Source organism: Quadrisphaera sp. RL12-1S (assembly GCF_014270065.1).
Taxonomy (GTDB): Bacteria; Actinomycetota; Actinomycetes; order Actinomycetales; family Quadrisphaeraceae; genus Quadrisphaera.
This window is the reverse complement of the sequence record NZ_JACNME010000003.1, coordinates 284686-515371: the sequence shown is the minus strand read 5'-3', so window position 1 is coordinate 515371 and position 230686 is coordinate 284686. Positions and strand designations below refer to the sequence as shown.

Sequence of the window (230686 nt, the reverse complement as noted above, 5' to 3'; positions counted from 1 at the left end):
TGAGACCACGACAGGACCGTCACTATGGCCTCTTCCAGCTCTAAACGAGCACTTTCAAAATCGATCATCAAGTCTGCTGAATTTGCATATTCCATTAAACCCGGAGTACGTGTCAAAATGCAAGGCAGGCCTAACTGGGCGGCCACAAGTTGAACGCCGCTCTGAGTGGCGGATGTGTATGGCATAAGCATCGCACGATAACCCCCGCCATCGACTGCGAGCTCGGCAAATTCGAAGCGCGCCTTTAGATGCTTAACCACGTCGTCAGAGCGCACTGTCTCAGGGCCACTACCTAGTACATGCAGCTCCTCACCGGTTCCGGAGAGCACGGTACGTGCAACCTCTTGAACAAGTCCCACATTTTTGTACGGGTAGAGTCGTCCAATGAAAAGAAAATGCTTGCGCGTTGCATGCTCGCGCGGGGCATCGACATAGGAATCAGGCATCTCACTGAGCAGCTGAGCCGCAGATACAACTTTTTCCGGAAACCTGGCTCGCAAATGCTTTGCAACGTTTTGACTGAAGGCGATCAATCCGTGAGCGCGCCTTAACTGCCAGGCCCTAAGGGTGCGCTTGAAGAGACCCAGCTCGTGATTAGCATCGTGCGGTTCATGGTCGTGGACTTGAATTAGCCTCCTTCCGGCTAGCCCAAAAAGTGCTACAAAAAGCGGATGATCCATCTCCTCGCCGAGTACACCGTCACTATTGAAGACGGCGCAAAGGGCCCGAAAAAGCGCTGAGGGCATCTGTAGCCCAATTCGTCGAGGGATTAATATTTCTTCGCAAGTGATGACCTCGGGCCGGAGACGGGCCAGCGTAATTATCTGGACGTTGTGCCCCTCCCGCTCCAATGCTGACCCATACAGATGGGCAAGGTTACGGAACCAAGGGGCCAGAATGACTACTCGCACGGCACGCCTCCCGGCTCTGGAGAATCCCTCTCCCCTAGTTGCTTGGCCGGGTTCCCGACGACCGTCCTTCCTGCAGGGATTGACTTCACGACGACCGCCCCGGCGCCAATGATCACCGCAGAGCCAATTTTGATGTCTCCAAGCGCGACTGATTGTGGGCCAAAACTTACCCCGTCTCCCACATGCGGAGCGCCACCAGAGGGCCAGGTAGATCCGAGCGTCACACCTTGGCGTAACACCACGTCTCTTCCCAGTACCGTCTTAGCGTTAACGGTCAAACCAAAACCGTGGTGGATCGCCAATCCACTACCAACCTCTGTCGACGTAGGGAGGTCGACCGAGCAGACAGCAAGTGCGTACGCGCGGTACACGAACGATGCCAACGGAGCGGCAAAGTACTGCTTCCGACGTAAATCCTGAGCGACACGGAACAACAGCAATAGGACTTGAAATTGAGGGCGACCAGCGTTCGCCCGCCAGTCCTGTAGCCAATAATTGTACTGACAAGCGGATTCTTTATCGCGATAGCTCACTCGAACCTCCCGTGCTCGCAGGTGCCCAATGACTCTTCCCATAACCCGTCCTTTTACGGGAAGCGATGTTTAGGAGCACCAGAAGTGGTGCAAGCCTCAGTATCCAAGCCAAGTTGTCGAAAGCCAGGGAGGTTTCGTACACGGATGTAACAGCTAGTACCACTAAGAAGAGCAAGGGGCCGGATCGGCCATCTGCGAAAAACCTGATCGCCACCAATGTTGCCACAAGAAAAAAAGTCGAAAGTGCGAGCAGCCCAACAATGCCAGTCGTAGAAATAGTATGAACAAACGTATTATGGCCATGAAAGGCAGCCGGCCCTAGACTATTGTTGTACGTTTGACTGACAAGGTAGAACCTAGGTCCTCCACCAAGTAACGGATGTTCGGAAAAGGCCTTCAGGCTTTCTCGCCATATCGAGCCTCTTCCGGAGTAATCGGAAAGCCGATTGACTGTGAACGGTAGGAAGATCATTAGAAAACTACATACCGCCAGAGCCGTGATAGACAGGACCAACGCCAGCCGCCGCCGCCAGTGACAAATTGTCACGATTCCAACGACACAAGCTGCTGCTGTCAAAGAAGTACGCGAACCTGTCCATAGTAATGCCCAGACGATCAGCGCACCGCCAAGCCATCGACTCCGCCGACGTCGTAATTCTAGGGTAAATGGGAGCCCCGCAACCAGGAATAACCCCAGAACGTTCGACTGGGTGAAAGGACCGGCCAAAAGTGTTCCAAATAACAGGGGCTTGTCCTCGCTAACCCCCGAGACCACGAGGGCAACGTCCGGCACGGAGAAAGCTAGGATCAGGGACAGACCGCCTACTGCGAGGGCTAGGTATCCAAAAACATCGAAATCTTCTTCGCCTGCTCGCCGGAAGAGCCAAAATGCAGGAACCAGGACAAAGGACGCTAGAACAAAGTAGTTCAGTGACTCGCCCGTCAAGACACTCGAGGCCCAAACGGTGGCCAGCGGTAACGCCAGGAAAAGTGGGAGAGTCGATACCTGTTTGGCGCCCCGAGTCGTCAGAGCGCGAACAACAAAAACCAGCAAGCTGCATAGAAGAGCGGCCCCAGCCGCCAGAGAGATCCGCTGCCCCAATGCCTCGACCAACACCGCGGGATTCATACCGCTTGGACGCCCGGACGTGATAAGCGTGTAGCCAGTTGCCCCATAGGCAGCCAGTGCCGTAAACAGTAAGAGCAGCCACAATGCCCCGGTATCGCTCTCTGCTTTTGATAGTCGCGATGGCACACGTGTCCTTGATAGGCTTTCACTATGCATGACACGAGGACTTGAGAGACCTCGCATGTGTCCTCCTTGAAGGTTCCTAGGCTCCGCGTATATCAGTTAGCGTGCACACATTGGGCGTTCCCTGTCCGCTTTTAGTTGGCTCTATCGAAATAGAAACACCCTCGTGAGCAAGCGGACACTGAAGCCGGGGAGGGCAAGTACACAAGCGAGCGCGACAATGGATACTGCCGCGTAGCTCAAAGAACTGGCAAGAGCGGCACCTACAGCACCGTAGGGAGCAAGTGCGAAGAGTCCTATCACGCCAAGTCCGGCAGATAAGATCAAGAGAGTTGATTGAGTCTTGGGGCGTCCGGCCCGTAACAGTATCCCTGTACAGGTGGAGGCGACTGCATAAAGGAGCGAGCCAGTCAGAAGGATCCGGCACGGCTCAATTGCCCCAGTGAAGTCTGTCCCGAATAGCGTCGGAATGATCGTCGGCGCCGCAACCCAAAGAAAAAAGCATGTAAGACTCGTCAAGAAGAACGAGTTTCTCAAAAGACGCGTCTGGGATACCGCCGGATTTTCGCCGGGGGCACTGAGGCTCAAGGTGCGGGCGGCGAGAGCGACAACCAACGGTAGCTCCGCCAGTGCCACAGCGCTAGCGTAAATTCCGAGCTGGGACGCGCCAATCAAGGGAAGCGCAAGTAGCTGGTCTAGACGAGCCGTCGACAGCGTCGCCAGAACGCCCGGGAATGCCGCAAGGGCGTAGCGCCCGGCTTCTTTACGGCTCGCTCTATCTTCCGTCTTGGGATTATGTTCTCTACGAACCCGGCGCCAGACTAGTGGGACGAGAAGAATGGATGGCGCGAAGAATATCGCTGCCGCAATCTCAGGCTTTCCAATCACTAGGCCAAGCAGCGAGACGAGAAATCCAAGACGAAGCAGGGGGGATGCAATCTGTATGACGTAAATCGACGAGAAGTTTCGTGAGCCTGTCGCAATACCTGCCAACAGATTCAAAGCAATCTGAAAAGGAACCGCCGCGAGTAGGATGAAGAAAGTTCCGCGTACCAAAGATTCGGACGAGAATAGGTAAAAGCCGTAAGCGCCTGTGCAAATGACAGTCAGTATGGACGCTGGGGCAATCCACCACAGAGCGAATTTAAGCGCGCCCCGAACAGAGAGCAGTTTGTTAGCGACATGATAAGTCAGCGAGTCCTGCATGCCTAAGGTCCCAAGGGTGCCTGCAAGAATTAGTGGGACCGTTAGAGCGGCATATAGTCCGCGGCCATCTGGTCCCAAAGCTCGCGCCAACAATGGACTGGAGACAAGGGCAACAGCTGGCGCGAACATGTTCACAGCAATCATTCGAATGAAGTTGCTTTGAAGAAGCCGTTTCATCCCTCACCCGTCATCTGCTTGTGTACACTCAGTGCGGTATTCCGCAGCAAGACCTCTGATACCGTCGCTCTGTCTATGCATCCGGTTTCACCCGAGGAGATGGTGATGAAGCGAGTCCTAGTTGCTTGCCTCTACTACGGTTTACTGCAGCACCTTCCCTCTAGTTTTGCGCCGATCGTCGGTAGGCACTGTTCCCGGGCTCGGGCATGGGCAGTCAGTTGTATGGCGGCGAAGGCTGGAGGCGACTTGGATATAAGCCGGAAGGTTGATATCGGTTTGGCGCGTAACCTGTCGATTGGTCGGGGGTCTGGCCTGGGGATCGGGGTAGAACTACATGGCCCAGTGGTAATAGGCACCGATACGATGATCTCTCCTGGCGTGCTGATTCATACTCGTAATCATGCGATGACTGACGTCAGGCAGCCAATGAAGTATCAAGGATATGGAAGCGTAAGGCCGGTCACTATCGGGAATGATGTCTGGGTGGGCGCGCGAGCGATTCTTCTTCCCGGTGTATCGATCGGATCGGGCGCGGTAATTGGGGCCGGCGCCGTGGTGTCTAAAGACGTGCCGAATTACGCAGTAGCCGTGGGCAATCCCGCGCGCGTGGTCCGTAGTCGTTTGATTGATGGTGGTCAGCTTAGCGATTGAAGTACGTCTCGACCCAGGCTAGGTTCACCGTCTCCTGGTCGAAGCGCTTGCTTGCCTCCCGGTTCGATAGCGCAAAATCTTCGCGGTCCTGAGTACTAGCCATCTGGCGGGTCATGAGGGAACTCAAAGAACGCCAATCGTTCCCGGGAACTATCTGTCCGTAGGCTTCTGCGGCGATCATCTCTTGGATAGCCCCCACATCGGTGACAATTAAAGAGCAACCGTTTGCCATAGCCTCAACCACGGCCATAGAGAATGCCTCCGCCCGGGAGGGCAGTACGAAGATTGACGCTTGACTGAGAAGCCCATTCACCAAAGGGCCTGAGGCGTACCCTTTGTAGTGTCCTTGCAGCTCAGGAAATTGGTCAAATAGATCCTCGTCCTTGATCTCCCCGTAGATTTCTAGTTGCCACCCGGCGGTCTCGGCCGCGCTCCAGGCCTGCAGAAGGAGGTCTACTCCTTTCCGGCGCGAGACTTCGCCTAGGAAGATTGCCCGTCGGCCCCTCACGAGCATGGGGAGTACCTCGTTTGGACGTGCGATGTCATTCGGGATGACCTGCACTCGCTTGCTCTGCAAACGCAATGCCTTCACGTGGCTCTCGGACAACACGTGCACCACATGGGCGCCACTTAATGCCAGGCGGTATGCCCCCCTGGAAAGAGTCCCCGCAGAAAGGGCAGAGCTCCCATGAACTGTTACTACAACTCTCTGAAAGCGAAGCGCTCGAGCGAGGAAACTTAGACCACCCTCGCGTAGTAGCGAGCCTCCTCTAGATATATGAACGTGAACGACGGAAGTTCTCTTGTCCTCAATTAGTAGCAGGTCAGCGGCGCTTTTGAGGAGAAGGATCAGTCGCTTGGGTGCAGTAGCGCGCACATCGTACGAAGTGACTGCTCGAACATCTGCCACGCCAGGGCCCCATCGGCGCAAATGCTGTCTGATAACGGCCGCGATGCCGCCTGGGCCATCTGCAGCATTGCCCACGTGGATCACTCTGCTGGTTCTCACAATGCTCCAGTTGAACTCATAAGAAATCGCAGTTCGTCGGCAAGAAGCTATCGTTGGGCAGCCAGCGCTCTAGCTATTGCACCCTCGAGATCATCGACCTCCACATAGGTGCATAACTTTCGACGAGCTAGTTCCTTCGCTATCTGCTGCTGATGGTCGTCGACATGCTCGTGCCTCGACATGCGTCGCGGTACGACGATGGGGTGTATGCCGGCAGCGACAAGTTGCAGGCAAGTTGCGACGCCCGCGTGTGTGACCACGAGATCGGCCTCAAGTGACCTTTCTGCGAAATCGGCTTGGCTAAGCTCTCTTAGCGGATGCCCTGGTAGATCTGGGCGCTCGGAGCAGCCGAGTTGCCAGGTGATGTCGGCTGATTTCGCAACTGTCGATGCACATACGGCGTCGATCAAGCTATCGAATCTGTAAGGCTGTATAGTTCCTAGTGTGACAAAGATGCGCTGTGGCTGTGTCTCGGATAGCGTCTTATCTCGGATATCGATGACCTTTGGGTGAAATTTATCAAAAACGCTTAGCTCGTATGGCCACCTTTTTGAGCTCCATGTCTGGTGCTGGGTAAAAGTCTGTACGCCGGGAAGTTTCGCCATAATTTTCCCCGTCAAGGACGGACCGTCGAGGCGTGAGACGCTTTCAATGTAGTAAGCGGGAAGCCCCATGGAGGCGCCTATTCCAAGTGCGGGCACCGCAATGGCGGCCCCGGTAGATATAACGGCATCCCACTGCCTGCTCCGAATGACCTTAGAAAGATCGGGGATGGCTTTGATCGTCTTGCGAAACTGTCGCGGACCAATGTATTCGACGTAGGTATGTGGCCTATCGCCTACGAGGCTTCGACTTTGATGGTTCTGGAATGTGACCCAATGCGAATCAGGTCCAGCTCCCAGTAACTCCGCGATAATGTTGAGCTGAGCCAGATGTCCCCCCGTGCTTGCCACCAAAAGGAATTTTCCGTCGCGCGGCAGTCGTCCCACGCGTCTACTATGCACGGTTTGCGTGCACCTGGGGGCCACTTTGAGCATCTTGCAGGACGCTCATGAGTCCGGTGGAGTGACGTAGGCGTGGCCGCGCCTACGTCCCACCACCGTGGGCATGGTGGGTCGAGGGTTGGCGCTACGGTCAGTGCGCATGCGCCCATTGAGTTGAGATAGCAACTGAATGCTTGACGCATAATGTGTCGGGTCTTAACCTAATGGCCGACTGGTGTTGCCGAGGGCGGCGTCGGGGTTCTGCGCGAGCCAGGCGGCGGCGTCGTCGTCCTTGAGGTAGGCCCACAGCTGGGCCCCTGCGGTCTGGTCGAGGTAGACGACGGATGCGGAGCCCTCCATGCCGGTGGCGGGGTCGGCCAGGGGAGCGGTGAGGAAGGTGACGTCCTCGCGTCCGAGGGTGCGCAGGTCCCAGGCCAGGGAGAGCAGCTGGGTGTCGCTGAGGCCGTCGTCGGTGCGCACCCAGGCGGCGACGGTGCTGACCACGGAGGCGGTGCGGGCGGGGTCCTGTAGCAGGCCCTTGTCGGCGACGCCCTGCAGGACCGCGCGCATCCAGTTCTGCTGGCGGTGCATGCGGTCGAAGTCTCCGCCGGGCAGGGTCTTGCGCTGGCGGACGTAGGACAGGGCCTGGTCGCCGGTCATAGTGGAGCAGCCGGCGGGGACGGTGCCGATGCCGTCGGTGGTGGTCTCGGGCACGCAGATGTCCACACCGCCGAGGGCGTCGGTGATGCGGGCGAAGCCGGTGAAGTCGATGGCCACGACGTGGTCGATGCGCAGCCCGGTGAGCTGCTCCACGGTGTGCACGGCCAGCGGGACACCGCCGTAGCTGTAGGCGGCGTTGACCTTGGTGGTGCCGTAGCCGGGCACGGGCACCCAGGAGTCGCGGGGGATGGAGACGACCTGGGCGTTGGTTCTGTCGGCGGACAGGTGCAGCACCGCGAGGACGTCGGAGCGCTGGCCGCCGCGGGTCCAGTCGTCGGTGTCACCCTGGGAGTCGCGGCTGTCCGAGCCGATGACCAGCACGTTCAAGGCCTGGGCCGCGGCGGGGGCCACCGTCGGCCGCTCCGCCGCGGGGATGGGGGCGAAGGGGTCGCCCAGGTGCTGGATCGCGGAGGTCGAGCGCGCCAGCTGGACGGCGGTCACCGCTCCGGTGACCACGAGCACCACGGCCATGATCATGACCATGACGCGGCTGGTGGTCTGGCCGGGCGGTGCCGGCTTCGGCGGCCTGGGCTCGAAGAGGTCCTCGAGGTCCTGGCGCGGTCCGAGGACCCCGTTCATGCGGCCCCCCGGAGCGGTGACTGTTCTGCCGTGTTCTACCCGGTCTGTCGGGTCTGGTGCATGGTGCCTCATCGCGGGGGCTGATGACCATCACGAGATCGAGGTCGCTACCAGGGCGGCTTGGCACGATGCCCCGATGCCCGTCGAGTTCCGCCCGTCGCTGCTGGTCGCGCTGCTCGTCGGGCTGGCCCTCGCGGGGCTGGCGCTGCAGTGCGCCGTGCTGCTGGTGCAGCACCCGGTGCCGCACGGGGCGTGGCGGGTCGGGCTCAGCGCCGTCGTCGTCACCGGGGTGTGGTGGCTTCTCAACGGCCCGCTCGAGGGGCCCACGGTGGTGTCGTTCAGCTACGAGCACGGGCTGACGCTGGCGGACATCGCCGGCCTGCCGGCGCTGCTGCTCGGCGGGGCGGTGCTCGCGCTGGCCGTCCCCGCTGCCGCCTGACCCGGCGTCGCGAGCCGGGAGGTTTCGACCGTCCCCGTTCGGGGGATCTTCACGGCGTGCTCATCGTTGCGCTCGTCTCGGCCTGGGTGGTCCTCGCCCTGGTGCTGGCGCTCGTGGTCGGACGTGCGGTCGCCGTGTCGGAGAAGAGCGACAGGTGGCGCCACGGCCACCGCGAGGTCCGCGACCTCCGCCGCCTGCACCCCGTGCCGCCGCTGGCGGCCGAGGCTCCCGAGCGCACCGCGGCCTGACGCCCCCGGACTGCGCAGCGTCCCTCCGGAGAAGGTCTGGCGCGAAACTCGCGCGACACGCCGCCTCCCAGATCGCTGGGAAGCGCCTGAGGGTCCATCGTTGAGCCATGGTCGCTGGCGCCCTGGTGGTGGTGTGGTTCGTCGTGTCCGGCGTCCTCGCGCTGCTGGTCGGCGCGGGGATCCACCAGGCCGACGTCCACGGCCGTCGCCAGCTCCCCGTGCCCGTTCCAGCGCCCGTCCCCGTCCCGGCGCGCCCGCCCGTCTCACCGCGGTTCTGAGGGACCTCACAGGTGACCGGCAGTGATGTCCGGGAGTCCAGGGGAAGTCTCACGGTGTGATCGCCTGGATCGTCGTCGCCGCCGCTGCGTGGGTGCTCCTCGCCGGGGCCGCCGCCCTCCTGCTCGGGCGGGGGCTGGCCACCTGCGAGACGCGTGAGCGGGACGCCGCAGACCCGTCGGCCGAGCCCCGTGAGGCCTCCCGGCCTCGCCGCGGAGCTCGCGTCCGTGCGGCGCGTGGACGGCGCGGCGTCGTCGTCGCCCGCCCGGCGCACGGCCACCGCTGAGGCGCCCAGCGCACTCCCAGCCAGCGCCCATCGCGCGTTGGACCGCGGCGCCTACAACAGAGCCGTGGACATCTGGCTGCTCGCCGTGCTGGTCGCTTGGCTCCCCGTCGCCGCAGCGCTCGCGCTGCTGGTCGGCCGCAGCATCTACAACGCGGAGCGGCACGAGCGTCACCCGCGCGTGGTGCACAGGCCCCGACCCGGCCACTCGGCGCCCGTGGTGACCATCACCAGCGCGCCGCGGCACCCGCGCCTCGCGCACCGCCTGCACGCGCACAGCGGCCACCACATGCACGACCACGAGCGCCACCGCGTCGCCTCCTGAGCACCTGGTGCCTGCTCGTGCAGACCGCCCCGACCGCGCTGGTCCCGGCGCTGCGCCGGGTCACCCCGACGTGGTGAGCCAGGGCGCCCTCGGCTGCCACGCCCGCCACGCGCCGACCACGGTCTTGAGGTCGCTGACGTCCTCCACGCCGTAGCGGCGCGTGAACGCCCGGCAGTTCTCCCACTCGGCGACCGCGTCGTAGCTGCCGCCCATCGGCACGAGGTGGTCCACCGCCACCGCGTCGACGATGGCCGAGCGCAGCCCCTCCTGCGTCCGGGACGACCAGTGCGCCTCCATGCCCCACCCGGCCGCCGAGCCCACCGGGAACGGCAGCAGCCGCTCCTGCGCGCGCGGGGAGAACGCCAGCACCGGCCCCGTCTCCACGAAGTGGCAGCTGCGCGCCACCGTGAACGGGCGTGCCAGTGTGAACGAGTGGTTCCACTCGCTCGTCGCGCAGTGCGCCGGACCCGCCACGTCGATCCCGCCCCGCGCCATGAGCGCCACCAGCCGGCCCACGGACCCGCGCGAGTAGCGGACGTCGTCGTCGGAGACCACCCAGTACGGCTGCTCCCCGCTGGAGGTGGCCGCAGCCCCGAGGGCGTGCTCGCGCACCCGCGCGTGCAGGTCCAGCCGGGCGCCCGGGCCGTGCCCCAGCGTCCACGCGGCCAGCTGCGGCGCCGGCTCGTCCAGGGCCCACAGCACGGCGCGGGCGCTGCTGCCCACCGCCTCCGCCTCAGCCAGCAGGTCGCGGACCAGGCCCTCCACCTGCGGCGCACCGGCCCGCCGGTACACCAGCGTCATGAGCACCGGAGGCCGCGGGCCCCGGGCCAGACGGGCCGACAGCGCTGCCGTGATGCCGAGCTTCTCGCCGGCAGCGCGCACGGTGAGCACCGCGCGCGCAGCGGGGGAGCCGGCGCGGGGGAGGACGCGCACCCTCATCACCCTAGGTCACTGATCATGGCCGTGGGTGGGTCGCGGGCAGATCGTGCGGATCCGTCCGGAACGCCCTGGCTACAGTGCCGACGCCCACCCCGGTCCACGGACGGAGCTGCCCAGCGTGCCCGCCACCCCCGACGCCCCCGAAGCCCGCGTCGCCGTGATCCTCGCCTCCGCGGGGCGCCCCGACCTGCTCGCCGAGGTGGTCGCCGACCTGGCCCGGCAGACCCTCACCGGCTTCGACCTGGTGGTCTCCGTGCCCGACACCGCCAGCCTGCCCGCGCAGCCGCTGCCGCCGCACGTGCGCGTGGTCCACGCCCGCGGGCTCACCACGCAGCGCAACGCCGGGCTCGACGCCGTGCCCGAGGCCACCCACGTCTTCTTCTTCGACGACGACGCCGTGGTCCGCCCCGACTACCTCGAGCAGGCCATGCGCTTCTTCGAGCGCCACCCCGACGTCGTCGCCCTCACCGGCCGCGTGCTCCTCGACGGCGCCGTCGGCGAGGCCATCAGCACCACCGCGGCCGCCGAGGCGCTCGCGGCGTCGCAGACCGCGCCGCTCGGCGGGCAGTGGACCCCCAGCCAGACCCTCTACGGCTGCAACTTCGCGGTGAAGCGGACCGGCGTGCCGCACGAGCGGTTCGACGAGCGGCTCCCGCTGTACGGCTGGCTCGAGGACCACGACTACGCCCGCCGCATGCTCCGCCACGGCCTCATGGCCAAGGCCGACGACTGCGTGATCGTGCACCGCGGCGTGAAGTCCGGCGGGCGCACCGCCCACGCCCGGCTCGGGTACGCGCAGGTGATGAACCCCGCCTACCTGCACCACAAGGGCAGCTTCCCCCCTGCCCTGGCCTGGGACGAGACCATGCGCCGCGTCTCCAAGAACGCCGTGCTCTCCCTCGGCGGGCCTGAGCGGGAGTGGCGCCGGCTGCGGCTGCGCGGCAACCTCCTCGCCGCCGCGGACCTGCTGCGCCGCCGGTTCACGCCCGAGCGCATGGCGCAGCTGCCGCCCGACGGCCGCTGACGTCGTCGTCCTGCTCTCCTGCCCTCAGGTGTAGGCGCGCACCCAGTCGACGTAGAGGTCGGACGTGCCGCCGGTCGGGTCCAGCGCCACCGGCCAGCCGCCGCCCAGGGCCATGTCGAGCAGGAAGAAGAACGGCTCCCCGGAGCGGCCCAGCCCGCGCTTGTCGGCCACCACCTGGCCGTCGATGGAGAACTGCGCGCCGTCGGGGGTGACCCGCACGCCGTAGTCGTGCCAGCCCACCGCCCAGTCCTGCACCTGCTGCGGGGACAGGCACTTCGACCCCGTGCTGTTCGCGTCGTCCGGGGCGCCCCAGTCGTGCAGCGTGTGGCACGTGAAGGACGTGTCGTGGCCGTACAGCTCCACCGCGTCCACCTCGCCGGCGGTCTTGTTGTCCGTGGTGGCCGCCTGGGAGTTGAGCATCCAGAACGCCGGCCACGTGCCCTTGCCCGCCCCGGCCAGCATCCGCGCCTCGAAGTAGCCGTACTGCGCGCTGAACCCGCCCGCACCCACCCGCGCCGACGAGAGCAGCCCGCCCACGTGCTGCTGGCCGTACGGGGTCTGGACCGGCAGGTCGCCCTTGGGCTCCACCCGCAGCCGCAGGTAGCCGCCGGGGATGGTGGCCACCGTGCCCGCGCCGGTGTCCGGGGCCGCGAAGACCGCGTCGCCGAACTGCGACGTGCCCCAGCTCTCCGGCTTGCCCGCCGCGTACGTCGCGCCCGCGCCGGTGCCGCTGACGGACAGCGGGGCGTCGAAGTCGTCCTGCCACTGCAGCGTCATGCCCGCCGGCGCGTGACCGGCGTCCGTGACCGGCTGGCCGGTGGCCTTGACCAGCTGCAGGTGCAGCGGGGCGGCGCTGGTGCTGGAGGTGGTGCTGCCGCTGCCCTGCGCCACCTCCAGCGCGAACGGCCCCGCCGGCAGGGCCGAGGTGTCCACGGTCAGGGTGGCGCGGCCGTCGCCGCCGGCCGCAGCGGTGCCCACGGTCTGCACCGGGCCGCCCTGCCGGGGCTGCGTGGTGGCCGTGACCTGCGCCCCCGGTGCCGCCTGGACGACGACGGTGGCGCTCGACCCGCTGACCTCCGACCCCACCGCCGGGCACACCAGCGCCAGCTCACCGGCGGGCGCCGAGCCGACCGGTGAGCTGCTGGCGCCGCAGTCCGCCGCGGCGGGGGGCGTGACCTCGTAGGTGTCGCCGGGTGCCTTCCACCGCACGGGCGTGGTGCCCGCCGTGTAGACGGCCACCTCGCGCAGGGCGGGGCTCGCGCTGGCGAAGTTCTCCTCGAGGACCAGGCGCACCGACGTCGCCGTGCGCGGCGCCACCGCCACCGTGGTCGGCTGCCCGTCGTCGCCCTCGATGCCGGAGACCACCACCGAGCTGCCGTCGGAGAACTCCAGTGTCCCCGAGAGCGGGCTCGAGCCCGAGGCGGCGGCGTCGGCCATCCGCTCCGACGGGCCGAACACCTGCACGGCGCTCACCAGCTGCGGCGCCGACCACGCCAGCTGCACCCACGGCTGCTTGTCCGTGGAGGCGGCCCGCCACTCCCGGCCCGTCTGCTGGGCGAGCAGGTCGCCGTCGACCAGCGCGTCGGGGGAGGAGCCCGAGCGGGACGAGGACGCCGTGGCCGTCACCCCCGCGAGGGGGCCACCGGCGGCTCCACCGCTGCCGGAGGAGGCGGAGGGGTCGGCGGCGGGCGGGTCGCCGCCGTCGTCGAGGAGCATCCGGGCCAGCCCCGCGCCGGGGTCGCCGGAGGCCACCGTGAACCGCGCCGACGTCACCCGCTGCCGCGGGAAGCTCACCTCGGTGCTGCCCGAGGAGCCGGCCGTCACCATGACGCCCGCCCCGCCGTCCAGCGTCAGCAGGCCCGACGTCACCGCCGGGGCGCCCTCGGCCGCCACCAGGCGCACCCGGTCCACGTCCGTGGGGGCGTCGAAGGCCACCTGCACCCACGCGCCCACCGGGTCGCTGCCGGCGGTCCACGCGGCGCGCGCCCGCCCGCCGTCGGTCAGCAGGGCCTGCTCGTCGGTGACGTCGCTGCCGTCCGAGGCGGTCACGCGGTCACCCGTCGGCGGCTGCGGCCGCCCGAGCAGCCACCACGCACCCCCGGCCACCACCAGCGACAGCGCCACGATGCTCGCCACCACCGCCGTGCGACGGCGGCTCGTGCGCTGGCGCTCGCGGGGGCGCAGCGCGGGCGCGTCGTCCTCAGCGGGAGACGCGGACTCGTCGGGGGGCGGCACGGGAGGTCTCCGGGGGGAAGGGGGCCTCGGGCGTCGGTGACGGTAGCACCGGGCCCTGGGCGCGAGGCCCTCCTCGCGGTGGTCGGGACGAACCGGGCGAAGCGGGACGAGCGGTCTGCTCGAAGCCCCCCGAGCGCGCAGCAGCGTGTGCAAAACTGCCGACCGCCGGCGCCCGCCGCGCACTTCCCCGTCGCCGGAGGGCACATGCCCCGCACGCCCGCTGCGGACGCCGCCGTCCCGACCCCCCTCAGCCCGACCCCGGGCCAGCGGGCCTGCGACGTGGCCGTGGTGGTCGCCTCCGCGGGCCGCCCCGAGCTGCTCGGCCGCCTCGTCGCCGACCTCGCGCACCAGACCCACCGCGACTTCGCCCTGGTCGTCTGCACGCCCGGCCCCGCGGACCTGCCCGCCGCAGGGCTGCCGCCCGCCGTCGTCGTCGTCCACGCCCGCGGGGCGGCCGCCCAGCGCAACGCGGGCATCGACGCCGTCCCGGGCGCCTCCCGCGTCTTCTTCTTCGACGACGACGCCGTGGTGCGCCCCGACTACCTCGAGCGCGCCCTGGCGTACTTCGACGCCCACCCCGAGGTGGTGGGCATCACCGGGCGCGTGCTGCTGGACGGCTCCGGCGCCAGCGCCGGCGAGGTGGACCGCGAGATCGCCGACGACGCCCTGCGCCTGTCCGCCGCGGACCGCCAGCAGGGCGCCGGCCGGCCGGTCGACCAGCTGTACGGCTGCAACTTCGGCTACCGCGCCGACGTCGACCCGGCGCTCCGCTTCGACGAGCGGCTGCCCCTGTACTCCTGGCTGGAGGACCTCGACTTCGCCGGCTGCCTCCTGCGGCACGGGTCCCTCGCCAAGATCGACGACGCCGTGGTGGTGCACCTCGGCGTGAAGTCCGGCGGCCGCACCGCCCACCAGCGCCTCGGCTACTCCCAGGTCATGAACCCGTTCTACCTGCTGCGCAAGGGCACCATCAGCTGGCGGCGCCTCGGCTACGAGGTGGGCCCGCGCCTGGTGGGCAACGCCTCGCGGTCGGTGGGCCACGCGGAGCGCTCCTGGCGCCGCCGCCGCCTGCTGGGCAACGCCCGGGCCCTGGCCGACCTGGCCCGCGGGCGCTTCACGCCCGAGCGCATCCTCGACCTGCCCCCGGCCTGAGGTCCGCCGCGTGACCTCCCAGCCGACGAGCACCGACCCCACCACCGAGCCGCACGTGCCCGGCGAGACCGGCGTGCCCACCGAGAACGCCGTCCCCACCGAGAAGCCGGCCGTCTCGATGCGCCGCGCCATGGCGTTCACGACGACGACGAGCATGCTCGTGCCGGTCATCGGCGTGGTCACCGCGCCGGTGCTCGCCCGCGCCCTCGGCGTGGAGGGCCGCGGCGAGGTGGCCACCGCCATGGCGCCCGCCGCGCTGGTCGCCGCCGTCGCCACCCTCGGCCTGCCCGAGGCGCTGACCTACCACCTGGCCCGCCGGCCCGACCAGACCCGCCGCGCCCTCGTGCCCGCCGCGCTGGTCAGCCTGCTGCTCGGAGCCGTGTGCTGGGGGCTCAGCTGGGGCTTCGCGTCCGTGCTCACCAAGGGCGACGCCCAGCTCATCCCGATCATGCTGGTGGGCACCGCCCTGGCCCTGCCGCAGATGCTGGTCGGGCTGCTGCGCGGCGCCGCCGTCGGCCTGCAGATGTGGGGCGCCGTCGCCGCCGACCGCGCGCTGTCCTCCCTGCTGCGCCTCGTGGTGCTGCTGGCGCTGGCGCTCGCCGGGGCGTTGGACGTGCGCGTGGCCGTCATCGCGATGTCCGTCATCCCGGTGGTCACGGGGCTCGTCTACTGGCGGGTGCTGCTGCGCCGGCCGCCCGCGGCCTCCGGCGCGGCCGGGGGAGCAGCGTCGCCGCCGCCGTCGTCCTCCTCGATCACGCGGGACGTGCTGTCGTTCGGGTCGAGCACCTGGCTGGGCGCGGTGGCGAGCATGGCCACCGGGCGCGTGGCGCAGCTCATGACCACGCCGCTGTCCGACGCCACGCAGCTGGGCCTGCTGGTGGTGGCCATCACCATCTCCGACGTGCTGTTCATCCTCATCACGGCTGTGCGCGACACGCTGTTCGGCGTCAACGCGCGCTTCGACGACCGCGAGCAGCTCATGGCCATCTCCCGCTCCGCGCTGCTGGTCGGCGCGGTCGGGGCGCTGGTGCTCGGGGCGACCGTGCCGCTGTGGATCGGGCCGGTGTTCGGCGAGCAGTTCGCGCCCGCCACCGAGCCGACGTGGTGGCTGCTCGTCGCCGCCGTGACCAACATCCCCGGGCTCATGGCCGGCGCCGGGCTCGGGGCGTGGGGGCGGCCGGGGCTGCGGTCGGCGTCGTTCGTGGTGGCGCTGGTGGTGCTGGTGGGGGCGTTCTTCCTGCTCGTGCCGTCGATGGGTGCTGTGGGGGCGGGCATCGCGGCGATCGCCAGCGGCACGGCCATGTCGGTGTTCGCGGTGGTGCTCGCCGCGCGCGTGAACCGCAGCTCGCCGTGGGCGTTCGTGGTGCCGCGGGGCTCGGACGTGGTGGCGCTCGGCCACGAGGGCGCGCGCCTCCTGCGCGCCGTCCGCGCCCACCTCCCGCGCGCCCGCTCCTGACCCCCCCTCCCGCGACGATCAAGCGCCTGCGCGCCACTTCCCCCCGACGATCAAGGACGCTGCACCCGCTCGACGGTGACGACGGCGCTGCCCGCCCCTTCCCCGCCGTGATCATGGGCGTTCGTCACCCACCGCTGGGGAGCCTGACCACCGGTGGGGAGCCTGAGCCCCGGATCACGCCCCGGAAGCGGGACTCAACCTCCCCACCGGGCCTGAGCCTCCCCACCGAGCAGGCCGTTTCCCGCCACCACCGCCCAGCCCCGCCCGCACGGCTGGTGGGTGCAGCTTCCTTGATCGTCGCAACGGGAAAGTGCACGGGAAGTCCATGATCACGGCCGGAAAGTGCTTGGGAAGTCCATGATCACGGGGGGTCAGCGGGAGGGGGTGGGGGCGTCCTCGCCGTCGGGGTCCCGCGAGGCCAGGGCCGCGGCGCCGTGCTGGCCGCGCGGGGTCTGCTCCACCGCCTCCTCGCGCTGGCGCACCGCCGCCGCGTGCGCGAGCACCCCCAGGCACAGCCACATCAGACCTGACGTGTCGTTGAGGTCCGGGCCGCTGATGAGCTTGGTGAGCAGCGCCGCCGCCAGCGCCCACACCACCGGCCGGTACCCGCGCAGCGTCCACGTGCGCCGCACCAGCACCACCACGGCCGCCACGAACAGCACCGTGCCGATGAGCCCGACCGTGCTGAGCATCGCCGCGAGGAACGAGCTGGGCCGGTTGGACCCCAGCCCCACGCCGAACCCGAAGGTGTCCAGCACGATCCGGTAGGAGTCGCCGTCCGCGCTGGACCGGTCCCGGTAGGACGACGTGCCGACCTTCGCCGACACCTCCCCGGTGAGGAACGCCAGCACCAGCGGCACCACGAACGGCAGCACGGCCAGCGCGGCGGCGGCCCCGGAGACGCCGCTCAGCGTCAGCTCGCGCCGCGCGATGACCACCTCCACCAGCCACACGCCCACGGCCATGGCCACGAGCAGCGCGATGGACACGATGAACGTGGTGGAGGTGGAGATGGACCCGAGGAAGACGGCGATCGCCAGCACCACGCCCACGCCCACCCGGCGCAGCCCGCGCACCTGCGGCAGCCGCGCCGTCATGTAGGCGATGGTCACCAGGCACGCCACGGCGAGCCCGGCGGGCTCGGAGAAGATCCCGCGGAACCGGACGACCCCGCCGGGCGCCCCGTCGATGTACGCGAACGCGGGGGAGTTGTCGAAGAACCCGGTGGGGAACGGCACCCCGAGGTTCTTGCCGGCGTACGCCCACAGGCTCAGCACCATGGTCAGGCCCGCGGCCAGCCCCACCACCTGGGTGCGGGCGCCCGCCCCGCGGGCGAGCAGCACCACCACGGCCACCGACAGCACCGCGTAGACGATCTGCGCCTGGTTGGACGACGTCAGCGACCCCGCGCGCAGCTGGTTGGGCACCCCGCCGGCCGCGTACACGGTCATCCCGTCGAAGAGCAGCGGCGCGGCCACCGTCACCACCACGGCCCACACGGCGAGCAGCAGCAGCGGCGTGGTGCCCGGCGTCACCGGGTGCTCCAGGCGGCGGCGCGTGCGCGAGCGGTGCACCAGCTGCACGAACAGCACCAGCAGCGCGCCCAGCGCCACGAAGTAGAAGGTGGGCACCGCCGTGCTGCCCGCCACCAGCGCCGCCCCCGCGGGCGTCGCCCCGCCGAGGGCCAGGGCGGTGGCGTAGCGGTGCGGCTTCCACAGGCCGTACGCCACCACCGCCACCGCGATGAGCGTCAGCGTGGTCATGCGGCGCTCGTCACGCGCTCAGACGGCCCAGGCCTCGTCGGTGCGCGCGCCCACCAGCACCACGCCCACCGTGGGGGTGCCCGCGGCCGTCAGCGAGCCCGCGGCCCGCTGCAGCCCGGAGCGGGAGGTGCGCCCGGCGTCCGCCACCAGCAGCGTGGCGGTGGCGCGGGCCGCCACCACGCTGATCTCGGAGCGCTCCAGCGCCGGCGGGCACAGCAGCACGCGGTGGTCGTAGCCGCCGGTGAGCTGGTCGAGGGCGGCGCGCCCGTCGGCGGTGCCCACCAGGGCGGCGGGGGTGGTGCCGAGGTTCTCCGGCACCAGCCAGGACACGTCGTCCACCTCCCCGGCCATGACGGGCAGCTGCCCGCCCGGCCGAGCGCCGGCGACCGCGTCACCGCGCGCGCCCAGCGGGCGGCTCGGCGCGGTCAGGTCGATGACCAGCACGGACGCGCCGGTCTCGGACAGCGCCTGCGCCAGCCCGACCGCCACCTCCTCGGCGTCCTTCTCCGACGACGACGACACGCCCGCCACCGCCACCACGGACCGGTCCCCGCCCGGTCCGGCGGTGAGCACGGCGCGCAGCCGGCGCAGGCCCTCGCTGCGCTCCTCGTCCTGGCGGCCGCGGCGGCCGTACGGCAGCACCGAGACCACGCGCAGGCTGCGGGAGCGGGGCACGTCGGCGGCGGCGCGGATCTTGTCGTCCAGGGCCTGCCACAGCGCCAGCGCGATCACGCCGAGCGCCAGGCCCACCACCGCGCCGGAGAGCACGTCGTTGCGGGGGCGCGGGGAGTCGGCCACCTCGGGCACCTGCGCCACCTGCGTGGGCGTGATGACCACGGCCGAGCCGTCCACCGAGGGCGCCACCTGCTGGAGGGCGTCGGCCACGGCGTTGGCGCGCGCGGCGGCGTCCTCACCGGTGGAGGCGTCGGCGTCGATGTCGATGAGCGCCGTGTCCGTGCGCACCGTGACGTTGACGGCCTCCGCCAGCCGCTGGGCCGTGAGGCCGCCGCCGAGGGCCGACGCGGCCCGCTCGAGCACCGTCGACGACGCCGCCAGCCCGGCGTAGGTGGGGGCGCGCTGCACGCCGAAGGAGCTCACCTGCGCCAGGTCGCCCGGGGAGCTGTCACCGCTGGCGCTGACCACCACGGTGGCGCGGGAGAAGTACGTGGGCGTGGTCAGCGCCGCCACCCCCAGGCCACCGGCGGCGCCCAGCATGATGAGCGCGACGAGCAGCCACGCGCCGCGGCGCGCGAGGCGCACGTAGTCCTGGAGGATCAAGGTCACGTCCTGGGGTCGGGGCCGAGGGGGCGGCCGGGGCCGGCCGGAGGGGGCCTCACACGGGGGCAGCACCGGCTGGTCGCGGCCCAGTGGGCGTGCAGTGGTGACCATAGCAACGGCACCTGCGCACGGAGGGTCACCTCGGGAGAGACGACCGGGAGATCACCGCGGGATCACGGGGGCAGGTCGAGCACCCGCTCCGGGGTGTACCGCCGCCGCGCGGCGTCAGCGGCGGCGAGCAGGTTGCCGCGCAGCCGTCGTCGTCGTGACGCGCCCTGCGGGCCCCTGACCAGCGACAGCGCCGCGTTCTTGGCCACCCGCGGCACCACCTGCAGCAGGGTCATGCTCACCGCGAAGCTGCCCGCGTGGTGCAGGTACACCGGGTTCATGACCTGGGAGTAGCCCAGCCGCAGGTGCGCGGTGCGCCCGCCGGAGCGGACCCCGCGGTGCACCACGGCGCAGTCGGCCACCTGCGCGAGCGCCCCGTGCCGCTTGAGGCGCTCGGACAGGTCGCGGTCCTCCATCCACGCGTACAGCGGCAGCCGCTCGTCGAAGCGCTCGGCGTGCCCGTCCAGCCGGATGGCGAAGTTGCAGCCGTACAGGCCGCTGATGGGGTTCCACGCGCCGGTCGGGCCGGCGGCGTCCAGCGCCGCTTGGTGGGCGTCCAGCGCGGCCTCGGCGGCGTCGCGGCCGACCTCCTCCCCGGAGGCCCCGTCGAGCAGCACCCTCCCGGTGACGCCGACCACGCCGGGGTGGGCGTCCAGGAACGCCAGCGCCGCCCCGACGTACCCGGCGCCGACCACGGAGTCGTCGTCGAAGAAGAACGCGGTCCGCGCGCCGGGGGCCGCGGCCAGCGCGGCCGCCAGGCCCGCGTTGCGCTGGGCGGGCAGCCCGCGCGCGTGGGCGAGCACCACGCCGTCCGGCAGCCCCCCGGCGGGCAGGCTGGCGGCGTCGGGCACGCAGACCGCCACCACGAACCGCTGGTCGCGCTGGCCGGCCAGGTCGCGGACGGCGGTGCCCACCAGCTCGGGACGCCCGGCGGAGGCCAGGACGACGACGGCGACGGGCCCGCGCTCGCCGGGGAGAGCGGTCACCGGTCGGCCCGCCCGCGCGCCTGCGCGGCGGACGCCGCACCGCGCAGGTCCACCACCTGCTGCCGCGGGCTCGGCACCGGCGCGGAGCCCAGCACCTGCCGGTACGCGTTCGCGGTGAGCGCGGCCGTCCGGTCCCAGGAGAAGCCCGCGGCCCGCGCCAGGCCCAGCTCGCCGAGGCGGGCCCGCTGCGCCGCGTCCGCCACCAGCTGGTCGATGGCGTCGCGCAGCAGGTCCACCCGCAGCGGGTCGACGGCCACCGCCGCGGTGCCGGCCAGCTCCGCCAGCGCGCCCGCTGTGGACGTCACCACCGGCGCCCCGGCGGCCATCGCCTCCAGCACCGGGATGCCGAACCCCTCGTACAGGGAGGGGTAGACGAACGCGGTGCAGCGGCGCAGCAGCTCGTGCTTGGTGGCGGCGTCCACGAAGCCCAGCGGCACCACCGAGCGGCCCGCCGCCGCCAGCTCCGCCTGCAGGCCCGCCGCGTGCGCGAGCGCCGTGCCGGCCAGCAGCAGGTCGTGCGTGGAGCGCGCGCCGCTGCCCGCCCAGGCCTCCAGCAGCCGCCCGAGGTTCTTGCGCGGCTCCACGTTGCCCAGGTAGAGCACGAACGGGCGCTCCCGCAGCGGGCGCGGGTCCGCGCGCTCGCCCGGCGAGCCCGGCGCCCCGCCCGGGGGACCGACCGCCTCGGTGACCGCCAGCGGTGTCACCACCACCCGCTCCGGGCGCACGCCGCACAGCGACACCAGCTCGTCCTTGGTGAACTGCGACGGCACCAGCAGCACGTCGGAGCGGTCCACCTGCCAGCGCAGCGCCCGGCGCGACGCGGCGAGGTTGATGCGCGAGAACACGTGCGGCAGCCGCAGGAACGCCACGTCGTGCACGGTGCTCACCACGCGCGTGCGCCGCGGCAGCGACGGCAGCCGCTCGAAGTAGGTGCAGTGCACCAGGTCGGCGCGCAGGCCGAACGCGCTGGCCGGCACCACCGGCGCGTACGCCGCCAGCCCGTTGAACGCCTTGCGCGGCACAGGCCCGGGGCCCCGCACCGGCACGCCGGCGGGGGAGGGGGCGCTGCCGGCGGGCCCGTCGCCGACCACCAGCAGCTGCACGTCCAGGTCACCGGTGACCGGGTGCCCCGCGCCGGCGGCCAGCGCCGCGGACAGGTGCCACACGTACTGCCCGACGCCCGAGAGCCGCCCCCGCAGCGGGCGCCCGTCGAGCAGGACCGTCGGCCGGCTCACCGGGCGGTCACCGGAGCGCGGCGGAGCGGGGACGCCTCGGCGACGCTGCCGCGGGGAGCGATCGGTACACCTGCGAGTACGCCTCCGCCACGCCCGCGGGCGCGAAGCGGTGCAGGCCGTCGCGGCCGCGGCGGACGAGGTCGGCGCGGTGGGCGTCGTCGTCGAGCACCCTGCGCAGCGCCCGGGCCCACGCGGCGACGTCCCCGGCGGGCACCAGGTCACCGGCGCGCCCGTCGTCCAGGGCCTCCCGCAGGCCGCCCAGGTCGGAGGCCACCACGGGGGCGCCGGCCGCGCGGGCCTCCACCGCCACCAGCCCGAACGGCTCGTCGCGGGAGGGGATCGCCACCACCCGGCCCGCGGCCATCACCGCGCGGGGCTCGCGGGTGAAGCCGCACAGGTGCACGTGCCCGGAGGCCACCAGCGGCGCCGCCAGCTCCTCCAGCCACGGCTGGTCGCGGTTGCCGTAGGCGAACAGCTGCACCGGGTCGCCGTCGTCGACGAGCCTGCCCACCGCCTCCACCAGCACGTCCACGCCCTTGCGGCGGTGCAGCCCGCCCACGTAGACCACCGAGCGCTCCGCCAGCCGCGGCGCCGGGGCTGACGCCCCCGCGGGGGCCACGTCCAGGTCGACGGCGTTGTGGATCACCCGCAGCCGCTGCGCGGACCACGGCACCGTGCGGCGGAACCTGCCGCGCGCGGCCTCGGAGATGCACACCACCGCCGCGCACGCGGCCATGAGCGCGCTGGAGCGCTGGAACACGTTGTGCACCGTGGCCACGCTGCGGCGGCGCAGGTCGCGGGGGCCGACGGCCACGGCGAGGGCCGCGCGGCCGGTGTGCACGTGCACCACGTCCGGCCCCTCGGCGGTGAGGGCCGCCGCCAGGCGGCGGGCCGCCGGCGGCGTGGAGACCCGCTCGATGCGCCGGAAGCGCACCCCGAGGGCGGCCAGCTCGTCGTGGTAGCTGGAGGCGTCCACCTCCGAGGCGATGGTCACGTCCAGCCCGGCGGCGCGCTGCGCCACGGCCAGCACCCGCAGCATGTTGGTGATGCCGGTGCCGTTGTCCTGGAAGTCGTTGGTGACGTGGAGGACGTGCATCCTCACCTCGACCCGGCGGCCGGGGCCGCGGTCCCCAGCGGGGCGGGGCGGCGGTGGACCGCTGTGGCCGGGAGGCGGACCTCCCGGCGCGGCTCCGGCACCGGCGAGCCGTCGAGCACGCCGTCCACCACGTGCTGCATGGCCGCGGCGAAGCTGGCGCGGGAGAAGGTCAGCGCGTGCGCGCGGATGCGGGCCGGGTCCAGCGCGCCCGCGTCGAAGCCGGCCAGCGCCCGCGCCCACGCGTCCACCTCGCCGGCGGGGCCGGTGGGCTCCACCAGCTCCCCGGACAGGCCCGGCACCACCGTGTCGACGGCGCCCCCGGCTCCCGTGGCGATGACCGGCGCGCCGCAGGCCATGGCCTCCACCGGCACGATCCCGAAGTCCTCCACGCCCGGCATGAGCAGCGCGCGGCAGCGGCGGAACAGGTCGCGCAGCTCGGCGTCGCTGACCCGGCCCACGAAGGTGGTGCCCGGGCCGGCGAGGGCCTCCACCTCGGCGCGCGAGCGCCCGTCACCGGCCACCACCAGGCGCACCCCGGCCCGGGCGGCGGCGCGGACGGCCAGGTCGGGGCGCTTGTAGGGCACCAGCCGGCCGGCGAGGAGGAAGAAGTCCTCCCGCGGGGTGCGCGGGTCCGGGTGGTAGTAGTCGGTGTCCACCGGGGGCGCCACCACCTGCGCCTCGCGGCCCCACCAGCGGCGGATGCGGTCCGCCACGAACGTGGAGTTGGCCACCAGCGTGTGCACGCGGCGGGCGGCGCGGACGTCGAACGGCTTGAACGCCGCGGAGAAGGCCGCCAGCCCCGCCGCGCCCAGCCCGGAGCCCTCACCGGTGCGCATCGACGCCTCCCACACCCACCGCGCCGGCGTGTGCACGTAGGCGACCACCGGCACCGCGCTGGCGCTGCGCGCCAGCGCCACCTGCGTGGCGAAGGCGTGGTGGGAGGCGATGACGACGTCGGACGGCGCCAGCCGCAGCGACCGCATGGCCACCGGCAGCGCGGGCAGGAGGTGGGCGTAGGTGCTGCCGCGCAGCAGCCGGGACAGGCCCGTGCTGCGCAGGCGCCCCTCGAGGTCGGAGGGCAGCACGCCGGCGCTCGCGATCGGCGCGTGCAGCGGCGCGGACGGCCACTGCCGGGCGAGCGCCTCGACCACGGCCTCGGAGCCCGCGAACTCGGTGAACCGCTCGTGGACGATCGTGACGCGCGGCTGGGTCATCTGCGGGGGCCTTCCCGGGGCTCGGCAGCGGTTCTGCTCCGGGGCTGCCGCCGCCCTCGCCCCCCGGCGCCGTGGCCGCGGACCGAGGGCCGCGTCGCCCGTCGTCACCCCGCCGTCGAGGGACGGGTGACGCGACCAGCATGGACCATCCGGGTGGCCGACATCACGGAACGCTGTCAATCTGCCGCGCCGTGGTCCCAGCGCCACCTGCCGTCCACCCGTCGCCCACCCGCCGTCCACCCGTGGCGGGCGGGCCGGCCGTCAGCGGCGGTGCAGGACGGCGCGGACGGTGTCCTCGGCCACGTCGTCCCAGGTCCGCGCGGGTGCGGGCGGCGCGGAGGCGGCCCGGCGCGGCGCATCGGGGCGCAGGTGGTCGGCCACCGCGCGCGCCCACCCGTCCACGTCGAGGGCCGGCACGTGCAGCGCGCGGTCGCCGCTGACCTCCACCAGCGCGGCGTCGGTGCTGGTCACCAGCGGCGCGCCGAGGTCGAGCGCCTCCACCGCCGGCAGCCCGAAGCCCTCCACCAGGCTGGGGGCCAGCACCACGGCGGCGTTCTCGTAGCACCAGCGCAGCGCGGCGTCGTCCACGCCCTGCAGCTGCACCACGTGGCCGGAGGCCGCCAGCGCGGCGTGGTCGGGGCCGTACGCCTCGGTGCCCCACGCGGGCGGGCCGACCAGCGCGAGCACCGCGTCGGCGTGCTCGGGGTGCGCGCGCAGCGCCCGCGCCCACGCCGAGACCGCCGTCGCCACGTTCTTGCGCTGCGTGGTGTCGCCCACCACCAGCCCGAAGCGCCGTCCGGCGAGCACCTCCACGGGCGTCGGCTGCGCCTGCAGCAGCGCCGGGCTGGTGGCGGACAGCACCACCGACGTGCGCGGGGCCACCTGCGGGTGGTGGGCCAGCAGCCGGTCGCGGGTGGCCGCGCTGACGCAGACCACGGCGTCCGCCTGCCGGATCGAGGCGGCGTACGGGCGCTGCAGCAGCACGCGCTTGGCGGTGGGGAAGTCGGCGGGGCGGTCGGCGAGGATCATGTCGTGCACCGTGAGCGCGGTGCGGGCGGCGAAGCCCGGGGCGCGCTGCGGCACGAGGTGCTTGGACCCGTGGACGACGTCGAAGCCGCCCCGCAGCCGCCACCCCAGCACGAACCTCTCGTACGGCGGCAGCAGCGGGCCCGCGCGCCCGTCGAGCACCGCCGGCACGGCGTGCACGCGCGCCGGGCCGCCCACCAGCTCGGCCAGCGGCCCGGCGGCCGCGGCGGAGGTCAGCAGGTGCACCTCGACGTCGTCGCGGCGCTGCAGGGCCCGCGCCAGCTCCACCGTGTACCTGACGATGCCGCCCAGGCGCCCCGACGCCGGCACGTGCGTGGCCATGACGAGCCAGCGGGGCCGTCCTCCGGACGGCGCGGGGGAGGGCGCGGGCGTGGGAGCGGTCACGGGCCCACTGCCTACCACTGGTCCCCGTCGCGTGGCGCGCACGGCCGTGGTCGTCGCGGGCGCCACCAAGGTCCGCGGCTTGGCCCGATCTCCAGCGCGGGGTGCGGACGTAGGGTGACCGCCCATGGAGTTCCGGCGCATCCAGGGGCTGCCCCCGTACGTCTTCACCATCATCGACGGGCTCAAGCAGCAGGCGCGCCGAGCCGGCCGCGACGTCGTCGACCTGGGGTTCGGCAACCCGGACCTGCCCTCGCCGGCCACCGCCGTGGAGAAGCTGGCCGAGGCCGCGCACAACTCCCGCAACCACCGCTACTCCTCCTCGCGCGGGCTGCCCAAGCTCCGCGAGGCCGTGGCCGGGCTGTACCAGCGGCGCTTCGGGGTGCACCTCGATCCGGACACCGAGGTCATCAACACCATCGGCGCCAAGGAGGGCTTCTCCCACCTCATGTGGGTGCTGCTCCAGGCGGGAGACGCCGCGCTCGTGCCGTCGCCGTCGTACCCGATCCACATCTGGGGGCCGTACTTCGCCGGAGCCGACGTGCGCCAGGTGCCGATCGGACCCAAGGACGCCGACGGCGAGGCGCACGACTACGTCGAGAACGTCATGGAGGCGTGGGAGTACGGCTGGCCGAAGCCCCGCGTCGTCGTCCTGTCCTTCCCCCACAACCCGACGACGGCGGTCGTCTCGAAGGCGGACCTGCAGCGCCTGGTCGACTGGGCGCGCGAGCGCGACGTGGTGCTCGTGCACGACTTCGCCTACGCCGACACCACCTTCGACGGCTACCAGCCGCCGTCGATCCTCGAGTGCGAGGGCGCCAAGGAGGTGGCCGTCGAGCTGTACTCGATGACGAAGTCGTACTCGATGGCCGGCTGGCGCGTGGCCTTCCTCGTGGGCAACCGCGAGGTGGTGGCGGCCCTGGCCAAGCTCAAGAGCTACCTCGACTACGGCACCTTCCAGCCCATCCAGATCGCGGCGACCGTGACCCTCAACGAGGAGCTCGAGTACCCGCGGTGGACCTCCTCGGTCTACGAGTCGCGCCGCAACGCGCTGGTGGAGGGACTGGAGCGGGCGGGCTGGCCGCTGGAGAAGCCCCAGGGGACGATGTTCGCCTGGGCGCGCATCCCCGAGCCGTACGCGGAGCTGCGGTCGATCGAGTTCGCCAAGCTCGTGGTGCAGGAGTGCGACGTGGCGGTCTCCCCGGGCGTGGGCTTCGGACCTCAGGGCGACGACTACGTGCGCTTCGCGATGATCGAGAACGAGCAGCGGATCGCCCAGGCCGCCCGCCAGCTCAAGCGGGGCCTCACCAAGCTCGGCTGACGCCCCGACCTCCGCTCCCGCAGCCGAGCGCCTGGTCGCGGTCCGCGGCCGGGCGACGCGCCGGGGCGCAGCCTCCCGCGGTGCGGGGTCTGCGGCTGCGAGGGTCGGAGCATGCGGAGGTCTGCGCTCGCCGCGGTGCTCGCCGCCGCGGCGCTGGTGACCCCGCTCGCCGGAGCTCAGGCCGCCGGCCAGCCAGCCACCACCGCCACGGCGTCCAGCGGCAGCCCCGGAGCCCTGTCCGACGGCGCCCCGGGCGCCGGGCAGCTGGGCGCCGAGTGGTCCGCGAGCAGCGGTGACACCGCCCCCTGGGCGCAGCTGGCCTTCTCGGGCACCCGCCGCATCGCCAGCGTGCAGGTCTTCGGCTCCACCGCCGACGCCAGCGACCCGGCGCAGTCCACCGCCGCCGCCCTCTACGGCACGCTGCGCTTCTCCGACGGCTCGACCGTCGACGTGCCGGGCATCGCCGCCGGCGCCGCGATGCCCACCACCGTCGCCTTCACCCCGCGCTCGGTGACGTGGGTGCGCCTGGAGCTGCGCCGCCAGATCGCCTCCGCACCCGTGGCCCTGCGCGAGCTCACGGCCTACGACGCCGGCACCACCCCGCCGCAGTGGGCGGCCCCCGCGGGCTCGCCCACCTACGCGGTGACCCCCGCCCCCGCCAGCTGCTCGGCAACGACGACGAGCGCGGTCGCGCCGCCGCTCGCGGGCCGCCTGACCCTGGCGTGCCCGACGCCGGGGTCCAGCGCGGACGCCGCGGCCGTCGTCGTCGTGGACGCCCCCGCGGGCAGCCGGCTGACGGCGTGGCTGTCGGTGCCCAGCGCCTCCGCCCTCGACGTGCCGCTGCGCCGCGCGGCCACGGCCACCGCCGACGCGACGGGCCGCGCCGTGCTCACCGCCGACGTGCGGCGGCTGCCGCAGGGCCCCTTCGCGCTCAAGGTCACCGCGACGACGACGGCGGGCGCCGCGCTCGACCCGCTGTACGCCCAGCTCTTCCGCACCGGCGGGTCGCCGGCCTCCACGCCGTCGGCGCCGGCCGGGTCCAGCCCGCCCGCGGGGATGACGCTGCAGTACAGCGACGACTTCGACGCGCCGCTGTCGATCAGCGCCTCCGGCTGGGGCAGCCGGTACGCCGCGGTGAAGCCCGAGCCGTGGGGCGGCTCGCAGTTCGGTGACGCGCTCTTCGCCGACCCGGCCTGGGGCGCGGGCACGCTGGCCACGCTGCCCGGCGGGTACCTGCGGGTGCGGGCGCAGCCCGTCGGCGTCCTCGCGCCGAGGCAGACCTGGGGCCAGGCGCACGCCTCGGGCATCCTCTCCTCCCAGCTCTGGGGCGGGTCCGGCTTCAGCGCGCAGCACGGCTACTTCGAGGCGCGGATGCTCGGCGCTCCCGGGCCCGGCTCCTGGCCGGCGTTCTGGATGCTCAACAGCGCCAGCGGCACCGGGCGCGCCGACGGCACCGCCGCCGAGGTGGACGCGGTGGAGCTGTACGGCCACGACACCGACGCCGCCTGCCACACCACGCACAGCTGGGGCGCCGCCAAGACCGGTCAGAAGGCGTGCCAGGGGTACCCGGTCGACTGGGCGGCGCAGTGGCACACCTACGGGGTGCGCGTGCTGGACGGGGGAGCGGACTTCTACCTCGACGGCAGGAAGGTCGCCTCCCTCGGGGAGCTGTCGCACACCGACGAGCCCTTCTTCTTCATGCTCGACCTCGCCACCGGCGGGGGCTGGCCCGTCGACCTGGCCGCCACCGGCCAGACCACCGACCTCTACGTCGACTGGGTGCGCGTCTACACCTGAGCCCCGGGCCCGTCCGGACCAGGACGAGCGTCAGGACGCGCGGCGCACCTGGGCGATGCGCCGCCGCAGCGGCGCGGGGGCCACCGCTGCCACCAGCGCCGCGGCGGCTCGCGCCGACGGGGCCACGAGCAGGCTCCGCACCGCCTCGCCGCGCGCGGGCCCCGGCTGCTCCAGGCGCAGCAGGGCGATGGCCGAGGTCGCACGCCCCTCGGCCACCTGGTGGCGGAACGCCCGCCGGTACCCCGCCAGGCGCGGGTCCCGCGCGTAGGCGGACGCGCAGTGCGCCAGGGCGCGCCCGGTGCGCAGCTTGACCTCGGGCGCCTCGTGCCCGGCCGCGGCCACCGTGTTGGAGCCCGTGTGCATCCGCCAGCTCGCCAGGCGCCGGGGCACGTAGACGGCGGCGCCGCCCTCGCGGCACAGGTGGTACAGGGTGAAGTTGTCCCAGTAGTCGCCGGCGGCGGCGACGTCGTCCCAGTCCACGGCGCCGTTGCGCCACAGGGTGCCCAGCCCGAGGAACGTCGCCCGCCCCACCAGGGCCAGGTCGACGAACGGCTGGTGCACACCACCGGCCAGCTGCGCGCGGCCCTCCTCCTCGGAGCGCTTCTCCGTCTCCGGCTCGAGCACGCGGTCCTCCGCGTCCACCACCCGGTGGTCGCAGAAGGCCAGGACGGCTCCGGGGTGCTCCTCCAGCGCCGCGACGAGCACCTCGAGGTACTGCGGGTCGACCAGGTCGTCGTCGTGGACGTTGGTGACGTAGCGCCCCCGGGCCAGGCGCATCCCGTCGGTGACGTTGCGACCGATGCCGCGCTGGCGCTCCTGGCGGACCACGCGGATGCGCGGGTCGCCGAGGGCGTCGAGCAGGGGCGTCGGGTCCTGCGGGCTGTGGTCGTCGATGACCACCAGCTCCCAGTCCGCCAGGGTCTGGGCGCGCACGGAGGCCACCGCCCGCACCAGCATGTCGGTGCGGCGGTAGCTGGACATCACCACGCTCACAAGCGGGTGGGCGGGTCCGGAGCCTGCGGTCTCGGCGGCGGGTGCGGCCGCGGCCGCGGCTGTGGCTGGAGCCAGGTTCTGTGGTACCACTCGACCTCCCTGGACGGCAGCTGGAGCGGTGAGCCCGGTGCGCAGGGGAGCCTAGTCGTCGGGAACCAGGGGGGCCGCTGGTGGACATCACGCGAACGGGGGACAGCGGCGCGCTGCGGGTGACCACCCTCGCGCAGGGCTGGCCCGACGACAGGCCCGGCGGGCTGAACCGCTACGTGGCGGACCTGCACGCCGGGCTGGGCCGCGCCGGGGTGGACGAAGAGCTGGTGGTCTTCGGCCCGGCGGCCTCGGCGCCCGGGCGCGTGCGGCGCGCCGTCCCCGAGGACAGCGGCATGGCCGCGCGCCTGCTGTCGACGGCGCGCGAGGGCGTCGCCTCGGGCCGCGGCAGCGCCGTCGTCGTCTCCCACTTCGCGATGTACGGGCTGCTGCCGTCGCTGGTGCTGCGGCTGACGCGCCGCACCCCGCTGGTGGCGCACTTCCACGGACCGTGGGCGGGGGAGTCGGCCAGCTCCGGGGCCGGCAGGGCCAGCGCCGCGGCCAAGCAGCTGGTGGAGCGGGTGCACGTGCGGTCAGCGGCCGCGGTGGTCACCGCGTCGCGGGCCTTCGGCCAGCTGGTCCAGGACGTGCACGGCGTGCCCGCCTCCCGGGTCCACCCGATCCACCCCGGGGTGGACCTCGACCGCTTCCACCCCCTGCCGGAGCCCGAGCGGGCCGCGCTGCGCCGCCGGCTCGGCGTCCCCGACGGCGGGCGCCTGGTGGTGACGGCCCGCCGCCTCGTGCCCCGCATGGGCATCGACGTGCTCCTCCAGGCCTGGCCCGGCGGCCCCGACGACCGGCTCGTGGTGGTGGGCGACGGTCCCTCCCGGGCCGCGCTGGAGGCCGAGGCGGCCCGCCTGGGGCGGCCCGGCGTGGTCTTCGCCGGCAGGGTCGACGAGGAGGCGCTGGTCGCGCACTACCAGGCGGCCGACGCGGTGGTGGTGCCCTCCACCGCGCTGGAGGGCTTCGGCCTGGTGGTGCTCGAGGCGCTGGCGTGCGGGACCCCCGTGGTCGCCTCCGACCTCGGCGGCCTGTCGGAGGTGCTCCCGGGGCTCGACCCCACGCTCATGGTCCCCCCCGACGACGTCCCGGCGCTGCGCGCGCGCCTGCAGGCGGCGCTCGCGGGTGACCTGCCCGACCGCGCCGCGTGCCGCGCCACCGCGCAGGAGCACTCCCGGGAGGCGTTCGCCGCCGCCGTCGCCGCGGTCTACCGCCAGGTGGCGGCCGAGGCCGCCGAGCGCGGGGCCCGCCGTGCGTCCCGCCGTCCCGCGCCGGGCGCGGAGCGCGCCCGATGAGGGTCCTGCACGTGCTCAACGACCTGCGCGACGTGGGCAACGGCATCAACAACGTCACGGTGGACCTCGCCTGCGCCCAGGCCGGGCTGGGGCACGAGGTGGCCGTCGCCAGCTCCGGCGGTGAGCACGAGGCGCTGCTCGCCGCGCACGGAGTGCGGCACCTGCAGCTGCCGCCCCAGCCCCGCGACGCGCGCGGAGCGCTCCGCCTGGCGCGGTCCCTGGCGGGACACGTGCGGGCGACGTCCCCGCAGGTGGTGCACAGCCACAACCTCACCGGCGCCGTGGTCTCGGCGCTGCTGGAGCAGCTCGGCCGGGTGCGGCTGCTGCCGCGGTTCGCCACCGCCACCACCGTGCACCTGGAGGCCAAGCGCGGCGTGGAGCTGGTGTGGCTGGTGGACCGGGTGCTCTTCTTCAGCGCGGGCGCCCGCGACGCGCTGCGGGCCGGGGTACCGGGCCGGTGGCTGCCGGCCCGGCGCAGCCTGGTGCTGGAGCAGGGACCGCTGGGCGGGGCCCGCTCGCGCGCCCGGGCCGCGGCCTCCGAGCCCGCTCCCGTGCAGCGCCCCGCCGTCGTCACCGTCTGCGGTCTCTACCGCCACAAGGGCCTGTACGACCTCGTCGCCGCGTTCCGCCCCGAGACCACCCCCGCGCTCGCGTCGGCCCACCTCCACGTGGTGGGCGCCGGCCCGGAGCGCGCCGGGCTGGAGGCGGCCGTGGCGGAGGCCGGGCTGGCCGACCGGGTGCACCTGGTGGGGTTCGACCCCGACCCGCGGCGCTGGATGACCGCCGCCGACGCGTTCGTGCTGGCCAGCCGCTCCGAGCCGGCGGCGCTCGTGCTCGCCGAGGCGCGCGACTGCGGCGCGCCGGTGGTGACCACGGACCTGCCCGGCAGCCTGACGATGGTGGAGGGCGGCGCCGCCGCGGTGGTGGTGCCCCCGGGCGACCCCGCCGCGCTGGGGGCCGGCATCGCCCGCGTGCTGCACGAGCCGGGCCTGGCCGCCGCCCTGGTGCGCCGCGGGGCGCAGGGCCTGGACCGGCTGCGCATGGAGCGGTACGCGGCTGACGTGGTGGCGGTCTACGCCGACCTCGTCGGCGGCCGCACCCGCACCCGCTGACGTCCCCCGCGCGGGAGCGGCCGGTGTCCCCCGAGCGGGAGCGCCGTCGCGGGGCAGCGCCGCGGGGTCACCCGAACAGCGCAGTCCCGCGTCAGGGGGCTCAAGATCGCTGTGGTCTCATGACCGGCACCAGCGGGGGCGCACGGGGACCTCGCGCGCCTCGAGGAGCCACCGGTGGCCGACAGCGGACGTCCCAGGGTCAGCGTGTGCATGCCGGCCCACCGGGACAGCCACTACCTGCGCGAGGCGCTCGACAGCGTGCTCGCCCAGACCGAGGCTGACCTCGAGGTGGTGGTCACCGACAACAGCGGCGGCGCGCTGCGCCCCGCGGTGGAGGCCGCCGCCGACCCGCGCGTGCGCTACTCCGCCAACGAGCGCAACCTCGGCATGGCCGACAACCACTGCCGCGCCATCGACACCTCCACGGGCGACCACGTCGCCTTCATGCACGACGACGACGGGTGGGACCCGGGCTACCTGCGCAGCGCGGTGCAGGTGCTCGACGCCGACCCCACCGTGGGCGTGGTCATCACCGGCGCCCTCGAGATCGACGAGGAGGGCCGCCCGCTGGGCCGCCGCCCCTCCCACCTCGTGCCCGGCCCCCAGCCCGACTCCGTGGCGGCGCTGCTGACCCGCGCCGAGCAGATGATCCTGCCCACCGCGGCGGTGTTCCGCCGCGAGGCGCTGGCCGCCAACACCCGCCCCTGGCCGCAGGTGGACGCGGCGGACCTCACGATGTTCCTCGACGCCGCCCGCGCCGGGTGGCGCGTGCACTACGTCGAGTCCCCGCTGGTGCGCTACCGCATCCACTCCGGGCAGATCGTGGGGGACGAGATCGCCCACCGCACCGCGCTCGTCACGGTGTGGGACCGCTACACCTTCCCCGACCCCCGCCACGAGAGCGCCCGCCGCCAGCTGCTGGCGCGCTGCCTGGTGGCCCGGGCCGGCGCGTACGTGCGCAAGTCGCGCACGGCGGACGCCCGCCGCGACCTGGTGCGCGCCGTGCGCACCGACCGCGCGGCGCTGCGGCCGCGCACCGCCGTGCTGCTCGTGCTCAGCGTCCTGCCGCAGCCGGCCATCGCTCTGGCGCACCGCGTCTGGCACCGGTTCTACGACCCGTCAGCGCACCGCCACGAGATGTGAGGTCCGCCGCCCCCGCGGGCCGTCTCAGGCGGGGGCGCGGCGCAGCAGCGCCACCAGCGCCCGCGCGTCGTCCGCGCGCGGCACCAGCAGCTCACCGACGCGGTGGTGCGACAGGCGGCAGTACAGGCCCAGCGTCACGCCGGTGAGCACCGCGAACGCCACCAGCGTGGCGACGGCCGCGCCCATGCCTCCCATCGAGGGAACCAGCGCGAACGTCAGGGCCACGTTGAGGACGGCGACGCCGGCCTGCACGGCGCTCAGCGTGCCCGGGCGGTCGAGGGCGTTCAGCCCCGCCCCGCACACGCTCGCGAGGCCGGCCGGCAGCGACGCCACCAGCAGCACCTGCATCATCGGCGCGGCCGGGCCGAAGTCGGCGCCGAAGACCACGCGGACCAGCAGCGGAGCCGCCAGGACGGCGACGGCCACGCACGGGATGCCCAGCAGCACCGCCAGCCGGCACGAGCGGGGGATGAAGTCGTCGGCGGACCGGCTCGCGGTGCGGGAGAAGGCGATGTCGCGCAGCGCCGCGAACGCGGCGGTCGGCACCTCGGCCACCGCCACGGCCACCGAGTAGTAGCCCAGCTGGGCCGCCGCCGTGAGCGGCGTCATGATCACCTGGTCGGCGCGGTAGATGAGCACCACGCTCAGGCCGCCCACCCACACCCGGCTGCCGTAGCTGGCCACCTCGCGCAGCGTGGTGGTCCGGTGCGCCCCCGGTGCGGCGCGGCCGCGGCCGCCGCGCCGGAACGAGACCAGCAGCGCCAGCACCGCTAGCGCGACGGTCCCCTGCGTCACCCACGCCGCGGAGCCCACGGTGAGCGAGCCGGTCAGGGCCAGCACCACGATGAGCACCAGGCGGGTGCCCACGGCGCTCCACTTCTCGAGGTTCAGCGCGCCGAAGTCACCGCGCCCCAGGACCAGCCCGCGCACCGTGTTGGCCGGCATGTACACGAGCAGCAGCAGCACCAGCCCCGTGTACAGCGCCATCGTGCCGGGGTGCTGGCGCAGCAGCACCGGGCCGAGCAGCAGCAGCCCGACCACGCCCACCACGGCGGCGGCGGCGCTGATGGCCCCCGAGCGCAGCAGGACCGCGCGCGTCGTGCGCGAGCGGTCGGCGCCGAAGAAGGAGCTGGCGTCCCACTGGCCGGCGGCCAGCAGCAGCACCGCGAGGTTCACCGGCGCGCAGACCGCCACCAGCACGCCGCGGTCGTCAGGGCCCAGCGCCCGCGCGAGGATCGGCGCGGTGATGATCGCCGACGCCGGCAGCGCGAAGTTGGCGAGGATGGTCGTGATGACGGCGTGCGCGGACCCACGGGCCCGGGGGCCCGGCCGCGCCGCGACCTCCTCCGCCCCCTCCACGTCCTCCGCCCCCTCGACGGGGACCGGGTCGGGCGGCGGGACCGAGGGGACGTCGCCCACGGGGCGGGCGCCGCTCACGCGACGCTCCGCAGCAGGTCGGCCAGCTGCGGCGCCACCGCCGACCACGAGGCGCTGCCCCGCACCCGCGCCAGCGCCGCCGAGCGGACCGCGGCGCCCCCCTGCTCGACCCGGCGGACCGCCGCGGCCACCCCCTCCGGCGTGGCCTCGGTGCACAGGGCGCCGTCCACGCCGTCGTCGACCAGGTCGCGGAAGACGGGGATGTCGGAGAGCACGCACGGGGTCCCGCACGCCATGGCCTCCAGCGCCGCCAGCAGCCGCGCCTCGTGGCTGGAGGGCTGCACCAGGGCGGCGGCCCCCCGGTGCAGGTCGCGCAGGCGCTCGCGGTCGGTGACGAAGCCGTGCAGCACCACGCGGCCTTCCAGTCCCTCGGCCCGCACGACGTCGCGCACGAGCTGCTCGTCCGGGCCGCTGCCCACCACGTCGAGGTGCCAGCCGGGCAGGTGGGCGAGCGCGCGCACCACCGTCGTCGTCCGCTTGTGGTGGTCCACCAGGCGGGCCACGTGCAGCAGCCGGCGCTCCCGCGGGGCCTGCGCGCCCCCGGGGCCGGGGGAGAAGAAGGCGGTGTCCACGCCGTTGGCGAGCAGCACCGGCCGGGCGCCGAAGCGCGCCGCGCTCGCCACCTCCTGCGCCGTCTGCGAGGTCAGGGCGGCCGCGCGCCGGAACGAGCGCCGCTTGAGCAGCGTCAGCTGGTGGTGCGCGGTGCCGCCGTGGTCCGCGCCCACCACGGGCAGGGGGAGGCGGCTGAGCACGTCGAACCGCCCCGTCCAGTACTCCTGGAGGTAGAGCACGTCGACGTCGTCCTCCGCCAGCAGGCGGAGCAGGTCTCGGCGCACCGCCAGCCCCCAGCCGGCCTCGGACGCCCAGCGCAGCGGCGCGGTCCGGATGACCGGCCCGAGAGCGCGGTTGACCCGCACCCACCCCGGCCGCGCGCGCACGAAGCGCACCCGGAAGCCGTCCTCGGTGGTCACCGCGGCGGGACGGCCGCGGGTGGCCGCGTACAGCAGCAGCTCCACGCCCTGCTCGCGCAGCTGGCGCGCGTACTCCCAGGCCCAGTCGTTGCGGTAGCGCGCGAGGTAGTCCTCGCGGGTCCAGCCGAGCCCGTCCTCGTAGAAGTCCTCGAAGGTGTCGCAGCTCAGCAGGGCAGCAACGCGCAGCACGCGCACCTCCGGCGGGTCGGGTGGGAGCGCGTCAGCGCGCGAGGGCTCCCACAGCATCCACCACGACGGCCCTCGTGACGGCGGACGAACCCCCGACCACTGTGAGCCGGCTCACGCCACCGCAGCTCGACAGGCCCGTGAGGACGTCGGACGGGATCCTCCGCGAGGGGGTCAGCAGCACCGGCCACCCGTAGGTCGCGCCGACGGCGGCGTCGGGGAACGCCTCGCCGCTGGTGAGCACCAGGCGCGAGGAGCCCCCCGCGCAGCCGGCGGTGGCGAGCACCTTCGCGGCCGTGGCGTAGCGGTCCGCGCCCCGCAGCACCCGGACGGTGACCCCCGGGAGCGCCCCGGCCGACTCCAGGGCGGACGCCGCGGGGCCGCCCACGGCGGTCACCGCGCCGCCGCCGGAGGCTGCGCACTCGCGCAGGACGTCTCCGGTGGCTGACGGCAGGCGCGCCCCGCGGGTCAGCAGCAGCGGCCGCTGGGGCGTCACCAGCCCGGCGGCGGAGGCCGCGTCGGGGAAGTCCGTGCCGCTGGCGAGCACCAGGTCGCAGCTGGGACGCGCCCCCACCGCCCGGCGCAGCGCCGCCGCGGTGGCGTAGCGGTCGGCGCCCGCCACCCGGTCCACCTGCAGGCCCAGCCGCGCCACCGCGTCCGCGACGCCCGCGCCGAGGGCGCTCTGACCACCCACCAGGTGCACCGTGCCGCCGGGGTCGACCCGGCGCTGCAGCTCGCGCGCCACGCGGTCGTCCAGCTGTCCCCGGGGCGTCAGCAGCAGCGGCCCGCCCACCGACCGGGCCAGCGCACCACCGGCCACGGCGTCGGGGAAGTCGTCGCTGACGGCCAGCACGGCCGCCGGGGCGCGCTCGGTCCCGGTCACGGAGGCCTGGTCCTGCGAGACCGCCACGGACGTGGCCACGCGGTCGTCGCCGGCCACCCGCACCGCCGGGGCGGGGTCGGTCCCGCCGCTCGGGGGCACGGTGAGGAAGGTGACGCGGTCGGGCACCGAGAAGCCCAGCGAGCCGCCGCTGAGGCGGGCCGAGGTGTCCTGCAGGTGGCCGGCGTCGTCGATCGTCTGCACCGTCGCGCGGTCAGCCCCGCTGCTCAGGGTGACCGTGACGTCCATCGGGGGCTGCTCGACCTGCCGGACCGGCTGCTGGGGGTCCTTGCTCGGCCCGCTGGCGTCGTCCGCGGTCACCTCGTGCCACAGCGCGACCACGAGGGTGCCGTCGCTCTTGCGCACCGCCACGTGGTGCAGCTGCGCCGGGTCGTACCCGGCGGGCGGCGTCACCGCGATGCGCGCCTCCGGCGTCTCGGCGGCGCCCGCGGCGCCCGGGGTGCCCGAGTCGGCCATGACCCGCAGGAGCGACTGCACGGCGTAGTAGGCGGGTTTGGGCGTCAGGTCGTGGCGCACCAGCCCGAAGTGGGCCTCGCGCTCACCACCGCCCGGGTCGGAGTACTTGTCCAGGAACTCGTAGGCGTACGTCTGCGGGATGCCGAGGCGGTAGTCCTCGAGGAACAGGCGCGGCGTGTAGCGGCCCTGGACCACCTCGGACGGCCCGAAGCGGTACGTCGAGTAGCCGGTCTCGGTGGCGACCATCGGCATGTCGCCGTAGGGCGGCCGGTTGTTGACGAAGTTCCACGGGTACCTGTCCAGGGCGATCGACGGGAAGTCCGACTGCCAGTAGTACCTGTCGAGCCCCGCGTACGGCGTGGGGGCCGTGTGCGTGTTGGGCCCCGGGTAGGGGTGGAAGCTGCCGTAGTCGGCCGAGCCCGTGAAGGTGCCCGTGCCGTAGGGCTGGGAGCCGTCCCAGTAGGTGCCACCCAGGCTGGGGGCGATGACGTCGGGGCGCCCGGCGGCGGGCAGGGCCTGCACCGCGGCGTAGAGGTCCTTCTGCCAGGCGACCACGCCGGCGGGGAACGGCTGGCCGCGGTACGTGGTCCCGTTCTTGGTCCAGAACAGGTCCCCCTCGTTGGGACCCTCCACCGCCGTGACGGCGCCGCTGGCCGCGGCAGGTGCCAGCGCCGCCACCTGGCGGGCGGGGTCGGGGCCCCCGGCGACGTCGATGACGGCCGTGGTGCGCACACCGGAGGCGAACAGGTCCGCGGCGCGGTCGGCGTCTCCCCGCACGCGCGTGATGCCGGCGTCCACGATCATCTGCTTCACGCGGGCGTACTGCGCCACGTACGGGGTGTCGGTGAAGTGCCAGTGCGCGTTGACGCCCACCGAGTCCACGAAGTCGGCGGCGGGGGTGGTCTCGACCGGCACCGAGGCGTCCGCCGCGGCCGTGACGGCGGAGGTGGTGGCGGGCGCGGACGGTCCCGGGGCCGCCGAGCGGCTGTCGAGCACCACGCCGAGGGACCCCGCAGCGAGGGCGACCAGCGCGCTGAGCGCAGCGGTCGTCGTGCGAGCGCGCACTGCGCCTCCCGGTGGTCGCTGGCCGGCCCCCCTACCAGTGCCAGCACCCGCCAGGCTAGGCGACCCACCGCCGGGGCGAGGGCGATCTGCCCGAAGTGGGACGGTGGAGGTGGACCGGTCGTTACGCGGCGTCAGCACCCGGACACCGTGGGTCCAGCGCTGCGCCGAGCGGGGTCACTCGTGCGGGTGAGGGGAGTCGCGCTCAGGCCCCCGCGCGACCCGCCCGTCGTGATCACGGGTCATCCGGCACCCGTTCACCCGGATAGCCTCACGGCGACGAGGGACGACCCAGGGGGGGCCGGGTGACCTACCAGCGGCTGAACGTCGCCGTGCTCACGCACAGCGCGGCGCTGTCCGGCGCCGAGCTGTCCCTGCTGCGGCTCCTCCCCAGCGTCGAGGCGGCCCGCGTGGTGCTCGTCCTCGGGGAGGACGGGCCGCTGGTGGAGCAGGCGCGCGGCGCGGGCCTCCAGGTCGAGGTGGTGCCCCTGGCGCGCGCCAGCGGCGACCTCCGGCGTGACGCGCTCGACGCGCGGCGGCTGCCGCTGCGAGCGGCGCTGGGCGTGCTGGTGCACGTGGTGGTGCTCTCGCGCCACCTGCGCCGCCTCGGCGTGGACGTGGTGCACACCAGCTCGAACAAGGCCCACCTCTACGGCGGGGTGGCCGCGCGCCTGGCCCGCCGTCCCCACCTCTGGCACGCCCACGACCGCACCGCCCCCGAGTTCATGCCCGCCGCCGCCGTCGCGGTGGTCCGCGCCGCCGCGCGCTGGCTGCCGCGGCTGGTGGTGGCCAACTCCCGCTCCACGCTGGCCTCCCTGCCGGGTGCGCGCACGCCGCGCAGCACCTCGCCCGTGCTGGCCAACCCGGTCGACCTCGAGGCGTTCTCCGTGGTGCTCGAGCAGCGCCGCCTGCGCGCTGCCACCGCTGCCACCGCTGCCACCGGCGAGCCGGCGCCGGAGCTCGTGGTCGGCATGGTCGGGCGCCTGTCCCCCTGGAAGGGGCAGGACCTCTTCCTGCGGGCGTTCGCCGAGGCGTTCGGGCAGGACCCGGCCGTGCGCGGCGTCGTGCTGGGCTCGGCGCTGTTCGGCGAGGACGAGTACGCCCGGTCCCTGCACGATCTGGCTGACGAGCTGGGCCTGGCCGGGCGCGTGCGCTTCGCCGGCTTCGTGCGGGATGTGCCGGGGGCTCTGGCGGAGCTGGACGTCCTGGTGCACGCTTCGGTCATCCCCGAGCCCTTCGGCCAGGTCGTGGTGGAGGGGATGGCGGCCGGCCTCGCGGTGGTCGCCTCCCGGGAGGGTGGTCCCGCCGAGATCGTCACGGACGGCGTGGACGGCCTGCTCTTCACGCCGCGGGACGTGAGCTCGCTGGCGGGAGCCCTGCGGCGCCTGCGCCACGACCGGGACCTGAGGGCCGCGCTGGGAGGTGCGGCCGCCCGGCGCAGCGCCGACTTCGCCGCCGCACCCATCGCCCGCCAGTTGGAAGCCGTGTACGACGAGTGCGCCGGGGGGCGTCGCTCACGGAGGAGCAGCAGATGACCGACCAGCGGTGGACCGTGGTCCACGACTTCGCCTACGTCCACGCCGGCGCCGAGCGCGTCACGCAGGTGCTGGCCAACCGCGTGGTGCCGGGGGCGCCCCTGCTCGCCATCGGCGGGCGCAGCAGCGTGCTCGACGGGATGGGCATCGACGGGGGGTGGCGCACCGTCGTCCCCGCGGACCGGATGGCCGAGTCGACCTACCGGTCGCTGGCGCCGCTGTACCCGGCGCTGCTGCGCCGCCGGCGCCCCCTCGAGGGGGACGCCATCTGCTCCAGCTACGCCTTCGCGCACCTCGTGCCGGTGCGAGGCCGCCGGGTCGTCTACTGCCACACGCCGCTGCGGCAGGTGTGGAGCGGCTACGACAGCTACTCCGCCCACGCCTCGCGCGTGCAGCGCACCCTCCTGGAGGCCGTGGCCCGCCGGCTGCGCGCCAGCGACCTCGCCGGCGCGCGGTCAGCCGCCGCGTACATCGCCTCCAGCCGGGCCGTGGCCGACCGCATCCACCGCTACTACGGGCGCACCGCGCCCGTCATCAGCCCGCCCATCGACACCGCCGTCTTCCACCCCGGCACGGGAGTCGACACCGAGCACCCGTACTACCTGTGGGTCGGTCGCATCGTCGAGCCCTACAAGCGGCTCGAGATGACCATCGAGGCCTTCCGCGGGTCTCCGCACCGCCTGGTCGTGGCCGGCGAGGGCCGTGACCGGGCGCGCCTGGAGGCCTCCGCCCCGGCCAACGTGGAGTTCCGGGGCTGGCAGCGCGACCACGAGCTGGCCGCCCTCTACCGCGGCGCCCAGGCGGTCATCTTCCCCAGCGAGGACGACTTCGGGCTGGTCCCGGTGGAGAGCATGGCCTGCGGGACCCCGAGCGTGGCCCTGGCCGCCGGGGGCGCCGCCGAGACGGTGGCCGAGGGGGAGACGGGCACCTTCTTCACCGAGCAGCGCCCCGAGCACCTGCGCCGCGCCCTGGACCGGGCCGCCGCGCACGGGTGGGACCGGAACGCCATCGCCGCCCGCGGCCGCCGGCACGGCACGGACGCGTTCGTCGCCGCCGTCCGCCAGGTCCTGGCCTCGCTGCCGGACGATGGGCGCAGCGGCGCCACCGCGCCGATCACCGTCGACCTGAGGTCTCCGCGCCCCGCCGAGCCCCACCGCACCGGGCGTGGCGGCCGAGCCGCCCGCTCCCAGGAGGTCCTCCCGTGAGCACCACCCACGACCGCGCGCCGGTCCGGGCCGCGACCCCCGCCGCGGTCCCCGCTGCGTCTCCCGCCGCCCAGCCGTCCACCGACCACGAGGGACCGACCCTGCACGAGCACGCCAGCCCCCCCACCCCGCTCCAGCGGTCGCAGAGCGCCCTGCGACGCCTGGCCACCCCGCTGGTGCGCCGGGCCGTCGCCGCCGTGGCAGCGGGCGCGGTGCTGGGGCTCGGCGTCGGCGTCGTCTACGGGGTGCTCAACCCCCGGCAGGTCAGCGCCAGCCTCGACGTGCTGGTCGACTCGAACGTCAGCCTCACCGGAGACCTGCAGGTCTTCGAGGTGACCGACCGCGAGGTGGCCACCCAGCAGACGATGCTCGGCAGCGCCGCCGTCGCCCAGGCCGCCAGCCGTGCCACCGGTCTCGACCTGGGCCGGGCCTCGGTGGCGAGCGCCCAGAACAGCGACGTCATCACGGTCTCCACCGTGCAGCCCACGCAGGAGCAGGCCTCCCGCGCCGTCACCGCCTACGTCGACGGCTACTTCGCCATGGTCGCCGACAAGCAGCGCGGCCAGCTGCAGGGCGCCCTCGCCGGCGCGCAGGGCAGCGCCCAGGCCGCGACGGAGGCGCTGGCCGCCCTCGACGCCGCCCTGGCGGCGCTGCCCGCGGACGAGCGCAGCGACGCCCTGCAGCGACAGAGCAGCCAGCGTGACTCCTTCGCCGAGCAGCAGCGCACCGCCGCCCAGCAGGAGCAGCGCCTCCAGGCGTCGCTGGCGAGCCTGCCGGTCAACGTGGCCCTCGTCGACTCCGCCCCGGACCTCGAGAGCACCGGTCTGTCGCCGCTGCAGACGGGCCTCATCGGCGGCCTGCTGGGCGGCACGGTCGCCCTGCTCGTCGTGCTGCGGGTGCTCGAGCGCCGACGGGAGCCCCGCCCTGCGCGCTGACGCCGCGGGGACCGCGGTGGAGGCGCCCCCGGCAGCGGCCGCTGCGGAGCGGCCGCTGCTGCTGCCCGCCGGGGGGATGCTCGCCGCCCTCGCGCTGGCCCTCCTCACGGCGGTGCTGTGCCTGGTCTACCCGCCCTTCGGGGCGCTCGCCCCCCTCGTCTACACCGGGGGCTCGGCCGCGCTCTCGCTGAGCTGGCGGCGCACCGCCCCCGAGCGGGTGGTGGAGCTGGCCCTGTGGACGTGGCTGCTGGCCCCCGGGGTCCGCCGCGTCGTGGACATGGTCAGCGGGTTCCACCCCGACAGCCTCGTGCTGGTGGCCCCGCTGGCGGTCTCCGTGCTGTGCCTCGTGCCGGCCGCGGTCGCCGCGCGCCGCGCCTGGCCGCAGCTGCCGGTGCCTCCCCGGGTCCGCTGGCTGGCGGTGCTGCTCTCGGTGCTGCTGGCGTACGGCGCCGGGGTCGGCGTGCTCGTCGGGCGCCCGGTGCCCGCCGTCGCGCTGGCCTTCCTGCAGGCCGCCGCACCGCTGGCGCTGGGCGTGAGCGCCCTGGTGCTCCTGCCGCGCGCGCGGCGGGTGGTGCTGGTGGACCGCTTCGCCGTGTGGGGCTGCCTGCTCGTCGGGGGGTACGGCGTGGTGCAGTTCCTCGTGGCGCCGCAGTGGGACCGCCAGTGGCTCCGGGACGTCGCCGACGTCGCCAGCAGCTTCGGCTACCCCGAGCCGCTGGGCATCCGCGTGTTCAGCACCGTCAACGACCCCGTCTCGCTGGCCGCCTTCCTCAGCCTCGCGGTGCTCTGGCTCGCGCTGCGCCGGCGCCTGGGGGTGCTCGGCTGGCTCGCGCTGGCGGTGGGGCTGTCCTGCCTGGGGCTCACCCTCGTGCGCGCCGCATGGGTGGCGGTCCTCCTCGGGGTGCTGCTGGCGTGCCTGCGCGGCTGGGTCCGGGTGGAGCGGCTGGCCGTGGTGGTGGTCGTCGTCATCGCCCTCCTGCCCACCGCCGGGCCGACGCTGGCGCCCGTGGTGGAGCGGGTGGACAAGTCGGTGAGCTCCGGCTCGCAGGACGAGAGCTTCCAGGCCCGGATCGCCTTCCAGTCCGCGCAGGTGCTCCCCAGCCTCACCTCGGTCTCCGGGGCGGGCCTGGCCTCGACGGGCACGGCGGTGCGGCGCGACGCCGCGGCCGACCAGCGCTTCGCCAACAGCGACTCCGGGTACCTGGAGGTGCTGCGCACCTACGGCGGCCCGCTCGGGGCGGTGCTCGTCATCAGCACGTTCTCGCTGGTCCTCGCCGTGCAGCGCCGCACCCCGCCCGAGGCGCGCGGGGCGGCCGCCCTGCTCGCCGCGGTGCCCGTCACCTTCGTCTTCAACAACGCGCTGGTCGGCGTGCTCGGCGTGGCGCTGTGGTGCTCGCTGATGGCGCTGGTGGACGGGCCCCAGGACGAGCGCCGCGTGGTGGACCTCACCGCGCTGCCCGGGGCCTGAGCCGGACCACCCGGTCAGGCGCCGGACCGCCCGGGCGGGCACGTCGGGTCCGCCACCAGCTGGACCCGCACCGACGTCCAGCGGTCACCGGCGGTGTCGGTGACGGCGGTGAGCTCCTCACCGGTGGTCTGGCCGCCCTCCACGTCCAGGCAGGTGCTGAACCTCGTGGACGTGCCCCCCATCCCGGGGAGCACCACGTCGAGGCGGTAGCCGCCGTCGAAGGTGCGGCCGAAGTCCGCGGTGACGTCCGCCTGCAGCCGGGCCGGGCCGTTCTCCGCCGGGAAGACGTCCCGCACCCGCAGCACCCCGCCGGGGAAGGGGTGGTCTGCCCGCCGCGCGGCCTCCTGGCGGGCCTGGAGCGCCTCCTGGGAGGTGGGGTCGTCAGAGGGCAGCGCCGGCAGCTGCGTGACGACGCCGCCCGGGGTCTGGCTCCCGCCCGGGCTCGCGCTGGGCCCACCGCTGGGCCCCGCGCTGGAGGCGGGCGCCGAGGTGGCGCCGCCCGTCGGCACCTGCGCACCGCTCCCCGGCAGCTGGTGCCCGACCAGCAGCCCGGCCCCCAGCGCCACCAGGGCGGTGGGGGCCGCCACCAGCGCGGCGCGGGTCCACCGCTGCCGCGGACGGGGCTCCTCGCCACCGCCACCGGCAGCAGCGGCGGCTGGGCGCGGCTCGACCGCCGTGGCCGCCCCCGCGGGCCACAGGAGGGTGGCCGACGTGGTCGTCGCGGTGGTGAGCAGCTCGGAGACCTCCAGCCAGCGCTGGGCCGCCCGCTCGGCGGTCGGACGCTCGGCGGGGTCCTTGGCCGTGAGCTCGCCCACGAAGCGCTGCACCAGCGCGGGGAGCCCCGCCACGTCCACGGGGGACTGCAGCACCCGGTGGGTGACCTCCTGGCGGGTGCCGGTCCCGTGGGGCGGGCGCCCGGTGGCGGCGTGCGCCAGCAGGCAGCCGGCGCTGTACACGTCGGCGGCGCTGCCCACCCGGTGGCCCTGCAGCTGCTCCGGGGCCATCCAGCCCGGGGTGCCGATCGACCGCCCGGTGCTCGTGACCCGCGTGGAGGTGTCCGCCAGGGCGATGCCGAAGTCGATGATCGTGGGGCCGTCCGGTCCGAGGACCACGTTGCCGGGCGTGAGGTCGCGGTGCACCACGCCCGCTGCGTGCAGGGCAGCCACGGCGCGGAGCAGCCGGACGGCCAGCACGGACCAGTCGGCGAGCTCCAGCGGGCCGGTGTCCCGCACCGCCGCGGCGAGGGAGGGGCCCGGCACGAACTCCACGGCCAGCCACGCCGGGTCACCTGACGGGTCCGCACCCAGCACGCGCGCCACGGACGCGGACGCGATCCCCGAGAGCACGCGGACCTCGCGCACCAGCCGGGCCGCGAAGTCCGGGTCCGCCGAGAGGTCGGCCCGCACCACCTTGACCGCCGCCGCGCGACCGTCGTCGTCCTCGCCCAGGTAGACGGTGGCCATGCCGCCGCTGCCCAGGCGGCGCGTCAGCCGGTAGGGCCCCAGCCTGCGGGGGTCGGCGTCCAGCAGCGGCGTCCCCCACCCGCCGGAGGAGGCGGGCGGTCCCGTCCCGCTCACGCCCGCACCGGCCCGGCCGCCCCCGTCGTCGTCGTCCCCCGCTCTCAGGCGCCCGGGCGGCCCAGCGCGCGGTAGGTGAACCCGGCGGCGCGCCACGCGGCGGGGTCGAGCACGTTGCGACCGTCGATGACCTGGCGCCCCCGCGTCAGGGACGCCACGTGCGCCGGGTCCAGCTGCACGTACTGCGGCCACTCGGTGAGCAGCAGGACCACGTCGGCACCGCGCAGCGCCTCGTCGGCGTCCTCGCTGTACGTGAGGTCCCCCCACAGGCGCTGGGCGTTGGCCACGGCCTCGGGGTCGGTGACCACCACGTCAGCGCCCTGAAGGCGGGCCATGGCGGCGATGGAGATGGCGGGGGAGTCGCGCACGTCGTCGCTGTGGGGCTTGAACGCCGCGCCGAGGACGGCGATCTTGCGGCCGATGAAGGAGCCGCCGCAGGCCTCGCGGGCCAGGTCGACGACCTTGGAGCGCCGCCGCATGTTGATCGCGTCGACCTCCCGCAGGAACGTCAGCGCCTGGTCCGCGCCCAGCTCCCCGGCGCGGGCCATGAAGGCGCGGATGTCCTTGGGCAGGCAGCCGCCGCCGAAGCCCACGCCGGCGGAGAGGAACTTGCGCCCGATCCGGTCGTCGTGGCCGATGGCGTCGGCCAGCACCTTCACGTCACCACCGGCCGCCTCGCAGACCTCGGCCATGGCGTTGATGAAGGAGATCTTGGTGGCGAGGAAGGCGTTGGCGGCGGTCTTGACCAGCTCGGCGGTGGGGTAGTCCGCGACGAGCACCGGCGTCCCGGCGGCGATCGGTCGGGCGTAGACGCGGCGGAGCAGCGCCTCGGCGCGCTCGCTGGTCACCCCCAGCACGAAGCGGTCGGGGGACAGGGTGTCGGTGACGGCGTGCCCCTCGCGCAGGAACTCGGGGTTCCAGGCCAGCTCCAGGTGCGGGGCGCTCTCGGCGAGGTCGTCGGCGAGCCGGGCGGCGGTGCCCACCGGCACGGTGGACTTGCCCACCAGCAGCGCCGGGCCCTCGACGACGTCGGCGAGGGAGGCGAAGGCGCGCTGTACGTAGGTGGTGTCCGCGGCCAGCTCGCCCTTGCGCTGGGGGGTGCCCACGCAGACGAAGACGACTTCGCAGGCCTTGAGGTCGGAGACCTCGGTGGTGAAGGCGATGGCGCCGTCGGCCTCGCCGGCGCTGACCCGGGTCAGCAGCTCGGGCAGGCCCGGCTCGAAGAACGGCGCGCGGCCGGCGGCGAGGGCGTCGAGCTTGGCCTGGTCGATGTCGTACCCGACGACGTCGTGGCCCAGCTCGGCCATGCACGCGGCGTGCACGGCGCCGAGGTAGCCCAGGCCCACCACGCCCACGCGCAGACGGGCCGGCGCGCCGGCGTCGGCGGCGGGGGTGGCGTCGCCGAGGTCGGGGAAGGCCGCAGTCATGGCGACCATGATGGCGGGCGGGCGGGCGCTCGGACACGGGGTCGGCGCCGAACGGGCGCCCGCCCGACGGGGGAACGTCCGCGCCGCCGCCCGCGGTGGGTGCCCGCAGCCACGCCCACCAGGTGGCCCAGCAGCCGGCGCAACAGCGGTTGCGGAGATCCACCAACCGTGCTGTGACCTGCGGAGATAACAGCCAGGACACGACGGGTCACGGTGTGGACACGACACGCTCGCGACACGCCGCAGCCCGTTCCGCAGTCCCCGCGCGCACGCCGAACATTCCTGCGTGATCCTCCTCGCCGTCGCGCTGCTCGCCCTCGTCGTCGTCGGTGTCGTCGGAGTGGTGGCGGTGGGCGTCTGGGAGTCGAGGACGTCAGCCGCCGCCCCCGCGCGCCCCGCCCTCGTGGAGGTGCTCGACGAGGTCCTCGCCGACCGCCCCGAGACCTACGAGGCTCCCCGCCCGGTGCGCGCCCTGCGCGCCGTGCTCGCCGGCGTCTGACCCGCTCAGCACCCCTCGCCCGGTCCCGACGGCGGCCCGCGGTCCGCGCGCAGACAGCGTCGTCTGCTCGCGGCCCACGGGCCGCCGTCGCACCATGCAGGGGTGAGCAGGCACCCCGTCGCCGATCCCGCCGGACCCGGCCAGGAGTCCGTCTGGGACTACCCGCGCCCGCCGGCCGTCTCGCCGTCGCCGAAGCGGGTGGTGGTGGCGTTCTCGGACGACGACGGCGGGGGAGTCCTCGCCGAGACCACCGGCGCGGTGCGCGTGCTGGAGACCAGCCACCCGCCCACGTGGTACCTGCCGCGCGCCGGTGTCGACGCCGCCCGCCTGCGCCCCAGCGCCGCCACGCAGACCACGTGCGAGTTCAAGGGCCGCGCCACGTACTGGGACGTCCTGACGCCCCGCGGTGAGGTGCTCGAGGCGGCCGCCTGGAGCTACGAGACCCCGTCGCGCGGGTTCGAGGCCATCGCCGGGATGCTCTCGCTGCGCCCGGGCCGCCTGGTGTGCTCCGTCGACGGCGAGGTGGCCCGTCCGCAGGAGGGCGGCTTCTACGCCGGCTGGATCACCGACGACGTCGTCGGTCCCTTCAAGGGCGGTCCCGGCACCTGGGGCTGGTGAACCCACCGCCCCCCGGGGGGCGCGCGTCAGCGGGCGGCGCGCCGGCCGTGACCGGCGCGCCGGCGGTGCTGGCGCCGCGCGGCACCCGACGCCGCGAGCAGCACCGCCAGGCCCGCGACGACCGCCACCAGCGCCGCGAGGGGCACGCCCGTGGGAGCGCTCGTGAGCGGCGACCGCACGACGACGGCGTCACTGCTGCTGCCCGGTGAGCTGGCGCTCGGCGGGGTCGCGGCCGTCCCAGTCGGCGACGGGGACGACGACGGTGCGGTCGCCGCGGTGCTCGTGCCGGTGCTCGTGCTCGTGCTCGTGCCCGTGGGGCGAGGGATGCCCCGGGCGCCGGAGGTGGCCGTCGGGATGATCACCGCCGCCGCCGCCGCCGTCCTCGTCGTCGCCGTCGGGGTGGTGGCGGACCCGACCCGCGCCGGTGGGGTGGCGGTCGGCGCCGCAGCGCTGCTGGTCACGGGGGCTGGCGCGGCCGTCTCCCGGGTCGCGGGTGCCGCGGTGCGCACCGGCGCGGGAGCCGGGGTCGAGGGGGTCGGGGGCTGGTGGTCGCGCTGCCGGCGCCCCCGCCTGTCGGGCTCGTGCCCGTGGTCGGGGTGCTGGTCGACGGGCTCGTCGTGGGGCTCGTGGACGGGCTGGTCGATGGGCTCGTCGTGGGGCTCCCGGTCTGCCCTGGGGACGGCGACCCCGTGGGGCTGTCCGTCGGGCTGCCGGTGGGGCTGCCGGTGGGGCTGTCCGTCGGCGTGTCGGTGGGCGCCGGGCTCGGGCTGCCGCTCGGCTCGTTCGTGGGGGCGCTCGCGGAACCCTCGGTCGGGGTGCTCGTCGAGCCCGTGGGGCTCGGAGACGCGTCGTCCGCCGGTGCGGCGCTCGCCGCCCCGCTGCTCAGCGGGCCCAGCACGAGCAGCCCGGCGACCGCGAGCCCGAGGGGCAGCGCCCTGGCGGCCCGTCGCCGCGCCCCCCTGGGCACCGCCGGTCCCAGCGGCGCGGTGCGCTCCACGTCCTCGCGCACTCCGGCCCTCCGCTCGTCGTGATCACCGCCGCACCAGGAGGAGACCCTGGCGAGCCAGGGCGCGGTCCGCCTCCTCGGGGGAGCGGCTGTCCGCCGTCCGGGGGGCGGCGGGACGGCTTCGCGGTGTGATGATCACGCACGGTGCTGGTCAGGGACCGCTGGGGCCGCGCGGACGGACCCGCTCACGACCCGGTGCTCCTCGCCCGAAGGTCACGAGTGCATCACGAGCACTTGCCAGGACCGGCTGCGTGCGCCTAACTTCCTCGCCATCGATCCGTATCGACGACGACGCGGACCCGAGCAGCGAGGGAGGTGCTCCGATGCCCACCAGCCGTGACGTGGCGAAGCTCGCTGGCGTCTCCCAGAGCACCGTCTCCTACGTCCTGTCCGGCAAGCGCCCCATCTCCCCGGAGACCCGCAAGCGCGTCGAGGGCGCCATCGCTGAGCTGACGTTCCAGCCCAACGCCGGCGCCCGCGCCCTGGCCAGCCAGCGCACCCAGGTCATCGGGCTGGTCGCCCCGTTCGGCGTGACGTCGGACCACTCCGGCCTGCTGCCCTTCATCGAGACCATCGCCAAGTCCGTCCGCGAGCACGACCACGACCTGCTCCTCGTCACCAACGACGAGGGTGCGGACGGCCTGGTGCGGGTGGCGGGCCGGCGCATCGTGGACGCGCTCGTGGTCATGGAGGTCGAGGCGCGCGACGAGCGCATCCCCGTGGCCGCCGGCCTCGACGTCCCCGTGGTGCTCATCGGCGTCCCCGACGACCGAGCCGGCCTGCCCTGCGTCGACGTCGACTTCCACACCGCCGGCGCGCTGGCCGTGGCCGAGCTGGCCGAGGTCGGCTGCCGCAGCGCGGCGGTGCTCGGCTACTCCTCCGCGGAGGTCGACCGCGGCATCAACTACGTGACCCGCTTCCTCGAGGGCGTCCGTGCCGAGGCCGCCCGCCAGGGCCTGCCCCTGGTGGAGGTCTCCCCGGTCGAGCTGGACCGCGCCTCGGTGGACGCCGCGCTGGACGAGGTGCTGTCGGTGGAGGGGGAGGACGGCGAGCTGCCCGGCCTCGTGCTCCCGCACACCGAGGGCGTCACCGGCGTGCTCCGGGCCCTGGCCGACCGCGGCCTCGTGCCGGGGGAGCACCTGGCCGTGGTCGCCATGAGCACCGACGCCGCGGCGGAGGAGTTCACCACCCCGCTGACCAACGTCTCCCTGGAGCCGCGCGACGTGTCGCGGCGCGCGGTGGAGACGCTGTTCCGCCTCCTCGACCCCGACCCCGCGGACCCGGCTGCCGCGGAGTGCCGCGTCGACCTGGTGCAGCCCCGGCTGACGCGCCGGGCCAGCACGCCGGCCCGGCTGCGGCCCCCGGCGCCGCCCCAGCCCCCGGCCCTCGCGGCCGCCACGTCCTCGGCCTGAACCCTGCGGGGAGGAGGCCCCGCTCAAACCGGTCCGTCATCGATACGCATCGACAACACCGAGTTCCCCAGACTCACCCTCTGTCAGAAGAACCGGCTGGTGTCCCAGCCCCAGGAGAACCCCGCGACGTCGCGGGGAGGAACGGATGACCACCATGGCTCGACGGCGAGTTCTCACCACCGCGCTGGCGGCGGGGGCAGCGGTGCTGCTGCCCCTCACCCTCGCGGCCTGCGGTGGCAGCGCCTCCAACAGCGGCAGCTCCGGCAGCGGTTCGGGGGGTGCCACCTCCCTGACCCTGCAGGACTACTACACCGACGACCCGGGCAAGACGGTCTGGGAGGGCATCTACAAGAGCTGCGCGGACGCCGCCGGCGTGACGGTCACCCCGGTCCACATCGCGGGCAAGGACCTCATCCCCAAGGTGCTGCAGCAGGCGCAGAGCAAGACGCTGCCCGACGTCCTCATGCTCGACAACCCCGACCTGCAGCAGATCGCCTCCTCCGGCGCGCTGGCCGACCTGTCCCAGTTCGGCGTCTCCTCCGACGGCTACGCCGACGGCATCGTCAAGGCGAGCACCTACGAGGGCAAGCTCTACGGGCTGCAGCCGACCACCAACTCGATCGCGCTCTTCTACAACAAGAAGATGTTCGCCGACGCCGGCATCGCCAACCCGCCCCAGACCTGGGACGAGCTGCAGGCCGACGCCAAGGCGCTCACCAAGGACGGCAAGTACGGCCTGGCGCTGTCGGCGATCAACACCTACGAGGGCACCTGGCAGTTCCTGCCGTTCTTCTGGTCCGCCGGCGGTGACGAGAAGGACATCAACACCCCGCAGGCCGCGCAGGCGCTGCAGCTGTGGGTGGACATGTTCAAGGACGGCTCCATCTCGAAGTCGGCGGTCAACTGGACCCAGGCCGACGTCAAGGACCAGTTCGCCGCGGGCAACGCCGCGATGATGGTCAACGGCCCGTGGCAGTTCCCGAGCCTGGCCACCAGCGGCGTCGACTACGCCGTGGCGCCGATCCCGCCGCCCACCGCCGGGGGCAAGACGGTCTCCCCGCTGGGCGGGGAGACCTGGACCGTGCCCGAGACCGGGAACAAGGACAAGCAGGCGAAGGCCGCCGAGATCGTCAAGTGCATCAACTCGGACGCCAACCAGAAGCTGATCGCCGACAAGAACAACACGGTGCCCACCAAGACGGCCCTGGCCGAGCAGTACGCGAGCTCGGACTCCCCGATCGCCGGGTTCGCCAAGCTGGTGCCGGACCTGCGGGCCCGCACCGGTGAGCTGGGCGACAAGTGGCCCGACGCCGCCACCAAGATCTACACGGCCGTGCAGAACGCGGTGGTGAACGGCCAGGCGCCGTCAGCGGCGCTCGCGGCCGCCCAGAACGGCTGACGGGGGCGTTATGAGCACCTCGAGCACGCTCGCCCCCGCGAGCGGCTCGCCGGCCCGGGGCGGCGGCGCGCAGGCGTCGTCGTCCCGGGGCACCCGGCGGTCTGGCGCGCGCCTGCGGGCGCGCGCCGCCGAGATCGCCTTCCTCGTGCCGGCCCTGGTCTACCTCGTGCTGTTCTTCGGCTACCCGGTCGTCAAGAACGTCGTCATGGGGTTCCAGGACTACACGACGAAGACGTTCTTCACCGGCGAGGCGCCCTGGGTGGGCCTGGCCAACTACGAGGCCGTGCTGTCCAGCTCCCTGTTCGACAAGGCGCTGCTCAACACGGTCCTGTTCACCGGCGGCTCGATCCTGGGCCAGTTCGTCCTGGGCCTGGCGATCGCCGTCTTCTTCCGCCGCGCGTTCCCGCTGTCGGGGTTCCTGCGAGCGCTGCTGCTGCTGCCGTGGCTGGTCCCGCTCATCGCCTCGGCGGCGGTGTGGCGCTGGATCCTCGACACCGACTACGGCGCCCTCAACCGGCTGCTGTCCGCGCTGCCCTTCGTCGACGCCCACCCGCAGTGGCTGACCAGCACGTCGCTGGCGCTGGTGACGGTCATCGGCGTCAACATCTGGCTTGGCATCCCCTTCAACGCCACCATCCTCTACGGCGGCCTGCAGGAGATCCCCGAGGAGCTGTACGAGGCCGGCGCCCTGGACGGCGCCACCGGCTGGCGCGCCTTCCGCCACATCACCTGGCCGCTGCTGCGCCCGGTCGTCACCGTGGTGCTCGTGCTGGGCGTGGTCTACACGCTCAAGGTGCTGGACATCATCCTGGGGCTGACCAGCGGGGGCCCTGCCAACTCGACCCAGACGATCGCCACGCTGAGCTACCAGACCTCGTTCGTGCAGTTCAAGTTCGGCGAGGGCGCGGCCCTGGGCAACGTCCTCGTGGTCCTCTCCCTGCTGTTCGCGGTCATCTACCTGCGACTCAACCGGAAGGCGGTCGACGAGTGAGCGCCGTGCCCGTCCCCACCCGCGCCTCGGGCGACGTCGACCCGGCCGACGGAGCCCCCCGCCCCGGCAGCCGTGGCGCCCCGTCGAGCCGGCGCTGGCTGTACAGCGCCATCGGCGTCCTGATCATCGCGGTGATGCTCTTCCCGCTCTACTGGATGGTCAACGTCTCGCTGCAGACCGGCGGCGGTGCGGTGGCGACCCCGTGGTTCCCGGAGTCACCCACGCTGGCCGGCTACCAGCGCGCCATCGCCGACCAGGGGCGCAACCTCGCGACCTCCCTGACGGTCAGCCTCGGGGCGGTGGTCCTGTCCCTGCTCATCGCGGCCCCGGCCGCCTACGCGCTCGCCCAGTTCAGGATCCGCTGGGTGACGTGGGTGCTCTTCGGCATCCTCATCACCCAGATGATCCCCGGCATCGTCGTCGCGAACGCCCTCTACAGCGTGTTCAGCGACATCGGCCTGCTCAACTCGGTCCCGGGCCTGATCCTCGCCGACTCCACGGCGGGCGTGCCGTTCGCGATCATCGTCATGAAGGCGTTCATGGACTCGATCCCCACCTCGGTCATCGAGGCGGCCCGGGTGGACGGCGCCAGCCAGCTGCGCGCCTTCGTCTCCGTCGTGCTGCCGATGAGCCGCAACGCGCTCATCACCGCCGGCCTGTTCACGTTCCTCTTCGCCTGGGGCGACTTCCTGTTCGCCCTCACCCTGACCACCACCGAGACCGTCCGGCCGGTGACCCTGGGCCTCTACCAGTACATCGGGAGCTACGTCAGCGACTGGTCGCCGATCATGGCCACCGCCGTGCTGTCGTCGCTGCCGGCGATCGTCCTGCTCCTCGTCGCCCAGCGGTACGTCGCCGCCGGCGTCACCGGGGGAGCCGTCAAGTGACCAGCCCCACGAACAGCCCCACGAACAGTGCAGGGAGCGCCACCCCCATGTCAGAGATGAAGACCGGTGACCACGGCGAGGAGGGCGGCCGCCGCTTCGCGGTGACCGGGCCCGATCGCGGCGCCGACTCCAGCGTGGCCGCCACCGGCCGGCCGATCCGCGTCACGGTGTGGGGCGAGAACGTCCACGAGCGCCAGGAGCCGGAGGTCGCCGAGCGCTACCCGACCGGCATGCACGGCGCGGTGGCCGAGGGCATCGAGGCGCACCTGGGGGAGCGGGCCGTGGTCCGCACCGCCACCCTCGACGCCGACGCCGACCACGGCCTGTCCGAGGAGGTGCTGCGCGAGACCGACGTGCTCACCTGGTGGGGCCACGCCGCCCACGACCAGGTCAGCGACGAGGTGGTCGAGCGCGTGCACCGCCACGTGCTCGACGGCATGGGCCTCATCGTGCTGCACTCGGGCCACTGGTCGAAGATCTTCACCAAGCTCATGGGCACGACGTGCACGCTGCGGTGGCGCTCCGAGCACGACCGGGAGCTGATCTGGACGGTCGACCCGACGCACCCCATCGCGCAGGGCGTCCCGCACCCGATGGTCATCGACGAGGACGAGATGTACGGCGAGTTCTTCGACGTGCCCGCCCCCGACGAGCTGGTGTTCCTCTCCACCTTCACCGGCGGGGAGGTGTTCAGGTCCGGCATGACCTACAAGCGCGGCCACGGGAAGATCTTCTACTTCCGCCCCGGTGACCAGGACTACCCCACGTACTTCCACCCGGGCGTGCGCAAGGTCATCGCCAACGCCGTGGAGTGGGCCGTCACCCTGCGCGCCCGCCGCGAGCACCCCGTGCTCCTGCGCCACGACACCGAGGACTTCTACCGCGGCTTCGACTACACCGGCGCCCTCGACCCGTCTGCGAGGGTGGGGTCGTGATCGGGAACGGGTCCACCGGGCGCTCGGACGCCCTGAGGGTCGTGCAGGTCGGCGCGGGCGCCATGGGCGGCGCGTGGCTGTCGATGGTGGCGGAGTCGGCTGACGTCGAGCTGGTCGGCCTGGTCGACCTCGACCTCGACGCCGCCCGCCGCCAGCTGGCCGAGCGCGGCCACGCGGACGTCGCCGTGGGGACGGACGCCGTGGCACTGGCCTCCGAGACGGGCGCCACCGCCGTCCTCGACATCACGGTCCCCGGCGCGCACCACCCGGTGACCACCGCCGCCCTGTTCGCCGGGCTGCCGGTGCTGGGCGAGAAGCCGTGCGCGGCCACGCTCGCCCAGTCGCTGTCGCTGGTCGCGGCCGCCGAGGTGAGCGAGAAGCTCTTCATGGTCAGCCAGTCCCGCCGCTGGAACCCCCAGCTGTGGGCCTACCGCGACCTGCTGCGCGGCCTCGGGGGCGTCGGCCTGCTCCAGACCGACTTCTTCAAGGCCCCGCACTTCGGCGGGTTCCGCGACGCCATGGACCACCCGCTGCTCGTGGACATGGCCATCCACCAGTTCGACATGGCGCGCTTCCTCCTCGGCACCGAGCCCGTCTCGGTGACGTGCGAGGAGTGGAACCCCTCGTGGAGCTGGTACGCGGGCGACGCCTCCGCCACGGCGGTGTTCGAGTTCACCGGCGGTGCCCGCTACGTCTTCAACGGCTCCTGGTGCGCTCCGGGTGCCGAGACGTCGTGGAACGGCGTCTGGCGCGCCGGGGGCGAGAAGGGCTCCGCCCTCTGGGACGGGGACCACGAGCCGACCGTCGACGTCGCCGACTCCGGCGCCGCCGTGCCCGAGCCCGGCGCCCGCCTCCCGCACGACGGCATCGGCGGCGCGCTCGCAGTGTTCGTGGACGCGCTGCGCACCGGCACCACGCCGCAGAGCGAGGTGCACGAGAACGTGCTCAGCCAGGCGATGGTGGAGGCCGCTGTCGAGGCGGCGGCCGTCGGGCACCGCGTGCAGCTCGACGACGTGCTCACCCGCGCGTGGGAGCAGGCCGTGGAGGCCGAGCGGCGCGAGGACGTGCGCGAGCAGCTGCGCTCGTGGACGTCGGTGCGCTCCGTCCTCGGCGGCTGACACCCCGCCCCCCGCCGCGACCGCGGCGACCGAGGGAGCTGCACCCGCCGACGCGGGTGCAGCTCCCTTGATCGTCGCAGGTCAGGGGTGCTGCGGTACGTTGACCGGCCTTGGCGCGCGTCGACGGAGGTGCGTGGGTGAGCGGTCGACCCAGGTCCCGCGTGGTGGGCCTGCTGGTGCCCTTCGGCCCGGACGCCGACCACGCGGGCAAGCTGCCGTTCGTGGAGACCGTGGCCGCCGCGGTCCGCGAGCACGACCACGACCTCCTCCTCGTCACCGCCGACGACGGCGTGGCCGGCGTCCATCGCCTCTGCGACCGGGGGCTCGTCGACGCGCTCCTGCTCATGGAGGTCGAGTCCCACGACCGCCGGGCGCTCGCCGCCCGCGAGCGGGGCGTGCCCGTGGTCCTCATCGGAGTCCCGGAAGACCCCGGCCAGACCCACTGCGTCGACGTCGACTTCGTCGCCGCCGGGGCGCTCGCCGTGGCCGAGCTCGCCGCCTGCGGCTGCCGCTCGGCCGCGCTGTTCGGGCACCCCCACGACATCGTCGAGCGGGGCCTGGGCTACGTCGCGCGCTTCGAGGGCGGCGCGGTGGCCGAGGCCGCGCGCCGCGAGCTGCCGCTGCAGGTGCTGCCCCCGGTGGACCTGGACCGCGCCGCGGTCGACGCCGCCCTCGACGTGGTGCTGTCCGAGGAGGAGGAGGACGGCGTGCTGCCCGGGCTCGTCCTGCCGCACCCCGAGTCGCTGCCCGGCGTGCTGGCGGCCCTCGCCGACCGCGGGCTGGTGCCGGGCGTCCACCTCGCGGTGGTGGCGCTGTGCACCGACCAGGTGGCTGCGGCGCTGTCGCCGCCGCTCACCAGCGTCTCGCAGGAGCCGCTGGAGGTGTCCCGGCGCGCCGTGGAGGCCGTCTTCGGCCTCCTCGAGGGGGACGACGACGACCAGCGCCCGCGCGTCGAGCTGGTGCGGCCCCGGCTCACGCGCCGGGCGAGCACGCCCGCGACCCGCTCGCCCTGAGCGTCAGCGAGCGCGGCGCCTCTTGCGCTCCTGCGCCGACAGACCGAGCACCCCTGCCAGCAGGGCACCGCCGACGAGCAGCGGGGCGAGGATCCCGGCGACGTCCTGGACGGACGTCTCGGCCGACTGCGCGTCCACCGCGCCGAGGGTGGTCGTGCCGTCGGCCACCGCCTGCACCCCCTCCGGCAGCGCCGGCGCTGCCTGCGCGAGCTGACCGCTGCCGCCGAGCTGCCCGACGGTCACCGAGTCGGACAGCGGGACCACCGTCTGCGAGGACTGGCTCGCACTGGGGAGCAGCGTGGCCAGCGACGGCGACGCCGCCGCGCGAGGGGTGGTCGCTGCGCGGGGAGCGGTCACCGCGCGCGGGGTCGTCGCGGTCCGGGTGGGCACCGTGGGCGGCGTCGTGGACACCGGGAGCGGCGCAGCGCTGCTCGGCGGAGCCGTGGTGGGCGGTGCCGTCGTCGGGGGTGCCGTGGTGGGCGGGGCGGTGGCCGGCGGGGCGGTGGTGGGGGGTGCCGTGGTGGGGGGTGCCGTGGTCGGAGGGGCGGTGACCGGCGGGGCGGTGGTCGGAGGCGTGGTGCTGGGCGGTGCCGTCGTGCCCGTGCCCGTGCCCGTGCCCGTTCCGGTCTCGGCGCCCTCTCCGGTGCTGGTGCCGCCGGCTCCGGCGCCCGTTCCAGCACTGGTGGACGACGACCCGGCCGCGTCCGCCGTCGCGCCCGCGGAGCCGGTGGCGTCGGCCGTGGCGGCGACGGCCGTGCCGGGTGCGAGCAGCACGGCGCCTGCGACGAGCGCCCCGACCCCCAGTGAGAGCACGCGCCCCACCGACGAGCGGGCGTCCGGTCCGGTCAGCTGCAGGCCCTCCACGGCCAGTCCCCTCTCCTCGCGCTGAGCAGGCCGAACGGACCGCGCAGCACCCCCATCGTGCGCCGCAGCGACGCGGCGGGGAAGTCCGGTCGGCGCGCCGTGACGGCGCTGTGACCCTCGACGCCGCACCCGAGGACCCGCTGGTGACAGCAGGTCTACGCAGTGTGATCGGGAGTGCGGTCAGCGCCGCGCACGTCGGCCGCGGCCCCGGGCCACCGCGGCACGGACCCGCTGGCGGCGCGCGGTCTCCAGCGCCGTCCCGGCGAGGGCGAGCGCGGCCCCGACGGTGGTGAGCAGGAGCACGGTGTCCGCGGACCCCGTGGTGCCCGGGGTGGTCCGCCGGGCAGAGGCCTCGGTGGACAGGAGGGCAGCTCCCGCGTCCGCAGGTGCCGACAGCGCGCCGAGGGACGTCCCGACCTGGCCGCCGCCCGAGGTCCGGCCGCTGCCGTCGACCACGGCGGACAGCAGCTGCACGGTGTCGACGGGACCGGTGGCGCGGTGCCGGGCCGCCCCCTGCTGCAGCTCGGTGCCCTCGCGGAGCGCGTCGACGAGCGCCGAGGTGTTGACGTGACGACCCGAGGCCGCAGGCGTGCCCGTGGCGGACCCGGAGGTGGACCCCGTGGCGGACCCAGCGGCCGTCGGCGACGAGGACGGCGGCCCGAGCACTGCGGCACCACCGGGAGCCGTCGAGCTCGCAGCGCTGCCGCCTCCCCACGCGCCGTCCAGGGTGGTGGTCCACCGCGGCTGCGACCACGCCGACGGCGCGGAGGTGCCCTGCGGCGTCGGGGTCGCCTCCCCGCTGCTCGACGGTGCGGATGAGGGCGCCGAGGACCGGGGACTGAAGACGGCACCGGTGCCCGGCGTCTGCTGGGGCGTGCTCGAGCCCGACGGGACCGGGCTGCTGGACGGCGCCGGGCTGCTGGGGGAGCCGCTCGTCGACGGTGAGGGCGACGACGAGCCGCCCGTCGGCGAGGCCGAGGTGGTGCTGGTGGGCGACGTCGTCCCGGCGGAGGGAGACGGGCTCGGGGTGGTGCTGGGGCCTGCGGCGCCCTGGCTGGTGGTCCCGCTGGCCGTCGGGGTCGGTGCCGGTGCTGATGAGGGCGACGACGGCTCCTCGGACGGCGAGCTGGACGGGCTGCTGCCGCTGGTGCTCGGGGCTCCAGCGCTGCTCGAGGGCCCGAGGCTGCTGGACGCGTCGTCCGGAGGAGAGGCGCTGGCGGCGCTGCCGCTCGGCGCGTCGGCGCTGCTCGGGCGCTCAGAGGCGGTCGTCGTCGTCGAGCTCGAGGACTCGGCGGTGGCGCTCGGGGAGGCCACCGCTGACGGCGTCTCGTCGGCGTGGGCCACGGCCGGCACCGCGAGCAGGCCGAGCCCGGACAGGCCGATGACCCCGAGGGCGCGCGCTCCGCGCGCCGCGGCGCTCACCGGTGGTCTCCAGGGAAGGGGCGCACGCGCGGGCTCCAAGCGGGGTCCGTCGGCGCTGACCCGCACCGGGGGGCACCACAGGGGGGTGGGGCGGGGTCAGAATGCCCGATCTCTCCCGGATCGTGAAGTCCGGGGGCCGACCCCGCAGGACGTCAGGCCCGGTTCCGGCGCTTGCGCATGACGCCCTCCGCACCGCCGAGCGCGGCCACCAGGCCGAGGCCGATGCCCATCGGCAGCAGCCAGCTCTGGCTCCCGCCCTGCTCCTCACCGCCGGTGGGGACGGCGCCCAGCGCCGTCGGCCCGCTGGCCGCGGCCACCGGGCCGAGACGGGTGCCGATCCCGCCGTCCGCGGCGCCGTCGCCGGTGCCGGCGCCGGTCACCGGAGCTCCCTGCACGTAGGTGCCGCTGCCCGCGGAGAGCGCGTCCGTGCCGCTGTCCGCAGCGGCCGTGAGCAGCCCGGCCACGGGCGCCACCGGTCCCTGCGCGCGGTGCTGGGCGGGAGCGGTCCGCGCGGACCGCGAGGGGCTGTCCGGCTCTGCGCTGGCCGCGCGGCGCCCGCTGGCCCGCTGCTCGACGACGGGCGCGGCCGCGGAGACCTGCTGGACGACGACGGCGGGTGCCGCCACCACCGCGGGCGCCTGCTGCGCCGCCGGGGCCGCTTCGGCGACCGCGGCGACCACTGCCTCAGCGAGGGCCGGGGGATCGGCCGGCGCGGACGACTGCTCCACAGGCTGCCAGGACGCGGGCTGCTCGCCAGCGCCCTGGTGGTCCTCCTGCTCGCCAGCGCCCTGGTGGTCCTCCTGCTCACCCGAGTCCTGGTGGTCCTGCTGATCAGGAACGGGGTCCTGGTCGGCCTGGACCGGCTCCTGGTCCGGGTGCCACACCTCGGCGGGGGCCGCCGGGGTCTCGGCCTGCCCACCGCCGTGGCCGTCGCCCTGGTCGCCGTGGTCGCCGTGGTCGCCCGCCGACTGGTCCTGGTCGCAGCGCTGCTCGCTGGGCTGCTCGCTGGGCTGCTCGTCGGCGTCCGCGGTGTGCTCGTCGTGCTGCTCGTGCGCCGCGTCGTCGTCGGCGCGGTGAGCCCCCCGCGACCCGGCCGGCCCCCTGTCGGCCGACGGCTCGGACCCGGCCGACGGCGACGCCGACGCCGTCGATGTCGTCGCTCCGTCGGCGGTCGCGCCGTCCGTCGGCTGGGTGGCGTCGGGGGAGGCGTGCGCGGCGCTCGCCTCGGGAGCGTCGGTCGAGGCCATCGCCGTGACCGGTGCCGCCACCACGCTCGCGCCCACGAGGCCCAGCACACCCGCTGCGCGCAGCGCGCCCTTGCGAGCGACCGGTGCGGCGTCGACCGGAACGGCGGAGCCCTCGGGGTGGCGCGGCATGAACGGGTCCTCTCGACGTCCGCGCGTCCCCCCTGGGCGCGCCGGCGCCATGCTGCCGGTCCAGCGGCGCCGAGCGCAGGCGAACCGACCGACTGTGCCACGGAGCGCCCCGAAAGGGGACGCGACACGCCGGCGCGGGGAGGTGGGCCCGGTCAGCCCTCGCGCCGTCGTCGCGCCAGGCGCCGGCGCAGCCCGGAGGAGCCGGTGAGCGCCACCAGCAGCGCACCGCCCACGAGCAGGGGCATGCCGTAGGTGCTGACGTCCTCGAGCCAGCTCACCGGCTGGGCGGCGACCTCCGTCACGGGTGCGCCCGCAGCCGTGCCCGTCGCGGCGGGCACGGGCGCGGCGCCCAGCAGGAGCGACTCGTCGGGCCGGGGCGCTGTCAGCGCGGGATCGGTCGCCACCAGGAGGGTCGCGGTCGGCACCGGGACGGGCGCCTGCTCACAGGCCGGGGTCTGGGCGAGGGAGGTCACGGCCACCGCCACGGAGACCCCGCGCCCGGCGGTGGAGGAGCGGCGGTCGCCGCTGAGGGGCACCGACACCGGCCGGCGGACCACCACGGGCGTCGTCACGACCACCGGACCGCGCGGGGTGCTGGCCACCGTCGGCACCGGGGAGGGCGGCGCGCTGGCCGAGGCGCTGGGAGGGGCTGGCGTCCCGCACGTCGGCGTCGCGGTCGCGGTCGGAGTGCTGGTCGGAGTGCTGGTCGGGGTGGTCGTCGGTGAGGTGGTCGCAGTGGTCTCGGACGGGCTCGGCACGGCCGGTGCGCTCGTCGTCGTCGCCGTCGCCGAGGGGGACGACGACGGCGGCGGGCACGCGGGGACGCCCGTCGGGCTGGAGGTGGGGGTGGCCGTCGGGGGCGTGGCTCCGCCGGTGGGCGTGCTCGTCGGCGCCGAGCCCGTCCCGTCCGAGGGCGTGGGCGTGCCCGGGGTGCCCGGGGTCGCCGTGCCCCCGGACGGGGACGGCGCGGGAGTGCTCGGCCCCCCGGTGCTGCCGGCCCCCGTCGGGTCGGTGGCGGGAGCGGTGGTCGAGGTGGAGGAGGCCGAGCCGGCCGAGGAGGCGTCGGACGTCGGCGCAGCGGCGGAGGACGCGTCCGTCGTCGCCGTCGTCGTCGTCTCGCCGGCCACCGCCGCCTGCGCAGGCGCGGCCAGGAGCAGCAGACCGGCTGCCAGCGCGGCGGCCGGGAGCGCGCGCCGGGCGGCGGCCTGCGGCGAGGCGGGGCTCGTCATCGGCGGTGCTCCACGGCTCGCAGGTCGCCGCAGCCGGTGGCGGGCCGGCGGCAGGGGCACCGGCAGACCCGGTGCCCGGCCAGCGTGCCGCCCCGGGGGCCTCCCGCGTGGGACGTTCGGGCAGATCGGCGTGTCGGGGCCTCACTACGCTCGTGCCATGACCCACGTCCTGTCCGCCGTCGCCTGGCCGTACGCCAACGGCCCGCGCCACATCGGCCACGTCGCCGGTTTCGGCGTGCCCTCCGACGTCTACAGCCGCTACATGCGGATGGCGGGTCACGACGTGCTCATGGTCTCCGGCACCGACGAGCACGGGACGCCGATCCTCGTGCAGGCCGAGGCGGAGGGCGTCACGCCGCAGGAGCTGGTGGACAAGAACAACCGGATCATCGTCGAGGACCTCGTGGCCCTCGGCCTGTCCTACGACCTGTTCACCCGCACCACCACGCGCAACCACTACGCCGTGGCGCAGGAGCTGTTCGCCACCGTGCACCGCAACGGGTACATGGTCGAGCAGACGACCATGGGCGCGATCTCGCCGTCGACGGGCCGCACCCTGCCCGACCGCTACATCGAGGGCACCTGCCCCATCTGCTCCTACGGCTCCGCCCGCGGCGACCAGTGCGACAACTGCGGCAACCAGCTCGACCCGGTCGACCTCATCGACCCGCGCTCGCGGATCAACGGCGAGACGCCGCAGTTCGTGGAGAGCCAGCACTTCTTCCTCGACCTGCCAGCGCTCGCGGAGGCGCTGGGGGAGTGGCTGCACGGGCGCGACGAGGCCGGCGCGTGGCGTCCCAACGTGCTGAAGTTCTCCCTCAACCTCCTCGACGACGTGCGCCCGCGCGCCATGACCCGCGACATCGACTGGGGCATCCCGGTGCCGCTCGACGGCTGGCGCGACCAGCCGAACAAGCGGCTCTACGTCTGGTTCGACGCCGTCATCGGCTACCTCTCGGCGTCCGTCGAGTGGGCGCGCCGCTCCGGGGACCCGGAGGCGTGGCGCTCGTGGTGGTCCACTCCGGAGGCGCGGTCGGCGTACTTCATGGGGAAGGACAACATCACCTTCCACTCCCAGATCTGGCCGGCGGAGCTGCTCGGGTACGACGGCCGCGGCGCGCGCGGCGGCGAGCCCGGGGAGTACGGGGCCCTGGAGCTGCCCACCGAGGTGGTCTCCTCGGAGTTCCTCACCATGGAGGGCGGCAAGTTCTCCTCCTCGCGCGGCGTGGTCATCTACGTGCGCGACTTCCTCGCCCGCTACCAGCCCGACGCGCTGCGCTACTACATCGCGGTGGCCGGCCCGGAGAACCAGGACTCCGACTTCACGTGGGAGGCGTTCCTGCGGCGCACCAACGACGAGCTGGTCTCCACGTGGGGCAACCTCGTCAACCGGACCGCGTCGATGATCGCCAGGAACGTGGGCTCGATCCCGTCCGCCGGGACCCTGACCGACGACGACGAGGCGCTGCTCGCGACGGTGCGCGGCGGCTTCGCCAGCGTGGGCTCGCTCATCGAGGGGCACCGGCAGAAGGCGGCCATCACCGAGGCGATGCGCCTGGCGGGTGAGGCCAACCGCTACCTGGCCGCGCAGGCGCCGTGGCAGCTCAAGAAGACCGACCCGGCGCGCATGGAGACCGTGCTGCACGTGGCGGCGCAGGCCGTGGTCGACCTCAACACGCTGCTCTCGCCTTTCCTGCCGCACTCCTCCTCCCTGGTGCACCGCGCGCTCGGCGGGTCGGGGGAGTTCCAGCCGATGCCGGTCATCGCCGAGGTCGACGACCTCGACGGCGGTCCCGGCTACCCGGTCATCACCGGCGACTACTCGGGGGTGCCCGCGTGGGAGCCCCGCGACGTGGTGCCCGGCACCCCGGTGGCGGCTCCGTCACCGATCTTCACCAAGCTCGACGAGTCGATCGTCGCCGAGGAGCTGGACCGCCTCGGCGGCGACGCCTGACCCTTCCTGTCCGCCCGGGTGTCCGCACGCGGCGCCCCTTCGATGCAGTTGACGCCCCATGGAAGGTCTTGAAGGGGCGTCAGCTGCACTGACGGTCCTGTCGCGTGCCCTCGCCCTGGTCGTCGGAGAGGGAGTTGTCCACAGCCGGGGCGTCTGCCCCAGCGGCGGGAGTGCCGCCTCGGCCACGGTTCCCCGGTGCCCCACATCAGGACGCCGCTGCCGGTCCAGCTGAGGAACCGGCCCTTCACCGTGACCGAGGCCCGACGCCTCGGGGTCACCGAGAAGCGTCTGCGCTCATCCGACCTGCGCACTCCTTTCCGCGGGGTCAAGGTCAGCGCCGCCCTCGACTGGACGGTGGCCTTGCGAGCCCGGTGCGCGCTGCTGGCCGCGCCCGGCGGTTGCGCCGTGGTCGGGGACGATGCGGTCGAGCTGCACCGCCTGCCCACGCCCTTCGGGGCGCGGCCGGCCATGGACTCCGGGGTCAGCCTCCTGGTCCCGCGGGCCACCACGGCGCCGCGGATGAACGGCCTGGTCGTGCACCCGCACCGCTTGCACCCCGAGACCCCGCTGTGGCGGGTGGGAGGGGTGCGGGTCCCCGGCATCGAGGACCTGTGGGCGGTGCGGTGCGCCGCCCTGGACGACGAGAGCGGGATCGCCCTCGGCGACGCGGTGCTGCGGCGGCTGCAGGGCGACCAGACTCCGATGGCCGCAGCTGTGGAGCGACTGCCGGTGGAGCAGCGGGCCCGAGCGACCCGGCTGTTCAGCTTCGTCAGGCACGAGGTGTGCTCACCGGTCGAGACGCGGCTGCGGTTGCTCGTGCTCCGCGCCGGCGTGCCGGCTGCCAGCCACTTCGCGACGCCGATCCCCCGTGAGGGCAGGGCCGAGGTCTGGCCGGACCTGCAGTGGGAGTCGGTGCGCGTCGCCGTCGAGGTCGACGGACCCCACCACGCTGCTGACGCCCAGCACGAGAGCGACATCCGCAGGAACCGGACCACGAAGCACCACGGCTGGACCCAGGTGGTCGTCTCCTCGCGCGAGGTGATGAGGCAGCCCCACGACGTGGTGCGCTGGATCAGCGACGAGCTCCGCACGGCAGGGCTCCGCTGGTGACCCGGTGCTGGTGGGGCAGGGTGGGCGGCGTGCTGGACAGGCCTGACGTGACGGAGCCGCCCGAGCTGCCGGAGGGCTACCCGCCGGTGCCGGAACCGCTGCCGCTCGCCGGTGGCGCCGGTGCGGTGGACGACCACACCCACCTCGACCACCTCGACGACGACGACGTCGACCGGCTCCTGGCCGCGGCGGCTGCCGCCGGGGTGCCCCGCGCGGTGCAGATCGGGTGCGACGAGGCGGCCCGGGCCTGGACGGACCGCGCCGTGCGCCGCTGGCCCCAGCTGCTCGGCGGCGTGGCGGTCCACCCCAACGAGGCGCCCGAGCTGGCCCGCGCCGGCCGTCTCGACGCCGCGCTCGCGGAGGTCGAGCGCCTCGTCACCACCAACGACCGGATCCGCGTGGTGGGGGAGACCGGCCTGGACTCCTTCCGCACCGACTGGGACGACGACGACGCCCGCCGCGCGCAGCTGGACAGCTTCGCGGCGCACATCGCCATCGCCAAGCGCACGGGCGCGACCCTGCAGATCCACGACCGCGACGCGCACGCCGAGGTGCTCGACGTCCTCCGGGCCGAGGGCGCCCCGGAGCGGGTGGTGTTCCACTGCTTCTCCGGCGACGCCGCCATGGCGCGGCTGTGCGCCGAGAACGGGTGGTACCTGAGCATCGCCGGGACGGTCACGTTCAAGAGCAACCACGTCCTCCGGGAGGCGGTCAGGGCGGTGCCGCCCGTCATCCTCCAGGTGGAGACGGATGCCCCCTACCTCACCCCGGTGCCGCACCGCGGGCGCCCGAACGGGAGCCACCTCGTGCCTCTCACCGTTCGGGTGATCGCGTCAGAGCTGCGACACGACGAAGAAGAACTCGTGAGAATCCTGAGCCGGAGCAGCGAGAACCTCTACGGTCAGTGGTGATGTCCACACCGACCGTCACCCTTCCCCCCGGGTGCGCCACTGAAGAGGCGTGGGAAGGTCAAGAAACCTTCAAGGTTCCGCGTCAGCGACGTCGCGGTCTGGACGAATCGGTCACGTCCACCTACGGTCGTACCCCGACAGCCGGGATCGGAAACATCCCGGACGACGACTCCCTCAGCGAGTTCGCCCCGCTTCCCAGCCACCACGGGCGCCGCCGGGCCGAGCCGCCGGCGCGCGCTCCTCGCCGCCCGGCTGCCGCACGTGAGCGCCGTCCGGTTCCTGTGCCCGGGGACACCGAAGCTAGGGACCTCGTGCGCCTCATCCCCTCCGGCCGTGTGACCCGCATCGCGGGCCAGGCCGTCGTCGTCACCGCTCTCGTCGCCGGGACCGCCGCCTGGGCGGCCAACGACACCACCGTCAACCTCGACGTGGACGGGCAGACCCAGCAGGTCCGCATGTTCGGCACCACCGTGGACGCCGCGCTCGACGCCGCGCACGTGGAGCTGGGCAGCCGCGACGCGGTCTCCCTCCCCGAGGACGCCACGGTCGACGACGGCGACACGATCGTGGTGCGGCACGCCCGCCCGATCACCCTGACGGTGGACGGCAAGACTGAGACCCGCTGGACCACGGCCCTGACCGTGGGCGACGCCCTGTCCGACCTGCAGGTCCGCGCCGACGGCGCCGCGATCTCCGCCTCCCGCTCCCAGCCCCTCGGGCGCGCGGGCATGGCCCTGACGGTGAGCACCCCCAAGACCGTGCAGGTCACCGTGGACGGCACGACCACGCCCGTCACCTCCACCGGCGCCACCTACGGCGACCTGCTCAAGGCCGCCGGGGTCACCCTGGGCGCCGACGACGAGACCTCCGTCCCGCTGACCGACCCGGTGGTCGACGGCGGGGCCGTGCAGGTGTTCCGGGTCGTCAAGCAGACGGTGACCGAGGACTCCGACATCCCCTTCGACACCCAGAGCACCGAGTCCGGTGACCTCTACAAGGGCGACACGAAGGTCACCACCAAGGGCGTCAAGGGCACGCAGCAGACCACCTTCGAGGTGGTCACCAAGGACGGGCAGCAGGTCTCCCGGACCCAGGTCGGCGCCCCGAAGGTCGTCACGGCACCGGTGACCCAGGTGCAGGTGACGGGCACCAAGGACAAGCCCGCCCCCGCGGCGGCCCCGGCGGTCGGCGGCGGCTCGGTGTGGGACTCCATCGCGCAGTGCGAGTCCGGCGGCAACTGGTCCATCAACACCGGCAACGGGTTCTACGGCGGGCTGCAGTTCTCCCAGGGCACGTGGCGCGCCTTCGGTGGCGCCGGCTCGGCGAGCTCGGCCACCCGCGAGCAGCAGATCGCCGTGGCCCAGCGGGTCCAGGCGGCCCAGGGCTGGGGCGCGTGGCCGTCCTGCACCCGCAAGCTCGGGCTGCGCTGACGCCTCGCGCGTCGTCCCGCTGCCCGGCGATCGTCTAGCCTCGACCTCCTGAACCCGCTTCCAGCTGACGACGGCCTGCTGGGTCCCGCCGACGTGCGGGCCCTGGCGGGCCGTCTCGGCGTGCGCCCGACCAAGCAGCTCGGGCAGAACTTCGTGCACGACGCCGGCACCGTGCGCCGCATCGCCGCCAAGGCGGGGGTGCGGCCGGGCGACGTCGTGCTGGAGGTCGGTCCCGGGCTGGGGTCGCTGACGCTGGCGCTGCTCGCTGCCGGTGCCCGCGTCGTCGTCGTCGAGATCGACGAGCGGCTGGCCGCCGAGCTGCCCGCGACCGTGGCCGCCCGCCGGCCCGACCTCGCCGCCGACCCCGACGGCGGCCTGGGCGCGCACCTGCAGGTGGTGCGCGCCGACGCCCTCGAGGTCCACGACCTCCCGGCGCTGGCCGGCGAGGCGGGTGCCGCCGCCGGCGCGCCCACCAAGCTCGTGGCCAACCTGCCGTACAACGTCGCCGTGCCCGTGATCCTCACGCTGCTGGCGCGGATGCCGCAGCTGGAGCAGGTGCTGGTGATGGTGCAGACCGAGGTGGCCGAGCGGCTGGCCGCCGCGCCCGGCTCGAAGGCCTACGGCGTGCCCAGCGTCAAGGCGGCCTGGTACGCCGAGGCGTCGATGGCCGGGTCCGTGGGCCGGCAGGTGTTCTGGCCGGTGCCCAACGTCGACAGCGCCCTGGTGCGGCTCGTGCGCCGCGACCCGCCGAGCACGACCGCCTCCCGCGAGGAGGTCTTCGCCGCCGTCGACGCCGCCTTCGGGCAGCGCCGCAAGACGCTGCGCGCAGCGCTGGCCGGCTGGGCGGGCTCACCCGCGCGCGCCGAGGAGGTGCTGCGCGCCGCCGGCGTCGACCCGACCCTGCGCGGGGAGCGGCTCGACGTGAGGGCCTTCGCGGGCGTCGCCGAAGCGCTCGCAGGGGCGGTGGACGGCCCCGCAAGCCCCGAAGAAGGGACATAGCGGGCGTCCGGAGTTGCGCCGGACCTGGTCGAGACCGGCCGACGTCTGGGAAGGTGGACCCGGGTTCGTCGAAGGTGCGCCCTGAGGCGGCCGTGGCACCGCCCTTCGGGGTGGGGCCACCACGGGTGGGGGGAGATGCATGTCGGTCGAGGTGCGCGCGGTTCCGGGTGAGTCGCTGTCCTTCCCGGGGCGCATCACGCGGGTGGCGCCGCCGCGCACGCACTGGGCGCCGGTATACCGCCGGCGCGTCGTGGTCGCCGACGTCGTCGCCGTCGTCGGCTCCACCCTCTTCGCCTACGCGCTCCGCTTCGGCAACGCGCACGCCCACCCGGTGCAGGCGCTCCTCCTCCTCGGCCTGGTGCCCGTCGCCTGGCTGGCGGCCCTGTTCGTGTTCCGCGCGTACGAGCGGCGGTTCATGGGCCTGGGCAACGAGGAGTACGACCGCGTGCTCCAGGCCAGCGTCTTCACCCTCGCGCTGGTCGGCACCACGTCGTGGGCGTTCCAGCTGGAGATCGCCCGCGGCTACGTGATCATCGCGCTCCCGCTCGGCATGTTCACGATCCTGCTGCTGCGCTACGCCATGCGGAAGTGGCTGCACGGCCAGCGGGACCGCGGCCTCCACATGCAGTCGCTCCTGGTGGTCGGGCACCGCCAGGGCGTCCTGGCGATGGTCCGCCAGATCAGCCGCGCCAGCTACCACGGCATGCGCGTGGTCGGCGTGTGCCTGCCGCCCGCCGCCGACGGCCGGCTCGGCGTCGAGGAGCGCGCCCTGGCCGCACTCGGCGTGCCCGTGCTCGGGGGCCTCGACGAGGCGGCCGACGTCAGCGTCAGCGCCGGCGTGGATGCCGTGGCAGTGCTCCCGACCCCCGAGGTGGACGGCGCGTTCCTGCGGCGGCTGGGGTGGGCGCTGGAGGAGACGCACGCGGACCTGTTCGTGGCGCCGGCGGTGACCGAGGTGGTGGGGCCGCGGGTGGCGATCCGGCCGGTGTGCGGGCTGCCGCTGCTGCACCTGGAGCGCCCCGAGCTCACGGGTTTCCGCCGCCTGGTGAAGGGCACCTTCGACCGGGTCGCCTCCGGCGTGGGGGTGCTCGTGCTGGCGCCCGTGCTCGTGGGGATCGCCCTCGCCATCAAGGCGGACAGCCGCGGGCCCGTCTTCTTCCGCCAGGAGCGGGTGGGGCTGGAGGGCCGCACCTTCGGGATGCTGAAGTTCCGGTCCATGGTGGTGGACGCCGAGGCGCGCCTGCGCGACCTCGCCGCGTCCAGCGAGGGCAACGCGGTGCTGTTCAAGATGAAGGACGACCCGCGCGTGACCCGGGTGGGTCGGGTGCTGCGCCGGTTGTCGCTGGACGAGCTGCCGCAGCTGTTCAACGTGCTGCTGGGTCACATGTCGCTGGTGGGCCCGCGTCCGCCGCTGGCCCGGGAGGTGGCCGTCTACGGCGATGACGCCCGGCGCAAGCTGCTCGTGAAGCCCGGCCTGACCGGGCTGTGGCAGATCAACGGCCGCTCCGACCTGGACTGGGACGAGTCGGTGCGCCTGGACCTGCGGTACGTGGAGAACTGGTCGTTCGGGTTCGACTTCATGATCCTGTGGAAGACCCTCGGGGCCGTCGTCCGCAGCCGCGGCGCCTACTGAGCCCCGCGGCGACCACGGCCGCGTGCGGCGTCCCGTAGGGTGCGCCGGGTGACGGCACCGGGGGAGCGGGTGGTCGTCAGGGCGCCCGCGAAGATCAACCTGGCACTGCGCGTCGGCGCCCTCGACGACGACGGGTACCACGACGTGGTCAGCGTGTACCAGGCCGTCTCGGTCTTCGAGGAGGTCAGCGCCTCGCTCCCGCGCGACGGCGTGACGGGGGTGACGGTGTCGGTCCGGGGCACCGGCGCGGCCTCCACCCCCCTGGACGGGACCAACCTCGCCGTCCGCGCGGCGCACCTGCTCGCCGAGCGGGCGGGTGTCCCCGCTGACGTCGCCCTCTCCATCCGCAAGAGCGCCCCCGTCGCGGGGGGCATGGCCGGGGGCTCCGCCGACGCGGCCGCCGCGCTGCTGGCCTGCGACCTGCTGTGGGGCACCGGTGCCGGTCGCGACGAGCTGGAGCGCATGGGTGCGGAGCTCGGCGCCGACGTCCCGTTCGCCCTCATGGGCGGTACCGCGCTGGGCGTGGGGAGGGGCGACCAGCTGACGCCCGTGCTGGCGCGCGGGGAGTTCCACTGGGTGCTCGCCATCGCCGACGAGGGCCTGTCCACGCCGGCGGTGTACCGCGAGCGCGACCGACTGCTGGCCGCCGCCGGCGAGGACGCCCCGGTGCTCGAGCCCGAGCTGCCGGCGGACCTGGCCCAGGCCCTGCGCAGCGGTGAGCCCGCGGCGCTGGGCGCCGCGCTGGTCAACGACCTGCAGGACGCCGCCTGCTCACTGCGCCCGGCGCTGCGCCGCCTGCTCGACCTCGGGCGCGACCACGACGCGCTGGGTGCCATGGTCTCCGGGTCGGGCCCGACCGTGGCGATGCTCGTCCCCGACCGGACGGCGGCCCTGGAGCTGGCGGTGGCGCTGACGGCCTCCGGCCTGGCCTCGGACGTGCGCCGGGTGACCGGACCCGTGCACGGCGCCCGCCAGGTCGACGCGGTGGCGCCTTCGCCGTTCCACCCCTCCACCGGGTCCACACCGACCATCCGCTGAGCGGGGCGCTCCCCGCGATCGGGGAGGATGGGGGTGTGGCCCACCTCCTGAACCTCGAGGGCGCGACCGTCGTCCACGGTGCGCGCACCGTGCTGGACGGCGTCTCCCTCGGGCTCGACGACGGCGCCCGCGTGGGCGTGGTCGGCCGCAACGGAGACGGCAAGTCCACGCTGCTGCGCGTGCTCGCGGGCACGCAGGCCCTCGACGGCGGCCGCGCCACCCGCAGCCGCGGCACCACCCTGGGCGTCCTCTCGCAGTCCGACGACCTCGACCCCTCCCACACCGTGCGCCGGGCCGTGGTCGGAGACGTCCCCGACCACGTGTGGGCCTCCGACTCGCGCATCCGCTCGGTGCTCGACGGCCTCCTCGGCGACATGCTCGAGGGCCCGGCCGCCGCGCCCGGTGGCGCCGAGGCCCTGGTGGGCCAGCTCTCCGGCGGTCAGCGGCGCCGCGTCGCGCTCGCGCGGCTCATGGCCGGCGACGACGACGTGCTGCTCCTCGACGAGCCCACCAACCACCTCGACGTCGAGGGCGTCGCGTGGCTCGCGGAGCACCTGCGCACCCGCTGGCAGCCCACGCAGGGCGCCCTCGTGGTCGTCACCCACGACCGGTGGTTCCTCGACGCCGTGGTGGAGCGGACGTGGGAGGTGCACGACGGCGTGGTCGACTCCTACGACGGCGGGTACGCCGCCTACGTGCTGGCCCGCGCCGAGCGCGCCCGCATCGCCTCGGTGACGGCCGAGCGCCGCGACAACCTGCTCCGCAAGGAGCTCGCGTGGCTGCGCCGCGGCGCCCCCGCGCGGACGAGCAAGCCGCGCTTCCGCATCGAGGCGGCCAACGCCCTCATCGCCGCCGAGCCGCCGCCGCGCGACTCCTTCGCGCTGGCGCGCACCGCGACGGCCCGGCTGGGCAAGGACGTCGTCGACGTCGAGGGCGCCTCCCTGGCCGTGGGGGAGGGCGACGAGCGGCGGGTGCTCCTCGACGACGTCACCTGGCGCCTCGGGCCGGGGGACCGGATCGGCGTGGTCGGCGTGAACGGCTCGGGCAAGACCACCCTGCTGAAGCTGCTGCTGCAGCAGGTCCAGCCCGACGCCGGGCGCGTGAAGCTGGGCAAGACCGTGGTGACGGGCGTCCTCAGCCAGGACCTGCGCGAGCTCGACGCCGTCGCCGACCAGCGCGTGCTGGAGACCGTGGAGCGCGAGGCCACCAGCGTCCTCGACGTCGCCACCGGCAAGGAGCTCACCGCGTCCTCGGTGGTGGAGCGGCTCGGCTTCCCCGCGGCCCGCGCCTGGACGCACGTGCGGGACCTGTCCGGCGGCGAGCGCCGCCGGCTCCAGCTGGCGCGGCTGCTGGTGCGCGGGCCCAACCTGCTGCTGCTCGACGAGCCCACCAACGACCTCGACACGGACACCCTCGCCGCCGTCGAGGACGTGCTCGACGGCTTCGCGGGGACGCTCGTGGTGGTCAGCCACGACCGGTACCTGCTGGAGCGGACCACCGACCGCCAGGTGGCGCTGCTCGGCGACGGCGCGATCCGCGACCTGCCGGGCGGGGTGGAGGAGTACCTGCGCCTGCGCCACGCCGGCGCTGCGTCCGCCGGGGCGGCCGCCGCCTCCGTGGCCTCCGGTGCGTCGTCGTCCCCCTCCTCCCGCGACGACCGTGGAAGCGCCGCGCAGCCGTCCGGGGCCTCGGCCGCCGAGGCCCGCGCCGCGCGCAAGGAGGTGGCGCGCCTGGAGCGGCAGCTGGCCAAGCTGTCGGAGCGGGAGGCGAAGCTGCACGACGCGCTCGCCGCCAGCGCCGCCGACTACGGAGCCGCGGCCAAGCTCGACGCGGAGCTGCGCGAGCTGCTGTCGGAGAAGGAGGCGCTGGAGGAGGAGTGGCTGGAGGCCGCCGAGGCCGCCGGCTGAGTCAGAGGTCGAGGCCGCTGGGTCGGAACTTCTGCTCGAGGAAGCGCGACTGCTCCTGCTGGCGCGCGACGTCGGCGCGCAGCACGGACTCCTGCAGCTGCTCGCACCCGGTGAGCAGCAGGTCCAGCTGGGTGCGCAGCTCCTCCAGCGGCGTGCGCCCCGCGGAGTTCCGGCTGGTGCGCACCCGCTCGGCGGGCAGCGCCAGGTAGGCGTCCACGCTGTCGGGCAGGTGCTCGGTGGCGATCTTCTCGACGTCCTGGCGCACCAGCGGGTCCGCACCCGGCTCGGCGACCTTGGCCAGCAGCGGGAACAGCACGTCCGCCAGCTCGCCGACCAGCACCGCGTCGCGCCGCTCGAAGCGCTCGGAGCCCTCCACGCGGCGCAGCGTGCGCGTCAGCGCCCGCTCGGCGGGCGTGGCGGACAGCGACGGCGACACCGGGGCGGGAGCAGCCGATGCCAGCGCCGCCGGCACGTCCGCGGACGTGACCGTCGCCGGACCGCTCGCGCCGGTCGGGAGGCCTCCGCGCGCCGTGATGTGCGCCTGGATCTGGCGCCGCCGCTCGCGCCGCAGCGTCTTGCGGTGCTTCTCGTAGGCGCCGTTCGCGGCGATCCACGCGAACATCACCACCAGCGCGATAGCGGTCTGGTTCCAGGCGAACAGGGCGATCCAGACACCCAGCCACGTGAAGCGCACGACGTTGACGACCACCTCCGGCACGAACCTCCCGCCCGGCGTGGTCAGCCCGATCGGCGTCAGCGTCCGCTCGTCGATGCCGTAGCGCTCGATCTCCTGCGCCTCGGCCTCAGCGGCCTTGTCGTCGTCCTTGTCCGCCCTGCTCACCGCACCACCCCACCACGCGTCACAGGTCCAGGTCCGAGCGCCGCACCTTCTCGCCGAGGAAGGCCGCCTGCACGCGCAGCTCGCGCGCGTCGTGCTCGTGCACCCGTGCGGTCACCTCGCCGAGCAGCTCCACCATCGACCGCAGCTGCGCGAGGAGGGACTCCGCGGGCGCCGGGCCGCTGGCCACGGTGTCCGGCACGTAGCCGTGCGGCAGCGCCAGGTACTGCCCGAGGGCCGCCGGCAGGTGCTCTCCGACCACGGCCTCCACCTCGTACAGGTCCAGGGCGGGCACCGGACGGCCGAGACCGGCTCCCCGGTCCAGCAGCGGCGCCGCGGCGGAGCGCAGCTCCCGCACCAGCGGCAGCGCCTCGGCCGGCAGGGCCGTCCCGGCGCGCGCGGCCACGGCCACGAGCTCCTCCAGCCGCGCGCGGTGCAGCTCGGCCAGCTCGGCCGGGTCCTCGCCAGCTGCGCGACCCGTCCCCGCCAGCAGCTCGGCCGACGACGACGGCCCGGTCAGCGCCGGCAGCCACGGGGCCGAGGGGTGGGGCGACAGCGCGGCGCTGGTGCGCAGCCACCGGGGGTTGGCGGCCAGCCCGTGCACGACGCCCGCCCCCCATCCGCCACCGGCCACGAGCACCCCGAGCACGGTGGTCCACCACTCCCCGGCGGTCAGCGCGGTGACCGCACCGGCGGAGACGCCCAGGTGCAGCGCCGCGGCGCCCGCCCACTGCGGGCGGCGCGCCTTCCAGCCGATGTACCCGAAGCCGACCCACGGCAGCCCGGCGACCGGCAGCAGCAGCCACGCCGACTTCCGCGCCCGCCACCCCTGGCGGCGGGCCGCCGTGCCGACCTGCCGGCCGACGTCCTGCCCGACCCGGCGCGCCACCTCCCGGGAGCGCTCGCGCAGCTCCTCGAGCTCGGGGCGGGACCCGCCGGGGGGCGTGGTCACCGGCCGTCGTCGATCTGGGCGGCCGCGTCCCGCTGCTCCGCCTCGCGGGTGCGCGCGACGTACGAGCGGGACCTCTTCATCTGGCCCTCGAGCGCGTCGACGGTGGTGGCCAGGTTCTCCACGGCCTTCAGCTTGAAGGTGTCGATGGCGTCCATGGTCGCGAACACCTCGTCGAAGGCGCGCTGCAGCACCTCGACGTCGACCGTCGCGCTGGCGGCCTGCTCGTGCACCTGCGCCGTCTGCTGGCGCAGCAGCCGCGACGTCGACTCGATGGTGGCGCTCGTGGTGGTGTTGAGGGCGCTGACCTGGTCGAGCACCAGCTGCTGCTGGGACAGGGCCTGGGCGACGACGACGGCGGTCCGCAGCGCGGAGACGGTGGTGGTCTGCGCCCTGTCGACGCCCTTGATGAGCTCGACGTTGTTGCGGCGCACGAGGTCGAGCGCGAGGTAGCCCTGGGCGCTGACGGTCAGCTGCGTCAACAGGTCCTGGTGGCGCTGCCGGATGGGGAAGAGGGCGTCGGCGGTGAGCGCGTCGGCGGCCTTGGGGTCGGTGACCCGCAGCTCGCCGACCTTCTCCTGGGTGGCGGTGTCCAGGGCGCGGGCCAGCACCACGTACTCGGTGAGCTTGCCCATGGTGGCCCAGAGCTCGGCCTTCTCCTGCTCGATGGCGGCGTTGTCGCGGCGCAGCGCGTCCTGGCCGGAGGCCAGGGCGCGGATGATCGCGTCCAGCTGGCTCTGCGCGTCCTGGTAGCGGTCGAAGTACCGCTGCACCTTCTGGCCACCGGGCAGCAGGCCGAACAGCCGGCGCGGCCCCTTGAGGTCGGCGCGTCCCGGGTCGAGCTCGGTGACGGTGCGGCGCAGCTCGGCGAGGGTGTCGGCCACCTGGGCCTGCGCGTCGGCGGCCGGACCGCCGCCGGGGCGTCCCCGCGCCGCACCGGCGGCACCCGCGGGGCTGGAGGAGGGGCGCTGCAGCATCCGGTTGGACACCTGGGACGAGGCGCGGACCTCCCGGTCGCCCATCTTCACGACGTCGTCCAGCTTGCGCTGGAACTCCGGGCTGCGCGGGTCCTTGCCGGCCAGGTCGGCCACGAAGGCGCGGGCCCGCTCGGCCAGCGCCGCGCGGGTGGCCGGGTCGAGCGGGACCATGCCCTCGGCCTCGTCCTCCGGGATGGCGGGGACCGGCGCCGCGGGCGTGAGGTCCAGTCCGCGCGGCGCGCCGGTGGCCGGCGTGGGCGCGCCCGGGGCGGCGCCCAGGTCCAGCGAGCTGTCCGACGGGTCAGGCATCCGGAGCGACTCCTCCTGCGGCGGTGTGCGTTCCCCGCCCATTGTGGACGCTGCTGGCCGCAGGCACCGACCTGGCCGGGCGCGGGAGAGCGACCCGACCGGGCGCCGACCAGAGGGGTGGAGGTCGCCCGCGGGCGCCCCGCGCGCCGCTACGGTCAGGACTCGTGAAGGGGATCATCCTGGCGGGGGGCTCGGGGACGCGCCTGCACCCGCTGACGCTCGGCACGTCCAAGCAGCTGGTGCCGGTGTACGACAAGCCGATGGTCTACTACCCGCTGTCCACGCTGATCGCGGCGGGCATCCGGGACGTGCTGGTGATCACCACCCCGCACGACGCCGCGGCCTTCCGGCGGCTGCTGGGTGACGGCTCCCAGTTCGGGGTGGCCATCAGCTACCAGGTGCAGGCCGAGCCCAACGGCCTGGCGCAGGCCTTCGTGCTGGGCGCGGACTTCATCGGCGGTGACACGGTGGCGCTGGTGCTGGGAGACAACATCTTCTACGGCCCCGGGCTGGGCACCCAGCTGAGCCGCTTCGTGGACATCGACGGGGCCTCAATCTTCGGGTACTGGGTGGCCGACCCCACGGCGTACGGCGTCATCGAGTTCGACACCGCCGGGAGGGCGGTGTCCCTGGAGGAGAAGCCGGCCGCGCCGCGGTCGAACTTCGCGGTGCCGGGGCTGTACTTCTACGACAACGACGTCGTGGCCATCGCGAAGGACCTGCGGCCGTCGGCGCGGGGGGAGTACGAGATCACCGACGTGAACCGCACCTACCTGGAGCAGGGGCGGCTGTGGGTGGAGGTCCTGCCGCGCGGGACGGCGTGGCTGGACACCGGCACGGTGGACTCCCTCATGGACGCCGGGGTGTACATCCGCACCATCGAGCAGCGGCAGGGGCTGAAGATCGGTGCGCCGGAGGAGGTGGCCTGGCACCAGGGGTTCCTCACGGACGAGGAGCTGCGCGAGCGAGCGGCGCCTCTGGTGAAGTCCGGCTACGGGGCCTACCTGCTGGAGCTGCTGGAGCGCCGCCACACCGCTGGTGGAGCCGGCGGGGCTGCGTCGAACGAGGGGGTTGCGCTGTGAAGCTGCTGGTGACCGGGGGCGCGGGGTTCATCGGCGCCAACTTCGTGCACGCCACGGTGCGGGAGCGGCCGGACGTCGACGTCGTCGTCCTGGACAAGCTCACCTACGCCGGTGACCGCGCCACCCTCGAGGCGGTCGCTGACCGCATCACCTTCGTGGAGGGCGACTGCGCGGACACCGCGCTGGTCTCGCAGCTGGTGGGGGACCTCGCTGCGGGTGGTGAGGACGCGGCGGTGGTGCACTTCGCGGCGGAGTCGCACAACGACAACTCCCTGTCCGACCCCTGGCCGTTCGTGCAGACCAACCTGCTGGGCACGTACGCGCTGCTGGAGGCGGTGCGGGCGCACGGGGTGCGCTACCACCACGTCTCGACCGACGAGGTCTACGGCGACCTGCCGCTGGCGGACCCGGCTGACGACCCCGCCCGGGAGAGGTTCACCGCTGACACCCCGTACAACCCGTCCTCGCCGTACTCGGCCACCAAGGCGGGGTCGGACCTGCTGGTGCGGGCGTGGGCGCGCTCGTTCGGGATCCGCGCCACGATCTCCAACTGCTCGAACAACTACGGGCCGTGGCAGCACGTGGAGAAGTTCATCCCGCGCCAGATCACCAACATCCTCGACGGGGTGCGCCCGAAGGTCTACGGCGCGGGCACCAACGTGCGGGACTGGATCCACGTGGACGACCACAACCGCGCGGTGTGGGCGGTGCTGGGCCGCGGCCGGGTGGGGCAGACCTACCTCATCGGCGCGGACGGGGAGGCGAACAACCTGCGGGTGGTGCGGGCGCTGCTGGAGATCGCGGGGCAGGACGCCGACGCCTACGACCTGGTGAGCGACCGTCCCGGGCACGACCTGCGCTACGCCATCGACGCCTCGCTGCTGCGGGAGGAGCTGGGGTGGCGCCCGCTGCACTCGGACCTGGAGTCGGGGCTGAAGGCCACCTTCGACTGGTACCGCGACAACGAGGCGTGGTGGCGGCCCCGCAAGGCCGCCACCGAGGCCAAGTACGCCCAGCTGGGCCGCTGAGCAGCCGCTGAGCAGCGCAGGAGCCCCCGGCCGACCGGCCGGGGGCTCCTGCGCTGCTCGGACTACCTGACGGTGTCGCCGAGGGCCGCGCCCGGGTGGGCGCCCACCCAGGACGCCACGTCGTCGTCCTTGAGCGCCTGCCACAGCTGGGCCCCGGCGGCGGTGTCCAGGTAGACCACCGACTGCGACCCCTCCGTGCCCGTGGCGGGGTCGGCCAGGGGCGCCTGCAGGAAGGTGACGTCGGCGGCCCGCAGGTCGCGGTGCGCCAGCGCCAGGGACAGCAGCTGCGGCTCGCCGAGGCCGTCGTCGGTGCGCACCGACGACGCCAGCTCGCGCACCACCGCGGTGAGCTTCACCGGGTCGCCCAGCAGGTCGCGGTCGGTGGCGCCGGCGATGACCGAGCGCATCCAGTTCTGCTGGCGCCGCTCGCGGTCGAAGTCGCCGCCGGGCAGCGTCTTGCGCTGGCGCACGTAGGTGAGGGCCTGCTGCCCGTCCATCACCTGGCAGCCGGCCTGGACGGTGCCGAGGTGGTCGGAGACGGCCTGCGGCACGCAGATCCGCACGCCGCCGAGGGCGTCGGTGACGCGGGCGAAGCCGGAGAAGTCGATGGCCACGACGTGGTCGATGCGCACGCCGGTGAGCTGCTCGACCGTGCGGACGGCGAGCGGTGCGCCGCCGTAGGAGAAGGCGGCGTTGACCTTGGTGGTGCCGTAGCCGGGCACCGGCACCCACGAGTCGCGGGGGATCGAGACCATCGCGGCGCTGCGACCGTCGGCGGACAGGTGGAGCACGGCGAGCACGTCGCTGCGCTGGCCGCCGCGGGTCCAGTCGGCCTCCTGGTCGGCCGGGGCGCCCGCCGCGGCGGAGGCGTCCTCGCCGTCGCCGTTCGCGCGGCTGTCGGAGCCGATGAGGAGGATGTTCTGCGCCCGCCCGGCCGCGGTGGCCACCGCGGGGCGCTCGGCGGCGGGGATCGAGGAGAAGGGGTCGCCGAGGTGGCCGACCGCGGGCACCGAGCTCCACAGCGCGGCGGCGGCCGCCGCCAGCGCCACCACGACCACGGCGGCCAGCGCGAGCACCAGTCCGCCCCGGCGCCGGCGGCGCGGGCCGGCCGGTGCGGCCGGCCGCGGCGCGAGCAGCTGGCCCACCCCGTCGCGCTCGTCCTCGACCGTGCTCACGCGCGCCCCCTGCAGGCCTGTGGGGCGTCGGTCGACACCCCGTCCGGCCAGGGACGCTAGGGCGGTGGGGGACCGCCTCCACAGGCCGTGACCAGGGGCTCACCCGCTGGCGCGACGCGGCCTGCGCCGACCGACCGACCCCTCCCGGGATGCGGTGACGACACCGTCACGCTGCGTCGCGACGGGGCGGGCGGTCTGCTCAGCCGCCGAGGACGACGACGGCGGCCGCGTCCCAGCGCTCCGCCCAGTCGCCGATGGGCTCCACGCCCGCCGCGACCAGCGCCTCGTGGCCCAGCACCGACCACGCCGGGCGCGGCGCCGGGCGCGCGAACGCCTCGCTCGTCGTCGGGCTCGCCGCGCGGGGGTCCAGCCCCGCCGAGGCCAGCACCGCCCTCGTGAAGCCGAACCAGCTGGTCCGCCCGCTGGAGGTCGCGTGGTAGGTCCCCGCCGGTGCGCCCACCGCGAGCAGGTCCGCCACGACCCGCGCGACGTCCGCGGTCCACGTCGGCTGGCCCACCTGGTCGTCCACCACGCTCACCGCGCCGCGCTCCCGCGCGGCCCGGGCGATGGTCGTGGGGAAGCAGCCCTTGCCCGCCCCGTACAGCCAGGCGGTGCGCACCACGAGGGTGTCGGGCTGCGCCTGGCGCGCCGCGCGCTCCCCGGCGGCCTTGGTGCGCCCGTAGACCGAGCGCGGGGCGACGGGTGCATCCTCGGCGTACGGCAGCGGCCGCCCGTCGTCGTCGAGGTCGGCCTCGCCGGAGAACACGTAGTCGGTGGAGACGTGCACCAGCCGGGCGCCGGCCTGCGCGCAGGCCGCCCCCAGCAGCCCGGGAGCGGTGGTGTTGAGGAGCTCGGCCGCCTCGACGTCGGTCTCGGCGGCGTCGACCGCGGTGTGCGCCGTGCAGTTCACCACCGCGTCGTGGCCCGGCACCGCGGCGGCCAGGGAGGCCGGGTCGGTGACGTCCACGTCGGTGCGGGTCGCCGCCGTCACCCGGTGGCCGCGGGCGCGCAGCAGCGCCACGACGTCCTGGCCGAGCATGCCGGCGGCGCCGGTGACGAGGACCCTCACGCCTGCACCGCCGCGTGCGCGCGGGTGGCCTCCCAGGTGGGCAGCAGGCCCGCCTCGCGCGCCTGGGCCAGGGTCGGCGCGGCCTGGTCCTTGGCGGACAGCTCGTAGGTCAGCGACTGCCCGTCGCGCCCGCGGGTCGGCCACTCGATGCCCAGGGCCGGGTCCAGCGGGTGGATCCCGTGCTCGGCGGTGGGGTTGTAGCCGGTGGAGCACAGGTAGGTGACGGTGGAGCCGTCGGCCAGGGAGCAGAAGGCGTGGCCGAGGCCCTCGGCGAGGTAGACGGCGCGCCGGTCGACGTCGTCCAGCAGCACCGAGGTCCACTGCCCGAAGGTGGGGGAGCCGACCCGGATGTCGACGACGACGTCGAGCACGGCGCCGACGGTGCACGTGACGTACTTGGCCTGGCCGGGGGGCACGTCGGCGAAGTGCACGCCGCGCAGCGCCCCGGCCGCCGAGACCGAGCAGTTGACCTGCGCGACGGTGAGCGGGTGGCCGATGACCTCGGCGAGGGCGTCGTTCTTGAAGGCCTCGAGGAAGGTGCCGCGGTCGTCCCCGAACTGCTTGGGGGTGATGGACCACGCGCCGGCGACGGGAAGGGGCTCGATCAGCACGTCCGTGACGGTAGCGGCGCGGCGCCCGCGCGGGTGTGCGGTGCGCCCGGCCGGGTCAGCCCTCGAACGGCGCCAGCAGCTGGCGCAGCAGGTCCGCCAGCTGCGCGGACCGCTGCGGCCCCAGCGCGTCGAGCACGGACCGCTCCCGGGCGAGGAGGTCCGCGAGCGCGGTGTCCACGCGGCTCGCGCCGTCGCCGGTGAGCCGCACGAGCACGCCGCGGCGGTCCGCCGGGTCGGGGTGGCGCTCCACCAGGCCGCGCGCCGCGAGCCTGTCGATGCGGGTGGTCATCGTGCCGGAGGTGACCAGGGTGGCGGCGGCCAGCGACGACGGCGACAGCTCGTGCGGCGCACCGGAGCGGCGCAGCGCCGCGAGGACGTCGAACTCCCACTGGACCAGCTCGGTGCCGGCGAACGCCTCCGCGCGGGCCCGGTCGAGGTGGTGGGCCAGGCGCGAGACCCGTGAGAGCACGAGCAGCGGCGAGGCGTCCAGGTCGGGGCGCTCGCGCGCCCAGGCCGCCACCAGCCGGTCGACCTCGTCGTCGTCCACCGCTCAGCCCGCGTGCGGGGTCAGGCGGGGGCTGGGCTCCATGCCCGAGAGCCCGTTCCACGCGAGGTTGACGATGTGCGCGGCCACCACGGCCTTGTCGGGCTGGCGGGACCCGAGCCACCACTGGCCGGTCAGCGCCACCATGCCGACCAGCATCTGCGCGTACATGGGGGCCGCGTCGACGCTGAGGCCGAGCCTGCGGAACTCCTGCGACAGCATCTCCTCGACCTGGGTGGCCACGTCGCCGAGGAGGCTCGCGAAGGTCCCCGTGGTCTGCGCCACGGGGGAGTCGCGCACGAGGATGCGGAACCCGTCGGTGTTCTCCTCCACGTACCCCAGCAGGGCGAGCGTGGTGCGCTCCAGCAGCACGCGGGGGTGGGCGCGGGTGTCGAGGGCGGCGCTCAGCGCCGAGAGCAGCGCGCGGACCTCGCGGTCGACGACGACGGCGTACAGGCCCTCCTTGCCGCCGAAGTGCTCGTAGACCACCGGCTTGGAGACCCGGGCACGGGCGGCGACCTCCTCGACGCTGGTGCCGTCGAACCCCTTCTGCGCGAAGAGTCCGCGGCCGACGACGAGCAGCTGCTCGCGCCGCTCAGCGCCGGTCATCCGCGTGCGGCCCACCCCGCCATCGTGCCCTACCGCCGGTGACCGCCCCGTTGCGCCGGACGGGCGACGCGGAGCGCCGGGGCTCAGGTCGCCCGGGGGTGCTGCCGATGCAGCACCCGTCGGGGCCGCCTGCGCGGTCCCGGCGGCACGGGCCGGGCGACGCGCGGCGCGGACGGCAGCAGGTACGGCACCAGGAGGAACCAGTGGAGTCGGTCGTCGAGGTCCTCGTGGTGTGGCTGCTCGCGAGCCCGGTGGTCGCCGTGCTCGTCGGGACGGCGATCTCGCGTGCCGCTGCCGCGGCCGAGGCCCGCGGCGAGGCCGCCCCGGGCCCCCTGCCCGACCTCAGCCTCATCCCGGCGCAGGCGACCACGTCTCCTGAGGTCCTGCGGCTCGGGATCCTGCCCCGCAGCTGAGGGGCGCCCTCGAGCGCTCCGTCCCGACCGTCACCCGACCGTCACCCGAACGGGTGACGACGCGCGGGTGAACGCGGACCCACCTGCTTCCCTCGGCTCCGGGGTCGCGGTTCCGTGGTGATCACGCCCTGGAACCAGCCGTCCATCCTCAGGAGCCCCATGACCACCGTCGTGCCCCGGCCCGCTCCAGCCCGCGGCCCAGAGCCGCTGCGGGGCGGAGCCGTCGAGCACGGCTCCCCGGGCCGCCTGCGCCGCGTCGCCCCGCCGCGCACCCACTGGACCACCGTCTACGTGCGCCGGGTGGTTCTCGCCGACGCGGTGGCCGTGCTCGGCGCGACCTCGCTGGCGTACGCGCTGCGCTTCGCGGCCGTGCCCACCGAGACCTGGCAGGACCTGCTCCTGCTGCTGGGCGTGCCGGCGCTGTGGTTCTCCACCCTCTTCGCCAACCGGACCTACGAGGCGCGGTTCCTCGGGCTGGGCAGCGAGGAGTACGGCCGCGTCGTCCGCGCCAGCACCTTCACCCTGGCGATGCTGGCCACCGGCTCGTGGGCGTTCCAGCTGGACATCGCCCGCGGCTACGTCCTGTTCGCCCTGCCGCTCGGCACCGCCGGGCTGCTGGTGCTGCGCTACCTCAACCGGCAGGTCCTCCACGCCCAGCGCGAGAGGGGCCTCCACACCCAGACCCTCGTGGTGGCGGGCCACCACGAGGGCGTCCTGGGCGTGGTGCGCCAGGTCCGTCGGGCCCGCTACCACGGGATGGTGGTGGTGGGCGTCTGCCTCCCCGACGCCCGCGGCGGACGCCGCGGCGAGGAGGCCTTCGTGCTCGCGCAGCTGGCCGAGATGGGCGTCCCCGTGCTCGGCACGCTCGAGGAGCTCGCCGAGACCAGCGTGGCGGCGGGTGTCGACGCGGTCGCCGTGCTGCCCACGCCGGAGACCGACGGCGCCTTCCTGCGCCGCCTCGGCTGGGCGCTGGAGGAGACGCACGCCGACCTCTTCGTGGCGCCCGCCGTCACCGAGGTGGTGGGGCCGCGGGTGGCGATCCGCCCGGTGTGCGGCCTGCCGCTGCTGCACCTGGAGCGGCCCGAGATGACGGGCTTCCGGCGCCTCGCGAAGGGGACGGTGGACCGACTCGCCGCCGCGGTCGCGGTCCTGCTGCTGGCCCCCGTGCTGCTGCTCATCGCGCTGGCCGTGAAGCTGGACAGCCGGGGCCCGGTGCTCTTCCGGCAGGAGCGGGTGGGCCTGGAGGGCCGCACCTTCGGGATGCTGAAGTTCCGGTCCATGGTGGTGGACGCCGAGGCGCGCCTGAGGGAGCTGGTGAGCTCCAGCGAGGGCAACGCGGTGCTCTTCAAGATGAAGGACGACCCGCGGGTCACCCGGGTCGGCCGTGTGCTGCGGCGGCTGTCCCTGGACGAGCTGCCGCAGCTGCTCAACGTCCTGGTCGGCCAGATGTCCCTGGTCGGTCCACGCCCGCCGCTGGCCCGGGAGGTGGCCGTCTACGGCGACGACGCCCGGCGCAAGCTGCTCGTGAAGCCCGGCCTGACCGGGCTGTGGCAGATCAACGGCCGCTCCGACCTGGACTGGGACGAGTCCCTGCGCCTGGACCTGCGCTACGTGGAGAACTGGTCGTTCGCGTTCGACTTCATGATCCTGTGGAAGACCGTGGGCGCCGTCGTCCGCAGCAAGGGCGCCTACTGACCGCTGGCTCTCCAGAGGCGTCTGACGGAGACGGCGGGGGAGGGCGAAAGCCACGAAAGGTGCACGCCGGGGGAGGTGCTGCCCCTAGCGTCCCCTCCATGAGGCAGCGGGACGTCCTGGCGCGAGCGGCTCTCGGAGTCCTCGCGCTGCTCGCCCCCGTCGCGCTGGGGCTGGCCCCCCACGCCGAAGCCGAGTCCGTCGCGCCGACCGCCGCGCCGACCGCCGCGCCGACCGCCGAGGCCTCCGCCTCCGCCTCCGGGACCACGTCCGCGGCGACGGACGTCCCGGCCACCGAGGTGCTCCTGGACGACTTCGACGGCCACGGAGCCCCCGCTGCTGCGGCCGTGGGCGGGCAGTACCGCTCGTGGACCTCGCCCGGCGCGTCGCTGACGTCGTCAGGGGGGGCTCTGGAGGTCGCAGGTCTGGGACCCGGGTCCTCCTTCCACCTCTCGGCGTCGCAGGTGAGGGCCCGCGACGTGCTGGTCAGCAGCACCACCACGGCCGAGCCCGAGGGGGCTCGCTACTACGGGGGCGTGTCCGCGCGCGTGACGGCGGCGGGACGCTACGCGGCCACGGTGTCCACCGCGCAGACCGGCGAGGTGGTGGTCCGGGTCGACCGCGTCACCCGCACCGGGACCACCAGGCTCGGGCAGGGGGCGGTGACGGCGGTCCCCGGAGCGCCGCTGCACCTGGACCTCCGGGTCGAGGGGGCCGCCCCCACCCGGCTCCGGGCCCGGGCGTGGGTCGAGGGCGCGGCCGTCCCCGACTGGCAGGTCGTCGCCGCCGATGACGCAGCGGAGCTGTCAGGCCCTGGAGCCGTCAGCCTGCAGGGGTACCTGTCCCGCGCGGCGGCGAGCGCCTCGGTGCGTGTCGACGCCGTGTCGGCGTGGTCGTGGGACGCGACCGCCTCCGAGACCCCGAGCTCTCCGGCAGCCTCGGACGGGCCGGCGACGAGCCCGTCCGCCGCTCCTTCCCCCACCACCAGCGCTCCGCTCGTGACGCCCACCGCTCCGTCCCTGACCCCCAGCGCTCCGCTCGTGACGCCGTCGGCGGTGTCGACGACCCCGGCGACGACCCCGGCGACGACCCCGGCGACGACCCCGGCGACGACCCCGGCGACGACCCCGGCGACGACCGCGGCGACGACCGCGCCCGCGCCGTCCGCGTCCTCCGGGAGGCCGTCGCTGACGGGCTTCCAGCACCCGGGGATCGTCGTCAGCTCCGAGCAGCTGGTCTTCGTGCGGGCCCAGGTCGCCGCGTCTCGCGAGCCGTGGACGTCGGCGCTGGCGCGGGCCCGGGGCTCGTTCTACGCGAAGGCCTCCTGGGTGCCGCAGCCGGTCGCCCAGGTGAAGTGCGGCGCCAGCAGCAGTCTCAACACCGGGTGCACGGCCGAGACCGACGACGCCCAGGCGGCGTACACCAACGCGCTGCTGTTCTCCCTCACCGGTGAGCAGCGCTACGGCGACAAGGCCGTGCAGATCCTCGACGCCTGGTCGGGGGTGCTGCAGGGCCACAGCTTCGACACGTCGCTCTACAAGAACGGCCGCCTCCAGGCGGCGTGGGCGGGGCAGACCTTCTCCAAGGCCGCGGAGCTGGTCCGCTACAGCCGCGCCGGGTGGGCGCCGGACCGCGTCGCCCGCTTCGAGCAGATGCTCCGCACCGCGTTCCTGCCCATGGTCCGGGACGGCTGGACGGGCGGGGGGGCGAACTGGCAGCTGTCCATGGCCGAGGCGACGATGGACATCGGCGTCTTCCTGGACGACCGGGCGGTCTTCGACGACGGCGTCGCGGACTGGCGGGCGCAGGTGGTCTCCGCCTTCTACCTCACCTCCGACGGGCCCCAGCCGATCCCGCCGCTGGGCACCTACGTCAAGGCCAGCTACGTGCTCACCTACTGGTACGGGCCGTCGCGGTTCGTGGACGGGCTGGGTCAGGAGACCTGCCGGGACCTCGGCCACACCGCGATGGGACTGGCCGCTGCGCTCAACGCCGCCGAGACGGCCCAGATCCAGGGGCTGGACCTCTTCGAGGAGCAGCGCCCCCGCCTGGTGGCGGCGATGGAGCTGACCGCCACCTACCTGGCCGACCCCTCCGCCCCGGGATGGGTGTGCCCCGCCCCTCCGAAGGCCGGGGGCTCGGCGGGTTCGCTCACCTTCGAGATCGGCCTGCGCCACTACGGGGTCGACGACGGGCTCTCCCTGCCCCGGACCACCGCCTGGGTCCAGCGCAACCGTCCCTCCACGACGGGCATCTTCATGAACTGGGAGACGCTCACGCACGGGTCGTGACCCGACGGCCACGAGCGCCCCGTCACCCGAAAGGGTGACGGGGTGCTCTCGCGGGGGTGGATCTCCGTGCAGGCTCTCCAGTCGATCGGTTCACCAGCCGTTCACTCGAGAGCAAGCCCGGGGCGACACGGTCCCCGGTCCGCGGAGGAGTCATCGTGAGCGTCCTCGACCGGCCCGCGCCCCAGGTCGCCAACGGCGCCAGCACCCGGCTGAGCATCGCCATGGTCGGTACCCGCGGGGTGCCCGCCCACTACGGGGGCTTCGAGACCTGCGTGGAGGAGGTCGGGGCGCGTCTGGCCGAGCGCGGCCACGACGTGGTGGTGTACTGCCGCCGCGCCAGCGACGACGACGCGGGGGAGCGCCTCCCCGAGCACCGGGGCATGCGCCTGGTCCACCTGCCCGCCATGCGCTCCCGCACCCTGGAGACCCTGAGCCACACGGGCGGCTCCGTGGCCCACCTCGTGCGCCACCCCACCGACGTCGCCATCGTCTTCAACGCCGCCAACGCCCCCTACCTGCCGGTGGTCCGCGCCCGCGGCATCCCGGTCGCCACGCACGTGGACGGCCTGGAGTGGAAGCGCGCCAAGTGGGGCCCCACCGGCCAGCGGTACTACCGCCAGGCCGAGGCGCTCGCGGTGCGCTTCTCCGACGCGCTCATCGCTGACGCGGTGGGCATCCAGGACTACTACACCGAGCGCTTCGGCAAGGAGACCACGCTCATCACCTACGGCGCCCCGCACGTCGAGGGCGACGGGGACCCGGCCCGCCTGGCCGAGCTGGGGCTCGAGCCCGGTGGTTACCACCTCGTGGTGGCCCGCTTCGAGCCGGAGAACCACGTCGACGTGGTCGTCGAGGGCTACAGCGCCAGCACCGCGCGCAAGCCGCTGGTGGTGGTCGGCTCCGCGCCCTACTCCGACGCCTACACCGCTCGCGTGCGCTCCCTGGCCGACGACCGCGTGCAGTTCCTCGGCGGGGTGTGGGACCAGGACCTGCTGGACCAGCTCTACGCCGGTGCCCACACCTACCTCCACGGCCACTCGGTGGGGGGGACCAACCCGTCCCTGCTGCGCGCCATCGGAGCGCGCACGGCGGTCAGCGCGTTCGACGTCTCCTTCAACCGCGAGGTCCTCGAGGACGCCGGCCGGTACTGGAGCTCCGCCAGCGACGTGCGCGCCGTGGTGGAGGCCTCCGAGGACGATGCCGAGGGCACGCGAGCCCGTGCGGCGGCCTCCGGTGAGCGCGCAGCGCTGTACGACTGGGACGTCGTGGCGGACGGTTACGAGGCCCTCTGCCTGCGCCTGGCGAAGCGCTCCGTGCGCGTCTCCGCGCCCGCCCGGGCCTGAGGAGGGCGCCCGGAGCCCGTCCCTCCTGGCCGGCCGACGCGCCGTACCGGAGGTGCCGCAGGGGGCGGCTGCGCTCCCGACCCGGTGCGAGGTGCGGCGCGGGCTCGTCCCGCGTCCGCGGAACTCCCCGCGCGGGGGTGACCTCCCGGGTAGCGTCCGCCGCGTGACACCGCCGCTGCTCCGCCTGGACCCGCCCGACCGTCGGACTGCCGGTCGCTGGTGGGTGGCCGCGGGGATCGCGGGTGGTCTCCTGGTCGTGAGCGGGTGCACCGCTGCGGCCCCCGACGGCTCCGCGACGCAGTCCTCCTCCACTCCTGTCGCGACCACCGGCACCTCCGTCCCCCCGGAGACGACGCCGGTGCCGACACCGAGCACGCCCGCTGGCCCGCCGGCCAGCACCGCGCCCGCTGTCGGTGTCACCACGGTGCCCCCGGTGGGGCTGTCGAGCCCTGCGCCCTTCGGCGACGGTCTGGTGGCCACGGTCACGGCGGTCGAGCGGGTCCAGCTCAAGGGGACGGGACCGGGAGAGGTGGCCGGCCCGGGCACGGCGGTCTCCCTCACCCTCCGGAACGGGACGACGGCCCGGGTGGACCTCGGGGGCGTCGTGGTGGGGGTGACGTACGGCGACGGCTCACCCGGGGACCCGAGCACCTCGGTCCCCGCAGACGTGCCCGGGGGCGTGCTGGAGCCCGGGGCCTCGGTGAAGGGGGTCTGGGTCTTCTCCCGCCCGAGCGGGGCCACGGACCCTGTCGAGGTCACTGTGGGGAGCGTGAGCTCAGCAGCGGTCGTCACCATCCGCTCCTGAGGCAACGGCTGGCGGCAGACCCATCTCCGTCACCACAGAGTGATGGAGTGTGACTCCAAGTAGTGAAGGCCCCCCGAGGGGGCTCACTGAGAGTCACCGATCATCGACAGGGGGCATCACGCTCCGTAGTTTCGTGCTCAGAGCACGGCCGGGAGGACCCGGACCACCGTGCGGGGGGCCCGCCGAGCGATCGGCGGCAGAGCACGGGAGTGCCGATGTCTGTGAAGAGGTTGCGCCGCAGTGCGACGGCCGTCGCCGCCGGAGCGCTGGCGACCGCGCTGGCCCTGCCGGCCACCGCCGCCACGGCGCTCGCGGCCGACGCCGCCCCAGCAGCGGCCCAGCTGCCGGCCACGGTCAGCGCTGACTCCCTGCCCACGGTGCAGGTGAACGGCGTCGTGTGGAACCAGCTGGTGGTGGGCAACACCGTCTACGTCGCCGGGGAGTTCACCTCGGCGCGTCCCGCCGGTGCGCCCGCGGGCACGTCCGAGGTGGCGCGCACCAACCTGCTCGCCTACGACATCACCACGGGCAGCCTCATCTCCAGCTGGGCGCCCACGGTGAACGGCACCGCCTACGGCCTCGCCGCCTCTGCCGACGGCAAGAAGGTCTACGTGTCCGGCAGCTTCACCCAGGCCAACGGCCAGACCCAGTACCGCCTGGCCGCGTTCGACGCCACCAGCGGCGCCCTGGTCAGCGGCTTCAAGCCGGTCTTCGACGCCCGGGTGCGCTCCATCGCCGTCGTCGGCGACACCCTGTACGCCGGTGGCATCTTCACGCGGGTCGGCAGCACCCCCCGCATCCGGCTGGCCGCGCTGAACGCCACGACCGGCGCCCTCGTCACCGGCTGGAACGCGAGCGCCGACGCCGAGGTCCTGGCCATGGTGGTGCCGTCCTCGACGCCCGAGCTGGTCATCGCGGGCCGCTTCGGCACCGTCAACGGCACGGCCTCCCGCGGCTCGGGCGCCCTCAGCCTCGACACGGGGGCCTCGCTGCCCTGGGCCGTGCAGGAGCAGGTCTACGACTACGGGCCGTCCTCGGCCGTCTACAGCCTCTCCACCGACGGCACCGCCGTGTTCGCGACGGGCTACAACTTCGGTGACTACGGCAACTTCGAGAACAGCTTCGCGGCCGAGGCCAACGGCGGCGCGCTGCGCTGGGCCAACTCCTGCCTCGGCGACACCTACGGCAGTCACCCCCTGAACGGCGTCCTCTACACCGCTGGCCACGCCCACGACTGCTCCACCATGGGCGGCCTCCCCGACCTCGCGCCCCGGCAGTACCAGTGGGCCCTCGCCGGCACCACCGCTGCCTCGGGCAGGACCAACCCGCGCAACGCCTACGGCTGGCTCGAGGGCACTCCGCAGAACACCCAGCTGCACTGGACGCCCACCTTCAACGCAGGCTCGTACACGGGCCAGGGGCAGTCGACCTGGGACGTCACCGGCAACCAGACCTACATCGTCTACGGCGGTGAGTTCACCAACGTCAACGGCAAGGGCCAGCAGGGCCTGGCGCGCTTCGCCGTGCGCTCGTCCGCCCCCGGCAAGGAGGGGCCGCAGGGCGGCAGCGACCTGACGCCGTCGGCGACCGCCACCTACCCGGGCCAGGTGCGCCTGGCGTGGCGCTCGGCGTGGGACCGCGACGACAAGACCCTCACCTACGAGCTGCTGCGCGGCTCGGCCACCAACCCGACCGTGGTCGCCACCACCACCGCCAGCACCGAGTGGTGGGACAGGCCGCCGCTGGCGCTCGCCGACCCCTCGCCGCTGGCCGGTGCGCAGCAGTACCGCGTGCGCGTCACCGACCCGAGCGGGAACACCGTCACGGGCAGCCCGGTGTCGGCGACGGTGTCCACCACCGCGGCCTCCGCCTACCCGGCGGCCGTCAAGCAGGACGGCGCGACGGACTACTGGCGCCTCGGTGACCGCACCGGCCTGGTGGGCACCGCGTCCATCGGCGAGCACGACCTCAAGGTCGACAGCTCCGAGACGCGCGGCACCGCCGGGGCCACTGCGGACGGCAACACGGCGATGACCTTCACGGGGGTCACCGAGATCCCGTTCACCACCCGCTTCGGGCCCAGCTACAAGTCGGTGGTCCCCGCGGCCACCACGTACACGCTCGACGGTCCGCAGACCTACACGACCGAGGCGTGGATCAACACGACCACGACCTCCGGCGGGAAGATCATCGGGTTCGGCAACTCGAACTCCGGTTACAGCTCCAACTACGACCGCCAGGTCTACATGACGAACGACGGTCGCCTGGTGGCCGGCGTCTACAACGGCGGCATCAACACGGCCGCCTCGACCAAGACCTACAACGACGGCCAGTGGCACCACGTCGTGTCGACCCTCGGCGCGAGCGGCCTGTCCCTCTACGTGGACGGGGTCAAGGTGGCGGTCAACAGCGCCGCCACGCAGGCCCAGCCCTTCAACGGCTACTGGCGCATCGGCGGGGACAACCTCAACTACTGGCCCGACCAGCCGACGAGCGCCGGCTTCGCCGGCGCCATCGACGACGTCGCGGTGTACCCGACGGCTCTGACCGGTGCGCAGGTGCGCGCCCACTACGCGGCCACCGGCCGCACCGCAGCCGTGACGCCGGCCCCGAGCGACGCCTACGGGAAGAGCGTGTACGGCTCGGACCCGCAGTTCTTCTGGCGCGGTGACGGCGTGACCGGCACGACCGTGGCCGACGCCGGTCCCAACGGTGTCACGGGCGTGGAGCACGGCGGAGTCTCCGCCGCTCCCGGCGTCCCCGGCATCGGGGGCAACGGCTTCGGCCTCAACGGCACCGATGCCTACCTCGTGGAGGCGCAGGGCCACGACCGCCCCCAGCAGTACTCGGCGGAGCTCTGGTTCTCCAGCACCTCCACCCGGGGCGGCAAGCTCATCGGGACCGGCAACGCGAACAACGACTACAGCTGGTCCAACGACCGCAACGTGACGCTCCAGGACGACGGCCGGCTCTCGGTCAACGTCTGGACCGGCCAGGAGAACCGCTACACCACGACCGCTGCCTACAACGACGGCACGTGGCACCACGTGGTCCTGACGCAGGGCTCCGCGGGCATCCGCCTCTACGTGGACGGCGCGGTGGTCATCTCCAACGCCCAGACGGGCAACGAGGCCGGGTACGGCTACTGGCGCGTCGGTGGCGACACCACGTGGGCCGGCACCAGCACCAGCCGCCACGTCGCGGCGACGATCGACCAGGTCGCCGTCTACGACCGTCCGCTCAGCGCCGACGAGGTGACGGCCCACTTCGCGGCTGCGGGCGGCAACGTCCCGCCCACCGCGGTCTTCACGCCCACCACCAACGGGCTCGCGCTCGGCGTGGACGCGTCGGCGTCGACGGACACCGACGGCATCGCCTCCTACCGGTGGACCTTCGGGGACGGCGCCACGGCCACGGGCGCCACGGCGCAGCACACCTACGCGAAGGCCGGCACCTACGCCGTGGCTCTGACGACCACCGACACCAAGGGCGCTACGACCACCGCCCAGCAGAGCGTCACGGTGCGCAGCACGTCGGACGCTCCCGCGGACGCCTACGGCGCCGCCGTCTACGCGGCCGGGCCGGACGCCTACTACCGCTTGGACGCCGCAGCCGGTGCCACCTCGGCCGCCGACTCCAGCGGGCTGGGCAACACCGGCGTCCTCCACGGCGGTGTCCGCACCGGGGCTCCCGGCGTCTCGTCCACGGTCGGCGCCGGCACCGGTGCCACCCTGGACGGCCAGGTGGGCACCACGATCGTCGACCCGCAGCGGCTCGACGGGCCGACCACGTACTCCCTCGAGATGTGGTTCAGCACCACCAGCACCCGCGGCGGCAAGCTCATCGGCTTCGGCGACGGTGACGGCACCGGGTACAGCGGGAACTACGACCGCCACGTCATCATGAACACCGACGGCACCCTCCACTTCGGGGTCTGGACCGGTCAGGAGAACCGCGTCGACACGTCCGCCGCGTACAACGACGGCAAGTGGCACCACGTGGTCGCCACCCAGGGGCCCGCGGGCATGGTCCTGTACGTCGACGGCACGTCCGTGGGCACCAACGGCCAGACCCGGGCCCAGGCCTACAGCGGCTACTGGAGGGTCGGCGGCGACAGCAGCTGGGGTCCCACCCAGAACGGCTTCCTGGACGGCTCCGTCGACGAGGTGGCGATCTACTCCACGGTCCTGCCCGCCAGCGCTGTGGCCGACCACTTCGCCAAGGGAGCGGCGCCCGCCAACCAGGCTCCGACGGCGGCGTTCACCGCGGCGGCGACGGGTCTGAGCGCGGCGTTCGACGCCTCGGCCTCCAAGGACGCTGACGGCTCGGTCGCCAGCTACGCCTGGGACTTCGGGGACGGGGCCAAGGGCACCGGGGCCACCGCGACCCACGCCTACGCGACGGCGGGGACGTACACGGCCACCCTGGTGGTGACCGACGACAAGGGTGCGACCGGCACGGCGACCCGGCAGGTGGTGGTCAGCGCTCCGGCGCCGGCCAACCAGGCCCCGACGGCGGCGTTCTCGGTGACGGCCGCGGACCTGTCCGCCTCGTTCGACGCGTCAGCCTCCGCCGACGCCGACGGAACCGTCGCCAGCTACGCCTGGGACTTCGGGGACGGCACCACGGGCACGGGGCGCACCGCCTCGCACACCTACGCGACCGCTGGCACCCGCACCGCCACCCTGGTGGTGACCGACGACAAGGGCGCCACCGCCACGGTGAGCCACCCGGTCTCGGTGACGGCCCCGGCGCCGGCCAACCAGGCCCCCACGGCCTCCTTCACCGCCACGGCCAAGGACCTGTCGGTGGCCCTGGACGCGTCGGCCTCGGCGGACTCCGACGGCGCGGTCGCCTCCTACGCCTGGGACTTCGGGGACCAGACCACTGGCACGGGGCGCACCGCGTCGCACACCTACGCCGCGGCTGGCACCTACCAGGTCAAGCTGACGGTGACGGACGACAAGGGCGCCGCCGGCTCCCTGACCCAGGAGGTCGTGGTCACCGCCCCCGTGGCGGCGAACAAGCCCCCGACGGCGTCCTTCACCAGCTCCGCCACCGGCCTCGCGGCCTCCCTGGACGCCTCGGCCTCGAGCGACCCGGACGGCGCGGTCGCCTCCTACGCCTGGGACTTCGGGGACCAGACCTCCGGCACCGGGCGCACCGCGTCGCACACGTACAAGGCCGCCGGCACCTACGCCGTCGTCCTCACGGTGACCGATGACAAGGGCGCGACCGCCTCCCTGACCCGCTCGGTGGTCGTGGCCCCCGCCACCCCGCCGACCGCGGCCCTGGCCGCGGACTCCTTCAGCCGCACCGTCTCCAGCGGCTGGGGGAGCGCGGACACCGGTGGCGCCTGGACGGCGCCGAGCGGCTCGAGCTCGGTGGACGGGTCCGCCGGACGCCTCGTCATGGGCAAGCCCGGCGTCACCACCGGCGCGTCGCTGGCCGGGGTGTCCTCCTCCGACACCGACCTGCTGGCGGTCGTCTCGCTGGACAAGGCGGCCACCGGCGGCGGGACCTACGTCTCGCTGGTGGGTCGCCGCACGACGGCCGGCGACTACCGGGCCAAGGTCAAGGTCGGCGCCGACGGCGCCGTCACCCTGAGCCTGACCCGCACCTCCGGCAGCACCGAGACCTCCCTGCGGGCGGTCGTGCTGAACGGCGTGACGATCGGCGCCGGCCAGAAGCTGGCGGTCCGGGTGCAGGTGGTCGGCACGGGCACCACCTCCCTGTCCGCCAAGGCCTGGGCGGCGGGCTCCGCTGAGCCCACCAGCTGGGCGGTCTCTGCCACCGACACCACGGCCGAGCTGCAGGGCGCCGGCTCGATCGGGGTCATCGGCTACCTGTCCGGCAGCGCGACCAACGCTCCGGTCAGCCTGCTGGTGGACGAGCTGAGCGCCACCACCACCGGCCGCCAGGCCGTCTGAGTGAGCACCACCCAGGGCGCCCCCGTCGCCGCGGCACCAGCCGCGGCCGGCGGGGGCGCCGCCCTCGGCGGGACGCGCCTCGCGTGGGTCGACCTCGTCAAGGGCGTCGCCATCTGCCTGGTGGTCCTCCACCACGCCACCCAGGAGCTCGAGCAGCTGGCTCCCGTCCCCTCGGTGCTCCTGCGCCTCGACGAGCAGCTCGCGAGCTTCCGGATGCCGCTGTTCTTCCTCGCGTCAGGCCTCTTCGCCGCTCGCACGCTCACCTCCTCCTGGGACGTCGTGTGGCGGCGCCGCGTCCTGTTCTTCGCCTGGGTCTACGTGCTCTGGTCCGTGGTGCAGCACGTCGCGTCGCGCGTCCTGCCCAGCGCCACCCCGGGCGACGACCCGACGCGCGTCCTGGACCTGTTCGTCGGGCTGGTCCACCCCAGCACCGTGCTGTGGTTCCTCTACGCGCTGGCGGTCTTCAGCATCGCCGTCCGCCTGGCCCGCCGCGTCCCGCCCGGGCTGCACCTCCTGCTCGCAGCGGTCGTCGCGGTGCTGGTCGGCGGCAGGGTCGTCCCCGTCGACGACTACGCCTGGCGGTCCATGGGGGCCTACTACGTCTTCTTCGTGGCCGGCGTCCAGCACCGCGCGCTGGTGGACCGCTTCGCCGCCCGGACCACGTGGCCGCGGGCGCTGGCCGCCGCCGCTGTGTACGCGGGGTGCGCCTACGCCGTGGGGGAGCTGGTTCCCGACAAGCCGCCGGGCGTGCGGCTGGCCCTCAGCGCCGTGGCGCTGGTGGCCGGGGTGTCGCTGGCGGTGGTGATGGCGCCGACCCGTCCGGGTGGGCTCCTGGCGGCGCTCGGTCGGCGCACCCTGCCCGTCTACGTCGCGCACTTCCCCGTGGTCCTGGCCCTGGTGGCCCCCCTGGTCATCACGGGGTGGCGGCCCGGCGCACCGGTGGCCGTCGTCCTGCTCGGCGTCGTCGTCGTCATCGCGGTGGTGGTGCCGCTCCTGGTCGAGCGCGCGGCGCAGCGGAGCGGCGCGGGCTGGCTGTACCGCCCGCCCGCCCGCCTGTCGGCGGCGCGCGGGCTGCCCCGCGCGGCCGCCTGAGGCGCCACCGGCACACTGGCGCAGGACCCGTTCCCGGCCCGCCGACCGCGGCGCCCCTTCCCGCACGAGGAGCACACGTGTCACGAGGTGCCGCGCCCCGCGTGCTGGTGGTGCACCCCAGCGCCGAGCTCTACGGGTCCGACAGGATGGTGCTGGAGTCCGTGCGCGGGGCCGTCGAGGCGGGCTTCGACGTGGTGGTCGCCCTGGGGGAGGACGGCCCCCTCGCGGACCGGGTGCGGGCTGCGGGGGCGCGGGCCGAGGTGCTGCCCGTGCCGGTGCTGCGCAAGTCCTCGCTGACCCCGCGCGGCCTCCTGCGCCTGGCGGCGTCCGCGGTCCGGGCGGTGCTGCCCCAGGCCCGCCTCCTGAGGCGCGAGCGCCCGTCGGTGCTCTACGTCAGCACGCTGACCACGCCCACGTGGCCGCTCGTCGGGCGCCTCCTCGGCGCCCGCGTGGTGGCGCACGTGCACGAGGCGGAGGGCCGGGCACCCGCCGCCGTCCGGTGGGCCATGGCCGCTCCACTCCTGGCGTGCCGCACGGTGCTGGTGAACAGCTCCTACGCGCGGCAGACGCTGGTGGAGGCCCAGCCGCGCCTCGCGGGACGCAGCCAGGTGGTCCTCAACGGCGTCGAAGGGCCCCCGGGCGGCCCGGTGGTCCGTGGGCCGCGCGCGCCGGGGGAGCCGCTGCGGCTGCTGTACGTGGGCCGGCTGTCCGAGCGCAAGGGCGTCTTCGTAGCGCTGGACGCGCTGGAGCTCCTGCTCGCCCGCGGCGCGTCGGTGCGCCTGGACCTCGTGGGCAGCACCTTCGGCGAGCACGCGGACGTCGCGCGGCACCTCGAGCGCCGTCTCGCCGACGAGGCCCTGCGGGGGGCCGTCACCGTGCACAGCTTCACCGACGACGTCTGGTCGCACCTGGCCGCCTGCGACGCGCTGCTCGTGCCGTCGGTGCTCCCCGAGCCCTTCGGCAACACCGCGGTCGAGGGCCTGCTGGCGGGCCGGCCGGTGGTGGCGAGCGACCTGGGTGGGCTCCCCGAGGCCGTGCAGGGCGCCAGCGGCGCCCGGCTGGTGACCCCCGGTGACGCCGAGGCGCTGGCCGCGGCGGTGCAGTCCCTGGCGGAAGAGCTGCCCGTCCTCTCGGAGCGAGCTGCAGGAGGCGCTGCCGCCGCTGCCGCCCGGTACGCCCCCGGCCGCTACCGGGCCGAGGTGGCCGCCGCGCTCACCCGCGCCGCCGGCTGAGGGCGGACCCGCTGGGCCTGCCGGCCCCGCCGGGCCTGCGCCCGCGGCACCGCCACGAGCGCCACCGCCAGCACCAGGTCCGGCAGGTTGCTGTACATCGGACCGAAGCCGATGTACCAGACGGCTGAGGACACCCAGAACACCCCGAGCGCCGTGGCTCTGCGGGCCGCCAGCCCGGTGAGCAGGCTGTCGACGGCGACGAAGCCCACCGCCAGCACGAACAGCGCACCCACGAGGCCCATGTTCGCCCAGGCGTCCGACAGCACCGAGTGCAGCTTGAAGTGGCCGCCGAACATGTAGTGGTCGACGTAGCCGTTGTCGGGACGGATGCCCACGGTCGCCAGGCCCTCCTTGGCGAGCAGCACGTCCTCCTGGTTGGGGATCGCCCCGAGGCCGAACCCCCAGGGGTGGTGCGGGGCGAGGAAGCGCGTGGCCATCATCTCCGGACGGCCACCGGCGATGAGGGACCCGCCTCCGCTGGCCACCTGCGCCTGGGAGCGCTGCTGGACCGCCTCGCCGAGGGCCCCGCTGACCAGCAGCGACGTCGCGATCGTGTAGGCAGCGCACACGCCGGTGGTGATGGAGGCCGCCATCCCCGCCCGGTGCCAGCCGCTGCGGTGCTCACCCGCACGGCGGGCGGGCAGCGCCTGCCAGAGCATGACGGCGGCCGTCAGCACGGCGAACCCCGCGTAGCTGCGGGAGTCGTTGGCGAAGCCGACCACCGCCAGGAACAGCGACACCGCGGCGCCGACCACGGGGGAGCGGCCGACCACCAGCGCCAGCGCGATGGTGGTCACCGGCATGGACAGCTGGTACTTCCACGGGTTGGCCGTGGGGCTGGACAGCACGCCCGCCGCCAGCATCCCGGTCCCCGCCAGCAGGGCCACCGCCCGCAGCGGCAGCACCGCCCGCGCCCACAGCAGCACGCCGAGGGAGCCCAGCGCCGTCAGCACGAGGACGGTGGTGGCGATGGCGTCGGAGGAGTCGAAGCGGTGGGTCGTCGACGACACCGCCAGCCAGGCCCCGGCCGCGAGCGCCAGCAGCCCCAGCACCACCAGCGCCGTCGCCCCCCGGTAGCGGCGCAGCTGCGCCGCCCACACGGGCAGGAGCAGCAGCGCCGCCACGGAGGCCGTGGTGACGGGGAACCTGACCACGGCGTCCGCACCGACCCCCAGCACCGCGACCGCCGCGAGCCCGGTGCGGACCACGCCCACCCGGCCGCGCCCCGGGGGGCTCGCCGCACCCGGCGACCCCCCGCCGGCGGGCACGCGCAGCCGCACCCACCGCTCGAGCCGTCGGGCCGGCACCCCCACCTGCGAGGCCACCCGGCGCACCGCCACCCGGGTGACGGTGCCCTCCTCCACGAGGTCGAGGACGCACGCGACGGCGCGGCGCTCGGCCTCGACGGTCAGCGGCACGGGTCAGACGCCGGCGCTGCGCCGCTGCCCCAGCAGCGGCAGCCGGACCCGGCGCCGCTGCTGCGTCGTCGCGGGACCGTAGTAGTAGGGGCTGGCGGACTGCCCCTTGACGCGGTTGAGCACCACGCCCATGAGCCGGGCGCGGGCCATGAGGAGGCTCCGGATGCTGGTGGCCACGTGCTTGCGGGTGGACATCGAGCCGTTCACCACGAGCAGGGCGCCGTCGGCGCGCGCCGCCAGCACCGCCGCGTCGGACACCGGCAGGAGCGGCGGGGAGTCGAGCACCACCACGTCGTACTGCAGGCGCGCGGCCTCCAGCAGGGAGCCCATGTGGTCCGACCCGAGCAGCTCGTTCGGGTTGGGGGGCACCTCGCCCGAGGTGAGCACGTCCAGGCGCTGGGGTCCGACCGGCTGCAGCACGTCGGCGAGCGCGGCGCGGCCGGACAGCACCGTGGCCAGCCCGGCGTCGTCGACCAGGCCGAGGATGCGTGCCACCGTCGGACGGCGCAGGTCGGCGTCCACGAGGAGCACCCGGGCGCCCGCGTCCGCCATGGTCACCGCCAGGTTCACCGCCGTGGTGCTCTTGCCCTCACCCGCCGACGACGACGTCACGACCACCACCTGGCTGCCGCCCTCGAGGTTCATGAACTGCACGTTGCTGCGCAGCCTGCGGTACGACTCCGCCCGCGGGCTGCCCGCGCTGCCCTCGAACGGCACCACCTCCGGCTCGGAGGCGGTGCGCTCGCGGACCGCTCCGAGCACCGGCGCCTCGGTGACGAGCGCCACGTCCTCCTCGGTGCGCACCTTGGTGTCGAGCAGCTCGCGCAGCACGACCACCACGACGGCGATCACCAGGCCGAGCAGGAGCCCCGCGACGGCTGTGAGCTTGCGGCGGGGGGCGAAGGCGTACGCCGGGGGCGTGGCGGGCGCGATGGTGGTGATCTTGATGCGGTCGCTGGGGTTCGTGCTGGTGGGTTCCAGCTCCCCGACGGCCACGGACAGCTGGGCGGCCACGGCGTTCGCGAGCGACGCGGCGCCCTGCGGGGTCCCCGAGACGGCGTCGATGGTGATGACCACCGTGTCGACGGGGCTGCTCGCCGAGATGCTCTTGGCCAGTCGCTGGGGGGTGGTGTCCAGTCCCAGCTGGGTGACGACCGGCTGCAGCACGGTGGGCGTGGTCACCAGGAGCACGTAGGACTGGATGATCCCCTGGGTGTAGGTGGACCCCTGCGCCAGCTCGGTCACCGAGCTGCCGCGGTCCAGCGACAGGAAGACCGTGGCGTCGGCGCGGTAGCTGTCGGGCTGGCCCAGCGTGGACGCCGCGCCCAGCCCGCCGCCCAGCACCGCGCACAGGAGCAGCGCCAGCCACCGCCGGCGCAGCAGCACCAGGTAGTCCACGAGCTCCACACGCACCCCCGACGACGACAGGCCGCCCGCGCGGCGGTCACAGACCCCTCATCGGTGGTTCCGCGGGTGGTCTTGAGCGGCAGCGCCGCACCAGGACTCCTCCTCAAGGGGGACCTCGCCTCCGCCGAAGACCACCGGGTGGACCGCGTGAAGACCGTCGTCGCCGTGCTCACCTACCGGCGCCCGGACGACCTGGCCGAGGTGCTGCCGCTCCTGGAGGAGCAGGCGGTGTCCGTCGGGCACCACGACGTGCGCGTCCTCGTGGTGGACAACGACCCCGCGGCGGGCGGCCGGACCACCGTGGCCGACCACCTCGCGCGCGCACGCGTCGACGGCGGCGCCCCCGCTGTCGAGGTGGAGCACGTGCACGAGCCGCGCCCCGGCATCGCCGCCGCCCGCAACCGCGCCCTCGCCGAGGCCGCCGCCGCCGGGGACGACCTGCTGGTCTTCATCGACGACGACGAGCGCCCGCAGGCGGGGTGGCTGCGCGCCCTGGTCGCGCTGCACGCGAGCACCGGCGCCGGTGCGGTGGTCGGGCCCGTCGTCTCCAGCTTCCCGGGACCGCTGGACCCGTGGATCGCCGCCGGGGGCTTCTTCGACCGCCGCCGCCTCCCCACCGGCACGCCCGTGGAGGTCGCGGCCACCAACAACCTGCTGCTGGACCTGCACCAGCTCGCCCGCGCCGGCACCACCTTCGACGAGAGGTTCGGCATCACCGGCGGCTCCGACACCCTCTTCACCCGCGAGCTGCACGCCCGCGGGGTGCGGATGCTGTGGTGCGACGAGGCCGTGGTCACCGACGTGGTGCCCCTGTCCCGCGCCACCCGCTCGTGGGTGCTGCGCCGGGCGCTGCGCAGCGGCAACGCCTGGAGCCGCACCACGCTGGTGCTCGAGCCCGTGGCCCTCCGCCGCACCGCCGCGCGGCTGCGCCTCACGGCGCTGGGAGCCGCCCGCGCCGCTGCCGGGGGCCTGCGGCTGGCCGCGGGGGCCACCACCGGCCGTCCCGGCCTGCGCGCCTCCGGCCTGCGCACCGCGGCGCGCGGCACCGGCATGGTCATGGGCGCGTGGGGCCTGGCCTACGCGGAGTACCGGCGTGGCTGAGCCGTCCCCGCGGGGACCGCGACCGCCGCGCCTGGGCGTCGTGGTGGTGAACTACGGCGACCCCGCCGTCCTGCTGCGCCACGCCCTCGAGCCCGGCCGGGTGGCGGCGTGGGGACCCGACGCGCTCGTCGTCGTCGTCGACAACCCCTCCGAGGCCCGGCACCGGGCGGCGCTGGAGGACGTCTGCCGCGACCGGGGTCACGACCTCGTGCTCATGCCGCACAACGGCGGCTTCGGCTCCGGCGCCAACGCCGGCGCCCAGCGGGCGCTCGACGCCGGCTGCGACGCTGTGCTGCTGCTCAACCCCGACGCCGAGCTCGAGGCGCCCGTGCTGCGCGCGCTGCTGGCCGACGCCCTCGACCACCCGCGCGCGCTGACCACCCCCCGCGTGCTGCGCGAGGACGGCAGCGCCTGGTTCGACGGCGCCGACCTGTGCCTGCGCGACGGCACCACCCGCCGCGCCGGACGCCGCACTGGCCCCGACCTCGAGCCGTGGCTGACCGGCGCGTGCCTGCTGGCCCCCGCCGGGCTGTGGCGCGACCTGGGCGGCTTCGACGACGACTACTTCCTGTACTGGGAGGACGTCGACCTGTCCCACCGCTGCCTGGCCGCCGGAGGTGCCCTGCGCCTGCGCAGCGACCTGACCGTCGCCCACGCCGTCGGAGGCACCCAGGAGGGCGCTGGCAAGTCCCCCACCTACCTGCGCCACAGCTGCCGGGGCCGGCTGCTGTTCGCCGCCAAGCACCTGCCACCCGGTCGCGCGCTGCGGTGGGCCGCGGGAGCACCGCGCTACGCGGTGGCCGTCGGTCTGCGCGGCGGGGCCCGGAGCACCCTGGCACGGCCCGGCGCGCTGCGCGCTCTCGCGGGGGGCACCGCTTCCGGGCTGCTCGCCGTGCTCGGCGCCGCCCGCCGTCACAGCGCGGGCCGGGCACGGGGGGAGCGCGCGTGACCGCCACCGCCCCCCGGGACGCCCCGCGGGCCAGTCGCGGCGCCTACCGGGCCGTCGGCAGCAGCGCCGTGTCCAAGCTGCTCGTCATGGCGGTCAGCGGTGCCGTCTCCATCGTCACCATCCGGCTGGTCATCGGCCACTTCGGCGTGGACGCCTACGCCCAGTACGGCCTGCTCGTCTCCGTCGCGGCGCTGCTGCCCTTCGCCGACCTCGGCCTCGCCTCGGTGGTCATCAACGCCGTGTCCTCGTCCGAGGACCCCGACCACGACGACGCCGTCCGGCGGTCCCTGGTCAGCGCCGTCCGGGTGATCCTCGTGTCGGCCGCCACGATCACGGGGGTCGGGCTCGCGGTCACCCTGGCCGGACTCTGGCCCGTGCTGCTGGGTGAGGGGCTCATCCCGGGGTCCGGGCCGGTCGCGGCGCTGCTCTGCCTGGTCGTCTTCGCCGCGACGCTGCCGCTGGCCGTGGGCCAGCGCGTCCTCACGGCCCTCGGGCTGAACCACGTGCAGATCCTGCTGCAGGGCCTCGCCTCGCCCCTGTTCGCCGCCTCGGTGCTGCTGCTGGTCGCCACCGGCACCGACGCCGGCGCCTACCTGGCCGTCTTCTCCTACCTCGGCGCTGCCGCCATCGCTGCCACCGGGTGCCTCCTGGCCGCGCGTCGGCTGCCCACCACCGCCCGCCGGGTGCTCCGCGAGGTCCCGCGCCTCCGTTCGGTGCCGAGCGTCCCGGTGATGGGCCTGGCGTGGCCGGTGCTCGTGCAGATGGTGGCCCTGCCGGTGGCCATGCAGACCGACCGCCTGCTGCTGAGCCACCTGGCGCCCACCAGCGAGCTCGCGGAGTACAACCTGGCCTCCTCGCTGGCGAGCCTGCTCCTGCAGACCACCAGCGCCGCGGGCGTGGCGCTGTGGCCGGTGTTCGCCCGTGCCCGGGCCCGTTCCGACGTGGCCTCGCCGTACGGGCTCACGTGGGCGTTCACCGGCGCGGCGGCCGTCGCCGCCACGGCACTGGCGCTCGCCGTCCCGGTGCTGGCGCACCTGCTGTCCGACGGTGCCATCGTCGTCTCCGCGTGGACCACGTGGGCGTTCGCGGCCTTCGTCGTCGTCCAGGCCGCCAAGTACCCGCTGGGGATGTACCTCACCGACCCCCGCGGGCTGCGCGCCCAGGTGCCGCCGATCCTCCTCATGGTGCCCCTCAACCTCGGGCTCTCCTGGCTGCTGGTCGCACCCCTCGGCGCAGCGGGACCGGTGGTGGGATCGGTGGTGTCGGTGCTCCTGTGCCAGCTGCTGCCGTGCACGCTCCTCGTCCGCCGGGACCTGGCCCGCCGCCGCGCCGCCCGCGACGCGGCGCTCCAGGCCGCCCGGGCCGAGGGCTCCGCCGGGCGCTGAGGGGTCCGCGCTGGAGCCTCGCGCTGGAGCCTCGCGCCCTCAGGAGGGTCGGCTCGGCTGCTCCTCGAGCCACGCGTCGGCCTCGAACCGGCCGTCGGTCCCTGGGAGCTGGTCGAGCACGGACGACGCCGGCCGTCGCTCGTCGAGGGCGGCGACCAGCGCCGCCGCCACCTCGGCCACCGAGGGCTCGGCGGGCAGCACCCGGTGGCCGTGCTCCTGCAGCCACCCGGCCAGCCCCGTCTCCTGCGTGGTGACGACGGCGCACCCGTGCGCCAGTCCCTCCACCAGTGGAAGACCCACCTGCTCGCGCCATCCCCGCGTGCGCTGCGAGAGCAGCACGAGCACCGACGCCCCGCGCAGCGCCTCGTGCACCCGCGCCCGCGGCGGGTCGACCACCAGGTCGACGTCGTCACCGGAGGCCAGGTGCGCCGCCTCCGCTTCGAGCTGCCCGCGGCCGACCAGCACGAGCCGCGACCCCGGCCGTGCGGCAGAGACCGCCGGCCACGCCTGCAGCAGCAGGTGCGCCCCCTTGCGCCGCTCCAACGCCCCCACGAAGAGCACCGTCCGCGCTCGTCCGTCGACACCAGCGCCCGTGGTCTCGGCCCCCGCCCCCTCGTCGGGGCGCGGACGAGGACAGCTGCAGGGAGCCGGCAGTGCCGGCACCAGCCGGTGGTCGCACGTCGCCAGCTGCCGCGGCAGCAGCTCCTGGTAGAGGTCGAGCGCCCCCGGCGTGCCCACCGCCAGACGGTCGGTGAGGGCCAGCAGGCGCGCCCCCGACCAGCGGGCGAGCACTGCGCGGATCCGCGCCCGGCCACCCGCGCCGCGCGGCGGAGCGAGGTTGGCGATGGCGTACGCCACCACGCGCGGACGCCGGGCACCGCGCAGACGGGCCCCCGCTCTCGCAGCGAGCGCGGCCAGGAGGGCCGACGGCGCTGCCTCGGCCATCAGCGGCTCGTTCACCTCCAGCCGCTCGACCCTCGACACCAGCAGCACCGCCGCGGTGCGCCACGGTCCCAGCTGCTGCACGTCCGTCCCGGCCGCCAGCGAGGCGTCGAAGTCGTACCTCCGGAACCGGTGGAGCAGCGACACCGGGCGCCCCTGCGCCGCCTCAGCCGCAGCGCGCTCCAGGTGCGCGCTCCGCAGCGTCCGGTACACCCGCACCCGCGGGTGGCGCGCCGGCCTCACCGCGCTGGCGCCGCGGGGACCGCCGCGGCTGCGGGCCCGGACCCCACCCCCACGATGGCGCGCAGGTCGCGCGCCATCCGCGCCGTGTTGAGGTCCGCCTCCACGCGCTCGCGGCCGCGCCTGCCGGCGGCAGCCGCTGCGTCGGGGTCGTCGAGGAGCGCGACGAGGCGCTCGGCCACCGAGGCGGGGTCCCCTGAGCGCGCCAGGTGCCCGGTGACGCCGTCCACCACGTAGTCCTCCACGCCCGGTGTGGCGGTCACGACCACGGGCCTGGCCGTGGCCATGGCCTCGAGGGCGACCGTCATGCCCGACACGTGCAGGTTGGGCGAGGTCGCCACCACGACCGCGCTGGCCCTCGCGTAGAGGTCCCTCAGCTGCGCGTGCGGCAGGTGGGGCACCACGCGCACACCGACCGGCGCCGTGGCCGTCGAGCGCGACTGGACCACCACCTCGGTCTCCGGGCGCGCTCGCAGCACCTCCTCGAGGGCGGCGAACAGCGTGGTGGCGTCGCGGTCGCGGTCGCCCCCCGCGCTCACCACCAGCGGCCGCTCCACCGGCGGGGCAGCGCGGAAGAAGCCCGCGTCCACGCCGAACCGGAGCAGCGAGACCGGCACACCCGGCAGCAGCCGCTCCAGCGGCTCGAGCTGGGCGCTGCTGAGGCACCACACCCCGTCGGCGCGCCGCAGGGCCCGCACGCGCGCACGGGTCGCGTCGTCGTCGCGGCCGCGGGCCACGGCGTCGGTCACCCAGATGGCACCGGCGTGCAGCGGGGTCCGCGGCGCCAGCACCGCCGCCCGGTGCGCCACGTTCTCGTCCCAGGCCACCGCGACGCGCCGGCCGGCGGGGGAGGCGAGCGCCGCGACCCCCGGGGCCAGGCGGGCGACCGCGGAGCGCAGGCGACCCGGCTCCGGGAGCCCGACGGCCCGCACGTCCGCCCCGCCGGCGGCGAGCTCGTCCAGCCCGTACGGCCAGCGGCCCGGGACCTCACCGCGCGCGTGCCGCTGCTGCCAGCCGGTCACGTCCCGCTCCGCGGTGTAGAGGACGTCGAGCCCCTGCGCGCTCGTCCGCGCGCTCGTCCGAGCGTTCACCGCTGCCCCCTCCGGTCCGCCGTGACGGCCCTGCGGAACAGGGTCTCGTGGGCCCGCGCGGCGGCCGGCCACTCACGGGCGGACAGGTCGGGCGCGGGCGCCCTCCCGGGCCGCCGCAGGGTCTCGAGCGCCTCGACGAGCCGGGCCGCGGTCAGGTCGCCCTCGTAGGTGAGCACCCAGCCGGGGCCGACCTCGGCCGCCAGCGCGTCGGTGGTGGGCCCGGCGGGCACGAGCACCGGACGGTCGAGCGAGAGCGCCAGCAGCGCCGCGCCCGAGCTGTGGAGCTCGGTGTACGGCAGCACCACCAGCTCCGAGGCCGCCACCTCGGCGGCCAGCTCGGCGTCCGGGCAGTGGCCCAGGGCCGCGCTGGTGCGGGCGTCCGCGCGGCAGGCGTCCTCGACGGCGCGGCGCAGCGCGCCGGTCGACGGGGAGCCGACCACCCGCAGCGAGACGTCCGCGGGGGCCGCGTGGGCGGCGGCGAGCAGCGCCTCGACGTTCTTGTAGGGCCGCAGGATCCCGAAGTGCAGCAGGCGCCCGGGCACCACCGGGACCTCGACGGTGGGGTACCAGTCGCGGTAGTGGCCGTGCGGGACCAGCGCGTCGAGCGCGTCGTCGTCCTCGGCCCCGGCCGGCCGGGTGGAGGGGACCAGGTGCACGCGCGCGGTGGTGAGCCGGTCGCACAGCGCCAGGAGGGCCCGCTCGACGGCGGGGCCGCTCTCGTGGGGGACGGGGTTGTGGACGGTGCGGACCACCGCGGTGCGCAGCAGCGCCACCCGCAGCAGCAGGAGCGTCACGAGCGCGCGGCGCGCCACCGTCTTGGGCCGCGAGGTGCCGCGGAGCAGGACCTCGGGCCAGTGCAGGTGCAGCACGTCGTAGCGCCAGGTCAGCGCCCGCCCCCACGAGAACGTGCGCACGTCGTGCCCCTGGTCGCGCAGCGCGTCCAGCAGCAGGCGCAGGTAGGGGTTGGTGGTGGGACGCGGCTCGCGGAACGACTCCAGCACCCGGAGCCGGCCCGCGGCGGTGGCCGCCACCCTCAGCCGTGCGCGGTGATCAGGTCGCGCAGCAGCGTGCTCGACGTGGTCTCGGTGTACGGGAAGTAGACGACGCGGGCGCCCACCGCGGTCATGCTCGCCTCGAGCTGGTCGCCCTTGGACGTGCCCTTCCAGTCGTCGCCCTTGAAGAGGACGTCGAAGTGGAGCCGCTGCCACATCGGCATCTTGTCGCTGCCGCAGTCGTCGGCGACCACCCTGTCGACGATCCCGATGCTCGCCAGGATCTCCATGCGCTCGGTGAGCGGCACCACCGGCCGCTTGCCCTTGGTGCGCTCCACGACGTCGTCCGTGACGGCCCCGACGATGAGCACGTCGCAGTCCTCGCGGGCCCGCCGCAGGATGTTGAGGTGCCCGATGTGGAACATGTCGTAGACGCCGGGCACGTAGCCGGTGAGGCTCACGCCGCCACCCCCTGGCCCGCGGCCGCGCGGTGGTCGAGCGCCGAGACCTGGCGGAACCACACCACCATCGACGCGCCGGCGACCACGGCGAAGCCCAGCGCCAGCAGGCCGTAGGCCCACGAGAAGACCGCGGGCCAGCCGAGCAGGACGAACACCACGCACAGCACCCCGTAGTCGACGGGCGCCGAGGCGAGGGAGCGCAGCGCGGAGTGCTGGCGGGCCTCACCAGCCCCCACCGTCGCCTGCCCGTCGCGGGCGCCGGCCAGCCGGCGGACGTGGTCGTTGAGGATGATCGTGAAGAACCAGGTGCTCGCCACCGCCGCGAAGCCCAGCGGCACCAGCAGCCAGGCGGTCGGGCGCGGCGCGAACGTCAGGTACGCGCCGACCGCCACGGCCAGGTGCAGGCACGAGGTCTTCGCCGCGTCGACCACGTGGTCCAGCCACTCCCCGGCCTTCGACCCGCCGCCGCGCAGGCGGGCCAGCTGGCCGTCGGCGGCGTCCAGGGCGTAGCCGAGCACCAGCAGCGCCGCGACGAGCAGGCCCTTCCACCACGCCGACGGCGCCAGGGCCACCACGGCGATGCCCGCCCCCGTGGCCAGCGCCGAGGCGGCGGTGACCTGGTTGGGGGTGAGGCCGATGACGTGGGCGGCCGCGGCGAGGCGGCGGCCCAGGGGGCGGTTGACGAAGCGCGAGTACGCGGGAGCGCCCTTGGCGGACTTCTGGGCGCTCAGCAGCTGCTGCAGCGACGCGCGGTAGCGCGGGCGCTGGCGCTCCGGCGCCGCACTGGCGCCGGCTGGGCGCGAGGTGTCCGTGGTCATGGGGTCGACCGTGGCAGCGAGGATCACCCCTGGTCACGCGCGTCACAGGAGTCTCGCCCGACCGCACCAGCGACCGGAGGGGTCCGGTGCTCCGTCCGTGTGACGGCCGGCCTGTCGGTGGTGGTCACGATCATCACGACCGTGGACGACGACGCACGGACGCGCAGGTCAGGAGTCGGTGGGCGGCCCTACCCGCCGGAGCTGAGGACGCAGGCGGCCCAGCTGCGGCGCAGCGGCGCGGGCAGCCGGCAGATCGCCGCCGAGCTCAGCGTCAGCCGGGCCACGGTGTGCCGCTGGTTCCGCGAGGACGACGTGCTGCCCGCAGACCTCGAGCGGCACGAGCGGGGCAGGCGGTGGGCTGCGGAGATGGCCGCGCGCCGGGCTGAGGACCCCGCGCGCTCCTACCCCGGCCACCGCCGGCACGACCCCGAGCTGCGGGAGACCGCTGCCGAGATGCGCCGGCAGGGACTGCCCAGGGCGGAGATCGCCCGCGAGCTGGGGATCGGCCTCTCGACGGTGGCCCGCTGGTTCCGCGAGGACGGAGTCGAGCTGGGAGGGGCCGGTCTGAGCGGTCGAGCAGCGGCTCAGGCGGCCGCCCGCCGGACTGTCGACGAGCGGTGGGCTCGACAGGACGCGGAGCAGTCGCGGCACGCTCAGACGGTCGGACCGCTCAGCGCCCGTGAACGGCTCCTCATCGGCGCTGCTCTCTACTGGGCGGAGGGAGCGAAGTCCAAGCCCTGGCGCCGCCACCACCTCGTGCAGTTCTCCAACAGCGACCCGGCGGTGGTCCGGTTCTTCCTGGGCTGCCTGCAGCAGCTCGGCATCCCGAGGAAGGACGTCGTCTGCCGGGTGCAGATCCACCGCACAGCAGATGCGGAGGCGGCAGAGGTCTGGTGGCGAGATCAGCTCGGAGGAGACCTGGTGTTCCACCGGACGACGCTCAAGCGCCACGAACCGAAGACCAGCCGGTACAACACCGGTGACGGCTACCACGGTTGCCTGATGATCACGATCCACCAGAGCGCCCGCCTCTACCGACTCCTCGTGGGGACGTGGGAGGGTGTGGCTGCCAGCGTCTTCAGCGCACCGTCCCCCGTCGTCTAGTGGCCCAGGACGCCGCCCTTTGAAGGCGGTCACGGAGGTTCGAATCTTCCCGGGGGAGCCGTCGGCCGGAGGCCGACTGCGCTGGCTGCCGGCCTCCGACGCCGGTCGGGGCCTGGCACTGGCACGTCGTCGTCCCAGGTAGTGTCCGGGGACGTACCCCACCCCCTCGCCAGGGAGCGCGTGCGCGTGAGCTCGACCCGCCCGGCCGTCGTCGTCGTCCTCGCCGCGGGTGAGGGCACCCGGATGCGGTCGGCGACCCCCAAGGTGCTGCACACCATCGGCGGTCGCTCGCTGCTGGGGCACGCCCTCGCCGCGGCCCGCGGTGCGCAGCCGGAGCGCCTCGTCGTCGTCGTGCGGCACGAGCGCGAGCGCGTCGCCGCGCACGCCCTCGAGGTGGACGCCGACGTCCTCGTGGCGGACCAGGACGACGTGCCCGGCACCGGCCGCGCGGTCCAGTGCGGGCTCGACGCGCTGGCGCGCGAGCGCGGCGAGGGCGCCGAGCCGCTGAGCGGCACCGTGGTGGTGACCTTCGGCGACGTGCCGCTGCTGCGGGCGCAGACCCTCGTCGACCTCGTCGAGGCCCACGAGGCGGGCGGCCACGGGGTGACCGTGCTGTCCGCCGTCCTGGCGGACCCGACCGGCTACGGGCGCATCCTGCGCGACGACGACGGCGCGGTGGCCGCGATCGTCGAGCAGAAGGACGCCAGCGAGGCGCAGCGCGCCATCACCGAGGTCAACACCGGCATCTGGGCCTTCGACGCCGCCGTGCTCACCGCGGCCCTGCCGCAGGTCGGCCGGGGCAACGCCCAGGGCGAGGTCTACCTCACCGACGTGCTGGCGCTGGCCCGCGCCGAGGGCCACCGCGTCGCGGCCCGCGCGGTGGCCGACTCCAGCGAGGTCGAGGGCGTCAACGACCGCGTGCAGCTCGCCGCTCTCGGTGCGGCGCTGAACCGCCGCACCCTCGAGGCGCACATGCGCGCCGGCGTCACGGTGGTGGACCCCGCGACGACGTGGGTGGACGTGCACGTCGACCTCGGGCGCGACGTGGTGCTGCTCCCCGGCACCCAGCTGCTGGGCGCCACCAGCGTGGCGTCCGGCGCGGTGGTCGGTCCGGACACCACCCTCACCGACTGCGAGGTGGGGGAGGGGGCCGTGGTGCAGCGCACGCACGGCACGCTCGCCGTGGTCGGTGACGGCGCCACCGTCGGGCCGTTCTCCTTCCTGCGGCCGGGCACGCGCCTCGGCGCCGACGGCAAGATCGGCGCCTTCGTGGAGACGAAGAACGCCGTGATCGGCGCGCACAGCAAGGTGCCGCACCTGTCCTACGTCGGTGACGCCGAGATCGGCGAGCGCGCCAACATCGGCGCCGCCACGATCTTCGCCAACTACGACGGCCAGACCAAGAGCCGCACGGTGGTCGGCGACGCCGCCTTCGTGGGCAGCGACAGCGTGCTGGTGGCCCCGGTGGAGATCGGCGCCGGCGCGTACACCGCGGCGGGCTCCGTCATCACCGACGACGTGCCGGCGGGAGCGATCGGCGTCGGTCGCGGCCGCCAGAAGAACATCGAGGGCTGGACGGAGCGCAAGCGCCCCGGCAGCGCCTCGGCCCGCGCGGCGGCAGCCGCGCGCACGGCACCCGCGGACGGGCCCGCGGGTGTGCAGGACGAGCAGGAGGAGCGGTCATGACCGGCATCACCACCCAGGGCGAGAAGCGGCTCGTCCTCATCAGCGGGCGGGCCCACACCCAGCTCGCGGAGGAGGTCTCCTCGGAGCTGGGCGCGGCGCTGGTGCCGACCTCCGCGTACGACTTCGCCAACGGCGAGACGTACGTGCGCTTCGAGGAGAGCGTGCGCGGCTGCGACGCGTTCGTGCTGCAGAGCCACTGCGCTCCCATCAACCAGTGGATCATGGAGCAGCTCATCATGGTCGACGCGCTCAAGCGCGCCTCGGCCAAGCGCATCACCGTGGTCGCCCCGTTCTACGGGTACGCCCGCCAGGACAAGAAGCACCGCGGCCGCGAGCCGATCTCCGCCCGCCTCATGGCCGACCTGTTCAAGACCGCCGGTGCCAACCGCCTCATGTCGGTGGACCTGCACACGGCGCAGATCCAGGGCTTCTTCGACGGTCCCGTCGACCACCTCTGGGCGCTGCCGCTGCTCGCCGACTACGTGCGCGGGCGCGTGGCCGACGCCAGCAGCATCACCGTGGTGTCCCCGGACGCCGGCCGCGTGCGGCTGGCCGACGTGTGGTCGGACCGGCTCGGTGCGCCGCTCGCCATCATCCACAAGCGCCGCGACCCCAACCGCCCCAACCAGGTGCAGGTCCACGAGCTGGTCGGTGACGTCGCGGGGCGCACCTGCGTGCTCGTCGACGACATGATCGACACCGGCGGCACCATCGTCCAGGCCGCCCAGGCCCTCAAGGACAACGGCGCCAAGGAGATCCTCGTCGCGGCCACCCACCCGATCCTGTCGGGCCCCGCGGCGGCTCGGCTCAAGGACAGCCCGATCTCCGAGGTCGTGGTGACCAACACGCTGCCCATCCCGCCGGCGCACCAGTTCCCGAGCCTCAAGGTGCTGTCCATCGCCCCGCTCATCGCCCGGGCGATCCGCGAGGTCTTCGACGACGGCTCGGTGACGAGCCTGTTCGACGGCAACAGCTGACAGCCTCCCCGCCGGCCCGGACGGCGCTTCGCCCGGACGGCCCCTCGCCGCGGTCGCCGCGCGCTCCGCGCGGCTACCGTGGCCAGGTGCCCCTCCTGCGCAGGGCCCTCATGGGCGTCGTGGTCCTGAGCGTGCTGTCCGTGCTCGCCCTGGCCGTGGTGGTCGGTGACCACAGGTTCCAGGGGCCGGTCGTCCTGCCGCTGACCTGGGAGCACGGGCTGCACCTCGGAGACGTCCTCGTGGTGCTCGCGTGGGTCGTGTGCGCCGGCCTGGTCGGCCGGCTGGTCGTCGTCCCCGCGGCGGACCGGTAGGCTGCCCGGGTTCCTCGGCGAGGGAGGCGTCCGCTGTGCGGGTGCGCTCCGTGATCGACGCGGTGGCCGGTGCTCCGGCCCGCCCCCGGTCCGCGCCGGGTAGCGGAGACCGTCGAGCACCCAGGAGACCACCATGGCCAAGAACACCGGCACGCAGCTCGCTGCCGCCGCCCGCACCGAGTTCGGCAAGGGCGCTGCCCGCCGCATCCGTCGTGACCACCAGGTCCCCGCGGTCGTCTACGGCCACGGCCAGGACCCGCTCCACGTGACCCTCCCGGGCCACGAGACGATGCTGCTGGTCAAGAACCCCAACGCGCTCGTCGACCTGCAGCTCGACGGTGGCGGCACCCAGCTGGCCGTCGTCAAGGCGGTCCAGGTGGACCCGGTGCGCCGCGAGATCGAGCACGTCGACCTCGTCATCGTCCGCCGCGGCGAGCGCATCGAGGTCCAGGTCCCGGTCCGCACCACCGGTGAGGCCGCCCCGCAGACCGTCGTCTCCGTCGAGTCGGGCACGCTGGCCGTGACCGCCGAGGCCACCGACCTGCCCGAGGTCATCGAGGTGGACGTCGAGGGCCTCGAGGCCGGCACGCTCATCACCGCCGGTGACGTGCGGCTGCCGCAGGGCGTGGAGCTCGCCGTCGACGCCGAGGCCGGCGTCGTCAACGTCTCCGCCGCCCCGACCGCCGAGGAGCTGGACGCCGAGCTCGCCGAGGCCGAGGCCGAGGCCGGCATCGAGAAGGACGCCCCTGAGGACGAGTCCGCCGAGGGCGCCGAGTCCGCCGAGGCGTCCCAGGGCGACGAGGGCTCCTCGAAGGAGTGAGCACCTCCTCGAGCGCCGCGCCCGGCGGCGGGGGCAGCACCCCCGCCGCCGGGCGCGCGCCCGTCGACGGGCCGTGGCTGGTCGTCGGGCTCGGCAACCCCGGCCCCGAGCACGCCGCGGACCGCCACACGGTGGGAGCGATGGTGCTCGACGAGCTCGCGTCCCGCCTGAGGACCGGCTTCAAGGCCTCCAAGCAGCGGGCCGCCGTCGCCGAGGTGCGCCTCGGCCCCCCCGGGGTCTCCAGCCAGCGGGTCGTGCTGGCCAAGCCGACCTCGTGGATGAACGAGTCCGGCGGGCCCACCGCAGGACTGGCGCGCTTCTACGGCGTCGACCCGCTGCGCGTCATCGCCGTCCACGACGAGCTCGACATCGACGCCGGCGCCGTGCGCCTCAAGCGCGGCGGGGGCGAGGGCGGCCACAACGGCCTGCGGGACATCAGCAAGGCGCTCGGCACCAAGGACTACGTCCGGGTGCGGGTGGGCATCGGACGGCCCCCGGGGCGCATGGACCCCGCCGACTTCGTGCTGCGCGGCTTCTCCTCCGCCGAGCGCAAGGAGCTGCCGTTCCTGCTCGCGGACGCCGCGGACGCCGTCGAGGCCGTCATCACCGACGGCCTGGAGGCGGCCCAGCAGCGCTTCCACGGTCCGCGGTGAGCGGCGCCCCCGGGGCCCCGGGCCCGTTCGTCCTCGTGGTCTGCACCGGCAACATCTGCCGGTCGCCGATCGCCGAGCGGGTGCTGCAGGCCGGCCTCGACGCCGCTGCCGTGCCGGGCGCCCCGCGCGTGCGCGTGGTCAGCGCCGGTACCGGGGCCGTGGTCGGCCACGCCATGGAGCCGGAGGCCGCTGCCGCCGTCCGGGCCAGCGGCGCCAGCCCCGACGGCCACGCGGCGCGCCAGGTCACGGCCGCGGACGTCCGCGACGCCGCCCTGGTGCTCACCGCCACCCGTGAGCACCGCAGCGCCGTCGTCCGCCTCGCCCCGGCGGCCGTGCGGCGCTCCTTCACCCTCCGCGAGGCCGCCCGCATCGCCGCTGCCCGCGCCGATGACGTGCACGGCGACGACCCCGCCGCCCGGCTCCGGTCCCTCGCGGAGGTGCTGGTGCGCTCGCGCGGCGCGCACGCCGTCCGGGAGGCGCACCTGGACGACGTCGTGGACCCGTTCCGCACCGACGCCGCCACCTGGGAGCTGATGGAGTCCCAGCTGCTGCCGGCCGTGCGCGCGATCGGGCTGGCGCTGACGCCTCCGGCATGAGGAGGAGCCCGGGACGACGTCGTCCCGGGCTCCTCCTCGAACCGCCTCCCGTCGGGGAGGTCAGCGCCAGATCCAGGCGACCGCCCGGTAGCAGCGCGAGCTCGCCAGGAGCAGCGCCTTCGTCTCGAAGGGCGCCTTGACGACCGCCCAGCTCACGGGCTTGGCGAAGAGCTTGTTGAGCCAGGCCGCCTTCTTGTCGGTCTTGGCGATCACCCACGTGGGCTGCTTGGCGCCCTTCTTGGTGATGCAGTAGTAGGCGCCGCCCTGGCAGGTCGTGACCTTGTAGACCTTGCCCTGGTGCTTGATGTACCGCGGCAGCTCCTTGGCCCCGGTGGGAGCGCTGGTGCTGGGCGCCGCGTGAGACGGGGCGGGGGCCGGCGGCTTGGGGTCGTGGGCGGACGCCGCCGGGGCGAGGACGGCCGCCGCGATGCCGACAGCGGCGGCGGTCGCTGCGACGTGCTGCGAGAGGCGCAGGCGCTGTCGTGCGGACATGGAGGACCTCCGGAGGCCATCGGTGGGTTCGCCCGGAAGCATGGCAGAAGATCGCAGAGCAGTGGAGTGACCACGAGGAGTCAGCGACCTCTGTCGCGGTCCCCGTTGGAAGGACAGCGGCGTGTCGCGTCGCCCTCCTGCGGCGTGTCGGGCCGGCGACCGGTCAGGAGCAGCCGGGGGCGCTGACCTCGGCCGCGTGCACGAGGGGCTGCGTGTGGACCTCGGTGATGGGCGCCACCGGGCCGTCGAGGGTCGCCTGCACCGTGACCGCCTGCCCGCGCGGGACGGCCACGGACACGCGCGTCACGCCCCAGCCGCGCTCGGTGCCCGTCTCCACCTCCGCCTCGACGCCGTCCACGAGCACCTCCGCGGCCCGGGTGCCCGGCGGCAGGTACAGCGCCACCGCGAGCGTCTCCGTGGTCGGGTCGACCCCCGGGAGCTTGTTGGACACGTACTCCGGCACCCGTGCCGGGGCGTCGTTGCGCAGCCCCACGGACAGGGTCGGGGGGGCGGAGCAGCCGCCCGTCACCTGCACCTGCTCGTGGACGTAGTAGTCGAGCTTGGAGGCCGAGATGTTGGTGAGGTACACGCCGGCGCTGCCCGTCGCCGGCTCCGGCAGGGACCCCGCGACGCCCCCGGCCTCGAGCGCGCTCTCCTCGTCCGGGTCCGCGCTCCAGATCTGCAGGTGCCCGTCCTGCACCGCCGTCCCCAGGGCCGCCAGGCGCCCCGCGTCCCACCGGCCGCCCCCGAGCCCGCGCTCGAAGGCGGCGCCGACGAGGGCGGTGAGGTACGCCTTGCGCCCGGTGTTGTCCCCGTCGAAGCGGTCGTAGGCCTGCCGCAGCACCACGTCCACGACGTCGTCGGCGGTGACGGGGGGGCCACCGGGCACCTCGACGGCACCGGCACCCCGCAGCAGCGGGGCGAGCCCGCTGGGGTCGAGCACGATGACGCCGTCCGGCGCGGGCCTGCCCTGCGCGGTCCACAGATCGGTGAGCAGCTGCGCGGCGTAGGGGAAGTGCGGGCTCAGGCCCACGTTCTGGGAGTAGCTGGACTGCTGCGCCGGGTACAGCGCGGAGTACTCCGCGCCGAAGTCGCGCACCGGACCGGTCAGGCGCTCCAGGTCGTCGGCGTTGGAGCCCGCGTCCGAGAGGCGGAACCGGCCGTCGGTGACGTCCAGCAGCGCCCAGGTGCCGATGATGCCGCCGGTGGGTCGCAGCTCGGCGGTGTTCTGGAACCCGACGAGGTAGGTGCGCGGCCGGTCGGAGCCCAGCACCCGGGGCAGCGCCCCCAGCAGCGCCTCCGTGCGCGTCAGGCCGTCCGCCAGCTGGTCCACGCCGTCCACGGCCTGCTGCACCCGCCCGGACAGGCCCGGCGGCAGGCCCGCGGGGTCGATGCCGGCCGCGCTGGCCCGGGCCAGCTCCGCCTGCTGGGCCGCCGGCCGCAGCTGCACGGCCAGGCGGGACAGGGCGGCGGGGTCGAGGCTGCCGTCCGAGCGCACCACGCCGGCCTCGAGCGCGTCACCGCCGCTGCGCACCGCCGGCAGGGCGCCGCGCGACACGGCCTGGTCGACCGCGTGGACCGCGGTCCGCAGGGCGCCCACCACCTCCCCGAGCTTCCCCGGGACGTGCGAGGCCATGACCAGCGGCAGGGCGTCGACGTCGTGGGCCGCCGCGCTGGTCTCCGCCGACGCGCGCGCGGTCGCGGCCTCGGCGGCACCGAGGTCCCCGGAGGTCACGGCGGTCCGCACCGAGGCGACCTCGGCCTGGGCGGCTCGGGCGTGGCGGGCCACCCCGGCGCCCGCGACGGCCGCCCAGACGCCCAGCACCAGCAGCACCGCCACCGCGCCGAGCACCGTCAGAGGCAGGGGCCGGCGCCACCCGCGGACAGGACGGCCGCGCCGCGGCCGCGCCGGGGGCGGTGCCGGTGGCGCAGGTGCCGCGGGTGTGGCGGTCGCCGGGGACGGGCCCGCGGCGCGGTGGGCGGCTCTCACGCGGGGAGGTCGCCGGGCGCCTCGGGGGACTGCCGGGGCCGGGGCCCGCGCCGACCACCGCTGGGGGCGCCCTCGACGACGGGCTGGTAGCGGTAGTAGTACGTCTGGTACGCGTCGGCGCCCTTGGTGGGCAGCATCGTCACGACGGCGCCCAGCACGCTGGCGCCGACAGCGGACAGCGCCTGCAGCGATCGGGCCAGCTGCGGTCGCGTCCCGCGGCCGGAGCCGACCACCAGCACCGCGCCGCCCACCGACTCCGCGAGGACCGCGGAGTCGGTCACGGCCAGCAGCGGCGCACCGTCGAAGATGACCACGTCGAAGCGGTGCTCGAGGTCCTGCAGCAGCTTGGCCATGGGCTCGGAGGCCAGCAGCTCGCTGGGGTTGGGTGGCACGCCGCCAGCAGGGAGCACCGACAGCGCGCCGTCCTCGCCCCAGCTCTGCAGGACGTCGTCCAGGGACGCGTCACCGACGAGCACCGTGGTCAGGCCCACCGCGCCTTCGAGCCCCAGGTAGGTCGCCACCATCGGGCGGCGCAGGTCGGCGTCCACCAGCACCACGCGCGTGCCGGCGCCGGCCATCGTCAGGGCCAGGTTGATGGCGGTCGTGCTCTTGCCCTCGCCCTCCACGGACGACGTGACGACCAGCGATCGGGCTCCGCTCGCCGCGGTGGCGAACGCGAGGTTGGTGCGCAGCTGGCGGAAGCTCTCCGAGCGGACGCTGCGGGGGTCCGCCAGGACCACCAGCGGGGTCTCGCGCGCCTTGTCGTCGTAGGGCATCCCCGCCAGCACCGGCACGCCGAAGTGGGCGACGTCGTGCTCCCCGCGCACCGTGGTGTCCAGCGTCTCGCGCAGCACCGCCAGGCCCACCCCCACCGCGAGGCCGACGAGCAGGCCCAGGGCGAGGTTGAGCGGGGTGTTGGGGGAGGACGGCGCGGCCGGGACCACCGCGGGCTGCGTGGTGGTGAGCTGCACCGGGGTGGTGGTGCCCGTGCCGTTGCCCTCCAGCCGCGCGACCGTCGTGATCAGCGAGGCGCCGACGGCGTTGGCGATGGTGGCCGCCTGCTGCGGGGAGGGGTCCGTCACGGTGATGTTGATGAGCACCGTGTCCAGCGGCGCCTCGGCGGTGATGTGCTGCGCGAGCGCCTCGGGGGTGGTGTCGAGCCCCAGCTCGGCGATCACCGGCTCCAGCACCGCGGACTGCCCGGCGACGTCGGCGTAGGTCTGGACCCGCTGCTGGACGAAGGTGTTGCCCTGCTGGAGGTCCGCGGTCGACGAGGCGCCGGACGTCCTGACGAAGAGCTTGGTCTGGGCCTGGTACTCCGGCGTCGCCGCCAGCGTGGCCGCCGCGGCGCCGGCCAGGGCCAGCGCGGTCAGGACCACGATCGACAGCCACCGCTTGCGCAGCACGCGCAGGTAGTCCGTGAGCTCCACGCTCTCCCCCCTCGTCCGTGGCGACGATCGTGGCACAGGGTCGGGGCGCCGGACACGGCCTCGACCAGCAGACGCCCCCTCCGGACGGCTGGGGCGCACCCCGACGGCCCACCCGTCCCCCCTGCCGGGGGACGGCGCACCCCGGTCCGGCGCCGCGCCGCGCCCGGCGCGCGCCGGGGCCGCCGTCAAGAACCGCCGTGTCGTCGCAGGTGTCCCGGCGTGTCGTGCTCCGGTACGGTGCGCCACACCGCCACCCGATCGGAGGCGGCCAGCAGAGCGCCGAGGAGACCGACCGTGACGATCACCACCAAGACGACCAAGGGGTCTGAGGACGTCAAGGTGACGTTCTCCCTGTCCGCGGAGGACTACTCCGAGCCCGTCTCCGTCGTGGGCAACTTCAACGACTGGAGCCCCTTCGCCCACGTGATGAAGAAGCGGTCCAACGGGAGCCGCTCGGCCACCGTGGCCGTGCCCAAGGGCTCGAGCATCCACTTCCGCTACCTGGGGCACGACGGCCACTGGTTCGACGACGCGGACGCCGTCGTCGACGACCAGGGCAGCACCTACGAGGTCTGAACCGCGCAGGGAGCCGCGGCCGAGCCGGCCGGCTCGTGACCCGACCGGGCGTCGCCCGGTCGGGTCCATCGCTGTGAGTGACGGCGAGCGGGTCTCTCTACAGTGGCCGGGATCCCACCGCAGGCCCCTGAGGAGGACTTCCCCATGACCGCAGCGAACAGCGCCGACGCCCCCAGCCAGGACGTGCAGACCGCCGACATCCCGGTGGTGATCCTGTGCGGGGGCATGGGGACGCGCCTGCGGGAGGCCAGCGAGCAGCTGCCCAAGGGCCTGGTCGACGTGGGCGGCCGCCCGATCCTGTGGCACATCATGAAGCTCTACTCGGCCCACGGCTTCCGCCGCTTCGTGCTGTGCCTGGGCTACAAGGGCGACATGATCAAGTCGTACTTCCTCGACAGCCGCGTGCGCTCCTCGGACCTGACGCTGCACACCAACGGCGCCAAGCCGCTGGAGTTCCACACCGACACCTCCGACGAGGACTGGGAGATCACCTTCGTCGAGACGGGGCTGACCACGGCCACCGGCGCCCGCATCGCCCGTGCCGCCAAGTACCTCGACGCCCCCCGCTTCGCGCTCACCTACGGTGACGGCATCGGGTCCGTGGACGTCTCGGCCGCGCTCGCCCAGCACGTCGCCTCCGGCCGCACCGGCACCCTGACGGGGGTCCACCCCAGCGGCCGCTACGGCGAGATGCAGGTCGAGGGCGACGCGGTGAAGGAGTTCAACGAGAAGCCCACCACGCAGACCGACTACGTCAACGGCGGCTTCTTCGTCTTCGAGCGCTCCTTCGTGGAGGGCTACCTCGACGCCGACCGCACCGAGGAGATGCTCGAGCACGCCCCGCTGGGCCGCCTGGCCCGCGACGGGCAGCTGGGGGTCTACAAGCACGAGGGCTACTGGCTGGGCATGGACACCTTCCGCGACTGGAAGGAGCTCAACGGGCTCTGGGACGCGGGCAAGGCCGAGTGGAAGATCTGGCAGGACTGACCACGGTGCACCAGCTGTCTCCGGGTGCAGCAGGGGCAGGCCCCTCGGCGCCAGCGCCGGGGGGCCTGCCCCTGCTGCGGGCCCAGCGCGAGGCCGCCGCCACCGCGCTGCCGCCCGAGGTGCTCGACTACTACGACGCCGGCGCGGGTGACGAGGTCACCCGCCGCGAGGGTGCGCTGGCGTGGTCGTCCTACCGGCTGCGCCCGCGCGTCCTGCGGGACGTCGGCGCGGTGAGCACGGCGACCACGCTGCTCGGGCAGGACCTCGCGCACCCGGTGGGCATCGCCCCGATGGCCTTCCACGCCCTCGCCACCGAGGCCGGTGAGCTGGCGACGGCGGAGGCGGCCGGCCGGAGCGGCGGCCTGCTGGGCCTGTCGACCCGCTCGTCGCGCTCGCTGGAGGACGTCGCGGCCGCAGCCGCCCAGCACGGCGCCCCCTGGTGGTTCCAGGTGTACGCGATGAAGGACCGCTCGCTCACCGAGGCGCTCGTGCGCCGCGCCGTCGCCGCGGGCGCCGGGGCCCTGGTCCTGACCGGCGACACCCCCTACGTGGGGCGCAAGCGCCGCGTCACCGGCACCCGGCTGGCGGTCCCGGACGACCACTTCCTGGTCAACCTGGCCCCGCACTTCGCCGAGCGCGCGGCCGCCGGGGGAGCGCAGCTGTCCGTGGCCGAGCAGCGGGCGGCGGCCGAGCAGGACCCGACCATCGACCTGGGCACCGTCCGCTGGCTGGCGGAGGTCTCCGGGCTGCCCGTGCTCGTCAAGGGCGTGCTCCGCGGGGACGACGCGGTGGCGTGCCTGCAGGCGGGGGCGGCCGGCGTGGTGGTCTCCAACCACGGCGGGCGCCAGCTGGACCGCTCCGTGCCGAGCGCCCTGGCGCTGCCGGAGGTGGCAGCCGCCGTGCGCGAGCACGCGCGCCTGACCGGCCCGCTGCCCTCGGGGCACGCCCCGGTGGTGCTGGTGGACGGCGGCGTGCGCACCGGGACCGACGTGCTCACGGCGCTGGCGCTGGGCGCTGACGCCGTGCTCCTGGGGCGCCCGGTGCTGTGGGCGCTGGCCGCCGGGGGCGCGGACGCCGCGCGCGCCTGCGTGGCGGAGGTCGTCTCCGACCTGGCGCACGCCATGGCGCTCGCGGGTGCGGCGAGCACCGCCGAGGTGACCGCCGACCTCGTCCACCCGGCACCGGCGCTCGGCTGACCGGCTGATCGACAGATCGACTGCTCGGCTGATCGGCCGGTGCGCTGAGTGACGGTGCCGGTGCCCGCGGGGGCCGCCGGCACCTCCGCAGCGCTCCCTCTCGTCCGTCCAGGTGGACCTCTTGACCATCTCTTGACCTGACTTGACCAAGCCTTGACCTGCGAGACCGCCCTCCGCGGTGGAGTTCCACCCGATCGGGTGGTGTGCTGTCAGGCAGGGCCCTCCGCTCCCGGGCGGGGGTGACGCAGGGCTACGGTGAGCGGTCGGGCAGGGGGGTGTCCGAGGGCCCGCGCGCCGGGCAGAGGACGTCGGACACGGACGAGGAGGCACGCTGTGAGCGGCCACGGACACGCGATCCCCCGAGCACGCCGGAGCAGCAGCGCGGCGTCTCACGAGCGGGTCGACGTCGTCGTCGTCGGCGGAGGCTCCGCCGGCAGCGTGGTCGCGGGACGTGCGGTGGAGCGCGGGGCGGGCTCGGTGCTCGTGCTGGAGGCCGGTGCGCCCGTGCGCCCGTGGGACGTCGAGGTGCGCATGCCGCTGGGCATGTACCGCGCCGTGGGAGACCCCCGCTACGACTGGAAGTACACCTCGGAGGAGGAGCCGTGGCTCTTTCGCCGCAAGGTCGTGCTGCCGCGCGGCAAGGTGCTCGGTGGCTCCAGCGCCATCAACGGCATGCTCTACCAGCGCGGCCACGCCGCCGACTACGACGGCTGGGCCGCCCTGACGGGCGAGCAGGGCTGGGACTACGCCCACCTGCTGCCGTACTTCCAGCGCGTCGAGGCCGCGCTGACGCCCGCCGCCGGTCCGAGCCGCGGGCGCGCCGGTGCGCACGTGCTCACCCCGGACCCGGCGAGCAGCCCCCTGCACGAGGCGTTCTTCGAGGCCGCCCGCCAGGCCGGCCACCCCGTGGCCACCGACCCGAACGACGTCCAGGACGGCGTCGGGAGGTTCGAGAAGGCCGCCCACCGCGGCCGGCGCGTCACGGCCGCCGACGCCTACCTCACCCCCCACCTGCACGGACGTCCCGGTCGCGGCGCGCTGCGCGTGCAGACCCGCGCGCTGGTCACCCGCGTCCTCGTCGAGGGCGGCCGCGCGGTGGGCGTGCGCTACCGCGTGCTCGACGGGGCCGGCGGTGCCCCGGGCCCGGAGCAGGAGGTGCGCGCCGGGGAGGTGGTGCTCGCCGCCGGCGCCTTCGAGACCCCCAAGCTGCTCCTGCTGTCGGGCATCGGCCCGCGCGAAGAGCTCGCCGCCGCCGGCGTCGACGTCGTCCAGCACCTGCCCGGCGTGGGCCGCGACCTGCAGGACCACCTGGGGGCCTTCGTCCAGCACCGCTGCAGCCAGCCGGTGAGCATGGCCAGCATCAAGCACAAGCCGAACCTCCTGGCGGCCGCCGCGCAGTGGGTGGCGCTGGGCAGCGGTCCTGGGGCGAGCACGCACATCGAGGCCGGCGGCTTCCTGCGCACCAGCCCCGAGCAGCTGGTCCCCGAGGCCACCGTCTTCTTCTCCAGCCTGGTCTGGCCGGTGGCCGGCATGCCCGTCGTCGACGGCCACGGCTACCAGCTGTACGCCTACCCCGGCCGCGTGACCTCCCGCGGTCGCGTCTCGCTGCGCTCGACCGACCCCTCGGCCGCACCGGTCATCGTCAACAACTACCTCTCCACCGAGAGCGACCGGCAGGCGTGGGTCAGGGTGCTGCGGACCGTCCGCGACCTGCTGTCCCAGCCCGCCTTCGAGCCCTACGACGGCGGCGAGGTGGTGCCCGGCACGCACGTGGTCAGCGACGCCGAGCTGCTGGCCTTCGTGCAGCGCACGGCCCGCACGGGTCTGCACCCCACGTCGACGGCCAGGATGGGCGTCGACGACGACGCGGTGCTCGACCCCGCCACGCTCCAGGTCCACGGGGTCGAGGGCCTGCGGGTGGTGGACGCCTCCGCGATCCCGCTGATGCCGAACGGCAACAGCTACGCGCCCGTGATGGTGCTGGCCGAGAAGGCCGCGGACCTCCTCACCGGTGCCGCCGCCCCGCCGCCCGGCGAGGTGCCCGTAGCGGCGCGCGCGCTGCCCGGCTCGCTGCCCCCGCTGCCGGACCCGTCGACCTCGCACGCCCCGCAGCGCCCCGAGGTCAGCGGCGGCCCGTCCGCGGGGCTCGCCCCGGCCTGACGGCCCGCTGGCCTGACGGCCGGCGGCGCCGGGTGCCATCGGGGGCGGCGGGTGTCAGCGGGGCGACCTACCCTGGGTGCTCGTGCCGCTGACTGGGATCGTCTCCGCCCTGCTGCCCGACCGCGGGTTCTCCCTCGCCGTCGCGAACGCCCGCTCTGGCGACGTCCCGCTGCTCGAGGCGGCCGTCCCGCCCGGGGTGCGCCCGGCGCTGCTGGCCGCGCTCGCGTCGCCCCCGGACGACGGCGGCGCGGGCCGCACCGTGCTCGCGGTCACCGCCACCGGCCGCCAGTGCGAGGACCTGGCCGCCGCGCTGCGGTGCTTCCTGGAGCCGACGTCCGTGGTGGAGTTCCCCAGCTGGGAGACGCTGCCGCACGAGCGGCTGTCGCCCCGCTCCGACACCGTGGGGCGCCGCCTCGCCGTCCTGCGCCGCCTGGCCCACCCCGGCGCGCTGGGCGCGGAGGACGGTCGCGTCTCGGTGGTGGTGGCCCCGGTGCGGGCGGTGCTGCAGCCGCTGGTGGCCGGCCTGGGGGACCTGCGCCCCGTGCAGCTGCGGGCCGGTGACGTCGTCGACCTCGACCAGGTGGTGGCCGACCTGGCCGCCGCCGCGTACACCCGCACCGAGATGGTCGAGCGCCGCGGCGACGTGGCCGTGCGCGGCGGCATCCTCGACGTCTTCCCGCCCACTGCCGACCACCCCCTGCGGGTCGAGCTCTTCGGCGACGAGGTCGACGAGGTGCGCGCCTTCTCGGTGGCCGACCAGCGGTCGCTGGAGGTGGTCCCCGAGGGCCTGTGGGCGCCGCCGTGCCGCGAGCTGCTCCTCACCGACGAGGTGAGGCGCCGCGCCGCCGCGCTCAAGGAGCAGCTGCCGGGCGCGGCCGAGATGCTCGACAAGATCGCCGGCGGCATCGCCGTGGAGGGCATGGAGTCGCTGGCCCCGGCCCTCGTCGACGGCATGCAGCCCCTGCTCGACGTGCTGCCCGCCGGCACGCACGTCGTCGTCCTCGACCCCGAGCGCGTCCGCAGCCGCGCCCACGACCTGGTGGCGACCTCCGAGGAGTTCCTCGCCGCCGCCTGGGCCAACGCCGCCTCGGGCGGGCAGGTCCCGGTGGACCTCGGCCTGGACCGCGCCAGCTACACCACCTTCGCCGCCACCCGCGCGCACGCGCTGAGCACCGGCCGGCCGTGGTGGTCGCTCAGCTCGTTCACCGCCGACGAGGAGCTGTCAGGGGCGGCGGGCTTCGACGCCAGCGACAACGCCGTGGTCGTCACCGTCGGGGCCCGCGAGGTGGAGGGCTACGCCGGTGACGTGCCGCGGGCCCTCGCCGACCTGCGCGGGCTCGTGAGCGACGGCTGGCGCCTCGTGGCCACCGCGGCCGGCCACGGCTCCGCCGACCGCCTCGCGGAGGTGCTGCGCGACGCCGACGTGCCGGCCGCGCGCTCGGACGGCGTGGACGAGCTGCCCGAGCCCAGCGTCGTCCGGGTGACCACCGCCAGCCTCGGCCACGGCTTCGTCGCTCCCGGCCTCAAGCTCGCGCTGCTCACCGAGGCCGACGTGCTGGGGACCTCCGGCCCGATGTCCGCCAAGGACGCCAAGCGCATGCCCAGCCGGCAGCGGCGCAACGCCGTCGACCCGCTGCAGCTCAAGACCGGCGACTTCGTGGTGCACGAGCAGCACGGCGTCGGCCGCTACGTGGAGATGGTGCAGCGCACGCTGCAGGGCGCCACCCGCGAGTACCTCGTCATCGAGTACGCGCCGTCCAAGCGCGGCCAGCCGGGCGACCGGCTGTTCGTGCCCACCGACACCCTCGACCAGGTCACCCGGTACGTCGGCGGCGAGGCCCCGGCGCTCAACAAGATGGGCGGCGCGGACTGGGCCAAGACCAAGGGCCGTGCGCGCAAGGCCGTCAAGGAGATCGCCGGCGACCTCATCAAGCTCTACAGCGCGCGCATGGCCACCCGGGGGCACGCCTTCGCCACCGACACCCCATGGCAGCGCGAGCTGGAGGACGCCTTCCCCTTCGTCGAGACGCCCGACCAGCTGGTGACCATCGACGAGGTGAAGGCCGACATGGAGCGCGTCGTGCCCATGGACCGCCTCATCTGCGGCGACGTCGGCTACGGCAAGACCGAGATCGCCGTCCGCGCCGCGTTCAAGGCCGTGCAGGACGGCAAGCAGGTGATGGTGCTGGTGCCCACCACGCTGCTCGTGCAGCAGCACCTGGAGACCTTCGCCGAGCGGTTCGCCCCGTTCCCCGTCACCGTCCGGGCGCTGAGCCGCTTCGTCTCGGCCAAGGAGTCCGAGGCCGTCAAGGCCGGCCTGGCGGACGGCACGGTCGACGTGGTCATCGGCACCCACCGCCTCCTCGGCGGGGAGTACCGCGCCAAGGACCTCGGCCTGGTCATCATCGACGAGGAGCAGCGCTTCGGCGTGGAGCACAAGGAGCTCCTCAAGACGCTGCGCACCAACGTGGACGTGCTCGCGATGAGCGCCACCCCCATCCCGCGCACGCTGGAGATGGCCGTCACCGGCATCCGCGAGATGTCCACGCTGGCCACCCCGCCGGAGGAGCGCCACCCGGTCCTCACGTACGTGGGGCCGTACGAGGAGAAGCAGGTGGCCGCCGCCATCCGGCGCGAGCTGCTGCGCGAGGGCCAGGTCTTCTACGTGCACAACAAGGTGGAGTCGATCGACAGGGCGGCGGCGCGCCTGGCCGAGCTCGTCCCCGAGGCCCGCATCGCCACCGCGCACGGCAAGATGCCGGAGCACCGCCTCGAGGAGGTCATCGTCGACTTCTGGGAGAAGCGCTCCGACGTGCTCGTGTGCACCACGATCGTCGAGACCGGCCTGGACATCTCCAACGCCAACACCCTCATCCTCGAGCGCGCCGACCTGCTCGGGCTGTCCCAGCTGCACCAGCTGCGCGGCCGCGTGGGCCGCGGCCGCGAGCGCGCCTACGCGTACTTCATGTACCCGGGGGAGAAGCCGCTGACGGAGACCGCGCACGACCGGCTGGCCACCATCGCCTCCCACACCGACCTCGGCGCCGGCATGCAGGTGGCCATGAAGGACCTCGAGATCCGCGGTGCCGGCAACCTGCTGGGCGGGGAGCAGTCCGGGCACATCGCGGGCGTCGGCTTCGACCTGTACGTGCGACTCGTCGGCGAGGCGGTCGCGGAGTACCGCGACGGTCCCAAGGAGGAGGGGCTGCCCGAGGCGAAGATCGAGCTCCCTGTCGACGGGCTGCTTCCCCACGACTACGTGCCCCACGAGCGGCTGCGCCTGGAGGCGTACCGCAAGCTGGCCGCGGCGACCTCGGACGACGACGTGGCCGCCGTGCGCGCGGAGCTGGTGGACCGCTACGGCGAGCCGACCGAGCAGGTGGAGAACCTGCTGGCGGTGGCGCGCTTCCGCGTGCGCGCGCGGGCCTCGGGCATCACCGAGGTGTCGCTGCAGGGCCGGAACATCCGGTTCGCGCCCGTGGAGCTGCGGGAGAGCCAGGAGCTGCGCGTGCAGCGCCTGTACCCGGGCACGCTCGTGAAGCAGGCGCTGCGGACGGTGCTCGTGCCGCAGCCGATGACGGCGCGCGTCGGTGGGCAGCCGCTGCGCGACCGAGCGGTGCTGGAGTGGGCCACGGCGCTGCTGGACGCGGTACTGCCGGTGGAGGCCGCGGCGGGACGGCCGGTGGTGGCCAGCGCGGCCAGCTGACCCCGGCGCGCACCCCTCTGACCTGCGTGTTTGCCGGGTGTCCACCTCCGTCCCCCACCATGGGGATGTGGATCACCTCGTGTACATCAGCTTCGGAGAGGGGCGCCACGTCGACGAAGTGCGCTTCTCGGTGCAGACGGCGCTGCGCCACGTGCCGTCCGTCGGCGGGAGCTGGGGCGTCTCCGTGTGGACCGACAGGCCGTCGGCGTGGAAGGACCTCCCCGTCGACGTCGTGGAGGTGGACCCGGAGCAGGCGCGCGCCTGGATGGGGCCGCACCAGTACGTCTGGCGGGCCAAGATCGAGGTGCTGCGCGCCGCCCTGGAGCGCTCCGGCGGCGGGCGCTGCGTCTACGTGGACGGCGACACCTGGTGGCGGCGCTCCCCGTCGGTGGTCTTCGACCGGGTGGGTCCCGGCCGCAGCGTGATGCACCTGCGGGAGGGGCGTCCGCCCGCGCCGGAGGCCGCGGCCCTGGCCCACGTGCTGGAGCGCCACCGGCCGGTCCGACCGGACCAGAGCCCGTGGGAGTTCCCGGCGGACCGCGACTCCTGGAACGCGGGGGTCATCGGGCTGCACCCGGCCGACGCCGCCGTCTGCGAGGAGGTGGCGCAGCTCACCGACCAGCTCCTCGAGCACGGCTTCGGAGAGCACTCGCACACCTCCGAGCAGCTCGCGTTCGCCGTGGGCCTGGCCGCGCGGACGTCGGTGGCGGAGGCGCGCGACGCGGTGGTCCACTACTGGCCCGCCGAGATGCGCGAGCCCTTCAGCGCGGCGCTGACCGCCGCGCGGGCCGCTGACGGGCTGGGGCAGGCCGAGCTGTTCGACCGCCTGTGGGCGCAGCGCCCCCGGCTGACGGCGGAGCGGGCCGCGAAGGACACCGCCAAGCGGCTGCTGCGGCGCGTGGGCGTCCGCCGCTGAGCCCACCCCGGGCTCCTCCGGGGTGGCACGGGGTGGCACGGGGTGGTCGGGCGGTCGCTCGGCGCGGCCGGAGGGCACCCGCCCGGGTGCACGCGGTGGCCCCGCGGCGCCCGGCGGTCCCCGCGCCCGCGCCGAGGCGTCGCCGGGCGACCACGATGGGCGCCTGCCCGGGGGTGCAGAGCCGCGCCTCCGGCCCACGGGAAGGCGACTCATGACCCCACGGAGCAGGACGACGACGCATGGCCCGCTGACCCGGCCACCGCGCCGAGGTGCGCGCAGCCCCCGAGAGCCGGGGACGTGGTGGTCCCCGGTGCGCGCGGTGCGGCCGCTGGTGGTGGTGCTCGCCGTCCTGGCGGTCGTGGGGCCGGTCGTGCGGCTGTCCGTGGACTCCGTGGCCGGGGACCCGGCCCTCCCGCAGGCGTGGCTGGCCGAGGCGGCGCGCCTGGTGGACCTCGACGAGGAGGGGAACCTGCCCACGTACTTCTCCGCGGCGCTGCTCGCCGCCACGGCCGCGGGGCTGGCGGTGGCGGCGGCGCTCGTGCGCGCCCGGGGCCACCGGGCCTGGCCCCTGGCGCTGCCCGCCGGTGTGGCGGCGCTGCTGTCGGTGGACGAGCTGGCCTCCCTGCACGAGCAGCTGGCGCTCCTCGCGGACCTGCTCGGCGTCGACGCGGGGCTGCGCTTCTCCTGGGTGGTGCCGGGCCTCGTCGTCGTCCTGGGGGTGGGGGTGGTCCTGCTGCGGTCGGCCCGCGCCCTGGCGCCCCGGACGCGCTGGCGCCTGGTGGCCGCCGGGGCGGTGTACCTGCTCGGCGCCCTCGTGGTGGAGACCGTGACCGGCGGGATGTTCCGCCCCGCCCCCGAGGGCGGCGTCGAGCCGGTGCAGAGCGCCGCCTACGTGCTGCTCAACGCGGTCGAGGAGGGCCTCGAGATGGCCGGTGCGCTGCTCGCGCTGCGGGCGGTGCTGCTCGTGCTGCGCGGGCGCGTCACGCCGCAGGGAGTGGTGGTGGACCTGGACCCGGCCCGCCCGGTGCTGGCCGGGCAGGCGGGTGCGCGCGCGGTCGCGGCCGTCTGAGCGGCTGGGCCGCACGGGCGACCCCGCTGCGCCACCGGGGGCCCCGTCCCCGTGCGGGGGCTGCGCGGCACCGGTGCCGGGGCGCATGATCCTCCGACCGCCGCGGCGGGAGCGCACCGGTGCGCGGGGGCCGGAGCGGGTGCAGGAGCGCGGGGACGGACCCGCCGGAGGGGTGGTGGCCGTGGTCCTCACGAGGAGCGGTGGCGTCGGAGCGGACGCGGGCGGGCGGGGCGGCCGGCGACCGTGGGTCGAGGGCGACCTGCTGCGCCTGACCCCGCTGGTGCGGGTGCTGGCCGTGGTCGCCCTGGTGCTCGTGCTCGTGGGACCGGCGGTGCGCATCGCCGTGGAGGCGGTGCAGAGCGACGCCGCCCTGCCGCTGGCCTGGCTCGACGAGGCCAAGCGCCAGACCGACCTGGACGGCGAGGCCAACCTGCCGGCCACCTTCAGCGCCGCCCTGCTGGCGCTGGTCGGCCTGGGGTTCCTCTTCCTCGCCGGTGAGCGCCGTGCGCGCGGTGAGCGGGCCTGGCCCGTGGTCGTGCTGGCGGCCGTGGCCGGGTACCTCGGCCTGGACGAGGCCAGCGAGCTGCACGAGTCGCTCGCCCTGTTCGCCGAGCACCTGCACGCCACCCTGGGGCTGCACAACTTCGCCTGGCTGGTGCCCGGTGTGCTGCTGGCCGTGGGCGGCGGCGTGGTCGCCCTGCGGCTGGCGCGGGCGCTGCCGCCGCGCCTGCGCACCCGGCTGGTGGTGGCCGGGGTGGTGTACCTGTTCGGCGCGCTCGTCATGGAGTACGTCACGAGCTTCTTCCTCGTCGACCTGCCCGGCACCGCCGAGCTGACAGCACCGCAGCCGGTCTCCTACATCCTCCTCAACGCCGTGGAGGAGGGCTCGGAGATGGCGGGGGCGCTGCTGGCGCTCGCGGCGGTGCTGGCGGAGCTGCGCCTGCGCGTGGTGCCCGGGGGAGTGGCCCTCGTGGGTGCGGGGGAGAGCGCCGGGAACAGCGCCGAGGGCCGTGCGGGGTCCCCGCGTGTCCGCCAGACGGGGGGAGATCAGCACAGACGGTCCCTCGGACGGACCGCCTCGGTCGACCACGGGTCAGGACCATTGACTACCGTCAGCGAGGAGCAGCAGGGAAGCCTGCGCGGGGGAGAGGGAGACCGATGAGCACCGACACCAGCCTCGACAGCAGCCTGGACAAGACCCTGGGCGCCGACCAGGACGCTGCGTCGGGCCTCGGCGTGGCCACCCTGAACGACCTGCGCTACCCGGCGCTGGGCGCCTCGGACCCGGTGCCGGTCTACCGCCCCTACCTCGGGGCTGAGGTGCAGGAGGCCGCGCGGTCCGCCCTCGAGGTCGGCTGGCTCGGCATGGGCAAGCTCAGCCAGGACTTCGAGCTGGGCCTGGAGTCCTTCCTCCACCTCGGCGAGAGCGGCCGTCGCGCCGTCTCCACCAACTCGTGCACCGAGGCGCTCCACCTCGCCGGCCAGCTCATCGGGCTGGGCCCGGGCGACGAGGTCATCGCGCCCTCCTTCACCTACGTCGCGGGCCACCAGGCCATGAGCCGCACCGGCGCCTCGGTGGTCTTCGCCGACGTCGAGGACCGACGTCTGTGCCTGGACCCGCAGCGCGTCCGCGAGGCCATCACGGAGAACACCAGGGCGATCCTCGCCGTCGACTACCTCGGCCTGCCCTGCCAGCTGGACGAGCTCCTCGAGATCGCCGACGAGCACGGCCTGCGGGTCATCGAGGACGCCGCGCACGCCTTCGGCTCCGTCTCGGACGGCCGGCCCGTCGGCTCCTTCGGCGACATCACGTGCTTCAGCTTCGGGCCGGTGAAGACCATCACCACCCTCGAGGGCGGCGCGATCATCACCCGCGACCCCGCCGACGTGCAGGCCCTGCACGAGCTGCGCCACCTGGGCATCGACGCCGACACCGACGCGCGCTACAAGAACCAGCGCAACTGGGAGTTCGACGTGGTGCGCCAGGGCTTCCGGTGCCACCTCGGCTCGGTGCCCGCCTCGATCGGGCTGGCGCAGCTGGCCCTGGTGGAGGAGTTCATCGACAACCGCCGCAGCTACTGCCAGGCCTTCGACGCCGCGTTCGCCGACCTCGCCGAGGCCGGCCACCTGCAGCTGTTCGACACGGACTGGGAGGGCGTGGCGCCCTACATCTACGTCATCCGGCTGCGCGACGGCTCGCGCCGCTCCGACCTCATCGCCCACCTCAAGGCGCGCGGCATCGGCTCCGGCATCCACTTCCTGGGCGCCCACGAGTTCTCCTTCTACGCGGACTCCCGCCGGGGCCCGCTGCCGGTGACGGACCTGGCCACCAGCCAGGTGCTCACGCTGCCGCTGCACCCCTACATGGACCCCGCCACCATCGACCGCGTGGTCGACGGCGTGCGGTCGTTCTTCGCATGAGCGTGGCCGAGGGCGGCTGGGAGCACACGGCGACGCTCGCGCAGGTCCGCGGCGGCAGCACCGGCCGCCTGCGGGTGGTCTACCGCTCCTACGGCGGCGACAACCTCAAGAACCGCCCCGCGTACTACTCCAAGACGACGTCGCTGCTGTCCTTCCTGCGGGCGCTCGACCAGGTCGCGGCCGACGTGGTGTTCATGAACAACGGCCCGATCCCCGAGGAGCGCCTGGCGCTCATGCGTGGCCGCGGCGAGATCGTGAGCATCGGTCCGACGAACATGCAGGGCTCGTGGATGACCATGCTCAAGCTGGCCGCCACCTGGGGCGACGACCTGGTCTGGCTCGCCGAGGACGACTACCTCTACACCGAGGGATCCCTCGCGGCGCTCGTGGAGGCCGGCCGGGCCCTGCCCGACGTCGACTACTTCGCCCTCTACGGCGTCACCGAGAACTCCTGGTACCTCCCGCCGGGCCTGGACCAGCCCCGTCCGCGCGGGTGGACCGACCGCGAGGAGTGGGTGGGCGGCCGTCGCTGGCAGCGCATCGACTCCACGGCCAGCACCTTCGCCGTGCGGGCGGACGCCCTGGCGCAGGACGTCGGCATCTTCCGGCTGGCGATGGTCCCGCACCGCAGCATGTACCGCGACCACGACATGTTCCACAACGTGCAGGGCTACGAGACGCACCGGTGGAGCGACCTGGGCCGCACGCTGCTCCTGCGCGGAGAGGGCGGCCTGTTCCGCAAGCTGCGGCGCGTGTACCTGGCGCCCTTCCTGGCGGCCAGCAACCTGCGCTCCCACCGGCGCCCGCAGCACCGGCGCACGCTCATGGCCGTCGACCTCAACCTCGTCGCGCACATGGAGGTCGAGCTGCTGCCGCCCAACCACGACTGGGCCGCCGAGGCGGCGTCCGTGCTGGCGTGGGCCGAGCAGCGGCGCCTCGTCACCACCTGAGCGGCCTGAGCGGACCCGCCGGCAGCACCGACGACGCCCGGCCGCCCCGCGAGGGGCCGGCCGGGCGCTGTCGTCGGTGCCGCCGGAGGGTGGCTCAGGCGCCGAAGAGGCGGCGGTACTCCGCCGACGCCCGCGGCAGCCGGTCGGGAGGGAGCAGCGTGAAGGCGCCCCCGAACCCGGAGCTGACGCCGAACTGGCAGGCGTACAGCACCTGACCGGCTCCCGATCCCGCGTGGGCGAGCAGCCAGGAGTGCAGGGCGGTCACGAACTCGGGTGCGTCACCGCCGGAGCCGTCCGCGCACAGCGACCACTCCGGCAGCGCCAGCGGGAGCCCCCAGGAGGCCGCCAGCGCCCGGAACGCGTCGAGCCCGGCGGGGCCGCCCCAGCGGTCGCGCGCCGGCAGCCAGCCCGCGAAGTCCGCGGCGGTGGCCAGGTACGGGTAGCGGTCGTAGTAGCCCACGCCGAGCACGTCGGCCTGGCCGGCGCCGGGGTGCAGCACCGAGCTGTCGGCGTCCAGGCCGACGGTGTTGTGGTTGAGGGAGAACACCAGCCGCGCGGCGGGGAACAGCCGCTGCTGCAGGGCCCGGTAGCGCTGCCAGGCCCGCTGGAAGTCGCCCACCTCGCCCGCCCGCACGCTCCACGGGTACCAGTTCCCGTTCATCTCGTGGGCGAAGCGGATGAACGTGGTGCCGGAGGCACCCGCCCTCAGGCGGGCGAGCAGCGCCAACGACGCGGTCCAGGTCTCGTCGCACGCGCCGTCCGCCGCCTGCGCCCAGGTGGTGCCGGCGCCGAAGGCCCCCACCGACACGTCCAGGGCCCGCGTCCAGCCGGCCAGCTCACCGCCCGGCTGGAGCACGGGCAGGTGGGTGCTGGCCCACGGGCTGTCGGCCCAGGTGGCCGTGAGGTCGAGGCGGCGGCCCAGCAGGCGCTCGTACTCGCCCGACGCCACGCCGTCGCCGGCGGCGCCGAGCATGAACGGCAGCCCGCTCGCGGCGCTCTGCAGCAGCGAGGTCCCCGCGGCGGCGGGCCGGCCAGTGGTGACGGCCCGCGCCGGTGTCGCGGCGGCCACCTGGGCCCCGAGCACCGCGCCCCCGACCGCCGTGGCAGCTCCCGCCAGCACCGCGCGGCGGGACGCGGCCGGTGCCCCGCCGCCAGCGGTGCCGGGGCTGCCGGGGCTGCCGTGGGGGTGGTTCGTCACCCCCCGATCATCCCCCAGGAGGGACGACGGGGGGACGAAGGGGGGCGGACGGGGTGGAACGGACACCGCGGGCCGCGTCCGCGGCGGCGCGCAGGGCGCGCGCCCACCCGGCCGCCATGCCGGTCACGTCGAACTGCTCCACGTGCCGCAGTCCGGCGAGCGCCTTGTCCCGCAGCGGGGCGGGGTCGCGCAGGTGGCGCTCCAGCGCCCGCGCCAGCGCGTCGACGTCCTCGACCGGGACGAGCTCCCCGGTGCGGCCACCGTCGAGCACCTCCCGCACCCCCGCGCTGCTGTCCGCGGCCAGGCACGGCACACCGAGGGCCACCGCCTCGACCAGTGCCAGCGGCAGCCCCTCGTGCCGCGACGGCAGGCAGAACAGGTCGGCGTGCGCGACCTGCGGCAGCGGCGCGTCGACGGCGCCCTCGAAGGAGACGGTGGCCGTGACGCCCAGCTCGGCGGCCAGGGACTGCAGCGCCTCCTGCTCCGGGCCGTCGTTGAGCACGCGCAGGCGGTGCGGGACCCGGCGCACGACGTCGGCGTGCGCGCGCAGCAGCAGGTCGTAGCCCTTCTGCGGCGCCAGGCGCCCCGTGGCCACCACCACGGGCACCCGCGGGGCGGCAGCGCCGCCGTCGTCGCTCTCGTCCTCCCGGGAGGAGGGGAGCAGCGCCGGCGCTGAGGCCGCAGCGCGCACGGCCGCCAGGTCCACGCCGTTGCGGACCACGTGCACGCGCTCCGGGGGCAGGCCGTTGGCCAGCACGGGGGCGACCACGCCGGCGTCGATGCAGACCGCCGCGTCGGCGCGGCGGTGGACCAGGCGCAGCAGCGGCCGCAGCGGCCGGGGCACCCACTCGGCCAGGGCGTCGTCGAGGTCGGCGTGCACGGACACCACGAACGTCCGCCGGGCCAGGCGGGCCGCGAGCCACGCCGCCACCAGCCCCGGGCCGATCTCGGAGGTGGCCAGCACCACCTCGTGGCGGCGGGCCAGCGCGACCAGGCGCACCAGGGACTTCAGACCGCTAGCGCGCAGCCGCTGCCCGGGAGCGGCCAGGCGCACCACGGGGACCTCGGGCCCGGGCGTGAGCAGGGAGGCGTCCGCGGGGTCCTGCAGGACCGCCAGCTGGCCGCCGCGCGGTCCCCACTGCTCGAGCAGCGAGAGCACCACGCGCGTGGCGCCCGTGCGGAACAGCGCGTCGGCCACGAGCAGCGTGCGAGGGGGTCGGGGCGCCGCCCCGGCAGCGTCGCTCACAGGCACCACTCTGGCGGACGGCGCGGCCCCCGGTCCGCACCGGGGTGCGGTCCGGGGGCCGGACGTGCTCGGGTCGTCAGGACAGCGGGGCCAGGCGGGCGTCCTGCGCGGCGCGCAGCTCGTCCACGAGGCGCCCCGACGGCACCTCGACCATGTCGTAGGTGATGACGGCGTCCTTCGGGACGTCGACCTTCAGGGTGCAGCCCGGAGCCAGGCCCAGCGGCAGCAGCCGCTGCTCGCGGGCGGTGGTGGCGTCCTCGGCCTGACCGTACACGTGGTACCCGCCGAGGCCGTCGATGGTGGTGCCCGCCGCCAGGTCGGTCTTGGCGGTGGTGAGCACCTCCACCCTGAGGTCGCCGGCGGCCACGAGGGCGGCGTCGTCGAAGTCGACGGCGCGGACCACCGTGGTGGGCACCTCGAAGTGGCACAGGTGGTACGGCGTGTAGAAGGAGTACAGCGGTCCCTCACCCAGCTTGTAGAGGTTGAGGTAGTGCTGCTGCTTCGGGTCGTCGTGGGTGGCGAGCACGTAGACGCCGGGGCCGGGCTTCGAACCGACGACGTAGTCGACGACACCGCCCTTGGCCTTGAGCTCCTCCACGTCGTAGCGGGAGGTGAGCTCGTCCACGTGGCCGCGGTGGTCCCAGCCGTTCATGCCGCGCTGCGGCACCGTCATGCCCCACGCGTTGGCGACGATCGCCTGCTCGAAGGAGATCTTCGTGCCGTCCGCGAAGCTCGTGACCATCCAGGGGTCCTGGCCCCACTTCTCGGCGAAGCCCTGCTGCGTGGTGGGGGTGCGGTACGGGTCCTGCAGGCCCTTGATGTTGCCCGCCACCAGCGGGGTCAGGCCGATGCCGCGCACGAAGCGCAGCAGGTTGACGGTCACGCCGGGCTGGTCGCCGTCGGCGCCGGTGAACATCACGCCGGCCGCGGCGAAGCGGCGGGCGATCTCCGGGCCGACGGTGGCGTCGAGCTCGGCGTTCATCGTCACGACGGGCGTGCCGGCCTCCAGCGCCGCGAGGGTGACCCGTGCCCCGTGCTCGACGGCGCCGGTCACGTCGACGACGCAGTCCACGCCGTCGGCCGCGACCAGCTCGAGGGCGTCGGCGACGACGGCGGGGGTCCCCTCGCGGATGCTCCGCTCGAGCTCGGCGCGGGAGTCGACCACCTTCGCGGCGACCCCGGCCTCCTCGTAGGCCCGCAGCCCCTTGGCCTCGGTGCGGTTGGCGACGGCCACCAGCTCCATGCCCGGGGTGCTGTTGATGATCTGGTTGGCCAGACCCCGCCCCTGGAAGCCGGCGCCGACCATGCCGACCCGGATGGGCCGGCCCTCGCGCTGCCGCTTCGCCAGGGCGCTGTCAGTGATGATCACGAAGGGGCCTTTCCGCCGTTCTCGGCCAGCAGGGGCCAGGAGGCGTCCTTGTCGGAGATGACGGCCACCGGCACCGGCCAGGACAGGCCGAGGTCGGGGTCGTCGTGGCGCAGGCCGCGCTCCACGCCCGGGGTGTAGGGCGCGGAGACGTTGTAGGTGGCCTCGGTGTCGTCCACGAGGGTGATGAACCCGTGGGCGAACATCGGCGGCACGTACAGCGCCACGTGGTTGTCCGCGGTCAGCTCCACCGAGACGTGCTGCAGGTACGTGGGGGAGTCCGGGCGGACGTCCACGATCTGGTCCAGCAGCGCACCCCGGGTGCAGCGCACGAGCTTGGCCTCCGGGGCCACGGGCAGCTGGTAGTGCATGCCGCGCAGCGTGCCGGCCCGCCTGTTGAAGGAGATGTTCGCCTGGACGAGCTCGGTGTCGAGCCCGGCCTCGGCGAAGGCCGCCCTGTCGAAGGAGCGGGCGAAGAACCCGCGCTCGTCGGTGTGCGGCTCGATGCGGACGATCGCCACCCCCGCGATGGGGGTGGTCTCGATCCTCACTTGCTGGTCCAGAACAGCTCTGCGTCGATCTGGCCGGTGCTCAGCAGGTGCTCGAGCTGCTTGAGGCGGGTGTGGCCGCGGCCGTTGAACGTGGCCTCGTCCAGCTGGATCGCCTCGAAGACGTCGTGCAGCTGCTGGGCGCCGCGGGCGGCGTCCCACTGGCACTCGAAGTCCGGCAGGACCTTCTTGATCTTGTCGAAGTTCACCTTGTAGGAGCGGTTGTCCGCGCTGGGCGGGCCGAAGCTCAGCTCGCAGCCCGGGAACGCCGCGGCGACCTTCTCGGCGATGTCGCGGACCTGGTAGTTCTGCTCCTCCGAGCCGACGTTGAGCACCTCGCCGCGCACGGCCTCGACCGGCGCGGTGAGCACCCGGCGGATCGCCTGGGCGATGTCCAGGCCGTGCACCAGCGGGCGCCACGGGGTGCCGTCGCTGTTCATGGCGATCTTGCCCGTGGTCCACGCCAGGCCGGCGAGGTTGTTGAGCACGATGTCGAAGCGCATGCGCGGGCTGGCGCCGAAGGCGGTGGCGTTGCGCAGGAAGGTCGGGGCGAAGGTCTCGTCCGCCAGCGGGGCGACGTCGCGCTCGACGCGCGCCTTGCAGATCGCGTAGGCGGTCTGCGGGTTCACCGGGCTGGTCTCGTCGACCGTGCCGTCCGCCACGCCGTACACCGAGCAGCTCGACATGTAGACGAACCGGCCGACACCGGCCTCCTTGGCCACGGTGGCCAGGCGCACCGAGCCCTTGTGGTTCACGTCGTAGGTGACCTCGCCCAGCAGGTCGCCCAGCGGGTCGTTGCTCAGCTCGGCCATGTGCACCACGGCGTCGAAGCCGCGCAGGTCCTCGACCTGCACGTCGCGGATGTCCTTCGCGATCGTGGCGACCGTGCTGGTCACGCCGTTGTAGAGCCAGCCGTGCTTGTAGTAGCCGGTGTCCAGGCCCGTGACGTCGTGGCCGTCCTCGACCAGGAGCGGCGCCAGGAGGCAGCCCAGGTAGCCCTCGGTGCCGGTCACAAGGATCTTCATGGTGCTGCGGCCCCCGCGTGTCGTGGTTCGTCGTGCAGATCGGCGCCCACGCTAACGGGCCGTGACGGACGTCTCGCCGCTCCGGTGGGGCGGACGGGTGAGCGCGGGTCCGCGCGTCACACGTCTGCCGGAGCGCCCGGCGCCGCTGACCTGCGGCGCTCCGGGCGACCGTCCGGCAGCCCCGTGGCGTCCTGCGGGCGTCAGCCGCGCGTGACGACGCGCCCGCCGACGGTCGCCGTCGCCGTCGCCGCGCCCACCGCGTACGCCCAGTGCTCGCGCGCCCGCCGGCGGTCGCCCTTCGCCACCTGCTCGGCGGCCCGCACGGCGTAGCCGGCGGCCGTGAGAGCCCTCATGGCCAGGGCCGGCGCCAGCGCGTGGTGCTTGCGCACGTAGCGGGCCATCGACGCCCCGCGCAGCCGCATCATCTCGAGGCTGGGCGCCCCGGAGCCGCCGCTGGACCCCGGGACGAGCACGTCGGTGCGCAGCACCTCGTGCAGGCCGGCGGCGCGGGCGGCGCGCCCGAAGGCCATGTCCTCGTTGTAGACGTAGAAGTCGGTGTCGAACCCGCCGAGGCGCTCGAACACCTCGCGGCGCACGGCCATGCAGCCGCCGCTGACCCAGTCCACCCGCAGCGGCTGGTTGGCCAGCGGCTTGGCGTACACCCCCGCCGTGGGCAGCCGCTTGTGCAGCCCGGCCGCGTGCGCGGCCACGCGGCGGACCGTGGGCTCCCACCCGCCGCAGCCGATCTGGGGCCTGCCCGCCTCGGGCCCGTCGGCGTCGACGATGCAGGCGGCGCTGGCGGCCAGCGCCGGGTCGGCGCGGACGTCGGCGACCACCGCCGCCAGGTGCGCGGGGGTGGGGCGCACGTCCGGGTTGACGAAGAGGACCACCTCCGCGGTGGAGCTCAGGGCCCCGCGCGTGGCGGCGCGGGCGAAGCCCACGCCACCGCCGGCCAGGTAGCGCCCGTGCTGCCGCGCCTCCACCACGCCCCGCAGCCCGTCGGAGCCGTCGGAGTTGTCGACGACGACGAGGGGCAGGTCCGCCGGGAGCCCGGCCAGCATCTGCTCGACCTGGGCGCGGCTGCGGTAGGCGACCACCACCAGCTCCACCCCCTCGAGGGTGGTGAGCGGGTCGGGCTGCGACGTCTGGGGGGGCACCGGTCCTCCAAGGGGCCTGCCGGGCGGGATGCGGTCGTCCGGGGGCGCTGCGTGACAGCGGCCACCCGATCGGCGGAGCGCTGGGGACCGTCGCGGGGCTGCGGGAACCCCCACCGCGCGCCGAACGCTACGCGAGACGGGGAGTGGGTGCCCTGGTCCCGCCGTGGCGGGTCGCCCGCTCGGCCCCCGGTGGGCGACCATGGGGGGACGCGGCGCCGCGCTCGGCGCGAGCCCCGCCCGCGCCAGCGCAGCTCCTGCGCCCTCGAGCGCGCGAGCGGCTCCGAGGGACCGCCGTCCCCGACCCGCCCCGCCGCAGCACCGCCAGTCCGCCCGGCGCGTCGCTGCGAACCCCGACCAGCAGCACCACCCGCAGACCCGCACCCGCACCCGCACCCGCAGACCAGGGGGATCCCACCGATGGCCGCCACGCCGCCGTCCACGTCCGAGAGGCCCGCGGCCTCCTCGCCGCCCGAGCCGCACCACCCCTCCCGCCGCCGCGCCCTCGGCCTGGGAGCGGGCGCGCTCGCCGCGGCGGGCCTGGCCGCCTGGACCGGCGTGCGCGTGCTCGGCGCCGGTGACGAGACGGCCGCCGAGGCCCCCGGCCAGACCCCCGCCACGGCGCCCTCGCCGACCGAGACCGCCGTCGCGCCCGCGCCGTGGATGTCCGGAGCGGCGGGGGAGGGCGTGGCCGACGGCTCCTACGCCGCCGCCCGCGGCAAGGACCTCGACGTCTCCGCCACGTGGTTCGACAACAACGAGGCGATGCTGGCGCTGTACACGCTGCAGCCCGGCGCGGAGTACTCGAGCTGGACCAAGCCGCTCGACGTGGCGGTCGGTGCCATCGACTCCGCGGAGGGCGAGTCCTGGGCGCGGGCCGCGCGGGGCGCCTACGACGGCCGCTGGCGGAAGTCGCTCACCGCGCTCCGCGAGGCGTGGGGCACCCGCACGGCCACGATGTACCTCCGGTTCGCCCACGAGCTGAACGGCAACTGGTACGGCTGGCGGGTCCGCTCGAAGGAGGTCGAGGACTTCAAGACGGCCTGGCGCCGCTACCGGGCCCTCCAGCAGGAGGTCTTCCCCGCCGCCCAGCTGGTCATGTGCCTGAACCGCGAGTCGGTGCGGGACGCGAAGGCGGGTGACGCCGGGTTCGACTGGCGCACGCTGTACCCGGGCCAGGGCCAGGTGGACGTCATGAGCGTCGACTACTACAACCAGTTCCCCTCCGTGGGCTCCGACGCGGGCTGGGAGGCGTCGATGGTGCTGCGCGACGAGTGGGGCGCCCCCAAGGGCCTGCAGGGGCACCTCGACTTCGCGAAGAGCGTGGGCCTGCCGCTGGCCGTCTCGGAGTGGTCGGGCAACGCCGAGGAGGGTGACCTGCCCGTCTTCGTCCGGCGCATGAACGAGTTCTTCGGCCGCCACGGCGGCACCGGCGCCGGCCAGCTGCTGTACGAGGTGCAGTTCAACGTGGTGATGCAGGGCGAGAAGGTCCCGGACCAGTGGCTCCTGGTCGGCCGGGGCACCCGCATGCCGCAGTCGCAGGCGATGTACACCAGCCTCACCTGGTGACCCCACGACGAGGGCCCCGGACCAGCTGGTACGGGGCCCTCGTGGCAGTGGTCCGTCAGGCGCTGGCGCGGTCCGAGACCAGCCCGCGCTCGACGCCCCAGGCGCGCGCCTGGGCCGAGACGGCGTCCCAGTCGGTCCCGGTGGCGATGCGCATCTCCTCCAGGTGGGTGGCCAGGTTCGGCTCCACCGCGAGGAACGTGCGGCGCCGGCTCGGGCGGCGGCTGAGCGCTCGCACCACCGTGGCCAGCAGGAACGGCAGGATGAGGCCGTCGCGCACGCGCATCTTGAGGCTGCGCCCGCGCTCGTACAGCGGGTGCAGCAGGTCGTACGGGCGGTAGGGGCTGAAGCCCTGCACCACCACGCAGGTGTCGTGGTCGCGCAGCATGTTCTTGTGGGGGACCATGCAGAGCCGGAAGATCCCCTTGTCCTCGCGCAGCGCGCCCAGGCGCACGCCGAGGCTGGAGGTGGTGCTCTGGATGCGGACCCAGTCGCGGCCCTCGCTGCGGAACGGGCCCAGCTGCACCCAGCCCGGCGGCGGCTCCGACGGCGGCTCGTCCGGTCCGTGCACGGTGCGGTCGGGCGTGGAGCCGTACAGGCCGAAGTACTGCGCCGGCACGGACTCGGGGCCGTCCGCCGCCGCGACCAGCGCCGTGAAGGCCTCCGGGTGGTACAGGTAGTCGTCCTCGCTGAACCACACGACGTCGTCGTCGGACCAGTCCGAGTCGACGGCGAGGGTGATGGCGCCCCAGTAGGAGCCGCGCATGCCGGCGCCGTCCAGCTCCACCACGCGTCCCGCGCCGTCCATGAGGGCCCGCAGCTCGGCCGCCACCGGTCCGTCGTTGAGGAAGACGACGTCCGCGCGGGCCGCCTGCGCCGCGCGCAGGAAGGAGAGCAGGCACGTCAGCTTGCTGTAGCCCTCGGGCCTGTCCTTCTCGTTCTCACCGCCCCAGGAGCGGTACACCACCCTCAGCGCCACGTGCAGTCCTTCCTCGGGCCTTCTCGGTTCGGCCGGTGCGTAGGACCCGGCCGCGGGTCAGTCCGAGCACGCCTGCGTGCCCCGGGTCGACCGTACCGTCCCTCGGCCGAGAGGTTGACGTTGCGGCAGGGCCGCGTCACCCGACCGGGCCGTTCGCGGCAGACGGGCCACGGCGCAGCCGCGTAGATTCTCCGCTGATCCCCGTCTCCACCGAGGAGGTGCGCGTGAGCGCCCTGACCGAGACCGCCCCCCCGGGCGGACCGGCACCCCGAGCGCAGGGCGCCACCACCCCGCAGCCCGGCGCGGCCGCACCGACCGTCGAGGTCACGGTGCTCGTGCCCGCCCGGGACGAGCGCGGCTCCATCGAGCGCTGCCTGGGATCCGTCCTGGCGCAGCAGGGGGTCGACTTCGAGGTCGTCGTCGTCGACAACGGCTCCACCGACGGCACCACCGAGCTGCTGGAGGCCCTGGCCGAGCGCGACCCGCGCGTGGTGGTGGTGCACCAGCCGGTCCCGTCCATCCCGGTGAGCCTGAACGCCGGCCTCGCCCGCGCCCGCGGCCGCTGGCTGGTCCGCGTCGACGCGCACTCCACCATCAGCGACGGCTACCTCGCCCATGCGGTGGAGCGGCTGCGCGAGGGCCGCTGGGCCGCGGTGGGGGGCCGCAAGACGGCCGTCGGGCGCACGCCCGTCGGGCGCGCCGTGGCCGCCGTCCTGAACTCCAAGCTGGCGGTGGGCGGGTCCACCTACCACTGGGGGACGCAGGAGCAGGTGGTCGACCACGTGCCGTTCGGCTGCTACCCCACCGAGCTGGTGCGCCAGCTGGGCGGCTGGGACACCGAGATCGCCAACAACGAGGACTTCGAGTTCGACCAGCGGCTGCGCCGACGCGGCGAGATCCTCTTCGACCCGGCGCTGGCCATCGACTGGGACTCCCGCGAGACCGTCGGCGCGCTGTACAAGCAGTACCGCCGCTACGGGACCGGCAAGCCCGGCGTCGCGCTGCGCCACCCCGGCAGCCTCAAGCTGCGCCACCTGGCGCCCCCGCTGCTCGTCGCCTACCTCGCCGGTGCCGCCGTGCTCGGCCTGCGCCGACCGGGCCTCGCGCTGGTCGCCGTCGCGCCCTACGCCGCCGGCGTCGCAGCCGTCGGCTCGCGCATCGGCAGGTCGGCGCCCGCCGACGCCGACCGCGCCGCGATCCCGCTGGCGCTGGCGGCCATGCAGGTCGGCTGGGGCGTGGGGTTCTGGCGGGGCGTGAGCTCGCTGCTGCGCCGCGCCGCCCGGTCCGGGCGCGCCGCGTGAGCGCCACCGCGGCGGCGCTGGCCCGGGCCGTGCGGGGCCCGGCGGCCGCGCGCCCAACCCGGTCCGAGGACGCCGCGCCCCACCTGCACCCCGTCGACGAGGTCCGTCCCACCCGCACGGACCTGCGCATCGTCAGCGTCTTCACGGTGCTGCTCGTGCTCACCAACCGCATCGGCGTGCCGGCGGGCCAGGACGTCGCGATCTCGGTGGGCATCCCGCTCGCCTACGCGTTCTCCGCGGTGATGCTCTTCCGCGGCGTGCTCCGCATCGACAGGCTCCGCGGGGAGCTGTACCTCCTGGCCGTCGGGGCCACCCTGGCCACCACCGCCTACGTCGCGATCGCCGGCCTGGACTTCTCGCTGACCTCGTACCTGCTGCTGGTGGTGGTCTACCTGCCGTGGGTGCTCAGCACCGGCGGCCGGGCCGGCCGCGACGTCGTGGTGGCGGCGGCCCGGGCCTTCGTCGGCACGATGCTCGTGCTGTCCGTGGTCGGCGTGGTGCAGTTCGTCAGCCAGGTCGTCGGGGTGTGGAGCTTCACGGACTACCTCAAGGACTGGGTGCCCACCGGCTGGATCGTGCCCTTCTACAACTTCGACAACCCCCTCGGGTACGGCAACCCCATCCGCAAGGCCAACGCGTTCGTGCTGCTGGAGCCGTCCTTCCTCTCGCAGTACGCGGCGCTGGCGGTGCTCGTGGGGCTGGTCATCGGCGCCCGCGCGTGGAAGCAGGCGGTGCTGCTCGCCGGCGTCGCCTCCGCGGTGTCCGGCACGGGCGTCGTGCTGCTGGCCGTCGGCGGCCTCGTGGTGCTCGCCCGCGCCCCCAAGCTGGTCCGGCCCGCGCACCTGCTGGCCGGCGCCATCGGCGTGCTGGTGGTCTTCGCGACCCCCGTGGCGGACACGCTGCTCAGCCGGCGGGACGAGCTGTCCGAGCCCGGCTCCAGCGGCTACGCGCGCTTCGTCTCGCCGTACACCGAGGTGCTGCGCGGCCTCGCGGCCGAGACCCAGCGCAACGTCGTCGGTGCCGGTGCCGGCATGACCGAGCGCCTGCTGGCCTCCAACCGCTACGGCGGGGGCGACGACGTGCTCTACGGCGTCATCCCCAAGCTGTTCTTCGAGTACGGGCTCATCGCCGGCGGCCTCGTCCTGCTGTTCCTCGTGCTCGCCGTGCTCGACCGGGCTCCGCTGCCCGTGCTGCCGGTGGCGATGCTGGCCATGGTGCTGGTGCTCTCCGGAGCGCTGCTGCAGCCGCAGACGGCCTACCTCGTGTGGCTGCTCTCCAGCATCGGCGGCGGTGACGTGGTGCGCCGGGTGGTGCTGCGCCGGCAGCAGGCGCGCAGCGCGCCACCGGCCGAGCTCGCGCCGTCGTCGTCGTGACCCGCTGAGCGGCCCCGCGCGCCCCCGCGCGGCCCGGCCCCTCGACGCAGCTGACCGCGGTCACCTCCGGAGGTGACCGCGGTCAGCTGCGTCCGGGCGCGCTGGGCCGGTGCGTCCGCACCTGACCGTGGTCACCTGCCGGGCGGGGGTGCGGCACGGAGGTCCGGGGGCTCGCGTGCGGGGCGGCAGGCGGGCAGGGTGCCAGCGCCAGGTCCGCCCGCACCGTGAGGTCCGGGGGACCGGTCGTGGCCTCAGGAGCCTGGCGCTCCGGGAGGACCTGACGCTGCGGCGTGCGCAGAGCACAGGGTCACGAGGGGGGCCGGTCTGGTGGTCGACGCTGGTCGGCGCGCGCCCCTGCCCGGGGGGGCGGGGGCGGCTCAGGCGGTGGCGGCCTCGGAAGCGGCGAGGTCGTCGCCCGAGCCGTGCCGGCGCATCAGGCGGATCACCATGATCCACTGAATGGGTGTGACCACGCACTGGGCCAGCGACAGCCCCAGGGCCGCGCCGTACGCGCCACCAAGGTGCAGGCCCAGCAGCCCGAAGCCCATGAGGGCCGGACCGAGCACGAGGTTGGTCCAGAAGGTCTGCTTGGCGAAGCCCAGGGCCACCAGCAGAGTGCTCGCCCCGAAGCCCGCGCCGATGGCCACGAGGCCGACCAGTGAGGCGCCCAGCACCCCGCGGGCACCGTCCCAGTTGGCTTTGAAGGCGAGCTCTCCCCAGCTGTTGGGGATCGAGAGCATGACCAGGCCGTAGCCGAGCTGAGCAATCACCATGACCGCCGAGAGGGCGAGACCCACCGCTAGCGCCTTGCGGCCCCTGAGGTTGCGCCGAGCGATCTCGGGAGTGGCGAACGCCGCGAGCGCGTACCCGATGAGGTTGAGCGGTCCCAGCACGACCTGCGCGCCCCGCAGCTCGCCGACGATGACCGGCGACCCGATCGCTCCGATGAGCAGGATGGTCGCCTGGTTCGCGCCGAGGACGGACAGGAAGCTGGCCAGGTAATACTTGACCAGGTCCTTCTGCTGGGCCATCCACGGCAGCGCCGAGCGCAGTCGTGGGCCACCTCCGAACAGGCGTCCTCCGACGAGGCCGGAGAGCAGAGCGGTGAGGCCCCAGGCGAGCAGGAGCGCCGTGGCGCTGGCGTTGCCCGTGGCGATGATGGCCGCCGCGACGGCGAGCTGGGTCACAGCCCAGACGGCGTCGATGCTGACGGAGCGAGCCGGACGTCCTTCGGCGATGAAGGCGAGCCGCCACAGGTCCTGGAGGAGCAGGCCGGGCAGGAGGATGCCGATGACGATGAGGGACAGACCGGAGACGCCGGTGGTGAGCAGCCCCACGACGGCGGTCACGAGGCCCGCGGCGGCGCCGAGGAGGATGCCGGCTCCTGCACTGGCACGAGCTGCTTCGAAGAAGCGGTCGTCGCCCTCGCCGGTGTAGCGGACGACGAGCGGCTGGTTGATCAGCGCCCGGCTGCCACCGATGACGAGCGAGTACACGGCGAAGGCCACCGAGAAGGCGCCCCAGCCCTCCTGGCTCAGCGAGCGTGCGACCAGCACGCTCAGCGCCATGTTGGTGAGGCTGACCAGCACCTGGTCGCCGGTGGTCCAGCCGGCGCGGCCGAGCAGCTTGACCACCTGCTGGCGGCGCGTGGGCGGCACCACGAGCGGAGGGGTGGGGGAGGTCACCGCAGGACGGTACCTGCGGCACCCGGGTGCCCGCGGCGGTGCGCACGGCGACGCCCCCCGACCGGGTGGTCCGGTCGGGGGGCGTCGCCCAGGCGGCCCAGCGGCTCCCGCGGAGCCGCTCAGGTGCAGGTCAGCGGCGGGTCAGCGGGCTCAGAAGAGCTTCTGGTACATGGCCGCGGACTGGGGCATGTTCCCGCCCTTGTAGAGCATGAACTTGCCGCCGCCCATGTCGCAGTTGAACTGCACCTCGTAGAGCAGCTGGCCCGGGCCGGAGCCGGCGTTCTTGGCGAAGAAGTCGTGCATGCCCTGGATGAAGCCGGGGGAGTCTCCGTTCTCGGAGATGCCCGACCACTCGTTGACCGACAGCGGCAGCCCGACGCTCCTGGCGAAGTCGAGGTGGGCCTGCAGGCCCTTCGGGGCGCCGTAGCCGTCCTTGGCGCCGAGCGCGCCGTTGAAGTCCTGCAGGTTCGCTGCGTAGGGGTACTGGTTGTAGTAGTCGACGCCCAGGACGTCCACGTACTGCTTGCCCGGGAACGACTGCGTCCAGTTGAACCCGGAGTTCACCGACTCGCGGTTCACCGAGAAGACCAGCTTGGACTTGGGGAAGATCTCCTGCTGCAGCGCGCGGTAGCGCTTCCAGCTGGCCACGAACGCGTCCTTGTTGCCGGAGTTGACGCTCCAGTCGTACCAGTTGCCGTTCATCTCGTGGGCGAAGCGGATGTAGACCGTGCCGGGCTTGTTGCCCCACAGCGTCTTCATCTTGGTGAGCGACTGGCGCCAGCGGGCGTCGTAGGCGCCGGTGGAGGCCGCCTGCCACGTCTCGCCGCCGCCGATGGCCCCGACCGCGATGTCGATGTTGCCCTGCCAGGAGCCGAACTCCTGGCCCGGCTGCATGGCCCAGGCCTCCACCATCGCGGAGTTGTTGTCCGACCAGGTGCCCACGATGCCGAGGTCGCTGCCGCGCCACTTGGCGAAGCTCCCGTCGCTGACGCCGGTGCCGGAGGCGCCGGAGAACCACTGGCCGGCACCGGCGCCGGTGATCGCGCCGCCGCCGCCACCGCCCGCACCGGCGGGCGCTCCGGCGGGCGCGCTGGCGGACGGGGTGCCCGCCGAGCTGGTCGACGGGCTCGCGCTGCTCGACGGGCTGGCCGTGGCGCTCGCCGACGGCGACGCCGCGGGGCGCTTGGCCTTCACCGCGGCCGGGGCGACGCCGGAGGCGATCTGGGCGGCGTCGTCGGCGGTGACGTCGGACACCGCGCGCTGACCGCCCACCACGAGCACCCCCCGCACGTCCGAGGACGCGGCGTGGATGGCGTCGGCCACCGAGTCGGGCAGCGTGCTCGCCTCGGTGAGCAGCACCGGGCGGTGGTAGGTGCCGCCGACGAGCGCGTCCGCGTAGTCCGCGCCGCTGGCCAGCACCACGGGACCGGTGCTGGCGTCGGCGCGCACCGAGGCGGCGTACTGCGCGTCCTGCTGGCCCGGGTCCGACGCGGACGCCGAGGCGGAGGAGGACGGGGAGGACGACGACGACGCGGACGCCGACGGCGAGGCGGCGGCGGGCGCCTGGCCGCCGTCCGCGGGGGCGTCGTCGTCGGCGAGCTCGGAGGCGTCGCCGGCCTCGGCGTCGCGCGTGGTCTCGACCTTCGCGGCCGCGGCCTGCTCGCCGGAGACGGCCAGCTGCATGAGCTTGGCGGAGGTCTCGAAGCGGTCCTTGCCCACCACGGACTCCAGCTCCACGCCGGCGGGGAGGTCGGCCGACTGGGCGGCCTTCGCCGCGGGACCGCCGACGGCGGTGGCGGTGCTGCCGGCCTTCGTGCAGGCGGCCAGGGCGGCGCGCGTGGCGAACGGCATCGCGTCGCCCATCGTGTAGAGCAGGGGGCGGTGCGCGGTGACCACGCCGGAGGCGGCCGCACCGTCGGGGAAGCTCTGGCCGGTCACGAGCAGCGCGTCGCACTGCCCGGTCGGGCTCTCCTCCGCCACCTGCGAGGCGATGACGGCGGCGGTGGCGTAGCGGTCCTTGCCGGCCAGGCGCACCGGCTCGCCGCCGGAGGCGGTGACGGCGTCGTCGGTGGCCGGGGCCAGGGCCTTCGGCCCGCCCAGCACGTAGACCGAGCCGCCCTTCGCCAGGTGGTCGCGCAGCTCGGCCGCGACGCGTGGGTCGAGGCCCGCGCGCCCGCTCAGCAGCAGCGGCGCGCCGACGGCGTCGGCCAGGGCCGAGCCCGCCAGGGCGTCGGCGAAGTCGTCCGCGCTGGCCAGCACCGCGGTCGGGAAGCCGGAGGGGAACCTGTCCCGGGAGACGGCGATGGCGGTGGCCACGCGGTCGTCACCGGTGACGCGCTTGACGCCGTTGTCGGTGGTGACCACGGCCACCTGCTCGGTGGCGCCGAGCGTCCCGACGGCGGGCAGGCCGCTGCCGGCGTCGGAGTTGACGGCGCCGGTGGCCGCGCCGACGACACCGGCCACCCCGGGCAGGTCGCCCCCGCCGTGCGTCACGAGGGTGGCGGCGACGGCCGTGGCGACGGTCAGCGACACCGCGGAGGCCCAGGCCAGGCGGCGGCGCCGGCGCGGGGGTCGGGCGCGGCGGCCGGTGGCTCCATCAGCGCGGTGCGTCGACATGCGGTCTCCAGGTGCTTCGGTGGCAGGAGCGGCCGGGGCCGTTCCGGGCGCGCCGTCCGAGCTGCCCGGTCGTGCAAGACGTCGGCGGTGCGGCGTCGGCACTTGTGCGACCACGGTGTCGGTCACCCGGACGGAGGAGCCCGAACCGGTGGCGCAGCGCCATCGTGGACGCACCGAGGGTGGTCGCGGGCGAAAACGGACCAACGCGCACGAAATCGGCCGTGATCGCTCGGCGCGTCGGACCCGCTCGTGCTCCGTCCGTGGTGTAGGCGAGCGGCGGTCCGGGGGAGTGCGCCACCCTGGGGGAGGACCAGCACCACCCCGCACCACCCAGCACCACCCAGCACCACCCAGCACGGCCCCGCACCACCCCGACCGAGGAGCGATCCTGCGCAGCACCGTCGTCGCCAAGTTCCTGCCGTGGCCGCCGAACAGCGGTGACAAGCGGCGCACCCTCGGCGTGTGCCGGGCGCTGCTCGAGCGCGGACCCGTCACCGTGGTGGCCTTCAGCGGCGCCGACGAGGACGCCGCGGGGCTGCGCGCGCAGGGCTTCGAGGTGGTCACCGCGCCCTGGCGGCGCCACCCGGTGGACCTGGCGCTCGGGCTGGCCCGCAGCGGGTCGCTGAGCTCGGCGCGCTTCTACGACCGCGCCCTGGAGCGCCTCGCGCTGTCGCTGCCCGCCGCCGACCTCCTCGTGGTGGAGCACGTGCAGCTGCTGCCGCTCGCGCGGCGCCTGCGCGGAGCGGTGCGCGTGCTCGACATGCACAACGTGGAGTCGGTGCTCGCGCAGCGGGTGGCCGCCACGACGACGGGCCTCAAGAAGCTCGTCTGGGCCGTCGAGGCCCGCGCGCTGCGCCGCGTCGAGGCCGGGCGCCACGCGGACGTCGTCGCGGTCACCAGCGCCGTCGACGAGCAGGCGCTGGCGCGGGTCGCGCGCCACGAGCGCGTCGTCGTCGTCCCCAACGCCTGGGACGAGCCGGCCCCGCTGCCGCCGGCGGTGGACCCGGTGGTGAGCTTCGTGGCCCTCATGAGCTGGACCCCCAACGTCGAGGCCGCGGTCTGGTTCACCCGCGAGGTCTGGCCCCTGGTGCTCCAGCGGGTCCCGCAGGCGCGGCTGCAGCTGGTGGGGCGCAACCCCGCGCCCGCGGTGCAGGCACTGGCGGGGGAGTCCGTGGTGGTCACCGGCACCGTCGACAGCCTGGAGCCCTGGTACTCGGCCACGCGCGTGGCCGTCGCCCCGCTGCTCGCCGGCGGCGGGTCGCGCCTGAAGATCCTCGAGGCGCTCGCCGCGGCCCGTCCGCTGGTCGCCACGACCGTGGGCGCGGAGGGCCTGGAGGACCTGGTGGGTCGCGGCGTGCTGGTGGCCGACGACCCCGCCGACCTCGCCCGCGAGGTGGCCGACCTGCTGCTCGACCCCGAGCGCGCAGCGGCGCTGGGCGCGGCCGGGGCGCACGCGGTGGGCACCGACCACAGCTGGCGCGCGGCCGTGGCGCCGCTCACCGCGGCCGTCGACGCGCTCGGCCGGGGGCCCGTCCGGGAGTAGGCTCGGAACCGGGCACCTCCGCCACCGAGCCTGCGCACCCTGCGGACTCGCAGGAGCCCCACAGCCGGCGCGGAGGTCGCTCGGAGGGCGGTGTAGTCCGCTGACCTGCGCCTGGGCTGGGAACGGCGGGCACACGGGTGGCCGTGCAGCTCGCGTTCACCCTGCTGGATCAACTGCACCTGTGGAGCCGGGAACCCCTCCGGCACCGTTCTTCCATGTCCGCGTCGTCGATGGGTAGGAGAAGCATGTCGGAGCTGGAGCCGAGGGCCGACGAGCCGGCGGGTCGTTCCGTGGTCTTCTCCGCGCTCAGGAGGTCGTGGAAGTGGATCGTCATCGCCGTCGTGGTGGTTGGCGTGGCCGCCTGGGAGCTGAGCCTGCTCACCCCCAAGAGCTACGAGGCCCAGTCCACCGTGGTGCTGCAGAGCACCCAGCCGTTCAGCGCGCTGGGCGACCAGCAGAACGGCGGTGACCCGGAGCGCTTCCTGGCCAACCAGGTGGCCGTGGCGACCTCGACCGCGGTGATGTCCGAGGCCGCCAAGGCCCAGGGCGTCAGCGCCACCGCCGCCGAGCTCTTCGACGACGTCAAGGTGGCTCCGGCCACGGCCAGCGACGCCTTCACCGTCACGGCCACCGGCACCACCGGTGACCAGGCCGCGGCCCGCGCGAACGCCGTGGTCTCGGCGTACCGCGCGGCCATCAAGGCCCAGGTGACCACCCAGGCCACCAGCGCCGTCGAGAACAACACCAAGGCCACCCAGGCCGCCGCCGAGGCCGCAGCGGCCGGGGCGCCCGCCGGGGACGCCAACGCCGCCACCGCGGTGCGCCAGGTCAACTCCACCGGCGCGCAGCAGGCCGGCCTCATCCAGAGCCGCGCCGCCGCCTACGGCGACAACGTGGCCTCGGTCGACGCCGCCGTGGCGCCCACCTCGCCCACCGAGCCCAAGCCGGCCCGCAACGGCTTCATCGGCGCCGTCCTCGCCGCGCTCGTCGCCAGCGCCGTGGCCATCTGGCGCCGCGGCCGCTCCCGCGAGGACGTCGAGGGCCTCGTGCGCGGCTCCGGCGTCCCGCTGCTCGGCGTCGTGCCGGTCACGGGCCGCCGCGACCAGCCGGTCGCCGAGGCTCTGGCCCCGCTGGTGTCGCTGAAGTACCTCTCCGCCGGCCGGCCGAAGGGCCCGGTGCTGGTCACCGGCCTGCAGACCGGTGACGCGACCGCCGAGGTGTCCCTCGCCCTGGCCGCCGCGGCCGCCCGCGACGGTCGCTCGGTGCTGGTCCTGGCACCGGCCGACGACGAGGCCGGTCTGGTGCACGCGAGCGGTCTGCCCGTGGCGCCGGCGCCGCTGACGGCCCGCGCCACCGGCAGCTCGCTGCCCCCGGGCGCGCTGGCGCCCGTCCCGGCGCTGTCGCACCTGCCGGGGCGCGCCTCGCTGGGCGTCCTGGACGCCGGCCTGCTGCACGGCGACTCCCTCGGCGAGGTGCTGGACGGCCTGTCCGCCCAGCACGACCTCGTGGTGGTCGCCGCCGGTCCGCTGGCCCGCAGCCCGCGAGCCTTCGCCGTGCTGGGGGCCGCCGCCACGTCCGTCGCGGTGGTGCGCTCGGACCGCCCGGCCGCGCAGCTGTCCGCCTCGTGGGACGAGCTGCAGGACCGCCTGTCGGTGGCCGGCCGCTCCCTCGACGGCGTCGTCGTGACGCAGAAGGGCCGCAGGTCGCGCGCACCGCGCAGCGGGGCCGGCGCCAGCACCCCGGCGGCGGGTCCCGCCGTCGGAGAGGGGCCCGCCCCAGCCGCGCTCCGGCCGGCCGCGCCGTCCGCGCCGCGGACGTCCTCGAGCACTCCTCCGCCGCAGAAGGCGGGCGGTTCCGCCGGGCTCGCGCCGGCCGAGCCGAGCAAGTCCTGACCGGGCGGGTGGAACGGGCGGAGAGCGCCCGTTCCACCCTTTCGGGCCTGTTTTCTCCACGATCGGCTGGACGGGGGCCGGTGCGGGCGTCCAGACTCTGCGGTGGCCACAGCGGGTCGGCGAAGGAGCCTGGCGCGGACAACACCATCGACCAGGGGGGCGACGAGTGACGATCAGCGGACGCAGACAGCCGGTTGCAGGACAGGCCGGCACGGGCGACGCGGACGTCTTCAGCAGCCACACCGCGGACCTCAGGTCCCGCACCCAGCTCCCGGAGCGCCGCCGGGGCTGGCAGGGCGTGTTCCTGTCGATGTCGGCGATCCTGCTCGTGGCGGACGTCGCCGCCTGGGCGCTGTCGTGGATGGTCAGCTACCACGGGGACACCCTCGAGGTCTGCATGACCCTGATGGTCGCCCTGTCCCTCGCGGCCCAGCGGCTGTACCAGTCCCACCTCACCGCCTCGGTGCTGGACCAGCTGCCCGGCATCCTCGTGGCCTGCTCGAGCGCCTTCGTCCTCACCCTCGTGGTGGTCAAGCTGCGCTGGCCCGACGTCCTCGCGCTGGACGTCTTCCGCCGGGCGGTGGTCTTCGCCCTGGCGATCATCTTCTTCCGCGCCGTCGCGCTGGCGCTGGTGCGGTACGCCCGCCGCAAGCGGATCATCGCCCACCGCACCCTCGTGCTGGGCGCCGGCACGGTCGGTGCCGCGCTGCTCGACCGCCTGCACGACCACCCCGAGGCCGGCCTGCTGCCGGTGGCGGTGCTGGACCCGTTCCCGATCCACACCGACAAGACCATGGGCGTGACGTGGCTCGGCTCGGTGGACGACCTGGCGGCCGTCATCGAGGAGCAGCGCATCAACGTGGTGGTGGTGGCGTTCTCCAGCATCCGCGAGGCCGACCTGGTCGAGGTGCTGCGCACCTGCGACCGCCTGGAGTGCGAGTTCTTCTTCGTGCCGCGCCTGTTCGAGCTGCAGCACGTCAACGGCGACATGGAGCAGGTCCACGGCATGCCGCTGGTGCGGGTGCGCCGCGCGGCGTTCCGCACCCCGGCGTGGAAGGTCAAGCGCGCCTTCGACATCGCCTTCTCCGGCGCGCTGCTGGTGCTCGCAGCACCGGTGATGGCCGCCATCGCCGCCGCGGTGCGCCTGGAGGGCGGACCGGGGGTGCTGTTCAAGCAGGTCCGCGTGGGCCTGGACGGGCGCCCGTTCACGATGCTGAAGTTCCGCTCGATGAAGCCCGTCAACGACGCCGAGCAGCAGACGCAGTGGAACATCAGCAACGACAAGCGCGTCGGCCCGGTGGGCAAGGTGCTGCGCGTGACGTCGCTGGACGAGCTGCCGCAGATCTGGAACGTGCTGCGCGGTGACATGTCCATCGTCGGCCCGCGCCCCGAGCGGCCCCACTTCGTGGACGAGTTCTCCTCCCACATCCCCCGCTACACCGGCCGCCACCGCGTCCCGGCGGGGCTGACCGGGCTGGCCGCGGTGCACGGGCTGCGAGGGGACACCTCGATCTCCGAGCGGATCATGCTGGACAACCACTACATCGAGAACTGGTCGCTGTGGCTGGACACCAAGATCCTGCTGCGCACCGTCGGTGCGCTGTTCCGCCACCCCGGCTCCTGACCTCCTGACCGCCCCGGGACGTTCGTGGGACGTCCCGGGAGGGCTCCAGCTCCACGCAGAGCGCCCCGCCACCCGAGGAAGGTGGCGGGGCGCTCCGCGTGCGGGAGGGAGGCGCTCAGGCGTCGACCTCGGGGCGCGCGTAGTCGTCGTGGAGGCGCTCGATGTCGCCCTCGTCGAACCGGCCGAAGGCGATCTCGAGGATGCGCCCGGTCCGGGTGCCGGAGTTGCCCAGGCGGTGCAGGGAGCCGGCGGGGGTGTAGACGATCTCCCCGACCTCGGCGGTCCACTGCTTGTCGCCGACCTGGACGTCGAGGGGGACGTCGAGGACCTGCCACATCTCGTCGCGCTCGCCGTGCTTCTGCAGCGACAGCCGGTGGCCCGCCTCCACGGTGATGACCTTGACGGTGCAGACCTGGTTGAGCACGAACTGCTGGAACTGGCCCCAGGGCCGCTCGGCGACGAAGACGGCGTCGCGGCGGTCCGCCTCGAGGGACTCGGCGGTGGGCGTGCTCATGTGGCCTCCTGGTGGGCGGTCGGGGACGAGCCTGCACAGAAGTGTGCAGGGTCGGGCGCACCGGATGAAGCCCGTGCGGAGGATCCGCCCCGATCGGGGGTCGCCCGTCCGGCTAGGGTCGGGCCGACCGGTGCGCTGAGCGCAGCACGTCCCACCACTCCAGGAGGCACGCCCGTGGCCAGCATCGAGGCCGTCGGCGCCCGCGAGATCCTCGACTCGCGAGGCAACCCCACCGTCGAGGTCGAGGTCGCCCTCGACGACGGCACCATCGGCCGCGCGGCGGTGCCCTCGGGCGCCTCCACCGGCGCGTTCGAGGCCGTCGAGAAGCGCGACGGCGGCAGCCGCTACGGCGGCAAGGGCGTCGAGGGCGCGGTCTCCGCCGTCCTCGACACCATCGGCCCGGAGGTCGTCGGGTTCGAGGCGTCCGAGCAGCGCCTGCTCGACCAGGCCATGATCGACCTGGACGGCACCGACAACAAGGGCGCCCTCGGGGCGAACGCCATCCTCGGCGTCTCCCTCGCCGTGGCCCGTGCGGCCGCCGAGTCGGCCTCGCTGCCGCTGTTCCGCTACGTCGGCGGCCCCAACGCCCACACCCTGCCCGTGCCGATGATGAACATCATCAACGGCGGCGCCCACGCCACCACCGGTGTGGACGTGCAGGAGTTCATGATCGCGCCGATCGGCGCGCCGACCTTCCGCGAGGCGCTGCGCCAGGGCGCCGAGGTCTACGCCTCCCTGAAGTCCGTGCTGAAGAAGCAGGGCCTGCCCACCGGCCTGGGCGACGAGGGCGGCTTCGCCCCCGACCTGCCGGGCACCGCGGCCGCGCTCGACCTCATCGCGCAGGCCGTCGAGGCCACGGGGCTTTCGCTGGGCACCGACGTGGCGCTCGCGCTGGACGTCGCCGCCACCGAGTTCCACGAGGGCGGCACGTACACGTTCGAGAAGCAGGGCCGCACCAGCGAGCAGATGATCGAGTTCTACGCGAAGCTCGTCGAGGACTACCCCCTCGTCAGCATCGAGGACCCGCTGGACGAGTCCGACTGGGAGGGCTGGACGGCCATCACGTCCGCGCTCGGCTCCCGCGTGCAGCTGGTCGGCGACGACCTGTTCGTCACCAACCCCGCCCGCCTGCAGCGCGGCATCGAGAGCGGCGCCGCGAACGCGCTGCTGGTGAAGGTCAACCAGATCGGCACCCTCACCGAGACCCTCGACGCCGTGGCCCTGGCCCACCGCAGCGGCTACCGCTGCATGATGAGCCACCGCTCGGGCGAGACCGAGGACACCACCATCGCCGACCTGGCCGTCGCCACCGACTGCGGCCAGATCAAGACCGGTGCGCCCGCCCGCTCCGAGCGCGTGGCCAAGTACAACCAGCTGCTCCGCATCGAGGAGGAGCTGGACGACGCAGCCCGCTACGCCGGCCGCAGCGCCTTCCCGCGCTTCAGCGCCTGAGGCAGCACCGGCCCTGACGGGGCCCCCGGGAGCGCACCGCGCTCCCGGGGGCCTCGCCCGTGCTGGGCGGTGCCCACCCCGCGCGGGGGCACCGACCTGCCGCCGGCATGCCCGCGCGGCTGAGAGACTGGAGGGCGTGGCCCCCGCCAGACCCTCCTCCCGGAGCGCGGCAGCCGGCAGCCGACCCGGCGTCCGGCTGCGCCGCCGTCCCGGCCGCGCCCCCGGCGAGCCCGTGAGCAGCCGCCCCGCGCCCGCGGCGCGCCCGCGCACCACCGACCCGGACACCACCGGGCGGGCGCGCGGCCTCACCGCCCGCGGTGCGGCGCTGGTGGCCGTGGGCCTCGTGGCGGCCGCGTCGCTGCTCGGCCCGGTGCGCGCCTACGCGGAGCAGCGCTCCGAGCTCAGCGCCCTGCAGGACGACATCACCGCGCGCGAGCAGCGGGTGGCGGCCCTGCAGGCCGAGTCCGCCCGCTGGGACGACCCCGCCTACGCCACCGCCCAGGCGCGCGCCCGCTTCGGGTACGTGCTGCCGGGCGAGACCGGCTACGCCGTCCTCGGCGCGCCGTCCCCGGCGCCCAGCTCGGCGGCCGTCTCGCCGACGGCCACCGCCACGCCCGGTCCGACCTCGCTGCTCGACCGCGTGCGCTCCGGGCTGGGCCTGGACGGCGGCGCGGCCGCGCCGACGCCGTCGGTCACCCCGGCGGACATCGCCTCGCCGACCGGTGCGGCGCCGCAGGTGACCCCGTCGGCCCCGACCACCCCGGCGGCGCCGTGAGCGGCCTGGAGGTGCCGGGCGGGCAGCCCGCGGCACCGGAGCCGGCGGGGCTGTCCGAGCAGGACCGGGAGGCCGTGCGGCGCCAGCTCGGCAGGCCCCCGCGGGGCGCCGCCAGCACCGCGCACCGCTGTCCGTGCGGGCGTCCCGACGTCGTGGCCACCGCGCCGCGCCTGGAGGACGGCACGCCGTTCCCCACCACCTTCTACCTGACGTGCCCGAGGGCGGCGTCGCTGGTCGGCACCCTGGAGGCCTCCGGCCTCATGCGGGAGATGGCGGCGCGCCTCGAGGACGACGACGAGCTCGCGGCGTCCTACCGGGCGGCGCACGAGGACTACCTCGCGAGGCGCGCGGTGCTGGAGGCGCAGCTGGGGGAGGTCCCCGAGATCGCCGGGGTCTCGGCCGGGGGGATGCCCTCGCGGGTGAAGTGCCTCCACGCGCTGCTGGGGCACGCCCTGGCGGCCGGCCCGGGCACCAACCCGCTGGGCGACGAGGTGCGTGAGGCGCTCGGCGAGTGGTGGGCCGAGGGCCCCTGCGCCTGACGGGCTCGAGCGCCCCTGCCGTGATCGTTGAATTCCGGAACCGTGCTCGAGGCAGCTGTTCCGGAAGCCCATGATCACGAACGGACAGTGCTTCGGAGGTCCATGATCACGGACGGGGGAGCCGGACCCGCACGGTGAGGCCGCCACCGGGGGTCTCGTCGAGGGTGATCCGGCCGCCGTGCCGGGCGACGATGCGCGCGGCGGTGGCCAGCCCCAGACCGTGACCCTCCACCCGGCCGTGCTGCCGCCCCGCGGCGGCGCCGCTGCGGTGCGACCCCCGCTCGAAGGCGCGGAACACGGCGCCGCGCTGGTCGGGCGGGACACCGGGGCCGTGGTCGGCCACCACCAGCTCCCAGGCGCCCGGCAGCTCCGAGGCACCGCACACCACCACTGCGGGCTCGCCGGCGCGGGTGAACTTGAGGGCGTTGCCCACGAGGTTGCTCAGCAGCTGGTGCAGCTGCACCGGGTCTCCCACGAGCACGGGGGAGGCGTCCGGCAGCTCGACCACGGCGCGCTCGGGGACGGCCAGGTCCGCCAGCACCGCCTCCAGCAGCGGTCTCAGCGGCACCTGCTGGCGCGGGGCGGTCTCGGGGGCCCCGGCCGTGGCGTACGCGAGCAGCCCCTGCAGCAGGGAGGCCATGCGGCCGGCGCTGCGCCGGGCGGTGGTCGCCCAGCCGACGGCGCGCGCGTCGCCGCGGGCGGCGGCGTCGTCCTCGAGGACCTCCAGGTAGCCGTCGACCACGGTGAGGGGGGAGCGCAGGTCGTGCGCGGCGATGCCGGCGAAGGCCTCCAGCTCCGCGTTGGACCGCTCCAGCTCGGCCCGCGCCGCGCGCTCGGCGGTGACGTCGGTCAGGGACGCGACCACGCCGGCGCGCGCGCCGGTGGCGGTGGTCAGCACCCGGGTCCGGCACACGCACGTCACCACCGCCCCCGCGGCGCTGGCGAACACGACCTCGGACTCGGACTCGCCACCGGCCGCGAGCCCCTCGAGCAGGGGCCCGCGGACCGCGGACAGCACGGTGCCGGCCGCGTCCGCGCACAGCGCGGTGGTGGCCGCGCGGGCCGCGGCACCCGCCTCGAGGTGGTCGGGCAGCCCCGCCCACGCGCGCACGAGGGGGCTCAGCACGCTCACCCGCCCACTGGCGTCCAGCGCGACCACGCCGACATCCGCGGTGTCGAGCACCGCCTCGAGCAGGTCGTGCCGGTCCGCCAGACCTGCCTGGGCGAGCGCCACGCGCTGGTCCGCCGCCGCGACCGCCGCGGCGAGACCGCCCAGCGCGCGGGACTGGCGGTGGGCCATCACCGCTCCCGCGGCCAGGGCCGCGAGGTCGGCCAGGGCCTGCTCCCGCTCCGCGCTCGGCGCGTGCGGGGCGTCGTCGCGGGCGACCAGCACGCCGAGCAGGTCGCCGCCGGGACCGGTCACCGGCACCGCCGCGAGCGCGCGGGTGCGCGCGATGCGGCCGTCCACCCAGGGGTTGCCGGCCAGGTCCGGGGCTGCGGAGGCGTCCGCGGCGTCGGGCAGGTGCACGGCGGTCCCGCGCTCGGCCGCCAGGGCGCCCAGGGACGTCGGCAGCAGGTGCTCGGCCAGCTCCAGGGACGCCCACGGCCAGCCGGTGGCCGCGCGCACGCGACGCAGGAGCGCGGCGCGGGGGGCGTCGGCGGCGTCCGGCGCGGGCGGGGCGGCCTGCGCGGCCTCCTGCTCGACCGGGCTGCTGGACACGGGGAGACCTCCTGCGCGGGCCGCGGGCGCGGCCGTCCTCACCCCTGTTCGGCGCCTGGCGCGGCCGCCTTGAGCCGATCGGGTCACCCAGCGTCCCCCCGGAGCGTCCCCCGGTGGAACGCGGCGCGCCGGGGCACCACCGGCCGGCCGCGGAAGCCGGCCCGTCACCCGATCGGCTCAAGGCGGCGGGGTGCGCTGCCGATGCCGGTCCAGACGCCGCAGCACCCCGCCAGCACCCCGCCAGCACCCCGCCAGCAGCCCGCAGGCCCGCCCCAGACCGGAGGCACCATGACCACCGTCCTCGTCGCTGACGACGACCTCGACATCCGCGAGCTCGTCGCCTTCAAGCTCACGCAGGCCGGCTACGAGGTGCGCTCTGCGCCCGACGGCGCCGCGGCGCTGGACGCCGCCCGCGCCGGCGGCGTGGACATCGTGGTGCTCGACCTCATGATGCCGGGGCTGTCGGGTCTGGACGTCTGCGCCGAGCTGCGCCGCAGCCCCGTCACCGCCGCGCTGCCGGTCATCATGCTCACGGCGCGCGCGCAGGACCAGGACGTGGCCAGCGGCTTCGCCGCCGGTGCCGACGACTACGTGGTCAAGCCCTTCAGCCCCCGCGAGCTGGTCAGCCGCGTGCAGGCCGTGCTGGGACGGGCGCGGCCGTGACCTTCCTCGCCGTCGTCGTCGCCGGGCTGGTGCTCGTCTCCGCGCTGGTGCTGGGGCTGGCGCTGGCGATCGCCGCCGTCCGCGGGCTGCGGGCGCGCCGCGAGGCGCGCCGGCGCGCCGTCGCCGAGCCGCTGCGCCCCCTCATCCTCGAGGTGGCCGTGGGGGAGGGGGAGGAGGCCACCGCGGCCGCTGACGCCCTCACCGCCCTGGACGCCGCCGCGTGGCGCACCGTGGAGCCGGCCGTGCTCCTGGTGCTGGGCAAGGTGCGCGGTGATGGCCAGCGGCTGCTGGTGGAGCTGCTCGCCGTCCGCGGGGTCATCACGCGGGAGCGGGCGGGGCTGCACGCCCGCAGCGCCGTGCGCCGCGCCACCGCGGCGGAGCTGCTCGGTGCCGCCGCGTACGCCCCGGCGGTGCCGGAGCTGGCCGCGCTGCTGCACGACGACGACGCCGAGGTGCGGCTCGTGGCGGCGCGGGCCCTGGGCCGCGCCGGTGCTCCCGGTGCCGTGGGGGTGCTCGAGGACGACGCCACGGGCCGGGCCGCGCAGGCGCTGCTCGCCGCCCTGGCGGGGGAGCGCCCCGCCGCACCGCCGGACGTGGTGGCCCGCTCGCTGCTGCTGCTCGGGGCCCCGGCGACGGGCGCCCTGCGCACCGCCCTGTCCGACCCGAGCGCCCTGGTGCGGCTGACGGCGGCCGAGGTGCTGGGCCGCCTGGGCGCCAGCGCCGCCGCCGGTGACCTGGAGGACCTCGTGCTGCGCGACGGCTCCGACGCGGTGCGCGCCCGCGCGGCCACGGCCCTGGGCCGCCTCGGCGCGCCCACGTCGGCCTCCGCCCTGCGCGCCGCGACCAGCCCCTCCAGCGCCGCCTCGGTGCGCCGCGCCGCGGCGGTGGCCCTCGGCGAGGTGGGCGACCCCACCGCGCTGCGCTGCCTGTGGGGGCTCCTGGACGACCGCGACGCCCACCTCGCCGCCGCCGCCGCGGCGGCCCTGCTCGCCCTGGGAGCCCCCGGCGCGAGGGTGCTGGCGCAGGTGGCCGGGCAGTCCGCCGGCGGCTCGCCGCAGGCCGTGGCCCGCGCCCACGAGGTGCTGGTCTGCGCGGAGCTCGCCGAGGTGCTGCCCGCGGCCTCCGCCGCGGAGGTCGGGTCCGTCCGCGCCGACGCCGCGGCGCGGGACGCCGCGGCCGCCGCGCCCGCGGGTGCCGGTGCGCTCGTGGGGGCCGGCGCGTGAGCGGGCTGTGGCCCGAGGTGGGGGCCGCCGCGCAGGCGGCCCTCGAGGCGGTGGGCACCGCCGGCGTCCAGGCCCACGCCGAGCTGCTCGGCGGCACCGTGCGCGGCACGGTGGTGGTGCTCGTGCAGCTGCTCGGCCTGCCGGTGCTGCTGTACGTGCTGGCCATCAACTCCAGCTACCTCGTGCTCATCGGCCTGGCCGGCGCGGACATGGGCCGCTACCTGCGCCGCGGGCGCTTCCGCGGCGTGGAGGACGCCAGCGCCTCGCCGCTGACGCAGTCGGTGTCCGTGGTGGTGCCGGCGTTCGACGAGGAGGCCTCCGTGGTCGGGTCGGTGAGCGCCATGCTCGCGCTGCGCCACCCGCGCCACGAGGTCGTCGTCGTCGACGACGGCTCCACCGACGCCACGTTCGCGCTGCTGCGCGAGGCCTTCGACCTGGTCGAGGTGCCCCGCAGCCTCCCGCGGGACGTGCCCGTGCGCGGCGCCGTCCGCAGCGTGCACGTGCCCCGCGGCGGGCGCGCGCCGCTGGTGGTGGTCCGCAAGGACAACGGCGGCCGCGCGGACGCCGTCAACGCCGGCATCAACGCCGCGCGCCACGAGCTGGTCTGCATCACCGACGCCGACTCCGTGCTCGACCCGGACGCGCTGCTCACCGTGTCGCGGCCGTTCGCCGACGACCCGGTCCGCGTGGTGGCCACCGGCGGCGCCGTGCGCGCCGTCAACGGCTCCGCCCTGGTCGGTGGCCGCGTGGCGGACGTGCGGATGCCGCGCGGCTGGACCGCCCGCTTCCAGGTGGTGGAGTACCTGCGGGCCTTCTGCGTGGGGCGTGCCGGCTGGTCGAGGCTCGGCTCGCTGGTGCTCATCTCCGGCGCGTTCGGCATGTACCGCCGCGACGTGCTCGTGGAGGTCGGCGGGCTGGACCCCACGTGCATCGGTGAGGACTTCGAGCTGACGGTGCGCCTGCACCGGCACCTGCGCGACGCCGGCCGCGAGCACCGCGTGGTGTTCGTGCCCGAGCCCGCCAGCTGGACCGAGGTGCCCGCCACGCCTGCCGTGCTGGCCCGCCAGCGCCGCCGCTGGCAGCGGGGCCTGGCGGAGACGCTGTGGCGCCACCGCGGCATGATCGGCAACCCCCGGTACGGGCGCATCGGCCTGCTGGCGCTGCCGTACTACGTGCTCTTCGAGCTGGTGGCCCCGGTCATCGAGCTGCTGGGCGTGGTGCTCACGCCGCTGGCGGTGGCCTTCGGACTGGTGCCCTGGAGGGCGGCGCTGCTGCTCATGGTGCTCTGCTACGGCTACGCGGTCATGGTCACCGTGGCGGCGCTGCTGGTGGAGGAGCTCTCCTTCCACCGCTCCCAGCGCTGGCGCGACCTGGCCCGGGGCCTGGCGGCCTCCGTGCTGGAGAACGCCGGGCACCGCCAGCTGACGGCGCTGTGGCGCGTGCAGGGGCTGTGGTCCCTGCTGCGCGGGCAGCAGCAGGTGTGGGGCTCGATGGACCGCCAAGGCCTCGCCGCCGGTCCGCGACCCGGTGCGGCTACCGGTGTGGTGGAGCTGCCCGACACCCGCGGGTCCGGCAGACCGCTGACCGGAGCCCGGCGGTGAGGGGCGCGCAGCCGCTCGCCGTGGGCCTGCGCGGCTGGCTCGCGCTGCTCGTGGTCCTGCTGGTGCTGCTCGCCGGGGCCGGAGCCGCGGCGCTGCTGCTGAGCGACGTCCGCCACGCCGCCGCCGCCCGCCTCGACGACCTCGCCCAGACGAGCACCGCCCTGGTGGTGGCGGCCTCCGACGCGGGGGCCTCCGAGGGCGCCGCGGCGCAGGCGGCCCAGGTCTCGGCCCTGGGTGGGCAGCTGCGGGCGCTGGCCCGCACCGACGCCGAGCAGCGGGCCGTCGAGCGCGAGGTGGCGGCCGCCCAGGCGTGGGTCCACCGCGCACCGCCCTCCGCACCGCCCTCCGCACCGCCCTCCGCCGAGACCTCCGGCGCACCGAGCGACCTGCTCGCCGCCCACCAGGCGCTCGTCGAGGGCGTGGCGGCCGAGCAGACGGACCTGCGGGAGCAGCAGGCGCGCGTGCGCGACACCTCCCTCGTCGTCGTCGGCCTGGTCCTCGCGGGCGCTCTGGCCCTCACGCTGCTCCTCGCCGTCCGCGTGCGCCGCGGGCTCGTGGCGCCCCTGGCCGACGTCGCCGCCGTGCTGGGGGCGCTCACCTCCGGTGACCACGCCCGCCGCGCCGACAGCGGGCGCGGCCCGGCCGAGGTGCGTGCCGTCGCCCGGTGGGTCAACGCCCTCGCCGACGAGGGGGCCCGCACCCGCACCGCCGCCGAGCGCTCCGCCGCGCTCCGCAGCCTCGCCAGCGAGGTGGGCCGGCTCGCCCGCGACCCGATCGACCCGCAGGGCTCGCTCGCCGAGGCCCTGCGGGTGCTGGGGGAGGGCCTCGGCGTGGACCGGGCGTGGGTGCGGCTCGTCGACGGCGCCCAGGGAGCCCCCTGGGGCCCGCGCGGCGGCACCGGCGGTCGGGCCCACCAGGCCAGCCGGCCCACCGGCGCGGCGATGGCCCCGCTGCAGGGCAGCTGGGCCCGTGAGGGCGCACCGCCCGTGGTGGAGGACGTCGGTGACGTCGCCGAGGCCCTGCCGGACTGGCTCCAGCGGGTCTGGGAGGCCGACGCCCACTTCTCCGTCACCGACCTGGCCGCCCTCGTGGCCAGCGGTTCCGCCGAGCCCGCCACCGTCGACTTCGCCGAGCGCACCGGCGCCACCGCCGTGCTGCTGGTGCCCGTGGGCGCCGGTGAGGCCGCCGTCGGGGCGCTGACGGTCTTCACCCACGACGGTCCGCGCACCTGGACCGACGAGGAGGTCGACCTGCTGCGCTCGGTGGCCTCCGACCTCGGCCGGGCCGTGGTGGTGACCCGGCTGCTGGCCGGCTCCGAGGCGCTCGTGGAGCAGCTGCGCGAGCTGGACGTGCGCAAGTCCACGTTCCTCGCCACCGTCTCCCACGAGCTGCGCACCCCGCTGACCAGCATCGCCGGCTACGTGGAGATGCTCCGCGAGGGAGGAGCCGGGGACCTCGACGACGGCGTCGACCGCATGCTCGCCGTGGTCGAGCGCAACACCGTGCGCCTGCGCGTGCTCATCGAGGACCTCCTCGCCCTGTCCCACATCGAGGACGGCGCCCCGCGCGGCGTCCACGAGCCCGTCGCCGTCGGCGACCTGGTGCGGGAGGTGGTGGACTCCCACCGCGGCCCGGCCACCGCCTCGGGCGTGCACCTGGAGGTGGACGTCGACCTCGACGCCGAGCTGGTCGGCGCCCTGCGGGTCACGGGTGACCCGGCCTCGCTCGGTCGCGCGCTCGCGGGCCTGGTCTCCAACGCGGTGAAGTTCACGCCGGCCGGCGGGTCCGTCCTCGTGCGCGTGCTGCGCGACGGGCCCCACTGCCTCGTGGAGGTGGTGGACACCGGCATCGGCATCCCGCTGGCCGAGCAGGGGGGCCTGTTCACGCGCTTCTTCCGCGCCAGCAACGCCACGGCGCTCGCGGTGCCGGGCGCCGGCCTCGGGCTGACCATCGCCCGCTCGCTGGTGGAGCACCACGGCGGTCAGCTGGTCATCGCGTCCACCCCGGAGACGGGGACGACCGCGCGGGTGCTGCTGCCCAGCGCCGTCCCCGCCGAGGCGGTCGGCGCCCCCTCCTGACCCGTCCCTCGCCCATGATCACGGACGGGTGAGGGGGGCGCGGGCGGCGCGGACCAGGTCGAGCGGGTCGCGGCGGTCGCCGAAGCGCTGCCGCAGCACCCGCCGCGCGGCGTGCACGCCGTTCATGCCGTGCACGGCCGGCCCGGGCGGCGTCGCTGCGCCGCAGAGGTAGGTGCCGTCGAGCCCCGGCACCCGGTACGGGTCCCACCGCGGCAGCGGGCGCATCACCAGCTGCCACGGCGTGACGGCCCCGGCCGCGACGTCGCCGCCGGGGATGCTCGGGTTCTCCGCGCCCAGCTCGGCGGCCGTCGTCGTCGTGCTGGCGAGCACCAGGTCGCGGAACCCCGGCGCGAAGCGCTCCAGCTGCGCGGTCACCTCCGGCTCGAGGTCGCGGCGCGAGCCGCGCGGGGCGTGCGCGTACGTCCACAGCGTGTGCCGGCCCGCCGGGGCGCGCGTGGGGTCCACCACACCGGGCTGGACGACGATGCAGAACGGCCGGCGCGGGTGGCGGCCGGCGCGCACCTCCCGCTCGACGGCGCGCACCTCCGCGCGCGTGCCGCCGAGGTGCAGCGTGCCCGCCTCGGCCAGCCCGGGGGCGGTCCACGGCACGGGACCCGACAGCGCGTAGTCGACCTTGCAGACCGCGCCGCCGTAGCGGTAGCGCCGCAGCTGCGCCGCCACCGACGGCGGCAGCCGGTCACCGGCGACGTCGAGCAGACCGCTCGGCGTGAGGTCGAGCAGCAGGGCGCGCGCCCGGGGCAGCTCGGACAGGTCGTGCACCCGGTGGCCGAGCACCACGGAGCCGCCGAGGCGCTCGAGCTCGGCGACCAGCGCGTCCGCCAGCGCCTGGCTGCCGCCGCGCGCCACGGGCCAGCCGCCGGCGTGCGCCATCGCTGCCAGGTACAGGCCGGCGCCCGCCGACGACAGGTCGCGCGGGTCGCCGATGTTGTGCGCGGACGCGCCCGTCAGGAGCGCGGGCGCCTCGTCGGTGCGGAACCGCAGGTCCCACGCGGGGCTGCCCTGCTCCAGCGCCCGCAGGCCGAGGCGCACCGCCGTGGCGGCGGTGCCCGCGGCGGCGCCGGCGGAGCGCGGGACCCCCGGGAACGTCCGCAGGTCGGACTGCGTCAGCGAGACCACCTCGTGCGATCGCTCGACCAGCGGCCCCAGCAGCGACCGCCACGCGGCGCCGTCGCGGCCCAGCCCGTCGGCCGTGCGCTCCAGGTCGCGGTGGGCCAGCGCGGCGCGGCCGCCGTCGAGGGGGTGGCCGAAGGGCGTCTGCGGCTGCAGCCACTCCACCCCGGAGGCGCCCAGGTCGAAGGCGTCGAAGAACGGGCTCGCGGCCCCGGCGGGGTGGGCGATCGAGCAGTGGTCGTGCCGGAACCCCGGCAGCGTGCTCTCCACCGTCCGCGTGCCGCCACCGGGCTGCGCCGCCTGCTCGTGCACCTGCACCCGCAGGCCCGCGCTGGCCAGCACCACCGCTGCTGACAGTCCGTTCGGACCTGCTCCGACGACGACGACGTCGACCTCGCCGTCCTGGGGGCGGCTCGCGCGTCGCCGGTCGTCCGAGGTGCTCACGCGCTCGAGGCTAGGCGGGTCCGGGAGGATGGCGCCCGTGGAAGAGACCCGGACAGCGCGCGTGGCCGCGATCGACTGCGGCACCAACTCCCTGCGCCTGCTGGTGGCCGACGTGTCGTTCGACGCCAGCGGCGCCCCCCGGTCCCTGGCGGACGTCGTGCGCACCATGGAGGTGGTGCGGCTCGGGCAGGGCGTCGACTCCACGGGCGAGTTCGCGGCGGAGGCGCTGGAGCGCACGCTGGCCGAGACCGCGCGGGTGAGGGACCTGCTGGTCGAGCACGGCGTGCCCCGGGACGCCGACCACGTGCGGTTCGTGGCGACCTCCGCCAGCCGCGACGCCCGCAACGCCCACCTCCTCGTCGACGGCGTCCGCCAGCTGCTGGGCGTGGCACCGGAGGTCATCACCGGCGCGGAGGAGGCCTCGCTGAGCTTCCTCGGCGCCACCGGCGAGCTCACCGGCGCCGGCGTGGCCGGCCCGCACCTCGTGTGCGACCTGGGCGGCGGCTCCACGGAGCTGGTGCTGGGGGAGCGCGACGTGCAGGCGGCGCGCTCGGTGGACGTCGGCTGCGTGCGCCTGCACGAGCGTCACGCGCTGTCCGACCCGCCGACGCCCGCCCAGGTGGAGGCCCTGGTGGCCGACGTGCACTCCGCCCTCGGCGTCGCCGCGGCCGCCGTGCCGCTGGAGGAGGCCCGCTCGCTGGTGGGCGTGGCCGGGACGGTCACCACCGTCACCGCGCACGCGCTGGGCCTGCCCACCTACGACTCCGCGCGGATCCACGGGTCCGTGCTCCCCGTGGCGGACGTCGTCGCCGCCTGCGACGACCTGGTGGCCATGCCCCGGGAGCAGCGGGCGGCCCTGCCGTACATGCACCCCGGCCGGGTGGACGTCATCGGCGCGGGCGCGCTCGTGTGGCGCGAGGTGGTGCGCCGGGTGGCCGCCTGCGCCGGTGTCGCCGAGGTCCGCACCAGCGAGCACGACATCCTCGACGGCACCGCCCTCGCGCTGGCCCGCCGCGCGGCGGGTGCCCCTGCGTGACGACGACGGCGGCGGGTCCCGCCGAGGCCGCTCCTGACCCGGTCCGACCGGGCGGCGGGGCGCGGCTGGCGGCGTCGGCGCTGCTGGTGGTCTCGGGCGTGCTGCTCTTCGCCCTGGAGGTCCGGCCCGGCGGCTGGGCGGTGCTCGCGGCCGGCGTCGTCGTCGCCGCCCTGGTGGGACGGCGCGAGCGGTCCTCCTACGGGCGCGACCACCTGCTGGCCGCGCTCGGCCTGGGCGCCATGAGCCTCGTGCCGGTCACCACGGACACCTCGTGGGAGCACATGACCACCATGGGCGCGGCGATGGTCGTGGCCGTCGGGGCGCCCTACGCCCTCTCGCGGTGGGTCTTCCGCGACCACGCGATCACCTTCCCGGTGGGCACCGGGCGCCGGTGGAACCGCTTCGAGTGGTGGTGGCTGGCCGCCGTCGTCGTGCTCGGGTGGACCGCCCTGCCGTTCTACCTCATCACGAGCGGCGTCTACGAGAACTGGCCGGCCGCGCGGACCCCCGGTGAGCTGGGGCGGCTGTTCCTGGGCACGAACGCGCTCGGCGTCTGGGACGAGCTGTTCTTCATCTGCACGGTGTTCACGCTGCTGCGCCGCCACCACCCGGTGTGGCTGGCCAACCTGCTGCAGGCCGTGCTGTTCACGTCGTTCCTGCACGAGCTGGGGTTCCGCGAGTGGGGGCCGCTGCTGGTCTTCCCGTTCGCGCTGGTCCAGGGGTACACCTTCGCGACGACGCGGTCGCTCAGCTACGTCGTGGCGGTGCACCTGACCTTCGACGCGATCCTCTTCATGGTGCTGGTGCACGCCCACACGCGGGAGTGGTTCCCGCTCTTCCTGTACTGACCTCCTGCGGCGATCTCCTGCGCTGACCGCTGGGTCGGCTCGTGCCCGCTGGGTGTCCTGGTGCCCGGCCGGAGGGGCTGGGCCCGGGCAGCAGCGCACCCAGCGGGCGCCAGCGCACCCGTTCACGCGCCGGGTGCCGCCGCGGGCAGCGCGAGCCGCAGCCGGGGCGCCCCACCCGCCCGTCCGGGGACCTCGACGACGAGGGGCCTCGGACGTCCTGCCAGCTGCGCCCTGCGGGTCTCCTGGGTGCGCAGGGCCTCACGGCGGCACTCCTCCGGTGACCGGGTGAGCCGGCGGTGCGAGAACCTCACGGTCTGGATGCCGACGCTGGCCAGCCTCACGTCGCGCTCGGCGTCTCGCTCCCGGTCGCGGGGGGAGTCGTGGTACTGCCGCCCGTCGAGCTCGATGGCGAGCGCCGCGCGCGGGTCGTAGCAGTCCAGCACCGCCAGACGCCCGTCCACGACCACCTCCACCTGGCGCCTGAGCTCCGCGAAGTCCTGGCCGGTGAAGACCTGCTCGTACCCCCACAGCTCCAGCTCGCTGCGGCACCCGTCGGCGATGGCCTCCACGAGCCGCAGCAGTGCCGGGCGCTGCGCGAGGACCCGGCGCCGCTGGAGCTCCTCGCGGAGCGCCGTCGCCGTGGTGAGACGCCGCCGGACGGCCACGAGGGCCGGGGCGCGCTGGTCGGAGCCCCGCAGCAGCGGCCAGCTCTGCACCACCGCCGTCTCCAGGGCCACCACCGGGTCGCCACCGCGCACCGTCGACGGCGGGCGGCTCCGGCTCCGGTGCACGACCACGGCGACGGGGTGCTCCCGCGCCGTCCTGCGCTGGCGCCGGTGGGGCACCACCACGTGCACGACGGGGTCTGGCGCCGGTAGCGGGAGCCCGTGCACCCGCAGTGCGGTGGTGTGGCTGAGCAGCGCGCCGTCACCGGCGTAGGCGAGCGCCGCGCGCCGCCGGGCGGCGTCGTCGTCGGCGACGTCGGGCAGCAGCAGCACGCCGGGCAGGCCCAGCACCGCGGCGCCGGAGACGACGGCTCGGTTGACGGCGCTGTCGCTCGTGGCGGCGGCCAGCGCGGACCACGTGCTCACCCCGCCCGCCGCCCGCAGGACCGCCGGCACCTGGGACCTCATCGCTGGAGCGTGCCGGTGCCGGCCGGCGCTGACGGGCCGCGTCCGCGTCCCTGTGGACGGCGGCGGGTCCGGAGCCACCTGTGGGCGGACGACGGCCGTCTCGGCCTCCCACGGACCGGGTGGGCTGACGCCCACCGGGTGGCCTCCTGCCCGCCCCTGGCCCGTGGAGCCGGGCACCACGCCACCCAGCGGGCACAGGACCACCCGGTGACCAGCGTGGCGCCCACGCGATGGAGATCACCGGTGTGGCGCTCTGGATGGTAGTGCGCTTCGCGCAGTAGTGTGCGGCGCGTGGACACCACGCAGCTCCTCAAGGGGGTGCTCGACGCGGCCGTGCTCGCCGTGGTCGAGGACGACGACGGCTACGGCTACGACGTCGTGCGGCGCCTGCGCGGCGCCGGTCTGGAGGACGTCGGCGACGCCTCCGTCTACGGCACGCTGCGGCGTCTGTACGCCGCCGGCGCGCTGAGCAGCTACGTGGTGCCCTCCGAGGAGGGACCCCACCGCAAGTACTACGGCATCAACCCCCGCGGCCGGGAGCTGCTCGAGGCCCAGCGCAAGAGCTGGCGCGCGTTCAGCGAGACCGTCGACCACCTGCTCGCGCCCGAGGGGGACCCCCGATGAGCACCACCCTGCCCGTCCCCGCGCCCGGCCTCGACCCCGCCGCCGAGGCGCGCGGGTACTCCGCCGCGGTGCGCGCGGAGCTGGCCGACCTGCCCGTCGAGGTGGTCGAGGAGCTCACCGGCGGCCTCGAGGCCGACCTCGCCGAGCTGGCCGCCGAGTCCTCCACGCCGCTGCTCGACAGGCTCGGCAGCCCCCGCGCCTACGCCGACGAGCTGCGCTCGTCCGCCGGCCTGCCCGACCGCAGCGGTGTGCTGCCCGGCCCGCCCGCCCGGGGCGTCTGGCGCCGGGCCGCGGACGGGCTCCGGGAGGACCGCGAGCGGATCCTCGGTTCCCTGCGCGCCCGGCCCTGGTGGCCCGGCGCCGTCGACCGCGGCGCGCAGCTGCGCCCCGCGTGGTGGGTGCTGCGCGGTGCCGTCGGTGGGTGGGTCATCGGTTCCTTCCTCGGCGCCCAGGGCCTGCTGGCGCTGCTGCTGGTGCTCGGCGCCGCCGCCGTCAGCCTCGAGCTGGGGCGCCGCAGCTGGACCGAGCAGTGGCAGCGCACGCTGCTCGTGGCGGGCAACGCGCTCGCCGTCGTCGTCCTGCCGTTCGCCGCCTACGCGGCCGCGAACCCCCCGCCGGTGTACGTGGACAGCTCGTACGTGAACAGCGGTCCGGACACCTCGCACGGCGTGTGGTCCGACGGGCAGGTGGTCACGAACATCTACCCCTACGACGCGCAGGGCCGGCCCCTGACCGGTGTGCAGCTGCTGGACGACTACGGCCGGCCGCTCGCCACGACGACGGGGAGCGGGGCCGACTGGTCCGGGCAGCAGCCTTCGCCGCTGGTCCCCGCGGTCGGCGTGGACGGCGCCCTCCGCTGGAACACCTACCCGCTGCGCGCCCAGGCGCAGGCGGCGGGGGCGGTGCCCACCACGCCACCGCTCCCGGAGCCGACGCTCCCGCCGCTGCTGGGCGTCGGCACCGCCGCCGCGAACCCCTCGCCGACCTCCTCGCTGACCTCCGGCGCGACCCCGACGCCCACCGAGGTCCCCAGCCCTGACGCCAGCGCCACCGGGGCGCCGTCCGCACCCGAGCCGACGCCCACGGCGCAGCCCTGACCGGGGCGTCCGGCGCCCACACTGGGGCGGTGCCACCGCAGCGCCCCGAGCTCCTCCCGCACCCGCTGACCGGGCTGCCGGCCACGTCGCCGGTGGCTCCGGGCACCGGCTGGCCCGAGGACCCGGCGGGTCCCGGCGCCCGCGTCACGCGCACGCCGGCCGGCGTGCTGCGGGCCGCTGCGTCGGCGCGCACCGCGGCCCAGCTCGACGCCCGCGTCTCGGTCTGCCGCGCCTGCCCCCGCCTGGTGTCCTGGCGCGAGGAGGTGGCCGCCACCGGCCGGCGCGCCTACCGCGACCAGCCGTACTGGGGGCGTCCGGTCCCGGGCTGGGGAGACCCGCACGCGCCGCTGCTCGTGGTGGGCCTGGCGCCCGCCGCCCACGGCGGCAACCGCACGGGGCGCGTCTTCACCGGCGACCGCTCCGGTGACTGGATCTTCGCCGCCCTGCACCGCGCGGGCCTCGCGGCCCAGCAGCGCAGCGACCACGCCGGAGACGGCCAGCACCTGACCGGCGTCCGCATCGCCGCGGCGGTGCGCTGCGCCCCGCCCGACAACCTCCCCACCCCCGACGAGCGCGCCGCCTGCGCGCCGTGGCTCGACCGAGAGGTCCAGCTCGTGCGGCCCCTGGTGCTGCTGGCGCTCGGCGGCATCGCCTGGGACGCCTCGCTGGCCTGCGCCCGCCGCCTCGGGTGGGCCGTCCCGCGGTCGGCGCCCCGCTTCGGGCACGGCGCCCGCGCCGTCCTGGCCCTCCCGGAGGAGGACGACGACGACGAGCGCGGCCGGCGCCGCAGCGGTGCGGTGCACCTCGTGGGCAGCTACCACGTGAGCCAGCAGAACACCTCCACGGGCAGGCTCACGGAGGCGATGCTCGACGAGGCGCTCGGCCTGGCGGCCGCGCTGGCGGGCCTCGGCGCTGGGCCGTGCGGATGACGCAGCGGGCACCGCGGTGTGCTTCGGGTCGCGCGCGACCCGACTGGAGGAGACGATCTCGTGCTCACCCCGGCGGGTGCCTCCTGACGGCGGAGTCTGGTGGCCCCGTTAGCAGTCACGCCCGGGAGAACCCTAGATTTGGCCCCATGACCGCCCCCTCCTCCTTGGAGTCCCCTGTGCCCGCCGCGGCGGGACGCCCCCGGATCCTGCTGCTCGGCGGGGGCTTCGTGGGCCTGCTCACGGCGCGCCACCTGCTGAAGCAGCTCAAGCCCGGCGAGGCGCAGGTCGTCGTCGTCGACCCGCGCCCCTACATGACCTACGCGCCGTTCCTGCCCGAGGTGGCCGGCGGCTCCATCGAGTCCCGCCACGTGGTGGTCTCCCTGCGCCAGGCGCTCAAGGGCGCCGACGTCGTCACCGGCACCGTGACCGGCATGGACCCGGCCCGCAAGGTCGCCTTCGTGCAGCCCCAGGAGGGCGAGCAGGTCGAGATCTCCTACGACCAGGTGGTCATCGGCCTGGGCGCCGTCTCGCGCACCTTCCCGATCCCCGGGCTCATGGAGCAGGCGATCGGCTTCAAGTCCGTCGAGGAGGCCACGGCCTGCCGCGACCACATCCTCGACCGCCTCGACGCCGCCGCGGTCATGACCGACCCGGCCGCCAAGGCGCGCGCGCTCACCTTCGTCTTCGTCGGCGGCGGCTACGCCGGCATCGAGGCCATGGCCGAGCTGGAGGACCTGGTCCGCGCCTCGGTGAAGGACCACTCCGGCATCAGCCAGGACGAGGTCAAGTTCATCGTGGTCGAGGCGCTCGGGCGGATCCTGCCCGAGGTCGGCCCCGAGATGAGCGTCTGGTCGCTGCAGCAGCTGCGCGAGCGCGGCATCGACATCCGCCTCGACACCCAGCTCAAGTCGATCGAGGGCGGCCACGCCGTGCTCTCCGACGGCACCGAGTTCGACACCGACACCGTCGTGTGGACCGCAGGCATCAAGTCCAACCCCGTGCTCGCCGCCACCGGCCTCCCGCTGGACAAGCTGGGCCGCCTCACCGTCCGCGCCGACCTGCGCGTGACCGGTGACGACGGCGTCGTCGAGGGCGCCTGGGGCGCCGGCGACGCGTGCGCCGTGCCGGACCTCACCAAGGAGCCGGGCCAGTTCTGCGCGCCCAACGCCCAGCACGCCGTGCGCGAGTCCAAGGTGCTGGCCGCCAACGTCGTCGCCACGCTGCGCGGCGAGGGCCTGACCGAGTACCGCCACAAGTACATCGGCACGGTCGCCTCCTTCGGCATCGGCAAGGGCGTCGCCAACACCTTCGGCGTGAAGGTCAAGGGCTTCCCGGCCTGGGTCATGCACCGCGCCTACCACCTCTACGCGATGCCCACGCTGGACCGGAAGGTCCGCATCGCCCTCGGCTGGGCCGCGTCGGGCATGGGCATCACGCGCGACATGGTGGCCATCGGCCGCCAGGCCAACCCCCGCGAGGACTTCGTGGCCGCCGGCGCCAAGCCGCCGGCGCCGCGCCCCGTGGGCGACCCGGCCCCGTCCAAGAGCTGAGGACCTGACGACGACGGCGGGGCCGGTGCGCGCGCACCGGCCCCGCCGTCGTCGTGGTCCTGCCGCTCACCACCAGCCGGCCCCCGTAGCCCAACCGGCAGAGGCAGGCGCCTTAAAAGCGCCTCAGTGCGGGTTCGAACCCCGCCGGGGGCACCAGTGACGCCGTCCCAGCTCCTGCGGGGACCGCTCGTGCGCCCGTCCGGGCGCGTCTCCTGCGCGCGGTTCTTTACCAATCCATTACCATTGGGGCTCGAGACCGGCGCCCGCCGGTGTCGAGTCCTCGGAAGGACGCGCATGGAGAGCAACAACCCGGCGCTGCGCAACGCGCCGCAGTTCAAGCGCGGTGGCTACGCGGGCTTCGACGCCACCCCCCGCGGTGGCGCGAGCACCGCCTCGTACGGCCAGCCGACGCTCGAGGAGATGTACTCCGCCCCCTCGGCGGGCCCCGCCGAGACCGGCCGGATGACCTACGACGACGTCGTGGTGCGCGCCGGCATGACGCTGGGCACCGTCGTGGTGCTCGCAGGGGTGAGCTACCTCCTCGGCAACCCGCTCCTGATGATCGTCGGAGCGCTGGGCGGCCTGGTGCTGGGCCTGGTCAACTCCTTCAAGCGCGAGCCCAGCCCCGTCCTGATCCTCGCCTACGCCGCCCTGCAGGGGCTCTTCATCGGCGGCATCAGCAAGTTCATCGACGTCCAGTACGCGGGCAGCAGCGTCGCGCTGCAGGCGGTCATCGCCACCGTGGCGGTCTTCGCCGTGATGCTCGTGCTGTACCGCAGCGGTGCCGTGCGGGCCACGCCGAAGTTCCGCCGGATCCTCATCGGAGCGGTGCTCGGCTACGCGGTGTTCTGCCTGGTGAACTTCATCTTCGCGCTGTTCGGCAACGGGCTGAACCTGTGGGCGGGCCCTCTGGGCCTGGCTGTCGGGGCGATCGGCGCGGTCCTCGCGTCCCTCTCGCTGGTGCTCGACTTCGACTTCATCGAGCAGGGCGTGCGCAACGGCATCCCGCAGCGCTACGCCTGGACGGCCGCGTTCGGCCTCACGGTCACGCTGGTCTGGCTGTACGTCGAGCTGCTGCGCATCCTGTCGATCATCCGCTCGATGGCCGGGGACTGAGCAGCGGTCAGCAGTGCTGACAGCATGATGCGGTGACCTCTGCACCGCGCGAACGGGCCGAGCGCGAGCTCGGGCGGGTCCTGACCCGCCTGGCGGCGCTCGGCCCGACCCGTCTGTCCCGGCCCGCGGACGGCGGCGGCCCCTCACCAGCGGACGCGGTGCGCCCGGTCCTGCAGGAGCTGGCGGACGAGGCAGCCTCCGCGGAGGGGCGGGTGCCCGTCGTCGTCCCCGTCCTGGAGGACCGCGCCCTGGGCGACCAGGTGGCCGTGCTCGGCCGCGACCTGCTCGACGTCGGCGACGCCGCCGCCCTGGAGCGCGCTGCCCACCGGCTGGAGGCCCTGCGCCGCTCCCTCTGACCCACCGACGGGATGGGAGGATGCCGGGCGTGCAGTACGCCGAGAGCATCGTCGACCTGATCGGCGGCACGCCGCTGGTCAAGCTGAACCGCGTCACCGAGGGGATCGCCGCCACCGTGCTGGCGAAGGTCGAGTACCTCAACCCCGGTGGCTCCGTGAAGGACCGCATCGCCGAGCGGATGATCGAGGAGGCGGAGCGCTCCGGCGCGCTGCGGCCCGGTGGCACGATCGTCGAGCCGACCAGCGGCAACACCGGGGTGGGCCTGGCCCTGGTCGCCCAGCGCAAGGGCTACCGCTGCATCTTCGTCTGCCCCGACAAGGTGGGCGTGGAGAAGCGCGACGTGCTGCGCGCCTACGGCGCCGAGGTGGTCGTCACGCCGACCGCCGTGGCCCCCGACAGCCCCGAGAGCTACTACTCCGTCTCGGACCGCATCGCCGCGGAGACCCCGGGCGGGTGGAAGCCCGACCAGTACTCCAACCCCGCGGGCCCGGCCAGCCACTACGCCTCCACCGGCCCGGAGATCTGGAAGGACACCGACGGCCGCCTGACCCACTTCGTGGCGGGCGTCGGCACCGGCGGCACCATCACCGGCACCGGCCGCTACCTCAAGGACGCCAGCCGCGACCGCCTCGGCGAGGACGGCACCGCCCGTCCCGTGCGCGTGGTCGGCGTCGACCCCGAGGGCTCGGTCTACTCCGGGGGCACCGGACGCCCCTACCTCGTCGAGGGCGTCGGGGAGGACATCTGGCCCCCCGCCTACGACCCGTCCGTGCCCGACGAGGTGGTCGCCGTCTCCGACGCCGAGGCGTTCGCCATGACGCGCCGCCTCGCCCGCGAGGAGGGGCTGCTCGTCGGCGGCTCGTGCGGCATGGCCGTGGTGGGCGCGCTGCGCATCGCGAAGGACCTGCCGGCTGACGCCGTCGTCGTCGTCCTGCTGCCCGACTCGGGCCGCGGCTACCTCGGCAAGATCTACAACGACGCGTGGATGCGCTCCTACGGCTTCGACGTCGATGCGCCCGGCACCGCCGCCGTCGGGGGAGCGACGGCGGGTGACGTGCTGCGCGGCAAGTCCGGGCGGCTGCCCGACCTCGTGCACACCCACCCCACCGAGACCGTGCACGACGCCATCGAGATCCTCCGCGAGTACCAGGTCTCCCAGATGCCGGTCGTCGGCGCGGAGCCGCCGGTCATGGCCGGTGAGGTGGCCGGCTCGGTCACCGAGGAGGGCCTGCTGGAGGCGGTGTTCTCCGGGGCGGCCTCGCTGTCCGACGCGGTGAGCAAGCACATGGTCGAGCCGCTGCCGCTGGTCGGCGCGGGGGAGCCCATCACCGACCTGCGCGAGACCCTGCGCCTGCACCGCGCCGTGCTCGTGGCCGTGGACGGCAAGCCCGCCGGCGTGGTCACCCGCGCCGACCTGCTCGCCTTCCTCGCCAGCCGCCGCTGACGCCCGTCGGCGTGCGCCGGCTCAGCGCCGGCGCACGCCGAACAGGCTCCGGGTGATCTCCCGGCCCAGGCTCGACGCCGCTGACCGCGCGAAGCTGCGGAACGCCGACGACCCGAGCACCTGCTCCACCACCGAGCGCTCCTGCGGTCCGGCCTCCCGCCGCGCCGGTGCTGGCTCCCGGGCCGGCTCCGGGGACGACGACGGCGAGGGCGCCGGCTGCCCGGCCCCGCGCGGCGGCGCCGCGGTCTTGCGCGTCAGGCGCTCGTAGGCGGAGTCCCTGTCGATCGGCGTGCCGTACTCCGCCTGCAGCGATGAGGCGGCCACGATCCGCTGCTGCTCGGCCTCCGGCGCCGGCGCCATGAGCGACTGCGGGGCGCGCAGCCGGGTCCACGCCACGGGCGTGGGCACGCCGTTCTCCGACAGCACCGTCACGACGGCCTCGCCGGTGCCGACGCTGGTCAGCAGCGTCTCGGTGTCGTACTGGTCGCTCTTCGGGTAGGTCGAGGCGGTGGCGCGCAGCGCCTTGGCGTCGTCGGGGGTGAAGGCTCGCAGCGCGTGCTGCACGCGAGACCCGAGCTGGGCCAGCACCTCCTTGGGCAGGTCGGTGGGGCTCTGCGTCACGAACACCACCCCGACGCCCTTGGAGCGCACCAGCCGCACCGTCTGCGCCACCTGCGCCACGAAGTCCTTGCTGGCGCCGGTGAAGAGCAGGTGCGCCTCGTCGAAGAAGAACACGAGCTTCGGCTTGTCGAGGTCGCCGACCTCGGGCAGCTCCTCGAAGAGCTCGGCGAGCAGCCACAGCAGGAAGGTGCTGAACAGCGCCGGGCGGCCCTGCACCGCGGGCAGCTCCAGGCACGAGACCACGCCCCGCTCGCCGGCGCTGCCGTCGGCGGCGGGCGCGGTGCGCAGGAGGTCGTGGACGTCGAGCTCCGGCTCGCCGAAGAAGGCGTCGGCGCCGCCGTCGGCGAAGGCGAGCAGCTCGCGCAGCAGCACCCCGGCGGTCTGCTTGCTCAGACCGCCCAGGCCCTCGAGGTCGGCCTTGCCCTCGGGGGAGACCAGGTGGGTGATGACGGCGCGCAGGTCCGCCAGGTCGAGCAGCGGCAGCCCGGCCTTGTCCGCCCAGTGGAAGACCAGCGCCAAGGAGGAGGCCTGGACGTCGGACAGGTCCAGCACGCGCGCCAGCAGCGCCGGCCCGAAGCTCGTGATGGTGGCGCGCACGGGCACGCCGGTGCCGATCCCGCCGAGCGCGAGCAGCTCGGTGGGGCAGCCCGAGGGCGCCCACTGCTGGCCGACGTCGGCGGCGCGCGAGGTCACCCGGTCGGACGCCTGGCCGGGCAGCGCGATGCCTGACAGGTCCCCCTTGACGTCGGTGAGGAACGTCGGCACGCCGTGGGCGCTGAGCTGCTCGGCGACCAGCTGCAGCGTCTTGGTCTTGCCCGTGCCGGTGGCGCCGGCCACGAGGCCGTGCCGGTTGAGCACGGACAGCGGCAGCTGCACGGGCGCGTCGGGGTGGGCGGTGCCGTCCACGACGAGCGCGCCGAGCTGCACGGCCGGGCCGGTGGTGGCGTAGGCGTCGCGGACCGCGGCGACGAAGGCGTCGGCAGAGGAGGTCACGGCGCGGACGCTAACGCCGTCGTCGTCCTCGTGCCACCGCCGTCCGAGGGGCCAGGGGCTGCTGTCGGTGCTGCTGTCGGGGCTGCTGTCGGTGCTGGTCAGACGAGGTGGCGACGGGGAGCGGCGGGGGAGCGGCCGGCGCTGGCGCCGGTGGCCTCCACCAGCAACTGCACCGCGCGCTCGAGGTCCGCCGCGGGGGCGGTGAAGGGCAGCCGCAGCCGGTCGTCGAAGGCGTGCCCGGCGCCGAAGCGGGACCCGGTGGCCAGCCGCAGGCCCAGCTGCTCGGCGGTGTCGACCAGCACCGAGGAGGAGACCTCCGGGGGCAGGTGGCACCACAGCGACTGCCCGCCCGGCGGCACCGGCACCTCCCAGTCGGGCAGGTGGGTGCGCAGCGCTGCGACCAGCGCGTCGCGCTGCGCGCGCAGCTGCACGCGGCGGCGGGCGGCGATGCCGTCGTAGGAGTCCAGCAGCGCGCACGCGGCCAGCTGGTCCACCAGCGAGAACGACCCGTGGTCGCGGGAGGCGGCCGCGGCGGCGCGGGCGATGACGTCGGGCTCGGCGCGCAGCCACCCGGTGCGCACGCCGGCCCACACCGCCTTGCTGATGGACCCGGCGCTCAGCACGGTGCCGGGCCGGCCGTGGGCGGCCAGCGGGGCGAGCGGCTCCTGGCCGTCGAGGGCGAGGTCCGCCAGGGCCTCGTCCGCGACCACGGTGACCTCCTGCTGCTGCATGGAGACGAGCAGCGAGCGGCGGTCGCCCTCGGTGAGCGTGGCGCCAGTGGGGTTGGAGAAGTCGGGGACGACGTACAGCGCGCGCGCCGAGGTCTGGCGCGCCGCGCGGTGCGCCGCGGTGACGAAGCCGGGGCCGGACGCGAGGTCGCGGGGGACCGGCACGAGCCGCGCCCGCAGCTCGCGGGCGACGTCGAGGGCGTTGGGCCAGACCGGGTGCTCCACCACGAGGCGGTCCCCGGCTCCGAGCACGGTGCGCAGCGCCGAGCTGACGGCGCCCCCGGCGCCGCAGGTGACGAGCACCTGCTCGGGGGTGGTCGGCAGGCCGCGGGCGGTGTAGCGGGCGGCGATGCGGGCGCGCAGGTCGCCCAGCCCCAGCGGGGCGTACCCGTGGCCGCCGAGGTGGCGGGGCAGCTCGGCCAGCGCCTGGGCGTAGGCGTCGGCGACCTCGGGCGGGCCGGGGGGAGCGGCGTAGGAGAGGTCGAGCACCCCCTCGCGCGCGCTGCCCGGCACCCACGCGGCGACGACGCCGCTCGTGGCGGGCAGCTGCGTCCAGGTGCCGGAGCCCTGCAGCGCGTCGGCCCAGCCGGCCTCGCGCAGCCTGCCGTAGGCGGCCGAGACGGTGACGCGGCTGACGCCCAGTGCGTGGGCGAGCTCGCGCTCAGCGGGCAGGCGCACGCCCACCCCGAGGCGCCCGTCGCTCACGAGGCCCTGGATGCCGCTCGCGAGGCTGGTGTAGAGGGGCGGGTGGAGGGTGCCGGGTCCGATGAGCTCGGCGAGGCGGGCGGCGGACGTGGCCGAGGTGCCCGCCCCCACGGTGCTGAGGGGCCCGGTGGTCATCGACACCAGGCCACCTTGCCACGATTGGTCTGGTCTCGGAAGGGGCTCCGGATGTCCCAGGTCACTCTCGTCAGTCGGCCGTGTCCCCGAACGGCGCAGTCCAGGCCACTGATTCTCGATTGGCCTGGTGCATTCGTGCCAATCACGGTCGACGATGGATCCATGACGGTCTTCCTGCTCCTCCTGGCCCTGTCCCTCGTCTCGCTCGGCGCCCTGTACGCGCTCGCCCGCGTCATCGACGGGGACGGCTACGCCCACCGCCCGGCTCCCCGCAGCCACGACGGCTGGGGCGTCGTGCTGCCCTCCGTCCCGCCGGCCGCGGTCAACCGCTGAGCCAGCGCGGCGGCCCCCGGGCCGCCGACGCGCTCCGAAGGCCCTGCACCCGCTGAGGTGCAGGGCCTTCGTCGTCTCCCGCCGCCCGCGGTCGTCGCACGTGCCGCGCAGACGGCGAGACCGGACCTCTCAGGGGCGGCGGTCCGCGACGAGGACGGCGTCCACCTGGACCCGTCGCTCGTCGTCGTCCCAGACCACCGGGCGCTCCACCTCCGCCGCGAGGCGGACCCGCATCCCGGCGTCCCGCGCCCGCTCGCGCAGGGCGGCGACGTCGTGGAGGAGCCTGGCGTCGCGCGGCCCCCCGACACCGCGGGAGGCGTTGGCCAGGGCGTGCCCGACGACGACGACGCGACCACCCGGAGCCAGCCACTGCGCCGCGCGCTCCACCAGCCGAGGTAAGGCGACGAGGGCCACCACCACCAGCGCCACCGGCGCCTCCGGCTGCCAGCCGCGGGCGTCTGCGACCACCCAGCGGCACCGCTGGTCCACGGCCTGCTCCTGCGCTGCGCGCTGCGCGACCTCCAGGCCGCCGGGGGAGGAGTCGACGCCCGTCACCTCCCAGCCGCGGTGCGCGAGCCAGCGCGCGTGGCGCCCGGTGCCACAGGCCAGGTCGACGGCGCCGCCGGGAGCGGGCTGCAGCGGGACGCAGGCGGCGCGGACGGACGGGTCGACGTCGTCGTGGACGGGGCGGTCGCGGTGCTTGGCGTCCCACCAGGCGACGTCGTGTCCGGGCTGGTCCCCGGGCTGGTCAGTGCTCATGGCTCAGGGTGGCCCTGGTCCGGTCGGACCGGACCAGGGCCACCCTGAGCCAGAAGAGCGGAGCGGTCAGGCGCCGACGACGCCCACCGGGCAGGACACGCCCGTGCCGCCCAGGCCGCAGTAGCCGTTCGGCACCTTGTGCAGGTACTGCTGGTGGTAGTCCTCGGCGAGGTAGTAGGGGCCGGCGTCCGCCGCGGACCGCAGCTCCGTGGCCACCGGGCCGTACCCGGCCTCGCGCAGCTTCGGCTCGAACGCGGCCTTGGTGCGCTCCACCGCCTCGCGCTGCTCCTCGGTGGTCCAGTAGACCGCCGAGCGGTACGTGGTGCCGACGTCGTTGCCCTGGCGGTTCACCTGGGACGGGTCGTGCGACTCCCAGAACACCTTGAGCAGCGCCTCCGCTGAGGTCAGCGACGGGTCGTAGGCCACCATCACGGCCTCGGTGTGGCCGGTGCGCCCCGTGACGGTCTCCTCGTACCAGGGGTTGGGCGTGAAGCCGCCCGTGTAGCCGACCGACGTGGTCACGACGCCCGGCTGGCGCCAGAACGTGCGCTCGGCGCCCCAGAAGCAGCCCATCGCCACGTAGAGCACCTGGGTGCCCTCGGGCCACGGGCCCTCCAGCGGCGTGCCGAGCACCGCGTGGTGGGTCGGGACGGGGTACGGGCGGACGTCGCGGCCGGGCAGCGCCTCCTCGCGGGTCACCATGCGGGACTTCAGCGAGCTGCCGAACAGGGCCATGCGCGGTTCCTCCAGACGTTCGGGTACTGCTCTCCTCAACGCCGCGTCGCGCGCGATCCATCCCGCTGCGGCCGGCGCCGAGGACGACGACGGCGCAGGGGCCGTAGCCTCGGGCGCGTGAGCGAGCAGCACGACTGGTCCGGCAGCGGTTTCTCCACGCGCGCGATCCACGCGGGCTCCGAGCCCGACCCGCGCACCGGCGCGGTCATCCCGTCGATCAGCGTGTCCACCACCTACAAGCAGGACGGCGTCGGCGGGCTGCGCTCGGGCTACGAGTACTCCCGCTCCGCCAGCCCCACCCGCGACGCCCTCCAGGAGTGCCTGGCCTCGCTGGAGGGCGGTCGCTCCGCGTACGCGTTCGCCTCCGGCCTGGCCGCCGAGGACACGCTGCTGCGCTCGGTGCTGACCCCGGGCGACCACGTCGTGGTCCCCGACGACGCCTACGGCGGCACCTACCGCCTCATCGCCCGCGTGCTGGGCCGCTGGGGGGTGGAGCACACCCCCGCCGACATCTCCGACGCCGACGCCGTGGCCGCCGCCGTGCAGCCCGGCCGCACCAAGCTCGTCTGGGCCGAGACGCCCACCAACCCGCTGCTGACGGTCGGCGACATCGGCGCGCTCGCGGCCGTCGCGCACGAGGCCGGGGCGCTGCTCGCCGTCGACAACACCTTCGCCACCCCCTACCTGCAGCAGCCGCTGTCCCTCGGCGCGGACGTCGTCGTCCACTCGACCACCAAGTACTGCGGCGGCCACTCCGACGTGGTCGGCGGCGCGCTGGTGGTCGGCCAGGGCGACCACCTCGAGGCCGTGGCCGAGGCCGTCGGCTTCCACCAGAACGCCATGGGCGCCGTCGCCGGTCCGTTCGACGCGTGGCTGGTGCTGCGCGGGCTCAAGACCCTGGCCGTGCGGATGGAGCGCCACTGCGACTCCGCCGAGGCCGTCGCGGCGTGGCTGTCCGAGCACCCCGGCGTCACCACGGTGCTGCACCCCGGCTTGGCCGGACACCCCGGCCACGACGTCGCCGCGAAGCAGATGCGCCGCGGCGGCGGCATGGTGAGCTTCCGCGTGGGCTCGCGCGAGAAGGCGCTGCGGGTGTGCGAGCGCGCGCAGGTCTTCACCCTCGCCGAGTCCCTCGGCGGCGTGGAGTCCCTCATCGAGCACCCGGCCGCCATGACGCACGCGTCGGTGGCGGGCTCGGCGCTGGAGGTCCCGGACGACCTGGTTCGCCTGTCCGTGGGACTCGAGGACCTCGACGACCTGATCGGGGACCTCGACCGCGCACTCGGCTGACGGCCCCGCCACACTGGCGGGCGTGCCTCCCACCCAGAGCCGACTGACCCGCACGCCGCGCCCGCACCGGGAGGCGGCCGACGCCGTCCCGTTCCCGGTGCGCGTGGCCGGGGCGTGGGCGTGGCGCATCGTCGTCGTCGCCGCGGTCCTCTACGGGCTCGGGCAGGTGCTGGCGTACTTCTCCGAGCTCACCACGGCGCTGTTCGTGGCGCTGCTGCTCGTGGCGCTGCTCGTGCCGTTCGTCGACTTCCTCGACCGGCACGGGTGGCCCCGCGTCGTCGCGACCCTCGTGAGCCTGCTGCTGGGCATCGCCCTCATCGTCGGGCTCTTCACGCTGGTGGTCACCCAGATCGCCTCCGGCTTCGACGACCTCGCCGCGTCCGCGTCCCAGGGCATCACCCAGCTGCAGACGTGGCTGTCCAACGGCCCTCTGGGCCTGTCGAGCGGCCAGATCAACGACTACATCACCCAGGCCCGCTCGGCGCTGCAGCAGAACAGCCAGTCGCTGGTCAACGGCGCCGTGGCGGTGGGCGGCACGGCGGCCACGGTGCTCACCGGGTCCTTCCTCGTGCTCTTCTTCACGATCTTCCTCACCTGGGACGGCCGCCGCGTCTGGTCCTGGCTGGTGCGGCTGCTGCCGGCCCCCGCCGAGGCGCCGTTCGACGCCGCCATGCACCGCGGCTGGGTCACGCTGACCTCCTACGTGCGGGCCACGATCATCGTGGCGGCCGTCGACGCCGTCGGGATCGGCCTGGGGGCGTTCATCCTGGGCATCCCGCTGGCGGTGCCGCTGGCCGTGCTCGTCTTCCTCGGCGCGTTCGTGCCGATCGTCGGCGCCGTGGTCACGGGCGCCGTCGCGGTGCTCGTGGGCCTGGTGGCCGTCGGTCCCGTCAAGGCGCTGCTGATGCTCGGCGTGGTGCTGCTCGTGCAGCAGCTCGAGAGCCACGTGCTGCAGCCGTTCCTGCTGGGCAAGGCCGTCTCGGTGCACCCGCTGGCCGTCTTCGTGGCCATCGCCGCCGGCGCCACCCTCGCCGGCATCCCCGGCGTGCTCTTCGCCGTCCCGATCATCGCCGTGGCCAACACGGTGGTCGTCTACCTGGTGAGGGGCGACGCGGCGCTGCCGAAGGGCCTCGTCCAGCACTTCCACGACGACGACGAGGGCGAGGGCGAGGAAGCCACGTCCGACGCGGAGCGCCGTGACGCGGACGAGGTCGCCGCCCGCCAGGCCCGCGAGGAGGGCGAGCCGCCCGCTCCCGGGCGGCTGGACGCGCGCGCCGGGGACGACGGCGCTCGGTGACCGGGTGACGCTCGTGCCGCCGGTGGGGCCGCAGGACGTGCTGGCGGCGCGCCCGCTGCTCGAGGGGGTGGTCCGGCGCACCCCGGTGGTGCGCAGCCGGGCCCTCAGCGACCTCGTGGGCGGGCCGGTCCACCTCAAGTGCGAGAACCTCCAGCGCGGCGGGTCGTTCAAGGTCCGCGGCGCCTACGTCCGCGCGGCGCGCCTGTCCGACGCCGAGCTCCGGCGGGGCCTGGTGGCCGCCAGCGCCGGCAACCACGCGCAGGGCGTGGCGATCGCCGCCCGCGCGCTGGGCGCCCCCGCCACCGTGTTCATGCCGGTCGGGGCGTCGTTGCCCAAGCTCGAGGCGACGGGCCGCTACGGCGCCCGCGTGGAGCTGGCCGGGACCACCGTGGACGAGGCCCTGGTGGCCGCGCGCGAGCACGTCGAGCGCACCGGGGCGGTGCTCGTGCACCCCTTCGACCACCCCGACGTGGTGGCCGGGCAGGGGACGGTGGGCCTGGAGCTGGCCGAGCAGGTGGCTGGCCTGCGCACGGTGCTGGTGTGCCTGGGCGGCGGCGGGCTGCTCGCCGGGGTGGCCGCCGCGCTCTCGGGCGTCGCGCCCGGGGTCCGCGTGGTGGGGGTGCAGGCGGCGCAGGCCGCGGCGTGGCCGGGCTCGCTGGCGGCCGGGCACCCGGTGCCGCTGGCGCGGATGTCCACCATGGCCGACGGCATCGCCGTCGCCCGTCCCGGCGACGTGCCCTTCGGGGTGGTGCAGGCGCTGCTCTCGCCGTCCGACGTCGTCACCGTCACCGAGGAGGACGTCTCCCGCGCGCTCCTGCTCATGCTCGAGCGGGCCAAGCTGGTGGTGGAGCCCGGGGGCGCGGTGGGGGTGGCCGCGCTGCTCGCCGACCCCACCGCCTTCGAGCCGCCCGTGGGCGTGGTGGTCTCCGGGGGCAACGTCGACCCGCTGCTCCTCATGCGCGTCATCCGCCACGGCATGGCCGCCGCGGGGCGCTTCCTCACCCTGACCGTGCGCCGCGTGCCCGACCGGCCGGGGGCGCTCGCGGCGCTGCTCGCGCTCGTGGCGGAGGTCGGGGCCGACGTCAGCGACGTGGGCCACGGGCGGACCTCCGAGCGCGCCGCGGTGGACGAGGTCGAGGTGGACCTGCGCCTGCAGACGCAGGGCCCCGCGCACGCCGAGGGGGTGGTGGCGGCGCTGCGCCGCGCCGGCTACGAGGTGCACGTCGGCTGAACGGGCGCGTCCGGGGCGCCGGGTGTCGGTGGACGCCCCTAGCGTGCTGCTCGTGACGGGGACGCGGACGTGACGGGCGGCGGCCAGGGGCTCGCGGTGCGGGCCAGGGGCCTGGTGAAGACCTACGGGAAGCCGGGGCGGGGCGGCGGGGTGACGCGCGCCCTCGACGGCGTCGACCTGGACGTGCCCGAGGGCACCGTGCTGGGCCTGCTCGGGCCCAACGGCGCCGGCAAGACCACCACGGTGCGGATCCTCACCACGCTCCTCGCGCCCGACGCCGGCGAGGCGCACGTGGCGGGGGTGGACGTGCTGCGAGACCCCCAGGAGGTCCGGCGCAGGATCGGCGTCTCGGGGCAGTACGCCGCGGTGGACGAGTACCTCACCGGCTTCGAGAACCTGCGGATGGTCGGCAAGCTCTACCACCAGGGGGGCCGGCGAGCGGCGGAGCGCGCCCGCGAGCTCCTGGAGCTGTTCAGCCTCACAGACGCGGCGGACCGCCCGGTGAAGGGCTACTCCGGCGGGATGCGGCGCCGGCTCGACCTGGCCGGCGCGCTGGTCAACCACCCGCCGGTGCTGTTCCTGGACGAGCCCACCACCGGGCTCGACCCGCGCAGCCGCGCCGACATGTGGGAGCTGCTGCAGGGCATGGTCCGCGGCGGCACCACGGTGGTGCTGACCACCCAGTACCTCGAGGAGGCCGACCTGCTCGCGGACGACATCGTGGTCATCGACCACGGGCGCGCCATCGCCCGCGGCACCTCCGACCAGCTCAAGGCCCAGGTCGGAGGGGAGCGGGTGGAGCTCGTCGTCGACGACGCCGCCCACCTCGAGACCGTCCGCTCCCTGCTGGCCGCCGTGGCCGTGGGAGAGGTGGAGGTCGAGCAGCACACGCGGCGGCTCACCGCGCCCGTCGAGGGCGGCGCGGCGGTGCTCGTCCGGCTGCTGGCGCAGCTGGAGGAGCGCGGCGTGCACCTGTCCGACGCCGGCACCCGCCGCCCGACCATGGACGACGTGTTCCTGACCCTCACCGGCAAGCGCACCGACGAGGCCGCCGGGGCCGACGAGCAGAAGGTGGAGGTGCGGTCGTGAGCGCACTCGGGTCGGCCATCAGCGACGGGGCGACCATCGCCCAGCGCAACCTCATCAAGGTGCGCCGCGTGCCGGACCTCCTGGTCGGCACGCTCATCTCGCCGATCATGTTCATCCTGCTGTTCGTCTTCGTCTTCGGCAGCGCCATCCCGGTGCCCGCGGGGACCAGCTACGCGGAGTTCCTCGTGCCGGGCATCTTCGCCCAGACCGTGATCTTCGGAGCCACGGTGACCGGCAGCGGCCTGGCCGACGACATGCAGAAGGGCATCATCGACAGGTTCCGGTCGCTGCCCATCGCGCCGTCGGCGGTGCTCGTGGGCCGCACCAGCTCCGACGTGGTCACCAACGTGCTCGTCATCCTCATCATGACGGCGACCGGCCTGGCGGTCGGCTGGCGCATCACCACCTCGCCGCTGGAGGCGCTGGCGGGCTTCGCCCTCCTGCTCCTGTTCGCGTACGCCTGCTCGTGGGTCATGGCGCTGGTCGGGCTCGTGGTGCGCAGCCCCGAGGTGTTCAACAACGTCAGCTTCATCGTGATCTTCCCGATCACGTTCATCGCCAACACCTTCGTGCCCACGAACAACTTCCCGGCGGTGCTGCGCGTCATCGCGGACTGGAACCCCGTGTCGGCGGTGACGCAGGCCAGCCGCGACCTGTTCGGCAACCCGTCGCTGAGCGGTGGCTCCGGTGCGTGGCCGCTGCAGCACGCGGCCCTCTACACGCTGATCTGGTCGGTGGTGCTCGTGGCGGTGTTCCTGCCGCTGGCCACGCGGCAGTTCAAGCGGTCTGCCGCTCGCTGACCACGTCGTCCACGCCAGAGGCGCCCCACCCCGGAGCGGGGTGGGGCGCCTCTGGGGTGCGGCGGGGGCGTCAGCCGGCGTAGGCCTCGACGTCGTCCACGACCACGGAGAGCTCCTTGCCGTTCGGCGCGGTGTAGCTGGCCGAGTCGCCCTTCTTCTTGCCCAGCACCGCCGAGCCGATGGGCGACTTCTCGCTGTACACGTCGAGGTCGGTGGTGCCCACGGCCTCGCGGCTGCCGAGCAGGAAGCGCATCTTCATGCTGCCGTTCACGGTGGCGGAGACCACGGTGCCCGGGGCGACCACGCCGTCCGCGGCGGCAGGGGCCTGGCCGACCTGCGCCTCGCGCAGCAGCTGCTCGAGCTGGCGGATGCGGGCCTCCATCTTCCCCTGCTCGTCCTTGGCGGCGTGGTAGCCGCCGTTCTCCTTGAGGTCGCCCTCCTGGCGGGCGGCGTCGATGCGCTGGGTGATCTCGGTCCGGCCCGGGCCGGTCAGGTGGGCGTGCTCGGCCTGGAGGCGGTCGTAGGCCTCCTGCGTCAGCCAGGTGGTGGCGGGCGTGGTGTCGGTCACCGGTCCTCCTCGGTCGGTCTCAGGGCTGTGCTCCACCACCAGGACGGCGATGGCCGGGCGCGTCGGCCGGCGTCGGCCGGCGTCGGCTCTGCGTCGGCGGGGAGCAGAAACGGCGAGGTTACCAGCGGTGAGCGCGCGGCCTCGCGCGCCAGCCCGCGTGCTCAGGCGGGGACGCAGTCGTCGACGACGCCCGTGACGGCCCTCTGCTGCGTCTTCACGGTGACCGTGTGGACGCTCGCCGCGCCGTCGGCGGCGCCGACGGGGACCTCCTGCAGGCCGACCACGGCGGCGGTGGAGCTGAGCGCCTGCACCCGGCACACGACCGACGCGTCCGCCGGCTTGGCGACGCTGAAGACGACGACGGTGGTGGCGTCGTCCACCACCTGGTAGCTCTGCTCGGACGCCTGGACGTGCGAGGAGGCGCTGCCCAGGCCGGCCCACACCGCCCACGCGGCCAGCGCGAGGCCCAGCACCACCGAGACCACCAGCCGCAGCCGCCGTCGCAGCGGGCCGCGCGTCCCGTACCGGCCGGCGGGCCGGGTGGGCGCGGACTGCGGGGCGCTGGTCACGGTCGGGTGCTCCTGCGAGGACGAGGGAGGCGGGTGCGGCGGGTGCCGGGGACGGGCGTGCGAGATGATTGTCCCCCACCCACCCGCCCGGAGGTCACCTCCTGTGAGCAGTCCCCTGCCCCGCCACGCCGAGCCGCTGCGGCTCATGGCCGTCCACGCCCACCCCGACGACGAGTCGAGCAAGGGCGCCGCCACCTGCGCCCGCTACGTCAGCGAGGGCGTCGAGGTGCTGGTGGTCAGCTGCACCGGCGGTGAGCGCGGCTCGATCCTCAACCCGCAGCTCGCCGACGACCCGCGCGTCCTGCGCGACATCTCCCAGGTCCGCCGCGAGGAGATGGCCGCGGCCGCCGCCGCCCTCGGCGTGCAGCACGAGTGGCTGGGCTTCGTCGACTCGGGCCTGCCCGAGGGCGACCCGCTGCCGCCGCTGCCGGACGGCTGCTTCGCCCTGGAGCCCGTGCACGTGGCCGCCGAGGCCCTGGTCCGCCTGGTCCGCCGGTTCAAGCCGCACGTCATGACGACGTACGACGAGAACGGCGGCTACCCCCACCCCGACCACATCATGTGCCACAAGGTCTCGGTGGCGGCGTTCGACGCCGCGGGCGACCCCGGCGCCTACCCCGGCGAGGGCGAGCCCTGGGAGCCGCTGAAGCTCTACTACAACACCATGTCGCGCGGCCGGATCCTCGCCATCCACGAGCACCTCCTGCGCGAGCGCGGCGAGTCTCCGTACACGGAGTGGATGAAGCGGTGGGAGGAGCGCGAGGAGCGCCCGGTCACCACGCGCGTGCCGGTCGCGGACTTCTTCGCCCAGCGGGACGCCGCCCTGCTCGCCCACGCCACCCAGATCGACCCGGACGGCTTCTGGTTCGCCGCGGGCCGCGACCTCGAGGCCCGGCTGTGGCCGACGGAGGACTTCGAGCTGGCCCGCTCGCGCGTGGCCCTGCCCGCGCGCGTCGACGGCGACGTCGAGGACGACCTGTTCACGGGGGTCCGCGAGCACCTGGCAGCCGGCAGCGCCGCGTGAGCCCGCTCCTGGGCTCCCGGCTCACCGGGGACGTGCTCCTGGGCGGCCTGGGGCCCAACCCGGTCCCCGCGCCCACGGGGGGCCCGCGCCAGCTGGACCCGAACACGGTGACGCCCGGCGTCATCGGCTTCCTGGCCACCGCCGCGGTGGTGTTCGTCTCGATCCTGCTCATCATCAACCTCGTGCACCGCATGCGGCGGATCCGCCACCGCGCCGCGGTGGAGGAGGCCGCCGCCCGGGCCCGCGAGGAGCAGCTGCGCGACCGCTCCCTCGACGCTCCGGAGGGCGACGACGACGACGCGCGCCGCGGCGCGGGGCTGCCCCCGGGGCCCGACGTGGTCCCGGGTGAGTGGCTGGACGGGCCGCGCCGGCCCGGGGCAGACCCGCACGAACCGGGCACCTCGGGCTCCTCGCGCACCTAGAGTGACGACCCTGCCGGGCACCGCCCGGCGGGGTGAGCGGTGGTGAGCACGGAGGTGGCGTGGACGCACGGGCATGGCGCATCGCCGGAGGTGCTGCGGTGGCGCTGCTCGTGCTCGTCGCGCTGGTCGCCTGGCGGGCCGACGCGCTCAGCGGCGGCTGGCTGCTGGCGCTGCGGCTGACCGGCCTGATGGCCGTCGTGGGCCTCCTGGCGGCCGTGGTGCTGGCCAGCCTCGCGGCGCTGCGCCCCCCGGTGCCGCCGCAGGTGGTGGTGCGCGTCCCGGTGGCCGGGGCCCCCAGCACCTCCACCACGCCCGGGCGAGCGGCGCTCGTGCCGCTCACCGGCTTGGTGCTGCTGGCCGTGCTGTCGGCCGCCCCCGCCCTCGTGGTGCTGGTGCTGGCCCGCGGTGACGACGCCGCCGGCGCTGCCGGCGCGACCGCCGGCGGGACGGAGCCCACGGCCGCGGTGACGCCCAGCGACCCGCCGTCGTCGTCCTCCTCGTCGTCGTCTGCGTCGTCGTCACCGTCGTCGCCCTCGGCCTCCGCGTCGGGGCCTGCCTCCGAGCCCGCTCCCTCGGCGTCGTCGACGGGTGTGCCGCCGGCTTCGCCGGCGCAGCTGCCGAGCGAGCAGGCCTCCGGCGTCGTCTGCGAGCTGGTGGTGGCCCCGGGCGACTCCCTGTGGTCGCTCGCTGAGGCCCAGCTGGGGGAGGGGGCGAGCGCCGCCGCCGTCGACGCGCGCTGGCGCGCCCTGTACGCCCAGAACACCGCGGCGGTGGGCGCCGACCCCGACCTCGTGCGTCCCGGCCTGGTGCTGCGCAGCTGCTCGTGACCCCCCGGCTCCCCGGCGCCAGGGCCGGGAGATGACCGGATCCCGCCGTGCCGCGCTGCCCGCTGGCCCACGATGGGACGGTGACCAGGCCCGCCCGCACCGCCCCTCGCCCCCTCTCCCGCCGCCGCCGGCCGCTGGTGGCCGCCGCGATGGCCGGGGGAGCGCTGCTGGTCGGCGGCCTGCTGGCCGGGTGCAGCGGCGGCCAGGCGCCGCAGGGCGGTGCCACCGCGAGCGCCGCGGCGGCGCCAGCGGCGCCCTCCTCGTCGGGACCGGCGCCCAGCGGGTCGCCCACCAGCACCGTGGTCACCTCGATGACCACCTTCAGGTCGCCCACCGGCAACATCTCCTGCTACCTCTCCCCGGTGCAGGGGGCCGACCCGTACGCGCGCTGCGACCTGGTCACGCAGCAGTGGCCTGCCTCGGAGCCGCCGGGCGGTTGCGCGGGGACCTGGGGCGGGGGCGGCGGGAAGTTCGGCAGCGTGGGCGTCGGCGGCGGAGACGCGGCGCCCCTGTGCGTGGGCGACACCATCGCGGACAAGACGGCGCCCACCCTGGAGTGGGGCTCGTCGATCACGCTGGAGCCGCTGACGTGCAAGAGCGACAAGAACACCGGTATGACGTGCGAGAACGCCAAGACCCAGCACGGCTTCACCGTCAGCATCCAGAAGATGTCCCTGTACTGACGGCCCCGGGCAGCACGCAGGGTGAGCGCGCGTGCGGGGACCACCTAGGCTCGTCGCGGTCGGACAGGAGGCGGTCGTGGTCGCAGCGGAGCACGGGGTGCGCACCCGCGCGCGCCTCGGGGCGCAGCGCGCTCGGCAGTGGGTCGCGCCGCGCCTGAGGGCGCTGCGGGCCCCGGTCCGGGCGGTGCTCGAGCGGGGCTACGAGCGGCGGCTGGCCACGTCGGTGGACCCGGCGCGCGCCCCGCGTCACGTGGGCGTGATCCTCGACGGCAACCGCCGCTGGGCGAAGGCGTCCGGGTTCGAGACCCGCTCGGGGCACCAGGCCGGGGCGGACAAGGTGCTCGAGCTCACCGAGTGGTGCGAGCAGGCGGGCGTGCAGGTGGTCACGCTGTGGATGCTCTCCACCGACAACCTCACCCGGCCCCCGGCCGAGCTGGAGCCGCTGCTGGCGATCATCGAGGACACGGTGGAGCGGCTCGCCCGCGACGGACGCTGGCGCGTCCACCCCGTGGGCGCGCTCGACCTGCTGCCGGCCAGCACGCGCTGCACCGTGGAGGAGGCCGCGAAGGCCACCGCGAGCCACGCCGGGCTGCACGTCAACGTGGCCGTCGGCTACGGCGGTCGCCGCGAGATCGCCGACGCCGTCCGCTCCCTGCTGTCCGAGCACGCGGCGCGGGGCACGACCCTGGAGGAGCTGGTGGAGGTGCTCGACGTCGAGCACATCGCCGAGCACCTCTACACCGCGGGGCAGCCGGACCCGGACCTCGTCATCCGCACGTCGGGCGAGCAGCGGCTGTCGGGCTTCCTGCTGTGGCAGAGCGCGCACAGCGAGTACTACTTCTGCGAGGCCTACTGGCCGGACTTCCGCAGGGTCGACTTCCTGCGGGCGCTGCGCGCCTACGAGCAGCGCGAGCGCCGCTACGGCAGCTGAGGCTCGTCCGAGGCTCGTCCGAGGCGGTGCAGCACCCTCACCCGGGCGGGCGTTCCTCGCCGTCCTCCCGCGCGCTGTCGGCCCCGGGGGTTAGCGTCGGCTCCGTGAGCGACGCTTCGGCCGTCCAGCAGTCCGTCTCCTCGCCGGTGCCCTCGACGGCGCCGACCGTGCGGACCTTCGTGCTCGACACCTCCGTGCTGCTGGCCGATCCCAAGGCCCTGCTGCGCTTCGCGGAGCACGAGGTGGTGCTGCCGGTGGTGGTCATCACCGAGCTGGAGGGCAAGCGCCACCACAGCGAGCTGGGCTACTTCGCCCGCGCGGCCCTGCGCCTCCTGGACGACCTGCGCGTCGAGCACGGCCGGCTCGACGCGCCGGTGCCGGTCGGCGAGGCCGGCGGCACGCTGGTGGTGGAGCTCAACCACACCGACCCGGCGGGCCTGCCGGACGGCTTCCGCCTCGGGGACGCCGACACGCGCATCCTGTCCGTGGCCGCCAACCTGGCCGCCGAGGGCCGTCGCGTCACCGTGGTCAGCAAGGACCTCCCCATGCGCGTCAAGGCCTCCGCGGTGGGGCTGGACGCCGAGGAGTACGTGGCCTCCGGACCCGTCGACACCGGCTGGACCGGTGTGGTGGAGGTGGACGCCACCACCGAGCAGGTCCAGGAGCTGTACGACGGCGGCTCGCTCGACCTCGAGCCCGCGCGCGACCTGCCCTGCCACACCGGCCTCGTGCTGCTCTCGCCGCGCGGGTCCGCCCTGGGCCGGGTCGGCGCCGACAAGCAGGTGCACCTGGTCAAGGGCGACCGCGAGGTCTTCGGCGTCCACGGCCGCAGCGCCGAGCAGCGGATCGCCATCGACCTGCTGCTGGACCCGTCGGTGGGGATCGTGTCGCTGGGCGGCCGCGCCGGCACCGGCAAGTCGGCGCTGGCGCTGTGCGCCGGGCTGGAGGCCGTCATGGAGCGCCGCCAGCACCGCAAGGTCATGGTCTTCCGGCCGCTGTACGCCGTCGGGGGCCAGGAGCTGGGCTACCTGCCGGGCTCCGAGGCCGAGAAGATGAACCCCTGGGCCCAGGCCGTCTTCGACACCCTCGGGGCGCTGGTCAGCCCCGCCGTGGTGGAGGAGGTCATGGCGCGCGGGCTGCTCGAGGTGCTGCCCCTGACCCACATCCGCGGTCGCAGCCTCCACGACGCGTACGTCGTGGTGGACGAGGCGCAGTCCCTGGAGCGCAACGTGCTGCTGACGGTGCTGTCGCGCATCGGGCAGAACTCGCGCGTGGTGCTCACCCACGACGTCGCCCAGCGCGACAACCTCCGCGTGGGGCGCCACGACGGCGTCGCCGCGGTCATCGAGGCGCTCAAGGGCCACCCGCTGTTCGGCCACGTCACGCTGACCCGCTCCGAGCGGTCCCCGGTAGCGGCCCTCGTCACCGAGATGATGGACGTCCTGGAGGTGTGACGCACCCCTCACCCCGTCCTCACGGGGCGGGGTGAGCAGGTCACCCTGCGTCCCGGCCCCGGTCACCCGGACGGGCGAGGGTGGTTGAACCTGGACAGAACGGGCACCCGGATGGCACTGTCGGTCCACGACAGCGCTCCGGGTCTCCCGGGAGCCTGCCTGCCACCGCGCCGGCACCGGCCCCCTGACCCCGCGTCCTCGCACCAGGCCCGCTCTTCCCCCGGGTCCCAGCGGACCACCCGGGGCACTCCTGCGCGCCGCGTGCGAGGTGCGCCCCCCGGAAGGTCCTGAGTGCCCCAGCCCCGCCGTCGTCGTGCCCACCGAGCGCAGGAGGCCCGACGCCCGGCGTCCGTCCCGCTGCGCGTCACCGCGGGACTGGCCGCCGCGGGAGCCGTGGCGCTCACCGTGACCGGCGGTTCCCTGGTCGGGCCGGCCAAGGAGGAGGCGGCTGCCGCCGCCCACCGCGACCTCGTCGCGCAGCAGGTGGCGCAGGTGTGGCGCTCGGCGGGATCGGTCACCGGCGCGGCCGCGGGGGAGCCGGCGTCGGCGGCGGGGCAGCCGTCCTCCGACGTCGTCGCGCTGCAGGCCGAGCTGGTGAGCGAGCGCGGCGGGTCCGCCAGCCGCAGCGAGGACCGCCTCGCCGCCGCCCAGCCCGACGCGGCGCAGCCCCCGGCGGCCCAGCCCCAGCCCGCGGACCCCTCCGACCCGGTCGCGCAGGCGCAGCAGCGGGTGCAGGAGCTGGTGGTCCAGGCGGACGCCGACGACGCGGACGCCGCGCGCGCCGCCGCGGCCTCCCAGGTGTCGGCCGACCAGGCCCGAGAGGCGGTGGCCGCCGCGCAGGCCCAGCGCGCCGCCGAGGAGGCCGCCGCGCAGCTCGCCGCCGCCCAGGCCGACCCGCGGGCCGTGGCCGTCCCGATGGTCGCCCAGCACGGCTGGGGCGCCGAGCAGTTCTCCTGCCTGGACCGCCTCTGGACCAAGGAGTCCGGCTGGCGGTGGTCCGCCGACAACCCGACCTCCGACGCGTACGGCATCCCGCAGTCCCTGCCCGGGGACAAGATGGCCTCCCACGGCGCGGGCTGGCAGACCGACCCGCGCGTGCAGATCGCGTGGGGCCTGGACTACATCGCCAGCTCCTACGGGACGCCGTGCGGCGCCTGGGCGCACAGCCAGTCCTACGACTGGTACTGAGCCGCCACCCGGGCGGCCTGGCCCTCGAGCGGCCTCCGGAGGGTCCACCGCTGCCGTAGGTTGCAGCGGTGAGCGACGCCCGCACGACAGCCCCCTGCGCGCGCTGCGAGCACCAGCGCGACGCCCACGAGCACTACCGCCGCGGTGCGGACTGCGCCCTGTGCGACTGCGAGGCCTTCGTCGACCGGCGCGCCGGGGGGTACGCCCGCCAGTCCGGCAAGGTCGCGCGCGCACTGGACGGCGTGGTCCGGCTCTTGCGCCGATCGGGTCGTTGACGCGCTGAGGGGCTCCCGCGCCGGCCCTGCGGGTTCAGGTGATCTCCCGGTCTGCCGCAGTACCGGGGGAGGGCGGTCGTCACGACGCCGGTGATCGACCGGCGCGGCCTCCTCGAGGACCCGAGGAGCTCGTGTGACCCACGCCCCCGACGCGACGGCCCTCCCGACCGTCGCCGTGGTCGTCTGCGCCTACACGCCGCTGCGCACGGCCTCCGTGCTCGCGGCCGTCGCCGAGGCCCGCCGGCAGTGCGACGGTCCCGCCGACGAGGTGGTCCTCGTGGTCGACCACGCTCCCGCGCTGGCCGCCGAGCTGGCCCTCACCGTGCCCGAGGGCGTCACCGTGGTCGAGAGCTCGGGACCCCGCGGCCTGTCCGGGGCCCGCAACACCGGTGTCGCCGCCACGTCCGCGGAGGTGCTGGTCTTCCTCGACGACGACGCCCTGCCGCGCCCGGGCTGGCTCGCCGGCCTGCGCGCGGTGGCGGCCGACCCCGCGGTCGCCGTGGTGGCGGGCGCCGTCCACGCCGCCTGGGAGGGCGGCCGGGCGCCGCGCTGGTTCCCCGCCGAGTTCGGCTGGGTGGTCGGCTGCGACTACGAGGGGCTCCCCGCCGACGGCGAGCCCGTCCGCAACCCCATCGGCGCCTGCATGGCCGTGCGGCGCACGGCCCTGGCCGCGGCCGGGGGCTTCTCCACCGAGCTCGGCCGCGTCGGCACGCTGCCGGTGGGCTGCGAGGAGACCCTCATGGGCATCCGGGTGCGCGCCGAGATCCCGGGCGCCCGCTCGCCGCGCGCCACCGCCTTCGCCGTCGACCACACCGTCCCCGCCGCGCGCCAGCGCCTGCGCTACCTGCTCTCCCGCTGCTGGCACGAGGGCCGCTCCAAGGCGCAGGTGGCCCGGGCCGCGGGCTCCGAGGCCGCCCTGAGCAGCGAGCGCGGCTACGTGGCCCGCGTGCTGCCCCGCGCGGTGGCCCGCGAGGCCGCCGCGCTGGTCCGCGGCGACGCCGGCGGGCTGGCTCGCGGTGCGGTCCTCGTGGCGGGTCTTGGCGTCACCGCCTCCGGGTACCTCGCCGGCCGCGGCGCCGCGCTCGGCAGGACCGCCTCGGGCGGCGAGGAGGGTCTGGGCGGTGCGGCTCCGGGCCGCGGCACGACGACGCCGGCCGTCCCGCGCCCGGCGTCGCCCCCGGACGCCCGCGTGGCACCCGACGAGCTGGTCAGCGTGGTGGTGTGCACGCTCGGACGCGACCCCCGCCTCATCGGCACCCTCGCCGCCGTGCTCGGGCAGACCCACCCGCACCTGGAGCTGGTGCTCGTGGACAACGACCCGGCCTCCGGACGCGTCACCGCGCTGCTCGCCGACCCCGCGGCAGCCGCCCTCGCCGCCGACCCCCGCCTGCGCGTGGTGGCCCAGCCGGTGCGGGGCCTGTCCGCCGCCCGCAACGCGGGCCTGGCCACCGCCCGGGGGGCGCTGGTGGCGTACACCGACGACGACGCGGTGCCCGACCCCACCTGGCTCGCCGAGCTGCTCGCCGTCCTGCGCCGCGACCCCTCCGGGGTGGTGGCGCTGGTCACCGGTCGGGTGCTCGCCGCGGAGGTCGCCACGGCCGCGCAGGACTGGTTCGAGAAGGCGGGCGTCTTCGACAAGGGCGTCGTGCAGACCACCTGGGCGGTGGAGGGCGTGCCGGTGCCCGCCGGCCTGGGCGAGCCCGGACACCGGTCGGCCTTCTTCCCCTACACGGCCGGGGAGGTCGGCAGCGGCAACAACATGGTCTTCCGGACCGGCGCGCTGCGCGCCCTGGGCGGCTTCGACGAGGCCCTCGGCGCCGGCAGCCCCGCCCAGGGCGGGGAGGACCTCGACGTCTTCCGCCGCGTGCTCCTCGACGGGCGGGTGGCGGTGTACAGCCCCACGGCCGTGGTGCGCCACTTCCACCGCGACACCTACGAGGCGCTGCGCTCGCAGATGCGCGGCTACGGCGTGGGCATGGCCGCCGTCCTCACCAAGATCGTGCTGGGGGGCGGGCGGCCCGCCCGCGACGTGCTGGGCTGCGTGCCCCGCGGGGTGTGGACCCTGCTGGCGCCGACCTCCACCAAGAACGCCAAGAAGCCCGCCGAGATGCCGCTGGCGCTGGTCGGCCACGAGCTGGTCGGCTATCTCGAGGGTCCCGTGCGCTACCTGCAGAGCCGGCGCGCGGCGGTCCAGCGGCGCGCCGCCGTCGGGGCGGCCGCACCGGACGCCGGCTCCGGGCTGCGCGGCCGCCCCGTGGCGGTGGCGCGGGCATGAGCGCGCTCGCACCCGGTCCCGTGCCGGCGGTCTCACCCCCGCAGACCCTGGCGGCGACGGCGACTGAGGGAGCTCCCGCGGGCGCGGGCACCGGCTCCGAGGCCTCCGCCTCCGCCGCCCGCGGCCTGCTCGAGCGCACCCTCGTCGTCGGCACCCTGGCCCTGTGCCTGGCCACCGCGCTGGTCGCGTGGGCCGGCGGCCCCGCCGCCCCGGCCTGGGCCGCCGCCGCCGCGCCGCTGCCCCTGCGCGCCGCCGTGGCGTCGCTGGCCGCGCTCTGCCTGCCCGGCACGCCGCTGGTGCTCCTGCTGCGCCCCTCGGGGCGGGCGCTGGGCGCCGCCCTGGCCACCAGCACCTCCCTCGCCGTCACCGTCGCCCTCGCCCTCGCCACCCTGCTGGCCGGGGCCTGGCACCCCCTGGTCACCGAGTCGCTGGTGCTCGCGGTCTCCGCCGCGCTCGCGGTGGTGGCTGCGGCACGGCGTCCCGCGCCCGCCCCCGGCGCGCTGCGCCACCTGCTGGCGCGGGTGCGCCCGGCCCTGCGCGACGCGCTGCCGGTGCCCAGCACCCCCAGCGGCAGCCGGGTCCGCCGGCGGCTCGCCGGCTGGGCCGGGACCCTCCTGGCCGCCGGCCTCTTCGTGCTGCAGGCCGCCACCCTCGACACCTCGGCCATCGGTGACCTCGGGCTGGTGCAGGCCGTCGGCTGGCCGCTGCTGGCCTGCTTCGCCCTGACCGGCGCGGTCGTCGCCGTCGGCCTCCTGGGACGCCGACCCGACCCCGCGGTGCTGCTCCCCGCCCTCCTGCTCGTGGTGGTCTCGCAGACGTCGCTGCTCAGCGCCGCCACCGGGGAGGTGTCCACCCCCACCGCGTGGGTGCACCGCGGCTTCGCCGACCTCATCAGCGCCACCGGGGTGCTGCCCCCGCCGTTCGACGCCCGCATGAGCTGGGCCGGCTTCTTCGCCGCCACCTCCCACGTCGTCGCCGTGGGCGGCCTGCCCGACGCGACGGCGCTGCTGGCGCCGGCACCCGTCGTCCTCGACGCCCTCGTGCTCGCGCCCCTGTTCGTCATCGCCCGCGCCGTGACGGGACGCGCCGTCACCGCCTGGCTGGCGCTCTTCCTCGTGGTGCTCAGCGACTGGTACCAGCAGGACTACTTCGCCCCCCAGGCGGTGGCCGTCCTGTGGCTCACCACCGTGCTGGCCGTGCTCCTGTGGTGGTGGCGGGCCGTCGCGCCCGCCCCGGCCACCGGCACCGCGCGGCAGCGCCTGCGCGCGCTCGCGGGCGCCTGGCGCACCACGCCCGCCGTGCCGGCCGGCACCGCCCGCGCCGCGGTCTGGGGCACCGAGGCCCTGCTCGCGCTGGTGCTGCTGGCCATGGTCGTCACCCACCAGCTCACGCCGCTGGTGGCCATCGGGGCCCTGGTGGTGGTCACGGCGCTCGGGGCCACCCGCTTCCGCACCCTGTGGCTGGTCGCGGGCCTCGGCTTCACCGCCTGGTTCAGCTTCGGGGCCGAGGGCTTCTGGTCCGGGCACCTCGCCTCCCTCCTCGGCGACGTCGGCCAGGTCTCGGCGGCCGTCGAGGGCGGCGTCGCCGCTCGCGTCGGCGACGTGCCGCTGCACCAGGCCGGCCAGGTGGTCCGCCTCGCCACCTCCGGGGCCCTGGCCCTCGTGGCGGCCGTCGGCTGGTGGCTGCGGCGGGGCCGGCGCGGTGCGCTGCTCGTCGGTGCCCTCGCCGTCCTGCCGTTCGGGCTCGTGGCGGTGCAGAGCTACGGCGGCGAGGTGGTCATCCGGTGCTTCCTGCTGGCCACGCCGCTGCTGGCACCGCTGGCCGCCGAGGCGCTGGTGCGCCTCGTGGTGGCCCTGCGGGCCCGGGCCCTGGCCCGCGCCCCTCGCGCCGGGGACGGTGCTCCGGCCACCGCGCGCACCGGCCGCCGCACCGGTCACGGCACCGGTCGGCGTGGTGGTGAGCGGCTGACCGAGCGCCGCGGGGCCGCGGGCCGCACCGGCCGCAGCGGCGCCACGCGGCGCCGGAGCCCGGTCACCACGGGGGTCCTCGTGGTGGCCGTGGTGGTCTTCGGCGTCGCGGCCACCACCACCCGCGGGCTGAACGCCTCCTTCGAGCGCACCAGCACCGCCGAGCTGGCAGTGGCCGACCACCTGCTGGCCACCGCGCCCGCGGGCACCCGAGTGGCCTCGCTCGGCAACGCCCCCTACCTCATGACCGCCCGCACCCTGGACGGCGACGTCGAGGTGGGCGTGCCCACCGACGGCTCCGGGGCGTGCGAGCAGGCGCCGGCGGCCTGCGTCATCGCCCAGCGCCCCGACTACGTCCTCCTCACGCCCACGCAGCAGGCCCAGGGCGTCTACGCCGACGGGCAGCCGCCGGGGTGGCTCGACGAGGCCGAGCGGCAGCTGGTGGCCTCCGGGCTCTACGCGGTCCAGGTCGACGAGCCCGACGTCCAGCTGCTGCGCCGCACCGACCTGCCCGGAGGCACCTCGTGACCCTGCACTCCCTCGTCGGCCCCAGCACCGCTGTCAGCGTGGTCGCCCTGGGCCTGGCCGCGGTCCTGGTGGTGACCACCTCGGTGCTGCGCGAGCTGCGCACGTCCCGGGGCGCCACCTCCTCCCGCCCCGGCGGGCTCGGTCTGGCGCTCGCGGGTGCCGCGGCCGTGGCCGTGGTGGCCACGCTGGTGCGCCTCCTGGCGGCCGTCTCGTGAGCACCGCCCGGTGAGCGCCGTCGTCGAGCCGGCCAGCCCGCCCGCCCCCGGCACCGGCGCCGCACCGGCGGCTCCCTCGCAGCGCCCCGACCTGTTCGGCAGGGGCGCCGTCTACGCCCTGGTGGCCGCGCTGCCGCTGGTGAGCGCCGCCGTCGTCTCGCCCCTGCTGGCGCACCTGCTGGGCCCCGCCGGGCTGGGACTGATGGCCAGCGCCCTGGCCGTCCACCAGGTCCTGGCGGTGCTGTCCACCGCCGGTCTCGACCAGACGCTGGTGGTCCAGCGCGCCGAGGACGGCCACGACCGCGGCGCGCGGCGCCTCGTGGGGGCGGGCTTGGTGCTGTCGGCCACCACCGCCGTGCTCAGCGGGCTCACCGCACCCCTGTGGGCGCCCGCCCTCGGCTTCGGCAGCGCGACCTCGCTGGTGCTGGCCACCGTCCTGTGGACCGCCCCGACGGCGGCGACCTCCCTCGTGCTCGCGCTGCTCAACGCCCAGGACCGCCTCCGCGCGTTCACCGCGGCCAGCGTCACCTCCACGCTCGGCAGCCAGGCCGCGGGGCTGGCGGCGGTGCTGCTGCTGGAGCGCAGCGCGCAGTCGTACGCCTGGGGCGTGGTGGTGGGGCAGGCGGTGGCCCTGGTGGTCGGGCTGGTGGCCGTGCGCCCGGACCTGCGCGGCGTCGCCGACCACCGGCTCGTGCGCTCCGCCGTGGTCATGGGCCTGCCGCTCATGCTCAGCGGCCTGTCCGGCTTCGTCCTCAACGCCGGCGACCGCCTCGTGGTGCAGCGGCTCCTGGGCTCCGCCGAGGTCGGCCGCTACCAGGTGGCGTACACCGTCGGCTACCTCGCCGTGACCCTCGCGGTGCTCCTGGACCAGGCCTGGGCGGCCCGGATCGCCGGGGTGCGCGACGAGCGGCGCCGGTGGGCCCTCATCGCGGCCAGCCGCGACCACCTGCTGCGGTTCTTCGCACCGGTCGTCCTGGGCGTGGTGCTGGGAGCACCGCTGGCGCTGCGCGTCCTCGCGCCGTCCAGCTTCGAGCCCGAGGGGCTCCTGCTGGTCGTGGCGCTCGTGGTCCTGTCCGGGCTGCCCGTCATCGTCTCCCTGGCCACCACCAGGGCCCTCATCACCGTGCGCCGCAGCCGGCCGCTGGCCGTGGCCGCGGTGCTGGCCGCGGTGGTCAACACCGCCGTCAACCTGGCCGTGGTGTCCCGCTGGGGGCTGGCGGGGGCCGCCGCGGCCACCGTGGTGGCCTTCAGCGTGCAGGCCCTCGTGCAGCGCGTCCTGCTCCCGCGGCGCGTCGCGCTGCCGCGCACACCGCTGTCCACCTGGCTGCTCGTCGCCGCGTGCACGGCGGCCGCCCTGGCCACCACGGCCCTGCCGCAGGACCCCGCCTGGGTCGTGGCCCGCACCGCCGCCGCGCTCGCGTGCCTGCCGTGGCTGTGGGTGGCCCTGCGCCGCGCCCAGCGCGGCACGGACGGCCAGCTGGCCCCGTCCGACCGCTGACCGGCCGCTGAGCGGCCGCTGGCCGACCGCTGGCCGACCGCTGACGGGCCGCGAGATCACCGCGGACCACGTGGTCACCCTCGGCTGTGCCCTCCACCTGACGCTGCGTCACCTGTGTCGCCGGTACGGCCGGCGCCAGCCCCCGATGGCGGCGGCATGGCTCCTCTGCGTCGACGTCTGGTGACCCTCTGCTCTGACCGGGTGACCTTCTCCATCACGCATTGTGACCACCGGTTCGTCACTGAGAGTGTTCACCCAGCGGCCGACGAGGCCGCCGGGAGACGCGAGGATCCCGATCCGCGGACTGGTCGCCGCGTGCGGATCGGGGGAGCGAGTGGCGAAACCGAACCCGAGGGGAACTGCACGTCCTGGGGGTCACCGATGAGCACCACCACCGCCGCCACCACCGCCACCACCGCCACCGTCTCCGTGGTCATCCCGACGAAGAACGAGGCCCGCAACGTCGGCTGGGTGCTCGAGCGCCTGCCGGAGCAGGTCACCGAGGTGGTCCTGGTGGACGCGAACAGCGTGGACGGCACCGTCGAGGCGGCCCTCGCCGTCCGCCCCGACTGCGTGGTGGTGCGCCAGACCCGCAAGGGCAAGGGCAACGCCCTGGCCGCCGGGTTCGAGGCCGCCACCGGTGACTACATCGTCATGATCGACGCCGACGGGTCGATGGACCCGGCCGAGATCCTCGACTTCACGGCCGCGCTGGACGCCGGTGCCGACTACGCGAAGGGCTCCCGCTTCACCGCCGGTGGCGGCAGCGACGACATCACCGCCCTGCGCCGTGCCGGCAACTGGGGCCTCAACGCCCTGACCAACGTGCTGTTCCGCTCCCGCTACAGCGACCTCTGCTACGGCTACAACGCCTTCCGGCGCGACTGCGTGGCCGCGTTCGCGCTGCCCACCGCCCACGGCACCACGGCGGCGCAGTGGGGCGACGGCTTCGAGATCGAGACGATGATCAACGTCCGCGTGGCCGTGGCGGGCAAGAAGATCACCGAGGTGCCCAGCTTCGAGGCCGAGCGCCGCTTCGGGGTCAGCAACCTCAACACCTTCCGCGACGGCTTCCGCGTGCTGGGCACGATCTTCGACGAGCGCCGCCGCGCCTCCCGCGCCCGCCAGGCCGACGTCGCCGCCGCCGAGGCCGCGGTGTCCGCTGTGGTCCCCGCCCCGCGCAGCGCCGCGGTCGACCTCGGCGCGGCCGCCGCCGAGGTGGACCTCGCCTCGACCGACCTCGTCGCGGCCTGACCCGCCCCCTCTCGTCCCCCGGCCCGCCGGCGGGGTCACCCGAAGGGCCCAGCCCGGGCTCGGGTGACCCCGCCGGCGGGCCGAAGCACTGGTGTGACCCCGACGCCGGAGGAGAGCGGCCCCCCGCGGCTGCGCCGCGCCCGACCGCTCTCGAGCGGTGCGCGGCGCTGGACGGCGGTCGTCGCCGGCGCCGTGGCCCTGGGCGCAGCCGGAGCGCTCGTCCACCTGGCCGGTGGCCCGGCGGTCGGCAGCCCCGCCGGCGGCGCGGCCCCGTCGGCCGCGCAGTCGTCGTCGTCGGCCCCCGCGGCAGCCGGGACCGACGCGACCGAGGCGACCGAGGGGACCGGCGGGACGGCGGGAGCGTCGGCCACCCTGTGGACCGCGGCCGTGCAGGGCACGGGCGGCTCCGGGGTGCGCACGAGCACCGCCGGCTCGGCGCAGGCCGCGGATGCACCGCTCCCCGTGGGCGACCTGCCCGGCTGGCACCAGGTCTTCGCCGACGGGTTCGACACCGACGTGCCGGAGGGCTCCTTCTCCTCCAGCGCCTACGGCGCGCGGTGGCACGCCTACGACGGCTTCCCCGACACCTTCAAGGTCGGCGCCTACAGCGACGACGTGCTCTCGGTCTCCGACGGGGCGCTGCGGATGCGCTGGCGCACGCAGGGCGGGGTGCCGCTGGTCTCCGGCATCGTCCCGCTGGTGGACGGCCGGTGGGGCGGCCACGTCGGCGGCCGCTACTCGGTGCGCTTCCGCAGCGAGGCGCCCTCCAGCGGCTACAACGCCGTCTTCCTGCTGTGGCCCGACGCCAACGCGTGGAACCAGGGGGAGGTGGACTTCGCCGAGGGGGCCCTCGACGGCGGGGTGCGCGCCTACCACCACTGCCCGGGCCACCCCGAGGTGCCCTGCGCCAGCGCGGAGACCACCGCGGGGTGGGGGCAGTGGCACGTCGCCACGGTCGACTGGACCGCCACCGACGTCACGTACTCCCTCGACGGCGTGCGGCTCCTGCGCTCCACCGACGTCCCGACCGACCCCCTGCACCTCGTGCTGCAGGGTTACGTGCGCCCGGGCTGGGACACCACCCGCGACGCGGTGGTCCAGGTGGACTGGGTGTCCGTCTGGTACCCGGACGGCAGCTGAGCCGGACCCGGCGGGGCCCGGCCCAGCCCGCCGTCCGCGGCCGGCTCAGCCCTTCGAGGGCGGGCGCGTCATCGACATGACGTCGAGCGCGGTGTCGAGCTGGGCCTCGGTGACCTCGCCGCGCTCGACGAAGCCGAGGTCGAGCACCGCCTGGCGCACGGTGACGCCCTGGGCCACGGCGTGCTTGGCGACCTTCGCCGCCGCCTCGTACCCGATGACGCGGTTGAGCGGGGTGACGATCGAGGGGGAGGCCTCGGCGTAGTGGCGGGCCTGCTCCACGTCGGCCTCGAGCCCGTCGACCACCTTGGTGGCCAGCACGCGGGAGCCGTTGGCGAGCAGGCGCGCGCTCTCGAGCACGCCCAGGGCCATCACCGGGATCTGCACGTTGAGCTCGAAGGCGCCGGACGCGCCGGCCCACGCGACCGTGGCGTCGTTGCCGATGACGCGGGCGCACACCATGAGCACGGCCTCGTTGATGACCGGGTTGACCTTGCCCGGCATGATCGAAGAGCCGGGCTGCAGGTCGGGGATGCGCAGCTCGCCCAGGCCGGTGTTGGGGCCGGAGCCCATCCAGCGCAGGTCGTTGTTGACCTTCGTCAGGGAGACCGCGATGGTCTTCAGCTGCCCGGACAGCTCCACCAGGCCGTCGCGCGCCGACTGCGCCTCGAAGTGGTCGCGCGCCTCGGTCAGCGGCAGGCCGGTGTCCTGCGCGAGCAGCTCGATGACCCGCTGCGGGAACCCGGCGGGGGTGTTGATGCCGGTGCCGACGGCGGTGCCGCCCAGCGGCACCTCCGCCACGCGCGGCAGCACCGCGTGCAGGCGCTCCACGCCGTAGCGGACCGCCGCGGCGTAGCCGCCGAACTCCTGCCCCAGCGTCACCGGGGTGGCGTCCATGAGGTGCGTGCGGCCCGACTTCACCACGGACGCGAACTCGGTGGCCTTCGCCTCCAGGGAGGCGGCCAGCACCTCCAGGGCGGGCACCAGGTCGTTGACGACGGCGGAGGTGGCGGCCACGTGCACCGACGTGGGGAACACGTCGTTGCTGGACTGGGAGGCGTTGACGTGGTCGTTGGGGTGCACCGGCTCGCCGAGGGCGCGGCTGGCGAGGGTGGCGATGACCTCGTTGGCGTTCATGTTGGAGCTGGTGCCCGACCCGGTCTGGAACACGTCCACCGGGAACTGGTCGTCGTGGGCGCCGGTGGCGACCTCCTGCGCGGCGGCGGCGATGGCGTCGGCCACCGGCTGCGGGAGCACGCCCAGCTCCGCGTTGGCCAGGGCCGCGGCCTTCTTCACCCGCGCGAGCGCCTCGATGTGGCTGCGCTCCAGCGGGGTGCCGCTGATGGGGAAGTTCTCGACCGCGCGCTGCGTCTGCGCGCGCCACAGGGCGGCCGCGGGGACGCGGACCTCGCCCATGGTGTCGTGCTCGATGCGGTACTCCGCGCCGTCCTGCGTGACCTTCTCGTCAGCCATGGCACCGATCGTCGCAGAGCCGCGCCGGGTGCCGTCAGCGGCTCCCGGCGCGGCTGCGCGCGCTGCGCCCCCGCGGGGCGCGCTGGTCAGGAGGCGGAGACGGCGTCAGCGCCCTCGAGCAGGCTCACCCGGCCGGTGGCCAGCTCGTAGGCCGCCCCGACCACGGCGGCGCGGCCCTCGGCCACCGCCCGCGACAGCACCGCGGAGCGCTCCGACAGCAGGCTCGCGGTGGCGCGCACGTGCGAGGCGCCGACGATGGCGGCCTCGGCGGCCGGGTCGTCGTCGCGAGCGCGGCCCTGGCGCGCCACGAGGATGCTCGGGGCCACGCGCTCCACGATGTCGCGCACGTACCCGCCGGGCACCGACCCGCCGTCCAGCGCGTCGAGGGCCGCCGCCACCGCGCCGCACCGCTCGTGGCCGAGGACGACGACGAGCGGCACGCCCAGCACCTCCACGCCGTACTCCACCGAGCCCAGCACGGCCGCGTCCACCACGTGCCCGGCCGTGCGGACCACGAACAGGTCGCCCAGGTCGGCGTCGAAGACGAACTCCGCGGGGACCCGCGAGTCGGAGCAGCCCACCACCAGCGCGAACGGCCGCTGCTCGGTGACCAGCTCGGCGCGGCGCGAGGCGCTGCCGGCGCCGGAGCTGCGCTCCACCGCGAACCGCTCGTTGCCCTCGGCGAGGGCGGTCCACGCCTGCGCGGGGGTGGAGGGCCGCCCCGCGGAGGGCGGCGGGCTGTCGGGGCGCACGGAGGGGGGCAGCACGGGCACGGCCGCATGATGCACCAGGTGCGACCAGGGGCGCCCGTCGTGACCGACGGACGCCCCTGGTGCGGCCCTGCGCCGCCGTCGTCCTCAGACGCCGAGCAGCTCGCGGCGCCACGGCGGGTCGGCGCCCGGGCGCGAGACGGTGATCGCCCCGACGCGCGCGGCGTGCGCGAGCAGCGTCTGCACGTCGTCGGTGGAGATCGCGCGCAGCGCGTCGCGCCGGTCGGCGCCCAGCAGGTCGTGCTCGGCCAGGCCGTCGATGAGCGCCGCCATCACCGAGTCGCCGGCACCGACGGTGTCCGCCACCTGCACCCGCTGCGCGCGCACCTCGGCGCGGCCGCTGCGGGCCACGGCCACGAGGCCCTGCGCGCCGCGCGTCATGACGGCCAGGGACGCGCCGCGCTCCAGCCAGGACGCCAGCAGCGCCTCGTGGTCACCACCGGGCTGGAGCCACTCGGCGTCCTCGTCGGACAGCTTCACCACGTCGCAGTGCCCCACCAGCGCGTCGATGCGCTCCCGCACCAGCGCCGGGTCGGCCATGAGCGACGGGCGCACGTTCGGGTCGAACGAGGTGGTGGCCGTGGCGCGGTAGCGCTGCAGCAGCCGGCTCACCGCCCCCGCGCCGGGCTCGTACCAGGAGCCGATGGAGCCCGTGTGCACGGCCGCGGGGTCCTGCGGCAGCGCGGCGTCGAGCGCGGGGCCCTCGGGAAGCTCCCACGTGAGGTCGAACACGTAGGAGGCCGAGCCGTCGGCGGCCAGCGTCGCCTGCGCGGTGGAGGTGCTGCCGGGGCGCACGGTGCCCTCGACCACCTCCACGCCGGAGGCCCGCAGGTGCGCCAGCACCGCCTCACCGCGCGCGTCGTCGCCGAGGTGCGCCAGCAGCTGCGTGGACCGGCCCAGCCGCGACAGGCCGATGGCGACGTTGAGCGGGCTGCCGCCCGGGTACTCCTGGACCCCGCCGTCCGAGGAGTGGACGACGTCGACCAGCGCCTCGCCGATCACGAGCACCGAGCTCACGGGGTGACCCTCCTGTCCGGCACCCGCACCTGCGAGCGCTGGGAGCGGACTGTAGCGGCTGAGCACCGAGGCCCCTCCGCGCCGAGTGCGACCATGGGAGCGTGAGCGAGCACGTGGCGGCACCGAGCCCCGCGCCGTCGACGGGCAAGCGGCCCCGCGGCTTCGAGACCCCCGGCGACATGCTGCGCACGGTGCTGTTCGTCCTGGCGCTGGTGCTGGTGGTCGTCTTCCTCACCGCCCGGCCCCAGGGGGACCAGCGGCCGCCCGCCGACGTCACCGCCACCGCGGCGCAGGCCAGCGCCGCCGGGCTGCTCACGGCGGCCCCCTCGCTGCCGCAGGGCTGGAAGCCCTCCAACGCCCGCTTCGGCCCGGACGCCGGCGAGGGCCTGCCCACCTTCCACGTCGGCTACCTCGACCCCGCCGGCGCCTACGGCGGCATCAGCACCACCGCCGCGGCCACCCCGGAGTGGGTGCGGGGCGTGGCCGGGAAGGACGCCGCCTCCGGCGGCACCCGCGAGCTGGCCGGACGCACCTGGGACGTGTGGACCACCACCGACCCGAGCGCCACCACGCTGGTGAGCCGGTCCGCCGGCAGCGGGAACGGACCCACCGTCGCCGTCACCAGCCGCGGCGACGCCGCCGCGCTGGCGACCCTCGCCCAGGCCGCCGTCGACGCGGTCACCCCCGCTGGCACGTCGAGCAGCCCCACCAGCAGCCTGGCCGGCAGCCCCACCGCCAGCGCCAGCAGCGCTCCCACCCAGGGCTGAGGGCCGGCGCCCCGGGCCTCAGCCCTGGGCGCGGGCGGCCTCCAGGCGCTCGCGGGCGCCATCCAGCCACTGCTGGCAGCGGGTGGCGAGGGCCTCGCCGCGCTCCCACAGGCGCAGCGACTCCTCCAGGCTCGCGCCGCCGGTCTCCAGGCGGCGGACCACCTCCACCAGCTGGTCCCGCGCCTGCTCGTAGCCGAGCTGCGCGACCTCCTCGGGCAGTGCCGGTGCGTCAGCCATCCTCGTCCTCTCCGAAGCCCTCGTCGTCGTCCTCGTCCTCTGAGTCGACCACCTCCACGACGATCGACCCGCGCGCCAGCCGCGCCCGCAGCCACTCGCCGGTGGGGGCGTCCTCGGGGGAGCGGACCACCTGCCCCTCGTCGGTCTGCAGCACCGCGTACCCGCGCTCCAGCACCGCCGCGGGGCTCAGCGCCCGCACGCTCGCCGCCAGTCCTGCCAGCACGCCGGCCTGCTCGCGCAGCCGCCCCTCCAGCGCCCGCCGGCCGCGCTCGCGCGCCTCGGCCACCGTGCGGGTGGGCTCGGCGAGCAGCGCCCGGGGGTCCGCGAGCACCGGGCGGGAGCGCAGCTGGGCGAGGTGGGCCTGCTCGGAGTCGACCAGGCGCAGCACAGTGCGGCGCAGCCGGGAGCGGGCCGCCTCGAGCCCCGAGAGCTCCTCGGCGACCGCCGGGACCACGCGCCGGCCGGCGTCGGTGGGGGTGGAGGCGCGCACGTCGGCCACGAGGTCGAGCAGGACGTTGTCGACCTCGTGGCCGATGGCGCTCACCACGGGCGTGGCGCAGGCGGCCACCGCGCGGCACAGGGCCTCGTTGCTGAAGGGCAGCAGGTCCTCCAGCGACCCGCCGCCGCGGGCGACGACGATGACGTCGACGTCGGGGTGGTCGTCCAGCTCCGCGACCGCGGCGCTCACCTCGGAGACCGCGCCGGTGCCCTGCACCGCGACCTGGCGGACCTCGAAGCGCACGCCGGGCCAGCGGTCGCTGGCGGTGCGCACCACGTCGCGCTCGGCGGCGCTGGCGCGCCCGCACACCAGGCCCACGCAGCGCGGCAGGAACGGCAGCGGCTTCTTGCGGTGCTCGTCGAGGAGGCCCTCGGAGGCCAGCACGCGCTTGAGGTGCTCGATGCGGGCCAGGAGCTCGCCCACGCCGACCGGGCGGATGTCGGTGGCCTGCAGCTGCAGCACGCCGCGCTTGGTCCAGAACTCGGGGCTGGCCCGCACCACCACGCGGGCGCCCTCGGCGAGGCCCCCGGGCAGCGCGTCGAGCAGCCGCACGTGCGCGCTCACCGGCAGGGACATGTCCACGTCGGTGTCGCGCAGGGTGAGGTACGCCGTCGTCGTCCCCGGGCGCCGGGTGGCCTGGACCACCTGGCCCTCCACCCAGACCTGCGGCATCTTCGCCACGTAGTCGCTGATCTTCATGGTCAGCAGGCGCACCGGCCACGGGTGCTCGGCGCTGGTCTGCCCGGCGGTCGGCGGGAGGGCCTGCGGGGAGGCCGACGACGGGGGCGACGACGGCTCGCGAGCCCCCCGCTCGGCCGTCTGCGCTCCGGCTTCCACCACGGTGCGACCTTACGATGGGGGTGTGACAGCGCTGGAGACGAACGCCGCCCCTGTGGACGGCGCAGCCACCCGCCGCAAGCAGGTGCTGCTCGCCGCGCCCCGCGGCTACTGCGCCGGCGTCGACAGGGCCGTCGAGACGGTGGAGAAGGCCCTGGAGCACTACGGCGCCCCCGTCTACGTCCGCAAGGAGATCGTCCACAACAAGCACGTCGTCGAGGTGCTCAGCCGCCGCGGCGCCGTCTTCGTGGACGAGACCGACCAGGTGCCCGAGGGCTCCCGCCTGGTGTTCTCCGCGCACGGCGTCTCCCCGGCGGTGCGCGAGGCCGCCGCGGCCCGCTCGCTGGAGACGCTGGACGCCACCTGCCCGCTGGTCACCAAGGTGCACCGCGAGGCCGTGCGCTTCGCGCGCGACGGGTACTCCATCCTCCTGGTCGGCCACGAGGGGCACGAGGAGGTCGAGGGCACCGCGGGCGAGGCCCCGGACCACGTCACGCTCGTCGACGGACCGGACGCCGTGGACGCCGTCGAGGTCCCCGACCCCTCCAAGGTGGTCTGGCTGTCGCAGACCACGCTCAGCGTGGACGAGACCATGGACACGGTCCGCCGCTTGCGCGAGAAGTTCCCGCAGCTGGCCGACCCGCCCTCGGACGACATCTGCTACGCCACCCAGAACCGCCAGGTGGCGGTGAAGAAGGTGGCCGCCCGCGCCGAGCTGGTCATCGTGGTCGGCTCCGCCAACTCCTCCAACTCCGTGCGCCTCGTCGAGGTGGCCCTCCAGAACGGGGCGACGTCGTCCTACCGCGTCGACTCCGCCGCCGAGCTGCAGGACGCCTGGTTCGACGGCGTGGACGTGGTGGGCGTGACCTCGGGCGCCTCGGTGCCGGAGATCCTCGTCGACGACGTGCTGGCCTCCCTCGCCGAGCGCGGCTACGGGGAGCCGGAGGAGGTCCGCACCGCCACGGAGGACCTCGTCTTCTCGCTGCCGCGCGAGCTGCGCACCAACCTCGGCCTGACGCCCACGGGCGGCTCGGGCCGCGGTGGCGCGGCGTCGTCGTCCTGCTCCACCAGCTGACCGCCGTGGCTGCTGGCGGCGCAGGCCCGCTGGGAGGGGACTGGGTCTCGGGCGAGCGGGTCTTCGGGCCCCCGGCCGGCACCTTCGACGCCGACTGGCTGGTCCCGGTGGTCCGCGAGGCCGTGCCGGACGCCTCCCACGAGCGCGCCCGGGAGGCGGTGGTCCGCGTCTGGGCGGTGCTGCGCGAGGAGGCGGCGCTGCGGGGGTGCGCCCCCGCCGACGTCCCCGAGGACGTGGTCGGCTCCCGCCTGGGGTCCTCGGACGAGCCGGCCGACCGCGTCGACGAGGCGGCCCTGACCGCCGTGCGCGCCGCCGTGCGCGCCTACGGCGCCCGCTGACCGCGCCCTCTCCCTCCCCGCGACGATCACGCGCCTGCGCGCCACTTCCCCGCGACGATCACGCGCCTGCGCGCCACTTCCCCGCGACGATCACGCGCCTGCGCGCCACCACCGTCCACAGACCTCGGCCCTGCCTGTGGACAGCCGGAGCGAGCACCTCCGCTGACCGGCCAGTGTGCGGGCATGCCCCGCCGACGGATGCTGCCTCCCGAGCCCGTGCCGCCCTTCGCCCGCCGCGACTTGTCAGCGGTCGGCACCAGCCAGCGCACCGTCGACAGGTACCTCGCCGCCGGTCTGCTCCACGAACCGATCAGCGGGGTGTACGCGGACTCCCGCACCGTCGACGACGACGAGGTGCGCACCCGCGTGCTGGCGCTGGCGCTGCCCGAGGGGGCGCTCGTCACGAGGGGCACGGCCGCCTGGCTCCACGGCTTCGACCCGCGGGCGCCCCACGAGCGGGGGTCGCCCCTGCGGCTGGAGTGCGTCGTGGACAGGTCGAGCGGCCTCCTGGTGCCGCGCCGTCGAGGTCTCGTCACCCACCTCGACCGCATCCCGGACGGTGACGCCACCGTCGTCGCCGGCGTGCCGGTGACCAGCGTCGACCGGACCGCTCTGGACGTCGCGAGGTTCCTCGCACCGCACATGGGGCTCGCGGTGGTGGACGCGATGGCGCACGCCGGCCTTGTCGACCCGCTCTCGCTGCGGCTGCGCTACGAGGAGTGGCCCGAGCGCCAGCGCTGGATGGGACGCGGCAAGCGCACCCTCGACCTGTGCGAGCCGAAGACGGAGTCCTACGGGGAGTCGTGGACGCGGCTGCGCATCGTCGACGCCGGCTTCCCGCGTCCTGAGCCGCAGATCTGGGTGCCGGAGGAGCGGCCGGGGGCGTTCCGCCTCGACATGGGGTGGCGAGAGCTGCGCCGCGCGATCGAGTTCGACGGTGAGGAGGACCACACCGAGGACGACGACCGCGCCCACGACGTCGACCGCCGCGACAGGCTCCGGCGCGACCACGGCTGGACGGTGTGGCCGGTGCGCAAGGGCGACGTCCTCGGCTGGGACATGAAGGTCGAACGCGCGGTGGGAGAGCTGCTGAGCATGGAGCCGCGGATCAAGCGGCGCACGTGGTGACGCGCAGGTGCGTGATCGTCGCGGGGAAGTGACGCGCAAGTGCGTGATCGTCGCGGGGAAGTGACGCGCAGGTGCGTGATCGTCGCGGGGTGGTGGCGTGTTGGTGCGTGATCGTCGCGGGGAGGGGGCGGGGCAGGAGCGCTGGGGGTCAGCCGCCGAGGGCGCGGTCGAGGTTCACGGCGGCGCTGATGAGCGCCAGGTGCGTGAACGCCTGCGGGAAGTTGCCCAGCGCCTCGCCCGCCGGGCCGATCTCCTCGGCGTACAGCCCCAGGTGGTTGGCGTAGGTGAGCATCTTCTCGAAGGTCAGGCGCGCCTCGCGCAGGCGTCCGGCCCGGGTGAGCGCCTCGACGTACCAGAACGAGCAGAGGTTGAAGGTGCCCTCGTCGTCGTCGAGACCGTCGTGGCCGTCGATGGCGTAGCGGGAGACCAGGCTGTCCGCCACGAGCGTGTCGCTGATCCTGTCCAACGTGGACAGGAAGCGCGGGTCGGTGGGGCCGGAGAACTTCACCAGCGGCATGACCAGCAGCGACGCGTCGAGAGTGCGGCTGCCGGGGTACATCGTGTAGGCGCCGAGCTCCGGGTCCCAGCACTCCTCCTGCACGAACCGGTAGGCCTTGGCGCCCAGGCGGCGCCACCGCTCGGTGGGCGCCGGCAGGCCGCGGGAGCGGGCCAGGCGGACGGCGCGGTCGTAGGCGACCCACGTCATCAGCGCGGAGTAGGTGAACCGCTGCCGGGGGCCGCGGACCTCCCAGACGCCCTCGTCAGGGGTGTCCCAGTTGTCGGCCAGCCAGTCGAGCCGGCGTGACAGCGTGGACCACAGGTCCCACGAGATGGGCACCTCGCGGTTGAAGAGGTACACCGAGTCCATGAGCTCGCCGTAGACGTCGAGCTGGCGCTGTCCGACGGCGTTGTTGCCGATGCGCACGGGGCGTGAGCCGCGGTAGCCCTCGAGGTGGTCGAGCACCTGCTCGGGGATGTGCTCGCTGCCGTCCACCGCGTACATGATCATGACGTCGCGCTCGGCGTCAGCGGCCTCGCAGCGCCGCTGAACCCAGTCCATGAAGGCCGCCGCTTCGTCCAGGTACCCCAGGCGCATGAGCCCGTAGGTGGTGAAGGCGGCGTCGCGCAGCCACGCGTAGCGGTAGTCCCAGTTGCGCGAACCGCCGAGCGCCTCCGGCAGGGACGTGGTCGGCGCCGCGACCAGCGCACCGGTGGGGTGGTAGACGAGCAGCTTGAGCGTCAGCGCGGAGCGCTGGACCACCTCGCGCCACCGCCCCCGGTAGCGCGACGTCGCCGACCAGCGCTGCCAGTAGTCGCTGGTGGTGTCGAAGAGCTCGTCCACCTCGCCGTCGGTGAGCGGGCGCACCTCGCCCCGCCACTCCAGGACGACGTCGACCTGCTCGCCGTCCTCGAGGGCGAACTCGGCGACGACACCGGGGCCGCCCTGACCGCCGTCGGTGACGCGCAGCTGCACCGGGGGGTGCACGCGCAGCACGAAGCGCCCGGCTGGGGAGGCGAAGACCGCGCCGACGCCCTCGACCAGCTGCACCTCGTGCCGAGCGCGGCCGTAGTCGAAGGCGGGGGAGCAGTCCAGGCTGAACACCGCGCGGCCGCGCACGGCCCTGGCCCGGCGGACCAGCAGGTCGCGCGGGGCGGCGACGCTGGAGGTCTCCGGGACCATGAAGTCGATGACCTCGCCGACGGCGTCCTTGCCGAGGAACCGGGTCAGCAGGATGTTCGTGTCGGGCAGGTACAGCTGCTTGGGGCGCGACGCGGTGCGCGCGCTGAGGCGGAACGAGCCGCCGCGCTCGGCGTCGAGCAGGGACGCGAACAGCGAGGGCGCGTCGAAGCGCGCCGGGCAGTACCAGTCGACGGTGCCGTCGGTGCCGACGAGCGCTGTGGTGCGCAGGTCGCCGATGATCCCGTGCTCCTCGATCGGCAGGTAGCGCTCGCGCTCAGGCACGTCCCCCGACCCTAGTGACCGATCACGGGTTCCGCTGGGCGTGCAGCGACCACCCGGTGAGGTCCGCCACCCGGTCGTCGTCCTCGTGGTGGTCCGCGGAGCGCCCGTGCGGCAGCGGCACCACGAGCTCGGGCGCGGTCAGCGGGCGCGGCAGCGTCTCGACCACGGGGACGTCGGGGACGGTGACGTCGGTGAGGTCCAGGGCGCCCATCCGCCGCGCGGAGACGAGCACGCGCGTCTCGAGGGTGCCCACCACCTTGTTGTAGTCGTCCACGGCGCGCGCCAGCGTGCGGCCGAGCTTGCCCGTGTGCTCCCCGAGCGTGGCGAGGCGCCCGTGCAGCTCACGGCCGATGGTGAACAGCTCGCGCGCGCCGTCGGACAGGGCGGCCTGCTGCCAGGTGATGGCCACCGTGCGCAGCAGCGCCAGCAGCGTGGTGGGCGTGGCGAGCACCACCTTGCGGGCCATGGCGTGCTCCAGGAGCGCCGGGTCGGCCTCGCAGGCGGAGGCGAGGAACGCCTCGCCGGGGACGAAGCAGATGACGATCTCTGGGGCCGGCTGGAACGCCGTCCAGTACTGCTTGCCGGCGAGGGCCTCGACGTGGCCGCGCAGGGCGCGAGCGTGCTCGGTGGCGGCCGCCGCGGCGCGCCGCTCGCCGAGCACGGCTCCGGGCGCGAGGCCGTCGCGCGCGTTGAGGAAGGCGGCCAGCGGGGCCTTGGCGTCCACCACCACGTGCTTGCCACCGGGCAGGTGGACGACGGCGTCGGGCCTGACCGCCTCGCCGTCGCCGTTGACGCCGACGGCCTGCACGTCGAAGTCGACCCGCTCGAGCATCCCCGCGTGCTCGACGACCCGTCGCAGCTGCACCTCGCCCCAGGCGCCGCGCACGTTGGGCGAGCGCAGCGCGCCCGCCAGCGACTCCGTCTGGTGGCGCAGCGCCTCGCCCGAGGCGGCGACCTGCTGCAGCTGCGCGCCGAGGCGCCCGTACTGCTCGGCGCGCTCGCGCTCGAGCTGCTGCACCTGCCGCTCGATGCGCGCCACCGAGCTGCTCACCGGCGCGAGCACCGCCGCGAGCTCGCGCTCCTCCTCGAGCTCAGCGGTCCTCTGCTCCTCCAGCACCGCCACCCGGGCGGCCAGGAGGTCGCGCTCGGCGGCGACCTGCGCCGACGCCAGCCGCTCCCGCGAGGTGACCACCTGCCAGGCGCCGGCAGCACCGATCGCCGCGCCGGCCACCAGGGCGAGCAGCACCACCACGAGCGAGAGCGCGTCCACGGCCCCGAAGGTGCCACGCACCACCGACAGCCGGTGGGTGATCGGCCCGGCCCGGCGCGTCGCGGAGCCCGCCGCGGCGCTGACCGGTCGGGGCGGGCGGTCAGGACCGGGGCCCGCGCTCGCGTAGGCTCACCTGCCCGTGGCGCTCACCATCGGCATCGTCGGCCTGCCCAACGTCGGCAAGTCCACCCTCTTTAACGCCCTCACGAAGAACTCGGTGCTGGCGGCCAACTACCCGTTCGCGACCATCGAGCCCAACACGGGCGTCGTCCCGCTCAACGACCCGCGCCTGGACCGGCTCGCGGAGGTCTTCAGCAGCGAGCGCACGGTGCCCGCCACGGTGACCTTCGTCGACATCGCCGGCATCGTCCGCGGCGCGTCCGAGGGGGAGGGCCTGGGCAACAAGTTCCTCGCCAACATCCGCGAGGCCGACGCGATCTGCCAGGTGGTCCGCGCCTTCGCCGACCCCGACGTGGTCCACGTCGACGGGAAGGTGGACCCGGCGGCCGACGTCGAGACCATCGCCACCGAGCTGGTGCTCGCCGACCTGCAGACCCTCGAGCGCGCGGTGCCGCGCCTCGAGAAGGAGGTCAAGGGCAAGAAGACCGACCCCGCGGTGCTCGCCGCCGCGGTCGCCGCCCAGGGCGTGCTGGACACCGGGACCACCCTCTTCGCGGGCGCCGCGGCCGCCGGGGTGGACGTCGAGCAGCTGCGCACCCTCGGCCTGCTCACCACCAAGCCGTTCCTCTTCGTCTTCAACGTCGACGAGGCCGGCCTCGTCGACGAGGCGCGCCGCGCCGAGCTGGCCGCCCTCGTGGCCCCCGCCGAGGCCGTCTTCCTCGACGCCCAGCTCGAGGCAGACCTGGCCGAGCTGGACGACGACGAGGCCGCCGAGCTGCTGGCCAGCGTCGGCCAGGAGGAGCCCGGGCTCGACATCCTCGCGCGCGCCGGCTTCGAGACCCTCGGCCTGCAGACCTACCTGACGGCGGGGCCCAAGGAGTCACGCGCGTGGACCATCCGCCGCGGCGCCACCGCGCCCGAGGCGGCCGGCGTCATCCACACCGACTTCCAGAAGGGGTTCATCAAGGCCGAGGTCATCGGCTTCGACGACCTCGTCCAGGCCGGCTCGGTGGCCGAGGCCCGCAAGAGCGGCAAGGCCCGCATCGAGGGCAAGGAGTACGTCATGGCCGACGGCGACGTGGTGGAGTTCCGCTTCAACGTGTAGTCGGGCACGTTGATGCAGCTCAGAGGGCGAGAGGGCTCGACGTGTCCTTGAGGAGTCCCGTGCTTGAAGTCCGACTTGAAGGAGCGCATGGCATCGTCGTAGTCGCGCTCCTTGATCAAGCTGAACTCCTCGAAGAGGACGGTGTGCCGAAAGTCGTCCGGGCTCGGTGCACGCCAAGGCTGTCCGTTCACGCGGGTGGCCAAGTCGGGACGGTCGCGGAACGCCGCGAGCACGACGTACAAGCGGCGCAGGACCCGCCCAGGTTCCACGCGCAGCGCGATGTCGCCCCGCTGGGGCGCCTCCTGGAGAGTGAAGACGGTTCCGTCCTTGAAGCCCCATGCATGTCCCAGAAGACGTGGGGGCGCGACGACGCCCGAAGCCGCGAGATCGCTTACCGCAGGAGTCAAGCTCTGCGTGGGGAGTCCAATGCGAGCTGGGCGTTGCGCACGGCATCGCCGCTCTGAGTTGACATCTGGAACAGGCGCACCTCAACAGCATCAGCGGTTGCTCACCCTGAGGCAGGCCTTTCGCCAGGTTTCCCGGTCATCGCATGGGCGTCACTCCGCAGCAGGCGTTGATGGCTGGGTTGCGAGATGGGCACAGGGCCATCGGACACGCTGGACAAGCGGCGCACTGGGGTGCGTTTGACTAGCCGTAGCGCCGGGATCGCCACCTACCGTTCACGACATCAGCCTCGCAGAGCGCGCCAACAGGCCACCGCCTTGGGTATGGACCCTTAAGCTCCATCGAGAGAGTGCTGACGTGCTTCACCGCCAGATCGCGAGCATGTCCAGCATGACCGCGGGCCCCATCAGGAAAGAGTCATCGTCAGGATCGCTCGGGCGCTGACGCTCCAGTTCGCGCCTCTTGGCCCGCGGCAACAGCGTGCTGCCCGGCAGAGCGAGGAGCGGACGGCCCTCGCCAGCCGGCCAGATCTTGGAAACCTTCCCGACGAAGCGTGCTGGACCATCGATGGGCGACTGCTGATGTGCTGCGACGAGTTGGCCCGCCACTTTCCACGCAGAGTCGTCGAACTCACCGACGGTCACGAGATCGGTCTTCATGGCAGCGGTGAAGGCGCGCATACCTTTCCGCTGCTTCTTGCTTGGCAGGTCGGCCGTGTCGAGCCCGAAAGCCTCCGCGAAGGGCTCCAGCGACTCCAGCTGGTCCAGGGCATCGGCGATACCTCCTTGCGACTGTGACATGAGCTGCACAAGTTGAGGGATGTAGAAATCGGCCTCGCCGTGCAGCATGGCTCCCAGCCCCACCTCATCGAGATCTACCTCGGGCTGCACGACTTCGATCCACCCCAGTTCCTCGGGTCGATCGGCTGCGGCTGCGAGAAGACGCGAGAAGCGTGCGGCGGGTGTGTCGGCACCCCTAGTGCGGTTCGACTCGCTCGTTCCGCTCCCCAGCTCCCCAGTGACGACCTTGACGTCGGCGCCGGCCTTCCGGTCCCGCGATCTACCGCTCTCCCGCTCGATCTCAGATCTGAGGCCGTCCTCGATGGCACTGACGTAGCCATCCAAGGTGGCAGTGTTCAGGTACAGGAAGTTTCGCAGCACAAGATGATTAGAGCAGCGACCACTGACAGCAGGTCGCCAACGACGACGGCCGCTGACCGTGGGGCGCCCACCAGCTCACTCGACCGTCAGGTAGCGGTACAGGGTGGAGCGGCCCACCTTGAGGGTGGTCGCGATGGATGCCACCGACTCGCCTGCAGCCTTGAGATCGCGCGCCTGGCGCGCTTGCGCCTCCGTCAAGGCCGCCGGACGGCCACCTACTCGTCCACGGGCTCGGGCTGCGGCGAGACCCGCGTTCACGCGATCTCGGATGAGGTCGCGCTCGAAATCTCCGATGGCGCCGAACATGTGGACGACCAAGCGGCCGCCGGCCGTGGTGGTGTCGATGTTCTCCGTCAGCGACCGGAACCCAACACCGCGACTCTCAAGCTCCTGCACTACGTCAATGAGCCCTTCTCAGTAGCGACTCGGCGGTGACGTTCGGTCACGTGGTGCGGTTGTGCTCCCAGTGCAGCAGCACGAGAGCAGCGGCCGCGATGGCCCCAATGCGCCAGGGGTCCACGCTGACGTGACGCAGCGCCTCGAAGGTCACCTTCAACCGGGCGTTGCCCTGCTCGGCGCGTGACCGCAACCGGGCGTGCAGGGTGTTGATGACCTTCTGCGCCTCGCTCAGCGGCAGCTTCTTGCGTTTGGTCGAGCCCTTCCGCTTGGGGACGGTCTTCTGTTTGTACGGCGTGGCCAGCCGGATGTCCTCGCCTTCGTAGCCCAGATCCGCCAGGACGAACCTCCCGTCGACGCTGAAGGCGTCGACGGCGTCGAGCAGGTCGGGGTGGGTGCGCGCGCAGGTGACGTCATGCTCGCGACCCGGGCGCACCGGTGAGACCCAGATCGGCCACCCATCAGGAGCGGTGTCGATCAACTGAGGACCTGGATGTTCCCGCCGTGCCATCGACCGGGCGGTGGTGCTTGCCGGACCACCACAGATCGACACCCTGGGTGGGGCCGGGCTGTCGACGGCGCGGAGCAGCGGCCGGTGGGGATGAGGGTGCCGTCGAGCATCACGTACGGGTAGCCGGCGATCTTCGCGGCCAGCAGGGCCCCGCGCAGACCTGGCGCCTGCTCGGCGAGGACGTCGAGGACTTCAGCGAGGTAGCGATAGGCAGTGCTCAGGGACAGGTGGTGGTCGGCGGCGAGCTGGCGGACGCGGGTGGCGTGCAGCATCCATCGGCAGAAGAGCACGGCCTGTGTGAAGCAGCCCAGCGAGCGGCGCCGGCTGCGGGTGCGTAGCGCGCGGCGGTGCTCGTGCAGGAGGACCGCGATGCGTTCCACCGTCGGGCGGCTGATGGGGAGGGTGGCGGTGTAGGTGACAGGATCGGCCACGGCAGGACTGCGGGGGAAGAAGCCGGCTTGTGAGAGGGCCGTGTGATCTTCCGGGGTCCTGCTTCACCCTGTCTGGGAGCCCTCACCGAGCGTCACCGTCGACGTGCTACTGAGAAAGGCTCAATGAGGTGGCGCAAGGACCCCCCAGGCGGTCGAGTCGCCAGACCACCAGGACGTCTCCCTCACGCAGGTGATCGAGTGCTGCGTCTAGGGCGTGTCTGAGCGATCACGCTGCGTTGTGGGTACTACCCGGGCATGGCAGCTGACCGCCATGACCTCCCCGACGCCCAGTGGCGCCTGCTCGAACCACTTCTGCCTGACCGCACCCCACGCCGCGGTGGCCTCTGGGCCGACCACCGCCCCGTCATCGACGGAGTGATCTGGCGGGTGCGCACCGGCCGTCCCTGGCGGGACCTACCCGCCGCCTACGGCCCCTGGCAGACCGTCTACGACCGCCATCGACGCTGGTCAGCCGACGGCACCTGGGATAAATTCCTGGACGCGCTGCGCACCGAGTGCGACCTGGACCTCACCGCCGAAGAAGGTGAGTGGGCGGTGTCCATCGACTCCTCGATCATGCGTGCCCACCACGACGCCGCAGGTGCTCGCGGTGAGCCACCCCGCGACGTCCCACCCGAGCGCCTGGCCGCGCAGGTCCCACCCAGCCCCCGAGAACGGGGGCGATCGGGGGGTCAACAACGGTCACCTCGACCTTGACGGCGCCCGGCGCCAAGCCAGCCGCGACCGCGAAGGGCTGGGCCGCTCCCGCGGCGGTCTGAGCAGCAAGGTGCACCTGCTCGCCGACGCCCGATGCCGGCCGCTGGTCGCTGCGGTCAGTCCGGGGCAGCGCGGGGACACCCTGGCGTACCCGGTGTTGATGGGCCGGCTTCGCATCGCCCGGCGCGGGTGCGGACGCCCACGGACCAGGCCGGACCGGGTGCTGGGTGACAAGGCCTACTCCAGCCGGCCGCTGCGTGCTGACCTGCGCCGTCGTCACATCACCGCAACGATCCCGGTTTCTGATGACCAGGCCGGGCACCGCAGGAAGCGGGGCTCACGTGGTGGTCGTCCGTACGTCTTCGATGCCGAGCGCTACAAGGGCCGCAACGTGGTGGAGCGGACCTTCAGCAAGCTCAAGGACAACCGGGCGTTCGCGATGCGGACGGACAAGCGCGGGTACATCTTCGCCGGCACGGTCGCGGTGGCAGCGCTGAGGATCTGGCTGAGGGACCTCGCTAGGCGAGATCCGTCAGACACGCCCTAGTTGCGGTCGCGAGGTAGTCGACCCCGACAGTCCAGTGTCTTCCCAGATCCGGATGCAGCCCGCCGCGTTGAGCGCGTCGAGCTGAAGCGCTGTCGTCTGGCGGTCGGTGCTGGTCCGGGCGTACCCCAGGAGTGCCATGGACACAGTGTCGAGAATCATGTGTATGTGAGACAAGGGCCACTGCCCCATCTATGTCGCCGGACAGTCGCTCGCAGTTGTCTCATAAGTCGTCCCGCTTGTGTTGTCCTGGAACCGCGAGTCAGTGAGGTTACTGAGATGCGACGAAGACTCATCGTCCAGCGAGTCACCACGGCGGATGCGGCGGACTAGCTGGCTCGAAGGCTGAGGTGTCTCCTTAGTGAGGCAGAGGATCGAGGCGGACCGCGTCAGGAGGTCGACAGGATGCGCCGCGAAAAGACATAAATTAGGTCATGCTCTTGATTATATCTGTGACGATGCGGGCGAGCGGTTCACCCACCTTTCCAGCCCGTTCAGCGACATCGAGAATTTTGTCGAGGCCTCTCCGGCGATCGACCACTGCTTCTTGATTACTTAGCACCTCTAATCCCTGATCCAGCTTTTCGACATCCGCGCTTGGAACGTCGACCTGTAGGTTTCGGATAGCTTGGATTAGCTGCTTAGGTACTCGGCCTTCGCCTAGATTGATATTGATTGGATTATTATTGGTTCCTGCACTGCCGTAAACATCTCCATAAAAGTAATTCACCGGCTCCTCACGCACCTCTCGCTGACTGTGTCGCTTTTCGACCTTCTTGCGCCCCTTGCGCGTCAGTGCCACCTCATAGTCCCATGCTTCCTTCTTGTATGGACCCTCCAGGGCCTTGCGGTCGATGAGTCGAAGATAGTCCGCAGCTTGCAATCGGCGGACGCTTGGCATCAGTTCCGCGGGGTCCATGCCGCGACGGCTGGCCATCTCTGCTAGGTGGACGCGATGCTCGGGTATCCCATTGCTCTGACTCCATAGTTGGTCTAAGGTTACGCTGTCCAATTTGACCAAGGTCTGTGGATCGACTCGAAGCTCGGCTGATCTCACCGCGGCTTCCTCGGTTTCTTCTAGTGCAACAATCTGCGCATGGCGCTTCTGCTGCGCTTGCACCCGTTCATTGTGCGCTGCGAGGGATGCGGCTGCTTCAGCTTCCTTACGCGCTGCTTCAGCAGCTGCCGCTTGTGCCCGTTTGGTGGCGTCGGCTTCCTTTATGAGTCTCTCGGCCTCCAGCTCCATAAGCCTGGAGACATCGCGATTGATGGCGCGCCTAGCCAATAGCACGGACGACCCGAGAGTCACTGACGAAGTGGCGACGATTATGCCTCCGTGAGGTAACCAGGGGGTGCTTGTGGATAGCCATAGCCACACCCCCATCAGTACCGAGAGGCCGCAAGCTACGCACAATGAGGCGCGCCACTTTGCGCGCTCCCCAAAATGACGACCTCTTCTCACCTGGTATGCGGCAGCGGATCCGAAACCCGCCACCGCAAGAGCATTTCCATATAAAGCCTCCAGGGTGAATCCTGTCAGCCCTCCGATGGTTATGAGCAAAGCACTGAGAACCAGTGTGGTAATGGCAGCCGTTCGAAAGGGATGCTCTACGATAGGCAAGCCGAAGATGTAGAATGCAAAAACAATGGCCACTGCCGCAAATACTGGAAAAATCAGCGTTAGAACGACCGGCACGACGGGATTCATCAGCCACTCCGTGCCCATCCGGGCCAGATTACCCGTAGTCACGTGACCTCGGCTCTGTGCGACGCACTGCGGGAGGGCTGCTTGCTGGTTAGGGACCTGCCGTGCTAGTCGAGAGGCCTGTGTCCGACCGGCGCGTCCTCCACGGGCTGGCGCAGCCCCTGGGGGAGGGGGCATCACCGCCCTCGAGCGCGAGACGCACTCACCGTCGGTCGTGTCTTGTAACGCGAGGCCGTGTCCTTGTCGTGTCCTCACGGAGTCCTCGTCGCAGGCACTTCGGCTCATCAACCTTCATCAGCCTTCACTGGACGATCCTTCAAGTCAGGTAGCCAGCAGGCGGGATCTCTGCTGGCAGGCTGTGAGGCCATCGAAGTTCCGCTTCAACGTCTAGCGGGGGTCCTCGACCGGCGGCGTGGTGGTCCGGCAGGTCGCTGAGCTGCGGGGGCGTCACCGATCCGTGACGGCGGGTGGCGTCGGCCGCCTCCCGGCTGTCCCGCGGACCACGTGCGGACCCCGTGGACCGGGGGGCGGCCTGCGCGCCTCCCCGGCAGCGGCCTCGGGCCGGCGTCAGGCGAAGGCGGACAGGCCTGTGATCGCGCGTCCGAGGATCAGCGCCTGCACCGACTCGGTGCCCTCGTAGGTGTGGATCGCCTCGACGTCGGCGAAGTGCCGCGCCACCCGGTGCTCGAGGAGGATGCCGTTGCCGCCCAGGAGGTCACGGGCGTCAGCAGCCATCCGGCGCGCGGTGCGCGTGGCGGTGTACTTGGCCATCGAGGCCTGCGGGCCGGTCAGCTGGCCACTGGCCTGGAGCGCTGTGAAGGCGACCAGCAGCGACTGCAGGGACGTGAGGTCGGAGGCAGCCCGGGCCAGGCGCTCCTGCACCAGCTGCGAGGCGCCCAGCGGACGGCCGAACTGGGTGCGGGTCCTGGCGTAGTGCACCGACGCCTCGTAGCAGGCGGTGGCGTGACCCAGCGCGTCCCACGCCACGCCCAGCCGGGTGGCCTGCAGCACCCGGGAGGTGTCCCGGAAGCTGCGGGCTCCGGGCAGCGCGCACTCGTTGGGGACGAACACGCCGTCGAGGTGGATGTGGGCCTGCCAGATGGCGCGCTGGGAGACCTTGCCCGTGATCGTGGTGGCCTCGTACCCGGGAGACTCCTGCGGGACGACGTAGCCGTGGACCTGGTCGTCGTCCCCGCGGGCCCACACGACGGTGACGCCACCGGCGGAGCCGTTGCCGATCCACTTCTTCTCCCCGTCGAGCAGGTACCCGCCGGGCACGCGGGTGGCCCGGGTCTCCAGGGACACCGAGTCCGACCCGTGGGCGGGCTCGGTCAGGGCGAAGGCGCCCAGGAGCTCTCCGCGCGCCAGGGGCCCGAGCCAGCGCTCGCGCTGCTCGTCCGAGCCCAGCAGGGCGATCGAGCGCATCGCGAGACCACCCTGCACCGCGAGCATCGTCGCGACCGACCCGTCCCCGCGTGCCAGCTCCAGGTGGACGAGCCCGGCGGCCAGGTCCGACACCGGCGGCGCGCCGGGGACGCCGAGACCGTCACGCAGCAGGTCCAGCTCGCCGAGGCGTCGCAGGAGGTGGAGGGGGTAGTCGGCGCGGTCCCAGAAGTCATCGATGACGGGGAGGACCTCGTCCTGGACGAAGGTGCGCGCCCTGCGCCGGTGGGCCTCGTCAGCCTCGGGCAGGTGGGTGAGCACCCCCGCGAAGTCGGGGTCCAGCGGCTCGCGCAGTCCGTAGTCGCCCTCGGAAGACCGCGTCGTCGTCGTCATCTCCACCACTGGCTCCCCTCGTGGGACTGAGTACCAGACCGATGGTACTCAGTTCCAGGGGTGGCGTCACCGCAGCGCGCGGCGCACGACCTCGGCGATCTGGTCGGCGCTCTCCTCGCCCTCCACGCCGAGGACCACCACGCGCCTGCGCCCGGACCGGGGGACCGTCAGCAGTCCGCTCACCCGTCGCAGCCGCTCCAGCAGCGAGGCCGGATCGGCGTGCGCGCCGGCGCCGTCCTCCAGCCAGGTGCGCAGCGCCAGGTTGTGCACCGTCACGACCGCGGCCGCGCAGCTCCGCGCGACGTCGCGGTCCTCGACCGCACCCGCCAGGTGGCGCGCGAAGAGCACCTCGTAGCGGTGGGCCATGACCAGCTCCCGGTCGCGCAGCACCGGATGGGCGCGCACCAGGCGGTACCTGGCCCGCGAGACCTCGCCCAGCCCGACGTGGTGGTCGAAGACCGCGACCGCTGCCGCGCAGACCGCCTCCACCGCGTCGGCACGGGAGGCGGCGGAGGCCGCGAGCTGCTCCTGCACCTGCTGCAGGAGCAGCTCGTGGTCGGAGAAGACGACCTCCTCCTTGGACCGGTACCTGCGGAAGAAGGTGCTGCGGCTGATGCCCGCCGCCTCGGCGATGTCCTCCACGGAGGCCTCGTCGTAACCGCGCCGGGCGAAGACGGCGACGGCCGCCGCCATGGGCGAGGGGGTGGGCTCGACCTCGGACGACACCAGGTGAGGCTACGGCGCCGGGAGCGCGGGGCAGTCGGGCGCGAGCCCCGCGACCGCCCGCTCCTCAGCGGAGCGGCTGGTGCGGACCGGAGCGCAGGGTCCCCTTGACGAGCTTGCCCACGGAGTTCTTGGGGAGGCTGGGGTGCAGGAGCACCTCGGTGGGCACCTTGTACCTGGCGAGGTGCTCGGCGCAGTGCTGGCGGAGCACCTCGCCGTCGACGTCCTCGTTCCCGGGGCGCAGGGCGACGTGCGCCACCGGCACCTCGCCGTAGGTCGCGTCCTGAACCCCGACCACCGCTGCCTCGAGCACCGCAGGGTGCTCGTAGAGCACCTGCTCGATCTCCTTGGGGTAGATGTTCTCCCCACCCCTGATGATCATGTCCTTGAGCCTGTCGACCAGCGTCAGGTAGCCGTCGTCGTCGAGCCGTCCCACGTCCCCGGTCTGCAGCCAGCCGTCCACGAGCACCTCGGCGGTCTCCTCCGGGCGGCCCAGGTAGCCGCGCATCACCGTGGCCCCTCGGACGAGCACCTGCCCGACCTCACCCGGAGGCAGGTGCGTGCCGTCAGGCGCCGCCACGACGACCTCGACACCGGGCAGCGCCGGTCCCACGGTGCCGGGCTTGCGGGGACCGTCCAGGGGGTTGATGGTCGCGGCGACGCTGCACTCCGACAGGCCGTAGCCCTCGAGCAGCACCACGCCGAACCGCTCCTCGAACCTGGTGATGAGCTCGGCCGGTGCGGGCGCGGCACCGCAGATCGCGAAGCGCAGCGAGGAGGTGTCGACGGGACGCGTGGTGTGCGCCTCCACCAGGGCGTACATCGTGGGGACGGCCGAGAAGTAGGTGGGGCGCTCCCACTCCACCAGGTCCCAGAACGTCGTCGGCTGGAAGCGGGGGGCCACCACCACGCTGCCTCCCGCGAGCAGTGGCGACAGCACGCCCACCAGGAGGCCGTTCACGTGGAAGAGGGGGAGCACGAGCAGGCTGCGGTCGGTCGGGTCCAGCCGCAGGTGCCTGACGATGGCGGTGGCCATGGCGTCGACGTTGGCGTGCGTCAGCACGCAGCCCTTGGGGCGTCCCGTCGTCCCGGAGGTGTAGATGACGAACGCCGCGTCCTGCTCCGCCGCCCCCTCTCCGCCGGGGGCGTCAGCCCAGGCGCTGGCCCCGGGGTCACCAGCAGGGATGACGTCAGCCACGCTGAGGAAGTCGATGCCGCTGGCGCTGGCGAGGGCAGCGCCCCGCTCGTCGCCGACGAGCACCCGCGCTCGTGAGTCCTGCAGCTGGTGCGCCACCTCCGTGTCGGTGAGCACCGGGTTGACGGGTGTCAGGGCGGCCCCGCACCACCACGCGGCGAACATCGTCACCACCAGCTCGATGCGGTTGTGCAGGGCGACCGCCACCACGTCACCGGGACCGACGCCCAGACGTGAGAGGTGACCCGAGGTGTGGGCCACGGCTGCGGCGAGGGCGCGGTTGTCGAGACGACGCTCGCTGTCGACCAGGCACGCGCCGCCCGGGTCGTCGAAAGCCCGTGCCGCCGGGATGTCGGCGGCAGTGCGGATGAACGTCGTCGAGGCAGCGCCTTCGGTGCTCACGGGCAGAGGTTCGGGCCATCGGGGCCTTGTTGTCAAACCCCCTTCTCGGCCTCCCCGGATTTCGGCGGATAAAAGGCCCCGAGGAAGTCGAGACCGGCTCCGCGCCGGAAGTGCCGCGTGCGCGCGCCGACTCCACGGCGACACCGGGAGCCGGACCGGCACCGGTGTGCCGCCACGGGGGGCTCGTGCGCGGCACCTACCCTTCGACGGTGTCCGAGAGCAGCGCCGCGACGTCGAGCCACGACCTCGTCGTCCGCATCGGTACCGTCCTCAACGGACAACTGGCGGACCTCGTCCGCCAGATGCGCACGGCCCTGGTCGAGCAGGTCCAGGGGCTGGACGGCGACCCGGTGCTCGTCGACCTCCTGGGCGCCAGCATCGAGGGCAACGTCGACACGATCCTCCACGCGCTGGTGCACGACATCGGACGCGACGGCTTCGAGCCTCCGACGGCCGCCGTCGAGTACGCCCGCCGCCTGGCCCAGCGGGGCGTGCCCATCAGCGCGCTGCTGCGGGCGTACCGCCTCGGGCACCAGCTGCTCCTGCGCCGCGCGTTCCAGGTGGGCAACGCCGAGGGGTCGCCGGGGACCCGCGACCGGGCCTACGAGGTGCTCACCGAGCGGATGTTCACCTACATCGACTGGATCTCCGAACGGGTGACCACCGTCTACGAGGCCGAGCGCGACGCGTGGCTGACCTCCCAGCGCACGGGCAGGGAGTCGGTGGTGCGACGGCTGCTGGCGGAGCAGGAGGTCGACGCCGCAGCGGCCGAGGCCGCCCTGGGCTACCGCCTGCGGGGGGACCACGTCGCCGCCGTCGTGTGGGCCGACCGCCACGACGTCCTGCTGTCGGCGTCGCCCCAGCTCAGGCGCCTGGCCGGACGCTTCCGCTCCTCCCAGCCGCCCCTGGTGGTGGAGCACGACGAGACGACGTCCTGGGTGTGGTTCCACCTGCCGGACGGCCCACCGCGCCCGCGGGAGTGGTGGCGGGAGCTCCTCTCGGCCGCCCCGGAGGGGCTCTCGCTGGCCCTGGGCGGGGTGCACCGGGGGCTCGATGGCTTCCGCACCAGCCACCTCGAGGCGCGGGCCCTGCAGCGCCTGGCCCAGCTGCGCCGACGGCCGGGCAGGCAGGTGGTCGCCCACGACCAGCCCGGGGCGGCCCTCGCGGGTCTGCTCGCGGCGGACGTGCCCGCGGCTCGGTCCTGGGTGCGGCACCAGCTCGGGGGGCTCGCCGGCCCCGGTGAGGCCACCCAGCGCCACCGAGACGCGCTCCTGGTCTTCCTGCAGCACGACAGGTCCTTCACGGCCACCGCCCAGAGCACCTCGATGCACCCCAACTCGATCAAGTACCGGGTCGCCTCGGCGGAGCGGGCGCTGGGCCGGCCGGTCACGGACGGCCGCTTCGACCTGGAGGTGGCGCTCGTCCTGGCCTCGATGATGGGAGCCGCGGTGCTGGACGACGGGGCACCGGAAGCTCCCTGACGCGCACGCCGCCTTCGTCCTCCCAGGACGAAGGCGACGCGGATGTTCGGCTTCCGCCGACGTAGGGCGCGGAGGTGGAGCGCCCGTAGCGTCCTCCCCACGAGGCCACCACCCGTCGAAGCAGCGGGGTGGGCTCGGTCGACCCGGATGTGCGCCGTCGCTCTCCGAGAAGTCCGCGGATGTCACGGAGCGCGCCGGTCCCACGCACTGCTGCGAATTCCGCTGAGGCGCACCGTGGTGGTGGCGTCATCAGCTCACGCGAATTCCCGGAACGGGTCGTGGTGACCCCCCGGGGAATTCGCCGACTTCTTCAGGGTGAGAAAAGCCGTCGCACGGAGGACGGAAGTCCGGAAGGCGACCACGGAGAGCGAGAGAGGAACCGCGACGATGGGGTTCAAGACTGGGAACTTCCCTCCCGTGGACGTCGAGACCTTCCTCGACCGTCCCCTCATGGAGCGCGTCCGCGCCCTGGCGCTCCACTGGGTCGACCACGGCTTCGGCTCACCCAAGATCATCCCCGCCACCTACGTGGTGAAGCTCGCGGTGCTCTACCTCGGGGTCGGGCTGACCCTCGTGACGCTCACCTCGGGCGTGGGCGCCCCCTGGGCCGTGACCTCGTGGTGGGACGAGCTGGTCGTGTACCAGAAGCTCATCTTCTGGACCATGCTGCTGGAGGCGGTGGGCGTCGCCGGGTCCTGGGGTCCGATCGCGGGCAAGTTCAAGCCCATGACCGGCGGGATCCTCTTCTGGCTCCGCCCCCGCACGGTGCGGATGCCCCCGTGGCCGCACCGGGTTCCCGGGACCGCGGGTGATGAGCGCACCGTGCTCGACGTCGTCCTGTACGCCGCGCTGCTGGTCTCCCTGCTGGTGCCCGTGGTGCTGCCCGGGGTGCCGGTGCCCGGACTGGACGCCGCCCTGCCGGGGAACACCTCCGGCCTGGTCGACCCGGCCCTCGCGGTGCCGCCGCTGGTGCTCGTGGCCCTGCTGGGCCTGCGCGACAAGACGATCTTCATCGCCGCACGGACCGAGCAGTACGCACCGGCTCTGGTCGCCTTCGCGCTGGTGCCCGTCCTCGGGGGGAGCGGAGGGAACGCCGTCGTCGACCTGGTCGTCCTGCTGAAGCTGGCGGTGGCCTCGGTGTGGATCGCCGCCGGCTGCTCCAAGCTCGGCCGCCACTTCGAGAACGTCATCCCTCCGATGGTCTCCAACAACCCCTGCATCCCCGGCACGGCGGTCAAGCGGCTGCACTACCGCGACGCACCTCACGACCTGCGCCCGTCCTGGCTGGCCAGGTCGATCGCCCACGGGCTGGGAACGGTGGTCGAGATCGGCGTGCCCGTGGTGCTGCTGCTCTCCCACGACCCGTTGCTCACCCTCCTGGGCGTCATCGTCCTGGTGGGCCTGCACTCCGTGATCATCTCGATGTTCCCGCTGGCGGTCCCCCTGGAGTGGAACCTGCTGTTCGGCTGGGCGGCCGTCGTGCTCTTCCTCGGGTTCCCGGCGTGGCAGGGCTTCGGCCTGGGCGACGCCAGCAGCCCGTGGCTGGTGGTCGGCGCCCTGGCCTGCCTCTTCTTCTTCCCCGTGCTGGGCAACCTGCGCCCTGACCTGGTCGCCTTCACCCCCGCGATGCGCCAGTACGCCGGCAACTGGGCGGCCTCGCTGTGGGCGTTCGCGCCCGGCTGCGAGGACAAGCTGGACGCCCTGGTGCGCCCCACCCGCAACCAGGTGCGCCAGCTGGAGTCCCTCGGCTACCCCTCCGCCGTCGCCGAGATCACCATGCAGCAGACGATCGCCTGGCGCTCGATGCACAGCCAGGGCCGCGGGCTGTTCTCCCTGCTGCTCCGGCACGTCCCTGACGTCGACCGCGCGACCGTCCGCGAGGGGGAGTTCACCTGCAACTCGATCATCGGCTTCAACTTCGGTGACGGCCACCTCCACAACCACCGGCTCATCGAGGCGGTGCAGCGCCGCTGCAGCTTCGCACCCGGTGAGCTGGTCGTGGCGTGGGTGGAGTCCCAGCCGATCCACCGCGGGACGCAGCAGTACAAGGTCATCGACGCCGCACTCGGCGTCATCGAGGAAGGCACCTGGCGCGTCCAGGACGCGGTGACCACCCAGCCCTGGCTGCCCGACGGCCCCATCCCCACCCAGGTGACGTGGCGGCGGGAGCAGCCCGAGCCGGGCCCGGCGCCCCGGCAGACCCCCCGGACGCTCGACGTGCGCCAGCCGGAGCAGCGCGAGAGGCGCAAGGCCAGCGCATGAGCAGAGCCGTGGTGGTGGGCAGCGGGCCCAACGGGCTCGCTGCCGCCCTCACCCTGGCCGATGCGGGGGTGGAGGTCGTGGTCTACGAGGCCGCCGACACCCCCGGCGGCGGGGCGCGGTCAGCGGAGCTGACCCTGCCCGGGCTGCTGCACGACGAGTGCTCCGGGTTCCACCCCTTCGCCACCTCCTCGGTCTTCGCCAAGGCCTTCGACCTCCAGGCGGCGGGGCTGCGGTGGGCCTGGCCGCAGGTGCAGTACGCCCACCCGCTGGACGGCGGATCAGGAGCGGCCGCTGTGCGCTCCGTGCCGGAGACCGCCGCGGGGCTGGGGGACGACGCCCGCCGCTGGCAGCGGTTCCTCGGCCCGGTGGTGGAGGACTTCGACACCATCAGCGAGGAGTTCCTCCAGCCCCTGCTGCACCTGCCCCGGCACCCCCTGCACCTGGCTCGCCTGGGCCTGCGCGCCCCAGCGCCCGCGGCGCTCACCGCGCACCTGTTCCGCACCCGCGAGGCCCGGGCGCTGTGGGGCGGCCTGGCCGCCCACGGCTTCACCGCGTTCTCCCTGCCGCTGTCGTCAGCGATCGGCGTCTCGCTGGGGGCAGCCGCCCACCGGTTCGGCTGGCCCGTGGCCGTGGGAGGGTCGGGGCAGATCACGGCGGCCCTCGTCCGGCTGCTGGAGCAGCGCGGTGGGACGGTGGTCACCGGCACCCGCGTCCGGGACGTGCGCGACCTGGGCCGGTTCGACGCGCTGCTGCTCGACACCTCGCCCGGCGGGGCCGCTGACATCGCGGGCAGCCTGCTGCCGGAGCGCACTGTCCGCGCCTACCGCCGGTTCCGCCACGGCGCAGCAGCGTTCCAGCTGGCCCTCGCCGTCGACGGCGGCATCCCGTGGAGCTACGAGCCCGCCAGGCGCGCCGGCACGGTGCACGTCTCGGGCAGCTTCGAGCAGACCGCCGCTGCGGAGCGCGAGGTCGCGCGCGGGCGCATGCCGCGGCGCCCGTTCGTGCTGCTGGGCCAGCAGCACCTGGCCGACCCCGGCCGGGCGAAGGGGAGCGTGGTCCCGATCGACTGCTACGCCCACGTCCCGGCCGGGTACGACGGCGACGCCACCGAGGCGGTGCTCGCCCAGCTCGAGCGCTACGCGCCGGGGCTGCGGGAGCGGCTCCTGGCGGTCGTCTCGCGCCCTACGCGCCAGATCGCCGCCGACAACCCCAACTTCGTGGGCGGCGACATCGTCACCGGCCACAAGCGGGCCGACCAGCTGCTGCTGGGACCCCGGGCCGGCTCGAGCCCGTACGACACCGGCGCGCGCGGCATCTACCTGTGCTCGGCCGCCGTCCCCCCGGGTCCTGGCGCCCACGGCGTCGGAGGCCACCTCGCAGCGCTGAGAGCCCTGTCGCGCCTCTGAAGCGCCGGTGCCGGCCCAGCCCTCGACCACCCACCCCACCCCACGCCCCGTCCCACCACACCGAGGAGCACCACCGTGGCTGTGCTGTCCGACCGCGTCGCCGTCATCACCGGATCCGCCCGAGGCATCGGAGCCGCCATCGCCGAGCGGTTCGTCGCCGAGGGCGCGAGGGTCGTGGTCTCCGACCTCGACGAGACCGCCGCTCGCGCCACCGCCGACCGCATCGGAGCCGTCGACGCCCTCGGCGCCGACGTGCGCGACGAGGAGCAGGTGCGCTCGCTCTTCGCCACGGTCGCCCAGCGCCACGGAGGAGTGCACGTCGTGGTCGCCAACGCCGGGGTCGGAGCTCCGGTGCCCCTGCTCGGCATGGACCTCGCGGCGTGGCGCGCCGTGACCAGCGTCAACCTGGACGGGGTGTTCCTCACCGTCAGGTACGGAGGCGAGGCGGTGGCCGCCTCCGGCGGCGGGTCGGTGCTCACGCTGTCCTCCGTGACGGCGACCACGGGGTCTCCCCTCATCGCCCACTACGCCGCTGCCAAGGCCGGGGTGCTGAACCTGACCAAGACCGCAGCCGTGGAGCTCCGCTCCCACGGCGTCCGCGTCAACGCGCTGGTCCCCGGCTTCATCGGCACCGAGCTGGTCACCCGCGCAGCGCCGGAGTTCGAGGAGCTCCTCGGCCTTCCCGAGGGGGGCTTCCACTCGGTGCTCGAGCAGAAGCAGGGACGGATGGGAGCTGTGGAGGACCTCGTGTCGGCCGCCGTCTACCTGTCCTCGGACGCCGACGCGTCATGGGTCACCGGCGCCGGCCTCGTCCTGGACGGTGGCCTGACGAGCTCCCTGCTGTGACCCGTGGCCGCACCGCCCGGGTGTCCCACGGGCGCGGCGGCCGTCGTCCCGACCAGCGCTGCCGCTGCGGTGCCGGTGCAGGTGCCGGCGCGGTCGCTCGCGGCTGAGGCCTCCTGAGCAGCGTCGGCGTCAGGCAGCCGCCTCGCGGGTGCCCGGCGGCCCCGGCGGAGACTCCGCCGGGGCCGGTCGGGGGCACCGGATCGCCCGT

General features: G+C 74.6%; 198 protein-coding genes, 2 tRNA genes and 2 pseudogenes (1 of these 202 cut by a window edge). 122 read left to right on the top strand and 80 right to left on the bottom strand.

What is annotated here, in order from left to right:
- The 4 genes from H7K62_RS08570 to H7K62_RS08555 form a co-directional block, all read right to left on the bottom strand.
- On the bottom strand, positions 1-746 hold the 5' portion of the coding sequence (locus tag H7K62_RS08570; RefSeq protein WP_186717486.1) for a glycosyltransferase. Its footprint begins 142 nt before the window's first position; only the first 746 of its 888 coding nucleotides appear in the window; it begins with the start codon at positions 744-746; its stop codon lies off the left edge, out of view.
- A gap of 155 nt (positions 747-901) precedes the next feature.
- A complete protein-coding gene (locus H7K62_RS23710; RefSeq protein WP_186717485.1) occupies positions 902-1486 on the bottom strand; it encodes a serine O-acetyltransferase in 585 nt (194 codons plus the stop codon).
- On the bottom strand, positions 1428-2573 hold the full coding sequence (locus H7K62_RS23705; protein WP_370591677.1) for an O-antigen ligase family protein: 1146 nt from the start codon (positions 2571-2573) through the stop codon (positions 1428-1430). The genes H7K62_RS23710 and H7K62_RS23705 overlap by 59 nt, the downstream gene beginning before the upstream one ends.
- Before the next feature lie 267 nt (positions 2574-2840).
- Positions 2841-4046 carry an MATE family efflux transporter gene (locus tag H7K62_RS08555; protein WP_255479787.1) on the bottom strand — a complete coding sequence of 402 codons (1206 nt, stop codon included), beginning with the start codon at positions 4044-4046 and terminating at the stop codon, positions 2841-2843.
- A gap of 108 nt (positions 4047-4154) precedes the next feature.
- On the opposite strand from H7K62_RS08555, the gene H7K62_RS23700 reads away from it, so the two are divergent.
- Entirely contained in the window at positions 4155-4730 is a 576-nt protein-coding gene (locus tag H7K62_RS23700; protein ID WP_370591676.1) for an acyltransferase, read from the top strand.
- Here the strand turns inward: H7K62_RS23700 and H7K62_RS08545 are convergent.
- From H7K62_RS08545 to H7K62_RS08535, 3 genes are all read right to left on the bottom strand, one after another.
- The gene (locus H7K62_RS08545; RefSeq protein ID WP_186717481.1) at positions 4720-5340 is read right to left on the bottom strand and encodes a glycosyltransferase family 4 protein; all 621 of its coding nucleotides are present in this window, start codon (positions 5338-5340) and stop codon (positions 4720-4722) included. The genes H7K62_RS23700 and H7K62_RS08545 overlap by 11 nt on opposite strands.
- Before the next feature lie 446 nt (positions 5341-5786).
- A complete protein-coding gene (locus H7K62_RS08540) occupies positions 5787-6728 on the bottom strand; it encodes a glycosyltransferase (protein WP_186717480.1) in 942 nt (313 codons plus the stop codon).
- 210 nt (positions 6729-6938) lie between these two features.
- Entirely contained in the window at positions 6939-8021 is a 1083-nt protein-coding gene (locus H7K62_RS08535; RefSeq protein WP_186717479.1) for an LCP family protein, read from the bottom strand.
- 136 nt (positions 8022-8157) lie between these two features.
- Here H7K62_RS08535 and H7K62_RS08530 point away from each other — a divergent pair, with 136 nt between their 5' ends.
- The 5 genes from H7K62_RS08530 (at position 8158) to H7K62_RS08510 (ending at position 9592) form a co-directional block, all read left to right on the top strand.
- Positions 8158-8460: a hypothetical protein gene (locus tag H7K62_RS08530; RefSeq protein ID WP_186717478.1), complete on the top strand. Its 303-nt coding sequence runs from the start codon at positions 8158-8160 to the stop codon at positions 8458-8460.
- A 56-nt stretch (positions 8461-8516) separates the two neighbouring features.
- The gene (locus H7K62_RS08525; protein ID WP_186717477.1) at positions 8517-8708 is read left to right on the top strand and encodes a hypothetical protein; all 192 of its coding nucleotides are present in this window, start codon (positions 8517-8519) and stop codon (positions 8706-8708) included.
- 107 nt (positions 8709-8815) lie between these two features.
- Positions 8816-8986 carry a hypothetical protein gene (locus H7K62_RS08520; protein ID WP_186717476.1) on the top strand — a complete coding sequence of 57 codons (171 nt, stop codon included), beginning with the start codon at positions 8816-8818 and terminating at the stop codon, positions 8984-8986.
- A gap of 56 nt (positions 8987-9042) precedes the next feature.
- Complete coding sequence (locus H7K62_RS08515) at positions 9043-9270, top strand: hypothetical protein (protein WP_186717475.1); 228 nt, start codon at positions 9043-9045, stop codon at positions 9268-9270.
- Positions 9271-9334: 64 nt separating this feature from the next.
- The gene (locus H7K62_RS08510; RefSeq protein WP_186717474.1) at positions 9335-9592 is read left to right on the top strand and encodes a hypothetical protein; all 258 of its coding nucleotides are present in this window, start codon (positions 9335-9337) and stop codon (positions 9590-9592) included.
- Positions 9593-9652: 60 nt separating this feature from the next.
- On the opposite strand, the gene H7K62_RS08505 is transcribed toward H7K62_RS08510, so the two are convergent.
- A complete protein-coding gene (locus tag H7K62_RS08505) occupies positions 9653-10525 on the bottom strand; it encodes a hypothetical protein (protein WP_186717473.1) in 873 nt (290 codons plus the stop codon).
- 124 nt (positions 10526-10649) lie between these two features.
- Here H7K62_RS08505 and H7K62_RS08500 point away from each other — a divergent pair, with 124 nt between their 5' ends.
- Complete coding sequence (locus tag H7K62_RS08500) at positions 10650-11555, top strand: glycosyltransferase family 2 protein (RefSeq protein WP_186717472.1); 906 nt, start codon at positions 10650-10652, stop codon at positions 11553-11555.
- A 24-nt stretch (positions 11556-11579) separates the two neighbouring features.
- On the opposite strand, the gene H7K62_RS23695 is transcribed toward H7K62_RS08500, so the two are convergent.
- On the bottom strand, positions 11580-13790 hold the full coding sequence (locus H7K62_RS23695; RefSeq protein ID WP_186717471.1) for a glycoside hydrolase family 16 protein: 2211 nt from the start codon (positions 13788-13790) through the stop codon (positions 11580-11582).
- A gap of 204 nt (positions 13791-13994) precedes the next feature.
- On the opposite strand from H7K62_RS23695, the gene H7K62_RS08490 reads away from it, so the two are divergent.
- Both H7K62_RS08490 and H7K62_RS08485 read left to right on the top strand, forming a co-directional pair.
- Positions 13995-14942 (top strand): glycosyltransferase family 2 protein, encoded by a 948-nt coding sequence (locus H7K62_RS08490; protein ID WP_186717470.1) that lies wholly within the window; start codon positions 13995-13997, stop codon positions 14940-14942.
- Positions 14943-14952: 10 nt separating this feature from the next.
- On the top strand, positions 14953-16398 hold the full coding sequence (locus tag H7K62_RS08485) for a lipopolysaccharide biosynthesis protein (protein WP_186717469.1): 1446 nt from the start codon (positions 14953-14955) through the stop codon (positions 16396-16398).
- 371 nt (positions 16399-16769) lie between these two features.
- Here H7K62_RS08485 and H7K62_RS08480 read toward each other — a convergent pair whose 3' ends face one another.
- The 7 genes from H7K62_RS08480 to H7K62_RS08450 all read right to left on the bottom strand — a co-directional run bounded on the left by H7K62_RS08480 (position 16770) and on the right by H7K62_RS08450 (position 25509).
- Positions 16770-18161 carry a hypothetical protein gene (locus H7K62_RS08480; RefSeq protein ID WP_186717468.1) on the bottom strand — a complete coding sequence of 464 codons (1392 nt, stop codon included), beginning with the start codon at positions 18159-18161 and terminating at the stop codon, positions 16770-16772.
- 18 nt (positions 18162-18179) lie between these two features.
- On the bottom strand, positions 18180-19439 hold the full coding sequence (locus tag H7K62_RS08475) for a lipopolysaccharide biosynthesis protein (RefSeq protein ID WP_186717467.1): 1260 nt from the start codon (positions 19437-19439) through the stop codon (positions 18180-18182).
- Positions 19440-19612: 173 nt separating this feature from the next.
- Entirely contained in the window at positions 19613-20533 is a 921-nt protein-coding gene (locus tag H7K62_RS08470) for a glycosyltransferase family 2 protein (protein WP_186717466.1), read from the bottom strand.
- On the bottom strand, positions 20530-21768 hold the full coding sequence (locus H7K62_RS08465; RefSeq protein WP_186717465.1) for a glycosyltransferase family 4 protein: 1239 nt from the start codon (positions 21766-21768) through the stop codon (positions 20530-20532). Before H7K62_RS08465 ends, H7K62_RS08470 begins: the two co-directional genes overlap by 4 nt.
- A gap of 7 nt (positions 21769-21775) precedes the next feature.
- Positions 21776-22864 carry a glycosyltransferase family 4 protein gene (locus H7K62_RS08460; protein WP_186717464.1) on the bottom strand — a complete coding sequence of 363 codons (1089 nt, stop codon included), beginning with the start codon at positions 22862-22864 and terminating at the stop codon, positions 21776-21778.
- Positions 22865-22866: 2 nt separating this feature from the next.
- Positions 22867-24078 carry a glycosyltransferase gene (locus tag H7K62_RS22270; RefSeq protein ID WP_186717463.1) on the bottom strand — a complete coding sequence of 404 codons (1212 nt, stop codon included), beginning with the start codon at positions 24076-24078 and terminating at the stop codon, positions 22867-22869.
- A gap of 261 nt (positions 24079-24339) precedes the next feature.
- Positions 24340-25509: a glycosyltransferase family 4 protein gene (locus tag H7K62_RS08450; RefSeq protein ID WP_222437243.1), complete on the bottom strand. Its 1170-nt coding sequence runs from the start codon at positions 25507-25509 to the stop codon at positions 24340-24342.
- 124 nt (positions 25510-25633) lie between these two features.
- Here H7K62_RS08450 and H7K62_RS08445 point away from each other — a divergent pair, with 124 nt between their 5' ends.
- Together H7K62_RS08445 and H7K62_RS08440 are read left to right on the top strand one after the other, a co-directional pair.
- The gene (locus H7K62_RS08445) at positions 25634-26827 is read left to right on the top strand and encodes an aminotransferase class I/II-fold pyridoxal phosphate-dependent enzyme (RefSeq protein WP_186717462.1); all 1194 of its coding nucleotides are present in this window, start codon (positions 25634-25636) and stop codon (positions 26825-26827) included.
- A gap of 111 nt (positions 26828-26938) precedes the next feature.
- On the top strand, positions 26939-28624 hold the full coding sequence (locus tag H7K62_RS08440; RefSeq protein ID WP_186717461.1) for a family 16 glycosylhydrolase: 1686 nt from the start codon (positions 26939-26941) through the stop codon (positions 28622-28624).
- Between the two features lie 30 nt (positions 28625-28654).
- Here H7K62_RS08440 and H7K62_RS08435 read toward each other — a convergent pair whose 3' ends face one another.
- Complete coding sequence (locus H7K62_RS08435; RefSeq protein ID WP_458334874.1) at positions 28655-29611, bottom strand: glycosyltransferase family 2 protein; 957 nt, start codon at positions 29609-29611, stop codon at positions 28655-28657.
- A gap of 176 nt (positions 29612-29787) precedes the next feature.
- Here H7K62_RS08435 and H7K62_RS08430 point away from each other — a divergent pair, with 176 nt between their 5' ends.
- The 3 genes from H7K62_RS08430 to H7K62_RS08420 all read left to right on the top strand — a co-directional run bounded on the left by H7K62_RS08430 (position 29788) and on the right by H7K62_RS08420 (position 33254).
- Positions 29788-30999, top strand: a complete 1212-nt coding sequence (locus tag H7K62_RS08430) for a glycosyltransferase family 4 protein (protein WP_186717459.1) — start codon at positions 29788-29790, stop codon at positions 30997-30999.
- Positions 30996-32111 (top strand): glycosyltransferase, encoded by a 1116-nt coding sequence (locus tag H7K62_RS08425; RefSeq protein ID WP_186717458.1) that lies wholly within the window; start codon positions 30996-30998, stop codon positions 32109-32111. The genes H7K62_RS08430 and H7K62_RS08425 overlap by 4 nt, the downstream gene beginning before the upstream one ends.
- 174 nt (positions 32112-32285) lie before the next feature.
- Positions 32286-33254, top strand: coding sequence for a glycosyltransferase family 2 protein (locus H7K62_RS08420; protein WP_186717457.1), 969 nt, complete (start codon positions 32286-32288; stop codon positions 33252-33254).
- 24 nt (positions 33255-33278) lie between these two features.
- Here H7K62_RS08420 and H7K62_RS23690 read toward each other — a convergent pair whose 3' ends face one another.
- Genes H7K62_RS23690 through H7K62_RS23685 form a run of 3 tightly spaced genes read right to left on the bottom strand, consistent with a single transcriptional unit; the run spans position 33279 to position 38270 of the window.
- The gene (locus H7K62_RS23690; RefSeq protein WP_186717456.1) at positions 33279-34691 is read right to left on the bottom strand and encodes a lipopolysaccharide biosynthesis protein; all 1413 of its coding nucleotides are present in this window, start codon (positions 34689-34691) and stop codon (positions 33279-33281) included.
- On the bottom strand, positions 34688-35851 hold the full coding sequence (locus tag H7K62_RS08410) for a glycosyltransferase family 4 protein (RefSeq protein WP_186717455.1): 1164 nt from the start codon (positions 35849-35851) through the stop codon (positions 34688-34690). Before H7K62_RS08410 ends, H7K62_RS23690 begins: the two co-directional genes overlap by 4 nt.
- A 31-nt stretch (positions 35852-35882) precedes the next feature.
- Complete coding sequence (locus tag H7K62_RS23685; protein ID WP_186717454.1) at positions 35883-38270, bottom strand: cell wall-binding repeat-containing protein; 2388 nt, start codon at positions 38268-38270, stop codon at positions 35883-35885.
- A gap of 302 nt (positions 38271-38572) precedes the next feature.
- On the opposite strand from H7K62_RS23685, the gene H7K62_RS08400 reads away from it, so the two are divergent.
- Genes H7K62_RS08400 through H7K62_RS08385 form a run of 4 tightly spaced genes read left to right on the top strand, consistent with a single transcriptional unit; the run spans position 38573 to position 43410 of the window.
- The gene (locus tag H7K62_RS08400; protein ID WP_186717453.1) at positions 38573-39802 is read left to right on the top strand and encodes a glycosyltransferase; all 1230 of its coding nucleotides are present in this window, start codon (positions 38573-38575) and stop codon (positions 39800-39802) included.
- Positions 39799-41007: a glycosyltransferase gene (locus tag H7K62_RS08395; RefSeq protein WP_186717452.1), complete on the top strand. Its 1209-nt coding sequence runs from the start codon at positions 39799-39801 to the stop codon at positions 41005-41007. The genes H7K62_RS08400 and H7K62_RS08395 overlap by 4 nt, the downstream gene beginning before the upstream one ends.
- Complete coding sequence (locus H7K62_RS08390; protein ID WP_186717451.1) at positions 41004-41942, top strand: hypothetical protein; 939 nt, start codon at positions 41004-41006, stop codon at positions 41940-41942. The genes H7K62_RS08395 and H7K62_RS08390 overlap by 4 nt, the downstream gene beginning before the upstream one ends.
- A gap of 16 nt (positions 41943-41958) precedes the next feature.
- Complete coding sequence (locus H7K62_RS08385) at positions 41959-43410, top strand: hypothetical protein (RefSeq protein WP_186717450.1); 1452 nt, start codon at positions 41959-41961, stop codon at positions 43408-43410.
- A 14-nt stretch (positions 43411-43424) separates the two neighbouring features.
- Here the strand turns inward: H7K62_RS08385 and H7K62_RS08380 are convergent, their stop codons facing one another.
- Both H7K62_RS08380 and H7K62_RS08375 read right to left on the bottom strand, forming a co-directional pair.
- A complete protein-coding gene (locus tag H7K62_RS08380) occupies positions 43425-44987 on the bottom strand; it encodes a serine/threonine-protein kinase (protein WP_186717449.1) in 1563 nt (520 codons plus the stop codon).
- A gap of 44 nt (positions 44988-45031) precedes the next feature.
- Entirely contained in the window at positions 45032-46336 is a 1305-nt protein-coding gene (locus H7K62_RS08375) for a UDP-glucose dehydrogenase family protein (protein ID WP_370591675.1), read from the bottom strand.
- 364 nt (positions 46337-46700) lie between these two features.
- Here H7K62_RS08375 and H7K62_RS08370 point away from each other — a divergent pair, with 364 nt between their 5' ends.
- Both H7K62_RS08370 and H7K62_RS08365 read left to right on the top strand, forming a co-directional pair.
- On the top strand, positions 46701-46913 hold the full coding sequence (locus H7K62_RS08370; RefSeq protein ID WP_186717447.1) for a hypothetical protein: 213 nt from the start codon (positions 46701-46703) through the stop codon (positions 46911-46913).
- A gap of 102 nt (positions 46914-47015) precedes the next feature.
- Positions 47016-47531 carry a DUF427 domain-containing protein gene (locus H7K62_RS08365; RefSeq protein WP_186717446.1) on the top strand — a complete coding sequence of 172 codons (516 nt, stop codon included), beginning with the start codon at positions 47016-47018 and terminating at the stop codon, positions 47529-47531.
- 26 nt (positions 47532-47557) lie between these two features.
- On the opposite strand, the gene H7K62_RS08360 is transcribed toward H7K62_RS08365, so the two are convergent.
- Positions 47558-47992, bottom strand: a complete 435-nt coding sequence (locus tag H7K62_RS08360) for a hypothetical protein (protein ID WP_186717445.1) — start codon at positions 47990-47992, stop codon at positions 47558-47560.
- A gap of 84 nt (positions 47993-48076) precedes the next feature.
- Between H7K62_RS08360 and H7K62_RS08355 the strand changes: the two genes are divergently transcribed.
- The 8 genes from H7K62_RS08355 (at position 48077) to H7K62_RS08320 (ending at position 56292) form a co-directional block, all read left to right on the top strand.
- Complete coding sequence (locus H7K62_RS08355) at positions 48077-48562, top strand: hypothetical protein (RefSeq protein WP_186717444.1); 486 nt, start codon at positions 48077-48079, stop codon at positions 48560-48562.
- 316 nt (positions 48563-48878) lie between these two features.
- Entirely contained in the window at positions 48879-49949 is a 1071-nt protein-coding gene (locus H7K62_RS08350; protein WP_186717443.1) for a LacI family DNA-binding transcriptional regulator, read from the top strand.
- Between the two features lie 154 nt (positions 49950-50103).
- A complete protein-coding gene (locus H7K62_RS08345) occupies positions 50104-51348 on the top strand; it encodes a sugar ABC transporter substrate-binding protein (RefSeq protein WP_186717561.1) in 1245 nt (414 codons plus the stop codon).
- Positions 51349-51358: 10 nt separating this feature from the next.
- Complete coding sequence (locus tag H7K62_RS08340; protein ID WP_186717442.1) at positions 51359-52339, top strand: carbohydrate ABC transporter permease; 981 nt, start codon at positions 51359-51361, stop codon at positions 52337-52339.
- Positions 52340-52473: 134 nt separating this feature from the next.
- On the top strand, positions 52474-53226 hold the full coding sequence (locus H7K62_RS08335; RefSeq protein ID WP_186717560.1) for a carbohydrate ABC transporter permease: 753 nt from the start codon (positions 52474-52476) through the stop codon (positions 53224-53226).
- Complete coding sequence (locus H7K62_RS08330) at positions 53223-54161, top strand: ThuA domain-containing protein (protein WP_370591671.1); 939 nt, start codon at positions 53223-53225, stop codon at positions 54159-54161. Before H7K62_RS08335 ends, H7K62_RS08330 begins: the two co-directional genes overlap by 4 nt.
- A complete protein-coding gene (locus tag H7K62_RS08325) occupies positions 54158-55279 on the top strand; it encodes a Gfo/Idh/MocA family protein (RefSeq protein WP_370591670.1) in 1122 nt (373 codons plus the stop codon). The genes H7K62_RS08330 and H7K62_RS08325 overlap by 4 nt, the downstream gene beginning before the upstream one ends.
- 137 nt (positions 55280-55416) lie before the next feature.
- The gene (locus H7K62_RS08320; protein WP_186717441.1) at positions 55417-56292 is read left to right on the top strand and encodes a substrate-binding domain-containing protein; all 876 of its coding nucleotides are present in this window, start codon (positions 55417-55419) and stop codon (positions 56290-56292) included.
- A 3-nt stretch (positions 56293-56295) separates the two neighbouring features.
- On the opposite strand, the gene H7K62_RS08315 is transcribed toward H7K62_RS08320, so the two are convergent.
- Positions 56296-56649 carry a hypothetical protein gene (locus tag H7K62_RS08315; RefSeq protein WP_186717440.1) on the bottom strand — a complete coding sequence of 118 codons (354 nt, stop codon included), beginning with the start codon at positions 56647-56649 and terminating at the stop codon, positions 56296-56298.
- Between the two features lie 46 nt (positions 56650-56695).
- On the opposite strand from H7K62_RS08315, the gene H7K62_RS08310 reads away from it, so the two are divergent.
- Positions 56696-57181: a hypothetical protein gene (locus H7K62_RS08310; RefSeq protein WP_186717439.1), complete on the top strand. Its 486-nt coding sequence runs from the start codon at positions 56696-56698 to the stop codon at positions 57179-57181.
- 155 nt (positions 57182-57336) lie between these two features.
- Here the strand turns inward: H7K62_RS08310 and H7K62_RS08305 are convergent, their stop codons facing one another.
- A complete protein-coding gene (locus H7K62_RS08305; RefSeq protein WP_186717438.1) occupies positions 57337-57822 on the bottom strand; it encodes a hypothetical protein in 486 nt (161 codons plus the stop codon).
- Here H7K62_RS08305 and H7K62_RS08300 point away from each other — a divergent pair.
- The gene (locus H7K62_RS08300; protein WP_186717437.1) at positions 57776-58759 is read left to right on the top strand and encodes a hypothetical protein; all 984 of its coding nucleotides are present in this window, start codon (positions 57776-57778) and stop codon (positions 58757-58759) included. The two genes, H7K62_RS08305 and H7K62_RS08300, sit on opposite strands and share 47 nt — an antisense overlap.
- Here the strand turns inward: H7K62_RS08300 and H7K62_RS08295 are convergent.
- Positions 58731-59954: a hypothetical protein gene (locus tag H7K62_RS08295; protein ID WP_186717436.1), complete on the bottom strand. Its 1224-nt coding sequence runs from the start codon at positions 59952-59954 to the stop codon at positions 58731-58733. The two genes, H7K62_RS08300 and H7K62_RS08295, sit on opposite strands and share 29 nt — an antisense overlap.
- Positions 59955-60106: 152 nt before the next feature.
- Entirely contained in the window at positions 60107-60556 is a 450-nt protein-coding gene (locus H7K62_RS08290) for a hypothetical protein (RefSeq protein WP_186717435.1), read from the bottom strand.
- Positions 60557-61340: 784 nt separating this feature from the next.
- On the opposite strand from H7K62_RS08290, the gene metG reads away from it, so the two are divergent.
- From metG to H7K62_RS08250, 8 genes are all read left to right on the top strand, one after another.
- Positions 61341-63137 (top strand): methionine--tRNA ligase, encoded by a 1797-nt coding sequence (gene metG, locus H7K62_RS08285; RefSeq protein WP_186717557.1) that lies wholly within the window; start codon positions 61341-61343, stop codon positions 63135-63137.
- A 195-nt stretch (positions 63138-63332) separates the two neighbouring features.
- Complete coding sequence (locus H7K62_RS23680; RefSeq protein ID WP_186717434.1) at positions 63333-64247, top strand: endonuclease domain-containing protein; 915 nt, start codon at positions 63333-63335, stop codon at positions 64245-64247.
- A gap of 29 nt (positions 64248-64276) precedes the next feature.
- Positions 64277-65158 carry a TatD family hydrolase gene (locus tag H7K62_RS08275; RefSeq protein WP_370591669.1) on the top strand — a complete coding sequence of 294 codons (882 nt, stop codon included), beginning with the start codon at positions 64277-64279 and terminating at the stop codon, positions 65156-65158.
- Between the two features lie 335 nt (positions 65159-65493).
- Positions 65494-66588, top strand: a complete 1095-nt coding sequence (locus H7K62_RS22240; protein ID WP_186717433.1) for a transglycosylase family protein — start codon at positions 65494-65496, stop codon at positions 66586-66588.
- Between the two features lie 48 nt (positions 66589-66636).
- Positions 66637-67587: a 16S rRNA (adenine(1518)-N(6)/adenine(1519)-N(6))-dimethyltransferase RsmA gene (rsmA, locus tag H7K62_RS08265; RefSeq protein ID WP_186717555.1), complete on the top strand. Its 951-nt coding sequence runs from the start codon at positions 66637-66639 to the stop codon at positions 67585-67587.
- Positions 67588-67726: 139 nt separating this feature from the next.
- Entirely contained in the window at positions 67727-69220 is a 1494-nt protein-coding gene (locus tag H7K62_RS08260) for a sugar transferase (protein ID WP_186717432.1), read from the top strand.
- Positions 69221-69268: 48 nt separating this feature from the next.
- Positions 69269-70258, top strand: coding sequence for a 4-(cytidine 5'-diphospho)-2-C-methyl-D-erythritol kinase (locus H7K62_RS08255; protein WP_370591668.1), 990 nt, complete (start codon positions 69269-69271; stop codon positions 70256-70258).
- Between the two features lie 35 nt (positions 70259-70293).
- A complete protein-coding gene (locus tag H7K62_RS08250) occupies positions 70294-72165 on the top strand; it encodes an ABC-F family ATP-binding cassette domain-containing protein (protein WP_186717431.1) in 1872 nt (623 codons plus the stop codon).
- A gap of 1 nt (position 72166) precedes the next feature.
- On the opposite strand, the gene H7K62_RS08245 is transcribed toward H7K62_RS08250, so the two are convergent.
- From H7K62_RS08245 to H7K62_RS08235, 3 genes are read right to left on the bottom strand one after another with little or no spacing between them, the layout of a single operon-like run.
- Entirely contained in the window at positions 72167-73006 is an 840-nt protein-coding gene (locus tag H7K62_RS08245; RefSeq protein ID WP_186717430.1) for a hypothetical protein, read from the bottom strand.
- 19 nt (positions 73007-73025) lie between these two features.
- Positions 73026-73955, bottom strand: a complete 930-nt coding sequence (locus H7K62_RS08240) for a hypothetical protein (protein ID WP_186717429.1) — start codon at positions 73953-73955, stop codon at positions 73026-73028.
- The gene (locus H7K62_RS08235) at positions 73952-75238 is read right to left on the bottom strand and encodes a toxic anion resistance protein (protein WP_186717428.1); all 1287 of its coding nucleotides are present in this window, start codon (positions 75236-75238) and stop codon (positions 73952-73954) included. The genes H7K62_RS08240 and H7K62_RS08235 overlap by 4 nt, the downstream gene beginning before the upstream one ends.
- A gap of 164 nt (positions 75239-75402) precedes the next feature.
- Here H7K62_RS08235 and rfbA point away from each other — a divergent pair, with 164 nt between their 5' ends.
- Both rfbA and rfbB read left to right on the top strand, forming a co-directional pair.
- Complete coding sequence (gene rfbA, locus H7K62_RS08230) at positions 75403-76320, top strand: glucose-1-phosphate thymidylyltransferase RfbA (RefSeq protein WP_186717427.1); 918 nt, start codon at positions 75403-75405, stop codon at positions 76318-76320.
- Entirely contained in the window at positions 76317-77348 is a 1032-nt protein-coding gene (gene rfbB / locus H7K62_RS08225) for a dTDP-glucose 4,6-dehydratase (protein WP_186717426.1), read from the top strand. The genes rfbA and rfbB overlap by 4 nt, the downstream gene beginning before the upstream one ends.
- Before the next feature lie 62 nt (positions 77349-77410).
- Here the strand turns inward: rfbB and H7K62_RS08220 are convergent, their stop codons facing one another.
- From H7K62_RS08220 to H7K62_RS08200, 5 genes are all read right to left on the bottom strand, one after another.
- Positions 77411-78523 (bottom strand): LCP family protein, encoded by a 1113-nt coding sequence (locus H7K62_RS08220; protein WP_186717425.1) that lies wholly within the window; start codon positions 78521-78523, stop codon positions 77411-77413.
- A 199-nt stretch (positions 78524-78722) separates the two neighbouring features.
- Positions 78723-79592 (bottom strand): dTDP-4-dehydrorhamnose reductase, encoded by an 870-nt coding sequence (gene rfbD, locus H7K62_RS08215; protein ID WP_186717424.1) that lies wholly within the window; start codon positions 79590-79592, stop codon positions 78723-78725.
- Complete coding sequence (locus tag H7K62_RS08210; RefSeq protein ID WP_186717423.1) at positions 79589-80203, bottom strand: dTDP-4-dehydrorhamnose 3,5-epimerase family protein; 615 nt, start codon at positions 80201-80203, stop codon at positions 79589-79591. Before H7K62_RS08210 ends, rfbD begins: the two co-directional genes overlap by 4 nt.
- Before the next feature lie 55 nt (positions 80204-80258).
- Positions 80259-80750: a MarR family winged helix-turn-helix transcriptional regulator gene (locus H7K62_RS08205; RefSeq protein ID WP_186717422.1), complete on the bottom strand. Its 492-nt coding sequence runs from the start codon at positions 80748-80750 to the stop codon at positions 80259-80261.
- A gap of 3 nt (positions 80751-80753) precedes the next feature.
- Positions 80754-81356: a TetR/AcrR family transcriptional regulator gene (locus H7K62_RS08200; RefSeq protein ID WP_186717553.1), complete on the bottom strand. Its 603-nt coding sequence runs from the start codon at positions 81354-81356 to the stop codon at positions 80754-80756.
- 203 nt (positions 81357-81559) lie between these two features.
- On the opposite strand from H7K62_RS08200, the gene H7K62_RS08195 reads away from it, so the two are divergent.
- From H7K62_RS08195 to H7K62_RS08160, 8 genes are all read left to right on the top strand, one after another.
- Positions 81560-81769, top strand: a complete 210-nt coding sequence (locus tag H7K62_RS08195) for a hypothetical protein (protein ID WP_186717421.1) — start codon at positions 81560-81562, stop codon at positions 81767-81769.
- 159 nt (positions 81770-81928) lie between these two features.
- Positions 81929-83464, top strand: coding sequence for a sugar transferase (locus tag H7K62_RS08190; RefSeq protein ID WP_186717420.1), 1536 nt, complete (start codon positions 81929-81931; stop codon positions 83462-83464).
- Between the two features lie 98 nt (positions 83465-83562).
- Positions 83563-85752, top strand: a complete 2190-nt coding sequence (locus H7K62_RS08185; RefSeq protein ID WP_186717419.1) for an alginate lyase family protein — start codon at positions 83563-83565, stop codon at positions 85750-85752.
- Between the two features lie 221 nt (positions 85753-85973).
- Complete coding sequence (locus H7K62_RS08180) at positions 85974-87095, top strand: DUF1972 domain-containing protein (protein ID WP_186717552.1); 1122 nt, start codon at positions 85974-85976, stop codon at positions 87093-87095.
- A 256-nt stretch (positions 87096-87351) separates the two neighbouring features.
- Entirely contained in the window at positions 87352-87900 is a 549-nt protein-coding gene (locus H7K62_RS08175; protein ID WP_186717418.1) for a hypothetical protein, read from the top strand.
- A gap of 215 nt (positions 87901-88115) precedes the next feature.
- Positions 88116-93830, top strand: coding sequence for a PKD domain-containing protein (locus H7K62_RS08170; RefSeq protein ID WP_186717417.1), 5715 nt, complete (start codon positions 88116-88118; stop codon positions 93828-93830).
- A complete protein-coding gene (locus tag H7K62_RS08165) occupies positions 93831-94922 on the top strand; it encodes an acyltransferase family protein (RefSeq protein WP_186717416.1) in 1092 nt (363 codons plus the stop codon).
- Between the two features lie 77 nt (positions 94923-94999).
- On the top strand, positions 95000-96154 hold the full coding sequence (locus H7K62_RS08160; protein WP_186717415.1) for a glycosyltransferase family 4 protein: 1155 nt from the start codon (positions 95000-95002) through the stop codon (positions 96152-96154).
- On the opposite strand, the gene H7K62_RS08155 is transcribed toward H7K62_RS08160, so the two are convergent.
- Together H7K62_RS08155 and H7K62_RS08150 are read right to left on the bottom strand one after the other, a co-directional pair.
- Positions 96109-97572, bottom strand: a complete 1464-nt coding sequence (locus H7K62_RS08155) for a hypothetical protein (protein ID WP_186717414.1) — start codon at positions 97570-97572, stop codon at positions 96109-96111. The genes H7K62_RS08160 and H7K62_RS08155 overlap by 46 nt on opposite strands.
- Before the next feature lie 3 nt (positions 97573-97575).
- A complete protein-coding gene (locus H7K62_RS08150; protein WP_186717413.1) occupies positions 97576-98979 on the bottom strand; it encodes a tyrosine-protein kinase domain-containing protein in 1404 nt (467 codons plus the stop codon).
- Positions 98980-99045: 66 nt separating this feature from the next.
- Between H7K62_RS08150 and H7K62_RS08145 the strand changes: the two genes are divergently transcribed.
- Genes H7K62_RS08145 through H7K62_RS08135 form a run of 3 tightly spaced genes read left to right on the top strand, consistent with a single transcriptional unit; the run spans position 99046 to position 102414 of the window.
- A complete protein-coding gene (locus tag H7K62_RS08145) occupies positions 99046-100080 on the top strand; it encodes a glycosyltransferase family 2 protein (protein ID WP_222437241.1) in 1035 nt (344 codons plus the stop codon).
- The gene (locus H7K62_RS08140) at positions 100073-101029 is read left to right on the top strand and encodes a glycosyltransferase (protein ID WP_186717412.1); all 957 of its coding nucleotides are present in this window, start codon (positions 100073-100075) and stop codon (positions 101027-101029) included. The genes H7K62_RS08145 and H7K62_RS08140 overlap by 8 nt, the downstream gene beginning before the upstream one ends.
- A complete protein-coding gene (locus tag H7K62_RS08135) occupies positions 101026-102414 on the top strand; it encodes an oligosaccharide flippase family protein (protein ID WP_222437240.1) in 1389 nt (462 codons plus the stop codon). The genes H7K62_RS08140 and H7K62_RS08135 overlap by 4 nt, the downstream gene beginning before the upstream one ends.
- 39 nt (positions 102415-102453) lie before the next feature.
- Here H7K62_RS08135 and H7K62_RS08130 read toward each other — a convergent pair whose 3' ends face one another.
- The 5 genes from H7K62_RS08130 to H7K62_RS08110 form a co-directional block, all read right to left on the bottom strand.
- A complete protein-coding gene (locus tag H7K62_RS08130) occupies positions 102454-103503 on the bottom strand; it encodes a glycosyltransferase (protein ID WP_222437239.1) in 1050 nt (349 codons plus the stop codon).
- Positions 103504-103595: 92 nt separating this feature from the next.
- Positions 103596-104687 carry a glycosyltransferase gene (locus tag H7K62_RS23675; RefSeq protein WP_186717410.1) on the bottom strand — a complete coding sequence of 364 codons (1092 nt, stop codon included), beginning with the start codon at positions 104685-104687 and terminating at the stop codon, positions 103596-103598.
- The gene (locus tag H7K62_RS08120; RefSeq protein WP_186717409.1) at positions 104684-105718 is read right to left on the bottom strand and encodes a glycosyltransferase family protein; all 1035 of its coding nucleotides are present in this window, start codon (positions 105716-105718) and stop codon (positions 104684-104686) included. The genes H7K62_RS23675 and H7K62_RS08120 overlap by 4 nt, the downstream gene beginning before the upstream one ends.
- A gap of 2 nt (positions 105719-105720) precedes the next feature.
- Complete coding sequence (locus H7K62_RS08115; protein WP_186717408.1) at positions 105721-106140, bottom strand: adenylyltransferase/cytidyltransferase family protein; 420 nt, start codon at positions 106138-106140, stop codon at positions 105721-105723.
- Entirely contained in the window at positions 106137-106958 is an 822-nt protein-coding gene (locus H7K62_RS08110) for a CDP-alcohol phosphatidyltransferase family protein (protein ID WP_186717407.1), read from the bottom strand. Before H7K62_RS08110 ends, H7K62_RS08115 begins: the two co-directional genes overlap by 4 nt.
- 141 nt (positions 106959-107099) lie before the next feature.
- Between H7K62_RS08110 and H7K62_RS08105 the strand changes: the two genes are divergently transcribed.
- The 8 genes from H7K62_RS08105 (at position 107100) to H7K62_RS08070 (ending at position 113105) form a co-directional block, all read left to right on the top strand.
- Positions 107100-108062: a helix-turn-helix domain-containing protein gene (locus tag H7K62_RS08105; protein WP_186717406.1), complete on the top strand. Its 963-nt coding sequence runs from the start codon at positions 107100-107102 to the stop codon at positions 108060-108062.
- Positions 108048-108120: transfer RNA gene (locus H7K62_RS08100), tRNA-Gln, on the top strand. The genes H7K62_RS08105 and H7K62_RS08100 overlap by 15 nt, the downstream gene beginning before the upstream one ends.
- 128 nt (positions 108121-108248) lie before the next feature.
- Entirely contained in the window at positions 108249-109748 is a 1500-nt protein-coding gene (glmU, locus tag H7K62_RS08095; RefSeq protein WP_186717405.1) for a bifunctional UDP-N-acetylglucosamine diphosphorylase/glucosamine-1-phosphate N-acetyltransferase GlmU, read from the top strand.
- The gene (locus H7K62_RS08090) at positions 109745-110725 is read left to right on the top strand and encodes a ribose-phosphate diphosphokinase (RefSeq protein WP_186717404.1); all 981 of its coding nucleotides are present in this window, start codon (positions 109745-109747) and stop codon (positions 110723-110725) included. Before glmU ends, H7K62_RS08090 begins: the two co-directional genes overlap by 4 nt.
- 86 nt (positions 110726-110811) lie before the next feature.
- Entirely contained in the window at positions 110812-111036 is a 225-nt protein-coding gene (locus H7K62_RS08085; RefSeq protein ID WP_186717403.1) for a hypothetical protein, read from the top strand.
- 133 nt (positions 111037-111169) lie between these two features.
- Positions 111170-111856, top strand: coding sequence for a 50S ribosomal protein L25/general stress protein Ctc (locus H7K62_RS08080; protein WP_186717402.1), 687 nt, complete (start codon positions 111170-111172; stop codon positions 111854-111856).
- A 77-nt stretch (positions 111857-111933) separates the two neighbouring features.
- Entirely contained in the window at positions 111934-112509 is a 576-nt protein-coding gene (gene pth, locus H7K62_RS08075; protein ID WP_222437296.1) for an aminoacyl-tRNA hydrolase, read from the top strand.
- Complete coding sequence (locus tag H7K62_RS08070; RefSeq protein WP_186717400.1) at positions 112506-113105, top strand: arsenate reductase/protein-tyrosine-phosphatase family protein; 600 nt, start codon at positions 112506-112508, stop codon at positions 113103-113105. The genes pth and H7K62_RS08070 overlap by 4 nt, the downstream gene beginning before the upstream one ends.
- Before the next feature lie 60 nt (positions 113106-113165).
- Here H7K62_RS08070 and H7K62_RS08065 read toward each other — a convergent pair whose 3' ends face one another.
- The 3 genes from H7K62_RS08065 to H7K62_RS08055 all read right to left on the bottom strand — a co-directional run bounded on the left by H7K62_RS08065 (position 113166) and on the right by H7K62_RS08055 (position 117017).
- Positions 113166-113597, bottom strand: coding sequence for a hypothetical protein (locus tag H7K62_RS08065; RefSeq protein ID WP_186717399.1), 432 nt, complete (start codon positions 113595-113597; stop codon positions 113166-113168).
- 163 nt (positions 113598-113760) lie between these two features.
- Entirely contained in the window at positions 113761-115449 is a 1689-nt protein-coding gene (locus tag H7K62_RS08060) for a DUF4012 domain-containing protein (RefSeq protein ID WP_186717398.1), read from the bottom strand.
- Positions 115450-115583: 134 nt separating this feature from the next.
- Positions 115584-117017 (bottom strand): tyrosine-protein kinase domain-containing protein, encoded by a 1434-nt coding sequence (locus tag H7K62_RS08055; protein ID WP_186717397.1) that lies wholly within the window; start codon positions 117015-117017, stop codon positions 115584-115586.
- 294 nt (positions 117018-117311) lie between these two features.
- Here H7K62_RS08055 and H7K62_RS23265 point away from each other — a divergent pair, with 294 nt between their 5' ends.
- From H7K62_RS23265 to H7K62_RS08005, 10 genes are all read left to right on the top strand, one after another.
- Entirely contained in the window at positions 117312-117593 is a 282-nt protein-coding gene (locus H7K62_RS23265) for an isoamylase early set domain-containing protein (protein WP_186717396.1), read from the top strand.
- A 144-nt stretch (positions 117594-117737) separates the two neighbouring features.
- The gene (locus tag H7K62_RS08045; RefSeq protein ID WP_186717395.1) at positions 117738-118580 is read left to right on the top strand and encodes a sugar phosphate nucleotidyltransferase; all 843 of its coding nucleotides are present in this window, start codon (positions 117738-117740) and stop codon (positions 118578-118580) included.
- A 5-nt stretch (positions 118581-118585) separates the two neighbouring features.
- Positions 118586-119776, top strand: coding sequence for an alpha-hydroxy acid oxidase (locus tag H7K62_RS08040; RefSeq protein ID WP_222437238.1), 1191 nt, complete (start codon positions 118586-118588; stop codon positions 119774-119776).
- Between the two features lie 333 nt (positions 119777-120109).
- The gene (locus H7K62_RS23670; protein WP_222437237.1) at positions 120110-121936 is read left to right on the top strand and encodes a GMC family oxidoreductase N-terminal domain-containing protein; all 1827 of its coding nucleotides are present in this window, start codon (positions 120110-120112) and stop codon (positions 121934-121936) included.
- 82 nt (positions 121937-122018) lie between these two features.
- Positions 122019-125642: a transcription-repair coupling factor gene (gene mfd, locus H7K62_RS08030; protein WP_186717394.1), complete on the top strand. Its 3624-nt coding sequence runs from the start codon at positions 122019-122021 to the stop codon at positions 125640-125642.
- Positions 125643-125709: 67 nt separating this feature from the next.
- Positions 125710-126558: a hypothetical protein gene (locus tag H7K62_RS08025; protein ID WP_186717393.1), complete on the top strand. Its 849-nt coding sequence runs from the start codon at positions 125710-125712 to the stop codon at positions 126556-126558.
- A 310-nt stretch (positions 126559-126868) separates the two neighbouring features.
- Positions 126869-127627, top strand: coding sequence for a hypothetical protein (locus H7K62_RS08020; RefSeq protein WP_186717392.1), 759 nt, complete (start codon positions 126869-126871; stop codon positions 127625-127627).
- Between the two features lie 85 nt (positions 127628-127712).
- Positions 127713-128789: a hypothetical protein gene (locus H7K62_RS08015; protein WP_186717391.1), complete on the top strand. Its 1077-nt coding sequence runs from the start codon at positions 127713-127715 to the stop codon at positions 128787-128789.
- Positions 128786-130048: a DegT/DnrJ/EryC1/StrS family aminotransferase gene (locus H7K62_RS08010; protein ID WP_186717390.1), complete on the top strand. Its 1263-nt coding sequence runs from the start codon at positions 128786-128788 to the stop codon at positions 130046-130048. Before H7K62_RS08015 ends, H7K62_RS08010 begins: the two co-directional genes overlap by 4 nt.
- Positions 130045-130998: a hypothetical protein gene (locus H7K62_RS08005; RefSeq protein WP_186717389.1), complete on the top strand. Its 954-nt coding sequence runs from the start codon at positions 130045-130047 to the stop codon at positions 130996-130998. The genes H7K62_RS08010 and H7K62_RS08005 overlap by 4 nt, the downstream gene beginning before the upstream one ends.
- Positions 130999-131092: 94 nt before the next feature.
- Here the strand turns inward: H7K62_RS08005 and H7K62_RS08000 are convergent, their stop codons facing one another.
- The 6 genes from H7K62_RS08000 to H7K62_RS07975 all read right to left on the bottom strand — a co-directional run bounded on the left by H7K62_RS08000 (position 131093) and on the right by H7K62_RS07975 (position 137538).
- Positions 131093-132196, bottom strand: coding sequence for a glycoside hydrolase family 26 protein (locus H7K62_RS08000; RefSeq protein WP_186717388.1), 1104 nt, complete (start codon positions 132194-132196; stop codon positions 131093-131095).
- Positions 132197-132203: 7 nt separating this feature from the next.
- Positions 132204-133442 (bottom strand): glycosyltransferase, encoded by a 1239-nt coding sequence (locus H7K62_RS07995; RefSeq protein ID WP_186717387.1) that lies wholly within the window; start codon positions 133440-133442, stop codon positions 132204-132206.
- A gap of 76 nt (positions 133443-133518) precedes the next feature.
- Positions 133519-134811: an NAD(P)H-dependent oxidoreductase gene (locus H7K62_RS07990; protein WP_186717386.1), complete on the bottom strand. Its 1293-nt coding sequence runs from the start codon at positions 134809-134811 to the stop codon at positions 133519-133521.
- Positions 134808-135359, bottom strand: a complete 552-nt coding sequence (rfbC, locus tag H7K62_RS07985; protein WP_186717385.1) for a dTDP-4-dehydrorhamnose 3,5-epimerase — start codon at positions 135357-135359, stop codon at positions 134808-134810. The genes H7K62_RS07990 and rfbC overlap by 4 nt, the downstream gene beginning before the upstream one ends.
- Positions 135356-136381, bottom strand: a complete 1026-nt coding sequence (locus H7K62_RS07980; protein ID WP_186717384.1) for an NAD-dependent epimerase/dehydratase family protein — start codon at positions 136379-136381, stop codon at positions 135356-135358. Before H7K62_RS07980 ends, rfbC begins: the two co-directional genes overlap by 4 nt.
- 200 nt (positions 136382-136581) lie before the next feature.
- Positions 136582-137538 (bottom strand): glycosyltransferase, encoded by a 957-nt coding sequence (locus H7K62_RS07975; RefSeq protein WP_222437236.1) that lies wholly within the window; start codon positions 137536-137538, stop codon positions 136582-136584.
- A 417-nt stretch (positions 137539-137955) separates the two neighbouring features.
- On the opposite strand from H7K62_RS07975, the gene H7K62_RS07970 reads away from it, so the two are divergent.
- Entirely contained in the window at positions 137956-139104 is a 1149-nt protein-coding gene (locus H7K62_RS07970; protein WP_186717382.1) for a glycosyl hydrolase, read from the top strand.
- A 55-nt stretch (positions 139105-139159) separates the two neighbouring features.
- Here the strand turns inward: H7K62_RS07970 and H7K62_RS07965 are convergent, their stop codons facing one another.
- Positions 139160-140080: a hypothetical protein gene (locus H7K62_RS07965; protein ID WP_186717381.1), complete on the bottom strand. Its 921-nt coding sequence runs from the start codon at positions 140078-140080 to the stop codon at positions 139160-139162.
- Between the two features lie 224 nt (positions 140081-140304).
- Here H7K62_RS07965 and H7K62_RS07960 point away from each other — a divergent pair, with 224 nt between their 5' ends.
- Together H7K62_RS07960 and H7K62_RS07955 are read left to right on the top strand one after the other, a co-directional pair.
- The gene (locus H7K62_RS07960) at positions 140305-141381 is read left to right on the top strand and encodes a glycosyltransferase family 2 protein (RefSeq protein ID WP_186717380.1); all 1077 of its coding nucleotides are present in this window, start codon (positions 140305-140307) and stop codon (positions 141379-141381) included.
- Positions 141378-142754, top strand: coding sequence for a hypothetical protein (locus H7K62_RS07955; RefSeq protein ID WP_186717379.1), 1377 nt, complete (start codon positions 141378-141380; stop codon positions 142752-142754). The genes H7K62_RS07960 and H7K62_RS07955 overlap by 4 nt, the downstream gene beginning before the upstream one ends.
- Before the next feature lie 377 nt (positions 142755-143131).
- Here H7K62_RS07955 and H7K62_RS07950 read toward each other — a convergent pair whose 3' ends face one another.
- The gene (locus H7K62_RS07950; RefSeq protein WP_186717378.1) at positions 143132-144439 is read right to left on the bottom strand and encodes an MATE family efflux transporter; all 1308 of its coding nucleotides are present in this window, start codon (positions 144437-144439) and stop codon (positions 143132-143134) included.
- A gap of 150 nt (positions 144440-144589) precedes the next feature.
- Positions 144590-147055: a cell wall-binding repeat-containing protein gene (locus tag H7K62_RS07945; protein WP_186717377.1), complete on the bottom strand. Its 2466-nt coding sequence runs from the start codon at positions 147053-147055 to the stop codon at positions 144590-144592.
- A gap of 289 nt (positions 147056-147344) precedes the next feature.
- On the opposite strand from H7K62_RS07945, the gene H7K62_RS23665 reads away from it, so the two are divergent.
- The 3 genes from H7K62_RS23665 (at position 147345) to H7K62_RS07930 (ending at position 152114) form a co-directional block, all read left to right on the top strand.
- Positions 147345-148598, top strand: a complete 1254-nt coding sequence (locus tag H7K62_RS23665) for a glycosyltransferase (protein WP_186717376.1) — start codon at positions 147345-147347, stop codon at positions 148596-148598.
- A 245-nt stretch (positions 148599-148843) separates the two neighbouring features.
- Positions 148844-150490 (top strand): hypothetical protein, encoded by a 1647-nt coding sequence (locus H7K62_RS07935; RefSeq protein WP_186717375.1) that lies wholly within the window; start codon positions 148844-148846, stop codon positions 150488-150490.
- A 166-nt stretch (positions 150491-150656) separates the two neighbouring features.
- Positions 150657-152114: a sugar transferase gene (locus H7K62_RS07930; RefSeq protein WP_186717374.1), complete on the top strand. Its 1458-nt coding sequence runs from the start codon at positions 150657-150659 to the stop codon at positions 152112-152114.
- 115 nt (positions 152115-152229) lie between these two features.
- On the opposite strand, the gene H7K62_RS07925 is transcribed toward H7K62_RS07930, so the two are convergent.
- Positions 152230-152628, bottom strand: a complete 399-nt coding sequence (locus tag H7K62_RS07925) for a phosphomannose isomerase type II C-terminal cupin domain (RefSeq protein WP_186717373.1) — start codon at positions 152626-152628, stop codon at positions 152230-152232.
- Between the two features lie 174 nt (positions 152629-152802).
- On the opposite strand from H7K62_RS07925, the gene eno reads away from it, so the two are divergent.
- The 3 genes from eno to H7K62_RS07910 all read left to right on the top strand — a co-directional run bounded on the left by eno (position 152803) and on the right by H7K62_RS07910 (position 155394).
- Positions 152803-154080: a phosphopyruvate hydratase gene (eno, locus tag H7K62_RS07920; protein ID WP_186717372.1), complete on the top strand. Its 1278-nt coding sequence runs from the start codon at positions 152803-152805 to the stop codon at positions 154078-154080.
- Between the two features lie 136 nt (positions 154081-154216).
- Positions 154217-154855: an FtsB family cell division protein gene (locus H7K62_RS07915; RefSeq protein WP_186717371.1), complete on the top strand. Its 639-nt coding sequence runs from the start codon at positions 154217-154219 to the stop codon at positions 154853-154855.
- Positions 154856-154860: 5 nt separating this feature from the next.
- On the top strand, positions 154861-155394 hold the full coding sequence (locus tag H7K62_RS07910; protein WP_222437291.1) for a DUF501 domain-containing protein: 534 nt from the start codon (positions 154861-154863) through the stop codon (positions 155392-155394).
- A gap of 106 nt (positions 155395-155500) precedes the next feature.
- Here the strand turns inward: H7K62_RS07910 and H7K62_RS07905 are convergent, their stop codons facing one another.
- On the bottom strand, positions 155501-157114 hold the full coding sequence (locus H7K62_RS07905) for a sensor histidine kinase (RefSeq protein WP_186717369.1): 1614 nt from the start codon (positions 157112-157114) through the stop codon (positions 155501-155503).
- 288 nt (positions 157115-157402) lie between these two features.
- Between H7K62_RS07905 and H7K62_RS07900 the strand changes: the two genes are divergently transcribed.
- The 4 genes from H7K62_RS07900 to H7K62_RS23260 are packed head-to-tail and all read left to right on the top strand — an operon-like array spanning position 157403 to position 162679.
- Entirely contained in the window at positions 157403-157777 is a 375-nt protein-coding gene (locus tag H7K62_RS07900; protein WP_186717368.1) for a response regulator transcription factor, read from the top strand.
- Positions 157774-159000, top strand: a complete 1227-nt coding sequence (locus tag H7K62_RS23660) for a HEAT repeat domain-containing protein (protein ID WP_186717367.1) — start codon at positions 157774-157776, stop codon at positions 158998-159000. The genes H7K62_RS07900 and H7K62_RS23660 overlap by 4 nt, the downstream gene beginning before the upstream one ends.
- Positions 158997-160601, top strand: a complete 1605-nt coding sequence (locus tag H7K62_RS07890; RefSeq protein ID WP_222437235.1) for a glycosyltransferase family 2 protein — start codon at positions 158997-158999, stop codon at positions 160599-160601. The genes H7K62_RS23660 and H7K62_RS07890 overlap by 4 nt, the downstream gene beginning before the upstream one ends.
- Positions 160598-162679, top strand: coding sequence for an ATP-binding protein (locus tag H7K62_RS23260; RefSeq protein ID WP_186717366.1), 2082 nt, complete (start codon positions 160598-160600; stop codon positions 162677-162679). Before H7K62_RS07890 ends, H7K62_RS23260 begins: the two co-directional genes overlap by 4 nt.
- A gap of 18 nt (positions 162680-162697) precedes the next feature.
- Here H7K62_RS23260 and H7K62_RS07880 read toward each other — a convergent pair whose 3' ends face one another.
- Positions 162698-164254, bottom strand: coding sequence for a phytoene desaturase family protein (locus H7K62_RS07880; RefSeq protein WP_186717563.1), 1557 nt, complete (start codon positions 164252-164254; stop codon positions 162698-162700).
- A 37-nt stretch (positions 164255-164291) separates the two neighbouring features.
- Between H7K62_RS07880 and H7K62_RS07875 the strand changes: the two genes are divergently transcribed.
- A complete protein-coding gene (locus H7K62_RS07875) occupies positions 164292-165290 on the top strand; it encodes a Ppx/GppA phosphatase family protein (RefSeq protein ID WP_370591666.1) in 999 nt (332 codons plus the stop codon).
- The gene (locus H7K62_RS07870) at positions 165287-166138 is read left to right on the top strand and encodes a CPBP family intramembrane glutamic endopeptidase (RefSeq protein ID WP_222437234.1); all 852 of its coding nucleotides are present in this window, start codon (positions 165287-165289) and stop codon (positions 166136-166138) included. The genes H7K62_RS07875 and H7K62_RS07870 overlap by 4 nt, the downstream gene beginning before the upstream one ends.
- Positions 166139-166260: 122 nt before the next feature.
- Here the strand turns inward: H7K62_RS07870 and H7K62_RS07865 are convergent, their stop codons facing one another.
- On the bottom strand, positions 166261-167271 hold the full coding sequence (locus tag H7K62_RS07865) for an endonuclease domain-containing protein (RefSeq protein ID WP_186717364.1): 1011 nt from the start codon (positions 167269-167271) through the stop codon (positions 166261-166263).
- 291 nt (positions 167272-167562) lie between these two features.
- Here H7K62_RS07865 and H7K62_RS07860 point away from each other — a divergent pair, with 291 nt between their 5' ends.
- The 8 genes from H7K62_RS07860 (at position 167563) to H7K62_RS07825 (ending at position 174388) form a co-directional block, all read left to right on the top strand.
- Entirely contained in the window at positions 167563-167895 is a 333-nt protein-coding gene (locus H7K62_RS07860; protein ID WP_147926220.1) for a PadR family transcriptional regulator, read from the top strand.
- Positions 167892-168992, top strand: a complete 1101-nt coding sequence (locus tag H7K62_RS07855; protein ID WP_186717363.1) for an HAAS signaling domain-containing protein — start codon at positions 167892-167894, stop codon at positions 168990-168992. Before H7K62_RS07860 ends, H7K62_RS07855 begins: the two co-directional genes overlap by 4 nt.
- 29 nt (positions 168993-169021) lie before the next feature.
- Positions 169022-169921 (top strand): uracil-DNA glycosylase, encoded by a 900-nt coding sequence (locus tag H7K62_RS07850; RefSeq protein WP_186717362.1) that lies wholly within the window; start codon positions 169022-169024, stop codon positions 169919-169921.
- A gap of 146 nt (positions 169922-170067) precedes the next feature.
- Positions 170068-171471, top strand: a complete 1404-nt coding sequence (locus tag H7K62_RS07845; protein WP_186717361.1) for an NAD(P)/FAD-dependent oxidoreductase — start codon at positions 170068-170070, stop codon at positions 171469-171471.
- A 79-nt stretch (positions 171472-171550) separates the two neighbouring features.
- Positions 171551-171627 (top strand) — tRNA-Leu (locus H7K62_RS07840).
- Between the two features lie 138 nt (positions 171628-171765).
- Positions 171766-172587, top strand: coding sequence for a Bax inhibitor-1/YccA family protein (locus H7K62_RS07835; RefSeq protein WP_186717360.1), 822 nt, complete (start codon positions 171766-171768; stop codon positions 172585-172587).
- A 32-nt stretch (positions 172588-172619) separates the two neighbouring features.
- Positions 172620-172943: a hypothetical protein gene (locus H7K62_RS07830; protein ID WP_186717359.1), complete on the top strand. Its 324-nt coding sequence runs from the start codon at positions 172620-172622 to the stop codon at positions 172941-172943.
- Between the two features lie 29 nt (positions 172944-172972).
- The gene (locus tag H7K62_RS07825; protein WP_186717358.1) at positions 172973-174388 is read left to right on the top strand and encodes a cystathionine beta-synthase; all 1416 of its coding nucleotides are present in this window, start codon (positions 172973-172975) and stop codon (positions 174386-174388) included.
- A gap of 21 nt (positions 174389-174409) precedes the next feature.
- Here the strand turns inward: H7K62_RS07825 and H7K62_RS07820 are convergent, their stop codons facing one another.
- Both H7K62_RS07820 and yczR read right to left on the bottom strand, forming a co-directional pair.
- On the bottom strand, positions 174410-176002 hold the full coding sequence (locus H7K62_RS07820) for a helicase HerA-like domain-containing protein (RefSeq protein ID WP_186717357.1): 1593 nt from the start codon (positions 176000-176002) through the stop codon (positions 174410-174412).
- 98 nt (positions 176003-176100) lie between these two features.
- Positions 176101-177570 (bottom strand): MocR-like transcription factor YczR, encoded by a 1470-nt coding sequence (yczR, locus tag H7K62_RS07815; RefSeq protein ID WP_186717356.1) that lies wholly within the window; start codon positions 177568-177570, stop codon positions 176101-176103.
- A gap of 162 nt (positions 177571-177732) precedes the next feature.
- Here yczR and H7K62_RS07810 point away from each other — a divergent pair, with 162 nt between their 5' ends.
- Positions 177733-177903, top strand: coding sequence for a hypothetical protein (locus H7K62_RS07810; protein WP_186717355.1), 171 nt, complete (start codon positions 177733-177735; stop codon positions 177901-177903).
- Positions 177904-178032: 129 nt separating this feature from the next.
- Here the strand turns inward: H7K62_RS07810 and H7K62_RS07805 are convergent, their stop codons facing one another.
- Both H7K62_RS07805 and msrA read right to left on the bottom strand, forming a co-directional pair.
- Positions 178033-178662, bottom strand: coding sequence for a class I SAM-dependent methyltransferase (locus H7K62_RS07805; RefSeq protein ID WP_186717354.1), 630 nt, complete (start codon positions 178660-178662; stop codon positions 178033-178035).
- A 66-nt stretch (positions 178663-178728) separates the two neighbouring features.
- On the bottom strand, positions 178729-179397 hold the full coding sequence (gene msrA / locus H7K62_RS07800) for a peptide-methionine (S)-S-oxide reductase MsrA (RefSeq protein WP_222437232.1): 669 nt from the start codon (positions 179395-179397) through the stop codon (positions 178729-178731).
- Between the two features lie 117 nt (positions 179398-179514).
- On the opposite strand from msrA, the gene H7K62_RS07795 reads away from it, so the two are divergent.
- From H7K62_RS07795 to H7K62_RS07775, 5 genes are all read left to right on the top strand, one after another.
- A complete protein-coding gene (locus tag H7K62_RS07795; RefSeq protein ID WP_186717353.1) occupies positions 179515-180687 on the top strand; it encodes a cystathionine gamma-synthase in 1173 nt (390 codons plus the stop codon).
- 22 nt (positions 180688-180709) lie between these two features.
- Positions 180710-181984, top strand: coding sequence for an AI-2E family transporter (locus H7K62_RS07790; protein WP_186717352.1), 1275 nt, complete (start codon positions 180710-180712; stop codon positions 181982-181984).
- A gap of 4 nt (positions 181985-181988) precedes the next feature.
- The gene (ilvA, locus tag H7K62_RS07785; RefSeq protein ID WP_186717351.1) at positions 181989-183215 is read left to right on the top strand and encodes a threonine ammonia-lyase; all 1227 of its coding nucleotides are present in this window, start codon (positions 181989-181991) and stop codon (positions 183213-183215) included.
- A gap of 69 nt (positions 183216-183284) precedes the next feature.
- Positions 183285-184304 (top strand): ATP-binding cassette domain-containing protein, encoded by a 1020-nt coding sequence (locus tag H7K62_RS07780; RefSeq protein ID WP_186717350.1) that lies wholly within the window; start codon positions 183285-183287, stop codon positions 184302-184304.
- Positions 184301-185104 carry an ABC transporter permease gene (locus H7K62_RS07775; protein WP_186717349.1) on the top strand — a complete coding sequence of 268 codons (804 nt, stop codon included), beginning with the start codon at positions 184301-184303 and terminating at the stop codon, positions 185102-185104. The genes H7K62_RS07780 and H7K62_RS07775 overlap by 4 nt, the downstream gene beginning before the upstream one ends.
- Positions 185105-185174: 70 nt before the next feature.
- On the opposite strand, the gene greA is transcribed toward H7K62_RS07775, so the two are convergent.
- Complete coding sequence (gene greA / locus H7K62_RS07770; RefSeq protein ID WP_186717348.1) at positions 185175-185672, bottom strand: transcription elongation factor GreA; 498 nt, start codon at positions 185670-185672, stop codon at positions 185175-185177.
- Positions 185673-185833: 161 nt separating this feature from the next.
- The gene (locus H7K62_RS07765; protein ID WP_186717347.1) at positions 185834-186241 is read right to left on the bottom strand and encodes a DUF4307 domain-containing protein; all 408 of its coding nucleotides are present in this window, start codon (positions 186239-186241) and stop codon (positions 185834-185836) included.
- Between the two features lie 145 nt (positions 186242-186386).
- Between H7K62_RS07765 and mca the strand changes: the two genes are divergently transcribed.
- From mca to H7K62_RS23655, 14 genes are all read left to right on the top strand, one after another.
- Positions 186387-187265: a mycothiol conjugate amidase Mca gene (gene mca / locus H7K62_RS07760; protein WP_186717544.1), complete on the top strand. Its 879-nt coding sequence runs from the start codon at positions 186387-186389 to the stop codon at positions 187263-187265.
- On the top strand, positions 187262-187687 hold the full coding sequence (locus H7K62_RS07755) for a hypothetical protein (protein WP_186717346.1): 426 nt from the start codon (positions 187262-187264) through the stop codon (positions 187685-187687). The genes mca and H7K62_RS07755 overlap by 4 nt, the downstream gene beginning before the upstream one ends.
- Before the next feature lie 59 nt (positions 187688-187746).
- Positions 187747-188514, top strand: a complete 768-nt coding sequence (locus H7K62_RS07750) for a LysM peptidoglycan-binding domain-containing protein (protein WP_186717345.1) — start codon at positions 187747-187749, stop codon at positions 188512-188514.
- A gap of 80 nt (positions 188515-188594) precedes the next feature.
- Positions 188595-189197: a hypothetical protein gene (locus tag H7K62_RS07745; protein WP_186717344.1), complete on the top strand. Its 603-nt coding sequence runs from the start codon at positions 188595-188597 to the stop codon at positions 189195-189197.
- Positions 189198-189351: 154 nt separating this feature from the next.
- A complete protein-coding gene (locus tag H7K62_RS07740; protein ID WP_255479881.1) occupies positions 189352-190128 on the top strand; it encodes an isoprenyl transferase in 777 nt (258 codons plus the stop codon).
- A 104-nt stretch (positions 190129-190232) separates the two neighbouring features.
- The gene (locus H7K62_RS07735) at positions 190233-191582 is read left to right on the top strand and encodes a PhoH family protein (protein ID WP_370591664.1); all 1350 of its coding nucleotides are present in this window, start codon (positions 190233-190235) and stop codon (positions 191580-191582) included.
- A 291-nt stretch (positions 191583-191873) separates the two neighbouring features.
- The gene (locus H7K62_RS07730) at positions 191874-192770 is read left to right on the top strand and encodes an aggregation-promoting factor C-terminal-like domain-containing protein (protein ID WP_186717343.1); all 897 of its coding nucleotides are present in this window, start codon (positions 191874-191876) and stop codon (positions 192768-192770) included.
- Positions 192771-192838: 68 nt separating this feature from the next.
- Positions 192839-193045, top strand: coding sequence for a hypothetical protein (locus H7K62_RS07725; RefSeq protein ID WP_186717342.1), 207 nt, complete (start codon positions 192839-192841; stop codon positions 193043-193045).
- 133 nt (positions 193046-193178) lie between these two features.
- Positions 193179-195320, top strand: coding sequence for a glycosyltransferase (locus H7K62_RS07720; RefSeq protein WP_186717341.1), 2142 nt, complete (start codon positions 193179-193181; stop codon positions 195318-195320).
- The gene (locus tag H7K62_RS07715; protein WP_186717340.1) at positions 195317-197815 is read left to right on the top strand and encodes a hypothetical protein; all 2499 of its coding nucleotides are present in this window, start codon (positions 195317-195319) and stop codon (positions 197813-197815) included. The genes H7K62_RS07720 and H7K62_RS07715 overlap by 4 nt, the downstream gene beginning before the upstream one ends.
- Positions 197812-198030 carry a hypothetical protein gene (locus H7K62_RS07710; RefSeq protein WP_186717339.1) on the top strand — a complete coding sequence of 73 codons (219 nt, stop codon included), beginning with the start codon at positions 197812-197814 and terminating at the stop codon, positions 198028-198030. Before H7K62_RS07715 ends, H7K62_RS07710 begins: the two co-directional genes overlap by 4 nt.
- Positions 198031-198040: 10 nt before the next feature.
- Positions 198041-199528 (top strand): lipopolysaccharide biosynthesis protein, encoded by a 1488-nt coding sequence (locus H7K62_RS07705; protein WP_186717338.1) that lies wholly within the window; start codon positions 198041-198043, stop codon positions 199526-199528.
- A 381-nt stretch (positions 199529-199909) separates the two neighbouring features.
- Positions 199910-200782, top strand: coding sequence for a glycosyltransferase family 2 protein (locus H7K62_RS07700; RefSeq protein WP_186717337.1), 873 nt, complete (start codon positions 199910-199912; stop codon positions 200780-200782).
- A gap of 93 nt (positions 200783-200875) precedes the next feature.
- Positions 200876-201922, top strand: a complete 1047-nt coding sequence (locus tag H7K62_RS23655; RefSeq protein ID WP_186717336.1) for a glycoside hydrolase family 16 protein — start codon at positions 200876-200878, stop codon at positions 201920-201922.
- A 45-nt stretch (positions 201923-201967) separates the two neighbouring features.
- Here H7K62_RS23655 and H7K62_RS07690 read toward each other — a convergent pair whose 3' ends face one another.
- The 3 genes from H7K62_RS07690 to H7K62_RS07680 all read right to left on the bottom strand — a co-directional run bounded on the left by H7K62_RS07690 (position 201968) and on the right by H7K62_RS07680 (position 205179).
- Positions 201968-203392: a class II fumarate hydratase gene (locus tag H7K62_RS07690; RefSeq protein WP_186717335.1), complete on the bottom strand. Its 1425-nt coding sequence runs from the start codon at positions 203390-203392 to the stop codon at positions 201968-201970.
- Between the two features lie 86 nt (positions 203393-203478).
- Complete coding sequence (locus H7K62_RS07685; RefSeq protein WP_370591674.1) at positions 203479-204159, bottom strand: carbonic anhydrase; 681 nt, start codon at positions 204157-204159, stop codon at positions 203479-203481.
- A gap of 90 nt (positions 204160-204249) precedes the next feature.
- Positions 204250-205179: a carbohydrate kinase family protein gene (locus tag H7K62_RS07680; protein ID WP_222437230.1), complete on the bottom strand. Its 930-nt coding sequence runs from the start codon at positions 205177-205179 to the stop codon at positions 204250-204252.
- A 101-nt stretch (positions 205180-205280) separates the two neighbouring features.
- Between H7K62_RS07680 and H7K62_RS07675 the strand changes: the two genes are divergently transcribed.
- On the top strand, positions 205281-205946 hold the full coding sequence (locus tag H7K62_RS07675; protein WP_186717334.1) for a DUF4245 family protein: 666 nt from the start codon (positions 205281-205283) through the stop codon (positions 205944-205946).
- An 18-nt stretch (positions 205947-205964) separates the two neighbouring features.
- Here H7K62_RS07675 and H7K62_RS07670 read toward each other — a convergent pair whose 3' ends face one another.
- Together H7K62_RS07670 and xseA are read right to left on the bottom strand one after the other, a co-directional pair.
- Positions 205965-206183 (bottom strand): exodeoxyribonuclease VII small subunit, encoded by a 219-nt coding sequence (locus H7K62_RS07670; RefSeq protein ID WP_147926251.1) that lies wholly within the window; start codon positions 206181-206183, stop codon positions 205965-205967.
- The gene (gene xseA / locus H7K62_RS07665) at positions 206176-207519 is read right to left on the bottom strand and encodes an exodeoxyribonuclease VII large subunit (RefSeq protein ID WP_370591673.1); all 1344 of its coding nucleotides are present in this window, start codon (positions 207517-207519) and stop codon (positions 206176-206178) included. The genes H7K62_RS07670 and xseA overlap by 8 nt, the downstream gene beginning before the upstream one ends.
- Positions 207520-207523: 4 nt before the next feature.
- Between xseA and H7K62_RS07660 the strand changes: the two genes are divergently transcribed.
- From H7K62_RS07660 to H7K62_RS07650, 3 genes are all read left to right on the top strand, one after another.
- Complete coding sequence (locus H7K62_RS07660; protein WP_370591663.1) at positions 207524-208594, top strand: 4-hydroxy-3-methylbut-2-enyl diphosphate reductase; 1071 nt, start codon at positions 207524-207526, stop codon at positions 208592-208594.
- Positions 208595-208599: 5 nt separating this feature from the next.
- Complete coding sequence (locus H7K62_RS07655) at positions 208600-208932, top strand: hypothetical protein (protein WP_186717331.1); 333 nt, start codon at positions 208600-208602, stop codon at positions 208930-208932.
- A gap of 183 nt (positions 208933-209115) precedes the next feature.
- Positions 209116-210060: a hypothetical protein gene (locus H7K62_RS07650; RefSeq protein ID WP_186717330.1), complete on the top strand. Its 945-nt coding sequence runs from the start codon at positions 209116-209118 to the stop codon at positions 210058-210060.
- A gap of 148 nt (positions 210061-210208) precedes the next feature.
- Here H7K62_RS07650 and H7K62_RS07645 read toward each other — a convergent pair whose 3' ends face one another.
- Together H7K62_RS07645 and H7K62_RS07640 are read right to left on the bottom strand one after the other, a co-directional pair.
- Positions 210209-212023, bottom strand: a complete 1815-nt coding sequence (locus H7K62_RS07645; RefSeq protein WP_186717329.1) for a glycoside hydrolase family 15 protein — start codon at positions 212021-212023, stop codon at positions 210209-210211.
- A gap of 22 nt (positions 212024-212045) precedes the next feature.
- On the bottom strand, positions 212046-213293 hold the full coding sequence (locus tag H7K62_RS07640) for a DNA recombination protein RmuC (RefSeq protein WP_186717328.1): 1248 nt from the start codon (positions 213291-213293) through the stop codon (positions 212046-212048).
- A 139-nt stretch (positions 213294-213432) separates the two neighbouring features.
- On the opposite strand from H7K62_RS07640, the gene ychF reads away from it, so the two are divergent.
- Positions 213433-214518, top strand: a complete 1086-nt coding sequence (gene ychF / locus H7K62_RS07635) for a redox-regulated ATPase YchF (RefSeq protein ID WP_186717327.1) — start codon at positions 213433-213435, stop codon at positions 214516-214518.
- A 767-nt stretch (positions 214519-215285) separates the two neighbouring features.
- On the opposite strand, the gene H7K62_RS07630 is transcribed toward ychF, so the two are convergent.
- From H7K62_RS07630 to H7K62_RS23650, 4 genes and pseudogenes are all read right to left on the bottom strand, one after another.
- Complete coding sequence (locus H7K62_RS07630) at positions 215286-216083, bottom strand: DUF6414 family protein (RefSeq protein WP_186717326.1); 798 nt, start codon at positions 216081-216083, stop codon at positions 215286-215288.
- Positions 216084-216158: 75 nt separating this feature from the next.
- A complete protein-coding gene (locus H7K62_RS07625) occupies positions 216159-216479 on the bottom strand; it encodes a recombinase family protein (protein WP_370591662.1) in 321 nt (106 codons plus the stop codon).
- Between the two features lie 46 nt (positions 216480-216525).
- Positions 216526-217421 (bottom strand): annotated as a pseudogene (locus tag H7K62_RS07620) (transposase family protein).
- Between the two features lie 142 nt (positions 217422-217563).
- A pseudogene (locus H7K62_RS23650) lies at positions 217564-217641 on the bottom strand (recombinase family protein); the annotation flags it as partial.
- A 35-nt stretch (positions 217642-217676) separates the two neighbouring features.
- On the opposite strand from H7K62_RS23650, the gene H7K62_RS07610 reads away from it, so the two are divergent.
- Positions 217677-218685 (top strand): IS5 family transposase gene (locus H7K62_RS07610; RefSeq protein ID WP_370591661.1). Its coding sequence is split into 2 segments (ribosomal slippage): positions 217677-218120 and positions 218122-218685, totalling 1008 coding nucleotides; the frame shifts between segments, so codons are not numbered across the junction.
- Here the strand turns inward: H7K62_RS07610 and H7K62_RS07605 are convergent.
- The 5 genes from H7K62_RS07605 to H7K62_RS07585 form a co-directional block, all read right to left on the bottom strand.
- Positions 218671-218823, bottom strand: coding sequence for a recombinase family protein (locus H7K62_RS07605; protein WP_186717325.1), 153 nt, complete (start codon positions 218821-218823; stop codon positions 218671-218673). The genes H7K62_RS07610 and H7K62_RS07605 overlap by 15 nt on opposite strands.
- Positions 218824-219109: 286 nt before the next feature.
- Positions 219110-220408 carry a hypothetical protein gene (locus H7K62_RS07600; protein WP_186717324.1) on the bottom strand — a complete coding sequence of 433 codons (1299 nt, stop codon included), beginning with the start codon at positions 220406-220408 and terminating at the stop codon, positions 219110-219112.
- Positions 220409-220954: 546 nt separating this feature from the next.
- A complete protein-coding gene (locus H7K62_RS07595; protein WP_186717538.1) occupies positions 220955-222163 on the bottom strand; it encodes an acyl-CoA dehydrogenase family protein in 1209 nt (402 codons plus the stop codon).
- A gap of 66 nt (positions 222164-222229) precedes the next feature.
- A complete protein-coding gene (locus tag H7K62_RS07590) occupies positions 222230-222889 on the bottom strand; it encodes a TetR/AcrR family transcriptional regulator (protein WP_222437228.1) in 660 nt (219 codons plus the stop codon).
- 64 nt (positions 222890-222953) lie between these two features.
- A complete protein-coding gene (locus H7K62_RS07585; protein ID WP_222437227.1) occupies positions 222954-224483 on the bottom strand; it encodes a class I adenylate-forming enzyme family protein in 1530 nt (509 codons plus the stop codon).
- A gap of 209 nt (positions 224484-224692) precedes the next feature.
- On the opposite strand from H7K62_RS07585, the gene H7K62_RS07580 reads away from it, so the two are divergent.
- The 4 genes from H7K62_RS07580 to H7K62_RS07565 all read left to right on the top strand — a co-directional run bounded on the left by H7K62_RS07580 (position 224693) and on the right by H7K62_RS07565 (position 230478).
- Positions 224693-225964: a PucR family transcriptional regulator gene (locus H7K62_RS07580; protein WP_186717323.1), complete on the top strand. Its 1272-nt coding sequence runs from the start codon at positions 224693-224695 to the stop codon at positions 225962-225964.
- Between the two features lie 387 nt (positions 225965-226351).
- Positions 226352-228226: a DUF3556 domain-containing protein gene (locus H7K62_RS07575; RefSeq protein WP_186717322.1), complete on the top strand. Its 1875-nt coding sequence runs from the start codon at positions 226352-226354 to the stop codon at positions 228224-228226.
- Entirely contained in the window at positions 228223-229632 is a 1410-nt protein-coding gene (locus H7K62_RS07570; protein WP_186717321.1) for a phytoene desaturase family protein, read from the top strand. Before H7K62_RS07575 ends, H7K62_RS07570 begins: the two co-directional genes overlap by 4 nt.
- A gap of 75 nt (positions 229633-229707) precedes the next feature.
- Positions 229708-230478, top strand: coding sequence for an SDR family NAD(P)-dependent oxidoreductase (locus H7K62_RS07565; protein ID WP_186717320.1), 771 nt, complete (start codon positions 229708-229710; stop codon positions 230476-230478).
- Positions 230479-230686: the final 208 nt, after the last annotated feature.

Bases quoted from the DNA above. Each gene is read 5' to 3' on its own strand.
- H7K62_RS23710 (WP_186717485.1), bottom strand. From the start codon at position 1,486: ATGGGAAGAGTCATTGGGCACCTGCGAGCACGGGAGGTTCGAGTGAGC.
- H7K62_RS23705 (WP_370591677.1), bottom strand. From the start codon at position 2,573: ATGAATCCCGCGGTGTTGGTCGAGGCATTGGGGCAGCGGATCTCTCTG.
- H7K62_RS08555 (WP_255479787.1), bottom strand. From the start codon at position 4,046: ATGATTGCTGTGAACATGTTCGCGCCAGCTGTTGCCCTTGTCTCCAGT.
- H7K62_RS23700 (WP_370591676.1), top strand. From the start codon at position 4,155: ATGCATCCGGTTTCACCCGAGGAGATGGTGATGAAGCGAGTCCTAGTT.
- H7K62_RS08535 (WP_186717479.1), bottom strand. From the start codon at position 8,021: ATGAACGGGGTCCTCGGACCGCGCCAGGACCTCGAGGACCTCTTCGAG.
- H7K62_RS08530 (WP_186717478.1), top strand. From the start codon at position 8,158: ATGCCCGTCGAGTTCCGCCCGTCGCTGCTGGTCGCGCTGCTCGTCGGG.
- H7K62_RS08520 (WP_186717476.1), top strand. From the start codon at position 8,816: ATGGTCGCTGGCGCCCTGGTGGTGGTGTGGTTCGTCGTGTCCGGCGTC.
- H7K62_RS08490 (WP_186717470.1), top strand. From the start codon at position 13,995: ATGCCCCGCACGCCCGCTGCGGACGCCGCCGTCCCGACCCCCCTCAGC.
- H7K62_RS08480 (WP_186717468.1), bottom strand. From the start codon at position 18,161: ATGACCACGCTGACGCTCATCGCGGTGGCGGTGGTGGCGTACGGCCTG.
- H7K62_RS08460 (WP_186717464.1), bottom strand. From the start codon at position 22,864: ATGCACGTCCTCCACGTCACCAACGACTTCCAGGACAACGGCACCGGC.
- H7K62_RS22270 (WP_186717463.1), bottom strand. From the start codon at position 24,078: ATGACCCAGCCGCGCGTCACGATCGTCCACGAGCGGTTCACCGAGTTC.
- H7K62_RS08445 (WP_186717462.1), top strand. From the start codon at position 25,634: ATGGAGTTCCGGCGCATCCAGGGGCTGCCCCCGTACGTCTTCACCATC.
- H7K62_RS08440 (WP_186717461.1), top strand. From the start codon at position 26,939: ATGCGGAGGTCTGCGCTCGCCGCGGTGCTCGCCGCCGCGGCGCTGGTG.
- H7K62_RS08425 (WP_186717458.1), top strand. From the start codon at position 30,996: ATGAGGGTCCTGCACGTGCTCAACGACCTGCGCGACGTGGGCAACGGC.
- H7K62_RS08395 (WP_186717452.1), top strand. From the start codon at position 39,799: ATGACCGACCAGCGGTGGACCGTGGTCCACGACTTCGCCTACGTCCAC.
- H7K62_RS08345 (WP_186717561.1), top strand. From the start codon at position 50,104: ATGGCTCGACGGCGAGTTCTCACCACCGCGCTGGCGGCGGGGGCAGCG.
- H7K62_RS08340 (WP_186717442.1), top strand. From the start codon at position 51,359: ATGAGCACCTCGAGCACGCTCGCCCCCGCGAGCGGCTCGCCGGCCCGG.
- H7K62_RS08335 (WP_186717560.1), top strand. From the start codon at position 52,474: ATGCTCTTCCCGCTCTACTGGATGGTCAACGTCTCGCTGCAGACCGGC.
- H7K62_RS08295 (WP_186717436.1), bottom strand. From the start codon at position 59,954: ATGCCGCGCCACCCCGAGGGCTCCGCCGTTCCGGTCGACGCCGCACCG.
- metG (WP_186717557.1), top strand. From the start codon at position 61,341: ATGACCCACGTCCTGTCCGCCGTCGCCTGGCCGTACGCCAACGGCCCG.
- H7K62_RS08260 (WP_186717432.1), top strand. From the start codon at position 67,727: ATGTCGGTCGAGGTGCGCGCGGTTCCGGGTGAGTCGCTGTCCTTCCCG.
- H7K62_RS08235 (WP_186717428.1), bottom strand. From the start codon at position 75,238: ATGCCTGACCCGTCGGACAGCTCGCTGGACCTGGGCGCCGCCCCGGGC.
- H7K62_RS08200 (WP_186717553.1), bottom strand. From the start codon at position 81,356: ATGACCGGCGCTGAGCGGCGCGAGCAGCTGCTCGTCGTCGGCCGCGGA.
- H7K62_RS08190 (WP_186717420.1), top strand. From the start codon at position 81,929: ATGACCACCGTCGTGCCCCGGCCCGCTCCAGCCCGCGGCCCAGAGCCG.
- H7K62_RS08185 (WP_186717419.1), top strand. From the start codon at position 83,563: ATGAGGCAGCGGGACGTCCTGGCGCGAGCGGCTCTCGGAGTCCTCGCG.
- H7K62_RS08180 (WP_186717552.1), top strand. From the start codon at position 85,974: ATGGTCGGTACCCGCGGGGTGCCCGCCCACTACGGGGGCTTCGAGACC.
- H7K62_RS08170 (WP_186717417.1), top strand. From the start codon at position 88,116: ATGTCTGTGAAGAGGTTGCGCCGCAGTGCGACGGCCGTCGCCGCCGGA.
- H7K62_RS08110 (WP_186717407.1), bottom strand. From the start codon at position 106,958: ATGACCACGGACACCTCGCGCCCAGCCGGCGCCAGTGCGGCGCCGGAG.
- H7K62_RS08090 (WP_186717404.1), top strand. From the start codon at position 109,745: ATGACCGGCATCACCACCCAGGGCGAGAAGCGGCTCGTCCTCATCAGC.
- H7K62_RS08080 (WP_186717402.1), top strand. From the start codon at position 111,170: ATGGCCAAGAACACCGGCACGCAGCTCGCTGCCGCCGCCCGCACCGAG.
- H7K62_RS08065 (WP_186717399.1), bottom strand. From the start codon at position 113,597: ATGTCCGCACGACAGCGCCTGCGCCTCTCGCAGCACGTCGCAGCGACC.
- H7K62_RS08045 (WP_186717395.1), top strand. From the start codon at position 117,738: ATGACCGCAGCGAACAGCGCCGACGCCCCCAGCCAGGACGTGCAGACC.
- H7K62_RS08015 (WP_186717391.1), top strand. From the start codon at position 127,713: ATGATCCTCCGACCGCCGCGGCGGGAGCGCACCGGTGCGCGGGGGCCG.
- H7K62_RS08010 (WP_186717390.1), top strand. From the start codon at position 128,786: ATGAGCACCGACACCAGCCTCGACAGCAGCCTGGACAAGACCCTGGGC.
- H7K62_RS08005 (WP_186717389.1), top strand. From the start codon at position 130,045: ATGAGCGTGGCCGAGGGCGGCTGGGAGCACACGGCGACGCTCGCGCAG.
- H7K62_RS07980 (WP_186717384.1), bottom strand. From the start codon at position 136,381: ATGAAGATCCTTGTGACCGGCACCGAGGGCTACCTGGGCTGCCTCCTG.
- H7K62_RS07970 (WP_186717382.1), top strand. From the start codon at position 137,956: ATGGCCGCCACGCCGCCGTCCACGTCCGAGAGGCCCGCGGCCTCCTCG.
- H7K62_RS07945 (WP_186717377.1), bottom strand. From the start codon at position 147,055: ATGTCGACGCACCGCGCTGATGGAGCCACCGGCCGCCGCGCCCGACCC.
- H7K62_RS07935 (WP_186717375.1), top strand. From the start codon at position 148,844: ATGTCGGAGCTGGAGCCGAGGGCCGACGAGCCGGCGGGTCGTTCCGTG.
- H7K62_RS07925 (WP_186717373.1), bottom strand. From the start codon at position 152,628: ATGAGCACGCCCACCGCCGAGTCCCTCGAGGCGGACCGCCGCGACGCC.
- H7K62_RS07900 (WP_186717368.1), top strand. From the start codon at position 157,403: ATGACCACCGTCCTCGTCGCTGACGACGACCTCGACATCCGCGAGCTC.
- H7K62_RS07865 (WP_186717364.1), bottom strand. From the start codon at position 167,271: ATGAGGTCCCAGGTGCCGGCGGTCCTGCGGGCGGCGGGCGGGGTGAGC.
- H7K62_RS07855 (WP_186717363.1), top strand. From the start codon at position 167,892: ATGAGCACCACCCTGCCCGTCCCCGCGCCCGGCCTCGACCCCGCCGCC.
- H7K62_RS07845 (WP_186717361.1), top strand. From the start codon at position 170,068: ATGACCGCCCCCTCCTCCTTGGAGTCCCCTGTGCCCGCCGCGGCGGGA.
- H7K62_RS07835 (WP_186717360.1), top strand. From the start codon at position 171,766: ATGGAGAGCAACAACCCGGCGCTGCGCAACGCGCCGCAGTTCAAGCGC.
- yczR (WP_186717356.1), bottom strand. From the start codon at position 177,570: ATGACCACCGGGCCCCTCAGCACCGTGGGGGCGGGCACCTCGGCCACG.
- H7K62_RS07810 (WP_186717355.1), top strand. From the start codon at position 177,733: ATGACGGTCTTCCTGCTCCTCCTGGCCCTGTCCCTCGTCTCGCTCGGC.
- H7K62_RS07805 (WP_186717354.1), bottom strand. From the start codon at position 178,662: ATGAGCACTGACCAGCCCGGGGACCAGCCCGGACACGACGTCGCCTGG.
- msrA (WP_222437232.1), bottom strand. From the start codon at position 179,397: ATGGCCCTGTTCGGCAGCTCGCTGAAGTCCCGCATGGTGACCCGCGAG.
- mca (WP_186717544.1), top strand. From the start codon at position 186,387: ATGGCCGTCCACGCCCACCCCGACGACGAGTCGAGCAAGGGCGCCGCC.
- H7K62_RS07715 (WP_186717340.1), top strand. From the start codon at position 195,317: ATGAGCGCGCTCGCACCCGGTCCCGTGCCGGCGGTCTCACCCCCGCAG.
- H7K62_RS07700 (WP_186717337.1), top strand. From the start codon at position 199,910: ATGAGCACCACCACCGCCGCCACCACCGCCACCACCGCCACCGTCTCC.
- H7K62_RS07690 (WP_186717335.1), bottom strand. From the start codon at position 203,392: ATGGCTGACGAGAAGGTCACGCAGGACGGCGCGGAGTACCGCATCGAG.
- H7K62_RS07670 (WP_147926251.1), bottom strand. From the start codon at position 206,183: ATGGCTGACGCACCGGCACTGCCCGAGGAGGTCGCGCAGCTCGGCTAC.
- H7K62_RS07650 (WP_186717330.1), top strand. From the start codon at position 209,116: ATGCCCCGCCGACGGATGCTGCCTCCCGAGCCCGTGCCGCCCTTCGCC.
- H7K62_RS07605 (WP_186717325.1), bottom strand. From the start codon at position 218,823: ATGGCACTCCTGGGGTACGCCCGGACCAGCACCGACCGCCAGACGACA.
- H7K62_RS07600 (WP_186717324.1), bottom strand. From the start codon at position 220,408: ATGGGCACGGAGTGGCTGATGAATCCCGTCGTGCCGGTCGTTCTAACG.
- H7K62_RS07595 (WP_186717538.1), bottom strand. From the start codon at position 222,163: ATGACGACGACGACGCGGTCTTCCGAGGGCGACTACGGACTGCGCGAG.
- H7K62_RS07575 (WP_186717322.1), top strand. From the start codon at position 226,352: ATGGGGTTCAAGACTGGGAACTTCCCTCCCGTGGACGTCGAGACCTTC.
- H7K62_RS07570 (WP_186717321.1), top strand. From the start codon at position 228,223: ATGAGCAGAGCCGTGGTGGTGGGCAGCGGGCCCAACGGGCTCGCTGCC.